The 230,686-nt window shown below is 61.6% G+C and carries 202 protein-coding genes, 2 tRNA genes, 1 other RNA gene and 3 pseudogenes (2 of these 208 only partly in view); 121 read left to right on the forward strand and 87 right to left on the reverse strand.

The window, feature by feature from the left end; genetic code table 11:
* The 15 genes from NL154_RS17240 to NL154_RS17310 form a co-directional block, all read left to right on the forward strand.
* Positions 1–312, forward strand: partial view of a pseudouridine synthase gene (locus tag NL154_RS17240; RefSeq protein ID WP_210629988.1) — the 3' portion only. 492 nt of this gene lie to the left of the window's left edge; only the last 312 of its 804 coding nucleotides appear in the window; its start codon lies off the left edge, out of view; the stop codon is at positions 310–312.
* Positions 309–1,022: a phosphoribosyltransferase gene (locus tag NL154_RS17245; protein WP_210629987.1), complete on the forward strand. Its 714-nt coding sequence runs from the start codon at positions 309–311 to the stop codon at positions 1,020–1,022. Before NL154_RS17240 ends, NL154_RS17245 begins: the two co-directional genes overlap by 4 nt.
* 139 nt (positions 1,023–1,161) lie before the next feature.
* Positions 1,162–2,904: an SLC13 family permease gene (locus NL154_RS17250; protein ID WP_221154690.1), complete on the forward strand. Its 1,743-nt coding sequence runs from the start codon at positions 1,162–1,164 to the stop codon at positions 2,902–2,904.
* Positions 2,905–2,989: 85 nt separating this feature from the next.
* A complete protein-coding gene (locus NL154_RS17255) occupies positions 2,990–3,934 on the forward strand; it encodes a phosphoribosylaminoimidazolesuccinocarboxamide synthase (RefSeq protein ID WP_221123021.1) in 945 nt (314 codons plus the stop codon).
* 106 nt (positions 3,935–4,040) lie between these two features.
* Positions 4,041–4,643: a TetR family transcriptional regulator gene (locus tag NL154_RS17260; protein WP_210629985.1), complete on the forward strand. Its 603-nt coding sequence runs from the start codon at positions 4,041–4,043 to the stop codon at positions 4,641–4,643.
* A 158-nt stretch (positions 4,644–4,801) separates the two neighbouring features.
* On the forward strand, positions 4,802–6,010 hold the full coding sequence (locus NL154_RS17265) for an efflux RND transporter periplasmic adaptor subunit (protein WP_434733106.1): 1,209 nt from the start codon (positions 4,802–4,804) through the stop codon (positions 6,008–6,010).
* 48 nt (positions 6,011–6,058) lie between these two features.
* Positions 6,059–9,169 (forward strand): efflux RND transporter permease subunit, encoded by a 3,111-nt coding sequence (locus tag NL154_RS17270; RefSeq protein ID WP_210629983.1) that lies wholly within the window; start codon positions 6,059–6,061, stop codon positions 9,167–9,169.
* A 150-nt stretch (positions 9,170–9,319) separates the two neighbouring features.
* Entirely contained in the window at positions 9,320–10,756 is a 1,437-nt protein-coding gene (locus NL154_RS17275) for an efflux transporter outer membrane subunit (protein WP_210629982.1), read from the forward strand.
* Between the two features lie 163 nt (positions 10,757–10,919).
* On the forward strand, positions 10,920–11,963 hold the full coding sequence (locus NL154_RS17280; protein WP_221123015.1) for a LacI family DNA-binding transcriptional regulator: 1,044 nt from the start codon (positions 10,920–10,922) through the stop codon (positions 11,961–11,963).
* Between the two features lies 1 nt (position 11,964).
* Positions 11,965–12,987 carry an ABC transporter substrate-binding protein gene (locus tag NL154_RS17285; protein WP_221146496.1) on the forward strand — a complete coding sequence of 341 codons (1,023 nt, stop codon included), beginning with the start codon at positions 11,965–11,967 and terminating at the stop codon, positions 12,985–12,987.
* 62 nt (positions 12,988–13,049) lie between these two features.
* The gene (locus tag NL154_RS17290) at positions 13,050–13,877 is read left to right on the forward strand and encodes an ABC transporter permease (RefSeq protein WP_210629979.1); all 828 of its coding nucleotides are present in this window, start codon (positions 13,050–13,052) and stop codon (positions 13,875–13,877) included.
* On the forward strand, positions 13,874–14,653 hold the full coding sequence (locus NL154_RS17295) for an ABC transporter permease (RefSeq protein ID WP_210629978.1): 780 nt from the start codon (positions 13,874–13,876) through the stop codon (positions 14,651–14,653). Before NL154_RS17290 ends, NL154_RS17295 begins: the two co-directional genes overlap by 4 nt.
* On the forward strand, positions 14,646–15,671 hold the full coding sequence (locus NL154_RS17300) for an ABC transporter ATP-binding protein (RefSeq protein WP_210629977.1): 1,026 nt from the start codon (positions 14,646–14,648) through the stop codon (positions 15,669–15,671). The genes NL154_RS17295 and NL154_RS17300 overlap by 8 nt, the downstream gene beginning before the upstream one ends.
* Before the next feature lie 4 nt (positions 15,672–15,675).
* Positions 15,676–16,596, forward strand: a complete 921-nt coding sequence (locus NL154_RS17305) for a nucleoside hydrolase (protein ID WP_210629976.1) — start codon at positions 15,676–15,678, stop codon at positions 16,594–16,596.
* Positions 16,593–18,380: an adenine deaminase gene (locus NL154_RS17310; protein ID WP_434733107.1), complete on the forward strand. Its 1,788-nt coding sequence runs from the start codon at positions 16,593–16,595 to the stop codon at positions 18,378–18,380. Before NL154_RS17305 ends, NL154_RS17310 begins: the two co-directional genes overlap by 4 nt.
* Before the next feature lie 112 nt (positions 18,381–18,492).
* Here the strand turns inward: NL154_RS17310 and NL154_RS17315 are convergent, their stop codons facing one another.
* On the reverse strand, positions 18,493–20,469 hold the full coding sequence (locus tag NL154_RS17315; protein WP_434733108.1) for a putative bifunctional diguanylate cyclase/phosphodiesterase: 1,977 nt from the start codon (positions 20,467–20,469) through the stop codon (positions 18,493–18,495).
* A gap of 254 nt (positions 20,470–20,723) precedes the next feature.
* On the opposite strand from NL154_RS17315, the gene NL154_RS17320 reads away from it, so the two are divergent.
* Positions 20,724–21,767: a class I SAM-dependent methyltransferase gene (locus NL154_RS17320; RefSeq protein ID WP_210629974.1), complete on the forward strand. Its 1,044-nt coding sequence runs from the start codon at positions 20,724–20,726 to the stop codon at positions 21,765–21,767.
* 194 nt (positions 21,768–21,961) lie between these two features.
* Here NL154_RS17320 and NL154_RS17325 read toward each other — a convergent pair whose 3' ends face one another.
* Genes NL154_RS17325 through NL154_RS17350 form a run of 6 tightly spaced genes read right to left on the reverse strand, consistent with a single transcriptional unit; the run spans position 21,962 to position 29,216 of the window.
* On the reverse strand, positions 21,962–23,485 hold the full coding sequence (locus NL154_RS17325) for a hypothetical protein (protein ID WP_434733109.1): 1,524 nt from the start codon (positions 23,483–23,485) through the stop codon (positions 21,962–21,964).
* 41 nt (positions 23,486–23,526) lie between these two features.
* Positions 23,527–25,224 carry a hypothetical protein gene (locus NL154_RS17330; protein WP_434733110.1) on the reverse strand — a complete coding sequence of 566 codons (1,698 nt, stop codon included), beginning with the start codon at positions 25,222–25,224 and terminating at the stop codon, positions 23,527–23,529.
* Positions 25,158–25,907 carry an SDR family oxidoreductase gene (locus NL154_RS17335; RefSeq protein WP_210629973.1) on the reverse strand — a complete coding sequence of 250 codons (750 nt, stop codon included), beginning with the start codon at positions 25,905–25,907 and terminating at the stop codon, positions 25,158–25,160. The genes NL154_RS17330 and NL154_RS17335 overlap by 67 nt, the downstream gene beginning before the upstream one ends.
* Positions 25,904–27,226, reverse strand: coding sequence for an FAD-binding oxidoreductase (locus NL154_RS17340; RefSeq protein WP_210631565.1), 1,323 nt, complete (start codon positions 27,224–27,226; stop codon positions 25,904–25,906). Before NL154_RS17340 ends, NL154_RS17335 begins: the two co-directional genes overlap by 4 nt.
* A gap of 7 nt (positions 27,227–27,233) precedes the next feature.
* The gene (locus NL154_RS17345) at positions 27,234–27,665 is read right to left on the reverse strand and encodes a GtrA family protein (RefSeq protein ID WP_210629972.1); all 432 of its coding nucleotides are present in this window, start codon (positions 27,663–27,665) and stop codon (positions 27,234–27,236) included.
* A gap of 9 nt (positions 27,666–27,674) precedes the next feature.
* The gene (locus NL154_RS17350) at positions 27,675–29,216 is read right to left on the reverse strand and encodes a UbiA family prenyltransferase (RefSeq protein ID WP_210629971.1); all 1,542 of its coding nucleotides are present in this window, start codon (positions 29,214–29,216) and stop codon (positions 27,675–27,677) included.
* A gap of 288 nt (positions 29,217–29,504) precedes the next feature.
* On the opposite strand from NL154_RS17350, the gene NL154_RS17355 reads away from it, so the two are divergent.
* Together NL154_RS17355 and NL154_RS17360 are read left to right on the forward strand one after the other, a co-directional pair.
* Positions 29,505–29,708 (forward strand): hypothetical protein, encoded by a 204-nt coding sequence (locus NL154_RS17355; protein ID WP_221123010.1) that lies wholly within the window; start codon positions 29,505–29,507, stop codon positions 29,706–29,708.
* A 335-nt stretch (positions 29,709–30,043) separates the two neighbouring features.
* Positions 30,044–31,816 (forward strand): SLC13 family permease, encoded by a 1,773-nt coding sequence (locus tag NL154_RS17360; RefSeq protein ID WP_210629969.1) that lies wholly within the window; start codon positions 30,044–30,046, stop codon positions 31,814–31,816.
* Between the two features lie 84 nt (positions 31,817–31,900).
* On the opposite strand, the gene NL154_RS17365 is transcribed toward NL154_RS17360, so the two are convergent.
* The 6 genes from NL154_RS17365 to NL154_RS17390 form a co-directional block, all read right to left on the reverse strand.
* Complete coding sequence (locus NL154_RS17365; RefSeq protein ID WP_221158055.1) at positions 31,901–33,070, reverse strand: M20 aminoacylase family protein; 1,170 nt, start codon at positions 33,068–33,070, stop codon at positions 31,901–31,903.
* Between the two features lie 92 nt (positions 33,071–33,162).
* Positions 33,163–34,668, reverse strand: a complete 1,506-nt coding sequence (locus NL154_RS17370) for a tripartite tricarboxylate transporter permease (RefSeq protein ID WP_064804722.1) — start codon at positions 34,666–34,668, stop codon at positions 33,163–33,165.
* Between the two features lie 9 nt (positions 34,669–34,677).
* On the reverse strand, positions 34,678–35,139 hold the full coding sequence (locus NL154_RS17375) for a tripartite tricarboxylate transporter TctB family protein (protein WP_210629967.1): 462 nt from the start codon (positions 35,137–35,139) through the stop codon (positions 34,678–34,680).
* A 176-nt stretch (positions 35,140–35,315) separates the two neighbouring features.
* Positions 35,316–36,299 (reverse strand): tripartite tricarboxylate transporter substrate-binding protein, encoded by a 984-nt coding sequence (locus NL154_RS17380; RefSeq protein ID WP_210629966.1) that lies wholly within the window; start codon positions 36,297–36,299, stop codon positions 35,316–35,318.
* 246 nt (positions 36,300–36,545) lie between these two features.
* Complete coding sequence (locus tag NL154_RS17385) at positions 36,546–37,880, reverse strand: sigma-54-dependent transcriptional regulator (RefSeq protein ID WP_210629965.1); 1,335 nt, start codon at positions 37,878–37,880, stop codon at positions 36,546–36,548.
* Positions 37,877–39,751, reverse strand: a complete 1,875-nt coding sequence (locus tag NL154_RS17390) for a sensor histidine kinase (RefSeq protein WP_434733111.1) — start codon at positions 39,749–39,751, stop codon at positions 37,877–37,879. The genes NL154_RS17385 and NL154_RS17390 overlap by 4 nt, the downstream gene beginning before the upstream one ends.
* 109 nt (positions 39,752–39,860) lie before the next feature.
* Between NL154_RS17390 and NL154_RS17395 the strand changes: the two genes are divergently transcribed.
* Positions 39,861–40,523, forward strand: a complete 663-nt coding sequence (locus tag NL154_RS17395; RefSeq protein ID WP_210629964.1) for a sulfite oxidase-like oxidoreductase — start codon at positions 39,861–39,863, stop codon at positions 40,521–40,523.
* Here NL154_RS17395 and NL154_RS17400 read toward each other — a convergent pair.
* The 3 genes from NL154_RS17400 to NL154_RS17410 form a co-directional block, all read right to left on the reverse strand.
* Positions 40,508–41,077 carry a hypothetical protein gene (locus tag NL154_RS17400; protein WP_259672204.1) on the reverse strand — a complete coding sequence of 190 codons (570 nt, stop codon included), beginning with the start codon at positions 41,075–41,077 and terminating at the stop codon, positions 40,508–40,510. The two genes, NL154_RS17395 and NL154_RS17400, sit on opposite strands and share 16 nt — an antisense overlap.
* Positions 41,078–41,130: 53 nt before the next feature.
* Entirely contained in the window at positions 41,131–41,865 is a 735-nt protein-coding gene (locus tag NL154_RS17405; RefSeq protein ID WP_434733112.1) for a CbtA family protein, read from the reverse strand.
* Positions 41,866–41,974: 109 nt separating this feature from the next.
* The gene (locus NL154_RS17410) at positions 41,975–42,184 is read right to left on the reverse strand and encodes a CbtB domain-containing protein (protein WP_011426664.1); all 210 of its coding nucleotides are present in this window, start codon (positions 42,182–42,184) and stop codon (positions 41,975–41,977) included.
* Between the two features lie 232 nt (positions 42,185–42,416).
* Here NL154_RS17410 and NL154_RS17415 point away from each other — a divergent pair, with 232 nt between their 5' ends.
* The 4 genes from NL154_RS17415 (at position 42,417) to NL154_RS17430 (ending at position 48,913) form a co-directional block, all read left to right on the forward strand.
* A complete protein-coding gene (locus tag NL154_RS17415; RefSeq protein WP_210629961.1) occupies positions 42,417–42,971 on the forward strand; it encodes a histidine phosphatase family protein in 555 nt (184 codons plus the stop codon).
* 477 nt (positions 42,972–43,448) lie between these two features.
* Positions 43,449–45,020 carry a putative bifunctional diguanylate cyclase/phosphodiesterase gene (locus tag NL154_RS17420; protein WP_434733113.1) on the forward strand — a complete coding sequence of 524 codons (1,572 nt, stop codon included), beginning with the start codon at positions 43,449–43,451 and terminating at the stop codon, positions 45,018–45,020.
* Positions 45,021–45,274: 254 nt separating this feature from the next.
* Positions 45,275–46,453 (forward strand): acetate/propionate family kinase, encoded by a 1,179-nt coding sequence (locus NL154_RS17425; protein WP_210629959.1) that lies wholly within the window; start codon positions 45,275–45,277, stop codon positions 46,451–46,453.
* 72 nt (positions 46,454–46,525) lie between these two features.
* Positions 46,526–48,913, forward strand: a complete 2,388-nt coding sequence (locus NL154_RS17430; RefSeq protein WP_434733114.1) for a phosphoketolase family protein — start codon at positions 46,526–46,528, stop codon at positions 48,911–48,913.
* 43 nt (positions 48,914–48,956) lie between these two features.
* Here NL154_RS17430 and NL154_RS17435 read toward each other — a convergent pair whose 3' ends face one another.
* Positions 48,957–49,847, reverse strand: a complete 891-nt coding sequence (locus tag NL154_RS17435) for a helix-turn-helix domain-containing protein (protein ID WP_210629957.1) — start codon at positions 49,845–49,847, stop codon at positions 48,957–48,959.
* A gap of 118 nt (positions 49,848–49,965) precedes the next feature.
* Here NL154_RS17435 and pobA point away from each other — a divergent pair, with 118 nt between their 5' ends.
* From pobA to NL154_RS17480, 9 genes and pseudogenes are all read left to right on the forward strand, one after another.
* Positions 49,966–51,138 (forward strand): 4-hydroxybenzoate 3-monooxygenase, encoded by a 1,173-nt coding sequence (pobA, locus tag NL154_RS17440; RefSeq protein ID WP_434733115.1) that lies wholly within the window; start codon positions 49,966–49,968, stop codon positions 51,136–51,138.
* A 183-nt stretch (positions 51,139–51,321) separates the two neighbouring features.
* Positions 51,322–52,494, forward strand: a complete 1,173-nt coding sequence (locus NL154_RS17445) for an ABC transporter substrate-binding protein (protein WP_434733116.1) — start codon at positions 51,322–51,324, stop codon at positions 52,492–52,494.
* 69 nt (positions 52,495–52,563) lie between these two features.
* Entirely contained in the window at positions 52,564–53,427 is an 864-nt protein-coding gene (locus NL154_RS17450) for a branched-chain amino acid ABC transporter permease (RefSeq protein WP_210629954.1), read from the forward strand.
* Between the two features lies 1 nt (position 53,428).
* Positions 53,429–54,430, forward strand: coding sequence for a branched-chain amino acid ABC transporter permease (locus tag NL154_RS17455; RefSeq protein ID WP_221123914.1), 1,002 nt, complete (start codon positions 53,429–53,431; stop codon positions 54,428–54,430).
* The gene (locus tag NL154_RS17460; RefSeq protein WP_085779309.1) at positions 54,427–55,191 is read left to right on the forward strand and encodes an ABC transporter ATP-binding protein; all 765 of its coding nucleotides are present in this window, start codon (positions 54,427–54,429) and stop codon (positions 55,189–55,191) included. Before NL154_RS17455 ends, NL154_RS17460 begins: the two co-directional genes overlap by 4 nt.
* On the forward strand, positions 55,172–55,888 hold the full coding sequence (locus NL154_RS17465; RefSeq protein WP_221154671.1) for an ABC transporter ATP-binding protein: 717 nt from the start codon (positions 55,172–55,174) through the stop codon (positions 55,886–55,888). The genes NL154_RS17460 and NL154_RS17465 overlap by 20 nt, the downstream gene beginning before the upstream one ends.
* 427 nt (positions 55,889–56,315) lie before the next feature.
* Positions 56,316–57,143 (forward strand): VCBS domain-containing protein, encoded by an 828-nt coding sequence (locus NL154_RS17470; protein WP_221154669.1) that lies wholly within the window; start codon positions 56,316–56,318, stop codon positions 57,141–57,143.
* Between the two features lie 301 nt (positions 57,144–57,444).
* Positions 57,445–57,661: pseudogene (locus tag NL154_RS17475) on the forward strand (CopG family transcriptional regulator).
* A 58-nt stretch (positions 57,662–57,719) separates the two neighbouring features.
* The gene (locus NL154_RS17480; RefSeq protein WP_221154666.1) at positions 57,720–58,559 is read left to right on the forward strand and encodes a hypothetical protein; all 840 of its coding nucleotides are present in this window, start codon (positions 57,720–57,722) and stop codon (positions 58,557–58,559) included.
* Between the two features lie 112 nt (positions 58,560–58,671).
* Here the strand turns inward: NL154_RS17480 and NL154_RS17485 are convergent.
* A tRNA-Met gene (locus NL154_RS17485) sits at positions 58,672–58,748 on the reverse strand.
* 136 nt (positions 58,749–58,884) lie between these two features.
* On the reverse strand, positions 58,885–60,084 hold the full coding sequence (gene mnmA / locus NL154_RS17490) for a tRNA 2-thiouridine(34) synthase MnmA (protein ID WP_221146502.1): 1,200 nt from the start codon (positions 60,082–60,084) through the stop codon (positions 58,885–58,887).
* 481 nt (positions 60,085–60,565) lie between these two features.
* Here mnmA and NL154_RS17495 point away from each other — a divergent pair, with 481 nt between their 5' ends.
* Complete coding sequence (locus NL154_RS17495) at positions 60,566–60,829, forward strand: hypothetical protein (protein ID WP_210629949.1); 264 nt, start codon at positions 60,566–60,568, stop codon at positions 60,827–60,829.
* A 74-nt stretch (positions 60,830–60,903) separates the two neighbouring features.
* Here the strand turns inward: NL154_RS17495 and serA are convergent, their stop codons facing one another.
* The 14 genes from serA to ybgC form a co-directional block, all read right to left on the reverse strand.
* A complete protein-coding gene (serA, locus tag NL154_RS17500) occupies positions 60,904–62,499 on the reverse strand; it encodes a phosphoglycerate dehydrogenase (protein ID WP_221146464.1) in 1,596 nt (531 codons plus the stop codon).
* Positions 62,500–62,584: 85 nt separating this feature from the next.
* Complete coding sequence (locus NL154_RS17505; RefSeq protein WP_210629947.1) at positions 62,585–63,763, reverse strand: phosphoserine transaminase; 1,179 nt, start codon at positions 63,761–63,763, stop codon at positions 62,585–62,587.
* Positions 63,764–63,952: 189 nt separating this feature from the next.
* Positions 63,953–64,789, reverse strand: coding sequence for an outer membrane protein (locus NL154_RS17510; protein WP_210629946.1), 837 nt, complete (start codon positions 64,787–64,789; stop codon positions 63,953–63,955).
* 259 nt (positions 64,790–65,048) lie between these two features.
* Positions 65,049–66,401: a phosphoglucosamine mutase gene (glmM, locus tag NL154_RS17515; protein ID WP_210629945.1), complete on the reverse strand. Its 1,353-nt coding sequence runs from the start codon at positions 66,399–66,401 to the stop codon at positions 65,049–65,051.
* A gap of 242 nt (positions 66,402–66,643) precedes the next feature.
* Positions 66,644–68,575 carry an ATP-dependent zinc metalloprotease FtsH gene (gene ftsH / locus NL154_RS17520; protein WP_210629944.1) on the reverse strand — a complete coding sequence of 644 codons (1,932 nt, stop codon included), beginning with the start codon at positions 68,573–68,575 and terminating at the stop codon, positions 66,644–66,646.
* A 98-nt stretch (positions 68,576–68,673) separates the two neighbouring features.
* The gene (tilS, locus tag NL154_RS17525) at positions 68,674–70,134 is read right to left on the reverse strand and encodes a tRNA lysidine(34) synthetase TilS (protein ID WP_434733117.1); all 1,461 of its coding nucleotides are present in this window, start codon (positions 70,132–70,134) and stop codon (positions 68,674–68,676) included.
* 11 nt (positions 70,135–70,145) lie between these two features.
* Positions 70,146–71,129: a tol-pal system protein YbgF gene (gene ybgF / locus NL154_RS17530; RefSeq protein WP_221146462.1), complete on the reverse strand. Its 984-nt coding sequence runs from the start codon at positions 71,127–71,129 to the stop codon at positions 70,146–70,148.
* A gap of 159 nt (positions 71,130–71,288) precedes the next feature.
* Positions 71,289–71,825, reverse strand: a complete 537-nt coding sequence (gene pal, locus NL154_RS17535) for a peptidoglycan-associated lipoprotein Pal (RefSeq protein WP_210629941.1) — start codon at positions 71,823–71,825, stop codon at positions 71,289–71,291.
* A gap of 152 nt (positions 71,826–71,977) precedes the next feature.
* Positions 71,978–73,288, reverse strand: coding sequence for a Tol-Pal system beta propeller repeat protein TolB (gene tolB / locus NL154_RS17540; RefSeq protein ID WP_221146461.1), 1,311 nt, complete (start codon positions 73,286–73,288; stop codon positions 71,978–71,980).
* 20 nt (positions 73,289–73,308) lie between these two features.
* Positions 73,309–73,722, reverse strand: a complete 414-nt coding sequence (locus NL154_RS17545) for a hypothetical protein (protein WP_434733118.1) — start codon at positions 73,720–73,722, stop codon at positions 73,309–73,311.
* Positions 73,723–74,862 carry a cell envelope integrity protein TolA gene (locus NL154_RS17550; RefSeq protein WP_221146459.1) on the reverse strand — a complete coding sequence of 380 codons (1,140 nt, stop codon included), beginning with the start codon at positions 74,860–74,862 and terminating at the stop codon, positions 73,723–73,725.
* An 8-nt stretch (positions 74,863–74,870) separates the two neighbouring features.
* Positions 74,871–75,326 carry a protein TolR gene (gene tolR, locus NL154_RS17555; RefSeq protein WP_434733119.1) on the reverse strand — a complete coding sequence of 152 codons (456 nt, stop codon included), beginning with the start codon at positions 75,324–75,326 and terminating at the stop codon, positions 74,871–74,873.
* Positions 75,327–75,344: 18 nt separating this feature from the next.
* On the reverse strand, positions 75,345–76,064 hold the full coding sequence (tolQ, locus tag NL154_RS17560) for a protein TolQ (RefSeq protein WP_004671617.1): 720 nt from the start codon (positions 76,062–76,064) through the stop codon (positions 75,345–75,347).
* A gap of 365 nt (positions 76,065–76,429) precedes the next feature.
* Positions 76,430–76,885: a tol-pal system-associated acyl-CoA thioesterase gene (gene ybgC, locus NL154_RS17565; protein ID WP_210629937.1), complete on the reverse strand. Its 456-nt coding sequence runs from the start codon at positions 76,883–76,885 to the stop codon at positions 76,430–76,432.
* A gap of 163 nt (positions 76,886–77,048) precedes the next feature.
* Here ybgC and NL154_RS17570 point away from each other — a divergent pair, with 163 nt between their 5' ends.
* The 6 genes from NL154_RS17570 (at position 77,049) to NL154_RS17595 (ending at position 82,706) form a co-directional block, all read left to right on the forward strand.
* Positions 77,049–78,269, forward strand: a complete 1,221-nt coding sequence (locus tag NL154_RS17570) for an NAD-dependent epimerase/dehydratase family protein (RefSeq protein WP_210629936.1) — start codon at positions 77,049–77,051, stop codon at positions 78,267–78,269.
* A gap of 202 nt (positions 78,270–78,471) precedes the next feature.
* Positions 78,472–79,296: a glycosyltransferase gene (locus NL154_RS17575; RefSeq protein WP_210629935.1), complete on the forward strand. Its 825-nt coding sequence runs from the start codon at positions 78,472–78,474 to the stop codon at positions 79,294–79,296.
* Positions 79,293–80,189 carry an NAD-dependent epimerase/dehydratase family protein gene (locus NL154_RS17580; protein ID WP_434733120.1) on the forward strand — a complete coding sequence of 299 codons (897 nt, stop codon included), beginning with the start codon at positions 79,293–79,295 and terminating at the stop codon, positions 80,187–80,189. Before NL154_RS17575 ends, NL154_RS17580 begins: the two co-directional genes overlap by 4 nt.
* 155 nt (positions 80,190–80,344) lie before the next feature.
* Complete coding sequence (locus NL154_RS17585) at positions 80,345–80,932, forward strand: 5-formyltetrahydrofolate cyclo-ligase (RefSeq protein WP_210629933.1); 588 nt, start codon at positions 80,345–80,347, stop codon at positions 80,930–80,932.
* A gap of 3 nt (positions 80,933–80,935) precedes the next feature.
* Positions 80,936–81,760: a TIGR00282 family metallophosphoesterase gene (locus tag NL154_RS17590; RefSeq protein ID WP_088677967.1), complete on the forward strand. Its 825-nt coding sequence runs from the start codon at positions 80,936–80,938 to the stop codon at positions 81,758–81,760.
* Positions 81,761–81,860: 100 nt separating this feature from the next.
* Positions 81,861–82,706, forward strand: a complete 846-nt coding sequence (locus NL154_RS17595; protein ID WP_434733121.1) for an MBL fold metallo-hydrolase — start codon at positions 81,861–81,863, stop codon at positions 82,704–82,706.
* A 37-nt stretch (positions 82,707–82,743) separates the two neighbouring features.
* On the opposite strand, the gene NL154_RS17600 is transcribed toward NL154_RS17595, so the two are convergent.
* The gene (locus tag NL154_RS17600) at positions 82,744–83,247 is read right to left on the reverse strand and encodes a pyridoxamine 5'-phosphate oxidase family protein (protein ID WP_210629931.1); all 504 of its coding nucleotides are present in this window, start codon (positions 83,245–83,247) and stop codon (positions 82,744–82,746) included.
* 141 nt (positions 83,248–83,388) lie between these two features.
* Between NL154_RS17600 and NL154_RS17605 the strand changes: the two genes are divergently transcribed.
* Positions 83,389–84,135, forward strand: a complete 747-nt coding sequence (locus NL154_RS17605) for a YebC/PmpR family DNA-binding transcriptional regulator (protein ID WP_210629930.1) — start codon at positions 83,389–83,391, stop codon at positions 84,133–84,135.
* 73 nt (positions 84,136–84,208) lie between these two features.
* Here the strand turns inward: NL154_RS17605 and NL154_RS17610 are convergent, their stop codons facing one another.
* The gene (locus tag NL154_RS17610) at positions 84,209–85,210 is read right to left on the reverse strand and encodes an LLM class flavin-dependent oxidoreductase (RefSeq protein ID WP_434733122.1); all 1,002 of its coding nucleotides are present in this window, start codon (positions 85,208–85,210) and stop codon (positions 84,209–84,211) included.
* A 123-nt stretch (positions 85,211–85,333) separates the two neighbouring features.
* Positions 85,334–87,649: a methyl-accepting chemotaxis protein gene (locus NL154_RS17615; protein WP_434733123.1), complete on the reverse strand. Its 2,316-nt coding sequence runs from the start codon at positions 87,647–87,649 to the stop codon at positions 85,334–85,336.
* 242 nt (positions 87,650–87,891) lie between these two features.
* Here NL154_RS17615 and ruvC point away from each other — a divergent pair, with 242 nt between their 5' ends.
* From ruvC to NL154_RS17655, 8 genes and pseudogenes are all read left to right on the forward strand, one after another.
* The gene (gene ruvC / locus NL154_RS17620; RefSeq protein ID WP_221146455.1) at positions 87,892–88,401 is read left to right on the forward strand and encodes a crossover junction endodeoxyribonuclease RuvC; all 510 of its coding nucleotides are present in this window, start codon (positions 87,892–87,894) and stop codon (positions 88,399–88,401) included.
* A 56-nt stretch (positions 88,402–88,457) separates the two neighbouring features.
* The gene (locus tag NL154_RS17625) at positions 88,458–88,709 is read left to right on the forward strand and encodes an AbrB/MazE/SpoVT family DNA-binding domain-containing protein (RefSeq protein WP_184455063.1); all 252 of its coding nucleotides are present in this window, start codon (positions 88,458–88,460) and stop codon (positions 88,707–88,709) included.
* On the forward strand, positions 88,709–89,122 hold the full coding sequence (locus NL154_RS17630) for a type II toxin-antitoxin system VapC family toxin (RefSeq protein WP_434733124.1): 414 nt from the start codon (positions 88,709–88,711) through the stop codon (positions 89,120–89,122). The genes NL154_RS17625 and NL154_RS17630 overlap by 1 nt, the downstream gene beginning before the upstream one ends.
* A gap of 13 nt (positions 89,123–89,135) precedes the next feature.
* Positions 89,136–89,750, forward strand: coding sequence for a Holliday junction branch migration protein RuvA (gene ruvA / locus NL154_RS17635; RefSeq protein WP_210629925.1), 615 nt, complete (start codon positions 89,136–89,138; stop codon positions 89,748–89,750).
* 82 nt (positions 89,751–89,832) lie between these two features.
* A complete protein-coding gene (ruvB, locus tag NL154_RS17640) occupies positions 89,833–90,873 on the forward strand; it encodes a Holliday junction branch migration DNA helicase RuvB (RefSeq protein ID WP_184455061.1) in 1,041 nt (346 codons plus the stop codon).
* Complete coding sequence (locus tag NL154_RS17645; protein WP_434733125.1) at positions 90,874–91,776, forward strand: metallophosphoesterase; 903 nt, start codon at positions 90,874–90,876, stop codon at positions 91,774–91,776.
* 7 nt (positions 91,777–91,783) lie between these two features.
* Positions 91,784–92,172: pseudogene (locus NL154_RS17650) on the forward strand (NUDIX hydrolase).
* A 35-nt stretch (positions 92,173–92,207) separates the two neighbouring features.
* Entirely contained in the window at positions 92,208–92,771 is a 564-nt protein-coding gene (locus tag NL154_RS17655; RefSeq protein ID WP_210629923.1) for a DinB family protein, read from the forward strand.
* Positions 92,772–92,850: 79 nt separating this feature from the next.
* On the opposite strand, the gene NL154_RS17660 is transcribed toward NL154_RS17655, so the two are convergent.
* The 5 genes from NL154_RS17660 to NL154_RS17680 all read right to left on the reverse strand — a co-directional run bounded on the left by NL154_RS17660 (position 92,851) and on the right by NL154_RS17680 (position 101,003).
* Positions 92,851–94,233 carry a virulence factor family protein gene (locus NL154_RS17660; RefSeq protein ID WP_221146454.1) on the reverse strand — a complete coding sequence of 461 codons (1,383 nt, stop codon included), beginning with the start codon at positions 94,231–94,233 and terminating at the stop codon, positions 92,851–92,853.
* Entirely contained in the window at positions 94,230–96,833 is a 2,604-nt protein-coding gene (gene mprF, locus NL154_RS17665) for a bifunctional lysylphosphatidylglycerol flippase/synthetase MprF (protein WP_434733126.1), read from the reverse strand. Before mprF ends, NL154_RS17660 begins: the two co-directional genes overlap by 4 nt.
* A gap of 223 nt (positions 96,834–97,056) precedes the next feature.
* Positions 97,057–99,165 (reverse strand): mechanosensitive ion channel family protein, encoded by a 2,109-nt coding sequence (locus NL154_RS17670; RefSeq protein ID WP_434733127.1) that lies wholly within the window; start codon positions 99,163–99,165, stop codon positions 97,057–97,059.
* Positions 99,166–99,374: 209 nt separating this feature from the next.
* A complete protein-coding gene (gene gnd / locus NL154_RS17675) occupies positions 99,375–100,406 on the reverse strand; it encodes a phosphogluconate dehydrogenase (NAD(+)-dependent, decarboxylating) (RefSeq protein WP_210629920.1) in 1,032 nt (343 codons plus the stop codon).
* 114 nt (positions 100,407–100,520) lie between these two features.
* Positions 100,521–101,003: an SRPBCC domain-containing protein gene (locus NL154_RS17680; protein WP_210629919.1), complete on the reverse strand. Its 483-nt coding sequence runs from the start codon at positions 101,001–101,003 to the stop codon at positions 100,521–100,523.
* 55 nt (positions 101,004–101,058) lie between these two features.
* Between NL154_RS17680 and NL154_RS17685 the strand changes: the two genes are divergently transcribed.
* From NL154_RS17685 to NL154_RS17700, 4 genes are all read left to right on the forward strand, one after another.
* The gene (locus NL154_RS17685; protein ID WP_210629918.1) at positions 101,059–101,382 is read left to right on the forward strand and encodes an ArsR/SmtB family transcription factor; all 324 of its coding nucleotides are present in this window, start codon (positions 101,059–101,061) and stop codon (positions 101,380–101,382) included.
* An 88-nt stretch (positions 101,383–101,470) separates the two neighbouring features.
* Positions 101,471–102,007, forward strand: a complete 537-nt coding sequence (locus NL154_RS17690) for a helix-turn-helix transcriptional regulator (protein ID WP_210629917.1) — start codon at positions 101,471–101,473, stop codon at positions 102,005–102,007.
* Between the two features lie 98 nt (positions 102,008–102,105).
* Positions 102,106–103,089, forward strand: a complete 984-nt coding sequence (locus tag NL154_RS17695) for an NAD-dependent epimerase/dehydratase family protein (protein WP_221122995.1) — start codon at positions 102,106–102,108, stop codon at positions 103,087–103,089.
* 201 nt (positions 103,090–103,290) lie between these two features.
* A complete protein-coding gene (locus NL154_RS17700) occupies positions 103,291–104,763 on the forward strand; it encodes an esterase-like activity of phytase family protein (RefSeq protein WP_210629915.1) in 1,473 nt (490 codons plus the stop codon).
* 79 nt (positions 104,764–104,842) lie between these two features.
* On the opposite strand, the gene ssrS is transcribed toward NL154_RS17700, so the two are convergent.
* The 3 genes from ssrS to NL154_RS17715 form a co-directional block, all read right to left on the reverse strand.
* A non-coding RNA gene (gene ssrS / locus NL154_RS17705) (6S RNA) lies at positions 104,843–105,001 on the reverse strand.
* A gap of 69 nt (positions 105,002–105,070) precedes the next feature.
* A complete protein-coding gene (locus NL154_RS17710) occupies positions 105,071–105,448 on the reverse strand; it encodes a cell division protein ZapA (protein ID WP_064811285.1) in 378 nt (125 codons plus the stop codon).
* Positions 105,449–105,464: 16 nt separating this feature from the next.
* The gene (locus NL154_RS17715; protein ID WP_184455048.1) at positions 105,465–105,740 is read right to left on the reverse strand and encodes a DUF4164 domain-containing protein; all 276 of its coding nucleotides are present in this window, start codon (positions 105,738–105,740) and stop codon (positions 105,465–105,467) included.
* A 333-nt stretch (positions 105,741–106,073) separates the two neighbouring features.
* Between NL154_RS17715 and tkt the strand changes: the two genes are divergently transcribed.
* The 9 genes from tkt (at position 106,074) to NL154_RS17760 (ending at position 116,581) form a co-directional block, all read left to right on the forward strand.
* Positions 106,074–108,047 (forward strand): transketolase, encoded by a 1,974-nt coding sequence (tkt, locus tag NL154_RS17720; RefSeq protein WP_210629914.1) that lies wholly within the window; start codon positions 106,074–106,076, stop codon positions 108,045–108,047.
* Positions 108,048–108,130: 83 nt separating this feature from the next.
* On the forward strand, positions 108,131–109,141 hold the full coding sequence (gap, locus tag NL154_RS17725) for a type I glyceraldehyde-3-phosphate dehydrogenase (protein WP_434733128.1): 1,011 nt from the start codon (positions 108,131–108,133) through the stop codon (positions 109,139–109,141).
* A 130-nt stretch (positions 109,142–109,271) separates the two neighbouring features.
* Entirely contained in the window at positions 109,272–109,586 is a 315-nt protein-coding gene (locus tag NL154_RS17730) for a hypothetical protein (protein WP_434733129.1), read from the forward strand.
* 197 nt (positions 109,587–109,783) lie between these two features.
* Positions 109,784–109,963 (forward strand): hypothetical protein, encoded by a 180-nt coding sequence (locus NL154_RS17735; protein WP_434733130.1) that lies wholly within the window; start codon positions 109,784–109,786, stop codon positions 109,961–109,963.
* 146 nt (positions 109,964–110,109) lie between these two features.
* Positions 110,110–110,562 carry an aminoglycoside 6'-N-acetyltransferase gene (gene aac(6'), locus NL154_RS17740; RefSeq protein ID WP_434733131.1) on the forward strand — a complete coding sequence of 151 codons (453 nt, stop codon included), beginning with the start codon at positions 110,110–110,112 and terminating at the stop codon, positions 110,560–110,562.
* A 334-nt stretch (positions 110,563–110,896) separates the two neighbouring features.
* A complete protein-coding gene (locus tag NL154_RS17745; RefSeq protein ID WP_221154592.1) occupies positions 110,897–112,771 on the forward strand; it encodes a potassium/proton antiporter in 1,875 nt (624 codons plus the stop codon).
* 70 nt (positions 112,772–112,841) lie between these two features.
* Positions 112,842–114,044: a phosphoglycerate kinase gene (locus NL154_RS17750; RefSeq protein WP_221146448.1), complete on the forward strand. Its 1,203-nt coding sequence runs from the start codon at positions 112,842–112,844 to the stop codon at positions 114,042–114,044.
* A gap of 223 nt (positions 114,045–114,267) precedes the next feature.
* Positions 114,268–115,293: a class I fructose-bisphosphate aldolase gene (locus NL154_RS17755; RefSeq protein WP_210629909.1), complete on the forward strand. Its 1,026-nt coding sequence runs from the start codon at positions 114,268–114,270 to the stop codon at positions 115,291–115,293.
* Between the two features lie 364 nt (positions 115,294–115,657).
* Positions 115,658–116,581 carry a PhzF family phenazine biosynthesis protein gene (locus tag NL154_RS17760; protein WP_434733132.1) on the forward strand — a complete coding sequence of 308 codons (924 nt, stop codon included), beginning with the start codon at positions 115,658–115,660 and terminating at the stop codon, positions 116,579–116,581.
* Between the two features lie 28 nt (positions 116,582–116,609).
* Here NL154_RS17760 and NL154_RS17765 read toward each other — a convergent pair whose 3' ends face one another.
* A complete protein-coding gene (locus NL154_RS17765; RefSeq protein WP_210629907.1) occupies positions 116,610–116,774 on the reverse strand; it encodes a hypothetical protein in 165 nt (54 codons plus the stop codon).
* A gap of 173 nt (positions 116,775–116,947) precedes the next feature.
* Here NL154_RS17765 and NL154_RS17770 point away from each other — a divergent pair, with 173 nt between their 5' ends.
* The 3 genes from NL154_RS17770 (at position 116,948) to NL154_RS17780 (ending at position 119,484) form a co-directional block, all read left to right on the forward strand.
* Positions 116,948–118,228 (forward strand): MFS transporter, encoded by a 1,281-nt coding sequence (locus NL154_RS17770; RefSeq protein ID WP_210629906.1) that lies wholly within the window; start codon positions 116,948–116,950, stop codon positions 118,226–118,228.
* A 157-nt stretch (positions 118,229–118,385) separates the two neighbouring features.
* A complete protein-coding gene (locus NL154_RS17775; RefSeq protein ID WP_003582172.1) occupies positions 118,386–118,577 on the forward strand; it encodes a DUF1192 domain-containing protein in 192 nt (63 codons plus the stop codon).
* A 391-nt stretch (positions 118,578–118,968) separates the two neighbouring features.
* Positions 118,969–119,484 carry a DUF1465 family protein gene (locus tag NL154_RS17780; RefSeq protein ID WP_004679442.1) on the forward strand — a complete coding sequence of 172 codons (516 nt, stop codon included), beginning with the start codon at positions 118,969–118,971 and terminating at the stop codon, positions 119,482–119,484.
* A gap of 135 nt (positions 119,485–119,619) precedes the next feature.
* Here the strand turns inward: NL154_RS17780 and rpmE are convergent, their stop codons facing one another.
* Complete coding sequence (rpmE, locus tag NL154_RS17785) at positions 119,620–119,841, reverse strand: 50S ribosomal protein L31 (protein ID WP_009990270.1); 222 nt, start codon at positions 119,839–119,841, stop codon at positions 119,620–119,622.
* Between the two features lie 192 nt (positions 119,842–120,033).
* Here rpmE and NL154_RS17790 point away from each other — a divergent pair, with 192 nt between their 5' ends.
* The 5 genes from NL154_RS17790 to NL154_RS17810 all read left to right on the forward strand — a co-directional run bounded on the left by NL154_RS17790 (position 120,034) and on the right by NL154_RS17810 (position 125,133).
* Entirely contained in the window at positions 120,034–121,833 is a 1,800-nt protein-coding gene (locus tag NL154_RS17790) for an ABC transporter transmembrane domain-containing protein (protein WP_221122994.1), read from the forward strand.
* 137 nt (positions 121,834–121,970) lie between these two features.
* Complete coding sequence (locus tag NL154_RS17795; protein WP_210629904.1) at positions 121,971–122,963, forward strand: Bug family tripartite tricarboxylate transporter substrate binding protein; 993 nt, start codon at positions 121,971–121,973, stop codon at positions 122,961–122,963.
* Positions 122,964–123,107: 144 nt separating this feature from the next.
* Positions 123,108–123,296, forward strand: coding sequence for a YegP family protein (locus NL154_RS17800; protein WP_064694384.1), 189 nt, complete (start codon positions 123,108–123,110; stop codon positions 123,294–123,296).
* 247 nt (positions 123,297–123,543) lie between these two features.
* Positions 123,544–123,882, forward strand: a complete 339-nt coding sequence (locus NL154_RS17805; protein ID WP_221122993.1) for a YciI family protein — start codon at positions 123,544–123,546, stop codon at positions 123,880–123,882.
* A gap of 6 nt (positions 123,883–123,888) precedes the next feature.
* Positions 123,889–125,133, forward strand: coding sequence for an RNA polymerase sigma factor (locus NL154_RS17810; RefSeq protein WP_221163810.1), 1,245 nt, complete (start codon positions 123,889–123,891; stop codon positions 125,131–125,133).
* Between the two features lie 6 nt (positions 125,134–125,139).
* On the opposite strand, the gene NL154_RS17815 is transcribed toward NL154_RS17810, so the two are convergent.
* The 13 genes from NL154_RS17815 to NL154_RS17875 all read right to left on the reverse strand — a co-directional run bounded on the left by NL154_RS17815 (position 125,140) and on the right by NL154_RS17875 (position 140,025).
* Positions 125,140–126,171 (reverse strand): peptidoglycan -binding protein, encoded by a 1,032-nt coding sequence (locus tag NL154_RS17815; protein ID WP_210629902.1) that lies wholly within the window; start codon positions 126,169–126,171, stop codon positions 125,140–125,142.
* A 3-nt stretch (positions 126,172–126,174) separates the two neighbouring features.
* Positions 126,175–127,278 (reverse strand): MotA/TolQ/ExbB proton channel family protein, encoded by a 1,104-nt coding sequence (locus NL154_RS17820; protein WP_221154589.1) that lies wholly within the window; start codon positions 127,276–127,278, stop codon positions 126,175–126,177.
* Between the two features lie 112 nt (positions 127,279–127,390).
* The gene (locus NL154_RS17825) at positions 127,391–128,191 is read right to left on the reverse strand and encodes an inositol monophosphatase family protein (protein WP_210629900.1); all 801 of its coding nucleotides are present in this window, start codon (positions 128,189–128,191) and stop codon (positions 127,391–127,393) included.
* A 199-nt stretch (positions 128,192–128,390) separates the two neighbouring features.
* The gene (locus tag NL154_RS17830; protein WP_210629899.1) at positions 128,391–129,488 is read right to left on the reverse strand and encodes a protein-glutamate methylesterase/protein-glutamine glutaminase; all 1,098 of its coding nucleotides are present in this window, start codon (positions 129,486–129,488) and stop codon (positions 128,391–128,393) included.
* A gap of 8 nt (positions 129,489–129,496) precedes the next feature.
* The gene (locus NL154_RS17835) at positions 129,497–130,354 is read right to left on the reverse strand and encodes a CheR family methyltransferase (protein ID WP_210629898.1); all 858 of its coding nucleotides are present in this window, start codon (positions 130,352–130,354) and stop codon (positions 129,497–129,499) included.
* A gap of 29 nt (positions 130,355–130,383) precedes the next feature.
* Positions 130,384–130,866 carry a chemotaxis protein CheW gene (locus NL154_RS17840; RefSeq protein ID WP_171049239.1) on the reverse strand — a complete coding sequence of 161 codons (483 nt, stop codon included), beginning with the start codon at positions 130,864–130,866 and terminating at the stop codon, positions 130,384–130,386.
* On the reverse strand, positions 130,863–132,680 hold the full coding sequence (locus NL154_RS17845; RefSeq protein WP_434733133.1) for a methyl-accepting chemotaxis protein: 1,818 nt from the start codon (positions 132,678–132,680) through the stop codon (positions 130,863–130,865). The genes NL154_RS17840 and NL154_RS17845 overlap by 4 nt, the downstream gene beginning before the upstream one ends.
* 169 nt (positions 132,681–132,849) lie before the next feature.
* A complete protein-coding gene (locus tag NL154_RS17850; RefSeq protein ID WP_221146438.1) occupies positions 132,850–134,775 on the reverse strand; it encodes a HAMP domain-containing methyl-accepting chemotaxis protein in 1,926 nt (641 codons plus the stop codon).
* 264 nt (positions 134,776–135,039) lie between these two features.
* A complete protein-coding gene (locus tag NL154_RS17855; RefSeq protein WP_434733134.1) occupies positions 135,040–136,743 on the reverse strand; it encodes a methyl-accepting chemotaxis protein in 1,704 nt (567 codons plus the stop codon).
* A gap of 30 nt (positions 136,744–136,773) precedes the next feature.
* Complete coding sequence (locus NL154_RS17860) at positions 136,774–137,283, reverse strand: chemotaxis protein CheW (protein ID WP_210629893.1); 510 nt, start codon at positions 137,281–137,283, stop codon at positions 136,774–136,776.
* Complete coding sequence (locus NL154_RS17865; RefSeq protein ID WP_210629892.1) at positions 137,280–139,334, reverse strand: chemotaxis protein CheA; 2,055 nt, start codon at positions 139,332–139,334, stop codon at positions 137,280–137,282. Before NL154_RS17865 ends, NL154_RS17860 begins: the two co-directional genes overlap by 4 nt.
* Positions 139,331–139,699, reverse strand: a complete 369-nt coding sequence (locus NL154_RS17870) for a response regulator (protein ID WP_210629891.1) — start codon at positions 139,697–139,699, stop codon at positions 139,331–139,333. Before NL154_RS17870 ends, NL154_RS17865 begins: the two co-directional genes overlap by 4 nt.
* Positions 139,696–140,025, reverse strand: coding sequence for an STAS domain-containing protein (locus NL154_RS17875; RefSeq protein ID WP_210629890.1), 330 nt, complete (start codon positions 140,023–140,025; stop codon positions 139,696–139,698). Before NL154_RS17875 ends, NL154_RS17870 begins: the two co-directional genes overlap by 4 nt.
* Before the next feature lie 340 nt (positions 140,026–140,365).
* Here NL154_RS17875 and NL154_RS17880 point away from each other — a divergent pair, with 340 nt between their 5' ends.
* Positions 140,366–142,108, forward strand: coding sequence for a chemotaxis protein (locus NL154_RS17880; RefSeq protein WP_434733135.1), 1,743 nt, complete (start codon positions 140,366–140,368; stop codon positions 142,106–142,108).
* Between the two features lie 122 nt (positions 142,109–142,230).
* On the opposite strand, the gene NL154_RS17885 is transcribed toward NL154_RS17880, so the two are convergent.
* The gene (locus NL154_RS17885) at positions 142,231–143,313 is read right to left on the reverse strand and encodes a tetratricopeptide repeat protein (protein WP_210629888.1); all 1,083 of its coding nucleotides are present in this window, start codon (positions 143,311–143,313) and stop codon (positions 142,231–142,233) included.
* A 10-nt stretch (positions 143,314–143,323) separates the two neighbouring features.
* Complete coding sequence (locus NL154_RS17890; protein ID WP_210629887.1) at positions 143,324–143,977, reverse strand: thiamine phosphate synthase; 654 nt, start codon at positions 143,975–143,977, stop codon at positions 143,324–143,326.
* A 108-nt stretch (positions 143,978–144,085) separates the two neighbouring features.
* Between NL154_RS17890 and NL154_RS17895 the strand changes: the two genes are divergently transcribed.
* Entirely contained in the window at positions 144,086–144,850 is a 765-nt protein-coding gene (locus tag NL154_RS17895) for a sulfite exporter TauE/SafE family protein (protein WP_434733136.1), read from the forward strand.
* Between the two features lie 67 nt (positions 144,851–144,917).
* Positions 144,918–145,178, forward strand: coding sequence for an ArsR/SmtB family transcription factor (locus NL154_RS17900; RefSeq protein ID WP_003552646.1), 261 nt, complete (start codon positions 144,918–144,920; stop codon positions 145,176–145,178).
* A gap of 195 nt (positions 145,179–145,373) precedes the next feature.
* Here NL154_RS17900 and NL154_RS17905 read toward each other — a convergent pair whose 3' ends face one another.
* Positions 145,374–145,547 carry a YdcH family protein gene (locus tag NL154_RS17905; protein WP_008533139.1) on the reverse strand — a complete coding sequence of 58 codons (174 nt, stop codon included), beginning with the start codon at positions 145,545–145,547 and terminating at the stop codon, positions 145,374–145,376.
* A gap of 227 nt (positions 145,548–145,774) precedes the next feature.
* Here NL154_RS17905 and NL154_RS17910 point away from each other — a divergent pair, with 227 nt between their 5' ends.
* From NL154_RS17910 to NL154_RS17945, 8 genes are all read left to right on the forward strand, one after another.
* Positions 145,775–145,978: a YdcH family protein gene (locus tag NL154_RS17910; RefSeq protein WP_010028538.1), complete on the forward strand. Its 204-nt coding sequence runs from the start codon at positions 145,775–145,777 to the stop codon at positions 145,976–145,978.
* A 16-nt stretch (positions 145,979–145,994) separates the two neighbouring features.
* On the forward strand, positions 145,995–146,489 hold the full coding sequence (gene purE / locus NL154_RS17915) for a 5-(carboxyamino)imidazole ribonucleotide mutase (protein ID WP_210629885.1): 495 nt from the start codon (positions 145,995–145,997) through the stop codon (positions 146,487–146,489).
* Positions 146,486–147,562, forward strand: a complete 1,077-nt coding sequence (locus tag NL154_RS17920; protein ID WP_210629884.1) for a 5-(carboxyamino)imidazole ribonucleotide synthase — start codon at positions 146,486–146,488, stop codon at positions 147,560–147,562. The genes purE and NL154_RS17920 overlap by 4 nt, the downstream gene beginning before the upstream one ends.
* Positions 147,563–147,726: 164 nt before the next feature.
* Positions 147,727–147,852, forward strand: coding sequence for a type B 50S ribosomal protein L36 (gene ykgO, locus NL154_RS17925; protein WP_003582204.1), 126 nt, complete (start codon positions 147,727–147,729; stop codon positions 147,850–147,852).
* A gap of 108 nt (positions 147,853–147,960) precedes the next feature.
* Positions 147,961–148,575, forward strand: coding sequence for a tetratricopeptide repeat protein (locus NL154_RS17930; protein WP_221122988.1), 615 nt, complete (start codon positions 147,961–147,963; stop codon positions 148,573–148,575).
* Between the two features lie 115 nt (positions 148,576–148,690).
* Complete coding sequence (locus NL154_RS17935; protein WP_221154576.1) at positions 148,691–149,746, forward strand: alpha/beta fold hydrolase; 1,056 nt, start codon at positions 148,691–148,693, stop codon at positions 149,744–149,746.
* A 124-nt stretch (positions 149,747–149,870) separates the two neighbouring features.
* Complete coding sequence (gene ggt, locus NL154_RS17940) at positions 149,871–151,607, forward strand: gamma-glutamyltransferase (protein WP_434733137.1); 1,737 nt, start codon at positions 149,871–149,873, stop codon at positions 151,605–151,607.
* A 123-nt stretch (positions 151,608–151,730) separates the two neighbouring features.
* Positions 151,731–152,705, forward strand: coding sequence for a threonine ammonia-lyase (locus NL154_RS17945; protein WP_434733138.1), 975 nt, complete (start codon positions 151,731–151,733; stop codon positions 152,703–152,705).
* Between the two features lie 18 nt (positions 152,706–152,723).
* Here NL154_RS17945 and NL154_RS17950 read toward each other — a convergent pair whose 3' ends face one another.
* Complete coding sequence (locus NL154_RS17950; RefSeq protein WP_434733139.1) at positions 152,724–153,521, reverse strand: SDR family NAD(P)-dependent oxidoreductase; 798 nt, start codon at positions 153,519–153,521, stop codon at positions 152,724–152,726.
* Positions 153,522–153,637: 116 nt separating this feature from the next.
* On the opposite strand from NL154_RS17950, the gene NL154_RS17955 reads away from it, so the two are divergent.
* Positions 153,638–154,582, forward strand: a complete 945-nt coding sequence (locus tag NL154_RS17955; RefSeq protein WP_221163807.1) for a GlxA family transcriptional regulator — start codon at positions 153,638–153,640, stop codon at positions 154,580–154,582.
* 35 nt (positions 154,583–154,617) lie between these two features.
* Here NL154_RS17955 and NL154_RS17960 read toward each other — a convergent pair.
* Positions 154,618–154,737: pseudogene (locus NL154_RS17960) on the reverse strand (phytanoyl-CoA dioxygenase); the annotation flags it as partial.
* A gap of 8 nt (positions 154,738–154,745) precedes the next feature.
* The gene (locus tag NL154_RS17965; RefSeq protein ID WP_434733140.1) at positions 154,746–155,654 is read right to left on the reverse strand and encodes a LysR substrate-binding domain-containing protein; all 909 of its coding nucleotides are present in this window, start codon (positions 155,652–155,654) and stop codon (positions 154,746–154,748) included.
* A 119-nt stretch (positions 155,655–155,773) separates the two neighbouring features.
* Between NL154_RS17965 and NL154_RS17970 the strand changes: the two genes are divergently transcribed.
* The 3 genes from NL154_RS17970 to NL154_RS17980 are packed head-to-tail and all read left to right on the forward strand — an operon-like array spanning position 155,774 to position 157,139.
* The gene (locus NL154_RS17970) at positions 155,774–156,193 is read left to right on the forward strand and encodes a tautomerase family protein (RefSeq protein ID WP_434733141.1); all 420 of its coding nucleotides are present in this window, start codon (positions 155,774–155,776) and stop codon (positions 156,191–156,193) included.
* On the forward strand, positions 156,190–156,591 hold the full coding sequence (locus NL154_RS17975) for a cupin domain-containing protein (protein ID WP_207243468.1): 402 nt from the start codon (positions 156,190–156,192) through the stop codon (positions 156,589–156,591). The genes NL154_RS17970 and NL154_RS17975 overlap by 4 nt, the downstream gene beginning before the upstream one ends.
* Positions 156,588–157,139, forward strand: coding sequence for a DUF4865 family protein (locus tag NL154_RS17980; protein ID WP_434733142.1), 552 nt, complete (start codon positions 156,588–156,590; stop codon positions 157,137–157,139). The genes NL154_RS17975 and NL154_RS17980 overlap by 4 nt, the downstream gene beginning before the upstream one ends.
* A 2-nt stretch (positions 157,140–157,141) precedes the next feature.
* Here NL154_RS17980 and NL154_RS17985 read toward each other — a convergent pair whose 3' ends face one another.
* The 3 genes from NL154_RS17985 to NL154_RS17995 form a co-directional block, all read right to left on the reverse strand.
* Positions 157,142–157,777, reverse strand: coding sequence for a LysE family translocator (locus tag NL154_RS17985; RefSeq protein ID WP_210629877.1), 636 nt, complete (start codon positions 157,775–157,777; stop codon positions 157,142–157,144).
* 122 nt (positions 157,778–157,899) lie between these two features.
* Positions 157,900–159,339, reverse strand: coding sequence for a pyruvate kinase (gene pyk / locus NL154_RS17990; protein WP_210629876.1), 1,440 nt, complete (start codon positions 159,337–159,339; stop codon positions 157,900–157,902).
* Positions 159,339–159,824 carry a DUF1036 domain-containing protein gene (locus NL154_RS17995; RefSeq protein WP_434733143.1) on the reverse strand — a complete coding sequence of 162 codons (486 nt, stop codon included), beginning with the start codon at positions 159,822–159,824 and terminating at the stop codon, positions 159,339–159,341. Before NL154_RS17995 ends, pyk begins: the two co-directional genes overlap by 1 nt.
* 199 nt (positions 159,825–160,023) lie before the next feature.
* Here NL154_RS17995 and NL154_RS18000 point away from each other — a divergent pair, with 199 nt between their 5' ends.
* The 3 genes from NL154_RS18000 (at position 160,024) to NL154_RS18010 (ending at position 161,500) form a co-directional block, all read left to right on the forward strand.
* Entirely contained in the window at positions 160,024–160,812 is a 789-nt protein-coding gene (locus tag NL154_RS18000) for an N-formylglutamate amidohydrolase (protein ID WP_210631562.1), read from the forward strand.
* A gap of 27 nt (positions 160,813–160,839) precedes the next feature.
* On the forward strand, positions 160,840–161,145 hold the full coding sequence (locus tag NL154_RS18005; RefSeq protein WP_434733144.1) for a DUF1244 domain-containing protein: 306 nt from the start codon (positions 160,840–160,842) through the stop codon (positions 161,143–161,145).
* Positions 161,146–161,236: 91 nt separating this feature from the next.
* The gene (locus NL154_RS18010) at positions 161,237–161,500 is read left to right on the forward strand and encodes a DUF2312 domain-containing protein (RefSeq protein ID WP_008533181.1); all 264 of its coding nucleotides are present in this window, start codon (positions 161,237–161,239) and stop codon (positions 161,498–161,500) included.
* 157 nt (positions 161,501–161,657) lie between these two features.
* Here NL154_RS18010 and NL154_RS18015 read toward each other — a convergent pair whose 3' ends face one another.
* Both NL154_RS18015 and NL154_RS18020 read right to left on the reverse strand, forming a co-directional pair.
* The gene (locus NL154_RS18015) at positions 161,658–163,499 is read right to left on the reverse strand and encodes a DUF882 domain-containing protein (RefSeq protein WP_221122980.1); all 1,842 of its coding nucleotides are present in this window, start codon (positions 163,497–163,499) and stop codon (positions 161,658–161,660) included.
* Positions 163,500–163,677: 178 nt separating this feature from the next.
* Positions 163,678–165,222, reverse strand: a complete 1,545-nt coding sequence (locus NL154_RS18020) for a sigma-54-dependent transcriptional regulator (RefSeq protein ID WP_221122979.1) — start codon at positions 165,220–165,222, stop codon at positions 163,678–163,680.
* 207 nt (positions 165,223–165,429) lie between these two features.
* Between NL154_RS18020 and NL154_RS18025 the strand changes: the two genes are divergently transcribed.
* From NL154_RS18025 to NL154_RS18070, 10 genes are all read left to right on the forward strand, one after another.
* Positions 165,430–167,286 carry a M3 family oligoendopeptidase gene (locus NL154_RS18025; RefSeq protein ID WP_210629872.1) on the forward strand — a complete coding sequence of 619 codons (1,857 nt, stop codon included), beginning with the start codon at positions 165,430–165,432 and terminating at the stop codon, positions 167,284–167,286.
* Positions 167,287–167,603: 317 nt separating this feature from the next.
* Positions 167,604–168,758 carry an aminodeoxychorismate synthase component I gene (locus NL154_RS18030; RefSeq protein WP_210629871.1) on the forward strand — a complete coding sequence of 385 codons (1,155 nt, stop codon included), beginning with the start codon at positions 167,604–167,606 and terminating at the stop codon, positions 168,756–168,758.
* Positions 168,755–169,384, forward strand: coding sequence for an aminotransferase class IV family protein (locus tag NL154_RS18035; protein WP_210629870.1), 630 nt, complete (start codon positions 168,755–168,757; stop codon positions 169,382–169,384). Before NL154_RS18030 ends, NL154_RS18035 begins: the two co-directional genes overlap by 4 nt.
* Positions 169,385–169,386: 2 nt before the next feature.
* Complete coding sequence (locus NL154_RS18040; RefSeq protein ID WP_434733145.1) at positions 169,387–169,671, forward strand: YciI family protein; 285 nt, start codon at positions 169,387–169,389, stop codon at positions 169,669–169,671.
* 166 nt (positions 169,672–169,837) lie between these two features.
* The gene (locus NL154_RS18045; RefSeq protein ID WP_210629868.1) at positions 169,838–171,289 is read left to right on the forward strand and encodes a homospermidine synthase; all 1,452 of its coding nucleotides are present in this window, start codon (positions 169,838–169,840) and stop codon (positions 171,287–171,289) included.
* A 173-nt stretch (positions 171,290–171,462) separates the two neighbouring features.
* The gene (locus NL154_RS18050; protein WP_210629867.1) at positions 171,463–171,837 is read left to right on the forward strand and encodes a hypothetical protein; all 375 of its coding nucleotides are present in this window, start codon (positions 171,463–171,465) and stop codon (positions 171,835–171,837) included.
* A 202-nt stretch (positions 171,838–172,039) separates the two neighbouring features.
* Complete coding sequence (locus tag NL154_RS18055) at positions 172,040–174,013, forward strand: 5'-nucleotidase C-terminal domain-containing protein (RefSeq protein WP_434733146.1); 1,974 nt, start codon at positions 172,040–172,042, stop codon at positions 174,011–174,013.
* Positions 174,014–174,136: 123 nt separating this feature from the next.
* A complete protein-coding gene (gene hemH / locus NL154_RS18060; protein WP_210629865.1) occupies positions 174,137–175,171 on the forward strand; it encodes a ferrochelatase in 1,035 nt (344 codons plus the stop codon).
* A 143-nt stretch (positions 175,172–175,314) separates the two neighbouring features.
* Positions 175,315–176,346: an SPFH domain-containing protein gene (locus tag NL154_RS18065; RefSeq protein ID WP_210629864.1), complete on the forward strand. Its 1,032-nt coding sequence runs from the start codon at positions 175,315–175,317 to the stop codon at positions 176,344–176,346.
* Between the two features lie 3 nt (positions 176,347–176,349).
* Positions 176,350–176,805: an NfeD family protein gene (locus NL154_RS18070; protein WP_434733147.1), complete on the forward strand. Its 456-nt coding sequence runs from the start codon at positions 176,350–176,352 to the stop codon at positions 176,803–176,805.
* Here NL154_RS18070 and NL154_RS18075 read toward each other — a convergent pair whose 3' ends face one another.
* The gene (locus NL154_RS18075) at positions 176,806–177,801 is read right to left on the reverse strand and encodes a KpsF/GutQ family sugar-phosphate isomerase (protein ID WP_210629862.1); all 996 of its coding nucleotides are present in this window, start codon (positions 177,799–177,801) and stop codon (positions 176,806–176,808) included. It lies immediately after the preceding gene.
* Between the two features lie 140 nt (positions 177,802–177,941).
* On the opposite strand from NL154_RS18075, the gene NL154_RS18080 reads away from it, so the two are divergent.
* A complete protein-coding gene (locus tag NL154_RS18080; RefSeq protein ID WP_434733148.1) occupies positions 177,942–179,474 on the forward strand; it encodes an outer membrane beta-barrel protein in 1,533 nt (510 codons plus the stop codon).
* A 57-nt stretch (positions 179,475–179,531) separates the two neighbouring features.
* Here the strand turns inward: NL154_RS18080 and galU are convergent, their stop codons facing one another.
* Positions 179,532–180,419, reverse strand: coding sequence for a UTP--glucose-1-phosphate uridylyltransferase GalU (gene galU / locus NL154_RS18085; protein ID WP_210629860.1), 888 nt, complete (start codon positions 180,417–180,419; stop codon positions 179,532–179,534).
* Between the two features lie 204 nt (positions 180,420–180,623).
* On the opposite strand from galU, the gene NL154_RS18090 reads away from it, so the two are divergent.
* Positions 180,624–181,847 (forward strand): lytic murein transglycosylase, encoded by a 1,224-nt coding sequence (locus NL154_RS18090; RefSeq protein WP_210629859.1) that lies wholly within the window; start codon positions 180,624–180,626, stop codon positions 181,845–181,847.
* Between the two features lie 61 nt (positions 181,848–181,908).
* Positions 181,909–183,153 carry an SGNH/GDSL hydrolase family protein gene (locus NL154_RS18095; protein WP_221154550.1) on the forward strand — a complete coding sequence of 415 codons (1,245 nt, stop codon included), beginning with the start codon at positions 181,909–181,911 and terminating at the stop codon, positions 183,151–183,153.
* A gap of 24 nt (positions 183,154–183,177) precedes the next feature.
* Here the strand turns inward: NL154_RS18095 and NL154_RS18100 are convergent, their stop codons facing one another.
* From NL154_RS18100 to gltB, 3 genes are all read right to left on the reverse strand, one after another.
* Positions 183,178–183,804, reverse strand: coding sequence for a hypothetical protein (locus tag NL154_RS18100; RefSeq protein WP_434733149.1), 627 nt, complete (start codon positions 183,802–183,804; stop codon positions 183,178–183,180).
* Positions 183,805–184,017: 213 nt separating this feature from the next.
* A complete protein-coding gene (locus tag NL154_RS18105) occupies positions 184,018–185,472 on the reverse strand; it encodes a glutamate synthase subunit beta (protein WP_210629856.1) in 1,455 nt (484 codons plus the stop codon).
* 227 nt (positions 185,473–185,699) lie between these two features.
* Positions 185,700–190,421, reverse strand: coding sequence for a glutamate synthase large subunit (gene gltB / locus NL154_RS18110; RefSeq protein ID WP_434733150.1), 4,722 nt, complete (start codon positions 190,419–190,421; stop codon positions 185,700–185,702).
* A gap of 543 nt (positions 190,422–190,964) precedes the next feature.
* Between gltB and NL154_RS18115 the strand changes: the two genes are divergently transcribed.
* Positions 190,965–192,017 carry a threonine aldolase family protein gene (locus NL154_RS18115; protein WP_221146421.1) on the forward strand — a complete coding sequence of 351 codons (1,053 nt, stop codon included), beginning with the start codon at positions 190,965–190,967 and terminating at the stop codon, positions 192,015–192,017.
* A gap of 54 nt (positions 192,018–192,071) precedes the next feature.
* Here NL154_RS18115 and NL154_RS18120 read toward each other — a convergent pair whose 3' ends face one another.
* On the reverse strand, positions 192,072–192,926 hold the full coding sequence (locus tag NL154_RS18120) for a LysR substrate-binding domain-containing protein (protein WP_434733151.1): 855 nt from the start codon (positions 192,924–192,926) through the stop codon (positions 192,072–192,074).
* Positions 192,927–193,014: 88 nt separating this feature from the next.
* Here NL154_RS18120 and NL154_RS18125 point away from each other — a divergent pair, with 88 nt between their 5' ends.
* Positions 193,015–194,019: a bile acid:sodium symporter family protein gene (locus tag NL154_RS18125; RefSeq protein WP_434733152.1), complete on the forward strand. Its 1,005-nt coding sequence runs from the start codon at positions 193,015–193,017 to the stop codon at positions 194,017–194,019.
* Between the two features lie 76 nt (positions 194,020–194,095).
* Here NL154_RS18125 and NL154_RS18130 read toward each other — a convergent pair whose 3' ends face one another.
* Positions 194,096–194,566: an Hsp20 family protein gene (locus NL154_RS18130; RefSeq protein WP_210629851.1), complete on the reverse strand. Its 471-nt coding sequence runs from the start codon at positions 194,564–194,566 to the stop codon at positions 194,096–194,098.
* Between the two features lie 399 nt (positions 194,567–194,965).
* On the opposite strand from NL154_RS18130, the gene NL154_RS18135 reads away from it, so the two are divergent.
* Positions 194,966–195,940, forward strand: coding sequence for an alpha/beta fold hydrolase (locus tag NL154_RS18135; protein ID WP_210629850.1), 975 nt, complete (start codon positions 194,966–194,968; stop codon positions 195,938–195,940).
* Positions 195,941–196,010: 70 nt separating this feature from the next.
* Here the strand turns inward: NL154_RS18135 and hisN are convergent, their stop codons facing one another.
* Both hisN and NL154_RS18145 read right to left on the reverse strand, forming a co-directional pair.
* Positions 196,011–196,784, reverse strand: a complete 774-nt coding sequence (hisN, locus tag NL154_RS18140) for a histidinol-phosphatase (RefSeq protein ID WP_434733153.1) — start codon at positions 196,782–196,784, stop codon at positions 196,011–196,013.
* 265 nt (positions 196,785–197,049) lie between these two features.
* Entirely contained in the window at positions 197,050–197,931 is an 882-nt protein-coding gene (locus NL154_RS18145) for an N-formylglutamate amidohydrolase (protein ID WP_210629848.1), read from the reverse strand.
* 188 nt (positions 197,932–198,119) lie between these two features.
* Here NL154_RS18145 and cpdR1 point away from each other — a divergent pair, with 188 nt between their 5' ends.
* The 5 genes from cpdR1 to NL154_RS18170 all read left to right on the forward strand — a co-directional run bounded on the left by cpdR1 (position 198,120) and on the right by NL154_RS18170 (position 201,360).
* Complete coding sequence (gene cpdR1, locus NL154_RS18150) at positions 198,120–198,482, forward strand: response regulator CpdR1 (RefSeq protein ID WP_003542883.1); 363 nt, start codon at positions 198,120–198,122, stop codon at positions 198,480–198,482.
* 84 nt (positions 198,483–198,566) lie between these two features.
* Positions 198,567–198,641 (forward strand) — tRNA-Val (locus NL154_RS18155).
* 97 nt (positions 198,642–198,738) lie between these two features.
* On the forward strand, positions 198,739–198,933 hold the full coding sequence (locus tag NL154_RS18160) for a hypothetical protein (protein ID WP_311043523.1): 195 nt from the start codon (positions 198,739–198,741) through the stop codon (positions 198,931–198,933).
* A 504-nt stretch (positions 198,934–199,437) separates the two neighbouring features.
* A complete protein-coding gene (locus NL154_RS18165; RefSeq protein WP_210629847.1) occupies positions 199,438–200,481 on the forward strand; it encodes a porin in 1,044 nt (347 codons plus the stop codon).
* A 384-nt stretch (positions 200,482–200,865) separates the two neighbouring features.
* Positions 200,866–201,360 carry a hypothetical protein gene (locus tag NL154_RS18170; RefSeq protein WP_210629846.1) on the forward strand — a complete coding sequence of 165 codons (495 nt, stop codon included), beginning with the start codon at positions 200,866–200,868 and terminating at the stop codon, positions 201,358–201,360.
* 6 nt (positions 201,361–201,366) lie between these two features.
* Here the strand turns inward: NL154_RS18170 and NL154_RS18175 are convergent, their stop codons facing one another.
* The 3 genes from NL154_RS18175 to NL154_RS18185 form a co-directional block, all read right to left on the reverse strand.
* A complete protein-coding gene (locus tag NL154_RS18175; RefSeq protein WP_221146401.1) occupies positions 201,367–202,089 on the reverse strand; it encodes a hypothetical protein in 723 nt (240 codons plus the stop codon).
* A 148-nt stretch (positions 202,090–202,237) separates the two neighbouring features.
* The gene (locus NL154_RS18180; protein ID WP_434734112.1) at positions 202,238–202,438 is read right to left on the reverse strand and encodes a hypothetical protein; all 201 of its coding nucleotides are present in this window, start codon (positions 202,436–202,438) and stop codon (positions 202,238–202,240) included.
* A 40-nt stretch (positions 202,439–202,478) separates the two neighbouring features.
* A complete protein-coding gene (locus NL154_RS18185; protein ID WP_210629844.1) occupies positions 202,479–202,709 on the reverse strand; it encodes a hypothetical protein in 231 nt (76 codons plus the stop codon).
* A 346-nt stretch (positions 202,710–203,055) separates the two neighbouring features.
* Between NL154_RS18185 and NL154_RS18190 the strand changes: the two genes are divergently transcribed.
* Positions 203,056–204,147, forward strand: a complete 1,092-nt coding sequence (locus NL154_RS18190; RefSeq protein WP_210629843.1) for a DUF475 domain-containing protein — start codon at positions 203,056–203,058, stop codon at positions 204,145–204,147.
* Positions 204,148–204,266: 119 nt separating this feature from the next.
* Here the strand turns inward: NL154_RS18190 and NL154_RS18195 are convergent, their stop codons facing one another.
* From NL154_RS18195 to NL154_RS18215, 5 genes are all read right to left on the reverse strand, one after another.
* Positions 204,267–204,437 carry a hypothetical protein gene (locus tag NL154_RS18195; RefSeq protein WP_094299101.1) on the reverse strand — a complete coding sequence of 57 codons (171 nt, stop codon included), beginning with the start codon at positions 204,435–204,437 and terminating at the stop codon, positions 204,267–204,269.
* Between the two features lie 157 nt (positions 204,438–204,594).
* On the reverse strand, positions 204,595–206,112 hold the full coding sequence (locus NL154_RS18200) for a tripartite tricarboxylate transporter permease (RefSeq protein WP_210629842.1): 1,518 nt from the start codon (positions 206,110–206,112) through the stop codon (positions 204,595–204,597).
* Positions 206,113–206,199: 87 nt separating this feature from the next.
* Positions 206,200–206,691, reverse strand: a complete 492-nt coding sequence (locus tag NL154_RS18205; RefSeq protein WP_210629841.1) for a tripartite tricarboxylate transporter TctB family protein — start codon at positions 206,689–206,691, stop codon at positions 206,200–206,202.
* Positions 206,688–207,632 (reverse strand): Bug family tripartite tricarboxylate transporter substrate binding protein, encoded by a 945-nt coding sequence (locus tag NL154_RS18210; protein ID WP_210629840.1) that lies wholly within the window; start codon positions 207,630–207,632, stop codon positions 206,688–206,690. The genes NL154_RS18205 and NL154_RS18210 overlap by 4 nt, the downstream gene beginning before the upstream one ends.
* Positions 207,633–207,923: 291 nt before the next feature.
* Positions 207,924–208,970: an ABC transporter substrate-binding protein gene (locus NL154_RS18215; protein ID WP_210629839.1), complete on the reverse strand. Its 1,047-nt coding sequence runs from the start codon at positions 208,968–208,970 to the stop codon at positions 207,924–207,926.
* 335 nt (positions 208,971–209,305) lie between these two features.
* Between NL154_RS18215 and NL154_RS18220 the strand changes: the two genes are divergently transcribed.
* The 12 genes from NL154_RS18220 to NL154_RS18275 form a co-directional block, all read left to right on the forward strand.
* Positions 209,306–211,174 (forward strand): TPR end-of-group domain-containing protein, encoded by a 1,869-nt coding sequence (locus NL154_RS18220; RefSeq protein WP_210629838.1) that lies wholly within the window; start codon positions 209,306–209,308, stop codon positions 211,172–211,174.
* A 93-nt stretch (positions 211,175–211,267) separates the two neighbouring features.
* Complete coding sequence (locus NL154_RS18225) at positions 211,268–211,945, forward strand: response regulator (protein ID WP_020922268.1); 678 nt, start codon at positions 211,268–211,270, stop codon at positions 211,943–211,945.
* Positions 211,942–213,324: a sensor histidine kinase gene (locus NL154_RS18230; protein WP_434733154.1), complete on the forward strand. Its 1,383-nt coding sequence runs from the start codon at positions 211,942–211,944 to the stop codon at positions 213,322–213,324. Before NL154_RS18225 ends, NL154_RS18230 begins: the two co-directional genes overlap by 4 nt.
* Before the next feature lie 105 nt (positions 213,325–213,429).
* Complete coding sequence (locus NL154_RS18235) at positions 213,430–216,756, forward strand: DUF2126 domain-containing protein (RefSeq protein ID WP_434733155.1); 3,327 nt, start codon at positions 213,430–213,432, stop codon at positions 216,754–216,756.
* Positions 216,757–216,795: 39 nt separating this feature from the next.
* Entirely contained in the window at positions 216,796–219,213 is a 2,418-nt protein-coding gene (locus tag NL154_RS18240; protein WP_210629835.1) for a circularly permuted type 2 ATP-grasp protein, read from the forward strand.
* Entirely contained in the window at positions 219,210–220,097 is an 888-nt protein-coding gene (locus NL154_RS18245) for a transglutaminase family protein (RefSeq protein WP_210629834.1), read from the forward strand. Before NL154_RS18240 ends, NL154_RS18245 begins: the two co-directional genes overlap by 4 nt.
* Positions 220,098–220,211: 114 nt before the next feature.
* Entirely contained in the window at positions 220,212–221,444 is a 1,233-nt protein-coding gene (locus NL154_RS18250) for a pilus assembly protein TadG-related protein (protein WP_434733156.1), read from the forward strand.
* Between the two features lie 274 nt (positions 221,445–221,718).
* On the forward strand, positions 221,719–224,181 hold the full coding sequence (locus NL154_RS18255) for a glycogen/starch/alpha-glucan phosphorylase (protein WP_210629832.1): 2,463 nt from the start codon (positions 221,719–221,721) through the stop codon (positions 224,179–224,181).
* The gene (gene glgB, locus NL154_RS18260) at positions 224,178–226,385 is read left to right on the forward strand and encodes a 1,4-alpha-glucan branching protein GlgB (RefSeq protein ID WP_434733157.1); all 2,208 of its coding nucleotides are present in this window, start codon (positions 224,178–224,180) and stop codon (positions 226,383–226,385) included. The genes NL154_RS18255 and glgB overlap by 4 nt, the downstream gene beginning before the upstream one ends.
* Positions 226,386–226,403: 18 nt before the next feature.
* Positions 226,404–227,666 (forward strand): glucose-1-phosphate adenylyltransferase, encoded by a 1,263-nt coding sequence (gene glgC, locus NL154_RS18265; RefSeq protein WP_221146397.1) that lies wholly within the window; start codon positions 226,404–226,406, stop codon positions 227,664–227,666.
* A gap of 3 nt (positions 227,667–227,669) precedes the next feature.
* On the forward strand, positions 227,670–229,112 hold the full coding sequence (gene glgA / locus NL154_RS18270) for a glycogen synthase GlgA (protein ID WP_210629829.1): 1,443 nt from the start codon (positions 227,670–227,672) through the stop codon (positions 229,110–229,112).
* Positions 229,113–229,118: 6 nt separating this feature from the next.
* Positions 229,119–230,686, forward strand: partial view of an alpha-D-glucose phosphate-specific phosphoglucomutase gene (locus NL154_RS18275; RefSeq protein WP_210629828.1) — the 5' portion only. It continues 64 nt past the right edge of the window; the window shows 1,568 of its 1,632 coding nt (coding positions 1–1,568); it begins with the start codon at positions 229,119–229,121; its stop codon lies off the right edge, out of view.

Raw genomic sequence — 230,686 nt, forward strand, 5'->3', positions numbered from 1 at the left:
ATGGACGACGAGGAAATTGCCGCTATGACATCCGGCATCCGCCATGACGGCGAGTTGCTGACGGCAACCGCCACACGACGCCTGCGCCAGGGCGACAGGAACTCTTGGATCGAGGTCGAGCTCGATGAAGGCCGCAATCGCCAGATCCGCCGTATGCTGGAGGCGCTCGGCACCGAATGCTTGCGCCTTGTGCGGGTCGCCATCGGCGGGCTCGAACTCGGGGAACTTCCAAAGGGCGCCGTGCGTGCGTTGACAGAGGCAGAGTTGCAGGGGTTGCGTCGACGAGCCGGCATGGAAAGGGCGAGACGTTGACCGATGTGCCGGAGATCGAGCCGCATGAATTCTGGCAGGAGATCCATCCGCCCGGCACCTTTCCCGACGATCGGGAATTCACCACCTTCTATGTCGCCACGCTGGAAGACGGCCGCCAGCTTCGCCTGCCGATACGCGTGTTGGCAGATGGCGATCACGCCCTCGCTTCGCTGATCGTCAACCAGGCGAGCTTCGCCGTCCTCGACGCGTTGGCCGACGGTCTCGCCGAAAAGATCAGACCCATGGGCGTCGATGTCGTCGCCGGGCTGCCGACGCTCGGCTTGACGCTTGCCGCCGCCGTTGCGCAGAAGCTCGGCCACGGCCGCTACGTCCCTCTCGGCACCTCGCGCAAGTTCTGGTACCGCGACGAGCTCTCCGTTCCTCTGTCTTCGATCACCACCCCGACACAGGACAAGCGCCTCTATATCGATCCGCGCATGCTGCCGCTGCTGACCGGACGGCGCGTCGCCCTGATTGACGACGTCATTTCCAGCGGCGCCTCGATCGTCTCGGGCCTTGACCTGCTGACGGCCTGCGGCATCGAACCTGTCGTTATCGGCGCGGCCATGCTGCAATCGGAGCGGTGGCGCGATAGCCTCGCAGCCGCCGGGCCGCAGTGGGTCGCGCGCATCCGCGGTGTCTTCGCAACGCCCCTGCTGGAGCGGAATGCCGGGGGTCGCTGGCAGGTTTCGGCCCGATCGAAGACATGAGATTGTTCAATTTTTGCCGGCTGGCGCCTCTGTACAGCAGATGAGGAACGACTACAGTCCGCCCAAGGCAGTCACCCGGAAATCTGCAGCGGTTCCGGTACAGCGACATACCCCCATCGATGAAACACCGGATCCGCCCATGTCGTTCGAGCAAGCATCCCTGCTGATCCTTCTGCTGGCGATGCTCATTCTCTTCTCGCTCGAGCGCATACGCATCGAGGTGACTGCGATTGCCGGCCTGCTCGCCGGCTATGCGCTCGGACTTTATCCGGCCGACCAGATCTTCGCGGGCTTCGCCAGCCCCGTCGTTATCACCGTCATCGAAATCCTGCTGATCGTTCAGGTGCTGGCGCGCGCCAAACTCTTCAACAACCTCGCTGCGCGTGTCGCGGCCGCAAGACCCTCGAACTTCAAGATCATATCAGGCGCTTCCTCGCTTGCCGGCGTTCTTTCCATCTTCATGAACAATATCGGCGCCTTTGCAATCACCTTGCCGGTGGCGCTGCGGCTCGGCGTGGCACTCTCAATCCCCCGCCGTCAGCTCGTCATGCCCATCTCATTTGCCGCCCTGCTCGGCGGCCTCGTCTCGCTGATCGGCACGCCGGCCAACCTGCTCGTCAGCGACGCGCTTGCCAAGACGTCCGGTGCGGGCTTTCATTTCTTCGATTTCAGCTATGTCGGGCTGCCAGTCGCAATCGCCGGCATCCTGCTCATCGCCCTTCGGGTCCGATACTTGTTTCCGGAACCTGACGCAGTGCCGGCAACGCTCGCCCAGGGCTCGCGGCGCATCGTCGTCGAACGTCGCATTCCGGATGCTTCGCCGCTGATCGGCACACGGCTTTCCGAGTGTCTGACCCGCTTCGGCATCAAACCGCACGCGCTGATCCGTGACGGCAATTTTGTGTTTGGCCCGCTCGACCAGTCGATGGTCTGTGCGGGCGACGTGCTGCTTGCCGAAGGCGCCGATGACATCTTTGCCGACCTTGCCGCCACACAATCCCTGGTGGCCGATGCCCATCTGGACGGTCCGGCGCCGGATTTTACCCGGGTCGAAACCGTCGTCATGCCCGAAAGCACGCTGGTGGGTTCGCGCGTCAGCTCGCTCGAAGTCTTCCACCATCGCGGCATCGCAGTCACTGCTCTTTCCATGCGCACACCGCGCATCGAAGGCCGCTTTCTCGATCTGCAACTGTCGATCGGCGATATTTTGACGCTGGAAGGGCCGCGCACGGCAATCGCCGAAGCGCTGGAGGAAAGCGAGTGCCTGCCGCTTGCTCCGACAGCGTCAGCCGAACCGGCCCTCCTCTCCTGGCGGCCTTTCGCATTATTTGCCTGCGGCGTCGCGGCGTCGGCGGCGGGCCTGCATCCCGAGGTCGCTTTTGCGGGTGTCGTCCTCGTCCTCGCTTTGCTCAATCATCTCAACATCCGGCAGGGGATGGCCGACCTCAACTGGCCGATCATCATCATGCTCGCGGCGATGATTCCGATCGGCCAGGCAGTGGCCAGCACCGGGGCGGCCGAAGCCATTGCCGGCTGGCTGAGCCTCATCGTGCCGGTTAACCATCCGCTTTCCGGCATCGCCCTCATCCTCTTCCTCGCGATGGCGCTGACGCCCTTCGTCAACAACGCGACCGTCGCAATCGTGCTCGCCCCGATCGCACTCGAATTTGCGAAGATCGGGCGGCACGCACCCGACGCCTATCTGATCGCGGTCGCCGTCGGAGCCTCGCTCGATTTTCTGACGCCCTTCGGCCATCACAACAACACGCTGGCGATGGGCGTCGGCGGCTACCGCTTCAGCGACTTCCCGCGGGCCGGCTGGCCGCTTGCCGTCGCAACTTACGGCCTCGCTCTGTTTCTTCTGGTTCTGTTCTGGCTGTGATGCCATAGTCGGCTCGGCTTGAACTTCGCCGGTAATGAAACTAGAGCAGGAAGCCTTCAGCCAAAGACAAGGACAGTCGAACGCCGTGCGAATCCTCTCCGAAGCCCATTTCCCGGAACTGCCGAACTACTATCGCGGCAAGGTGCGCGAGAATTACGACCTTCCCGACGGACGCCGCATCATCGTCAGCACTGATCGCCTCAGCGCTTTCGACCGTATTCTTACCTGTATTCCCTATAAGGGCCAGGTGCTGACGCAGACCGCACGTTACTGGTTCGAGGCGACGAAGGACATTTGCCCGAACCATGTGCTCGACTATCCCGATCCGAACGTGGTCATCGGCAAGCGGCTCGACATCCTGCCGGTTGAAATCGTCGTGCGCGGTTATCTCGCCGGCACCACCGGCACCTCGATCCTGACCCTCTATAAGAAGGGTGAGCGGGAGATGTACGGCATGCGTCTGCCGGACGGTATGCGCGACAATCAGATCCTGCCGGAACCGGTCATTACGCCGACCAGCAAGGAATTCGACGGAGGCCATGACGAACCGCTGACGCCTGCCGAAATCGTCACGCGAGGACTTCTGACCAGCCACCAGTGGGAAACCTTGTCGAAATATGCGCTTGCGCTCTTTGCCCGCGGCCAGGAAATGGCCGCGAAGCGAGGCCTGATCCTCGTCGATACCAAATATGAATTCGGCACCGATGGCGACGGCAACATCATCCTCGCCGATGAGATCCACACGCCGGACAGCAGCCGCTACTGGCTTGCCGACAGCTACCCGGCAAGCTTTGCCGCCGGAAAGCGGCCGGAAAGTTTCGACAAGGATTTCGTCCGCGCCTGGGTGGCGGAGCGTTGCGACCCCTACAAGGATGAAATCCCTGAAATCCCCACCGAACTGATCGAGCAGACCTCGGCCGTCTATATCAGGGCCTACGAGGCGATAACCGGCGAGCGCTTTGTTCCCGACAATAGCGGCGAGACGCCGCTTGCCCGTGTCCGAAACAATCTCGCCCGCTATTTCCCTTGAAAAGGCGACACGAGAGCCGCCGGGCCTTGCATCGGCTTGGCAGTTTTCGCTGAATAGCGCTAGCATCGGCAAAAAGGGATACCGGGCGCGGCCCGGCGGGGGACGGATGGTAAGAAGGCCGAGACGCAAGGCCGAGGAAACGCGACAGGACATCCTCTCCATGGCGGAGATGCTGTTTCGCGAACGTGGCTTCGCCGCGGTGTCGATCGCCGATATATCAGGCGCGCTGCACATGTCGCCCGCCAATGTCTTCAAGCATTTCCGTTCCAAGGTGGCACTGGTCGATGCCATCGCCGGGCGACATCTCGACAATGCCGCCGAGCGTTTTGTCCCTCTCGACCAGACCATGCCCGCGAAAGAGCAACTGCTTCGCTTCGTCCTGCGCCTGCTGGAGGGCCATCTGCAGGATATCCAGAAGAGCCCTTACATCTTCGAAATGGTGCTTTCGACCATCGAAGCCAAACTCGAAGCCGGCAATCGCTATCGCGCCCGTATCGAGGAGAAAATCGGCGAGATCATCCGCAAAGGCATGGTGGAAGGACGTTATCATTGCCGCGATCCCGAGCGTGCGGCGCAGACCGTCGCCGATGTGCTTGCCTGCGTGCTGCACCCTGTCCTCATCGTCCGCGACGACAAGGAGACGCTGGTGCATCGTGCCGAGGAAATCGTCGGCTTCGTCGATGCCGCACTGCAAAATAGCGCTTGCTAAGTGACGGTTGCTGACTTACGTCACTTCGTAAAGCTTTTGTTAGACTCGGGATTATGGCATTTGAGGCCAAGCTCATCCTGACGCTTACATAAGCCTGCGCTCGGCCCGGCCGGGCCCGTGGATCGAACGGCGATTGCCACCGCATGAGGGAATTCAGAATGATTCGGCGTGCCGTCCTCATCTCCTCGGCCCTGCTGGCCGGCGCATTGCTTGGCGCCTGCAGCGACAATGCCGGCAAGCCCGCGGGCAATGCCGGCGCGGCCGCGCAGCAGGCGATCCCCGTCGGCGTGATCGCCTTGACGAAGGCGAATTTCCCGATCACGACAATTCTTCCTGGCCGCGCCGAAGCTTTCCAGACGGCCGATATCCGGCCGCAGGTGAGCGGCATCATCCGCGAGATCGCCTTCAAGGAAGGCGGCGAGATCAAGAAGGGCGACCTTCTCTATCAGATCGAGGATGCGCCCTATATCGCCGCCGTCGAGCAGGCTAAGGCGGCCATCTCCAAGGCCGAGGCGAGCGTGCCGAGCGCTGAAAGCAATCTCGAACGCTACCAGCGCCTCGTCGGCAGCGGCGCCACCCAGATCGAATACGAGACGGCGAGAACGACGCTTCTCCAGGCGAAGGCCGAGGTCGAGGCGGCAAAGGCTGCCCTTTCCGCGGCACAGATCGACCTCGACCATACGAAGATCGTCGCGCCCTTCGACGGCGTCATCGACCAGACCGCCTACAATATCGGCAACGTCGTCTCGGCCAACCAGACGACGGCGCTGACGACGATCCGGCAGCTCGATCCGATCTATATTTCGCTGACGGAATCGAGCACCAACCTGCTGAGGCTGCGCGATGCGATGGCCGCCGGCGATATCAAGGGCGCGGAGAATGTCGCCTTCCACCTGATCCTTGAAGACGGCAAGGAATATAATCAGCAGGGGAAGCTCGACATGTCGAAGCAGGTGGTCAGCGAGACCACAGGCACCTTCATCATCCGTGTGCTCTTCCCCAATCCCGATCGCATCGTCCTGCCCGGCATGTATGTCCGCGCCACGGTCGCGCTCGGCGCCGAAACCGGTTATGCGCTGCCGCAGCTGGCGACGAGCCGTGACGCCAACGGCCGGTTGACGGCGCAATTCGTTTCCGCCGACGGCAAGGTCGAAACCCGCGCCTTCGAGAACAGCTCGCCCTCTAATAATTCCTGGCTGGTAACCGAAGGCATCAAGGACGGCGATCAGCTGGTCGTCACCGGTCTGCAGTCGGTCACGGCGGGCATGCCGGTGAAGCCGGTTCCGATGGAGATCAACGACAATGGCGTGGTCGTGGCTGCCGAGCAGCCCGCGGCCGGTGACGCTGAGACGCCCGCAGCGAAGTAATCGCTGCGAGGCCGCATCGTCACCGTCTCAGCCGCACAGGAACAACCAATGGCCAAGTTTTTCATCCGACGTCCGATTTTCGCCTGGGTCATTGCGATCACCATCATGCTCGCCGGCCTGCTGGCGATCTTCACCCTGTCGATTTCGCAATATCCCGACATCGCCCCGACGACGGTGCGCATCAACGCCACCTATCGCGGCGCCAGCGCCGAGACCGTCGAAAAATCGGTAACGACGATCATCGAAGACGGCATGACCGGCCTGGACGACCTCACCTATATGACTTCGACTTCGTCGACCGGATCGGCCAGCATCCAGCTCACCTTCGGAACCAGCATCGATCCCGACATCGCCCAGGTGCAGGTGCAGAACAAGCTGCAGCTGGTCCAGTCGCAGCTTCCGGGCGACGTTATCGATGCCGGCATCAGCGTGACGCGCTCGACTTCGAGCATTCTCCTCGTCGGCTCGCTCGTTTCAACTGACGGCAAGCGCAATTCGGTCGATCTCGGCAACATCATGTCGACCTCCATCGAGGACCAGATCCAGCGCCTGGAAGGCGTGGGCAGCATCAACGTCTTCGGTTCCGGATACGCCATGCGCATCTGGCTCGATCCCTTCAAGCTGGTGAAATACCAGCTGACGCCGAGCGACGTCACAGCAGCGATCCAGGCGCAGAACACCCAGGTCTCCGTCGGTTCGCTCGGCGCCCAGCCGACGATCCCCGGTCAGCAGCTCAATGTCACCATCACCGCGCAAAGCCAGCTCACCACCGTCGCCGACTTCGAGCACATCATCCTGAAGGTCGAAAAGGACGGCGCGACGGTGCGCCTGAGCGATGTCTCGCGCATCGAGATCGGTCAGGAAAGCTACGGCGGCAGTTCGCGCTACAACGGCCTGCCTTCGAGCGGTTTCGCCGTCAACCTCGCAATCGGCGCCAACGCCATCGATACCGCCGCACGCGTTCGATCCGCGCTCGATGTCATCGGCCGCACCTTGCCGGAAGGTGTGAAGATCACCTATCCCTATGACACGACGCCCTTCGTGGAGCTGTCGATCGAGAAGGTCGTGCATACACTGATTGAGGCAATCGTGCTCGTTTTCGTGGTGCTGCTCGTCTTCCTGCAGAATCTGCGCGCCACGCTCATTCCGACCATCGCCGTTCCGGTGGTGTTGCTCGGCACCTTCGGGGTGCTGGCGGCCACCGGCTATTCGATCAATACCTTGACGATGTTCGCCATGGTTCTGGCGATCGGCCTTCTCGTCGACGATGCGATCGTCGTCGTCGAAAACGTCGAGCGCATCATGTCCGAAGAGAAGCTTTCGCCGCTCGAAGCGACGGAGAAATCGATGGGCGAGATCACCGGCGCCATCGTCGGCATTGCGCTCGTGCTGACCGCCGTCTTCATTCCGATGGCCTTCTTCGGCGGCTCGACCGGCATCATCTATCGCCAGTTTTCGATCACCATCGTCTCGGCCATGCTGCTGTCGGCGCTCGTCGCCATCGTGCTGACGCCGGCGCTCTGCGCCACGATGCTGAAGCCGGTCAGCGAACACGGGAAACACCGCGTCGGCGACTGGTTCAACCGCAACTTCACGCGCTCGACCAACGGCTATGTCTGGACTATCGGCTATCTCTTGAAGCGGCCGATCCGCGTCATGCTGGTCTTCCTTCTCGTCGGCGCCGGCTGTGCCTATCTCTTCACCCGGCTGCCGAGTTCCTTCCTGCCGCAGGAAGATCAGGGCGTGCTGCTGACCATCGTCACCACGCCGCCAGGCTCGACCACGCAGCAGACGCAGGCCGTCGTCGAGAAGGTGGAGCACTATTATCGCGAGAAGGAGAAGGATGCCGTCGAGTCCGTCTTCGGCGCACTCGGCTTTGGCTTCAGCGGCTCCGGCCAGAACAGCGCCATCGTTTTCACCAAGCTCAAGGATTTTTCGCTGCGCACCGATCCAAATCTGAGCGCCCAGTCGGTCGTCAACCGGGCCCTGCGCAGCTTCTTTGCGATGCGCGAGGCACAGGTTTTCGCGCTCCTGCCGCCGGCGATTCAGGGCCTCGGCGTGTCGAGCGGCTTTTCCATGTATCTCGTCGATACCGGCGGCCACGGCAGCGACGCGCTGACGGCTGCTTCCAAGCGGCTGATCCAGATGGGCAACAGCTCGGGTAAAATCGTGGCGCTGCGCAGCAGCAACAAGGAAGTCGAGCCGCAGATGCGCATCGTGCTCGATCAGGAGAAGATCGGCGCCATGGGCGTCGACATCGCCTCGGTCAATTCGATGTTGTCGATCATCTTCACCGGCCGCGACGTCAACGACTTCACCCTGAACGGCGAGATCAAGCCGGTCTACGTCCAGGGCGACGCGCCCTTCCGCATGCAGCCGGACGATCTTAATCACTGGTATGCCCGCAACACGGCCGGCGAGATGGTGCCCTTCTCCGCCTTCACCAAAACCGAATGGGTGAAGGGCGCACCTTCGCTTGCCCGCTTCAACGCCGTCAGCGCCATTCCGCTCGATGGCGCCGCCGCGCCCGGCGTGTCATCCGGCGATGCCATGAACGAAATGGAAGCGCTGACCGAGCAACTCGGCGGCGGTTACACCGTCGCCTGGCAGGGCATTTCCTACCAGGAGCGCCTTTCCGGCTCACAGGCGCCGATGCTCTATGCAATCTCGGTTCTCGTCGTCTTCCTCTGCCTGGCAGCGCTTTACGAGAGCTGGTCGATCCCCTTCTCGGTAATCATGGCAGTGCCGGTCGGCGTCCTTGGTGCTCTGGCGGCGGCAACACTCTTCGGCCAGTCCAACGATGTGTATTTCAAGGTCGGCTTGCTCACCACGATCGGCCTGGCGGCGAAGAACGCGATCCTGATCGTCGAATTCGCCAAGGATCGCACGGAAAGCGGCATGGGGCTTTTCGAGGCGACACTGGAGGCGGCGCGGCTGCGCCTGCGGCCGATCATCATGACATCGCTTGCCTTCATTCTCGGCGTCGTGCCTCTGGCGATCGCTACGGGCGCGGGCTCGGCGGCCCAGAACGCTATCGGCCTCGGCGTTCTCGGCGGCATGCTGTCGGCAACGATGCTCGGAATTTTCTTCGTACCGTCCTTCTACGTCGTCATTCGACGCATCTTTGCCACACGCGACAAAAATGCGGCAGGAGTGTGATATAAATGCACTGTGATAATGCTGTTCCGATTGCTACATTGCGCCCGACTGCTTCGGTGTGTGTGTTTGTGGTTGGACGAGGCGCGGCTGCGATAGTGAAGCATGAAGCTTCGGACAAGAATTGACTTGCTCGAGTACAGGATGAAATGAATGGTATCTCTTCGTTTTGCCACACCGGCATTATTGTTATTACTGTCGGGCTGCGTTGTTGGCCCGGATCATGCTCCTCCTGAAATGCCGCTGCCCGCTAAATTCGGAGAAGGCGGAACAAAAAGTATAGGCGACGTTGCTACCGCAGCCTGGTGGACCGCCTTCAACGACCCCAAACTGAATGGCTATGTTCAGGCCGGCCTTGATCAGAATCTGACGGTCCAGCAGGCGATCGAACGTATCAACGCGGCCTCCGCAAACGTCACTGTCGCCGGAGCGGGCGCCCTGCCGAACCTGAACGTCGGCGCCTCTCACACGGTCAGCGGCCAGAGGGGCGAACTGCGCACGCAGTTCGACACGCGCAACACCAGCGCCGGCGACGTCCAGCTGAGCTGGCTGCTCGATCTCTTCGGGCTCTACAAGCGCAGCACCGAAAGCGCGCTCGCTTCGCTCGACTCCGCCTACGCGTCGGCTGATGTTGCTAAGCTGACCCTCGTGCAGGATCTCGTCTCCAGCTATATCGACGTCCGCTATTATCAGCAGCGTCTGGCGCTTTCGAGGGCCAACCTGAAGTCTCGTCAGGAAACCTACGAACTGACCAAGTTCCAGCTGGAAGCCGGCGCTGCCTCGCGTCTCGACGTCGTTCAGGCCGAAGGCCTCGTACAGTCGACGCTCGCTGAAATTCCCGGCCTCGAAACCAACATCCGCATATCGGCCCATCACATCGCCACGTTGCTCGGCCTACCGGCCTCGGCCCTCGTCAATGAGCTGCTGAAGGGCCGCGGTCAGCCAGTATTCCGTGGCGGCATCAACTCGGGCATCCCTGCGGACCTGATCCGCAACCGTCCCGACATTCGCGTCGCCGAGCGCGATCTCGCCGCCGCAACGGCCAATATCGGTGTTGCCGAGGCCCAGCTTTATCCGAGCATCTCGCTCAGCGGCTCGATCTCGCCGTCCTACATCAACCAGCGCGGCATCCATGGCGACCTGACCCCCTGGTCCTTCGGTCCGACCCTCAACTTGCCGATCTTCGATGGCGGCCGTCTGCGCGCCAACGTCAAGTCGGCCCAGTCCACTGCCGCGACCGCCTATCTCAACTGGAAGTCGACGGTGCTGTCTGCGGTCGAACAGGTCGAGAACGCACTCGCGGCTGTCCGGCGCGACGCCCAAACGGTCGCCGCCCTACAGGCCCAGGTGAAGACCACTCAGGAAACGCTCGAACTATCGACCGCGTCCTACAAGGACGGCGCCTCGTCGCTGCTCGACGTTCTCGATGCGCAGCGCCAGGTTTCGCTTGCCCAGGCAAGCCTTGCCCAGGCGGTCCAGCAGATGGCCAAGGATTACGTCTCGCTGAACATCGCGGTCGGCGGGGGCTACGCACCCGGCGGCAAGACCACCGCGACGGTGGCGTCTGTGCCGGCAAAGGCCAAGAGCTGAGCGGCTTTTCGCCATTCTGAAATTACCAAACCCCGCGATTGCCTCGCGGGGTTTTTCATTGCCGGCAATATCCCGGAATACTCGCGCCCCAGACGAATTTGGATTCGACAAGCAGAAGGAGCTGCTATAGGACTGATTAAACGATTAATCAGAATGCTAGATCATGGCGTCATCGCGCTCCGGACCGAACCTCAGCAGGATTGCGACCTCCCTCGGCGTTTCCATTGCCACGGTCTCCAATGCGCTTTCCGGTAAAGGTCGGGTCTCCGGCCCGTTGGTCGAACGGATCCGCGAACATGCCGCCGAACTGGGCTATGTCCCGAGCCAGGCCGGCCGAGCGCTTAGGACCGGCCGCAGCGGCGTTCTCGGCCTGGTATTGCCCGATATCGCTAATCCTCTGTTTCCGAAGATCGCACAGGCGATCGAATATGCCGCCTCCATCGCCGGTTACGGCGTGCTGATCGCCGACTCCCGTGGCGATGCTGCCGCCCAGACCGAGGCGATCGATCGTCTCGTCGAACGCGGCGTCGACGGCCTGATCATTGTTCCCCGCCGCGCCACCCGCATTTCGTCCGCCGCTTGCCCAGTCGCTCTCATCGACACCCCCTCGACGCCAGGCAACACCGTTTCAGCCGACCATTGGCAGGGCGGCCGCGAAATTGCTCTCCATCTCGCGGACCTCGGCCACCAGCGCATCCTCATCATCGGCAACAACCAGGAATCCAGCGTTCAGAACGACCGCGCCGATGGGATTCGCGCCGGTATGCACGCGGGCATGCATGCCGAAACGCTGTGGATCGGGAAGGTGGAGCAGGATGGCGGCAGCGGCTGTCCGCTCGGCCTCGCCGAAAAGGTGCGGGAGGGTTTTACCGCTTTCGCGGCTCTCTCCGATCTGCAGGCGTTGCGCGCGCTGACCGAGCTGCAGCAGGCCGGCATCAGCGTTCCCGGCGATGTCAGCGTCACCGGCTTCGACGACCTCATCTGGTCGCCTGTTGTCACACCGTCGCTGACGACGGTAAGGATGGACATGGATAGAATTGCCGGAATTGCCGTATCGGCGCTGGCCGATACCATCAGAAAAAGCCGCGTCCGGGAAGGCGTGCTCGTTACCGCGGAAATCGAACGCGTCGCAATGCAGCTGATTGTCCGCCAATCATCCGGGCCTGCGAGTCCGGCAACAAAAACCTCAGAGATGGAGAACATGTAAGATGAAAAAAGCTCTCATGGCGTCGGCGGCACTCGCCGCACTGTCGCCGTTTGCCGCCTCCGCAGCCGAACGAACGCTGACCATTTCCGTCTATGCCTTCGCCCAGGACGACTTCAAGACGCTGGTCTATGATCCGTTCGAAGCCCAATGCGGCTGCAAGCTGGTGGTCGAGACCGGCAACAGCGTCGAGCGGCTGGCCAAGATGGAGGCGAACAAGGCCAACCCCGTGGTCGATCTCGCCGCCGTTTCGATGGCGGATGCGCTTGCCGCATCGCGCGCCGGACTGACCGACAAGATCGATACGACGAAACTTGCCAATTTCGACAAGCTCTACGACGTCGCCAAGGACCCGAACGGCGACGGCATGAGCGTCGGCTACACTTTCTATGCCACGTCGATCGCTTATCGTTCCGACAAGATGAAAATCGAGTCCTGGGCCGATCTTCTGAAGCCGGAATATGTCGGCCATGTCGCCTTCCCGAACGTCACAACCAATCAGGGCCCGCCGGCGCTCTATATGCTGGGCCTGTCGCTCGGCAAGGATACGCCTGATCTGCAAGGCCCGATTGAGGCGCTGGGCGAAAAGAAGGACGACATCGTCACCTTCTATGAAAAGTCCTCGCAGCTCGTGCAGCTCATGCAGCAGGAGGAAATCTGGGCAGCCCCCATCGGCCGTTTCTCCTGGGCCGGCTTCACCAAGCTCGACCTTCCCGTCGCCTGGGCGACGCCGAAGGAGGGGCAGACCGGCGGCATGAACGTGCTGGTGTTGACCAAGGGTTCGAAAAACCAGGATCTCGCCATGCAGTTCATGGATTTCTGGCTTTCGACCGCGATCCAGACCAAGCTCGCCGAAAAGCTGATCGACAGCCCCGCCAATAGCGAGGTCAAGCTTTCGGAAGCTGCGGCCGGCAACCTCACCTATGGCGAGGAAACGGCCAAGAGCCTCAAACTGATCCCTTCCGCCATCGCCCTCGACAACCGCGCCGGTTGGCTGAAGACCTGGAACGAGAAGGTCGGCCAGTAGAGCCCGCATGAACCCGCCCCGGCCGCTCGCCGGGGCCATCTCCTCTCCTCGAAAGGCGTCTCATGTTCCAGAACCGCGCGGAAGCCCTGGCGCTTGCCTTGCCGGCAGCCGTCTTTGCGACGGTGGTCTTTCTGCTGCCCGTCGCAATCCTGCTGTCGGAGGGTTTCCGCGCCGATGGTGCCTGGACGCTGTCGGCCTATACCGGCTTCTTTTCCGAGACGCTGAACCGCACCGTTTTCCTGCGCTCCTTCCGGCTCGCCCTCGAGGTCACCGCCGTCTCGGCCGTCATCGGCTACGCCGCAGCCTTTGCCATCGTCAACCTGCCGGCGAACGGCAAAGGCCGCATGATCGGCCTCATCACCCTACCGCTGATGATTTCGCCGGTGGCCCGCACCTATGCCTGGATTGTCATTCTCGGCCGCACCGGTATCGTCAACCAGGCGATCACGGGCCTCGGTTTCAGCGCCGAACCGCTGCGCCTGCTCTTCACCGAGACCGCCGTCTTCATCGGCCTCCTGCAGCTATTCCTGCCGCTGATGATCCTGTCGTTGATCAGTGCGCTCGAAAACATCCCGAGGGATGCGATCCCGGCTGCCCGCGTGCTCGGCGCCAACTGGTTGCAGGCCTTTTGGAAGGTCGTCCTGCCGCTGACGCGCGAGGGTCTCGTCATCGGCGGCACGCTCGTCTTCACCGGCTCGCTCACCGCCTACATCACGCCGGCCATCCTCGGCGGTTCCAAGGTGCTGATGCTCGAAACGCTGATGTATCAGCAGGTGTCCGTCGCCAATGATTTCGTCTCGGCAAGCGTCATCGCCTTCATCCTGATCGTCATGAGCTTTGCCGCCAACATCCTGCTGAAACGCCTTGCGACGGCGAGGAGCCGCAGATGAGCATCCGTCTCCTTTCGCCTGTCGTGCTCCTCCTGCTGCTGATCTTCCTGATCGGCCCGTTCCTGATCATCATTGCCGCCTCGCTCTCGGCGGGCGATACGCTGGCCTTTCCGCCGCAAGGCCTGTCGCTGCGCTGGGTGATGAAGGTCTTCACCATCGAAAGCTTCCGCGACAGCTTCGCCATGTCGCTGTTCCTTGCCGTCTTCGGAACGCTCGCAGCCCTCATCCTCGGCATCCCGGCCGCCTATGCCTTGTCGCGTTACCCAATGCCCGCCGCCGAAACCGTCCGCACCATCGTCTCGCTGCCGATCATCGTCCCCGGCATCATCGTCGGCCTGGCATTGCTGCGTTATCTCGTCGTGCCCTTCGGCTTCAACATCACGCTTGCGCTGTTCTTTGCCCATGCGGCCCTCGTACTGCCCTATGCCGTGCGCGTCGTTTCGGCGAGCCTCGACAATCTGCGCGCGGATATCGAGGAAGCAGCCGTCCTGCTCGGCTCCTCCAGGCTCGGTGCCTTCTTCCGCGTGGTGATGCCGAATATCCGCGGCGGCATCCTGGCCGCCTTCATCCTCGGCTTCGTCACCAGCTTCAATCAGGTGCCGGTCTCGCTCTTCCTTTCCGGCCCGGGTGTGCGGACACTGCCGATCGACATGCTGGGCTATATGGAAACCACCTACGATCCTTCGATCGCGGCGCTCTCCGCCCTTCTCGCTTTCCTCTCGATCGGTATCGTCTTCCTCGCCGAACGCTTCCTGGGATTCTCGCGTTATGTCTGATGCCTATCTCAAACTCGACAAGCTGACGCTTCGCTATGGTGATACGGTCGCCGTCAGGGATCTCGACCTTGCGATCGCCAAGGGCGAGCTCGTCGCTCTTCTCGGCCCGTCCGGCTGCGGCAAGACGACAACGATGCGCGCCATTGCCGGCCTGCTGAAGCCCGCTTCCGGCCGCATTGGCCTCGACGGCGCCGATATAACCCGCGTCTCCGCCAACAAACGCGCGGTCGGCCTCGTCTTCCAGTCCTACGCGCTTTTCCCGCATCTGACGGTCTACGAAAACGTCGCCTTCGGCCTGCGCCTCAAGGGCATTTCGGGCGCGAACCTCGATGCCCGCGTCGGCGCCGGCCTGAAATCCGTCGGCCTGACCAGCTTCGCCGGCCGAAAGCCTGCCGAACTGTCCGGCGGCCAGCAGCAGCGCGTCGCAATGGTGCGATCCATGGTGATGGAGCCGAAGGTGCTGCTGCTCGACGAACCGCTCTCCAACCTCGACGCCCGGCTTCGTCTCGAAATGCGCGCGGAATTGCAGCGCGTGCAGAAGGAGACCGGCGTCACCATGATCTTCGTCACTCACGATCAGGTGGAAGCCCTGGCCCTCGCCGACCGCATCGTCGTGATGCTGAACGGCGGCATCGAACAGATCGGCACGCCGGAGGAGATCTATAACAATCCCGCCTCCGCCTTCGTCGCCGATTTCGTCGGCTTCGAAAATGTCTTCGCTCTGAAGGACGGAAAACTTGTGACGCCGCACGGCCCCGCAGCACTCTCCGAACCGCCGCCCCAGGCTGTGGCCGGCCTGGCCTGGCGCCCGCGTACGGTGACCATCGGCTCCGGTCCGTTCCAAGGTACGGTGCGCGGCACGTCTTTCGCCGGCAATACACGCGAATACCTCCTCCAAACGCCGCTTGGGCCTATAAAGGCTGAAATCGACGCGAGCTTGCCGCCGCACGAGATCGGCAGTGAGCTCGCCTTCAATCTGCCGGTCGCCAGAGCGGCCAACCTCAAGCGCTTCGGGTGACATCATGGGTGCATGGATCGATACCGACATGGGCTTCGACGACATCGCCGCCATTCTGGTGGTGGCGCAGTCGAAATATCAGATCGACGGCGTCTCGCTGGTCTTCGGCAATACGCCGCTGCCGCAGGTGCGGGCGAATGCCGCAGGCGCCGCCAGCGCCTTCGGCTGGACGTTCCCCGTCCATACCGGTCGTGCAGCACCTGTTCTCGGCAAGCCCGAAACCGCCCAGGCGATCCTCGGCGAAACCGGCATTCCGACGTCAGGCACCAGTCTGCCGAAGGCCCCTCCCAGTGCCGAGAGCGATGCCTTCACCGCGCTCTGCCGCTGGCTCGACGGCGACGGACCCCACCGCATCCTGGCGCTCGGGCCGCTCACCAATATCGCCGCCGTGGCGCTCGCCCGCCCCGATCTTGCCGCGCGCATCACCGACATCGTCTGGATGGGCGGCGGCGTCACATCGGGCAACCATACGGCCTCTGCCGAGTTCAACGCGCTCGCCGATCCCGAGGCGCTGGCAATTGTTATCGCCCATGGCCTGCCGTTGCGTATGGTCGATCTCGATCTCTGCCGCAAGATAGTTGCAAGGCCCGAAGATGCCGAGCCGGTGCGCAGTGCCGGCGGCGCCAATGCCGAACTGATCGCCGACATGTTCGCCGGTTATATAGGCATCGGCACCAGCCGTGGTCGTCCCGGCATGGCAATTTACGATCCCTCAGCCGCCGTGGCTTTCGTCGCCCCCGATATCGTTAGCTTCCGCCCCGCCCGCATCGACGTCGAACTGCAGGGCGCCCTCACCCGTGGCCGCACCGTCGTCGAGACCCGCGCCACGCATGCGACCTTCAACGCCCAATTCGCCGCCGATATCGACGTCGAGAAGGCGCGTACCATCATTCTCGCCGCTTTGGTCAACGAGGCCCGCAAATGAACGCCATTCCTCGTCAGGAACCTTTCGATCTCAACGATCCCGAATTGCGCGCCCGGGCAGTTGCCGCCGCCCGCGGCGACGCTCCCTTTGATATGCTCATCACCGGCGGCCGGCTGCTCGATGCGGTGACAGGCCTGATCCGGGAGGCTGATATCGGCCTCGTCGGCGCGCTCATCGCAAGCGTCCATACGCCGGCAAGCCGAACGGATGCCATCGAGATCATCGATGCGACCGGCGCCACCCTGACGCCGGGCCTGATCGATACGCACATGCATGTCGAAAGCTCGATGGTGACACCGGCAGAATATGCAAGCGCCGTGCTGGCGCGCGGTGTCACGACGGCCGTCTGGGATCCGCATGAATTCGGCAACGTCCATGGCCTCGACGGCGTGCGCTGGGCGATCGAGGCGGCACGTGCATTGCCGCTGCGCATGATCCTGCTCGCCCCCTCCTGCGTGCCGTCTGCACCGGGCCTGGAACTTGCCGGCGCCGATTTCGATGCCGCCGTCGTTGCCGAGATGCTGCGTTCACCCGCTGTCGGCGGCGTTGCCGAAGTCATGAACATGCGCGGCGTCATCGACGGCGATCCACGCATGAGCGCTATCGTCAACTCTGGCCTTGCCTCCGGCAAGCTCGTCTGCGGCCATGCTCGGGGCCTCGAAGGCGCTGACCTCAACGCCTTCATGGCAGCGGGCGTCACCTCGGACCACGAACTCACCTCCGGCGCCGATCTCGCCGCCAAGCTTTCCGCCGGCCTGACGATCGAGCTGCGCGGCTCTCACGATCATCTCTTGCAGGAATTCGTCGAGGTGCTGAACGGTCTCGGCCAGCTGCCCCCCACCGTTACGCTCTGTACCGACGACGTCTTTCCCGATGAACTCTACCAAAGCGGCGGCCTCGACGATGTCGCCCGCCGCCTGGTGCGCTACGGCATGAAACCGGAATGGGCACTGCGGGCCGCGACCTTCAACGCCGCTGAGCGGCTGAAGCGTTCCGATCTCGGCCTTGTCGCCTCGGGCCGCCGCGCCGATCTCGTTCTCTTCGAGGATCTCACGGAATTCCGAGCACGCCTCGTCATATCAGACGGCCGCATCGTCGCCCGCAACGGCAGCATGGAGGCGGCCGTTCAGCCGCTCGATACGGCGCCGCTCGTCAACTCCATCAAGCTACCGCCGCTGACGGAGAATGATTTCCGCGTCCCTGCGAAGGGCGCGCGCGTCCGCATCGCTACCATCGACCGTCCGCGCTTCACGCAATGGGGCGAAGCCGAAACGGAAGTCCAAGACGGCTTCGTCGTGCCGCCGGCCGGCAGCGCCATGATCGCCGTCGCCCATCGCCACGGAAAGGCCGGAGGCACCCCGCGCATCGGCTTTCTCACCGGCTGGGGCGAATGGCGCGGCGCCTTCTGCACCACCGTTTCGCATGATAGCCACAACCTCACCGTCTTCGGCGGCAATGCGGCCGACATGGCGCTCGCCGCCAACGCCGTCATAGCAGCCGGCGGCGGCATGGCAGTCGCCAAGGACGGCGTAATCCAGTCGATCCTGGCGCTCCCGCTCTCCGGCCTCGTCACCGACGCCTCACTGAAGGACACCGCCTCAGCCTTTGCCGAAATCCGCAAGGCCATGGACAAAATCGTCGACTGGAAGCCACCCTACCGCGTCTTCAAGGCCTGTTTCGGCGCAACACTCGCCTGCAATGCGGGTCCGCACCTAACGGACCGGGGGATTGCGGATGTGGTGACGGGGAAGGTGGTGGAAAGTCCGGTGCTGGAGATTTTCTAGGTCGAACGCATCTCAAAGCGAGGGGAGTGCCGTGCAGCCCTCCATCCGCCCACGGGCGTCTGCCGCCGTGACCAACATAACATATGGCCTATTCCGAAATAGACATTCGGAATCAAACCTTCCTGACCAGGCCGAACGGCAGCACGTTGTCAGATTCAAGCTGAGCTGCCGACGCGGGCCGTCCGATGTAATATCCTTGGATCTGGTTGATTCCGTACTGCTGCATCAGCCGCTGATGTTCAATGGTCTCAACGCCTTCAATGAGTATCCTTACGCCGCGATTGCGCAGCAGGCTGATGATGTCAAGCAACATCCGCTTCCCTTTTTCCGTGTTGCAATCATGGAGGAAGGATCGATCGATCTTGACTGTGTCGAATTCTATGAGGCGAAGCCACGAGAGCCCGGCAAACCCTGTGCCGAAGTCGTCCAGCCAGACTTGAGCGCCTAGCTTTCTCAGGTCGCTGATGCAACGAACCACGGTCTGGTCGATTTCCAGCTCAACGCCTTCTGTAATTTCGAAAGCAAGCCGAGCACCCGTCACGCCGAATTCTGCGAGCGTCGCAGCGACATAGCTGGCGAAACCTGGCATTTTAAGTTCAATCGGCGAAACGTTGACGCTGGCAACTTGCACCAAGCCGGTTGCCAACAGGTCTCGGCAAACGGTGCGGATTGCCCACCGGCCGAGTTCAACAATCGAACCTGTCCTTTCCGCAACTGGAATAAACATAGCAGGTGGTATCTGCGTCCCGTCCAACATCCTCAAACGCATCAAAGCTTCAACGCCGTCCGTCTTGCCTGTCTGAATGTTGCGGATCGGCTGATAGACGAGTGAGACAAGCCCGTGTTCAATCGCAATTTTCAACGTCGCGGCTATATCCTCGCTGTCATCGCTACTCTGCGGGTCTTCGGGATCGAAGACCACGAGGGTGTTGCGACCCGTTGCCTTGGCGGCATAAAGCGCGCGATCGGCTTCATGGACGACCTTGTCGACCTGTTTGGTCTCATCCCGCGTATAGGACACGCCGACACTCACGGTGATTACGGCGGTCCCGTCCCGCCTGTGCTCGTGTGGCCAGGCCAACGCTCGGACGTCAGCACAAATTGCTTCTGCCAGGTCGGTCGCTCTTTGCGAATTCGGCATTGGCGTGATGACGATGAATTCCTCACCTCCGTATCGCCCGATAATCGAGCCCCAGGACGAGGCCACGCTTTGGAGAAGCTGCGAGACAGCGACAAGGCACCGGTCACCTTCTTGATGGCCGTAGCAGTCGTTATAGTGTTTGAAATAATCGACATCGATAAGCAGGACGGCAAAGGGCGCCCTATGGTCCTGCCAGCGTTGCCAGTAGTCACGCAGACGTTGATCAATCGCCCGGCGATTTTCCAGCCCGGTCAACGAGTCGGTGTTCGAGAGATGCAAAAGAGCCCTACCTCTTTCGTCGGCAGCAGCTTGCTGCAAACTCGCTTCAAGAGCATTCAGGAAGACTTTATAGCGCTCTCTGTTGAGTTGAAGGTTCACGTAAGAGGTAAAAATAAAGCAAGAAATGCAGAACGCACCGAGGATCAGCTTATGAAGAAGCAGCATCGGCGCGAACAAACAGAGGGCGCCGATGAAGATGAGCATGTTCGTTACGGAGGCCGCAAGAGCTAGCGGAAACCGGAAACTGAAGAACAGGTTGACGCTCATCATAAAGATCGAGCCAAAAACCATATAGTATGAAAAGGCGTCCGTGACCGTGGTCATCTGAGCGGTGAGAAGCCAGACAAGATAAGCTGCCAGCACGGACACCGCCGCAGCCATATCGACCGTATCGGCTTTTGCCTTGCAGTAGAGCAAGAGTTCCAACACGCACAGCGCACCGGCGCCAACCGCCAATCGACCGGCGATCGTGTACCGGACCACGTCGCCAAGAAAGAGATAATCGGTGAAAGAGTATGCAAGGTAAGCGGCCACCGCTATCCAGAGGCCGTTGCGCGTAGCGGTCTTTCGGCCGCTCTCGCTCTTCTGCTTATAAAGACGGCGCAACTGTTCTGGCGACAGCATCGGCCTTATTGTGGCGACTGCGGTCTCGGCTAACACGTGCATCATGCCCCTGCCACCCAACATATTGCCACAGTTGCCCTACGCAGACTGCTGGCTGATGCTGGATAGCCCTGCGCAGACTCCACATCAACCGATAAGGCTCCCCCGAGCCACAAGCGGGCAGAGTATCTGTCGGGTTCACTAATATTTTCTAAAATTAAAGCGTGCGCTGAGGCCGCGTTCCAACCTTGACGCTTGACCTTAAAAGAATGATGAAGATTTTATTCAATGTTTAGATCTTTATCCCCAATGAGGTTTCCGTGGCTCAGCCCCTCTTTTCCCTTGATGGCCAAAGCTTGATTACACCGCAGTCCGTTAGCAATCAGTTCCCCTCACCTCACCACGATAATGAAAAGGACCTGCTGCGGACTGCAGAAGCTGAGTTTGCGATTGTCATCAACATTGCAATGCAGCGGTTCGGTGCCGGGAAAGACCTGCCTGGCGCAGTCAAGTGGTTAATTGGTCAGCTTCATGACGTCCGTCAAAAATTCGGTGCTGCTGTATGGCAGAAGCTCATCCCATTTATTCAGGCCCATCCCTCGGCAAAGATCCTGCAGCAGTGCCCGTTCACTCGTTGGTCCTTTGAAAAACCTCGCGGCTATTCCGGTGATGCCGGTCTTATCGACTTTATTTATGGCCATCCGGCGGTGGCCGAACAAGTGGCCAGATCCACCCTTCTCGGGCTGGATATCTTTGAATACACGATCAACGCGCCCGGCCCGGTAGCGGTCAGGGAACGTCGCGACATCCTGACCCGCTACGTCGATGACACCGCTGCGCGAACGGGTTCGGATACCGAGGTGCTGGCCATCGCCGCCGGCCACCTCCGGGAGGCGGAGACATCAAAAGCATTGGCAGAAGGCCGCCTTAAACGCTGGGTTGCTCTTGATCAGGACCCCCAAAGTATTGGCTCGATCGCCAGCCAATTCCATGGGACTTCTGTAGAGCCTATCGACGGATCCGTGCGCGGCTTGCTCGCGCGAAAGCATCAGCTTGGCACCTTCGATCTGATCTACGCAGCAGGGCTGTACGATTACCTTGCCGATAAAGTGGCAATCCGGCTCACGCAGATTTGCATGGAAATGCTGAAACCGGGCGGCGTCTTTCTATTTGCCAACTTCTCCGATGAGATGGCGGATGACGGATACATGGAATCCTACATGAACTGGGAGCTCCTCCAGCGATCCAATGCCGACATGTGGCGTATAGCCAATGCCGGTGCGGCGGAAAATACGGTTGAAAAGACAGTCTGGTTCGGGGCCAATCGCAACATTATTTACGCCACCATCAGGAGGCTGTCGTAAGTCGCGACGACCGGGCCGCGCTGCTACAGACCGGCCGGCGGTTTGGAGCTCCCGCTGCTGGCGATCTGGGCCTTTGCCCTGGCTGGGGCTCCCAGCTTGGGCCAACTGACGGCAGGATCCATTTACGCCTGGGCGCTCGTGCTGATGCTCATCGGCCTAATCATCGCGGAGCTGAAACAACAGACCGCACCGACTCAGAAAGCCTTTCGCCGATAAATGCGCCAATCGGCCGTCTCCCGCACCAGCACATAGTGGCGGGCGATATAGTGGGCATAAAGGTCGCGCAGGCCGTTACCCGTCCAGATTTCGATCGGCCATTTCGGATCGAGGATAAGGTCAACGTCGGCGAACATCTCTTCCGCGGCCGGATGATCATCCGGTCCAAGAGTTCGCCCCCAATGATACCACACGCTGTCGCCCACCGGCGGTGTCAGCCCCAGGCCGGCGGAGAAGGGATTGACGAAATCGAGAACCGCGACGCGCTCGTCAGCAGACATCAGTTGCGACAGGGCAGCCGAAGCGTCAGCCAATGTCCTGTTGTATCTCTCGAAGTATTCGTATTGGCCGGCGCTCCACATCTCAACGAGCCCGATCTCAGAAAACGCCGGCAGCGGGATCGGTTTGCCTCGGCCGCCGGCAGCATAATAGGCATGAATTGCGAGCGATGCAGCGTTGCAGACGGCGGAGGGCAACAACAGGAACCCTAGGAGTAATGGCAGGGCGAACCGCGCCTTCCCGTATCGGGAGAGCAGCTTGGCGCGAAAGAGGCTTTCCGTAATGACGGCGGCGCCCGCACCCAACGTCAGAATCCCGACGGTCTGGAAATTCTGCCCGATCAAGAGGATTCCGGTTGTGCCGCAGAAGGCAACGAAGAGCAAATGCCGATAACTCGGCGTCAGGTTGAGAACGACGAGCACGACCGTCAGATACACAAGAAGGTCGGCGTGATTGTTCCGTACCAAGTGACCGAGGGCGGTCAACGTGAGAACGCCGCCGCTGTTTTTTGCTGAAAGGCCAAGGTCAGCAAGGTAGTTGAACCCGCCGCCCCAGATGATTTCAGTCGCGATAACGCTGAAAGCGATCATCCCGAGCGCCAACCTCACCCAACCGATCTGGCGACGATCGAAAAGCATGAACAAAAGGAAGCCAAGCCCTACGACGCCATAGGTGATCTTGGTGTAGAGCATCAGCAACACAAGGAGACTGGCGCATGCGGCGTCGACGGCCTTGCTACTCCCGGAGGCCGGCAAGCGAGGCAAATACATCACCAGCAGTAAGCCCAGCGACGCCCATCCAATCCGGTTGTAGAACATGGCAAAGGTCAGCTCCCCTATCCGCTCGCCCGGATTTGCGGGAACCGCAGCTATCAAGAGCAGGAAGATCGCAAGCGGCAGTCCGAACGCCATATGCATCCGGCTGCCCACGATTTCCGCGGCGATAGCCGCAAGCAGGAGAACCACTATCGCCATTCCAGCCGGCATCGCGCCGCCCATATTGCCCGACAAGCCATAGCCGGCGGCGGGAATGTAAAATGTCAGCGGCCCGAGTGGCGAATGGAAATCCACATTCGGCACCTGGCCATGTACGATGCGATGAGCACCATCCAGGAAAACGAAGAGGTCGTTGACGTACTTGGTCGTCGCCGTTTGGCCGGGCAGAGCGAGAAGGCAGGCGAGAACGAAACCCGTGCCGAAGATGACAGCCTGCGACCAACTCAACCGTGACGCCGGGCGCGATGCGCCGTCTCCCCCTTGCACAGTCACTTCACCTCGCTTTGCACCTTCGCCTGACGCCACTGGTAGACCGTCCACTCCGATGTCTTCTGAACGACCTCGAACCGAGCCGAAAGAAAGGGGCCGTACAGCTCCTGCAAGGGCAGGCTGTTGATACCGGTTTTAGGCACCATGACGATCTTTACATCCGCAAAGAGCACTTCCGGTGGGATGTAGGCCTTCTCGTTGATATTGCGGTTCCAGTGAAACCAGGCGGAGTCACCGGTAGGCGGGCGAATTCCGAGGCCGGCTGAAAATGGATTGACGAAATCAAGCACAAAAACGCGTTCGGGTAGTACGGGCAACGCCTGCAGCAGCGCCCCCCCGGTTACGATGTCGTCGAGATAGCGCCTTATGAAGTCAGGTTCGCCGCCAGGCGGATCGATTTCCCGAACATCGTCAAAACGTGGCAGCCCGAGCGATTGACCAGCTTTCTCAGCCGCAAGCGATGTATGCAGAATGAGGGCAGCGGCGTGATGTACGATCGGCGGCGACAGGAATAAGGCCGCGAGCAGCGGAAGAGCCCCGGCAGGAAGAGCCAAGCCTCCTGTCCTTCTCCCGTCATCGCCTTGCTGAGGCCAGGCGGCTTTCTGCACCAGAGCGACTGCGCCGCAGTAGAGCGTGATAATGCCCCAGCTGTGGGCGTTCTGATTGATGATCGCCAGGCCGGCGCCTATGCAGAACCCGGAGAAGAGAAAATCGCGGAAGCTGCCGGTTTGCCAGATGGCGACCAAGGCGAAGGCCGCAAACACGATGAGGTCGGAAAGGTTCTCACGCAGGTTCTTCAGGATGCTGGCGACGTCATGGCCGCCGCTGACACGCGCCGCCGCCCGCAGATCCTCTATATGCTGAATGGTTCCGCGCCAGAAGAACTCGATGGCGATCATGGCCAGCCCCGTCAGCAGCAGGGCAGTCACGACCCAGCGGCGCTGCTGCCGATCCAACAGGATGACAAGGAGAAAGGCGGTTCCGGCGAGCCCGTAAGTCGCCTTGATGTAGAATGAGACGAGCAGAAGAAAGACAGCGGCAAGAGCATCGGCGGCATCGTTGCGCCCGCGCGCGGGCTGCGGCGTCAGATACATCACCAGCAGCAAGCCGAGCGCGACCCAACCGATGCGATTATAGAACATCGCGAACGAAGGATACCAGATGGAACTGCCGAGATTGATAGGCGCCGCGAGGATGAGAATGAGGAATATGCCGAGCGCGGCCGCCAATGACGGGTTGAGGCGAGACACAAGAATGCGGATCATTGCGGGGATGAAGGCGACGACAACGATAGCCATTCCAACCGGTATCGCAGCACCGAAATTCCCCGTCAGTTGGTATCCAGCCGCCGGAAGATAAAAGACGAGTGGCCCGAGCGCCGTGTGGAAATCGCGGTTCGGCACCTGACCGAATGTGATGCGGTGCGCACCGTCGATAAAGACCAGCACGTCATTGATAAAGGCGGCGTTGATGGTCCTTCCCGGCAAGGCAAGCATGGCCGCAGAGACCAATGCTGTCAGGATGATCAAACCTTCCGCCGCGCGCAGCCGCCGTATCCTCGCCGCCGGTCGCTTGCTGGCGCCTGCTCCCGTTCCGATGACCGCGTACGCGGCGTGATTGCCTGGTTCCGTCACAGCCGCAACCTCTTGAAGATCGGCTCCGGGATTGACCGGATCGCCGTCATCAGCGGTCGCCATATTCGTCTGACATAGACCACGTCCCCGCCTCTGCTTCCCTCGGCGACAGTAAAGATCTTCTGCGCGACCTCCCGAGGTTCGGCGGTGAGAAGCGGCGGGAGCTTCATGCCATGCGTCATGCGTGTCCGAACGAAACCGGGCTTCACGGTGAGCACGCGCACCCCGGACCCGGACAGCCGGTTCCTCAGGCCGGACAAGAAGGCGGTCAGCCCGGCTTTGCCGGCGCCATAGACATAGTTGGACGCGCGTCCGCGATCGCCGGCGACGGAACTAATGCCGACGATGGTTCCGGATCCTCTCGCCGCAAAACGTTCCGCCAGAAGGCCAAGAAGCAAAGCTGGCCCTTCAAAGTTCGTCCGCATGATCATGGCGGCATGCTCAAGTTCCCGTTCGGCGCGAGACTGCTCGCCCAGTTCGCCAACGACGCAGACCGCCGTGTCGGGCAGAGGCGAAACGGCGCCCACGAAATCTTCAAAGCGGCTTGTAGCGAGGATGTCGAGTTCGTGAACTAGGACATTAGCGCCGGTCCGCGCGCTGATGTCGTCGGCCTCGCGTTGTACGGCAGAGCGCTTTCGTCCGGTCAGAAGCACGTCCCATCCCGCCTCGGCATAGATCAGCGCCGTCGCGCGACCGATATCCGATGTCCCGCCTATCAGGAGCAGGGTCTTGCCGATCCCCTTCATATGCCGAGCCTCTTTGCCAAGCGGGAATTAAAGTGACGATCGGCGCCCGTTGCCTTGCGTAGCTCCTTGAACGCAGCCAACCGAGGGTAGCCAGCCTCGAATGTGTGACGTGACTGTCGTGCATCCTTGGCGAGATAGAGCCGCCCTCCTGCCTTGACAACCAGCTCATCGATTTCGTCGAGCAGCCGGAACACCTCCTGCGTGACGGGAAGGTCGAGTGCCAGCGTGTAGCCCGGCGCAGGAAAGGACAGCAGCCCGCTTCCGCCCCCTAGCTTCTTCAGAACGGCAAGAAAGGAGCCTTTTCCCGAACGCGCAAAACGCTCGAGCATGCCGCTCAGGACTGGAAGCGCGTCCTCGGCTGGAACCACGCACTGATGCTGCAGAAAGCCCCGCCTGCCATAAAGCCGGTTCCATTCGAGGATGCCGTCCAGTGGAAAGAAGTATTTATCCCAGTGGACCAGCGAGGTCTTGGCCGCCTTTCGCGCTCCCGCCCGGAAATAGATCTCGTTGAAGGCTGTTACGCTTGTTTTGTTGAGCACCCATTGCGGCAGATCGAATGGCAGTGAAAACATCCCTGCGTTTTTCGCTGCAAAGCGATCTACGCCCGGCATGCCGCCGACCTGGTCCAGCGTCGCGTGTTCGCCGGCAAAGATCAGCGAGCGTCCAAGAGAGGCGCCTTGCGAAAGGCAATCGATCCAGGCGACCGAATAGGTGACATCCTCGGTCTGCTGCAGCGCCTTCAACGCCTCGCCAAGATTTTCCGTGACGATCGTCTTTTGCGCGATCCAGGCGGATTCAATCGGTCTCAAACGGAAAGTCGCTTCCGCGATGATCCCGGTCATACCCATACCACCGACCGTCGCGAAGAAAAGATCGGCGTTGCGCCCGCGGCTACAGGTGAGGGTCTCTCCGCTGGCGACCACCAGCTTGATCTCGCTGACATGGTCACCGAACCCGCCGTCGCGATGATGGTTCTTGCCGTGCACGTCAGAGGCAATCATCCCGCCGACCGTGACATATTTCGTGCCCGGCACCACAGGCGGAAAATAGCCTCTCGGAACAAAAGCGCGCAGAATATCCGAGAGCATTACGCCCCCTTCCACGGTCAGCGTCGCATCGTTCGGATCGAAGCTCCGCATTCGGCTCAGTCCACGGCACATCAGGGTGGAGTGTTCGCCGATCGCCGCGTCACCGTATGAACGCCCATTTCCGCGGCCGATCAGTCCCATGCGAGCGGCCACGGTGCCTGCAAGCGCCTCCGGCCGCTTGCAGTCGATTGCCTGGCTTTCATGGCGCGGATAGCGTCCCCAGCCCTCCATGAGTTTGTTACGCCTCCTCTGGTTTGAAGACGAATTTCCGGTCCAACGCGTATTTGGAAATATAGCCGATCGCCAAGCCGAGCGCTCCGCCGGTGTATTTTGCGAGCTCCGTCTTCCACACCGTCCAAAAAGTAATTTCAAACCCCCAGAATATGAGCGTCGTCAGAACACTGAACAGGCCGTAAAGCGCCACCTTCAGCATCTCGTCGCCGTGCGACGTGTAGCCGTCGAAGAATATCCATTTTTTGTCGAGGAGATATTTCAAGCCGAAGCCGGCAGCGGTCCCTGCGAGCATCGAAGGCATAAGGTTCGGCGACGGCGCCAGCTGCATGACAGTGGCCTGGACCGCGAAGTTGGCGGCGGTGGAGAGCATGGCGAAGGCGAGGTAGCGGGTTGCGAGGCCCGCGGAAGTGCTTCGCTCTGAGGACTGACGAGCCATTCGGCCACCTCACATTGCGGCAATGACAAGTACGCCGGCGACGCCGAGCGTGACGAGGCTGACCTTGTCCTTGATCGCGAAGACGACTGGATCGTCATGCATCTGTCCTCGGTGGGCGAGCATAAGGATGCGGGCAATCCAGCAGGCAAGGATCGGTCCGGCCAACCACAGCATGGCTGGCCTGGTGTAGATGTCTTGGGCACTGTCGCTTGCGGCATAGAGGGCAAATAACGTCAGCGCGTTCATTCCCGCTCCAGCTGCCAGGGCGCCCACCATCCCAATATCCGCCTTCCTGTAGTCGCGGCTCTTGGAATCCGGCAGGTGCGCGGCGCGGCGTGAAATGAGCTCGGTGTATCGCTTCACCAAAGCGAGCGAGAGAAACCAGCTCATCATGAAGGCAAGCAGCCAGGGAGATGGCCACACCGAGACGGCGGCAGCGCCGCCGATCACCCGCGTGGTGTAAAGAGAGGCGAGAGCCACCACGTCCAGGATCATCTTCCGCTTGAGGAAGAACGAGTAGGCGGTGGTCAAGGCGAAATAACCCGCGAGTACGAGCACGAAGACGGGCGACACCATGGCGGCCACCGTAAGCGACAGCAAAAGCAGGATCGGGATTGCCAACAGAGCGTGCAACAGCGGGATCTCGCCACAGGCAAGCGGTCTGCGGCATTTGGTTTTATGACGGCGGTCGTCCTGCAGATCGACCAAGTCGTTCAGGAGATAAACGCCCGAGGCACAAAGCGAAAAAGCCGCCAGAGCCAGGCCGGCATTCGTAAGGCTATGGAGGTCAAAGAGTTGATTTGTCAGTAGCGGGATAAAAACCAACCCGTTCTTGACGTATTGATGCACCCGCAACGAGCGCGTCCAAATCCGCCATGTCGGTCTGTCGTGACTAAGGTGCTCGACGTTGTCGCATTGGCGCGAAAGCTCTCGAGCAACTGCCGCCGATGTCCTTATGGCATAGGACTTTGCGGCGTGGCGCCAGACTGACAAGTCGGCCGGGTCATTGCCGATATAGTCGAAGCCCCCCTCCCCGAAGGCGGCGACGAGCTTTGCCGCCTTCGCCTCGCCGACACAGTTCATCGTCTCGTTCGTTGCAAACCAGCCGGCGAAAAGGCCAAGGTGGTCGGCAACCGTGCAAACCAGGCGTTCGTGGGTTGCAGAAGCGAGGTAAACCGATCGTCCCTCCTCCCGTGCGGCCTTGATGACGTTCAGCACTTCCGCGTCATAGGGAAGAATAGCCGGGTCGAAATCCGCTGGTTGAGAAAGGCGGTGCTTCAGACACGCTTTTCCGGCGGACAGCGAACTGACGAAATCGACGATGGAAAGGGGCCGGCGGCTAAGCTCCGAGAAGACAGTTTCGATCAGCAGGTCCGATCGAACGAGGGTGCCGTCGAGATCAACCACTAACGGGCGGGGCGACAGCGGTGTTTGCAGGACCGGTGGGCTGTCCACCGGCAATGCCGCGGGTCCAGGTTGAGGCCACCCGTCCTCCTCGGCTCTCGGCAGAAAATCTCTTCGCAGCTGGAATTCATGGTGCAGCTCGTTCAAAGGATTTCCCTTATGCTTCGAGACCGTGAAAGCCCGCCGAACCACGGCTAAGCAGTTTGGTTCCATCACCAAAATGGGTGAGGTGCTGACGCCTGGGGAAGATTATCAAAGGTTGAGTTTTTCAGCGCAGACTCAGAACCTTCACGGAGAAATTGCGCCCTCGCCGCGCCCTGCCGTCGAGGTCGTGTTCGCGTCCGGCAAATTTTCACGCGTTGTACAAAATCGGATGACACGCTGAGGCGGGAACAAAGCGAGGATGCGCCGGTTCGAAGGACCGTAAAGATTAGAATGAGTGTCGTGATGAATCTGGCTCTGCTTTTCGGTGCGTTGACATTGACATGTTGGATGATGGGAGGAGCTGTTGCAGTGCTGGGCACTGCCGAGCACCCTCGTCATCACCTGCACCAACTCAGCGAATTCGTTTCGTTGGGCTTCAACGTTTTGGGTATCGCATGTGCGATCGCGATAATTGCGCTCGTGATCGCCGCCTGATCTGCATCGTTATGCTCTGATCTGGTCAAAGCTCACAGCTGCAGGATGACATCCTTACACATCGCAAGTCTGTCAGCTCGCTGCACGGTCGATGGGTCGCAGCGTGTCTTCGGCGCCGGTCGAAGGCGAGATTTCAGCCATCATCCTTGGAGAGCTCAGGGGTGGGATGATGCAACTTCATGCTGCAGGTCTGTCGAGGCTACCGCAGATGCTGGATCCGGAGGTTCGAAGCCCCTGAAGTGTGGTGCCGAGGAACTTGCGCAACGTTACAGCGTTTCTGAATATCGTCTTCCGCTCGGTTGTCGGCGACACCCCAGCCTCGTTCCCAGGTCCGCATGACAACACAACAGATAATCGCATTTTCTGTTATCGCTCTCATGATGGCAGTCTTTATTTGGGATCGCTTCCGCTATGATGTTGTCGCGTGTTGTGCGCTTGTATTGGCAGTCGGGACCGGCATTGTGCCACCGGAAAAAGCGTTCTCCGGGTTTTCGGATGACATCGTCATCATCGTTGGCAGCGCGCTGGTCGTCAGCGCGGGCGTAGCGCGCTCCGGCATTGTGGATTCGGCCATTAAGAGATTTTTCCCGAATCTGAACACGCTTTACACGCAGCTTGCGCTCTTGATGATTGCGGTGGCGATGCTTTCTGCTTTCATCAAAAATATCGGCGCGCTTGCCATCATGATGCCGGTCGCCTTCAAGTTCGCGAAAAAATCCGGTGCCTCTCCCTCAAAATACCTGATGCCGATGTCGTTTGCTGCTTTACTTGGCGGATTGATGACGCAGATCGGCACCTCACCCAATATCGTCGTGTCGCGGCTGCGGGAGGAGATGACAGGAGCCTCCTTCACCATGTTCGACTTCACGCCTATGGGCGGTGTTCTCACGGTTGTCGGCATCACCTTTCTCTTGTTCTTCCACTGGTTGGTGCCAAGTCGCACCAAGCAGAACAGCTCGATCGAGGATGCGATCGAAATCAAGAATTACACCAGCGAAGTCGCGATCACGGCCCAGTCAGCACTGCTTGAGCAGGCATTGAGTGACCTCCTGAATCTCGGTGATGGTGAGGTCATAGCCACCGCCGTACTGCGTGGCGGTACCCGAATGGCTCCGTTCCCCGATCTCACGCTCCGCTCTGACGACATTGTCCTGCTGGAAGGTCCTTCGGCAGCGATGGACCGGATTGTGTCCCAGGGGAAGTTGAAGCTTTCCGGCAAGCCTCTGGCAGAAGGCGGCCACCCGGAGGCGGACATCATTTCGCTTGAGGCAATCGTTAGTCAGGGATCCTCCCTCGCTGGCCTTTCCGCCAAAGAATTGGCGCTTTCCTATACGCGCGGGGTCAACCTTTTGGCGATTAGCCGGCGCGGTGAACGCCTCAAGGAACGGCTGGGAAGCTTGACCATCAGCACCGGTGATGTGCTCCTTCTGCAAGGCAGCCGGGGAAGCCTGACTGCCCTTCTGCAGGATTTCGGCCTGCTGCCACTCGCCCAGCGAGAGGTGCTGCTCGGCACCCGCCGCCGCGCCTTCATTCCGCTTCTTATCCTGGCGCTCGCGATGGCAACGACCGCGGTCGGTCTCGCGCCGGTTCCGGTGGCCTTCTTCGCAGCCGCCCTGGGCATGGTCGTTTTTCGAGCTGTTCCACTCGCGGATGTCTATAAATCGGTTGATGGACCGATCCTGGTGATGCTCGCGGCCCTTATTCCCGTCTCGGACTCCTTGCGCACCTCCGGCGGCAGCGATTTGATTGCCGGCTGGCTGAGTGGGGCGGCGATGAATCTGCCGGCATGGGGTGCGCTCGGCCTGATTTTGGTGACTGCCATGGCCGTTACGCCCTTCCTCAACAACGCCGCGACGGTCCTTGTCATGGCGCCGATCGCCGCCAGCTTTGCAACGGGTCTAGGCTTCAGACCGGAAGCCTTCCTGATGGCGGTAGCCATTGGCGCGGGTTGCGACTTCCTCACGCCTGTCGGCCATCAATGCAACACGCTCGTCTTCGGTCCCGGCGGTTACAAGTTTTCCGATTATCCGCGTCTCGGCTTGCCGCTGTCGGCGTTGATTATTCTCGTTAGCGTGCCGGCGCTGCTATTTGTCTGGCCCGTCAACTAGTGTGGAACGACGTCTCACTTCCGGAAAGTCGTGCATCACTGCCACAGCGCCGCAAAACAGTGAAAACGGACCAATGGACATCGCTCAAATCTTCAACTCCCCCTCCACCAACGCCACCCAGTAAGCCGCCCCGTATCCAAGCGCCCCATCGTTAAAATCATAAGTCGTGTTGTGGTGTAGCGCGCCGTCAACCGCCGGTCCGTTGCCCAGCCAGACATAACAGCCCGGCGCGTTCTGCGCGAAGAAGGCAAAGTCATCTCCAGCCGTCGACGGCGGAAAACTCCTCCGCACGTTTTCAGCAAAGACGGTGCCGGCGGCGGCAAGCGCCCGTGATGTGGCATCCGCATCATTAACGACAGGCGGTATCCGCCGCTCAAAATGATAGTCGGCCGATACGCCATACATCGCAGCCGTCCCACTCGCCAACCGGGCGATCTCGGTCTCCAGCTGGTCGCGCACCTCAGGCGAATAGGCCCGTGCCGTTCCGCCGATCTCCACAATATCGGGAATGACGTTCAACGCCTTCGTATCGCCCGCCTGCAGGAAGCAGGCGCTGACGACCGCCGGCTGCAGCGGGTCGACAACACGGCCGACGATCGTCTGCAGCGATGACAGGAAAGTACCGGCTGCCGTGATCGGATCGCGGCCGAGATGCGGCTTGGCGCCGTGCGTGCCGACGCCGCGAAAGGTGATGCGCCAGCTGTCGGAGGAGGCGAGCTGCGGTCCCTCGACGACGGCGATCTCGTCGACCGCAAGCCCCGGCATATTGTGCAGGCCATAGACGGCATCGCAGGGGAAAAGCCGGAAGAGCCCCTCCTCGACCATGCGCTTCGCCCCGCCGCGGCCCTCTTCGGCCGGCTGGAAGATGAAATGCACGGTGCCGGAAAAATTCAGCGTCGCCGCCAGATGCCGCGCGGCGCCAAGCAGCATTGCCGTATGGCCGTCATGGCCGCAGGCATGCATCTTTCCCGGTACGGTCGATTTATAGGGCCGCTCCGCCATCTCAGGCATGGCGAGCGCATCCATATCGGCTCTCAACCCGATCCTGCGCGTGCCGTTGCCGACTTGCAGGGTGCCGACCACGCCGGTGCCGCCAAGCCCGCGATGCACGGCGATGCCGGCCTCCTCGAGAAGCTTTGCGGCGATACCGGCGGTGCGCTCCTCCTCGAAACCGAGTTCCGGATGCGCGTGCAGATCGCGGCGCAAGGCGGTGAGGAACGGCAGATCGTCCTTGATCCGGGCAGGAATGCTCATGGGCCTGGATATCCCTCCATGTGAAACGGGCGCCCGAACGGCGCCCGCGTCAGATCATTCGTTGTTCATCAAACAACTCGCGAGTTCAACCCTCAAGCTTCTTCGACGAACACCTCCTCGCGCTTCTTCCTGACGCTCGGCAGGAAGACGACGATCAGTACGGCGACCGCGATTGCCAGAAGCGTGGCGCTGATCGGCCGCGTGATGAAGGTGCTGGGGTCACCGCGCGACAGGATCATGGCGCGTCTGAGGTTCTCTTCCAGCAGCGGCCCGAGCACGAAACCGAGCAGCAGCGGCGCCGGCTCGCAGCGCAGCTTTGCCAGCACGTAGCCGATGAGGCCGAAGAAGGCGACGGCATAGAGGTCGTAGACGTTGGAATTGACGCTGTAGACCCCGATCGAGCAGAAGGCCATGATGATGGGGAAGAGTACGTAATAAGGCACCGTCAAAAGCTTCACCCAGAGCCCGATCAGCGGCAGGTTGAGGATGACGAGCATCAGATTGCCGATCCACATCGAGGCGATGATGCCCCAGAACAGCGCCGGCTGCTCGGTGGCGACGTTCGGGCCCGGCACGATGCCCTGGATGATCATCGCGCCGATCATCAGAGCCATGACGGGATTGGCCGGAATACCGAGCGTCAGCAGCGGAATGAATGAGGTCTGCGCTCCGGCATTATTGGCCGATTCCGGCCCTGCGACGCCGGCGACCGCGCCTTGGCCGAATTCCTTCGGCGTCTTCGACAAGCGCTTTTCCACCGTATAGGAGGCGAAGGAAGCGAGGATCGCCCCACCACCGGGCAGGATGCCGAGCGCCGAACCGATCGCGGTGCCGCGGATGATGGGCGCAATCATCTCCTTGAATTCCTGGCGCGAAGGCAAGAGACCCGATACCTTGGCCATCAGCACCGTGCGTGTCGACTCTCCCTCGAGATTGCGCAGGATTTCAGCGACGCCGAAGACGCCGACGGCGAGCGCCACGAAATTCAGGCCGTCCGCATATTCACGGATTCCGAGCGTGAAACGCGGCGTGCCGGTATAGATATCGGTGCCGACAAGGCCGAGCAGCAGCCCGAGCGCCACCATCGCCAGCGCCTTGACGACCGAGCCGTGCGCCAGCGCGATCGAGGAAACGAGGCCGACGATCATCAACGAGAAATATTCAGCCGATCCGAATTGCAGTGCGATGTCGGTCAGCGGCGGCGCGAAGACCGCAACGAGAAAGGTCGAGACCGTTCCGGCGAAGAACGAGCCGAGGGCCGCGATCGCCAGCGCCGCCCCCGCCCTGCCCTTGCGCGCCATCTGGTAGCCGTCGATCGCGGTGACGGCAGAGGAGGATTCGCCCGGCATGTTGATGAGGATCGCCGTTGTCGAGCCGCCATATTGCGCGCCATAATAGATGCCGGCGAGCATGATGAGCGAGGAGACCGGCTCGAGCTGGAAGGTGATCGGCAAGAGCATGGCGATCGTCGCCGTGGCGCCGATGCCGGGCAGCACGCCGATCAGCGTGCCGAGCAGCACGCCGATCAGGCAGAAGAGAAGATTGTCGAACGTTGCCGCCGTCGCAAAGCCGAGCGCGAGATTGCTGAAAAGATCCACCATCGCCTCCTAGAACCGGACCCAGGGGCCGAAGCGTTCGAACGGCAGTCCGAGCCCATAGCTGAAGACGGCGACCGAAAAGATTGTCAGCAGCAGCGACAGGATGACCGCGAATACCAGGTTCATCTTGCGCGACGCAAAGCAGGCGATGAAGGCTGTGAAGAACAGCGCCGGCGCAAATCCAAGCCCGCGCACCGTCAATCCGAAGAAGACGGGAGCCGGCAGAATGAAGAGCATGCCGCGCCAGGCGAAGGGATCGACCGGCTCCCCCTCCACACGCAGCGCCTGAAAGAAGATGATCGCGCCGAGAAGTATCAGTGCGCAGGCAAGGATAAACGGGAAATAACCGGGACCCATCCGCAAAGCCGTACCCAGGTCGAGCCCGACCGACTGATAGGCAAAGAAAGTGCCGGTCGCGACGAAAAGCGCGCCGCAGATCGCATTGGTGCTATCGAGACTGATGGATTTCATAGTGTCTCCTGGAGTTGGAGATGGTTCACGTGACGCGCTGCTGCCGCGATTGCCGCTCATCCGCCTGCCGGCACCTTCTCCCCGCTTGCGGGGAGAAGGGAACATGCCGCAAGCCTCTCGCCTTTTCCGCAATTGCTCAGGGTTATGATGAGGGGCTATTCCTGGCACATCCCTCACTAGTCCGCGTATTCCCCGGCGGCCTCGATCACCGGCTTCCAGCGGGCGATTTCGCTTTCGAGCTTGGCTTTCAAAGCAGCAGGCGTTGCATCTGCATCGGAGGACGGCGCCGTGCCGAGTTCGGCGAAGCGGGCGCCGACATTCGGATCCTTCAGCGCCAGCTGCAGCGACTTCGACAGGCGTTCGTTAATCGCGGCCGGCGTACCCTTCGGCGTGTAGATGCCGTGCCAGATGCCGACTTCGAAGCCCGGCAGGCCAGCTTCGACAGCCGTCGGTACATCCTTCAGCACGTCGAGGCGCTTCGGCGAAGTCACCGCATAGGCCTTGATCGTGCCGCCCTTAATCTGTTTCGTGGTGTTGGTGGTCTGGTCGCACATAATATCAACCTGGCCGCCGAGCAGATCCGTCATCGCCGGGCCGGTTCCTTTGTAAGGAACGGTCGTGAGCTGCGTCTGGATGGCGCTCATGAACATCATGCCGCAGAGATGCGAAGCCGCACCGATACCGGCATTGGCGACGGTGACCTTGTCCTTGTTGGCCTTGACGTAATCGATCAGGCCCTTGAGATCGGTCGGCTCGAAATCCTTGCGCGCGACAATCGTCATCGGCACCTCGGTGACAAGGCCGACATACTCGAAGGCGCCGAGCGTGTCGTAGGCGAGCTTGCGATAGAGCGTGGCGCTTGTCGCCATGCCGATATGGTGCAAAAGAATGGTGTAGCCATCGGGGTCAGCGTTCGCCACCCGGCCGGCGCCGAGCGTGCCGCCGGCACCGCCGACATTTTCGACGACGATCTGCTGACCGAGATCCTTCGACATCGATTCAGCCACCAGCCGCGCGACGGTATCGGTCGGGCCGCCCGCCGCAAAGGGGACGACCATGGTGATGGTGCGCTCGGGATAGGTCTGCGCCGATGCGACACCGGCGAGAAGAGAAACCGCGGCAGCCGCGGTCAGGCCGAGCACGGCCTTCAGGATTTTCATCGTTTCCTCCCTGATGAAACAGCAAGCCCGCCGACACATCCTCCGCGCCGGGGATGACCTATTTGCCGCCGGGAGAAATCGAGCCGCAATCACTACCGTCGCTTCCGCAAGATGATTCTGCGGCAGTGCAATGCAGCATGGGTCGATTTGGAAACAAACGGCATGGGTGATGGGTGGATTTCCACCCAACGCGCAACGTTCCAGGGCTGCGGCACCGTTGCCCCGGAGAATCACCGGAACCCGAACTCAGCTTTCGGTGGTCAGTATCCGCTTATCGAGGCCGTATTTTTGCATCTTTTCGTACAGGGTCTTGCGGGAGATGCCGAGGGATTCATAAACCGGCCTGAGGCTGCCGCCATGCGCCACCAGCGCGCTGGCGATAATCCCTCGCTCGAATTCGGCAACCCGCTCCGCAAGCCCGGTTGCCTCCTCGGTCTGCCGTCCACCATTGTCGAGCCCAAGGACCAGACGGTCGGCGGCATTCCTCAACTCACGCACATTGCCGGGCCAGTCGCGCTGGGCGATGTCGGAGATCACCTCCGGCAGCACGGCCACCTCGTCGCGGCCGTAGCGGGCGGCCGCTTCCCGCACCAGCTGCAGGAAGAGCAGCGGAACGTCTGCCCGCCGCTGCGATAGCGACGGCACATGCAGCGTTGCGACGTTCAGTCGGTAGAGGAGATCGGCGCGGAAGCGGCCAGCGGCTACCTCCGCCTCCAGATCCACCTTGCTCGTCGCGATGAAGCGCACGTCGAGCGGCACGACCTCGTTCGATCCGAGCCTGGAGATCACCCGCTCCTGCAACACCCGCAGGAACTTCGCCTGCAGGTCGAAGGGCATCGAGCCGATCTCGTCGAGCAGGATGGTGCCGCCGCGCCCATGTTCGAACTTGCCGTAACGCGGCCTGACAGCGCCGGGAAAGGCGCCGGCCTCATGGCCGAAGAGCTCGCTCTCGATCAGGTTCGCCGGCAGGGCGGCACAATTGATCGCAATGAACGGCCGGCTCGCCCGGGCGCTGATATCGTGAAGTGCACGCGCCACGACCTCCTTGCCCGCCCCGGTCTCGCCGACGATGAGCGTATCGGCATCGCTGGCGCCGATTGCGCGGATGCGGTAGCGCAGATCCACCATTACCTGGGTGCGCCCCGGCAGCCGCGCCTCGATATCGTCGCGTTTGCCGGCGACCGCCTTCAGCAGCCGGTTCTCAAGCACGAGACCGCGCCGCTCCATCGCCCGGCGAATGACGCCGGCGAGCATTTCAGTCGTGAACGGCTTCTCGATGAAATCATAGGCGCCTTCACGCATCGCCTTGACCGCTAGCTGTACATCGCCGTGGCCGGTGACGAGGATAACGGGCACCTCCTGATCGATTTCACGAATCTTCTGCATCAAAGTCATGCCGTCCATGCCGGGCATGCGGATATCGCTGACGACGACGCCGGGAAAACTGTAGCCGATCAGTTCCAGCACATGATCGCCGCTCGAAAAAGTTTCGACGCTGAAGCCGGAGAGCTCCAGCGCCTGCGCCGTCGAGCGGCGCAGTTCCTCCTCGTCGTCGACAAGCAGGATCTTGGCTTCGTTCATTCGGCTGCCTCCGGCATCAGCCCAGCCGCCGATTGCAGCTCGACGCGGAACACCGCGCCCCCTTCAGGATGATTGGCGGCAGTCAGGCTGCCGCCGAAATCCTTGATGATATTGTAGGAGATCGAAAGCCCGAGGCCGAGCCCCTTGCCCACACCCTTGGTCGTGAAGAAGGGGTCGAAGATGCGCTCGGCGATTGCCGCCGGCACCCCGGGTCCGTGATCGCGCACCGTCAGCACCACCTTGCCGGCCGCCTCGAAGGCCGAAACCTCGATGCGCCTGTCATCCAGTCCTTCAACCGCATCGGCCGCATTGGAGATCACATTCACCAGCACCTGCTGCAGCCGTACCGAACCGGCGCGCACCACCGGCGGCCGCGTTCCGAGATCGAGCCGGAGTTCGGCGTCCGCCGCCTTCAGCCGCCAGGCGATGATCTCCAGCGTGTCGCGCATCGCCTCGTCGAGGGGGACCGGCCCGAGCTTCTCATTCGGTTTGCGGGCGAAGTTGCGCAGGTGCCGGCTGATCGAGGCCATGCGGTCGATCAGCCCGCCGATCCGCCTTATATTGTCGCGCGCCTCCTCCGTTCGCCCTCGATCGATCAGAACGGCAGCGCTGTCCGTATAGGTCTTGGCGGCGGCGAGCGGCTGATTGAATTCATGCGAAAGGGCAGCCGACATCTGCCCGAGCCCGGCGAGTTTGCCCGCCTGGATGAGATCGGCCTGGGTCTGGCGAAGCTGCTGCTCGGTCAACCGCCGCTCGGCGATCTCCTCCTCGATGCGGCTGTTGACGCGGGCAAGATCCGCCGTGCGCTCCTCCACCCGCCGCTCCAGCTCGCCCCGCGCTTCGGCCTGCATCAACATGCGCTCGGCAAGCCGCGCCCGCCGCTGGCGAATGACCGCCACAGCAAGGCCTGCGATGCAAAGGATGAGAAAGGCGGCGACAAGCGCGGTGCGCGCCTGGGCGCGGATGGAACTCGTCTCCATCAGCACATTCACCGTCCAGTCCTCGGCCGGCATATAATGCGACAGCACCAGATACTCGCTTGCGCCCCGATCGCTCGCAAGCGTCATCAGATCATGCGGCTCGAAGCGATGACGCGTCACCGGCAGCGCCGTCAGCTTCGCATTGGCATAGCGCCGCGACGCCTCGGTGCGGGCGATACGGTCGGCCGTCAGCGGCAGGATCGCGCCATAGAGCCATTCCGGGCTGCCGGACATGAAGATGATGCCCTCGGGATCGGAGACGAAGATCTTGTATTCGCCGCCACTCCAGGAGGATTCGATCATGTCGATATCGACCTTGAAGACGATGACACCGCGAATATCCGCGCCGACCCTGATCGGGGCAGAGAAATAGTAGCCGCGCTTTAGCGATGTGGTGCCGAGAGCATAAAACCGCGCCTGCCGGCCTTCGATCGCCTCCTGGAAATAAGGCCGGTAATTGAAATTCTGGCCGACGAAGCTCCCCGGTCCATCGTAATTGCTCGCCGCGATCGTCTCCCCGTCCGGCTTCACCACATAGATGTCGGAAGATTTTAAGAGCCCGTTGATCTCCTTGAGATAGAGATTGGCCGCATCACGCAGTGCCATGTCGTCGGGCGCGCTGACCAGTTCCTTGATATCGTCGTGATCGGCGATCAGCGCCGGCAGCGCCTCGTAGCGGTTGAGGTGGCCGCTGAGCGCCGAGACGGCAAGGCGTAGCGCCGTTCCCGCCTGAGCGGAAGCCTCCTCCATATAGGCGCGCGTCGCAATCGCGCTTCCATAGGTGAAGAAGGCGAAGATGACGAGCGGCACCAGCAGCAGCGCCGCGGTAGCACGATATCTCGAAGACAGATCCGGCTCCTCCCTTTCTGCCTTCACTCCCCAGCAAGGCATGCCCGACGGCTCAGTCTAATGAGGCAAGCGAAGATTTCCAAGAGCTCGCCGAAACTTGACACTCGGCAGGGACGGATGTCCTATTGCTGCACCGCAAGGAGACCCGTTCATGAGCGACGACCAGACGCCCGCCGACAGCAAGCTCACAAACTCCAAGCGCCGCTGGGCATCCGAGGGCAAGTTCCTGACCGGCCGCATCAGCCGTCCCGAGGCCGAGCGCCTGCCGCCCGGCCAGCACCTCGTCAAGAACTGGCCGGTGCTCGATCTCGGCCAGCAACCGGTCATTTCAACCGGGAGCTGGCGGCTTGAAGTACGCGGCCTGGTCGAAACGACACTCACCCTCACCTGGACGGAATTCCAGGCGATCGAGCAGAGCACCAGGATCAGCGACATCCACTGCGTCACCACCTGGTCGCGCTACGATAACAAATGGAACGGCGTTTCGACGCGGGATCTGCTCGATCGCGCCATGCCGCGGCCGGAAGCAGCCTACGTGATGCTGACGAGCTACGACGGCTACACCACCAATCTGCCGCTCGCCGATTTCGCCGCCGAGGATGCGATCCTGGCGACCTCCTGGGAAGGCCTGCCGCTGACACCGGAGCACGGAGGCCCGTTGCGGCTCGTCGTGCCGCATCTCTATTTCTGGAAGAGCGCCAAATGGCTGCGCCGCATCGAGTTAATCGCCGCCGACGAGGCCGGCTTCTGGGAAAAGAACGGCTACCATATGTATGGCGATCCGTGGCGCGAGCAGCGCTATTCCGACGACTGAGCCTTCGGCCGCGAGACGCGACGAAGCGCGAGAACGGCCAGACCGAACAGAGCGGCCAACCCCGTCAGTGACGCCATGCTGGCAGGATGAAGCGGCACCTTGCTCCAGCTCGGCTTGATAATATCGGCGGTGTTGAAAGCCTCACCGCTGAACTGGCAGGTGATGAAGGCAAGTCCGCGGCCCGCCATGTCGGCGTCGATGGCCGAGATGATTTCGCCCGCCGCGGTTGCCTCTCGCGGCATCTCACGCATCGCCATCAGCACGGCTTTCGTCGCCGCGAGATAGGCATGGGCGCATTCGTTGAAAGGGCTTTCCTCGTCCGTCACGCTGCCCGGCATCCGGCCCCAGAAGCAATAGGAATACTGGATTTCCGAGTAGTTCAGGACACGCCGGAACGATTCGTTTGTATCGGCCGCCCGCGACGCCAGCATGCTGATGCTGCTGCGATACTCCGAAATGACCGCCATCTCGCCGTGAGAAATTGCCGGAATATCGAGCCCGGGATGAGAGCCGCCAGAGCTGCTCCCATGGGCGAGGGCATTTCCGATAAACATTGGCAACAGGCTCGCGATCAGACCGAGAAAAGCAAACCTGCCGATATGCCGCATCACCGGAACGCCGGCCGCAGACCGCTCTTGGCGGCAAGACGTCTTTCGGCCAGCGCTCCGAAAACCAGACCGAGCGCTGCCCAAAGGATCGCGTGCATTCCGAGCGTGGTCGTGCGGAACCGCCAGAGCACGATCGCCGAGAAATTCTCGGGCACCTCATTGATCGGCGGCAACAGATAAAGCACGAAGCCGATGAAGACGAGATAGGCGACGCCGGCGATAATCGCGCCGTTCCAGAGACCGAAGCGCTCGCCAAGGCGGCGCGACAGCGCGATCGCGGCAATCAGCGAGGCGAGCGAAACGACGATCATCAGGAAGAACAGTTCGGTCCTGGCGCCGATCGTATCGGGATGGCCGACAGCCGGCGGGTTAGCCGGATATTTGATGGCGGGAACAAGCACGACCGCCACGAAGGCGGCAATGGCGATGACGGCCGAAGTGCCGCGCGCCGATAGGCTGCTGAAGCGGCCGTGCACGAAGGCGAAGGCGAGCGAAAAAAGCCCGCCGACGGCGATGCTGTAGGCCATGACGCCTGTGAAAAGGCCGAGGCCGGCCTGCGTGGCCCGGCTGACGATTTCAGGTTCGGCAGCTTCGCCCGCCGCCTGGGCGCTCGCTTCCTCGAAGGCGATTGCCGCATCGACCAGCGGCTCGCCGAAGGTATGGGCGAAGGCGAAAACGAGGATGCCAGCAATCAGGCCCGCGAGCATGCCGCGAAGCAGAAGCTTTCCAACCATGTCAGTATTCCCCCTTGTCGCGCAAAACTGTGCAGCGGTTTTGCGATAACGACATGCGTAAACAAAGACCTAAAGCGCGAGAAGCGAATCCGAAAGATCGCGATGCGCTTTAGTGACAGGGAAATCCGAGGAGATGGCGGCCGTCATGCACGAATTCGTGCACATACATGCCGTTGAACAGCGCCATCGCGCCCTCCTCGGTGCCGACGAAATAAAGAACGATGAGCATCAGCAGACCGCCGAAGATCGCCCAGGGAAGGATTTCCCCTACAGGGATCGGCGCCGGCGCCGCGACAGGCGCGAAAGTGGTGTCAGACATGTATTCCTCCGGAATGACGCGTTCAGTCGAAAGAGTGTTGTGCGGCAGGGTCTGACTTCCAGCGTGAAGAAGTTTCGACACGCTGGTCACAGTGGCGCGACCGCGCCGGATTTCCACCGGCTTCCAAACCCGCAACAGCACGGTTATATCTGCACGCCGAAGAGACTGTCAACGAAACTTCACGAAGCCGGCAAAGGCCGTCCCCATCCCGTCATCGGAGATCAGAACAATCGTGAATATGCGCCTCACCTGGATCTGCCACGGCGCGACGTCGGCGAACCGCAAGGCCCAGTTTCCGCTCGACGAACCGCTGGAAGAAAAGGCCGTGGAAGAAGCAGCCAGGATGGCCGCCCTCCCCCACGCCGATCGTATTGTCACAAGCCCCGCCATGCGCGCCCTCCAGACGGCTGAGGCGCTCCGTCTCGAAGCGCAGATTGATCCGTCGCTTCGAGATTGCGACCATGGCCGCTGGGCTGGCAGGCCGATCGAGGCGATCGAGGCGGAAGAGCCGGAAAACCTCACGGCCTGGATGACCGAGCCGGGGGTGGCCCCTCACGGCGGCGAGAGTGTTTTCGACCTGCGAAAGCGCGTCGCTGGCTGGATGGATGCCCAGTCCGCCCGAAGCGGTCACGTGATCGCCATCAGCCACGCGGCCGTCATCCGGGCTGCAGTCGCCCACGTGCTTCAGGCGCCACCCTCCTCCTTCTGGCTGAGCGACGTCGAGCCACTCGCCATCCTTCGGATGACCAGCAACGGAAGCCGCTGGTCGCTGCGCTTCCAGCATTAGAGATTCCTTATTTTATCCAGCCTTGCACAAGCAAATCGCGTCATTGCTGTTGAACCCGGTTTTGCGGGGACTACTTCCTTGTCCCAAGGAGATGGAAGAATGACATATGATTGGAGTGGAGAGCGTACACGGCGCCTGCGGTTGATGCGCGTCGCCACGTTCACGGTTTTGGCCGGTCTCATCCTCAGCGTTCCGCTGCTGATCGTCACCGCCTGAAGCACTGGAAAAGGCGAGCGATGCGTCAGCACGCTCGCCTTCGTTCTTCTGGGCATCTTTTCGGCCCAATCACCTGTAGCAACATTCTTCCTGAACGGGACCGGCGAAACAGCCGCAGTGCCGGTCCTGGCCGCATCGCAACGCTATCCGTCTGCCGGCGGCTCACCGCAAACCGCCCCCTCCGATAATTCGCCTTCTGGTTTCAACGAACATTTCAGACTTTCGTGATATCTCGGCGCGGGTGGAGTTGGAGAAGGCATAATGCCGGTGTTTTTCCAGAGCAGAGCCGGAAGGCAATGCATGTCGATCGTCGGTTTGGGGATTACCCTCTGGCTCCTAGCTACATTGCTGCGGTTCGACGACAGCCTGGTTTCCTTCATGACCGCTTTCCGTGAATACGGCGCCGACAAGCTCGTTCTGGGACTCGGCATCGCCGGCACCATGAGCTTCATCTACTCGGTGCTGCGTATTGCCGATCTGCGCAAGGAAATGGAACTGCGCGCCGCCGCCCAGGCAAAGGCCGACTGGACGGCAACGCACGACCATCTGACCAAGCTGCCGAACCGCTATGCCTTCGAGCGCAAAATCCTCTCACGGCCGGTCAGAAGCGACGAGGCCGAAATCGAGGAATGGAACCAAAACGTCACCATCTTCTCCGTCGACCTCGACGGCTTCAAAAAGGTCAACGATCTCGTCGGCCACAAGGGCGGCGACGTCTTGTTGGTCGAAGTTGCCAAACGCATCTGCGCGCTCGGCAATGCCGATTGCGTCTACCGCTTCGGCGGTGACGAATTCATCGTCGTCGCCTTTGCCCTGACGACACAACGCGAGGAGCGCTTCGCCAAGCTGCTGATCCAGGCCGTCACCCGCCCGATTCATATCGATGGTTTTGCCGTCGAAGTCGGCGCCAGCGTCGGCTACGATCGTTGGGTCGAGGGCAGCGAGCCGCTGGAAGACGCCGCCCACCGTGCCGATCTCGCCATGTATGAGGCCAAATCACGCGGCCCCAACCATCATCTCGTCTTCGAAAATTCGATGCAGGATAGGGTAACGGAACGCGCCTCCTTGGAAACCAGACTGCGCGCCGCGATCGCCAATAAGGCGATCAAGCCTTTCTATCAACCGCTGATTGATCTGAAGACCGGCCAGCTTTGCGGTTTCGAAGCCCTCGCGCGCTGGATCGGCGAGGATGGCGTCAACATTCCGCCGCCTGTTTTCATCGACATTGCCGAGGAAACCGGGATGATCACCGCCTTGTTCGAGGATCTCCTTGCGCAGGCCTGCAGCGATGCGCTCACCTGGCCGGAGCATGTCACGTTGTCCTTCAACGTCTCGCCGGTGCAGATGGAAGACAGGCTGCTGACGTCCCGCATCCTCAAGGTCCTTTCGGCAAGCCGGCTACCGCCGCAACGCCTGGAAGTTGAGATCACCGAAAACGCGCTGATTCAGGATCCCGCTATCGCCGCCGTCATTCTCGAAGAGCTGCACGCGGCCGGCATTCAGATCGCTCTCGATGATTTCGGCACAGGCTATTCGAGCCTCGCCCAGCTCGCCCGCTACCGCTTCGACAAGATCAAGATCGACAAAAGCTTCATCGCCACCTATCGCGATGACGAACGCCAGGAAAAAATCGTCCGCGCCATGCTTGGCCTCGGCAGAAGCCTCAATATCAAGACGACTGCGGAAGGTGTCGAGGAGCATGGCCAGCTTGCCTTCCTGCTGCAGCTCGGCTGCGACATCGGCCAGGGTTACCTTTTCGGCAAGGCGATGCCCGCCGCCGAGGCGAGCATCTTCATCCGCGATCGCAACGTCAATCTGGCGTCAACGGCCTGAGCCCAGCTTATTTCAACAGAACCCAAGCTTTTGCGTCCCGATCGGCCGCCACGCACCGTCTTGTTGCGCACGGGGGGCTATTGCAGCTGGAGCTCTTGCCGCCATTGTGCCGCCAATGCTCAATGACCGCACGTGCGAGGTTGACAGGCGTGGGGATCGACCGAAGCAAAGGCAACCGCCAAATGATGCCTTTCCAGCGGGAGTTTCGGCGCTAGGTTCGCCCATCGTGACGACTGCGCGGGGTCTCTGAAGACATGTCATTCCCCGACCTTCTCCTGACCTTCAATGCCGGCTCATCGACTGTGAAGATCGGGGTCTTCTCAATTGATGACGCCGGGGCACGACGCCTCGGCAAGGGCGTCATCGATCTCCGCGCCGAGCCGCTCTCGCTTGACCTGACCAAGGGATCGCAGACATTCGACATGCCGCTGAAGGCGGAGGTGACGGACGATCTGCACGGAGTCATCGACGAGACCTTCACGCGTCTCGCCGATCATTTCGATATGGCGGCCGCAGCCGCGGCCGGCCACCGCGTCGTCCATGGCGGCGAGCGCTTCACGAGCGCCGTCGCGCTTGATGACGCCGCCACCGATGGGATCGAAGCGCTGATCCCGCTCGCACCCCTGCACCAACCGCAAGCGCTGCGCTTCATCCGCGCGCTCCGCCATCTGAAGCCACATCTTGTCCAGACAGCCTCCTTCGACACGGCCTTCCATGCCACGCAGGACGATCTCGTGCGCCGCCTCGCCATACCCCGTTCCCTGCATGAGGAGGGCATCAAGCGTTACGGCTTCCACGGACTTTCCTACAAGTTCATCGCCAGTGAACTCGCGCGCAAGGCGCCGCATGCGGCAAAGGCTGTGGTCGCCCATCTCGGCAGCGGCGCCAGCCTCTGTGCGATGGAAAACGGCATCAGCCGCGATTGCAGCATGGGCTTTTCCACCCTCGACGGCATCCCGATGGCGACACGCCCGGGCTGGCTCGATCCCGGCGTGATCCTGCATCTGGCAGGAGAGAGAAAACGATCGCTGGGTGAGATCGAGGATCTGCTCTATCAACGCTCAGGCCTGCTCGGCGTTTCCGGCATCAGCGCCGATACGCGCGATCTGTTGACGGACGGACGGCCGGAAGCGCGCCAGGCGATCGATCTGTTCATCCTGCGCATTGCCGGCGAGATCGGCCGCATGGCGGTAACACTCGGCGGCCTCGATACCGTCGTCTTCACCGCCGGCATTGGCGAGCATCAGCCGGAAATCCGCGCCGGCGTGGCGAAACGCCTGTCCTGGCTCGGCCTTTCGATTGATGAAAAGGCCAACGCCGCCCACAGATTCACGATCAGCACCGGGGAAAGCCGCATGGCCGCCCATGTCGTTGCCACGGACGAAGAACAGGTGATCGCCGACGAGGCGCTGTCCGTTCTCCGCGTCCGCTGATCCAGATCAATGGCGCGCTCGCGCTAACGGCTAGAACTGACGTTGAACGCGTTTTCGAACGGGAGAAGCCCCATGGAAAAGCATGTCTCGACCGCCGCCGCCCTGACCGATGCTGAACTCACCCTGATCGATCGCTACTGGCGGGCGGCCAACTATCTGTCGGTCGGCCAGATCTACCTGCTTGCCAATCCGCTGCTGCGCGAGCCGCTGCAGTCAGAGCACATCAAGCCCCGCCTGCTCGGCCACTGGGGCACGACACCCGGCCTCAACTTCATCTATGCGCATCTGAACCGCCTCATCCGCGCCCGCGATCTCGACATCATCTACATATGCGGCCCCGGTCACGGCGGGCCGGGAATGGTCGCCAACACCTATCTCGAAGGCACCTACAGCGAAATCTATCCCGATATTACCGAAGACGCCGAAGGGATGCGCCGGCTCTTCCGCCAATTTTCCTTTCCGGGCGGCATTCCGAGCCATGCGGCGCCGGAAACACCGGGATCGATCCACGAGGGCGGCGAACTCGGCTACGCCCTCGTCCATGCCTATGGCGCCGCCTTCGACAACCCCGACCTCACCATCGCCTGCGTCGTCGGCGACGGCGAGGCCGAAACCGGGCCGCTCGCCGCCAGCTGGCATTCCAACAAGTTCCTCAATCCCGCCCGCGACGGCGCCGTTCTGCCGATCCTGCATCTGAACGGCTACAAGATCGCTAATCCGACCATTCTCGGCCGGGCCGGTGACGACGAGCTCAAACGTCTTTTCGAAGGCTACGGCTACGAGCCGTTTTTCGTCGACGGCCATGAGCCGCGCGACATGCATCAACAGATGGCTGCGACGCTGGACCAGGTCTTCGACCGCATCCGTGGGATTCAGGAGCAAGCCCGCAGCGGCAAGGCTGCGGCGGGCTGCCCGCGCTGGCCAATGATCGTGCTGCGCAGCCCCAAGGGCTGGACCGGTCCGAAAGAGGTCGACGGCAAGAAGGTGGAAGGTTTCTGGCGAGCCCACCAGGTGCCGGTCTCCAACTGCCGCGAGAATGAGGGCCATCGCAGGATTCTCGAGGACTGGATGCAAAGCTACGATCCCGAAGATCTGTTCGATGCCGACGGCCGGCTGAAAACCGACCTGCGGGCGCTGGCCCCCGTCGGCAAACGCCGCATGGGCGCCAATCCGCATGCCAATGGCGGCTTGTTGCGCCGGGAGCTCGATGTTCCCGCCATAGGCGACTATGCGGTTGACGTCGGCAGGCGCGGCAGCGTCGCCGCCCAATCGACCGAGATCCTCGGCCATTACCTGCGCGATACGATGAAGCTCAACGCGGAGGCGGCAAACTTCCGCATTTTCGGTCCCGACGAGACGGAGTCGAACCGCCTCGGCAGCGTCTTCGAGGTCACCAACCGCGTGTGGATGGAGGATATCGAACCATATGATATCCATCTCTCCCGCGATGGACGCGTCGTAGAGGTGCTTTCCGAACATCTCTGCCAGGGATGGCTGGAGGGTTATCTGCTGACCGGGCGGCACGGCCTCTTTTCCTGCTATGAGGCCTTCATCCACATCATCGATTCCATGTTCAACCAGCACGCCAAATGGCTGAAGGTGACGCGCGAGATCGAATGGCGCAAACCGATCTCATCGCTGAACTACCTGCTGACCTCGCATGTCTGGCGCCAGGACCATAACGGCTTCAGCCACCAGGATCCGGGGTTCGTCGATCTCGTCGCCAACAAGAAGGCCGACGTCGTCCGCATCTACCTGCCGCCGGATGCCAATACCCTGCTCTGGGTCGGCGATCATTGCCTGCGCACCTATGACCGCATCAACGTCATCGTCGCCGGCAAGCAGCCGGAGCCGCAATGGCTGTCGATGGACGAGGCGGTGAAACATTGCGAAGCCGGCATCGGTATCTGGCACTGGGCAAGCAACGAGGAGGACACGATCTCGCCCGATCTCGTCATGGCCTGCGCCGGCGATGTCCCGACGATGGAAACGCTCGCCGCCGTCGATCTCCTGCGCAAGGCCATTCCAGAGCTGAAGATCCGCACTGTCAATGTCGTCGACCTCCTGGCGCTGCAATCCAGTGACCAGCATCCGCATGGCCTTTCCGACGAGGCCTTCGACGCGATCTTCACCACCGACAAGCCGGTCATTTTCGCCTATCACGGCTATCCCTATCTCATTCATCGTCTGACCTATAAGCGGGCCAACCACGAGAACATCCACGTCCGCGGCTTTGTCGAGGAGGGAACGACGACCACGCCATTCGACATGACCGTGCTCAACCAACTCGACCGCTACCATCTCGCCATCGAAGCCATCGAGCGCGTGCCGGGCCTGAAGGAGAAGGCGAAAGACGCGCTTGCCGCCTTCCACGGCAAGCTCGCGGAGCATCACGACTATGTCAGGGAATACGGCGAGGACATGCCGGAGGTGCGGGACTGGACGTGGCCGGCGGCGTGAGCCATTCGCGACTGACGCGCGCGATGTGAGATGACCGAATGCCCTATGGCCGGTCAAGCCGAGCTTTTTCGTTCATCCGCCAAATCCGCGGCGTTTCGCCGGTATATTTCAGGAAGAAACGCGAGAAATAGGCGGGATCGACAAAGCCGAGGCGAAATCCTATCTCCTGAACGCTGCCGATGGTAAAGACGAGCTGGCGCTTCGCCTCTTCGATCAGTTTCCCGGCGATCAGTTCATGCGGGGTGTTTCCCGTCATCGAGCGAACGATACGGGTGAGATGCGTCGACGAAATGCCAAGTTCCCTGGCGTAGAAGGAAGCCGGCCTGTGCGATCGAAAATGCCGCTGGATCAGTTCGTCCAGCATCTCCATCCGCCGCTCGTTCTCATTTGACGGAAGCTCCTGCGCATATCCTTCATGGGAAATCCGCGCCGTCAGCCGCAACGCCAACCCGACATAGGCGGCCAAGACCTCGTTGCGGCCACCGCGGCGGTTTTCGAATTCGTCGCCGAGCCGCCTCAGCGTCTGCATGACATAGGCAGCCTCGGCATTTCCGGGATCGAGCGGCGTCAGATGCGGCATCGCCAGCCACTCGCCGAGATGGCTTCGCTCGCCGGGCGGGTGGCTGAGATGGGACCTCAATATAGTGATCACGAGGCCGTCGATATCACGTGAGAAGCGAAAGCCGTGATCGAGCCCAGGGGGAACCGTGATGACCGCCGGCGGACGGATGGCATGGCTCCTCTTGCTGAAGATCGCATCGCCCGAGCCGGCTTCGATGTATAATATCTGAAAGAAGCTCTCGTGGCGATGAAGCCGAATCTCCCATTGATGCAGGCTGCTGCGGGAGCGGATTGTTTCGCAATGCAACCAGAATTCCGGCGACCGCCCGATGTTTTCGCCGTAGAGTTCGTAGGTCGGTATGTGTCTGCTCATCGGCTCCCTCCTGCGCCAATGTTCGATTAGTGCAATTTTTAGGCTGGAATGTCCATTGTGGCGATCCGGCCAGCGCGGCAGAATCTGACAAAACGCAAAAATGCAAGGGAGGAAGCATTTGCGAACCCAGGTCGCCATCATCGGTTCGGGACCATCCGGCCTGCTGCTCGGCCAACTTCTGACCGAAGCTGGAATCGACAACGTCATCCTCGACCGCGTGGGCAAGGACTATATCCTCGGCCGCGTCCGCGCCGGCGTTCTCGAGGAAGGCACTGTCGGGCTGCTGGATGAAGCCAAGGCTGGAGCGAGGCTGCATGCCGAAGGCCTGCCGCATGACGGCTTCTCGCTCGCCTTCGACGGACGCGATCATCGCATCGACCTTCACGAATTGACCGGCGGCAGGCGTGTGACCGTCTATGGACAGACCGAGGTGACGCGCGATCTCATGGAGCGGCGGGAAGCTTGTGGCGCCCTTTCGATCTATGACGCCGCCGATGTGGCTCCGCATGCTATCGACGCTGGCTCGCCCTTCGTCACCTACCGGAAGGATGGCATCAGCCACCGCATCGATTGCGATTTCATCGCCGGCTGCGACGGCTTTCATGGAATAAGCCGCAGAGCCGTTCCCGAACGGGCGATCCGAAGTTTCGAGAAGGTCTATCCCTTCGGCTGGCTGGGCCTGCTTGCCGACGTGGCGCCCGTCAGCCATGAACTGATCTACGCCAACCACCCGAGGGGCTTCGCGCTCTGTTCGATGCGCTCGGCCAGGCGCAGCCGTTACTATATCCAGTGCCCGCTCGACGCGAAGATCGAAGACTGGAGCGACGAGCGCTTCTGGGACGAGTTGAGACGGCGCCTACCGGCCCATCACGCCGAGGCATTGAGGACCGCCCCATCCTTCGAAAAATCGATCGCGCCGTTGCGCTCCTTCGTCACCGAGCCCATGCGTTTCGGCCGGCTCTTCCTCGTCGGCGACGCCGCCCATATCGTGCCGCCGACCGGCGCCAAGGGGCTGAACCTTGCAGCAAGCGATGTCCATTACCTCTTCCGCGGGCTCCTCGAACATTACCGCGAAGGTTCCGACAGCGGCATCGACGCTTATTCGCAGACGGCGCTCGCCCGCGTGTGGAAAGCCGTGCGGTTTTCCTGGTGGATGACGACGATGATGCACCGGTTCCCCGATACAGGCGATTTCGATCAGAAGATCCAGGAAGCCGAACTCGACTATCTCACGCATTCTCGTGCAGCCTCCACGGTGCTCGCGGAAAACTACGTGGGATTGCCGTTCTGACACGAAGATTGCGGGATGAAAGCTGCGATACGCCGGTGAACAGCGAGAGTCGGGACGATACAGAACCATAACCGGCAAATCATGTGTTTGGGGATTTATTTCATTTTACATCACCATTTCGCATGACAAGCTAACCTGAAATTCAATACGGCGCTGGAGTACGCCGAAAAGGGAGAGAGAAGAATGAGGAAGCTGTTTCTGGCCGCCGCTGCGGCAATCCTTGTGGGCACCAGCGCCTGTGCCGACACCATCAAGGTCGGCGTCATCGGGCCGTTCTCCGGCCCCTTCGCGCTCCAGGGCAAGAACTTCAAGGCCGGCATCGACGCCTATATGGCTGTCAACGGCAACAAGGTCGGCAGCGACACGGTCGAGATCGTCTACCGCGACGTGCCGCAGGCCGATCCGGCTCAATCCAAGGCGCTGGCGCAGGAACTGATCGTCAAGGAAAAGGTCCAGTATCTCGCCGGCTTCTATTTCACCCCCGACGCCATGGCGGTGACGCCGATCCTGAAGCAGGGCAACGTGCCGATGGTCATCATGAACGCCGCCACCTCGGCGATCGTCACCAAGAGCCCGCTTGTCGTACGCACCTCGTTTACAACATGGCAGACCTCGACGCCGATCGCCAAGGTTGCCTTCGACGCCGGCGTCAAGAAGGTGATTTCGGTCGTCAGCGATTACGGCCCGGGTATCGACGCCGAGAATGCGTTCAAGGCCGGTTTCGAGAAGGCCGGCGGTCAGGTGGTCGAGGCGATCCGCATGCCGCTCGCGACCAACGACTTCAGCCCGATTATGCAGCGCATCAAGGATTCCGGCGCCGAGGGCGTCTTCGCCTTCCTGCCATCGGGCCCGACGACGCTTGGCTTCGTCAAGGCTTATAACGAGAACGGCTTGAAGGCCGCCGGCATCAAGTTCTTCGCGCCTGGCGATCTGACGCAGGAATCCGATCTGCCGGCGCTCGGCGACGCCGCACTCGGCATCAAGACGACCTTCCACTATGCCGTGTCGCACGACTCGCCCGAGAACAAGGCTTTTGTCGAGGCTGCCGCCAAGGCGATCGGCAACAAGGCCGAAATCTCCTTCCCTGCGGTCAGCGCCTATGACGGCATGTATGTCATCTACAAGATGATCGAGGCGACGGGCGGCAAGCAGGACGCCGAGAAAGCGGTCGACGCGGTCAAGGGCCTTGCGTGGGTGAGCCCGCGCGGCCCGGTCTCGATCGATCCGGAAAGCCGGCATATTACTCAGAACATCTATCTGCGCGAAGTCGCCAAGGCCGATGACGGGACGTACTTCAACAAGGAGATCCAGACGTTCGAGAAACAGAGCGACCCGGGCCTTGCGGCGGCCAAGTAAGATTGCGGCATCCGGACCGGCGGCGGGGTCTCGCGCATCGCGGCCGCCGCATCGAAGTAAGGTATTTTCATGCAGACAGTCTTCAGCATCGCCGTCGACGCCTTTGCCTATGGCATGGCGCTCTTCGTGATCTCGATCGGCCTTTCCGTGACCATGGGGCTGATGCGTGTCGTCAACCTGGCTCATGGCGCCTTCGCCATGATCGGAGGCTACATCGCCTCCTATGCCGCCCGTGACCTCGGTCTTAGTTATGCTGTCGCAGTCGTCGCGGCCGTCGTCGTCACGATCATCATCGCAATTCCGCTCGAGCGTTTTCTCTACCGCCGGATCTATGGCGCCCCTGAACTGACCCAGGTGCTGATGACAATCGGCATCACTTTCTGCGTCATCGGCATCGCGAACTACGTGATGGGACCGACGCTGAAGACGATACCGCTTGCCGGCACCTTGCAGGGATCGGCCGATCTCGGATTCCGCACCATTCCCGTGCACCGGCTTTTCGTCATCTTCTGCGGCCTCGCCGTTGCGCTCGCCCTGTGGTTCGCGATCGAGCGAACGAGCTTCGGGGTCAAGCTGCGCGCCTCCGTCGACGATGCGGCGATGGCTGCCGCACTCGGCGTGCGCACAGAGATCATCTATGCGGTGAGCTTTGCCGTTGCCGTCGGGCTTGCCGCCTTCGGCGGCGTGGTCGGCGCCGAACTCCTGCCGGTCGAGCCCTATTATGCGCTGCGTTACATGGTGACCTTCCTCGTCGTCGTCTCCGTCGGCGGCGCCGGCTCCATTCCGGGCGCGCTGATTGCCTGCCTGCTGCTTGGCGCCATCGATACGACGGGACGCTATCTGATGCCGGAATTCGGGGAATTCTTCTTCTATCTCGCCGTGATCGCCATCATCTGCATCTTCCCGCGCGGCCTTGCCGGAAGGATGAAATAGGATGACGCTCGTCATGAACAACGAAACCGAACGCCTCCGGCATCGGCGCGCAGTGAATGCCGATCTTCTCGGAGTAGCGGCCATCACGGCCATCGCCGCGATCGGCTATTTCGCCTTACCCGACAATCTGGCGCTTCTGACGCGGATGATCACGATCGCCCTGCTCGTCCTGTCGCTCGATCTCGTGACCGGTTATTGCGGCGTCGCAACGCTCGGCCATGCCGCACTCTTCGGCTCCGGCGCCTATGCCGCCGGGATCCTGTCGGCGCATTACGGCATCAACGACCCGCTGCTGATGATGCTTGCCGGCATAACAGGGGGCGCGGTTGCCGGGCTGCTCTGCGGCGCGATCATCCTGCGCGCGCATGGGCTGCCGCAACTCGTGCTGTCGATTGCGCTCATCCACCTCTTCCATGAATTTGCCAACAAGGCCTCCTCCTGGACGGGAGGCAGCGACGGGCTTTCCGGCATTGCGCCGGACCCGATATTCGGCATTTTCGAATTCGATCTCTACGGCCATACCGCCTTCTTTTTCGGAACGACACTGCTCGTCATCGTCTTCATGCTGCTGCGATTGCTGGTTCGCTCACCCTTCGGCATGCTCTGCCGCGGCATCCGGCAAGACCCGCTGCGCATCCGCGCCATGGGCGGCTCGCCGAAGGCCGCTCTCATCAAGATGTACGTGATCTCAGGCGCCGTTGCCGGCGTCGGCGGCGCGCTGAATGCGATCTCGACCCAGGTCGTCGGGCTCGACAGCCTGTCCTTCACGCAATCGGCCGAAGCGCTTGTCATGCTCGTGCTCGGCGGCACCGGTTCCCTGTTCGGCGCGCTCTCCGGCACCGTCATCTTCATGTTCTTCGAGGATTATGTCTCGGCCGCCAACCCCTTTCACTGGCTGACCATGGTCGGCGCCCTGCTGATCGCCGTCGTGCTGTTTGCGCCGAAAGGCCTCTACGGAACGGCCGCCGCCTTGATCGGCCGCCGGAAGGAGACGCGCGCATGAGCCCGGTCTTCGAAGTAACCAATCTCAGGAAAGCCTTCGGCGGCCTTGCCGTCACCAATGATGTCTCGCTGGCAATGGCGCCCGGCGACCGCATCGCGCTGATCGGCCCGAACGGCGCCGGCAAGACCACCTTCGTCAACCTCGTCACCGGCAATCTCTCCCCCGATTCCGGCGAGGTTCGCCTCGGCGGCGAGGCGGTGACGAAGGTGGATGCGATCGGCAGGGTCAAACGCGGCCTCGTCCGATCCTTTCAGGTGACGCGGCTTTTTCAGGATATGACGCCCGCCGAACATGTGGGGCTCGCCGTCCTTCAGCGTGACGGAAAGACCCGCAAGATGTTCGGGAATTTCCTCGCCATGCCCGACGTCATGGCGGAGGTCGACGATCTCCTGGGTAAACTCGGGCTGGCCTCGCTGATGCATCGCAGAGTCAGCGAGATCGCCTATGGCCAGCAGCGGCTCCTCGAAATCGCCGTGGCGCTGGCGCTGAGGCCGAAGGTGCTGCTGCTCGACGAGCCTGCGGCCGGCGTGCCGCAAAGCGATACCGGCCGAATCGAACAGGCGCTGGCCGACCTTCCCGCCGATCTCGCCGTCCTGATGATCGAACACGACATGGACCTCGTCTTCCGTTTTGCCAAGCGCGTCATCGTGCTGGCGGCCGGCGCGATCATCTTCGACGGCCTGCCGGCCGATGTCACCAAGGATGCCCGCGTGCGCGAGGCCTATCTCGGGAGCTATGCCAATGCCAGCCCTGTCGCTTGAGGTTGAAAACCTGTCGGCCGGATACGGGCCGACGCGGGTGCTCGAAGGCATCTCCTTCACCGTGCCGGCAGGCGCCCGTCTAGCCGTGCTCGGCCGTAACGGCATGGGCAAGACCACGCTCCTGGCAACGCTTGCCGGCCAAACCAGGCGGTATCAAGGCCAGATCCACCTCGGTGGTTCGGATGTCACCGCAGCACCGAGCGCAATGCGCGCCCATAGGGGCCTCGGCTATGTGCCTCAGACGCGCTGCGTCTTTCCCACGCTGACGGTCGAAGAGAACCTTTTCGTCGGTCTGAAGGCGCGGCCGAAGACGGCGCTGGAGGAAGCCTATGCCATGTTCCCGCGCCTGAAGGAGCGCCGCCGAAACCTCGGCAACCAGCTCTCCGGCGGCGAGCAGCAGATGCTTTCAACAGCCCGCACCATTCTCGGCCGCCCGTCCGTTCTGCTGCTCGACGAACCGCTCGAGGGCCTAGCGCCTGTCATTTGCGAGGAACTGATGGCTGCCTTCGTCGATCTCGCCAAGAAGGGCGATATGACCATCCTTCTTGTCGAACAGCGCATCCAGAGCGCGCTCGATTTCGCCGATCACGTCATCATCCTCGAACGCGGCCGACTGGCCTGGACAGGCACGCCGGAACGCCTGTCGAGAGATCATCAAACGGTCGAAAGCCTGCTCGGGGTCGGCGGCTTGCACTGACGCCTGGAGCTAGTACTGAGCCCGTTGGAGGCAGAGCCAGCGGCATTGCCGGTGGATCCAAAGCGCCCCCCAGGATTGGTTTGAGGACCCCCAGCAGCGAATCAGTATATCGTCATGACCATGTCATCATTGACCCACCATTATTCTCCGGAAAAGACGAGTTGTCTGCGAGAAACCAAGAGATCGCCTCAAGAGGCGATGAACATCATGAGCGAACGAAGCGCCGTGATCGCAAGGCATGCCAAAAAATCTTGGCGATAGACAGGGTCGGTGCCGGTTGGATCTCTTTATCTGGATATTTGTTCAGCAGGCGATTTAGATCTGCTGGAATTAAACAGGTAGAGTCGATCTGACGCTCCTTCAATTTTCGTTGCCAGACACCAGATAGGGTTGCATAGTCACATAGCACATTAGCCGGGAGGTAGAAATGGCAAACCACAAACCATTCGCGGGCAATGTATACCTGCCTGTTTTCAATCTCGACGATCCGATCAGCGGCGATGTTCTCGAAAACTCCTACGATACCGACGGAGATTCGGTGCGCCTGAATTTCGTCAACGGGCAGCGCATCAAGCAGCCGGCCGATCCTGAAGGCCAGCCGACAAAGACCATCATCGAAGGAAAATACGGCACACTCACCATTTTTTCCGACGGGACGTACACCTACGCCCTCGATCACTCCAAGCCGGAGGTCGCCGCCCTCGGGCCGGGAGATCAGCTCGTCGAGAAGTTCACTTTCAAGATATCCGACGGCAAAGGCGCCACCGATGTCGGTGCGTTCAGTATCGCAATCGATCTGCCGGAACGCGGCGACGTCTTAGTCAATTTCGAGGATGTCGGCCAAAGCGACTTTCCCACCGGCTACAAAGGCTTCGATTGGGGCGCCTGGCGAGACGGCGACGACGCGACAGTGCGCGAGGACGCCGACGGCAACCACTACCTGGGTGGGGGCGTCTTCTGGACCCCCATCTATTCAGCGGATGGCGGCCCCTTCCAGATCAAGCAGTTCGAAGTTGCCAACGGAACATCGAACTATGACAACGTCCTGACGATCGAAGGGCAGCTGAACGGCAACATCGTCTTCTCCACAACCGTGACCATAACCGCCGACAGCATCGATAATCCCCAGCTGATCGACCTCAGCGCCTACGGCGATATCGATTACCTCCTGCTCGACAGCGAACCGATCGTCACGGAAAACAGCGGTCCCGATTATTTCGGCGCGCAATACGACAGTTTCTACTTTGTCGTTTGAGGGATAGAGAGAAGCGTCGCATCACGAAAACTTTGCATCTTTCCGGCGCACCGCAGCGGCATCCGGTAGCAATTTCTTGCGATAGCTGATCGACCTGCACCCTGCTAGCTTTCGATCGTGCGGAGGAGCACGATCATGCTGGGATGGAGGAAATGATGCAGCCAGTCGGGATCAAGTTAGCGGCGGTCATGTTTTCGCTGGCCGCATGGGCCGTTATCATCGCTGCCGCATCCCATCTTTGGGCGATGAAGATGCCGATATTGCATTTGGCGCTCTACAGATAGAGCTGTCCTCGGCGCACCTGACACCCCCCACTCTCCTCGAGTACGCCGCCGATCCGATCGCGGATATTTCCGTGCTGACCTTCAGATCATGCTTCGGCGGGCAGCTTTGCGGCTGCGCAACGCCGGATCAATCGCCCTCGACGACGACTTGAGGCGATTCGTAATCTATGCAGTGAATTGGTGCTGACGCGCTAGGACGCGATCAGGTATGTCGTACGGGAGTGGATGAAGTAGAACACCTATCTGCCGATGTATGAGCTGGACGCAATGGCGAAGGGGATGGGGAAGCTTGATGGGCCAAATGACCATTGGTCAGGACTTGCACGGGATATCTTCATGGCGAAGCCCATTGCCGGTACTCCGCTTAATCCTGCTCTGCGGCTGGGTCTCTTTGATGGCAGGGATTTTACTATGGTCACTCCATCCGATCGCCTACGACAGTTGGCACATCACCCCTGTCCTTATTAGTTTGTTGTGGTTTTCGGGTCCGCTTTTGGCTTTTGCCATTTCGGCCGGTGCACTTATTCTGGATCAACCGGCTTCTCGCCTAATGAAGCGAGCCGCCGCTGTGCACTTCGGGGTAAGTCTGGCTGTTGGCCTAGTGGTATTGTTGACAGATCAGTTTGGTCCCGCCACCTGGTTGTTGCTGGCTGCGCTGGTCGATCTGCCGATCCTTGCGCTCGCGCCAGGCCGGATCGATAGCCAGAGAGCGGTCAAACTGCTACACATGGTGGTTGTGTCGTCGGTTGCAGGACCTATTGCCGCCCTCTTTCTTTGGTCCGCCCTCAACATCAAGATTGTGGAGTGGCGTGCACTCGCGGTCTCCGGTTCACATCCCTATTGCGTGCAGGTGCCCAAGGATTATCTCGGGCAGTACAAGGCAGTAACCCGACGGGCTGAATTGGCGGGTTTGAGGATGCGGACACCGTTTACAAATGGCGGTGGTTCCACTGACTACCAGTTCGCGTTTCACGCAGTGCTCGTGGTCAGGCATGATGAGGGGGACCGGTTGTACAACTGGTCCTACTTCGCCCAAAGCTTCGTCCCCGTCTCCGACAGTGCGATAAAAGGACTCACTCTTCGTGCTGATTGCGAGCCAATGGTTGCTTTCTTCGACGCGCTTTATCGTTAGGGATTGTCATCGAATTGTAGCAAACGCCCGGAACAGCTCGAACCCCGCGTTTGAGGTCATCGCCTCCGCCGCTGGAGGGAAATTACCGGACCGGAATTGTCGGCTGTTGAAGTGGTAGCGGAGGAGGGATTTGAACCCCCGACACAAGGATTATGATTCCTCTGCTCTGACCTACTGAGCTACTCCGCCACTGGTCAAACGATACCTGCTCGCGAAGCGCTGCGGGCTCGTGGGATGAGCGGCTTATAAGGTGCGCTTCGGCTTTGTGTCAAGCGCAGGATGGAGAAAAACGCTGAGCTTTGCCGCCCATCGTTTCTGATGGGTTTCAGGCAGCGACGGGGCCGGCCAGCAAGGCCTTGAGCGAAGCTTCGGCCGAAGGTTCGCGTTCGGAGCGTTCGATGAAACCGCCGCCGAAGACACGGGCGTCGTCGCCGGGCGCCGAATAAAGCGCGCAGGCCTGGCCGGGCGCGATACCCGCCTCGCCGACGGTCAGATCGACATAGGTGCCGGTGGCATCGACATGCAGTACGGCAGGCGCCGGTGCCCGCGTCGAACGGACCTTGGCGTAGCAGGCAAAACCGCGGCCGGAAGCGGCCTCCGCGAGCGGAACGTCGCCCAGCCAATTGACATCGCGCAGATAGACGCGGTGCGTTTCCAGCGCTTCCTTCGGCCCGACGATGACGCGGCGTGAGCGGGCATCGAGATAGACGACATAAAGCGGTTCGCCCGTGGCGATGCCGATGCCGCGGCGCTGGCCGATGGTGAAGTGCAGGATGCCTTCATGGCTTCCCAATACGCGGCCGTCGAGATGGACGATCTCGCCGGCGAGCGCCGCATTCGGCTTCAGCTTGGTGATGATGTCGGAATATTTGCCCTGCGGCACGAAGCAGATGTCCTGGCTGTCGGCCTTCTTCGCGACAACGAGCCCCATCTCTTCGGCGAGCCTGCGGGTTTCGGCCTTCGGCAGGCCGCCCAGCGGAAAGCGCAGATAATCGATCTGTTCCTGCGTCGTGGCGAAGAGAAAATAGCTCTGGTCACGGTCGGCGTCGGCCGGCCGGAAAAGCGCGCGGCGGCCGGGCTTCTCATCCGAAGGGTTCGGTCGCGAGCGGATATAATGACCCGTCGCCAGCGCATCGGCGCCGAGCTCCTTGGCGGTCGCCAAGAGATCGGCAAACTTGACGGTCTGGTTGCAGGAAACACAAGGGATCGGTGTTTCGCCCGCCACGTAGCTTTCGGCGAAAGGATTGATCACCGTCTCGCGAAAACGCTTTTCATAATCGAGTACGTAATGCGGAATGCCCAGCGTTTCGCAGACGCGGCGGGCGTCGTCGATGTCCTGGCCGGCGCAGCAGGAGCCGGCGCGGTGAACAGCGGCGCCATGATCGTAAAGCTGCAGGGTGATGCCGAGCACGTCGTAACCCTGCTGTTTGAGAAGGCCGGCCACGACGGAGGAATCGACGCCGCCCGACATGGCGACGACGACGCGGGTCTCTTCCGGCTTCTTGTCAAAATCCAGTGTGTTCAACGGCGGTGCCAAATTCTGCGCGTTCATAACCCGCCCTTGCGCTGCAATTGCGGCGGTGCTGATCTCAGGCGGGATCGGCCGCCTTTTTCGGTAGGTGACCGATATAGAAAGGATTGTATCGCGACGCAAGGGGCGGCGGCGGACAGCTCGCAATCGCGTGAGAAAGCAAGCGCGGCTGAAGCCACGCCTTGGAAGCGGGGGGTACTGCTCAGGCGCCGATCAGCTTGTTGCAGGCGAATGCGATGCCTGGATTGGCGATGACGACAGCCGCCAGCGCCAGTCCGATTATCGAGAAGTGTTTCATGTCATCCTCCTTCAGCCCATGCGAATTACGCAGCTCCCGGCCGCCATTCTCAAAATAACGAATGCCTGACCGGCACAACTGCAAACAGTGAAAAAAATAATTTCGCCCTATGGAACTATTCTGCCGGATACGCGTTGCCGAAGATCAATGTCGCAATCGAATGCTGCGGAGGGTTTCATGGCCAGGTTCGGCACGACGACGGATTACACCAGGATCAGAGACTGGATCGAAGCGCGCGGCGGCCATCCCGCGCGCATAAAGGACGCGCGTGACAGCGAAACCGTCCGCGTCGATTTCTCCTCCGAGCCACTGGAAGAGATTTCCTGGGACGAGTTCTTCCAGGGTTTCGACGGCAGCAGGCTCGCCTTCCTCCACCGCACGAAGGCGCAGGACGAAGCCGCCCGTCTCGGCAGGATCGTCCGGCGGCGTCGGCACCGTTGAAACCTGTTCCTGACGCAGCAAAGCCCGGTGCCGTTTCCTGCGCCGGGCTCTTGTTTTCCTTGGAGGAAGGAAACTCAGTCGATATTGAAGGTCAGCAGCTTTGCCTGGCGGATCGCCTGGTGCGCCGTCAACTGCGTGAGCACGCCATCATCCACCTCGCCGTCGACATAGAGCAGCGCAATTGCGTCGCCACCCTGCTTGTCGCGGCCGAGCTGGAAGTTGGCGATATTGACACCGGCAGTGCCGAGCGTCGTGCCGATGAAGCCAATCATGCCGGGGACGTCGGTATTGGTGATGTAGATCATGTGCGAACCGACATCGGCATCAAGGTTGATGCCCTTGATCTGAATGAAGCGCGGCTTGCCATCCGAAAACACCGTGCCGGCGACGGAGCGCGTCATGCTTTCGGTCGTCACTGTCAGCTTGATATAGCCATCGAAGACGCCCGTCTTGTCGCGCTTGACCTCGGAAAGCACGATGCCCTTTTCCTTGATCATGATCGGCGCGGAAACCATGTTGACGTCGGCGACCTGCGGGCGGATCAGGCCCGCAAGAACCGCGCTCGTCAGCGCCCGCGTGTTCATATTGGCGGTCACACCATCATAGAGGATTTCGATTTCCTTGATCGGCTCCTCGGTGACCTGCCCGACGAAGGCGCCGAGAACGTCCGCAAGACGGATGAAGGGCTTCAGGATCGGCGCTTCCTCAGCCGTGATCGACGGCATGTTGATGGCGTTGGAGACCGCGCCGTTGACAAGGTAGTCCGACATTTGTTCGGCAACCTGCAGCGCGACATTTTCCTGCGCCTCGGTCGTCGAAGCGCCGAGATGCGGCGTGCAAACGACGTTCGGCAGACCGAACAGCGGGCTTTCCTTGGCGGGCTCGACTTCGAAGACGTCGAAGGCGGCACCGGCGACGTGGCCGGACTTGATGGCTTCGGCAAGTGCCGCTTCATCGACCAGGCCACCGCGGGCGCAATTGATGATGCGCACGCCGGGCTTCGTCTTTGCCAGCGCTTCCTTGTTGAGGATGCCGCGCGTCTTGTCGGTCATCGGCACGTGCAGTGTGATGAAATCGGCGCGGGCGAAAAGCTCGTCGAGTTCGACTTTGGTGACGCCCATCTCCTCCGCGCGCTCCTTGGAAAGGAACGGATCATAGGCGACGACATGCATCTTCAGACCGATAGCGCGGGAGCAGACGATCGAGCCGATATTGCCGGCGCCGATGACGCCGAGCGTCTTGCCGGTGATCTCGACGCCCATGAATTTCGACTTCTCCCATTTGCCAGCCTGCGTCGAGGCATCGGCGGCCGGAAGCTGGCGGGCGACGGCGAGCATCAGGGCGATGGCGTGTTCGGCGGTCGTGATCGAATTGCCGAAAGGCGTGTTCATGACGATGATGCCGCGGCGCGAGGCGGCCGGGATATCGACATTGTCGACGCCGATGCCGGCGCGGCCGACAACCTTGAGGTTCTTCGCCCCTTCGATGATCTTTTCCGTCACCTTGGTGGCTGAGCGGATGGCCAGACCATCATATTTGCCGATGACTTCGAGCAAACGGTCCTTGTCCTTGCCGAGCTGCGGTTCGAAATCGACTTCGACGCCGCGGTCGCGGAAGATCTGGACGGCGGTTTCCGACAATTCGTCGGATACGAGAACGCGAGGTGCCATTGTGGCCTCCTTCAAAAGTGTTCAGCGATGAATGAAAATGGAATGCTGGGCTCCGCCGGACGTGGCGAAGCCGGACGCGATCACGTCAGGCGGCGGCCTGAGCAAGCTGCGCCTTCTGCGTTTCGAAGGCCCAGGAAAGCCAGGGCATCAGCTTCTGCATGTCGGACGCCTCGATCGTGGCGCCGGCCCAGATGCGCAGGCCCGACGGCGCGTCGCGGTAATGACCGATGTCATAGGCGACACCTTCCTTTTCCAGGAGGCCGACGAGGCCTTTGGCGAAATTCGCCTGGCCGTCGTCATCGAGCGCCGTGATGTCCTTGTCGACGATCTTCAGGCAGACGGAGGTGTTGGAGGCCGTTTCCGCCTTGACGGCGAGATTGGCGATCCAGTCGTTTGCCGCGACGAAATCGTGGATGACCTTGGCATTGGCATCGGCACGAGCGATCAGGCTCTGAAGACCGCCGAGCTCCTTGGCCCAAAGCAGCGCATCGATATAGTCCTCGACGCAGAGCATCGACGGCGTGTTGATCGTCTCGCCCTGGAAGATGCCTTCCGTCAGCTTGCCGCCCGAGGTCATGCGGAAGATCTTCGGCAGCGGCCAGACCGGCGTGTAGGTGGTGAGACGCTCGACGGCACGCGGCGAGAGAATGATGACACCGTGGGCCCCTTCGCCGCCCAGCACCTTCTGCCAGGAGAAGGTGACGACGTCGAGCTTGGCGAAATCGAGCTCCTGGGCAAAAGCGGCCGAGGTGGCGTCGCAGATCGTCAGACCCTTGCGGTCGGCAGGAATGAAATCGGCATTCGGGACGCGCACGCCCGAGGTCGTGCCGTTCCAGGTGAAGACGACGTCGCGGTCGAAATCGACGGCGGAAAGATCGGGAAGCTCGCCGTAACCCGCTTCGAGCTTGCGCACATCCTTGAGCTTCAGCTGCTTGACCACATCGGTTACCCAGCCGGCGCCGAAGCTTTCCCAGGCGAGCATGTCGACGCCGCGTTCGCCGAGCAGCGACCAGAGCGCCATTTCGACGGCGCCGGTGTCGGAGGCCGGAACGATGCCGATGCGGTAATCCGCCGGCACTTCGAGAATTTCACGGGTAAGGTCGATGGCCTGCTTGAGCTTGGCCTTGCCGACCTTCGCACGATGCGAACGGCCGAGGGCCGCGTCGGAAAGGGCTTCGAGCGACCAACCGGGGCGCTTCGAGCAGGGGCCAGAAGAAAAATGGGTATTGTGCGGACGGATGTCCGGCTTTGCGGTCTTCGCCATGATGCTATCCTCTCAGATAGAAAGCCCTTCGTTGGGGAAGGGTGTCCCGCCGCCGTGTGTATGGATCGGAAGCTTCATAGTCAAGATCGAAGTGTCGCAAGCTGTAGATATTTTGACGCAGGCAGGGTGGCGAAAAATGAAAAAGCCGCCCGGAGCGGGGGCGGCTTCTGATGCGATGGCTTGAGAGGCTTACTTGTAGACCGGCTGCTGCAGCGGGATTGCCGGCGGCTCGTAGGCGACCGGCTGAGCGCATCCGCCAAAGAGGTAGCGGCCACCGACGCGGACTTCATGGGCGCTGAGGCCCCTGTCGCGGCCCGGACCGCCATTTTCGGCATAGCCGAACATGTTGCCGCCATCGATATGCAGGTATCGGTAGCCGACATCGGCCTTGAAGTTGCAGGTGACGTCGACCGAGGCGCCGGCCATGAGGGCGTAGGTGAAGCGCCAGTTGCCCTTGCCGCCGTGGGTGACCTCGTCGTCGCAGAAGCTGCCGTCATCGGCGCAGGCGACATTGCGCAGGTTTTTCCACTTGACGTAGGAGCCGCCGATACCGGCGCCGACATACGGCGTCACATAGCCGTAGGTGCCGAGATCGACATAGGCGTTGGCCAGCAGCGTATAGGCGGTCAGCGAAGAGCGGTCGCGCGAGGTGCAATCCACCAGCGGGAAGCCGCACTGCCCGGATGTCGAGCCATTGAAATCCGCCTGGGTGAGATAGTCGAAGGTCAGATCGGTGCGCAGATAGCTGTTGATCTGATAACCGACACCGCCGCCAACCGTCCATGCGTCGTCGACATCGGCGTCGTCGAAATCGACCTCCGTGGCGTTGCTGCCTTGGAAATAGCGCGCGCCGCGCAGATCGGTGAAGGCATAACCGACGTCGCCGCGCAGATACCAGCCGGTCGCTTCGGCAACCGCCACCTCCGGCGGCTGTTCAGGGATGGGTTCGGCAGGGGCGAGATCCGCGGAATAGGCGTTTGTCGCTATCAACAATGCTGCGAGGATGCCGGACAAGCTTCTCTTCATGGATTTCACTCCAAAATCCCGTTGCGTCGGCAGGCTCAGTCGCTGCCAATCTGATACGCTTGGCATGGATAATGAATTGAAAACGTTAAAAGCTGCTTAACCACGCTTATTTACTTTGATTTCAAGCATCGAAGTCGCATGAAACAGAAGATCGACTGCGTCGGAAAATGGTTTGAGCAGAGATACATGCCGCCGACGTGCACAACAAAAAAGCCGGCGCTCACGCACCGGCCCTTTGATTATCTGTTCACACAGAGTGTCAGGCAGCGGTCCGGACATTCGAGATCATCCCGATCAGCTCGTTGACGATGCGCTCGATCTGAGTGCGGTCGTCGCCCTCGGCCATGACGCGGATCAACGGCTCGGTGCCCGAAGGCCGGATGACGAGGCGGCCGTTTCTGGCGAGCTCGGCTTCGGCATCGGCAATCGCCTTCTGTACCTGAATATCCTCCAGCGGCTTGCCGCCGCTGATGCGGACATTGCGCAGGAGCTGCGGCACCGGCTCGAAGCGCCGGCAGACTTCGCTGACGGTGCGGCCGGTGCGCTTGACCGCGGCAAGGATCTGCAGCGCTGCGACCAGACCGTCGCCTGTCGTACCGTAATCCGAAAGCACGATGTGTCCCGATTGCTCGCCGCCGACATTGTAATTGTGCTGGCGCATATGCTCGACAACGTAGCGGTCGCCGACCTTTGTGCGGGCAAGCGCCATGCCGCGTTCGTCGAGGAAACGCTCGAGGCCGAGATTGGACATGACAGTGGCGACGATACCGTTGCCGCGCAGCTGCTGGCTCTCGGCCCAGCTCTCGGCGATGACGGCCATCAGCTGGTCGCCGTCAACGATCGAACCGTTCTCGTCGATAATGATGACGCGGTCCGCGTCGCCGTCGAGCGCGATACCGATATCGGCGCGAACCTCATCGACTTTCTTCTGCAATGCGACGGGACTGGTGGAACCGCAATTGAGATTGATATTGGTGCCGTTCGGTTCGTTGCCGATGGTAACGACATCGGCGCCGAGCTCCCAGAGCACGGCGGGCGCCACCTTGTAGGCAGCACCATTGGCGCAATCGATCGCGACCCTCAGCCCTTGCAGCGTCACGTCGCGCGGCAGTGTGCGCTTGGCATGTTCGATATAACGATCATGCACGCCGTCGACGCGTTTGGCGCGGCCGATATCGTCGGACTTGGCAAGCTGCGCGTTCAGATCCTTTTCGAGCAGGTCCTCGATCTCGGCCTCGATGTCGTCCGAAAGCTTGTAGCCGTCGGGGCCGAACAGTTTGATGCCGTTATCTTCATAAGGATTGTGCGAAGCGGAGATCATCACGCCGATATCGCAGCGCAGCGAACGCGTCAGCATGGCGACGGCAGGCGTCGGAATCGGGCCGAGAATGAAGGCGTCGAGGCCCGCAGCCGTGAAGCCTGCCACCATGGCGTTCTCAAGCATATAGCCGGAAAGGCGCGTATCCTTGCCGATGACAACGCGATGACGGTGGTTGCCCCGGCGGAAGATCGTGCCGGCGGCGATGCCGACCCGCATGGCGAGATCCGGCGTCATCGGGAAGACGTTGGATTGACCGCGAATACCGTCCGTACCGAAATAGCGTCTTTTCATCTGCACTCCTGCGCTTTGGCGCGCCATTCCAGGCAGCGCATCGTTCCAAGCAAATCCGGCTTCAGTGGATTGTCGTCAGTCCAGGAGCGTGATTCATGCTTGCTTCTCTTCAGCGGAATGCCACAAATTGCGGCAATCGGCACGTAAATTAGCGAGAAAAATGATTATATCCCGTTACCAATAAAAAAGGCCGGATCTCCCATAGCGGAAATCCGGCCTGTTTTCGAGATGCTGTCACAGCTTCAATGCGGCTGCGGTTCGAGACCGGCTTCGGGCTCATCACCCTTGGTGGCAGGCCGCACGCCGGCCTTCGGAACCGCCGATCCACGGCTCGGCGGCGAATCGTCACCGAGATCGCGGGAGGGCTTCTCACCGCGGATCAGCGCCTTGATCTCATCACCGGTCAAGGTCTCGTATTCGAGCAGACCTTCGGCAAGGGCGACGAATTCGTCGTGCTTTTCCGTCAGGATCGTTCGGGCCTGCGAATAGGCTTCGTCGATCAGGCGGCGCACTTCGTTGTCGATCTTCTGCGCGGTCGCCTCTGAAACATTCTTCGACTGCGAAACCGAGTGACCGAGGAAGACTTCCTGCTGATTCTCGCCATAAGCGACCTGACCGAGCTGATCGGAGAAGCCCCACTGCGTGACCATGGCGCGGGCAAGCTTGGTGGCCTGCTCGATGTCTGAAGACGCGCCTGAAGTGATGTTCTCCTTGCCGAAGGTGAGTTCCTCGGCGACACGGCCGCCCATCATGATGCAGAGGCGCGAGACCATCCATTTGTAGCTCATCGAGTAGCGATCGCCCTCGGGAAGCTGCATGACCATGCCGAGCGCACGGCCGCGCGGAATGATCGTCGCCTTGTGCAGCGGATCGGCAACAGCGACGTTAAGCGCGGTGATGGCGTGGCCGGCCTCGTGGTAGGCGGTGAGCTTCTTCTCCGCTTCGGTCATTGCCGAGGAACGGCGCTCGGCGCCCATCATGATCTTGTCCTTGGCGTCCTCGAACTCCTGCATGGTGACGACACGCTTGTTGCGGCGGGCAGCCATGAGGGCGGCTTCATTGACGAGGTTCATCAGATCGGCACCGGAGAAACCGGGCGTGCCGCGGGCAAGAACCTTGAGATCGACATTCGGCGCCAGCGGAACGTTGCGGGCATGCACTTTGAGGATGCGCTCCCGGCCGACGATGTCGGGGTTCGGCACCACGACCTGGCGGTCGAAACGGCCGGGACGCAGCAGCGCCGGGTCGAGGACGTCGGGGCGGTTGGTGGCGGCAATCAGGATCACGCCTTCATTCGCCTCGAAACCATCCATCTCGACCAGCAACTGGTTCAGCGTCTGCTCGCGTTCGTCGTTGCCACCGCCGAGACCGGCGCCGCGATGGCGGCCGACGGCATCGATTTCGTCGATGAAGATGATGCAGGGCGCATTCTTCTTCGCCTGCTCGAACATGTCGCGCACGCGGCTTGCACCGACGCCGACGAACATTTCGACGAAGTCGGAACCCGAAATGGTGAAGAAGGGCACGTTGGCTTCGCCGGCGACAGAGCGGGCGAGCAGCGTCTTACCGGTGCCCGGAGGGCCGACCAGCAGCACACCGCGCGGGATCTTGCCACCGAGACGCTGGAACTTCTGCGGATCACGCAGGAATTCAACGATTTCCTCGAGATCCTGCTTGGCCTCGTCGACGCCGGCGACGTCTTCAAAGGTCACCCGGCCATGCGCTTCCGTCAGCAGCTTGGCCTTGGACTTGCCGAAACCCATCGCGCCGCGGGAGCCGCCCTGCATCTGTCGCATGAAAAACAGCCAGACGCCGAGAATGAGAAGCATCGGCAACAGCGTGCCGAGATAGCTCAAAAAACCCGAAGAACCATCCGTTTCTGGACGGGCGGAAACCAGCACATTCTTCTGCTGCAGGCGATCAAGCAGGCTGTCGTCGATGACAGGCGAATAGGTCTGGAAGGTGGAGCCATTTTCAACATAGCTTCCCGAGACACGGTTGCCCGTGACCACGACTTCCTTCACACGGCCCGCATCAACCTCACGCAGAAACTGCGAATAAGGGATATCGCGGGAACCCGTCTGCGCCGGCGCCGTCTGAAACATGCTGAAAAGGGCGATCAGCAGAAGCGCGATGATCGCCCACAATGCGAAATTACGTAAGTTAGGGTTCATTGAACTCCCCAGCACTGCAACAGCCGCCTCATGGCGACCGTCTTAATTAGGTTCTAACATAGGGTTGCGCCGCGCTATTGCCAAGGCAATCCCCCAAGTCAGATGGTTTTTCCGTCAATACTTCTTAAAGGCAGCCCCGCATAGGGCGCCATCGCGAAAACCGCCGAAAGCCTGTCGGCAAAGATGAAATCAAATCGTGTCAAAAAGCGGTCGAAGGGTGCGAAATAGGGCGTCAATTCAACCATTGAAGCGGATTCTGGAGATAAATAGGCTCCATCTGAGGATAAGGCGGGCGCCGACTCGATTACGCGTTTCCATGCGGATTTGGGAAGCCCCCTGTCCCGCCCTCCCTCATTCCTGTGCCCGTCACAGGATTCCAACGCGTCCAAGTCCTTGGGCGCAGAAGACTTGTTACGCATTGATGAGTCATTCGCCGCGCCGACCCGCGGCGGCTGGATTCCTGTGACGGGCACAGGAATGAGGGCGGAGCGCGCGGCCTGAGCTTCCACCCTCATGGTCGTTCGTAGCCGGTTTTCAACACGGAACCTCCCATCCCAAACCCCAGCCTCCCCCGGCCGCAACACCAGCGGCATTATCCCCCGGTTCTCCCGCGCCAGATAAAGCCCATCGCACCTGAGATCGAACACCACTCGGCCGGTGGTCATCCGTCCCGGCTTGCTGCCGGCGGCGAATGCGAGAACACGGTCCATCTGCACCCTGCCCGGCGCGAATGGCTGCCCGCCGAACACGGCTGTCAGGCGGCCGAGCGTATAGTCGAGGACCGCATGGTCCTGCCGCAACCCGTCGGGCATTACCTGCCCAAGCACGCCGCCGTGAAGCTGGAAATGACAATCCAGCCACTCGGCGGCTCGAGACGACAGGGCCAGCCTTTCTTCCCAGACTGCGCGAATATCCGTCTCCGCCGCAGGACCGGCAGACAGCTGCCGGCGCATCCGCACACGCTCGTACTTGGTATCCTCATTGCTCGGATCGTCGATCCACCGCACGCCCCGCGCCCGCAGGAAAGCGCGTATATCCGCCCGCGCGACAAAAAGAAGCGGCCGCAGGATCCAGAGGCGCCGGTCGAAGAGCACGGCGTCGGCGATACCGCTCGAAAGTTGCTCTGTTCGCATCCCGCGCATCCGCAGCGTTTCACGCTGGTCGTCCAGCGTATGGCCGGTGACGATAAGATTGGCGCCGAACGCTTCCGCTGCCTCGGCCAGAAGGCTGTAACGGGCTTCGCGGGCCGCAGCCATGATGCCGGTTTTCGGCTTTTCGCCTTGCCATGTCGAGATAATATGGGGAATGCCGAGGGATGCACAGAGGGCTGCGACCTCTCGCGCCTCGTCTGCGGAGCCGGCGCGTAGCGCGTGGTCGACCGTCGCGGCACAAAGGGAAATTTCAAGATGGGGCGCGGCCTTCACGGCTTCATCGAGGAGGAGAAGCAGGCCGCTGGAATCGCTGCCGCCCGAGATCGCGACGAGAATACGCGCAGGACTTCGAAGCGATGCGAGAAACTGAAGGATTGCCTCTCGAGGCGATGCGGCTTCCGGAGACATTCCGGAAGACCTCAGCAGGCGAGGCGTTTCTGTTCGCTCGCAACCTTGCTTATGACGGCGCGTGACGCCTTGGGATAACGCTTCGAGACTTCGCGCAGGGTCGCGCAGGCCGTCTCTTTATTGTCGAGGGCCGCAAGCGACATGCCGAGCTTCAGCAGCATTTCCGGCGCTTTTTCCGAGCTACCGTATTTCTGATGCGCGTTGAGGAAAGTCTTGGCCGCCTCGTTGTATTTGCCCTGTGAATAAAGCGCCTCGCCGAGCCAGAAATTGGCGTCCGCCGCCCGCGCACTGCTCGGGTAACGGGCGATGTACTGGTTGAATTCCTGCTCGGCCGTGCCGTAATCGCCTGACAATACGTGGCCGTAGGCTGACTTGTACTGATCCGCCTCGTTGCCGAGCGAGGCCGTCTGCTGCGGCGTCCCGCTATTGGGAATCGGGGCGGAACCGATAGTGGCGTTTTCGTCGACGCTTCCGCCGATCGCGTTGCCGTTCTGATCGAAGTCGATCGAGCCGAGCTGCTTCGGAGGCTGGCCGAGGCCGGTATTACTGGGCACATCGGTGGAGGGAGCCGTTTCGGCCCCCTGCGGTGCTTGGATCACCCTGGCGACGTCGTCGCTCCCGGACGCTGCCGGAGCGACATCGGTCTCGCTCTTTTTGACCGGAGCCTTGGCGCCACCGCCGCCGCTACCGGTTTTTTCGAGCTGCTGGAAGCGGAATTCATTGTCTTCCTGCTGCTTGCGGATCGTCTCCTGCATCTGCAGGAGCTGAAAGCTCATCTCCTCGATTCGGCCGTTCAGCTGCCGCATTTGCTCTTCGAGCTGCTGCACACGGATTTCCGCGTCCCCGCTCTGCACCCTGACGACGGGAGGGGCCGGCTGCTGTTCCGCGGATCGGCCGCCAAGATGCAGCCCGAAGAACGAGGCCGAGTAAGCCGCTCGTTCGCTCCCGGTCATAGCCGCCAGGCACAGCATGCCTGCCACGACAAGTTTCTTCATATGTATCGTCCTGTCCCAGTGATTCTTCGCGCCGTGAGGCACGAACAGGAGATTTTTCCAATTGCTGTCAAAAAGCAACGGAGTCTGGCCAAAGTGTGGTCAAAAAGAAAAGGCGGCCCCGGATGGGACCGCCTCCGTAAAACCAATTATAACTGGAAATTACATGCCGGCGCCGCCGAGCACGGTGACCGCGCGGCGGTTCTGCGACCAGCAGGAAATATCGTCGCAGACGGCGACCGGCCGTTCCTTGCCGTAGGAGATCGTCTTCATGCGCTGCGCCGGAACGCCGCGCGAAGCGAGGTAGTCCTTGGTGGCAGCAGCGCGACGGGCGCCAAGGGCGAGGTTATATTCGCGGGTGCCGCGTTCGTCGGCATGGCCTTCAACGGTGATCTGGTAGTTCGGATAACGGCCGAGCCACTGTGCCTGACGGTCGAGCGTCTGAGCGGCATCGGCGCGAATCGACGTGGAGTCGGTATCGAAGAAGATGCGGTCACCGACATTGACCGTGAAGTCCTGGGTCGAGCCCGGCGTCGCGGCGCCTGCGCCGAGACCCATGTCGCCGGCGCTGTTCGGCATGCCGCCGTTCTTCTTGTTCGCGCAGCTTGCAAGCGCGAGACCGGCGACAAGCGCGATCATGACGGGGTTGCGGGCAAAATTCTGCATACGGCTCATTGCCGGGGTATGAATTCGGCTCATGGCCGGTCTCCTTGCGAGTTCATCAGGGTTTCCGGACAGTAACCGCACTCGGTTAACCGCCCCTCAAAGATTATGGTTAACAATTTACTGATTTGTCCCGTGTCGCCCGGTTTCCACGACTTTGAGGCGACATAAAGGCATTGATGCACTCGCTACTCCAGCAGCGGCGACCATGCCGGGTCGGAAGCATAGCTCGGCGTCTTCACCAGCTGCTCGTTATAGCCGGTCAGATCAATCGAATAGAGTTGCGGGCCACCCGCGCCTGCCGCCTGGCGGAAGAACATCAGCACACGGCCGTTCGGCGCCCAGGTCGGGCCTTCATTGTGGAAGCCGGACGTCAGGATGCGCTCGCCCGAGCCATCCGGCTTCATCACGCCGATCGAGAACTTGCCGCCGGACTGTTTGGTGAAGGCGATGAGATCCCCGCGCGGCGACCAGACCGGCGTCGAATAGGAGCCGTCCCCGAAGGAAATACGGGTTTGGCCCGAGCCATCGGCGTTCATCACATAGATCTGCGGCTTGCCGCCTCGGTCGCTTTCGAAGCTGATGCGTGCACCGTCAGGCGAATAGGAGGGCGAGGTATCGATCGCCGCCGTCGAGGTCAGCCGCGTCGTCGTGCGCGAGCGCAGGTCCATCGTATAGATGTTGGAATTGCCTTCCTGCTGCAGGCTCATGATCACCTTCTGGCCATCCGGCGAAAAGCGCGGCGAGAAGGTCATTCCGGGGAAGTTGCCGACAACTTCGCGCTGCCCGGTTTCGAGCTGCAGCAGATAGACGCGCGGCTGCTGGTTGGCGAAGGACATGTAGGTGACTTCTTGCCGGCTCGGCGAGAAGCGCGGCGTCAGCACGAGGTCGCTGCCGTCGGTCAGCGTCCGCACGTTGAAACCGTCCTGGTCCATGATCGCCAGCTGACGCTTGCGCTGCTGCTTGGTCCCCGATTCAGAGACGAAGACGACGCGGGTGTCGAAATAGCCTTCCTCGCCGGTGATCTGCTTGTAGATCGCGTCGGCGATGATGTGGGCCACACGGCGCCAATTCTCCGGCTGCGTATAGAACTGCTGCCCGGTCATCTGCTGCCCGGCGAAGGGATCCCAGAGACGGAATTCGGCCCGAAGACGTCCATCGGCCTCCTGCGTCACACGGCCGGTGACCAGCGCCTGGGCGTTGATGACCTTCCAATCTTCAAACCGCGGCGCGGCATCGGGGTTGGAAATCTTCTCAATGAAGGCGCTCTTGTTGATCGGTGCGAAAAGGCCGGAACGCTGCAGGTCGGCGGCGATCACCTGCGAGACCTGCGCACCCATATCGCCCTGCAGGAAGTCCGTCACCGCAATCGGCAGCGGCTGAACGTTGCCTTTTCGAATGTCGAGGGTGACGAGCGCATTGGCCGGCGTCGCAAAGACGGCAGTGGTCGCCAGACCGACTGCGACCAAAATGGCGCGGAAAAAGGAACACTTTGTCATACCAAACAGCCTTTCAGCATCTATGGAATCAGATCGCTGGATTCGAAGTGCAGGACGACTTCCCTCCAGGATTCGTATTTTTCTTTCGGGAGCATGGTGAATGGCGCGGAACGCGGAACAGCGCGGAGAGCCGCAGCCGACAGGCTTTTCCGAGCCGCTTCGGTGCCGCCCGAGGCTGTGACCTTGGGTGAACCAACGATCGCGCCAGCCTTATCGAGCCACAGGTGGATTGTAATCACGACTCCGCCGTCCCTCGCCTGCCCGGGAGGAACATTGAACGAGGAAGCGATTGCGTGCTGCAAATCCCCGGCCGAGTTGTCGGAGATCGACGGATCGACCGGTTGCGCCAACGCTTCAGGTGCACAAGCCAGAACCGTTCCAAACCTGATGGCGGCCGCAATAGACTTGTTGCCATGGGAAAGGTCCATCAGCATCTAGATTCCCATGCTGCTTGGATCGAAGTTAAGGTCGAACTCATTCCAAGCGTCATACTTGTCCTTCGGAAGCATCGAGAAGGGTGCGGATTTCATGACGGCTCTGTATGCGCCGCTTTCCAGCGCACGGCGTGTGGCATCGCTGCTGCTGCCGCCCGATGACTCGACTTCCGGCTGGCCGATAATGTTGCCATCCCTGTCGAGCTTCATATGCACCTTGATGACCATGCCAGAAAGGCCTTCCATCCCCGGCGTGACAAGCCAGTTCCCCTCGATCAAGCCGCGCACAGCATCTTCTTCGCTCTGGCTGAGTTTCGAGCCACCATTGCTCTTCTTCGCACCGAGCGATGCCTCCTGCGTCGAGCGCTTGGCGCCGCCAGCGGAAGGATCGGTCTTGTTCAACAAGGCCGAAATCTCGTCAGCATTGAAATCGCTCTTCATCGTCGAGGCCGATTTCGCCACTTCCTGCTTTTTGTCGGCCTTCTTCTTGTCCGTCGGTTTTTCCGCAGCCTTCGGCTCGTCCGCGGGCTTTTCCGGCGGCTTTTCGGCCGTCTTCTGCGGTTCCGGCGGCTTTACCTGCGGCTTGACGACCGGCGTCGGCACCTTGTCCGGCAAAGCTTCCGCATCCGGCTTCGGCGGCTCTTCGGGCTTGGCCTGCTCTTCCGGCGGTTTTTCCTCCGGCTTCGGCGGCGTCACTTCAACGGGCTTCGGCGGCGGAATGGAGGCAACCTCCTTCGGCTGATCGACCTCAGTCTCTTCCTTGTTGACTTCCTTGACATCGTTCGGATTCGGATCGGTCGTCGGCAGTGGCTTCTCGCTCGAATTCGCTGCCGCAGCCTCCGTATTACTCGGCTTGGCGTTCGGCACCGGCGGCGTCTTCAAGTCGACATTGTTGTCGCCGGCGTTTTCGGCAGGCTGCGAGATCGGCGGCCGGCTCGTCGGCACGGGCGCGGACGTCTCCTTCTTCGGAGCCTTCTTGTCGCCTTGCTGCAACTGGGTGATGGATTCCACCGGCACGAGATCGACCGGCATCGCTTCGAAATCCTCGACCTTGAAGGATTCCGGGGCGCTCAAAGACACCATCGCCCAGGTGAGCACCAGGCAATGCAGAACAGCAGATGTGACGACGCTGGTCTTCATCTTGAACGCTATTGGTCCTTCTTCTGCTGCGTCACGAGACCGATATTCTTGAAGCCGGCCCCCTGGATGCGGGCCATCACGTCAGCGATGACGCCATAGGGCGCCGTCGCGTCGCCGCGCACGAAGATGCGTTCGCTGTAGCCGGTGGTGGCGATTGCCTCGAGCTTGGCGGCAATCTCCGCTGCCGGGATCGGCGTTTCCTGCAGATAGACTTCGCCGGAGTTCTTGACCGAGATCGTGATCGGCTGCGTCTCGGAATTCAGCGCCTTGGCCTGCGTTTCCGGCAGGTCGATCGGCACGCCGACGGTCATCATCGGTGCGGCGACCATGAAGATGATCAAAAGCACGAGCATGACGTCGACGAGCGGCGTCACGTTGATTTCAGAAATGACGGCCTTATTCCGACCGCCGCGACGGCGGCGTCCGCCGCCCCCGCCGCCATTGCCTCCAACAGCCATACCCATCTGAGAATACTCCGTTGGTTACTGAGCGGCAGCGCGCGGCTGCAGCTTCTCGTCGATCTGGCGCGAAAGTATGGCGGAGAATTCGTCCGCGAAACCTTCCATGCGGGCCGAGAGCTTGCCGGCATCGGCAGAGAACTTGTTGTAGGCGATAACGGCCGGGATAGCGGCGACGAGACCGATTGCCGTGGCGAGCAGCGCCTCGGCGATACCGGGTGCGACGACCGCGAGGTTCGTCGATTTCGAGCCAGCGATCGCCTGAAAGGAGGTCATAATACCGACGACCGTACCGAAGAGGCCGATGAACGGGCCGGCCGAACCGATGGTGGCAAGCGATCCGAGACGGGCGCCGAGATATTCGGTTTCACGGGCGAGCGTTACGTCCATGGCGCGGTCGATACGCATCTGCAGGCCGATCGGCGAGCGGGCGCCGCGTTCGAAGGATTTTTTCCATTCGCGCATGGCCGCGACGAAGATCGACGCCAACCCGGTGTTGTTGCGTTCCGACAGCGAGCGGTAGAGTTCTTCCAGCGACTGGCCAGACCAGAACACCTGCTCGAACTTGTCGAACTGGCGCCGTGCGCGGCCATAGGCTAGATACTTGTCGATGACGATCGCCCACGTCCAGACCGAGGCCGCGATCAGCCCGAGCATGACGAGCTTGACGACGATGCCGGCCTGCATGAAAAGCGACCAGAGGCTGACGTCCGTCGTGGCTGCTGCCAATCCTACTTGTTCCATTGATCCAAAATCCCCGAATCCAAACGCCCGGCGCTGGACCGGGCGGCACAAAATGATCTCGCAAGAAGTGTCCGGCGACCGCCGCCCAAAGCCCTGGTCAAGCTTCCAAGCTCTTCTTCCGCCTTCTTGCCGTCAAATTTGGTCAAAGGAAGGCGTGCACCGCACAAACTCCGACTTTCCCAGTAAGACACTATTATGGTTAATAGATCGTTAGTGCCGTACTATGACAGAAAGCCTGTGTTCGGAAGATTTTGTTCCGTGGATTACTTGACCGGAGCATGGTCCGGCTGCCGAAAGAGCGCTCATCCTGCGGCGCGGTAATTCCTTCACATAAAGTTCAAGTTTTGACAAGGCCTGGTTCGGTACTACAAAGGATGGCTGCCTTCCAGGAATTTTGCCGCCAGCGTTTCCGGCAGCCGGCGTGGCCGCCCCTTGGCATTGATGACGGCGATGATCACCCTGGCTGCAATCAGCAGGCTTTCGCCTGAACGGATCTGCTGGTTGAGCACCATCTTGGCGCCTCCGGCCTTTTCCGTATGCGTCAGGATCGTCAGCACGTCATCCATGCGCGCGGGGCTCTTGAAATCGATCTCCATGCGGTGAACGACGAAGACGAGGCCTTCCTCGTCGGCGCTGACGAGTTCGCGTTGCTCGACACCGAGGCAGCGCAGATAGTCGGTACGGCCGCGCTCGAGGAAGTGCAGGTAGCGGGCGTGATAGACCAGGCCGGAGAAATCCGTATCTTCATAATAGACCCGCTGGACGAGGCGGTGTCCAGCCTCCGTCAGCTCTCCCGATATGGAAAAAGGGCGTTCCGTCATAATTTTCTCCAAAGTGAGGTGCCCTCTTTGGCGCAACGCTTCGCGGCAGGCAAGCATTGAATGCCCGGCCGGCAGCCGTTGAATGCGCCGCCGGCAGGCATTGAATGATTGTCATAATTTCTAACTATTGCCGATAATAAGCGACCGATCAGGAGACGATGCGATGAAGATTGCGGTTATGGGCGGAGACGGTTTCATTGGTTGGCCCACCTCGCTCCACCTTTCCGATGCCGGTCACGATATCCATATTCTCGACAATCTCTCGCGCCGCTGGATCGACACCGAACTCGGCGTTCAGTCGCTCACTCCGATGGATTCGATCCAGGAGCGCACGCGCATCTGGCATGCCGAAACCGGACGCCGTATCCACTTCAATCTGATCGATCTCGCCAAGGATTACGAACTTCTGAAGAAATGGCTTTCGGAACACCGGCCGGATGCCATCATCCATTTCGCCGAACAGCGCGCCGCGCCCTATTCGATGAAGAGCGACCGCCACAAGAACTACACGGTCAACAACAATGTCAGCGCCACGCATAACCTGCTGAACGCGCTGACCGAGCTCAATCTCGACGCCCACCTCATCCATCTCGGCACCATGGGCGTCTATGGCTACTCGACGGTCGGCGCGGCAATCCCTGAAGGCTACCTGCCGGTTGGCATCGAAACGCCGACGGGCGAGACGGTAAGCCAGGAAATTCTCTACCCTTCCAATCCGGGCTCGATCTACCACATGACCAAGTGCCTGGATCAGCTTCTGTTCCAGTTCTACGCCAGGAATGACGGCTTGCGAATCACCGACCTGCATCAGGGCATCGTCTGGGGAACGCATACCGAGCAGACGCGCCGCCACGCTCAGCTGATCAATCGTTTCGATTACGACGGCGATTACGGCACGGTGCTGAACCGTTTCCTCATTCAGGCAGCGATCGATTATCCGCTGACGGTGCATGGCACCGGCGGCCAGACCCGCGCCTTCATCCACATCCAGGATTCCGTGCGCTGCATCGAGCTGGCGCTGAAGAACCCGCCCGCCCGTGGCGCCCGCGTCGAGATCTTCAATCAAATGACGGAAACCCACCGGGTGCGCGACCTCGCCGAGATGATCGCCAGGATGAGCGGCGCCAAGATCGCCTGGCTGCCCAACCCGCGCAAGGAGGCCGCCGAAAACGAGCTGATCGTCCGGAACGAAAAGTTCCTCGACCTTGGCCTCGAACCGACCACGCTGGAAGCCGGGCTGCTGGGCGAAATCGTCGACGTGGCGAAGAAATTCGCCTATCGCGTCGACCGCTCCCGCGTGCCGGCCGTCTCCGCCTGGACCAGGGACATAGCCGCGACGATTGATCACGATCCGGAAGGCAAGCGGCTGAAGTCGGTATCGTGAGTGAGGGCTTACTATTGAAGCCCTGCCAGTCCCACGATCTCCCCCTCATTCCCTTCCTCGGGCTTAGCCCGAGGGACGTCACAGGAATCCAGCGCGCCCAGGTCATTGGGCGCAGGAGAGTCATTCACGGCGCGGACGCGCCGTGGCTGGATTCCTGTGACAGGCACAGGAACGAGGGCGTGGGTGGAAGCGGCCGACGCCGATGACTTCTACCTCGAAACTAGCCTACGTCACCCTCGTCACCAACGCCGACTATGCCATGGGCGCCACCGCCCTCGCCCGCTCCCTGCGCCGCACCGGCACCGGCGCCGATATCGTCGTCCTCCACACCGGCGGCGTTGACGCGGCCGCCCTCGCCCCGCTCAAGACCCTCGACTGTCGCCTGATCCAAGTCGAGCACCTGCCCCTCTCCGATACCTTCAACGAGCGCCACGCCCGTGGCCATCTCCATGCCGCGGCCCCCTTCACCAAAGGCCGCAAGCCGGACTTCCATTCGCCACTCGACAATTTCTGCAAGCTCAGGCTCTGGCAGCTGGTGGAATATGAGCGCTGCGTCTTCATCGACGCCGACGCCCTCGTGCTGAAGAACGTCGACAGGCTCTTCCTCTATCCGGAACTTTCTGCCGCTCCCAACGTCTATGAAAGCCTTGCCGATTTTCGCCGCATGAATTCCGGCGTCTTCGTCGCCACGCCCTCGCGTGAGACATTCCGGCACATGCTCGAACGCCTCGACAGGCCGGAGGCCTTCTGGCGACGCACCGATCAGACCTTTCTTGAGACGTTCTTCCCCGAATGGCACGGCCTGCCGGTTTATTTCAACATGCTGCAATATGTCTGGTTCACCATGCCGGAGCTTTGGGACTGGAAGAGCATTTCGATCTTGCACTACCAGTATGAGAAACCGTGGGAAAAGGATCATTCCAAGGCAAAACAGCTACAACCTTTAATCGATCTATGGCACCGTATACACGAGAGCGGCGATATGCCCGAGATCACGGCGCTGAGAAATCCGGAAGGGACGGCATGAAAGTATTGGTATCCGGGGGAACGGGTCTCGTCGGCCGGTACGTCGTCGAGGAGCTGCTGACCGCCGGCTATCACGTGATTGTCGGCGGGCGCCGGGCGCCGCTGCCGCGCTTCTTCTCCCGCCCGGTCGAATTCACAGCACTCCCCCTCGACCCCGAAAAGGATCAGATCGACGTCTTCGACGACGCTTATTTCTTCGTCCACGCCGCCTTCAGCCATGTTCCCGGCAAATATCGCGGCGGCGAGGGCGACGATCCCAAGAGCTTCCAGAGATTGAACCTCGACGGCACCGTCCGACTTTTCGAAGCGGCCAAACGCGCCGGCACGCGCCGTTGCGTCTTCCTGTCCAGCCGCGCTGCCTATGGCGACCACCCACCGGGAACCGAGCTTGTCGAAACGATGCTGCCAAAGCCGGAGACGCTCTACGGCCAGATCAAATTCGACGCCGAAGGTGCGCTTAGCCATCTCTCGACGCCGGGTTTTGCCGGCGTAAGCCTGAGGGCGACCGGTGTCTATGGCGATCTCACGCCGAACAAATGGGATGGTCTCATCGCCGATTATCTCGCCGGTCGGCCGGTTGCTGCGCGCGCCGGGACGGAGGTTCATGGCCGCGACATCGGCCGCGCGGTGCGACTGATGCTGGAGACGGAAAGCACCCGCATCTCGGGCGAGGTCTTCAACCTATCGGACATAACAGTCGACACGCACGACATTCTCGCGCCTATCCGCCGTGAAACGGGCTGTCGTCACGCCTTGCCGCCTCCCGCCGACAAGGCTGCCCTCAATCCGATGAACACCGCGAAAATCCGTGCGCTCGGCTGGCTGCCAGGTGGAGCTCCTCTGCTCGAGGAAACGATGCGGCGGCTGGCCGCCGCGCTGCCGGTGTCGCCGTGACACGAATCTGCGCCGAGTCGATGGACATCCTCGTCTGACGATCGGCAACCGCAGACCGATACGACGTGAAACGGGCGCAGCCCTGTCGCAGCCGGCATTTGCATCGGGTCTCCGGCCGGTTATGCTCGGCCGAACCTCTCAATCCGGCAGATCGTATGACCGCAAAAGAACTGAAAGCGCAGCTGCGCAACGAACGCCTGGCCGCCCGCGATGCCGTCACTCCTGAAGAGCGCACCGCCAAAAGCCTCGCAATGGCCGATCACGCCGGCGAGGCGGTTGCTTTCGAGCCAGGCACCATCATCTCCGGCTTCCTGCCGATCCGATCGGAGGCCGATCTCAGGCCGCTGATGGCGCGCTTTGCAGCACGCGGTGCGCGGCTCTGCGTGCCGGCGATCCTCGACAAGCAGACCATCGTCTTTCGCGAACTGGCGGAAGACGCACCGCTTGTCGCGACCGGGTTCGGCACGGTCGGCCCCACCGAACACGCGGCCGTCCTCGATCCCGAGATCATGCTCGTGCCGCTTTCGGCCTTCGATGTCAGAGGCCATCGCATCGGCTACGGCGCCGGCTACTACGACCGCGCCATCAGCCGGCTAAGAGAGAAAGACCTGCATCCCAAGCTGATCGGCATTGCATTCGACTGCCAGGAAGTGGCACATGTGCCCGACGAGCCGCATGACATAAGCCTGGATGCCATCCTGACAGAAAGCGGCCTTCGCTTTTTTGCCTCTTGGATTGGATAGGGAATGCGGCTGCTTTTTTTGGGTGACATGGTCGGCAAGACGGGACGCACGGCGGTCTGGGACCGGCTACCCGGTCTGATCTCCGACCTCAGGCTCGATTTCGTCGTCGTCAACGGCGAGAATGCCGCCGGCGGTTTCGGCATCACCGAGGACATCTTTCTCGAAACGATCAATGCCGGCGCCGATGTGGTGACGACCGGCAATCACGTATGGGACCAGAAGGAGGCCGTCGCCTTTGCCGGGCGTCATGATCAGTTCCTGCGGCCGGCCAATTATCCGCAAGGCACACCCGGCCGCGGCTCCGGACTTTTCTATGCCAGGAACGGCGCGCGCGTGCTCGTTGCCAATGTCATGGGCCGGGTGTTCATGCATCCGGAGCTCGACGACCCCTTCAAATCGGCCGAAGTGATCCTTGACGCCTGCCCGCTGAAGGAGCAGGCCGATGCGATCATTTTCGATTTCCACGCGGAAGCGACCAGCGAGAAGCAATGTTTCGGACATTTCGTCGATGGCCGCGCCAGCTTCGTCGTCGGCACCCACACTCACGTGCCAACCGCCGACGCGCAGATCCTGAACGGCGGCACCGCCTATATGTCGGATGCCGGCATGTGCGGCGATTACGATTCCTCCCTCGGCATGGACAAGGAGGAGCCGCTCAACCGCTTCATCTCCAAGATGCCGAAGGGCCGCATGGAAGCGGCGAGCGGGCCAGCGACGATCTGCGGCGTCGGCGTGGAGATTTCCGATGCCACCGGACTGGCCGAAAAGATCGCGCCGCTGCGGCTCGGGCCGCGGCTGGCGGAGACGGTACCGGAGTTCTGGAGGTAATCCAGCCGCTCCAACACGCAATTGTGAGCATCGCTGCTCTGGACCGCTGCGACCTCATGACGCATCCTCCGCCGCTAAATGAAAGCGCCGGAGGGGTGGCATGAAGCCGCATTATCTTATCCTCGCTATCACATGCCTGGCGGCCTTCCCCGCATCAGATCCTGCCCAGGCACAGGAGCAGCGCCAGCGAGCCAGCCAGTGCCACGCGATCGCCGAGAAAATGCCCAATGTAACCTTCGCCAGTTTTTCTGGCGCCACGGCGCTGGTGCCGGCCGTGTCCGAGGGCGAGGATGTTAGATTCACCTATCTCGGCCATTCCACCTTCGAAATCGAGACACCCGGCGGCATCATCATCGCGACGGATTATAATGGCTGGTACAGGCCGGCGACGACGCCCGATGTCGTCACGATGAACAAAGCTCATACGACCCACTTCACCCTAACGCCTGAGCCCGACATCAAGCATGTGCTCCACGGCTGGAGCGACGTGCCGGGCGAGAAGGCCAGCATCAATCTCGTCGTCGGCGATGCCTATATCCGCAATGTTACCACGGACATCCGCTTCAGCTACGGCCTCGGCGGCTCCCAGGCGGATGGAAACTCGATTTTCATCTTCGAAATTGCCGGTCTCTGCATCGGCCATCTCGGCCATCTGCACTACGAGCTGACGGATAGCCATTATACCGAAATCGGCCGCCTTGACGTCGTCATGGTGCCCGTCGACGGCGGCCTGACCATGGGCGCCGACAGCATGAGCCGCGTTATCAAGCGGCTGCGCTCGTCGCTGATCCTGCCGATGCACCGCCGTGGTCCGCCGGTCAATGCCTTCGTCTCCATGTTCGGAAAGGGCTTCGATATCACTTATGCGCCTGATGACAGCCTCACCGTCTCCATGCGCACGCTTCCCAAGAAGCCGCTGATCTATGTGATGAAAGGCGCGCAGTAAAAGCAAAAGCCCGGCGGGTCCCTCCAAACCTTGCTGATCAAGCAAATTGCAGGTGACGTTTGACGCCGACCTCGGGCATCTTGTCGTCATCGAGATTGGCCTTGGCGATCTCCCAACCGAATTTTAGCGTGCTGCCTGTCGAAACCCAGATCTCGGCATCATCGACATGCAGGGAAAGCATGGTGAGTTTCGGGTCCTTCTTGCCGCCGTCATACCATGCCGCCACCATCGAACTCCAATATTCCTCGATCTTGGAAGGGTCGGGGCGTACCTCGATGACGCCGGAAAGGCAGGCGTGATAGTCGTGATCCTTGCCGATGACGCAGAAATGCGCCCGACTGCCGGGTTTGATGGCGCGCACGATGTCGGCGTCGGTCTTGGTGTAGAACCAGATCGTGTTGGTGGTCGGATCGGCATGCGGCGCCATCGGCTGCATGTGCATATCAAGCCCGGAAATTCCGAGCATGCCGGCATGAACATCGTTGACCTGATCCCAAAGCTGACGAGCTGGTTGCTCCCGCGCCTCGCTGAGACTTGCCATGACCGTTCCTTTCCGTTGGGTGGAGTTCGGTTGAAACGTCATCCTCCTGCCTTTGTTCCGAACTGCTTTTTCCTTGAATGGGTGTCGTTTCGCTTTTATAAGGCGGCCCATTCCGAACAATGAGACGTGAACAGGGGTGCCATGGCTGGCCATTCACAGTTTAAAAACATCATGCACCGCAAGGGCCGTCAGGACGCCGTGCGGTCGAAAATGTTCTCCAAGCTTGCGCGCGAAATCACCGTGGCAGCCAAGGCCGGCCTGCCCGACCCGACGATGAACGCCCGTCTTCGCTTGGCGATCCAGAATGCCAAGGCCCAGTCCATGCCGAAGGACAATATCGACCGCGCCATCAAGAAGGCAGCCGGCGCCGACGGCGAAAACTATGATGAAGTCCGCTACGAAGGCTATGGTCCGGGCGGCACGGCGATCATCGTCGAGGCCCTGACCGACAACCGCAACCGCACTGCCTCCAACGTCCGCTCGATCTTTACCAAGGCCGGCGGCGCCCTCGGCGAAACCGGTTCCGTTTCCTTCTCGTTCGACCATGTCGGGGAAATCACCTATAAGCTTTCTGCTGGCGACGCCGACAAGGTGATGGAAGCCGCGATCGAAGCCGGCGCCGATGACGTCGAGACCGACGAGGAAGGCCATTACATTACCTGCGCTTTCGAAGCGCTTGGCGAAGTATCGAGAGCCCTGGAGGCTAGCCTCGGCGAAGCCGAAACCGTCAAGGCTGTCTGGCGCGCCCAGAACAACGTGCCGGTGGACGAGGAAAAAGCCCAGTCGCTGATGAAACTCATCGACTCGCTCGAAGACGACGATGACGTACAGAACGTCTATTCCAACTTCGAGGTCTCGGAAGAGGTTCTGGCGAAGCTTTCAGCCTGAACCTTGCAGCGATCGCCCATAAAAACCCGGCCGCGACGCCGGGTTTTTTGTCTCTCGGACGCCGCTTACAATCCTACGCAGCGACCCGCATGAAATTTCCAAGACCTGCGAACAGTTCCACCGACTTCAGCCGCGCCTCGACATCATGGATCGGCATCGAGATGATCACCTCGTCGGCCGCCGTTTCCTTGAGAAACTCCGCCAGTTTCGCCTCAGTCTTCGCCGGCGACCCTACCACGGCGTAGCGCAGTGTGTGTTCGACGTTCATCTTCTCCATCGGCGACCAGAAGCTCTCCATATCGGTGACAGGGCGCGGGAAAGGACCGCGCACATTGCGCCGCAGGTTGACGAATTGCTGCTGGGCGGACGTGAAATGGTAGCGCGCCTCCTCGTCCGTCGCTGCCACCGCGCCCATGACGCCGACCATGACATAGGGCTTGTCGAGAGTCGCCGAGGGCTGGAAGCGCTCGCGGTAGATCGCGATGGCGTCGAGCAGCATGTCGGGGGCAAAATGCGAGGCGAAGGCGTAGGGAAGCCCAAGCATCGCCGCAAGTTGGGCGCTGTAGAGGCTGGAGCCTAGCAGCCAGATCGGCACATGCGAGCCATTGCCTGGAACCGCAAGGATCGCCTGATTCTCGAGCGGGGTACCGAGAAGCTGCTGCAATTCCACCACATCATTCGGGAAGCTGTTCGCGCCGGCTTCGAGGTTACGCCGCAGCGCCTGTGCCGTGCGCATGTCCGTCCCCGGAGCCCGTCCCAGGCCGAGATCGATGCGGCCGGGAAAAAGCGCCTCCAGTGTGCCGAACTGCTCGGCGATGACAAGCGGCGAGTGATTGGGCAGCATGATGCCGCCGGAACCGATGCGGATGCGTTTTGTCGCAGCCCCGACATGCCCGATGACAACGGCGGTCGCCGCACTGGCAATGGCAGGCATGCCGTGATGCTCGGCGAGCCAGAAGCGCTTGTAGCCGAATTCTTCAGCCTTCTGAGCCATTCGCGCCGAGCTTTCGAGCGACTGGCGCACGGTGCTGCCTTCGGCAACGGGAGAAAGGTCGAGTATGGAGAAGGGAACCATGGAAACCTGCCGGGCTGTTGAACGATGCCGTCTATGTAGGTTGGCGCCTGACCCATTCCAAACCGTGCACGCAAACAAAAGGGCCGCGCGATGGCGGCCCTTGTCGAATAGCGAAAGCACATCTCAGCGGTGACGACGCAACACATGCACCTCGGCACTTGGCCTGTGTTGCCCCTGCGGCAGCGTGAAATTGCCGAGCTGGCGGTCCATTTCCAGAGCTTCCGTCGCCAGCCGGTGGATCGCCGCCGTCGTCTCCTCGACCATCGAGGCGTTCTGCTGCGTCATCGCGTCGAGTTCGGCCACGGCGCTGTTGATCTCACGCAACGTACTGGCTTCCTCACGGGTCGACTCCATGATCTCGTTGATCTGCCCGTTTATCGCCTCGACATGGGCGCCGATGCCGGTCAGGGCAACGCCGGCCCTTTCCACAAGTGCAACGCCGCTTTCGACCTCATGCGTCGATTTCTGCAGCAGGCTGGAGATTTCCTTGGCCGCGCTCGATGAGCGCTGGGCGAGCTCCCGGACTTCCATGGCGACGACGGCGAAGCCCTTGCCCGATTCACCGGCGCGTGCCGCCTCGACGCCGGCGTTGAGCGCCAGGAGATTGGTCTGAAAGGCGATGTCGTCAATGACCGATATGATCGTGTTGATCTGGCGCGAGGAGGTCTGGATCGCCTCCATCGCCGCGATCGTCTCGCGCATGATCTGGCTGGAGCCGGTCGTCTCCTTTTTGGCGTCGCGCGCGATGCGCTCGGCCTGTTCTGCCCGCTCGATCTGGCGGCGAACGGACTGGGTGATGGCGCTGATCGCATTCGCCGTCTCGGTGATCGAGCCGGCCTGACGCTCGGTGCGCCCGGCAAGCTCGTCGGCGCCGGTGCGCATCTCCTCGGAGCCGGCGCGTACCGCCATCGAGTTACCGCCAATCGCCGTCATGGTTTCGCTGAGCGTGGCGAGTGCCTCGTTGAAATTGATGCGCAGGCTTTCGAGTTCGTTCGGGAAGCGCGTATCGATCTGATAGGCGAGATCGCCGCTCGCCAGATGATGCAACCCCTCGTCAATCGCCTCGACCACCTGCTGCAGCGTCCTCGCTTCGGCCTCGCGATGGGCGAGGTTCTGCTGACGGTCGTGCTCGGCCTGCAGGCGCGTCTCTTCGCTGGCGGCTTCGAGTGCGCGGCTTTCGATCAGCGATTGGCGGAAGCGGGCAAGTGCGTTGGCCATCGTGCCGATCTCATCCTTGCGGTTCAGGCTGCCGATCTCGCTGTCGAGCTTGCCGTCGGCGACGTCGCGAGTCACACCGGCAAGCCGCGCCAGCGGCGAAAACAGGAAATTGGTGACGAGCCCGGTCGCGATGGCCATGACGACGAGCACGCCGATGCCGATCATCGTCAGCAAAGTGGCGATCTCGATCGAGCCGGCATTGAGCTCGCTGAGCAGGACGCTCTCGACCACGAGGAAGCGGTCGCCGCGATAGTCGATGCCACGGACATAGGCGCGGGCCGCGCCATCCGCCCGGTCGAAATCAGCCACGATCATCGCGGAGCTGGCAAGCGCGTCCTTGATGAAAGTGAAGGGGGTGGCATCGAGGGTCGCAAGCTTCCCCCCGGCATCGAGGGCGATAGCGGAGCCATCGCTGGAGACGATCGCAGCCCGCGCGGTGCTGCCCTGCACGATGCCCTTGGCAAGAATGCTCGAGATGATGTCGTCGCGCACCTTGAACAGGATGATGCCCTTGGCGGCCCCGAGCTTGACGATGGGCACGGCATAGAAGATCGCGGGTTTACCGCTTGCCGCATCGACACGAAGGCCGGAGAAGCCCGTCGGCGCGGCGTCATCCGTCGCCTTGGCGGTATTCTCGACCGCCTTGGCGAATGCGATGCCGGCGCCGGTTGTCTTCCAGGCGTCCGACTTCAGATTCTCCGCGAAGTTGTCGTCCTTTTTGTAGGAATAGAGCACGCTACCGTCGAGATCGGCGATCAGCAGATCGCTGAAAGCGGTGTTTTCGAGGTCGCGGGCAACTTCGCCCTGCGTCTGCTCATGGTTTGAATAATAGAACCCGCTCGGCCCTTCCGGCTTCATCAGCTTCTCGCGCTGGTCGGCCGGGTTGGGATTGCCCGTGATGAAAACCTTCTTCAGCTCGGCGCGAGCATCCCCCGAAGTCTTCTGGATTGTCTTCCAGCCGCTCTTCAAGCTGGTGATCGACATCTGCAGCGCCTCGATGCGCGCGATGGAATTGGCCTGGTTCTCAAGCTGCGCCAGTTGGTCCTGCAACATGTCGCCACGGAAGATCAGCACGCTTTCCTTGGCCTTCAGCGCCTGCTCGTCGGATATGCGGCTGCTGGCGAAATAGGCAAGCACGTCGATGACCGCGATCGACAGCACGGTCAGCAGGATGAAAGTGGCAATGACCTTGAAGGACAGGGACTGAAATCTCTGAGCCATATACAATGAACCCTTCTGAACGGCGCCTGCCAGCCTGGGCACGCGGTGCATCCCCGGCCGGCTGACCTGTCAACAGAACATCGGGGACTTATTCTTGTGGAACGAAGCCCCTCGCACATTCGATGAACTAGAATTCAGGCATCTCTTTTAATTCGCGGTAAATGCGCGCTCTAAAACCTCAGGTGTTTTCGGTTTGTTCACATATCGATGGCACTTATTTCGCAATCGCTATAGGTTGAACCATGCAAAATACGATTCGTATCATTGGCATTGATCCCGGCCTCCGCCGCACAGGCTGGGGAATCATCGACACTTTAGGCAATTCCCTGAAATTCGTGGCATCGGGAACGGTGACCTCCGATGGCGACATGGACCTCGCCTCCCGCCTCTGCCAGCTGCATGACGGGCTCGCCGATATCGTCCACGCTCACAGGCCCGATGAAGCCGCCGTCGAACAGACCTTCGTCAACAAGGACGCCGTGGCGACCCTGAAGCTCGGCCAGGCCCGCGGCATCGCCATGCTGGTACCTGCACGCGCGGGACTGCCGGTCTCTGAATATGCGCCCAACGCCGTGAAGAAGGCGGTCATCGGCGTCGGGCACGGAGAAAAGCAGCAGATTCACATGATGTTGAAGATTCTGATGCCGAAGGCCGAATTCAAGGGCGATGACGCCGCCGACGCCTTGGCGATCGCCATTTGCCATGCCCACAATCGCGGCGGCCACCGGATGCGCCAAGCGTTGGCAGGATAAGGCGTTCTTGACATGTTCCTGCGGTAAGGATAATTCTTACTTTGAAGGAGCCTCTGATGCGTGTCACATCCAAAGGTCAGGTCACTATTCCCCGCGATCTCAGGGAGCTTGCCGGCATCGAGACCAACAGCGAGGTCATTTTCTCGATTGAGGGCGGCAAGCTCGTTCTCTCGCCGAAGAACGGCAAGCAGGAAGTCGAGGATAGAGGTCGGCTGGACCGTTTCATCGAGACGATCCGTCGTCTGGAGGGAACCGGCGATCAGGAAATCGATGCCGAAGATCTCATGTCGATGACGCGTGATCGCTGATGGCGACGCTTGTCGACACGAACGTCCTCGTCGATCTGGCCATGATCAGCTCGGACTGGCACGATTGGTCGCGCCGGAAGATACTCGATATCTTCAGAGATGGACCGGTCCTTATAAATCCGATCATCTATTCCGAATTTTCCGTTCGGTATGACGATGTGGATGAAGTCGATCGCCTGCTTCCGCAGGATGAATTCCGCCGCGAGAACCTGCCGTGGCCGGCCGCATTTGCCGCGGCTCAAGCCTTCCGGCTTTACCGCCGCGCGGGCGGAGGACGCGAACGGATATTGTCGGATTTCCTCATCGGCGCGCATGCGGCGATAAGGGGCTACAGAATTTTAACCCGCGATGCCGGCGATTATCGTTCCTATTTTCCTTCCGTTGAACTCATTACGCCCGAAACGCACCCTTGAAAGACCGCGACTCATGATCGGCAAGCTGAAAGGCACCATAGACGAGATCGGCGAAGATTATGTGCTCGTTGATGTGCACGGCGTCTGTTACGTCGCTTATTGCTCGGCCCGCACTTTGTCAAAGCTCGGATCGGCGGGCGAAGCCTGCGTGCTCTTCATCGAAACCTATGTGCGCGAGGATCAACTGAAACTCTTCGGCTTCATGACCGCATTGGAGCGGGAATGGTTCAACCTGCTGCAGAGCGTCCAGGGCGTCGGCGCCAAGGTGGCGCTCGCCGTGCTCTCGACGCTGACGCCGGGCGAGCTTGCCAATGCGATCGCCCTGCAGGACCGCGCCGCCGTCTCGCGCGCACCGGGCGTCGGCCCGAAAGTGGCGATGCGCCTCGTGACCGAACTCAAGAACCGCGCACCGGCCCATGCCGGCGAGGCAATCAACATCGGCCTCAAGCAAGAACTCGGCGAAGGCGTCGCCGCCGCACCGGTTGCCGATGCAGTGTCCGCGCTGACCAACCTCGGCTACAGCAGAGACCAGGCGGCAAATGCCGTTGCCGCGGCGATGAAGACGGCCGGCGACGGCGCCGATAGCGCCAAGCTGATAAGGCTCGGATTGAAAGAGCTGGCACGGTGAAAACCGGAAAACCAATGAATGGGTGTCGAGGCACCCGACGTTTGGTGTATTGCTGTAACAGGTTTCAAAACGGAATGAGAGCATGAGTGAGCCCGCCCGCCTGATATCGCCGGAAAAGCGGGGCGAAGATCTTGATGTGACGCTGCGCCCGCAATCGCTGGACGAATTCACCGGCCAGGCGGAGGCGCGCGCCAATCTCAAGATCTTCATCGAGGCGGCGAAGAACCGCGGCGAGGCGCTGGATCACGTGCTCTTCGTCGGGCCTCCCGGCCTCGGCAAGACGACGCTGGCGCAGATCATGGCGAAGGAGCTCGGCGTCAACTTCCGCTCAACCTCGGGCCCTGTCATCGCCAAGGCCGGCGATCTCGCCGCGCTCCTCACCAATCTCGAGGAGCGCGACGTGCTCTTCATCGATGAGATCCACCGCCTCAATCCGGCCGTCGAGGAAATCCTCTATCCCGCCATGGAGGATTACCAGCTCGACCTCATCATCGGGGAAGGCCCTGCCGCGCGCTCGGTGAAGATCGACCTCTCGAAATTCACGCTTGTCGCCGCCACCACCCGCCTCGGCCTGCTGACGACGCCGCTGCGCGATCGTTTCGGCATCCCGGTGCGGCTCAGCTTCTATACCGTCGAGGAACTGGAACTGATCGTGCGCCGCGGCGCACGGCTGATGAACCTGCCGATGACCGAAGAGGGCGCCCGCGAGATCGCCAGGCGCGCCCGCGGCACGCCGCGCATCGCCGGCCGGCTGCTGCGGCGCGTGCGTGATTTCGCCGAGGTGGCACGGGCCGAGGCCGTCACCCGCGAGATCGCCGACGAAGCGCTGACCCGCCTGCTGGTCGACAATGTCGGCTTCGATCAACTCGACAAACGCTATCTCAACATGATCGCCGTCAATTTCGGCGGCGGCCCGGTCGGCATCGAAACCATCGCCGCCGGCCTTTCCGAGCCGCGCGACGCGATCGAGGATATCATCGAGCCCTATATGATCCAGCAGGGTTTCATTCAGCGCACGCCGCGCGGCCGTGTTCTCACCGCAATCGCGTGGAAACATCTCGGAATGCAACCGCCCAAGGAGATGGAGGCTGCGCAGTTCCGGCTGTTCCAGGAGGACGACTGAGTGATCCCCCGCCGCGGATTTTTCAAGGTTCTTGGCGGCGGTTTCGCAGGCGTCATCGCGCTCGGCGGTTATGCCTTCGCCTATGAACCGCTGGCGCGGCTCGGCATCGCCCGCTACCGGCTGACGCCGCCGGGTTGGACGCCGGGGCTGAAGCTCCGCGTTGTCGCGCTCGCCGATATCCATGCCTGCGAACCATGGATGTCGGCAAGCCGCATTGCTGCGATCTGCCGCCGGGCCAATGAACTCGAAGGCGACGTGACCGTCCTGCTCGGCGACTACGCCTCCGGCATGAACATGGTGACGCAATATGTGCATTCGAGCCAATGGTCGAAGGCGCTCGCCACCCTGCAGGCTCCGCTCGGCGTCCATGCGATCATGGGTAACCACGATTGGTGGGAAGACAGGACTGCCCAGAAGAACGGCGGGATGGAGACCTTCGGGCACCGGGCGCTCGCCGACGTCGGAATCCCGGTCTATGGCAACCGCGCCGTTCGGCTCGAAAAGGATGGCCGCGGCTTCTGGCTCGCAGGCCTTGAAGATCAGCTGGCGCTGCTGTCCGGCGGGAAGTGGGGCCGCACGCGCATGCTCGGCCTCGACGATCTCGACGGAACGATAGCACAGATTAGCGACGACGCGCCGGTTATCCTGCTCGCCCATGAGCCCGACATCTTTCCGCGCGTGCCCGAGCGCGTCTCGCTGACGCTCTCGGGTCACACCCATGGCGGACAGATCCGCTTCCTCGGCCGTTCGCCGATCGTCCCCTCGCGCTACGGCAATCGCTACGCCTATGGCCATATCGTCGAGGAGGGGCGTAACATCATCGTGTCCGGCGGGCTCGGCTGCTCCATTGCACCGGTGCGCTTCGGCGTCCCGCCGGAAATCGTCGTGATCGATCTCGGATAAGCACGACATGAGCAAGCGCACTCCTATCCGCCTGACTCAGGGCGCTGCGCGTTTCAACTATCGCATTGCCGGCCTCGGCTTTCGCGATGGGCATGTGCTTGTTCATCGCGCCGTGCACGAGCCCTTCTGGATCTTTCCTGGCGGTCGGGCGGAAATCGGCGGGACGTCGGAGGAAACGCTGATTGGAATGTCCGCCGGAATTTCCCCTTTCAGCCATATGAAATCATCCATCGCGTCGAAGATGGCGACAACCATCTCGAATTCAAATGGGTGCCGACAACGCGCGCGGCCCTGACCGCGCTCGACATCCCGCCCTATTTCATCGCTGATGAAATCGAGAACCTGCCCGGGCTACAATGTCATCTCGCCTGGCGCGACGGTAATCTCGATGACTGAAAACACTCCGGAATGCTGGAAGAGGAAAGCCGCCGATGTCGACCTTCGATCCCGCCAGGGCCTTTCGCAAGCTTGCCTATAACAACGCCCTTGCCAATCACCGGCTGCTTCACGCCTGCGCGGCATTGAAGCCCGGCGAATTCGAAGCGCCGCGCACGAGCTTCTTTCCGTCGATCAAGGAGACGCTGAATCACATCATCACGGTCGACTGGTTCTATGTCGACGGCATGGAAGGCGGCACGCTCGGCTTCCAGGCCTTCGAGGTGGACGAACCCTTCGATGACGTCGAGTCACTGATGCAAGCACAGGCAAAGGTCGATCAGCGCCTGATCGACCTTTGCGAAGCCCTGACGCCGGAAAGGCTGATCTCAATCGTAAATCTCCATCGCGGCAATCGTATTCAGCAGGAGCGGATGGACGACGTGCTCGCCCATCTTTTCCAGCATCAGACCCATCATCGCGGCCAGGTCCATGCGATGCTTGCCGGCACCAGCATTGCCCCGCCGCAGCTCGACGAATTCATCGTCGCCGACGACGCGCGGTTTCGCGGCAAGGAACTCGCCGAACTCGGCTGGCGCGAAGAAAAGCTGATGCATTAAACGCATAACCCGAAATCGAAATCGATTTTGGGGTTATGCGTCAATCGAACTGTCAAAGCATACCGCAAGGCAGCAGCGCTTAATCCTGCAGACGTCTCTTCAGCGCGTCGATGATCGTCTTGGTGAGAAGGTCGTAATTTTCGTCGAAGTGATGGTCGCCGGGCAGTTCAACGACTTCAGCACCACCATCCTTCAACGCCGGACAGGCGACATCGTCGTCATCGTCCTTGCCATAGACGCACTGCACGAGCTTCGGATCGACGTTCTTCAGATCGGCGACGGGATCGCCCCCCGCCCCTTCCGTCTTCTGACCGAGCCAACCAAGAACGGAGATGACGTAGTCCACTTGGTGCGAGAGCGACAGCAGCGACAACTGCACCACCGAGGACTTCTCGGCCGGTTTGAGCAACTGATAGGTTGCGGGTACGACATCCGCGCCGAAAGAGTAGCCGACGAGCAGAACATGCTTCACCTTCCACTGCTTACGATAGAAATCGATGATCTTTGAAAGATCGCTGGCCGTCTCCTCCGGCTTGCGCTCCGACCAGAAATAATGAAGTGAATCAACGCCTACGACGGGAATGCCTTCCTTCTGCAGCGTGCCGCCGACCTCCTTGTCGATGTCGCGCCAACCGCCGTCACCGGAATAGATCACCGCCATCGTATCGAAGGCAGGCGTTGCCTCGAGCACCGCCAGCGGCAGGCCAAGCGGATTGCCGAAGGCGCCGGAAGCGGTGACGAGGTCGTCGAGCGTATCGCCGAATACCGTCTGTGCATCGTCTGTGGAATCGCGGATCTCGATCTCGGAATGGGCTTTCTGCAGCGCCTCGGCATGCGCCCGGCCGTCCTTGTCAGCCTTAGGCGTGAAGACTGATATAATCGGATCCGGCAGGGCGCCGTCGCTGAGACCATACACCGTGCGTTGGCCGATCACCTTCTTGGAAGCCGGCGTGCAAAGCTCCTTGGTCAGCGGAATGCCGGCCAGCGGATCGACCGCAAGCGTCTGACCGATCGTCGCATCCGGTGTCTGAGCCGCGATCGCCAGCGCCAGGGCCCCGCCCTCGCCGATGCCGGCGACGATCGGCAAATGATAGGCATTGTTGCCGGTCGCGCGCTGCACCTGCTGGCTCAGCGATTCAATATCCGAGACCATGTAGATGCAGCCGTCGTTGAGGCTGACGTCGTAGCGGCTGAGCGCCTGGATATAAGAGGGAAACTCGACGCCGATGACGACAGCGCCTTCGGCGACCAGCCTGTCCGCCTCGGCCTTCTCATAATCGCCCCAGCCGGCGGCATCCGAGATCAGCATCACGGTGCCCTTCACCTCCCCTTCCGGCAGGAAGATGTGCGGCGATGGGATGAGGCCGCTTTCGAATCTTTGCGTGGTTTCCTCGGCGGCATTAGCCGGTGCGGCCGCGAGCATGCAGACGCATGCCGTGGCAAGAAGGATTGTCCTGATCATTTTCTCACTACCCCTTTCAATCCGCCCCCGATCAGAAATGTCGCGTCCATCAACGCGATCATCGGATTGCCTCCTCCGGAAACCGCAAGATAGCGCGGTTGCCAGTGCGGATGAAACTTGGATTTGAATGCCCGAAGGCCTTTGAAGTTATAGAAGCGTTCGCCGTGTTCGAAGACGGTGCTGCCGATACGGTCCCAGACGGGTGCCGCTTCGCGTTTCGACATGCCGGAGAGAGGCGCCATGCCGAGATTGAAGTGCGTGAAACCTTGGTTACGCAGATATTCCATGATCTGCACGAAGAGAAAGTCCATTGAGCCCTTCGGCGCGTCCGGCGAGAAGCGCATGAGATCGATCGTGCTCTCCTCGCGGGATTCGGTGACGAGGATATTGGCGAAGGCGACGATCTTGCCATCCTTCTTGAGAATGCCGACCGGTTGCGAGGAAACGTAATCGGGATCGAAGGAACCGAGGGAGAAGCCCTTTTCCTTGGCATTGTGATGTTCCAGCCAGGCCTTGGAAACGGCGGCGAGATCATCGATAATCCCGCTCACGTCCCCGGGTTCGACCACCGCGAATTCCAGCCCGTCGCGCTGGGCTCGGCTCGCCGTCTGGCGAAGGTTCGCCCATTTGCCGCCTTTCATTTCGAAGGTCCGGAGGTCGGCCACCGCCAGTTCGCCGAGCTTGAAGGCGCGCAGGCCGGCATCGGCGCAATGGGAAAGCAGCGCCGGCGAGATCTGGTAGAAGACGGCGCGGCAGCCGGCGGCCCGCGCCGCTTCGACGAAGCGCCAGACGAGTTCCTGCACGGCACGATGATCGCCAACCGGGTCGAACAGCGCGATCCATGAACGGCCCTGCCGGCCGTACATGATGAAGGCGTCACCTTTTTCCGAAAACATGATGCTCTTGTCGCCCATGCGCACCAGATTGGCATCGGCATTGCCCTGCTTCCTGACGATCTCGATGGCACGCGTCAGCGCCTCCTCCGTCGCCGGCTCCGGCTGGAAAGTCGCCGGTCGGAGCAGGCTGAAAATGGCGATCGCCGAGGAGATGATGGTGATGCCGAGCAGAGCGCGCAGTCCCCGCGGCGCCTCGGCGGTGAATTCGAACTGCCACCAGAGTTCGTTGCTGTATTCGACATCGCGATAGACGAAGAGCAGGATGACGATGGCGCCGACGACGATGACCGCGATCGCCATCAGCCAGGACGCCGTCATCGCCTGGTTGAGCAGCGACGCATGCCGGGTGAAGAGCCGCCGGCTGACGAAGAGCCCGAAGATGAGAAACGCGAGAAAGGCAGCTTCGACAAGGGCGATCGCCTTCAGAAGCGACAGGGTCAATGCGGCAACGGCCGAGAATACGGCCACCCACCACGCGCCGTCGAGCCTCTGACCGAGGCCGCGCGCCGCGACCACCAGCGCAAGCCCGAGCAGGCTGGAGAGGAAGTGCGCGCCTTCGACCAGCGGCAGCGGCAGATAGTTGGAGAGGAATTCCAGATTCTGGTCCGGCGTCGGCGTGACGCTCGAAAACACCAGCATCACGCCGAGCAGCAGCGCCAGGGTCGACAGCAGCTGCGGCATCAGCCGTCCGCCGATACGGCGGACACTGGAGGCGGCCGGGTGGTCGACAAAACGGCGCAACTCCGCCGCCGAGACCGCGAGCACGGCGATCAACAGCGGCAATACATGGTAGATCAGCCGGTAGAGCACCAGCGAACCCAGCACCGCGTCGATATTCACCGCGCTGCCGAGCGAAGCGATGATCACGGTCTCGAAGACGCCGAGCCCGGCCGGAACGTGGCTGAGCACCCCGAGACCGACGGCGATCGCATAGACGGCGAGGAAGACCGGCCAGCCGATAGCCGTCTGCGGCAAGAGCACGTAGAGCACCGACGCGGAGGCGGCAATATCAAAGGCGGTAACGAGGAATTGGCGCGACCAGGTGCGCGAGTCCGGCAGGCGGATCGCCACGGCGCCGAAATCGAGCACACGACCCTCGCGGCCGATAATCATTACAGCCCCGAGAATGGCGATGATCGAGCCGGCAACCAGCCGGAGCAGGAACGGACTGACACCGATCAGCGGACCGATCTCGCTGGCGATGATGATGAGGGCGATCGATGCGACGGCCGCGAGCCCGAGGCCGAAGGAGAGCGTGACGAAGGCGATGATCCGGCCAATGTCCTCGGGTGAGAGCCCCAGACGCGTATAGGCGCGGTAGCGGATTGCGCCGCCCGACAGCGCACCGAAGCCGGCGGTGTTGCCGACCGCGTAGGCGCTGAATGCCGTCAGCGCCACATGCGGAAAGGGAAGCTTCTTGCCGATATATTCGATCGCATTGAGATCGTAGAAGACCAGCGAGAGGAAACTCAGCGCCGTAAAGAACAGAGCAAGCAGGATCGCGCTCGGCCTGGTCGCCGCCAGCGCTGCGACGACATCGTCATAGCGCACCTCGTTCGTGAGCTGCATGATCGCATAACCGACGAGACAGAAGACGATGAGCGTCGCGGCTGCCGTAAGCGGCGTCCTGTAACGTCTGAAAAGCGTGCGAAAAGAAAAACCGTCCGTCGCTTCCATCTCTTCCAAATTGCCGTGATCCGACATCTCGTACCTGCGCAGCTTCCAATTCGGCGGGAATCATTTTTCGAAGACGGAACATGACGGGCATATAAGCTCTATGAAGCCATGCCGACGCTACCCAACCCCGCCGCCTGCGCCTCAATCATCCTCAATTGGGGCGAATTTGCGCAGGAATACGTGATGGCACATTGCATTTTCGTAAGCTTGCGAATGCCTTGCAGCGATAATGAGGTTCAGGTGGCGGCATTCATGCAGCCGGTTCGCCGTTGGCTCGCATATGGGAGGCATAACGCGCGACGGCAGCCCCCAAATCGGCCTCGCGATCGCCCGCCACCTGCACCGTCGGCACGGCGAACTCGATGCCGTTTTCCTTGAAGGCGTTGCGGATCATCGCCAGTGCATTGCGTCGGATAACAAACTGTTCGCCGGGCTTCGTCATCATTGACAGGCGGATCTCGATCGCGAATTCGCCGAACTGCTCGACACCCTTCATCTTCAGCGTCTCGATGATGTGCGGGCCGAATTCGGGGTTCTCGAGCAGTGTCTGGCCGATCTGCTTGATCACCTTCTTGGCCTTGACGAGATCAGTGTCGTATTTGACGTTGAGGCTGATCTTGTCGATCGTCCAGTCGCGATTCAAGTTCTTCACCGCGCCGAGTTCACCGAACGGCACTGTTGTCAGCGGTCCGCGATGATGCCTGAGCTTCACCGATCGCAGGCTGAAGGCTTCGACGACGCCCTTGTGGCTGCCGCTTTCGATATATTCGCCGACACGGAAAGCATCGTCCCAGAGGTAGAACATGCCGCTGATGACGTCCTTGACGATCGTCTGGGCGCCGAAACCGACGGCAACGCCGACAACGCCGGCTCCGGCAATCAGGGGCCCGATCTCGATGCCGAGCCCGGAGAGCACCATCAGAACCGCGATGACGGCGATGACCACGGCAAGGATATTGCGGAAGATCGGCAGCAGCGTCTGGATCCGCGCGTGTTTGGCCTTCTCCTCGTCCGTCGCGGTACCGTCCAGAGGTGAATCGAGCAGCTTGCCGTCAATATAGGCTTTGACGACGTGCCAGAGCAGATCCGCCGCAAGCAGGATGACAATTCCGCCGATGACCCCGCGCGCAATCTTGTCGACCATCTTGTCGCCGGCGGCCATTGTATCGGCCCCGACGCCAAGCAGTCGACCAAGCCAGATTGCCGCGATTGCGATGATCAGCGCCCGAACGCCGCGGTCGAGCAACACGGTGGCGATGCGGCGCGTGGCAAGGAAACTCGCCTCGGTCTGCCGCAGCGATTTCACCGCGATCGTCGCGACGGCGAGCACCCGCGGCAGCATCAACACATAGATGCCGAGCCAGAGCAGCCAGTTGAAGCCGGTGACCCAGAGGCCCCAGAGCAGAAGAAAATATACGGTGAGCGCCCAGGAAATTTCGTGACCACGCTTCTCGTCCTTATGAGGCCGCGACCAGACCGCCTCGATCGCGATCAGCAGCAGCCCAATGCCGAGCATGTAACCCGCGAACAGGCGGGCACTCGGGGAAAGGCCGAGCGGCTCCATCGACTGAATGGCCGCCCAGCCGAAGATAAAGTAGATGATGAAGGTTGCAGAGCGGCGATACCAGAAGAGTGCGATGGCACGGCCCGGCATGGTCGGCGCGGGGATGCCCTGCCGCTCTTCCTCGGCCCGCGCCAGTGCGATGAGATCGACCAGCACACCGCCGAGGCAGATCGTGAAACGCTGGACGATCAGTGCGACGACGCAGACGATGGCGATGCTCTGGCTGATCGGCGGCCAGTAGAGGCTGAGCAGCGTCAGCACCGTCGCCGCCGCGAAGATCAGCGCCGGGATGACACGCGGCGCCAGATGCATGCCTGCCATCGCAGCCAGACGGCGACGGCGGCGACGGAAGGCATAGCGGGCAATGCTTTCGATGATCGCGCCCAGCAGAAAGATCGCCAGGAATTGGCCGGCCATACGCATTCGGCCGGTGGCGGCGATTTCGCCGAAAAGCAGCGAGAATGCATTGTTGATCTGCAAGGGCAGCGTCATCGCGGCATCGGAAACCATCGAGACATGACGACGGGCATGCTGCAGCAAACCCGACAGGAGAGACATCTGGTTTTCCACCGCTGTATCGCCCGCAGACGTCGCCGCCATCTGGGCCGACATCCATTGCTTGACCTCGGGCGTCTGCATGAGCTGCATCATCTCACGCACTTGGGCCGGCGGAGCGGCCGCGGCCTGCGCTTGTGCCGGCTGCGTCTGGGCAAAGCTGGGCGAAGCCGCGGAAAGAAGCACAATGAATATGCCCGATATGGCGGCCTTCAAGCCTCCTGCCCTGTCACGCTTCACGACCGCCCTCCAATCAAGTGTCGCGCTTGCACAAAACAAGGCTGACATCTTGCATTGGATACTCGCGACTGCTGCCGCCAGCAAGCGGTAGGAAAGCCGTACCGATGGCCAGTAAAGACCGCTGGCGCCGCCTACCGAGGCCGGCCGTCAAGCCCGCCATTTACGGGTGACGGTCGCCTTCTGCTCAGTGAAGGGAGTGACACTGGCCTTCAGGATTTCGGCGCCGGCTTTTCCACGTGGCCGCCGAAACCCGCGCGCATTGCCGACAGCACCTTGTTGGCGAACTCGTCATTGTCGCGCGAGGAGAAGCGGCCGTAGAGCGCCGCACTCAGCACCGGTGTCGGCACGCTTTCGTCGATTGCCGCCATGATCGTCCAGCGGCCCTCGCCGCTGTCCGAGACGCGGCCGGCATATTTCGAAAGTGCGGGGTCGACATGCAGGGCATCGGCGGTGAGATCGAGCAGCCAGGAGGTGATGACGCTGCCGCGGCGCCAGACTTCCGCGACATCCGGCAGATTGAAGTCGTATTGAAAATGTTCGGGATGGGCGAGCGGCGCGGTTTCCGCATCGGCATCGTGCGAGGCGGCGCCAATATTGGCGTGTTTCAGAATGTTGAGGCCCTCGGAATAGGCAGCCATCAGGCCGTATTCGATGCCATTATGCACCATCTTGACGAAATGTCCGGCGCCGTGCGGGCCGCAATGCAGATAACCCTGCTCCGCCGTGCTGGCCGCCGCCGCTTCGGCGGTGCGGTTTGGCGATGCTTCCGTCTTGCCGACGCCGGGGGCGAGCGTCGCAAAGATCGGAGACAGATGTTGGACGGTGCCCTTCTCGCCACCGATCATCAGGCAATAGCCGCGCTCCAGGCCGAAGACGCCGCCGCTGGTGCCGACATCGACATAATGGATGCCTTTGGTGATGAGTTCGGCGCCACGGCGGATGTCATCGTGGTAATAGGAATTGCCTCCGTCGATGACGATATCGCCGTTCTGAAGCAGCGGCACCAGGCTGGCCAGCACCTTGTCGACGATCGCCGCCGGCAGCATCAGCCAGATCGCACGCGGATGCGTGAGCTTGGAGACGAATTCCTCCATCGAAGCGCTGCCGGTCGCGCCGAGACCTGCGAGCTCAGCAACGCTTTCCGGCCTGGTGTCGTAGACGACGCATTCGTGACCGCCCCGCATCAGGCGCTGGACCATATAATTGCCCATTCGGCCCAAACCGACCATACCAAGCTGCATAATGAATCTCCTGGAAACCGAGATGAAGTATCGACTCCGGAAACTAGCACCCGCAGTGTGACAGGCAAGCAAAGTCTGGCGATGGGCCGCCGATCTCCTTCGAGACAGGCCTCGTCAAACATCCGGGGCGCTGGCCGGCTCGCCTTTCATCTCGCTGAGATACATGCCCTCGCGCAGATTGATGCCGTATTCGACGAAGGCCTTCATGCTGCAAAGCATCTGTGTCCAGCCTTCGCAGTTGAGATAGGTGCCGCGCCGGCCGGCCTCGTCCTCGCGCCAGCCGTTCTCGGCAATCGTCACCAGCGTGCCGCCATCCTCCAGCGTCTTGAAATTCATTTCCACCAGCGTCTTATACCTTGTCTTGTCCTCGGCAGTGCCGCCGTCCCAGCGAAGCACGATGCGGCTTTCCGGCACAAGCTCGACAACCTCGACCGGCGCATCCTTCCACCAGGTTACTGTCGTGCCTTGAACGAGCGGGGCGCTCGCCCCGCCGATCGTGGTGAAATAGCTGCTGAGTTTCTTCGGGTTGACGACGGCATCGAACACTTCGGCAACAGGACGGCCGATCCGGCCGGAAACGCGGATTCCGAGAGACATTGCACTTCTCCTCTTCTCCATTGTGCCTGAGGCCATTATGTTATAAAAATATAACATGTCAAGCGAATCAACCGACGACCCTGTCTTCAAGGCACTGGCGCATCATCGCCGCCGCGAAATCCTCGACCTGCTCAAGGAGGCCCCCCGCACAACGGGCGCGCTCTGCGAGATGTTTTCCGGGATGGACCGCTGCACGGTGATGCAGCATCTGAAGGTGCTTGAGGAAGCGGGGCTGATCGTCGCCAGAAAGGAGGGCCGCGAACGCTGGAACCACCTGAACAGTCTGCCGATCAAACATATCTACGACCGTTGGATCAGCGCCTATGCAGGTCATGCCCTGTCGATCCTTGATCGGCTGAGAAGCGACCTCGAAGGCTAGCCGGAACAATGACCGGCGTGAGGATCGGCTTGCCCTCCGGCCCGCCGAACTCCTATCCTGGCAAAAGAAGCGTGGGAGCTCAGTACAAATGACGATATCAGGAGCCGGCATACGCCGCATGCGGTTGCTGCGCAGCATGAAGCAGCAACACCTCGCGGAACTCCTCGGCGTCAACCAGGCGACCGTTTCGCGCTGGGAGCGCGGCCAGCTTGATCCCTCGCCCAACCAAGCCGTCAAGCTGGAACGGATTTTCGCCACGCCGCAACATGCTGCGGCCGATGCGGCCTTAAAGCGGCTGGTCGAGGATTCCGTTCGGTCTGTGCATCTGATCTGCGATAGCACGCATCGGCTTCTGTCTGCTTCCCGACCGCGGCAGGCGGAATGGCGTGCACCGCTCGGCGCTTTTCTCGGCCGCTCTCTTTTTTCCTACGCCTCCGCCGAGATCGCCGCCGCCGAACTGTCTCTGGAGGAGCGCGGCTGGCATGAGGACAGGCTGCTATCGTTGACCTTCGATACCGGCGCCAACGGCAATGTGCGCCTGCCGATTACCCCGGGCCGCGTCACTTGGGAGCGGATCAGGCTTTCCGATGGCACCGCTGGCCGCCTCGTCACCACAATCCGCTGAGCCTGCAGCCTTCCTGCATGCCCATGCATAATTTATGCGTTGTCCCACGACACCGGTCTTTATAGCATCCGCCGCCAACGCAGTCAGGAGACGACGCGATGACGATATTGGTGACGGGAAGCGCCGGCCACCTCGGCGAGGCGCTGATGCGCAGCTTGAGAGCTCAGAGCCGGTGGGCGCGCGGCATCGACATCAAGCCTTCGGCTTTTACCGATATGGTCGGCTCCATCGGTGACCGCGGCTTTATCAGGCGAGCGATGTCGGGCATCAGCCAAGTCATCCATGCCGCCACGCTCCACAAGCCGCATGTGGCGACCCACGGCAATCGCGATTTCCTCGACACCAATGTCGGCGGCACGCTGAACCTGCTCGAAGAGGCGACTGCCGCGGGCGTTGCAAGCTTCGTCTTCACCAGCACCACCAGCGCTTTCGGCGCGGCGTTGACGCCGGCGGCCGGCGAGCCCGCAGCGTGGGTCACCGAGGACGTGCTTCCTGTCGCGAAGAATATCTACGGCGTGACAAAGCTCGCTGCCGAAGGAATTTCGGAACTCTTCGCCCGCAAATCCCGCCTGCCTGTCGTCATCCTCAGGACGTCGCGCTTCTTTCCCGAAAGTGATGATGATCCCGAGATTCGCAACAGCTATTCGGCGGGAAATGCGCAGGCCAACGAGCTGCTTCATCGCCGCGTCGATATCAGCGACGTGGTCGACGCCCATTTTCTGGCGCTCGAAAAAGCGCCGGCAATCGGCTTCGGCCGCTATATCATCTCGGCCACGACGCCCTTTCTACCGGGCGATCGCGCAGAGCTCAGGCGTGATGCGCCTGCTGTCGTCGAGCGGCTGTTTCCAGGTGCAAACACGCTTTACGCCGAACGCGGCTGGAAAATGTTCCCGACGCTCGATCGCGTCTACGTCAACGAACGCGCAAGGCGCGAACTTGGCTGGCGGCCGCGCTATGATTTCCGCTTCGTGCTCGATTGCCTGCGCGAGTGTCGCGAATGGCGAAGCCCGTTGGCGATCGATGTCGGCTCCAAGGGCTACCACGAGGAAGTATTCGCCGAAGGACCCTATCCGGTCGATTAGGGCAATGAGCTGATTGCAGGCTCCGAGGGTGTCATCCAGTTATCACGATCCCATCCTAGACGTTTAGCCGGGATAGGGGCGAAATCCGGGTGTGTTCGGTTCTGAGGAATCGATCCCAAAGCCGAGGAATGTCATTCGAAACGGTGTCCAGCTTGCGGGCGGGAACCGTTGCAGGAACGCTTTTGACCGAGAGGCTATTTCATGAAGAACGTCAGATCATATGCATCGCGGCTGTTCGCCGCAGTTTTCGCAGCATCCGCCGCCATTCCCGCCTTGGCAAGGTCGGAGAATTCCGCCACTTTCGTCAATAAGGGCCTGGTCGGCGTCGGCCGCATTCCGGCCAACCAGCGCGACAAATTCGGTGAAACCTTCGGCTCCGGCTCCGGGATGGCGATCGACCCCGCCGCCTGGACTCGGGATGGCGCCAGCTATAGGGGCACGCTCTACCTGCTGCCCGACCGCGGTTACAATGCCGCCGGCACTGTCGACTACCGCCCGCGCCTGAACACCCTTTCGATCATTCTGACCCCGACAGCGCCAGGCGCGACCCCCGAGGCCGGCAATGAGCAATCGGGCGTCGAGGCGAAACTCGTCGAGTCCATGCTCTTTGTTGACGACAAGGGCGCGGACACGACCGGTCTCGACCCGGAATCCGGCGTCCGCGCCGCTGCCGGCAACTTCCCGCCGCTGCCGCAGGCGGCGAACGGCAAGATCGCCCTCGACGATGAGGCGATCATCCGCATGGCCGACGGCACTATGTTCGTCAGCGACGAATACGGCCCCTATATCTATCGCTTCTCCGCCGATGGCCACTTGCTTTCAGCCACCCAGCCGCCCAAGGCGCTTCTGCCGATGCGCAAGGGCGCGCTGAGCTTCGCTTCAAACAATCCCGGTCCCGGCGGGTCCGCTCCCGATCCGAAGGACCCCGAAACCGGCCGCCAGAACAACCAGGGCCTCGAAGGCATGGCAATGACGCCCGACGGCAAGTTTATCGTTGCCGTACTGCAGTCGGCGGCCCGCCAGGACGGCGGCGATTCCGGCTCGACCCGCCAGAATACCCGCGCCATGATCTATGACGCCGCCGATCCCGATCATCTGAAGCTGGTGCATGAATATGTCGTGCCGCTGCCGATCTTCAAGGACGCTAAGGGCAAGACGACGATCGCCGCCGAGAGCGAGATCGTCGCCCTTTCCGACAAGACCTTCCTGATGCTTGCCCGTGACAGCGGCAACGGCCAGGGCGTGAAGGGCGACACGTCTCTGTATCGCAAGATCGACATCGTCGACCTATCCGCCGCAACCGATATCGCCGGCAGCGATTTCGACGCCGGCAAGGCGGCTGCACCGAAAGGTGTCCTCGACCCGTCGCTCACACCGGCTACGCTGACACCGTTCATCGACCTCAACGACGAGGCCGAGCTTGGCCGCTTCGGCCTGCACAACGGTGCGCCGAACGACAGGAACGATCTATCGGAAAAATGGGAAGCGATGGGTCTGGCAAGTGTCCTCGACACGAAGCTGCCGGACGATTACTTCCTGTTCGTCGCCAACGACAACGACTTCTTGACGCAGGATGGCTTCCAGGTTGGCGCAGCCTATAAGGCTGACGGCGGCGCCGATGTCGACACCATGTTCCAGGTCTTCCAGGTGACGCTTCCCGGCTTGAAGAAGTAACTGCGCGCCACGAGGGGCGGACGCGCAAGCCGCGTTCGCCCTATACACCCGGCTTCGTCTTCAACGATGAAAGGAAAAGGTGCGATCCACGACGACCGATGGATGTTTACGATCCTGGGCGCCTACAAACGTAGGTGGGCACCGTGTGTCCAGGCCCACGAGCCCGGACAGGGACAGCTCCCTTTGGATCGAGTATGGCCCCAGGGATTGTGGTTCCTGTCGAGAGGCGCAGACCGCATCGCGATATATAAGGCCGTTTGCATCGACGCGCCAGTGGCGACGGCCAGCCGTTTTTATTTAATTGACATCAATTGAGTTCGGGTGCGGCCCTGCCATTCAGCTTGTCGGTGATGCCGCGAATACGGCTCGAAACCTCGCCGAGCGCTGCCGCCAACGTTTCCTCGGTGCGGGCGGTCGCGGCAAGCACGGTGTCGCGGTTGCCGCGCAGCGACTCGAGCTCGGTTTCCAGCCCGGCGATGCGGCGCGTCAGCTCGGCAATCTCGTCCATGATCATGATGCCGGCCATGACGGTGATCCTGAGATCGCCGATCTCTCCGAACTGGCCCTTGAGATGGCCGACATAGCGGTCGAAACGCGTGGCGAGATCGGTCAGATGATCCTCCTGCCCCTCCTCGCAGGCCATGCGATAGGCCTTGCCGTCGATCGTTACCGTCACCTGCGCCATATCAAATTCTCTCTCATCAGCGGTCCAGAACCGCGCGGATCGTCTCCATGGCCGTCACCAGCCGCCGCGATACCTCACGATTGACCTCTTCCAGCCGGTTGGCGCGAAATTCGGCCTGGTCGAGCTCCTGGGCCAGACGGGAGCGGTCGGCATGCACACGTCGCACCTCGCCCTCGATCTCCCCCTGCTCGCGCTGCCGCTCGACACGCATGTCGACGGCGTTTTCGAGGCTCGAAATCGCCTGTCTCAATTCGTCGAGCGCTGCTTCCATGGTTTTGCCTGTGGGCATCATGCCTTTCCGATTCCCGTGCAGGACCTGCGAATCGGCCACATCTGCCGATCTTGTGATTTCAAGAGGATATGCAGCTCGCCAACGGCCCGTCAATAAATCCCGTCACCCGGCAGCCTGCCTATCTGTGGATGAACGTTTTGGACAGGCCCGTCGCGCCAGTTTGGTCTTTTGTATAGTCGAGCGATCAAATGTCAAAAAATTGCCGCAGGCCGCTGGGATTTGCCCCGCCATTTATTGACTCGCCAGCCCCAACTGCTATGTGTCAGCCGCTTTCACTCGATGGTCTTGGAGGCTCGAGGCCATCCCCCGACACCCGGAGCTTGCAGAAAAGCTATGACCTCTCTCCAACAAAACGACCGGATGGCGAACGCGATCCGTTTCCTCGCCATGGACGCCGTTGAAAAGGCGAATTCCGGCCACCCTGGTATGCCGATGGGCATGGCTGACGTGGCGACGGTCCTGTTCACCAAATATCTGCGCTTCGACCCCAAGAAGCCGCATTGGCCGAACCGCGACCGCTTCGTGCTGTCGGCCGGCCATGGCTCGATGCTGCTCTATTCGCTGCTGTATCTGACCGGTTATCCCGATATGACGATCGAGGACCTGAAGCAGTTCCGTCAGGTCGGCTCCAAGACCGCCGGCCACCCTGAATACGGCCACGCAACCGGCATCGAGACCACCACCGGCCCGCTAGGTCAGGGTATCGCCAATGCGGTCGGCATGGCGATCGCCGAACGCAAGCTGCGCGAGGAATTCGGTGCGGACCTCCAGGACCACTACACCTATGTCATCAATGGCGACGGCTGCCTGATGGAAGGCATCAGCCATGAAGCCATCGCCCTTGCCGGCCACCTGAAGCTCAACAAGCTGATCCTTTTCTGGGATAACAACTCGATCACCATCGACGGCGCCGTTTCGCTGTCGGATTCGACGGATCAGATTGCCCGCTTCAAGGCCGTTCACTGGAACACGATTGAGATCGATGGCCACGATCAGGCCGCCATCGCCGATGCGATCGAAGCCGCCCACAAGTCTGATCGCCCGACCTTCATCGCCTGCAAGACGGTGATCGGCTTCGGCGCCCCGAACAAGGCCGGCAGCCACAAGGTTCACGGCAGCCCGCTCGGCGCCGACGAGATCGCCGCCACCCGTAAGGCGCTGAACTGGGATTACGAGCCCTTCGTCGTTCCCTCGGATATTCTCGATGCATGGCGCGCAGCCGGCACCCGCTCCGAAGATATCGTCAGAGCCTGGGAGGAAACCCTTGCCAAGTCTGCTGCCAAGGCCGAGTTCACTCGGCGTTTTTCAGGCGATCTGCCTGAAGGCTTCGACAAGGCGATCGATGATTACAAGAAGAAGCTCGCCGAGACCAAGCCGACAGTTGCGACACGCAAGGCATCCGAAGACGCACTCGAAATAATCAACGGTTTCGTGCCGGAAACGCTCGGCGGCTCTGCCGACCTGACCCCGTCGAACAATACCAAGACCAGCCAGATGATCTCCATCACCCCGACGGATTTCAAGGGCCGCTACATGCACTGGGGCATCCGAGAGCACGGCATGGCATCTGCCATGAACGGCATCTCGCTGCACGGCGGCCTCATCCCCTATGGCGGCGGCTTCATGATCTTCTCGGATTATTGCCGCCCGCCGATCCGCCTCTCGGCTCTGATGGGCATTCGTGTCATCCACGTCCTGACGCATGATTCGATCGGCGTTGGCGAAGATGGCCCGACACATCAACCGGTCGAGCAGATCGCCGGCCTGCGCGCCGTCCCGAACCTGCAGGTCTTCCGCCCGGCCGACGCCGTCGAAACGGCGGAATGCTGGCAGATCGCCATGAAGAGTACAAATCGTCCGTCTGCCCTGGCTCTCACCCGCCAGAACCTGACCACCGTCCGCACCGAGTATAATGCGAAGAACCTCTGCGAACTCGGCGCCTATACGCTCTCCGGCAATGCCGATGCCAGGGTGACGATCTTCGCTTCGGGCTCCGAGGTCGAAATCGCCGTTGCCGCCCGCGCAACTCTGGAAGCCAGGGGCGTTTCGGTGCGTGTCGTATCGGTGCCCTGCACCGAACTGTTCTTCGAGCAGCCGGAGGCCTACCGCAGGGACGTGCTCGGCAACTCGCCGGTCAAGATCGCCGTCGAAGCCGCCGTCCGCGAAGGCTGGGACGCCTTTATCGGACCGGAAGGCAGCTTCATCGGCATGAAGGGCTTTGGCGCGTCCGGCCCGGTCAAGGACGTCTACAAGCATTTCGGCATCACCGCCGACGCCGTCGTTGCGGCTGCCGAAGCAAAGCTTTAAAGAGGGCGCCTTGAGGCGCTCTCCATCTCCTCAATTCCAGGCCGCCCGCCTATCGGGCCCTATTCTATCGGGAGTGAATGAACATGACAGTCAAGGTTGCCATCAATGGTTTCGGTCGCATCGGCCGTAACGTCCTCCGCGCTATCGTCGAATCCGGCCGCACCGATATCGAGGTCGTCGCCATCAACGACCTCGGCCCGGTCGAGACCAATGCCCATCTCCTGCGTTACGACTCGATCCACGGCAAGTTCCCGGCCGAAGTGAAGGTCGAAGGCGACACGATCATCGTTGGCGGCGGCAAGCCGATCAAGGTCACCGCGATCAAGGACCCGGCAACGCTGCCACACCGCGAGCTCGGCGTTGACATCGCCATGGAATGCACCGGCATCTTCACCGCCCGCGACAAGGCCGCTGCCCATCTGACGGCCGGCGCCAAGCGGGTTATCGTCTCGGCTCCCGCCGACGGCGCTGACCTGACGGTCGTGTTCGGCGTCAACCATGACCAGCTCACCAAGGAGCACATGGTCATCTCCAACGCCTCCTGCACCACCAACTGCTTGGTGCCGGTCGTCAAGGTTCTCGACGACGCCGTCGGCATCGACCACGGCTTTATGACGACGATCCACTCCTACACCGGCGACCAGCCGACGCTCGACACAATGCATAAGGATCTGTATCGCGCCCGCGCCGCCGCCCTTTCGATGATCCCGACCTCGACGGGCGCAGCCAAGGCCGTCGGCCTCGTTCTGCCGCACCTGAAGGGCAAGCTCGACGGCACCTCGATCCGCGTTCCCACGCCGAACGTCTCGGTCGTCGACTTCAAGTTCGTTTCCAAGAAGGCTACCACTGTCGGCGAAATCAACGAAGCCATCAAGGCTGCTGCCAACGGCAAGCTGAAGGGCGTCCTCGGCTACACCGACGAGCCGCTCGTTTCGCGCGACTTCAACCACGACAGCCACTCCTCGATCTTCGCAACCGATCAGACCAAGGTCATGGAAGGCAACTTCGTGCGCGTCCTGTCCTGGTACGACAACGAGTGGGGCTTCTCCAGCCGCATGTCCGACACGGCTGTGGCCTTCGCCAAGTTCATCTGAGCGCTGGATCACTGAAATCATGGACGGCCCGGGAAACCGGGCCGTTTTGTATAGGCGCCTGAAGCCAATCATGGCATCGTTGATGACCCCCGGAGCCGCATCGCCATCCGGAGGAGATAAAGAGGGACGGATGGATTACTTTACCGTTGAAATCGCCGGCCGCGCCGTCGCCAGCTTTCGCTCGAAAAACCATGAGGAAGCGACGCATTTCTTCGAGGCGGAAGATTTTCGCGACGACCTGACCATTCTCGAGTCCGAAGGCAAGCCGCTTTGGGACCGCAAGGCGACGCTCAGCCTGCGCAAGGCGACGGCTGAGGAAGCCAGCGAAGTCGAGCACGCCTATGAATTCGACGACGATCCCGAACGGACCATCGACGACGAGTTCGTGGTTTTCCTGGTCCCGGTCGAAGATCTGACCGACCAGGGCGAGGACACCGAAGGCTGAACGGCGATCCGCGTTTTTCCGGCTTCGAAAGCCGCATCGAAGCGACGGCTTCGATGCGGCGTTACCGCTCGCGGGCCAGGATGGCGGTACCATTTCCCCGTTGCTTCGAGAATTGGCAATCCACTGCCCAGGCGTGATAGATTGAGGAAATACGCAGCGCTGCACACTGGCTGAAATGATCCAAGTGGAGGTGATAAATGGCAGAGGCACAAAAACGCTTGTCCCAGACCACTCTCAAGCGGCGGCAGCGATTTCACCCCAAGCGGGATGTCCGACCTGCCGTGCTGGCAAAGGCCAATCGCCTGATCATCTCGATTGCCGCGTTCATCGGCCTCTCGTTTCTCGCCGTCCTCATACTTCAGGCAGTGTTGGGATAGCAGAGCAACGGTCGGCCGCTTCTGGCACGAAACGGCGGCCGGTTGCCCTTGCCGGGCGGCCTGCATTTTCCCACCCGATATCGGAATATCTCGTCGTTCATTTCCCGCTCTCCGCATCCGCGCCACGACAAGACGGCAACCGCTATATGGAATCGATTATAGAGATTGGGACTATAAAAGATGTCGAGCCATGGGCGCAGCTTCGTGCTGCGCTATGGCCGCATCACACGCTTGAGGATCACCGAGCCGAGCTGCGCCGGGCGTTTCTTTCGGAAAGTGGAGAAGCCGTCGCGTTCATCGCTCGAAATGCTGCGAATGAAGCTGTCGGCTTTGCTGAGGCCACTTTGCGGCATGATTACGTGAATGGCTGCAGCAGCTCGCCCGTTCTATTCCTCGAAGGGATTTATGTCAGGCCCGTTGACAGACGAAAAGGTATCGCAGGGTTGCTTTGCAATGCCGTTGCCGATTGGGGGAAGTCGCTTGGGTGTGTTGAGTTTGGCTCCGACGCGCCACTTGAGAATTCGGCAAGCCACGCGCTCCATACCGCTTTAGGATTTGAGGAGACACAGCGCGTCGTGTTCTTCCGAAAGCCACTGTAGGGCTCGGCGTGAAGCAGGAGCGTGTCCGATCCTGTTGCCGTTTGCAGAGACCGGCAGGAAAAATTCGTGCCTTTCTCTTTTGCCCTGCTCTCGCCTGATTTTCCTATACATTCTTTATAGAGAATTTCTCCCGTAGCATTCCAATTCGGCTGGCCGTCCGGCAGCCGTTCAGCAGCATGATGCAGCATCGCGACGAGGTTAAGCCGCAAGGCCTACCCTTCTCCGGCGTTTTGCCGTTTACTGTTGGGCCGCCGCGCGCGAGGGAGAGTTGGGATTAAAGCGGGTCGGCTCGGGGTGGCTATATTCGCGAAGCAGTCGTCGGAAAGGAGTGGGCATGGAAGCGTTCTATATCGTGGTGCTGGTCTCGACGGCGCTCGTGCTTCTTGCCGCTTTTTCAAGCCTGCTCGCCTTTCGCTTCGGCGCCCCCCTGCTGCTACTTTTCCTGATGATCGGCCTTGCTGCCGGCGTCGACGGCCTCGGCATCGAGTTCAGCAACAATTACCTTGCCTATATTCTCGGCTCCATTGCCCTTGCCGTCATCCTGTTCGATTCCGGCTTCGGCACGCCGATGCAGGCCTTCCGGCTGGCAGCCGTTCCCTCCCTCACGCTCGCCTCGGTCGGCGTGCTGATCACCGCCTCGCTCTTTGCCGTCGCCGCCATGTGGCTGCTGGACTTCACCTGGCTCGAAGGCCTGCTGCTCGGCTCGATCGTCGCCTCGACGGATGCCGCCGCCGTCTTCTTCCTGCTGCGCATCGGCGGCATCAACATCCGCGATAAGGTGCGCTCGACGCTGGAAGTCGAATCCGGCACCAACGATCCGATGGCGATCTTCCTCACCATCGCCCTTGTAGAGGTCCTGGCGAGCGGCGAGCGTTATGCTGGCATCAATATCGGCATGCTCGCCATGTTCGTGCAGCAGATGGGGCTCGGCGTCATCCTCGGCCTGCTCGGCGGCATGATGATCGTGCTGATCGTCAGCAGGCTCGACACCGATCGCGGCCTGACGCCGATCTTCGTGCTGGCGCTTGCCCTTCTCGTCTTCTCCTTTGCCGGCACGGTCGGGGGCAGCGGCTTTCTCGCCGTCTATGTCGCCGGCATCTATGCCGGAAATCGCAAGATGCAGGCGATCGGCACCATCAAACGCTTCCAGGACGGCATGACCTGGCTGGCGCAGATCATCATGTTTCTGGTGCTCGGCCTGCTCGCGACACCGTCGCAATTCCCCGTCATCATCGTGCCAGCGATCCTGCTTGCCCTCTTCCTGATCTTCGTCGCCCGGCCGCTGGCGATCTGGCTGTCGCTGCTCCCATTCGATTACACCCAGCAGGAAATCGGCTTCGTCGCCTGGGTCGGTCTGCGCGGCGCCGTCTCCATCCTGCTTGCCATCATGCCGATCCTCGGCCGGCTGGAAAACGGCCAGATCTTTTTCAACACCGCCTTCATTATCGTGCTGGTCTCCCTGCTGGTGCAGGGCTGGACGATCAAACCCGTCGCCAAGAAGCTCGGCCTGATCATTCCGCCACGCATCGGCGCCGTCGATAAGGTCGAGGTCGACCTGCCGGGTGCCGCCAACCACGAACTGCTCTCCTATCGCGTGATCAAGGATAGTCCGGTGCTGCGCGGCGAGCGCATTCCGCGCTGGGCAACCCCTTCGCTCGTCATCCGCGACGGTAAATCGATGCGCTACCAGTATGCCGGGCGGCTGCGCGAAAACGATCTAGTCTATCTCTTCATCGTGCCGAGTTATTCCCGGCTGCTCGACCGGCTCTTCGCCAGCCGTGCGCCGGTGGACGAGGATGATGCCGAATTCTTCGGCGCCTTCGCGCTCTCACCCGCCCGTCCCGCGGCCGATCTCGATGCCGCCTATGGGCCCGGCCTGCTCAACGAATCCGAGAAAGGCCTGACCATCGCCGAACTGATGCGGCAGCGCCTCGGCGGCAAGGCCGATTATGCCGATCGCGTCCGTCTCGGCTCGATCATCCTCATCGTCCGTGATCTCGACGAGCACGACCACGTCACCTCCGTCGGCATGTCGCTCGAAGCGGTCGAACCGGCCACGACGCTGCCGATCTTCATCAATCTCAAGGACATTATCCAGCGCATCCGCGACAGGTTGAACGGACGTCGCAACCGCGAAGCGGCGGCCTCCGAAACCATGCCGAAAGCATCGGCCGGAGGCGACGAAGCCAGGCGCGAAAACGGCCGTTGAACGCCTTGCGTCTCGAATGATCCTTGCTATGGTCGGCGCGACTTCCGCCAACCAAGACTGGATCTTCCCCATGCCTTCTTTCAAGACCCTCGACGATCTCTCCGACATCAGCGGCAAGCGCGTGCTCATCCGCGTCGACCTCAACGTCCCGGTCAAGGACGGCAAGGTCACCGATACGACGCGCATCGAGCGTGTGACGCCGACGATCCTCGAACTATCGGGCAAGGGCGCCAAAGTGATCCTGCTTGCCCATTTCGGCCGGCCGAAGGACGGTCCGTCGCCGGATCTGTCGCTGTCGCTGATCGCCCCTTCCGTCGAGGAGGTGCTCGATCATGCGGTGCTGACGGCCTCCGACTGTATCGGCGAGGCCGCCGCCTCCGCCGTAGCCGGAATGAATAATGGCGATATTCTGCTGCTGGAAAACACCCGCTTTCACAAGGGCGAGGAAAAGAACGATCCCGACTTCACCAAGGCGCTCGCCGCCAACGGCGATATCTATGTCAACGACGCCTTCTCCGCCGCCCACCGCGCCCATGCTTCCACCGAAGGCCTTGCCCACCACCTGCCGGCCTATGCCGGCCGCACCATGCAGGCCGAGCTGGAAGCGCTGGAAAAAGGTCTCGGTAATCCTGCCCGTCCCGTCGTCGCCATCGTCGGCGGCGCCAAGGTCTCGACCAAGATCGACCTTTTGATGAATCTTGTGAAGAAGGTCGATGCACTCGTCATCGGCGGCGGCATGGCCAATACTTTCATCGCCGCGCGTGGCACCAGTGTCGGCAAGTCGCTCTGCGAGCATGATCTTGCTGAAACCGCCAAGCAGATCATGATCGAGGCCGCGACATCAGGCTGCGCCATCATCCTGCCGGAAGACGGCGTCGTCGCCCGCGAGTTCAAGGCGGGCGCCGCCAATGAGACGGTCGATATCAACGCCATTCCCGCCGATGCCATGGTGCTCGACGTCGGGCCGAAATCCATTCAGGCCATCAATGCCTGGATCGAGCGTGCCTCGACGCTCGTCTGGAACGGTCCGCTCGGCGCCTTCGAGATCGAGCCCTTCGATACCGCAACGGTAGCTGCCGCGAAATACGCCGCCGAGCGCACAGCGACCGGCAAGCTGACCTCCGTTGCCGGCGGCGGCGACACCGTCTCAGCACTGAACCATGCCGGCGTTGCCGACAACTTCACCTATGTCTCCACTGCCGGCGGCGCTTTTCTCGAATGGATGGAAGGCAAGGAGTTGCCCGGCGTCGCCGTCCTCAATGCCGGCAAATGACTGCTAAGCGGATTTGACAGGTTTTATATGGGGATAGACCGCGGCGGCGAGTAGCCTTGCGCGGTCTTTTGCTCAAGCGCCGGAAAAAATCCCAGTTTTTCAAACGATTGAAACGATTTCAATCGTTTCAACGATTTAGCCTTCCATTTTCCTCCCTATAAACTTCTGTTATCGCCGTCCTATATTCTTAAACCGCCGATGTTTCATGCTGTGGAGAGAACGAATGAGCGAACGACTGGAAGACATTGCAGTGCAGATGGTTGCAGGCGGCCGGGGACTGCTTGCGGCCGATGAATCGACCTCCACCATCAAGAAGCGTTTCGACACGATCAATCTCGAATCGACCGAAATCAGCCGTCGCGATTACCGCGAAATGCTCTTCCGCTCCGACGAGGCGATGAAGAAGTATATTTCCGGCGTCATCCTCTACGAAGAGACGCTTTTCCAGAAGGCCGCCGACGGCACGCCTTTCGTCGACATCATCCGCGCCGCTGGTTCAATTCCCGGCATCAAGGTCGATACCGGCGCCAAGCCGATGGCCAAATTTCCAGGCGAAACCATCACCGAAGGCCTCGATGGCCTCGGCGAACGTCTGGCTCGATATTATGAAGCCGGCGCCCGTTTCGCCAAGTGGCGCGGCGTCATCGCGATCTCCTCGACGCTGCCGACCCGCGGCTCGGTTCGCGCCAACGCTCAGGCGCTTGCCCGCTACGCGGCCCTCTGCCAGGAAGCCAAAATCGTTCCGATCGTCGAGCCGGAATGCCTAATGGACGGCAAGCCGGGCGACCATAATATCGACCGCTGCGCCGAAGTCACCGAATCCACCCTGCGCATCGTTTTTGAGGAGCTGGCCGATGCCCGCGTCAGCCTCGAAGGCATGATCCTGAAGCCGAACATGGTCATCGACGGCAAGAACGCCCGCAAGGCCTCGGTCGCCGAAGTCGCCGAACGCACCGTGCAGGTGCTGAAGCGCACGGTTCCCTCTGCGGTTCCCGGCATCGCCTTCCTCTCCGGCGGCCAGTCGACCGAAGAGGCGACCGCGCACCTTTCGGCGATCAATGCCACGGCCGGCCTGCCCTGGTTCGTCACCTTCTCCTACGGTCGCGCCCTGCAGGACAGCGCGCTCAAGGCCTGGAACGGCAAGCCGGAAAACGTCGCCGCCGGCCAGCGTGAATTCACCCACCGCGCCGAGATGAACAGCCTCGCCGCCAAGGGCAGCTGGAAGAAAGACCTGGAAAAGGCGGCCTGAGTTTTAGCATCTGGGATTCGGGCAAGGGCAGCACATCAACGTTGCTGCTCGTGCCTAATCCCCTCGCCTCCCTCATTCCTGTGCTTGTCACAGGAATCCAGTGCTCCCAAGTCTTTGGGCGCGGAAGACTCTTTCCCTTGAGATATTGATTCATTCACGGCGCAGACGCGCCGTGGCTGGATTCCTGTGACGAGCACAGGAATGAGGGAGTTCGGAGAGGCCTCGCACTCCCCATCCGACGAATCTGCGTAAAAATCAGCGCAACGCGATAGACAGCCCTCAGCATTGTCTCGGCGACAAGAAACCGCTTCGTCCCGCGAAAAATCGTGATTATTCATAACGGCCCGCTGCAAGAGGAGCCGCTATGGACACCATTTCCTACGTCACCGTCGATGTCTTCACGTCCACCCGTTTCGAGGGCAATCCGCTTGCCGTCATATCGGATGCCCGCGGTCTGAGCGATGCGGCGATGCAGAGGATCGCCACCGAGTTCAACTATTCCGAAGTGACCTTCGTCCTGCCACCTGAAGACCCCGAGAATTCCGCCCGCGTGCGCATCTTCACCCCGACGATGGAGATCCCCTTTGCCGGCCATCCGAATGTCGGCACTGCCTATGTGCTCGGCCAGCAGGCGGAGATCTTCGGTAAGCCGGTCGGCGAGAAGCTGCGCTTCGAGGAAGAAGCCGGCATCGTCGAGGTCGAGCTGAGACGCAGCGGCGGAAAGGTCGCGGCCGCCGCCATCCGCGCACCGCAGCCACTGACGGTCGGCGATACCATTGCCGAGGAAATCATCGCCCGCTGCATCGGGCTCGAACCCGGCGCCATCGTCAAAACCACCCACGCCCCGGTCTTTGCCTCGGTCGGCCTGAACTTCGCCGTCGCCGAGTTGAACGGGCTCAAGGCGCTCTCCGCCGCCCGTCCGCATCTTACCGGCTTCCAGGCCGCCGCCGGCCGGCAGACGACGAGCGGCCACGACTTCTCCCTCTTCGTCTATGCCAGGACAGCCGAAAATCCGTGGGCTATCCGCGCCCGCATGTTCGCGCCGCTGGACAACGTGCCTGAGGACCCCGCGACGGGCAGCGCTTCGGCCGCTCTCGGCGCCTATCTCGTCACGCTGACGCCGGAGGCCGATATGAACGTCCGCATCACCATCGAACAGGGCATTGAAATGGGGCGGCGCAGCGTCATCACCCTCGACGTGGCAAAATCCGGCGGTATCGTCACCGATGTCATCATCTCGGGAAGCTGTGTTGCCGTAATGCGCGGCGAAATCATCCTGCAGGACTGACGGCCACATCGAGGCTTGAATCCGAAGCTTACATCACGAAGTCGCGCGACAGCAGCGCCATTGCCCATATGGCGAAGGCGATAAGCGCGATTTTCCAGAAATCCATCCGCCGCCTGAGGCCGGGAAGCTCGAGCGGCTTGATCACCTGTATCGCCATGGCAAGGATGAGCAGCAAGGCTATCAACTTTGTCATGCTTTATTTTTTCCGTTTTTCGGAATGTCACAGGACGGACATTTTTCCGCGCGAACAAGAGGTTCACACACGCCGTAAAGGCATTCCGGGGCACAATCAATCATCTTGAGGCTGGGCAGGCGCAGGTCTTGCCTTATGTCCGTTCATAATCGCTTGAGACCGAGTCTGGGGAAATGAAGAGAAATCTGCTGTCCGTCGCCGCGCTGCTCTTTGGCACGCTCTTCCTTTTCATGGGCAATGGTCTGCAGGGTATCCTGCTTCCCGTGCGCGGCAATCTCGAAGGCTACGCCACGACGACGCTGGGCCTGCTTGGCACCTCGTGGGCTGGCGGCTTCGTCATCGGCTGCCTGGTGGCGCCGAAACTGGTGCGCCGCGTCGGCCATGTCAGAGCCTTCTCCGGCTTCATCTCGATCATCGCCATTATCGCGTTGGTCAGCGGCATAATCATCGATCCGTTCTGGTGGGTGATCCTGCGCGCGGTGACCGGCTTCTCCACCGCCGGCACGTCGATGATCATCGAAAGCTGGCTGAACGAGCGCGCCAGCAACGAGAGCCGCGGTGCGATCTTCTCGCTCTATATCGGCATCACCCTGCTCGGTGTCGTCGGCGGCCAGATGATGATCCCGCTCGAGGATGTACGCACGCCTGTGCTGTTCATGATCTGCGGCATCTTTTATTGCATCGCCATGCTGCCGACGACGCTATCGACCGCGGCGTCACCGCAGCCGCTGAAGGCCGTGCGCCTCGACCTGCCGGCGCTATACCGCAATTCGCCCGTTTCCTGCCTCGGCATTCTGCTCGTCGGCATTGCCAACGGCGCTTACGGCACGCTGGGGGCCGTCTTCGGCGCCGGCGCCGGCCTTTCCGACACCAGTATCGCCGTCATGATGAGCGCCACCATCTTCGCCGGCGCCATGATGCAGCTCCCGGCCGGCCGGCTTTCTGATCGCATCGACCGACGCTACGTGCTCGCCGCCTTGTCGGCCATTGCCGCGATCGCCGGCTTGCTCATCTTTCTGCTTCACCCGACATCACCGGGCTTGCTGATCGGGCTCGTTGTCCTTTACGGCGCGGTTGCCAATACGCTCTACCCGATCGCTGTCGCTCACGCGAACGACTTCGCGGCGTCGGAGGATTTCGTCAAAGTCTCCGGCGGCCTGCTGCTGCTCTACGGCATCGGCACAGTCATCGGCCCGACGCTCGGCGGCCCCGTCATGTCGGCAATCACCCCGCACGCGCTTTTCCTGGTCACCGCCGTCGCCCATGTGTTGATCACCGTTTATGCGATTATCAGAAGCCGCATCCGCGCCGCCGTCCCGGCCAGCGACCGCGACGCCTATACGACGATCCCGACCGGCACGTCGCCGATGCTGACACCCCAGAGCATGTCGCTGGCCGATCGTGGCACCGGCAAATCTCCCGAAAGCAGCGATCCTGCTGTAAAATTCGGTTAGGCCTTCCTGCAAACCGCACTGCGGTTTTCTCCGTGGTTCGCGAAAAACGAAAAATGGGGAGGCGAGACTGGATTTGGGCCGGATCGGCCTAAATTCCGATTCCGTATCGGCCGCATTTTTCGGCATTATGCTGCCGGCAGCAAAAGGAGGAGAACCGATGAGCTTTATCGATGACGACCGGCCGCAGAAGAAAACCGCCCACGAGATCGGCGCCGATCTCTCCATGCTTTCGGTGGATGAGCTGAAGGCGCGAGTGGAATTGCTGAAAACCGAGATCGCCCGGCTCGAAGCCGAAGCCGCCCGCAAGGCGTCCGGGCGACAGGCCGCCGAAAGCTTCTTCCGTTCGTGAACCGCTAAAAGCCTCCAAAAACAAGGCCATAGGCAGGAAAAATGAGCCAACCTCAAGTCTTCATTCGGCACAATGTTAATAAATTATTAAGCTTTATAACGTATTACTGTACTCATCCAGGCTTTCTCTGGATCTCAGACAGTTTTCCAAGCGGTGAATTGGTCTGATTTTTCTCCCTGTTTTACCTTGAGAGCCGCTTTTGCGGCTCTTCTTTTTGCTGCGGCCGGCGCATTTCCATGAAACTGTGGAGATTAACCCTTTCTTAAGAAACGGCTTGCGCATTTGCGCTAATGATACCATCTTAAAGTCATAAAGACCGGACGCGGAAACTTTTCCGTTAAGCCCGGCGTTACCTGACCATAAGTAGCTGCGTGCAACAGGGACTATTGCGATGTCGGAAGTTGGATTGAACACGATCAGTTTTGCGGGCCGCGCGGCTGCATCCTCACAGTTCAAGGCACTCTATGCCGAAGGCATGTCACTGGTCGAAGAGACCGCCGCCTATCTCGATGGCCAAGGCCGCGCAGCCTCCAAGGTTCTGCCGCGCATGGCATCCGTCCTCTACGCCGCGGAATCGATGCGGCTGACCACCCGCCTGATGCAGATGGCCTCGTGGCTGCTGCTGCAGCGCGCCGTCAACAATGGTGAGATGTCGCGTGACCAGGTGCTGGCCGAGAAGAACAAGGTCCGCCTCGACGGCTTCAACGTCGACCGCGCGGCACCCGGCTGGGGCGACCTGCCGGAATCCTTCCGCGACCTCGTCGAGCGCTCCTTGCGCCTGCAGAACCGCATCGCGCTGCTGGATCGCGAAATCTATCGTCCGGCTGAAGCCGTGATCGTTCATGACAATCAGAACAGCGTCCAGGCGCAGCTTTCCCTGCTGCAGACCGCCTTCGGCAACAACTGACCAAACCTGCTAAATTCATTTGGGCCGGCTGCGCAGTGCGCGGCCGGTTTTTTGTTGCCGCTGCGCACCGTTCTGCAAACGCAAAAAAGCCCGGCAGAACCGGGCTCCTTGCGAAACGTCGTCAAGCAGAAGCGATTAGAGACCGAGGCCGCCGAAACGCTTATTGAACTTGGAAACGCGGCCACCGCGGTCCATGAGCTGCTGGTTGCCGCCCGTCCAGGCCGGATGCGACTTGGAATCGATTTCGAGGTTCATGACAGCGCCTTCCGAACCCCAGGTCGAGCGGGTTTCGTATTCGGTGCCATCGGTCATGACTACCTTGATCGTGTGATAGTCGGGATGGATGCCTGCCTTCATAACAATCTTCCTGCGATACCGGAGTTCAATTTGCCGCATGCAGTTGCGGCCACCGAACCGATTGAATAAATGAAGCCGCAGTCGTGATGGCTACGGCTTCCCATTAGGATGCGGTGCCTATACATGAAGGACGCCGGGATAACAAGAGCCAACAGGCCGCATTGCGTGGTCCTGCGGGCGAATGGAGACGATTTGGCAGATCAGGCACAGGCTGAGGAAAACAAGAGACGGTCGCTGCGGCCGCTCGGCAGGCTGACGCCTTATGTCATGCGCTATCGCGGGCTGGTGGCTGGCGCGCTGATTTCGTTGGCGCTTGCCGCCATGACCTCGCTGGCCCTGCCGCTCGCCGTGCGCCGCATGATCGATCATGGCTTCAACCAGTCTGACGGCAGCTTCATCAACAGCTACTTCGCCATGCTGATGGTCATGGCCATCGTGCTCGCGGTCGCCAGCGCGCTGCGCTATTATTTCGTTATCACCATCGGCGAACGCATCGTCGCCGATCTTCGCCGCGACGTCTTTAGCCATGTGACGCGGCTGTCTCCCTCCTTCTTTGACGTCAACCAGTCCGGCGAGATCGTCTCGCGTCTGACCGCCGATACGACGCAGATCAAGTCCGCCGTCGGCGCCACCGCCTCGGTGGCGCTCAGGAACCTCATTCTCTGTCTCGGCGCCATGGGCATGATGGTCGTCACCTCGCCGAAACTTTCGAGCCTCGTCATCGGAGCGATCCCGCTGATCGTCTTCCCACTCGTCGCCTTTGGCCGCTCGGTGCGCAGGCGATCTCGCGCCGCTCAGGATACGCTTGCCGAAGCGTCCGCCTTCGCCAATGAGACGATCGCCGCGACCCGTACGGTACAGGCCTTCAACGGCGAGGATGCCGCGGCGACGCGATACGCCGGCGCCGTCGAATCCGCCTACGAAGCCGCCCGCGCCGCCATCCGCTCACGCGCACTCTTGACGGGCATCGCCATCACCCTAATCTTCGGCAGCGTCGTCGCCGTACTCTGGGTCGGCGCCCACAGCGTGCTGGCCGGCACGCTGTCTGCCGGCACGCTCGGCCAGTTCCTGCTCTACGCCGTGATCTCCGCGGGATCGCTCGGCGCGCTGTCGGAGGTCTGGGGCGAACTCTCGCAGGCGGCCGGCGCCGCCGACCGGTTGACCGAACTTCTTGACGAGGTGTCGCCGATATCAGCCCCCACCAACCCCGAGGCCCTCCCTTCGCCGAGCCGCGGCCGCGTCGAGTTTTCCGACGTGCATTTCGCCTATCCCTCGCGCCCCGGAAAATCGGCCCTGCATGGCTTGAGCTTCGCCGTTGCTCCAGGCGAAACCGTCGCCATCGTCGGCCCCTCCGGCGCCGGCAAAAGCACAGTCTTTTCGTTGCTGCTGCGCTTCTACGATCCGCAGCAGGGCAGCGTGGCGATTGACGGTGTCGATGCCCGGCTGACGACGCCCGACGAGTTGCGCCAGCGCATCGCCATCGTGCCGCAGGACGTCACGATCTTCGCCGCATCGATCCATGACAACATCGCCTTCGGCCGCCCTGGTGCATCGCGTGAGGAAGTCCGCGCTGCAGCGCTTGCCTCCCAGGCCGACGAATTCATCGCCCGACTGGAGAACGGCTATGAGACGGAGGTCGGCGAACGTGGCGTCACCCTCTCCGGCGGCCAGCGACAGCGCATCGCCATTGCCCGCGCCATTCTGAAGAACGCGCCCGTGCTGCTGCTCGACGAGGCGACCTCCGCGCTTGACGCCGAAAGCGAGACCCTGGTGCAGAAGGCGCTCGACGGCTTAATGGATGGCCGCACGACGCTCGTCATCGCCCATCGCCTGGCAACCGTGCTGAAGGCCGACCGCATCCTCGTCATGGATCAGGGGCGCGTCGTCGAGGAAGGCACGCATCAAACTCTGATCCGCCACGGGGGCATCTATGCCCGCCTCGCCCGGCTGCAATTCGACGCCGCCAAGGAGGATGTGCTCGCGGCCAAATAGCCGGCAGGCGCCCTTGGCCGCACGCTACTAAAGTCGGACTTCGCTGCGCCTTCCCGCGGTTGTCTTTCCCGCCCCCTGCCCTACCCTCTTCATGCCCTGGGTGGGGATTGCTGTTGAATTCATGGGAGGAGATAGGAATGGCGCTTTCCAACATCACGCGACGCACGGGCCTCGCGCTCGCTCTTGGCCTCACTGCAATGCTGGCGCTTGGCAGGCCTGCCGTTGCCACGGATTTTCCCGATCGCGCGATCACCATGGTCGTGCCTTTCGCCGCCGGCGGCTCAACCGATGTCGTCGCGCGCATCGTCGCGCAGAAGATGTCGGAGGATCTCGGCCAGCAGGTGATCGTCCAGAACGTCGCAGGCGCCGGCGGTAACCTCGGCGCCGGCAACGTCGCCCGCGCTGAGCCCGACGGCTACACCATTCTGATGGGCACGGTCGCGACCCACGCCCTCAACCCGCTGATCCTCAAATCGACCCCCTACGATCCCGAGAAGGATTTCGCGCCGGTCTCGCTGCTCGTCGTCGTGCCGAACGTGCTGGTCGTCAATCCGGAATTGCCGGCAAAGACGGTGCAGGAGCTGATCGCGCTCTTGAAGGCCGAGCCCGATAAATACAGTTACGCCTCGTCGGGCAACGGCACGCCGCTGCATCTTTCCGGCGAACTTTTCAAGTCGATGGCCGGCGTCAGCATGCAGCACATCCCGTACAAGGGCGCGGGGCCTGCATTGAACGACGTCATCGGCAACCAGGTGCCGATCATGTTCGATAACCTGCCCTCATCGTCCAGCCATATCAAGGCAGGCACGCTGCGGGCGCTGGCGGTGACGACGGCCGAGCGCGCACCCTCCTTCCCCGACGTGCCGACGATCGCCGAGTCAGGCATTCCAGGCTATGAGACCTATACTTGGAACGCGCTCTTCGCTCCGGCAAAAACGCCGAGCGAGGCGGTCACGCGCCTCAACGCCTCGGCCAGAAAGGCGCTCACTGACCCCGCCGTTGCCGAACGGATGAAGGAGTTCAGCGCCACCATCGTCGGCTCGACACCGGAAGAACTCGCCGTCCATGTAAAATCCGAGCTCGCCAAATGGGGGCCGGTCGTCAAGGGCGCGAACATTCAGATGGAGTGATGCGAAGACGTTCGTCTGTCTCCCGTGCCTGCGTCCGATGGAAACGACCGCACTACGATTCTCATTAAGGTAGTGGAAAAGCTCGCCATTTTGATCTAGCCTCCTCGACGCTGATCGTGCAATTCAGCGTTTCGGGAGACATCCATGTACAAATTCGAAGTCTACAAGGATAAATCAGGCGAATTCCGTTTCCGCTTCAAGGCATCGAACGGGGAAACAATGTTCAGTTCCGAGGGCTACAAGGCGAAAGCGTCCGCCCTGAACGCCATCGAATCCATCAAGAAGAATACCTCCGGCGCCGAGATCGTCGACCAGACGAAGGCCGAAGCCTGAGCGGCATGGCCGGGCGGCATCGATGCCGCCCTGCTTTTTTTGCGCCCTCGAGCGGCGCGGGTGTCTTTGAGACCGGCGCGCCTGCTGGTGATTTCCGGCGCTGTTTTTCAAATATTTCTTCAGAGCCATGTCGAAACGACCGGCGATCGCGCCTCATTGTCTTGGAACGGCTGAGCCGCTCCACCAGGCTAGACCGGCTTTCGTCGGCGGCCTGGATCAAAGCCAACAACGAGATCAGGAGTTTTCCATGCAATATGCCCTCATCATTCGCGAAGCGCCGGAGGATTTCGCCCGCCGTAGCGATCCAGCCTATCGCGATGGCTGGGTCGCCTACACGCAGGCGCTTGTCCAGGCGGGGATCATGACCGGCGGCGCCGGGCTGACAGCGCCCGAGACCGGGACGGTCATACGCCGCAAAGGCGAGGATCACGATGTCCAGGACGGTCCCTATCCGGAAGGCAAGGAACAACTGGGCGGCTTCTATCTGATCGAGGTTCCCGATTTGGACGCCGCGCTCGAATGGGCGACGCGCATTCCGATTTCCGACAAGGGTTCCGTCGAAGTGCGCCCTCGCCTGCAGATGTGAGGAAGGATGTCACCCGATGCAGGACGCGCCGCCGAGCAGGTGGCGCGACAGTCCTATGGCAAGCTGATCGCCTTTCTTGCCGCCCGTTCGCGCGACGTGCCGGCGGCAGAGGACTCATTGTCGGAAGCACTGGCGTCAGCCCTGCGGGTCTGGCCGGAGCGCGGCGTTCCTGCCAATCCGGAAGCCTGGCTGCTGGTGGCCGCCCGCCGCAACCTGATGCAGGCGGCCCGCCACCGCGCCGTCGAGGCCAACGCACAAACGACGATATCGGTCGCCCTGGAGGAAGCCGAAGAACGGATGAACGAAGCCGGCAATTCCGTCTTTCCCGATGAACGGCTGAAGCTGCTCTTCGCCTGCGCCCATCCTGCCATCGACAGCTCGGTGCATACGGCGCTGATGCTGCAGACGATTCTCGGCATCGAAGCGAGGACCATCGCGCGGGCCTTCGTCGTGTCACCGGAAGCTATGAGCCAGCGGCTGGTGCGGGCCAAGGTGAAGATCCGCGAGGCCGGCATTCCCTTCACCATACCGCCTCGGCCCGCGCTGCCTGGTCGGCTTGCCGCCGTGCTTTCGGCGATCTACGCCGCCTACGGCCTCGGATGGGACGGTCTCGATGGCGAGGAAGCGCACCATTCGCTTGCCGGCGAAGCGATCTGGCTCGGCCGGGCGCTTCTGACGGTGCTGCCGGATGAGCCGGAAGCGATCGGCCTCGTCTCGCTGATGCTTTACTGCGAAGCCCGCCGCAGCGCCCGTCGTGACCGCGCCGGTCGCTATGTGCCGCTGGACGAGCAGGACCCGGCCAGCTGGGACGCCACCATGATCGCGGAGGCGGACGCGCTGCTGCGCAACGCAGGGGGCCTCAACCGTTTCGGCCCCTATCAGTGTCAGGCGGCGATTCAATCGGTACATACGGCGCGCCGCCTCTCGGGGACGACCGACTGGCAGGCACTGACGACGCTCTATGCCGCGTTGCTGACGATGAAGCCGACGCTCGGCGCGCGCGTCGCCCAAGCGGCGGTGATTGGCCGGGCTTTAAGCCCCGCCGAGGGCCTGACCCTGCTCGACAAGGTTGATCCCCGCGCGATTGCAGCCTATCAGCCCTACTGGGCTGTACGTGCTTTTCTTCTGGCGCGAGCCGGCAACGATGCTGCCGCGGCCGACGCCTACATGACGGCGCTCGGCCTCAGCGACAGCCCCTCGGTCCGCGCCTTTCTTGCCGACCGGCTCGCCGAAGCGCGGCGGACAACATGAAGCTGATCATTTCTCGGTCAGCTTCAGCTCGATGCGGCGGTTGGTGGCGCGCGCATCCGGCGTATCGCCCGGCGCGATCGGTTGGAACTCACCGAAGCCGGCGGCGACGAGTCGGTCGGCAGGGACGCCCTGGCCAATCAGGAACTTGACGACCGAAATGGCGCGCTCTGAGGAGAGTTCCCAGTTGTCGCGATAGCGGCCGGTCCCGGCAAGCGGCACATTATCGGTATGGCCGTCGACACGCAGCACCCAGTTGATCTCCGGGGGAATTTCCTTGGCGAGATCAAGGAGAGCGGCGGCGAGCTTCGCCATTTCCGTCTGCCCGTCCGGATTGAGATCCGCGCCGCCCGAGGGAAACAGCACTTCCGACTGGAAGACGAACCGGTCGCCGACGATGCGGATATTCTCGCGATCCGATAGGATCTCGCGCAACCGGCCGAAGAAGTCGGAACGGTAACGGTTCAGTTCCTGTACGCGCGCCGCCAGCGCCACGTTGAGGCGACTGCCGAGATCGGCGATCTTGGTCTGCGAGACCCGGTCCTTCTCCTCGGATGCCTGCAGTGCCGCTTCGACCGCGGCGATTTGGCTGCGGAGTGCGGCAATCTGCTGATTCAAGAGTTCGACCTGGCTCAGCGCCCGTTCGCTCACCTGCTTCTGCTCGTCGAGCTCCTGCGTCATTGCGCCGATCCGCTTCTGAGCCGCATCCTGGCCGCCCGAGCCGGCGTTCAGCAACGCCTGAAGCCGCGACCGGTCGCTTTCAGCAGTCGCGAGCGAGGCTTGTAGGTTGGCGACTGAATCCTGGAGATCCTGATTGCTGCCCTTTTCGAGCGCCAGAAGCTGCGTCAACTCGTTGATCTGGCTATTGAGACGATTGAGCACCTCGTCGCGCCCAGTGATTTCGCGGCTGAGGATGAACTGCCCGACGACGAAGACCGTCAGCAGGAACATGATCGAAATGAGCAGCGTCGACAACGCATCGACGAAGCCCGGCCAGTAATCCACCGTGCGTTCGCGGCGGCGGTTGCGGGCAAGTGCCATGGCTTATTTGCCCTCGCTCTTTTCTGCATGGCTCGTGCGCTCGCGCAGGCGCTCGGCCCGCTCGCCGCCCCGCTCCTGCAGGCCGATGCGCTCGGCCAACCGATCGAGCGTGCGGCGCATGGCTTTCGCCTCGTCCTGCTGTGCCTCGATCCAGTCACGCAGCATCTGCTGCTCGTTGCGCATATTCTTGACCAGACCCTGAATGCCTTCGGCAAGGCTTGCCATGGCGGCGACAGAGCGCTGGCTTCCGACACCGCCTTCTTCGGAGACCTTGCGCAGATACTCGGAGAGTGCGCGCATGTCGTCCGAGGAAGACCCGGCAACGGCATCGAGCGCCGGCGCAAGATCGGAGCCGACATCGGTGACCGAGGAGAGCCAGTTTTCCAGTTCCGTGTAGAAGCGATTCTGCGCGCGACCGGCCTGTAGGTCGAGGAAGCCGAGAATGAGCGAACCGGAAAGGCCGAGCAGCGACGACGAGAAGGCCTGCCCCATGCCTGAAAGCGGCGTCGACAGCCCCTCCTTCAGTGCAGAGAGCACGTCCGCCGTGCCGTTCGAACCGGCATCGAGTGACTGGATAACGGTGCTGATCGAGCCGATCGTGCCAATGAGACCCCAGAACGTGCCGAGCAGGCCAAGGAAGACCAGGAGGCCGATCAGGTAGCGCGAAACGTCACGCGATTCGTCGAGGCGGGTGGCGATCGAATCGAGAATCGAACGCAGCGCGGTCGTCGACAGCGCCACCGACGCCTTGCGGCTGCCGATCAGCGCCCGCATCGGCGCAAGCAGCCGTGGGTTACGGTTGACCTTATCCGCGCTGCCGGCAGCGCGGAAGGAATTGAACCAGCGCACTTCGGGGCGAAGCGCCAGCACGTGATTGAAAACAAGGACGATTCCGACTGCGAGAACGCCGAGGATCAGGCCGTTGAGGCCCGGATTGTGCATGAAGGCGGTCTGCGTCTGCCGAAAGAGGATCGCGGCAATGAACCCGACAATGACGAGAAAAAGCAGCATCGTCCAGAGGAAGGGCATGGGGCTCGAGAGCCTGTAGGTATAACCGCCGGCCGTCTTTTCGGTGGAGCCGATCTCCGCCACATTCACATTTTCCATAGGTTCAGCAGCCTCCGAACTCATTGCTGGCGGAGACTAGAGCAACATTGTGCCGAATTGAAGTATGCCGGGGCGAAAACCGTGACTTTACAACAGCCGGTTTTTCATGCGCTCACTTGGCAGGAATCGGCCGCTTGATGACCTCGATCAACGCCTTATGGATGTGTTCGTTGCCGGCGACGATCGCACCGCCCTCCAGAATGGCCGCTCCGCCATCCCAATCGGTGGCGAAGCCGCCGGCTTCACGGATGAGCAGGATACCGGCCGCCATGTCCCAGGGTGCAAGCTCCGCCTCCCAGAAGCCGTCGAAACGTCCGGCGGCGACATGGGCGAGATCGAGGGTCGGCGCGCCCAGGCGGCGGATGCCGGCCACTTCGCCCATCACGTGGCGCAGTTCGACCAGGAACTTGCCGTGATTGCGCTTGCCGAGCGCGGGCACACCGCAGCCGATGACGCAATCCGACAGCACGCGGCGCGCAGCGACGCGCAGGCGCCGGTCGTTGAGGAAGGCGCCGCCGCCGCGCTCGGCGGTATAGAGCTCGTCGGTCGCAGGATTGAAGACGACGGCGGCCACGATCTCGCCGTTGCGTTCGAGTGCGATCGAGACGGCGAAGGCCGGGATGCCGTGGAGGAAGTTCGTCGTGCCGTCGAGCGGATCGACGATCCAGCGATGTGCTCCGTCGGTGCCCTTGATCTCTTCGGTTTCCTCGCCGAGAAAGCCATAGGTCGGCCGCGCCTTTAGCAGCTCTTCCCTGACGATCTTCTCGGCCTTGCGGTCGGCAGCGGAAACGAAATCGCCCGGTCCCTTCACCGAAACCTGCAGGTTCTGCACTTCGCCGAAATCACGCCCCAGCGATTTTCCTGCCTTGAGGGCAGCCTGAACCATGACATTGAGAAGAGCTGAACGGGCCATCGGCGCATTTCCTTGGGACTGATACGGGACGCGCGCTGCCAGGGGCGGGAAATGTCCCTGAACATGCATGACAGGCAGCGCTGCAAAGATTGGCGGCCTCAAGACCACAAAATCGCGGAAATTTCAAGGGGAGGCACACATGGCTGCCCGCAGGCCTGAAAAGCGCCGCCTTATTTTCCATCGGAACCCGGAACCGGCCTTAGAACTTCTGCTGCGTTATCAGGACTTCGCGGGCGATCTGATCGAGCGGCAGAATGCGGTCGACCCCGCCTTTGGCAATCGCCTCCTTCGGCATGCCGAAGACAACGGAGCTCGCCTCGTCCTGCGCCACCGTGTAGGCGCCGGCTTCATGCATCTCCAACATGCCGCGCGCACCGTCGTCGCCCATGCCCGTCATAATGATCCCCATGGCGTTCGAACCGGCCGAACGCGCCGCCGAACGGAAGAGCACGTCGACGGAAGGCCGGTGGCGGGAAACCAACGGCCCGCTCTTCACACTGACATGATAGCGCGCACCCTGGCGTTCGAGCAGCATGTGCCTGTCACCAGGCGCGATCAGCACATGGCCGCGCAGCACCGGATCGCCGTCGGCGGCCTCCTTGACCTCGACCTCGCAGAGCCCGTTCAGACGTTTGGCGAAGGCGGCAGTGAATTTCTCCGGCATATGCTGGACGATCACCATGCCGGGCGCATTGGCCGGCAGTTCCTCCAGGAATTCGCGCAGCGCCTCGGTGCCGCCGGTGGAGGCACCCACGCAGACAACCATCTCCGTCGTCTTCGCCATCGCCCGCCCCGTCGGCGGCGGCAGCATGGCATCCGCCGTCAGCTTCTTGGCCGGCCCCTCGGCGGAAGCGGAACGAATGGTTCCCGCGGCGCGGCGCACGGTCGAAAGCCGCGCCTGCGAAGCGCTCTTGACAACTTCGCGAATCCGCATGGCGTCATCGGCAAGGCTGTCGGCGGCGCCGATCTTCGATTTCAGGATGACGTCGACGGCGCCCGCCTCCAAAGCCTGAATCAACGTTTCCGAACCCGCCTCCGTCAGCGACGAGCACATCACGACCGGGATCGGCCGCTGTGCCATCAGCTTGCGCAGGAAGGTGATGCCGTCCATGCGCGGCATCTCCACGTCGAGCGTGATGACATCGGGGATCTCGTCCAGCAGCCTGCGCGCCGCGACGAAGGGATCAGACGCCACCGCCATGATCTCGATGTCGGGATCCTGCTCAAGCACATGGGCCAGCGTCTGTCGGACGCTGGCGGAATCGTCGATAATGAGAACGCGGATTTTCTTGCGCATAACCGCCTCTAGATACGCTGAAACACCGTGTTCGAAACCTGTTTCAGCGGCAGGTCGAAACCGGTGATCGACTCGGAGTGGCCGATGAACATGTAGCCGCCCTTCGCCAGGCAATTGCAGAGGCGGTTGAGCACGCCCGCCTGCGTCTGCTTGTCGAAGTAGATCAGCACGTTGCGGCAGAAGATGATGTTCATCAAGTCGCCGACCGGATATTTGTCGTCCATCAGGTTCATCCGTGCAAACCCCACCCTGCTGCGCAGTTTAGGGCTTATGCGCACCTCCTTGCGGCCCGGCTGCTTGGCGACCAGCACATATTTGCGCTGCAGGTCGCGCGGCACGGGTGCGATCAGGTCTTCCGGATAGATGCCCCGGCGCGCCGTCTGCAGCACGTCGGTGGAAAGATCGGTGGCAAGCACGCTATAGGAAACGTCATTGCGGCCTTCCGCGAATTCAGCCAGCACCATCGCCATCGTATAGGGTTCGGCCCCCGTCGAACAGGCCGAGCTCCAGGTACGAATGGTGCGCACGCCGCTATTGGCGATCGCCGGCAGCGCCACGGTCTGCAGGTAATCGAAATGCTTGGCTTCCCGGAAGAAGTCGGTCTTGTTGGTCGTCACCACGTCGATCAGGTAGACGGTTTCCTGGGCAAGCCCATCATGATTGAACAGGAAGTCGCAATAATCGTCGAAGGTCGAATGATTAGTCGCACGAAGGCGGCGTCTCAGCCGCCCTTCGAGCATCGTCAGCTTGGTCGGCGGCATCTTGATGCCGCTATAGTCGTAGATGAACCGGGCAAGCTTTTCGAAATTCCGCTTGCTGATCCGGTCCCCCGGCAATTGGGTTTCCACCGCTGCTGCCATACTCATGGAACGCATTACTCCGGGTTGACGCGCGATCATGCCGCCGATTGCAGTGCAGAAGCATCCTCGCGCGACAAGAGACGTGCGAGATCGATGATGACGACAAAGCCGTTTTCACGGCGAACGACGCCGGCGATATAGTCCGAGCGCCAGCGCACACCGATGTCAGGCGCCGCCTCGATCTGGTCACGCCGGAACGGTGTAACTTCGAAGACGCGGTCGGCGACGAGGCCGAGCGTTAGCAGCCGGCTTTCCATCGGCACGTCGAGCACGAGCACCCGCGTATGTGGCGTCGGCACCGTCTTCGTCATGCCGAGCTTCAATCGAAGATCGATGGTCGGCACGCCCTGCCCACGCACGTCGCGCAGGCCGAGCAGATAGTCGGGACCATTCGGAATCTTGAACGCTTCCGCATAGTCGAGGATTTCCCGCACGACCTCGACCGGCACGGCAAAAATTTCCTCACCGAGGCTGAAGGTCACGAATTGCGCTTCCAGAGATGTCGTTGCCATGATCATGCACTTTCCTTGAATTCGGCGTCGCCATCATCGGGACCGCCCATGGAGAGATCGAGTGCGAAACCTTTCACCCGCGCCTGCTGGCCGGCGACACTGCCGGCCGCCGGTTTCTTGATCGCCGGCTTGCGGGCGGCGCTGGGAGCCGGGCTGCGGGCCGTCATCTTGACGGCCGGCGCGCGTGACAGGCGGTTGCCTGCCGTATCGACCCTGAAGAAGGCAATCGAGGTCTGCAGTTCTTCCGCCTGGGAGGCAAGTTCTTCCGAGGTCGCCGACATCTGTTCGGAGGCGCCGGCATTCTGCTGAGTCACCTTGTCGAGCTGTTGGATCGCCTCGTTGATCTGGGCCGCACCGACATCCTGCTCGCGGCAGGCCGCGCTGATTTCGGCAACGAGTTCCGCCGTCTTGCGGATGTCGGGCACCAGGCGGCCGAGCATGTCGCCGGCTTCTTGGGCGGCCTTGACCGTATCGCCCGACATGGCGCTGATTTCGGCCGCGGCCGACTGGCTGCGTTCGGCAAGCTTGCGCACTTCCGACGCGACCACTGCAAAGCCCTTGCCGTGTTCGCCGGCACGCGCCGCCTCCACAGCGGCATTGAGAGCGAGAAGATCCGTCTGACGAGCGATTTCCTGAACGATGCTGATCTTCTCGGCAATAGTCCGCATCGCCTGCACGGCACGCGTCACCGCATCACCGCTCGCTTCCGCGTCCTTGGCCGACTGCCGCGCGATCTTCTCCGTTTGGGCGGCATTGTCGGCGTTCTGCTTGATATTGGCGGCCATCTCCTCCATCGAGGCCGACGCCTCTTCGGCCGAAGCCGCCTGTTCGCTCGCGCCCTGCGACACCTGTTCGGAACTTGCCGAAAGCTGCTGGCTGCCGGACGAGACGTTCTCGGCTGCCGAGATCGCGTCGGCGACGACGCCGCGCAGCCGCTCGACCATCTGTTCGAGCGCAATGCCGAGCGTATCCTTCTCTGAAAGGGGCTTCGGGGATACCATGAGGTCGCCGTTCGAAATCTGGTTGGCGATCGTCGCGGTGTTGCGCAGGTTTGCCGTCATCCTGCTCATCGAATCGACGAGATCGCGGATTTCGTCATTGCTCTTATGCTCTATCTTCTGCTCGAGATCCCCGATGCTGACCGCGTCGGCGAGGTTGACGGCGCGCTTGAGGCCGCGGGAGATGTTAAGCAGGATCCAGATCGCGGCCGCCGACGAGACAAAGATCAAACCCACCGTCATCATGACAAGCAGATTACGCGATTGGGCATACTGCTCGTTGGTGGCCGCATCCGTTTCCGCGAGATTGGCTGTCACGGTGTCGTTCAGCTTGGTGAGAATACCGAGCAGCTGGGCCGTCGCCTGCTGCCCTTCGCCCATTGAGATGACGCCGGCTTGAGCATTTGATTCCGTCGTATTCTCGGTGGCGAGACCGGCGATGCGATCCTGCAACCTGGTCCATTTACTATAGAGATCACCGAACTTGGCCATCTCCTTCTTGATCTCCGCATCGTTCGAGGCGGCAAGACGGCCCTGCAGTGTCTTGATGACTTCGTGCTGTTGCGCAATCTCCTCGACATAGCCTGTAATCTTGACCGGATCCGTATTGATGATCGCGTCCTTTTCGGCGCGGATAGAGCGCATGACGGCATCGGAAAGATCGCCCGAATCGCGCAGGTTGGCGACCGGACCGGCGACCATGATCGATATCTCACTGTTCAACGCCGAAAGAGTATAGATCGCAAGACCCGCCATGCCGCACGTGAGTAGAACGATAAAACCGAATACCAAGCTTAGTTTGAGTTTGATTGTGAAGCGCATTTCAAGCCCTCGTTAGTACCGCAGCGGGTATTCCGCGAAATCGCACATAGTGCCGTCGTGAAAACGCTTCATGCGTTGCCGGCAGAGCCGGCATGACCAAGTGCGTCCATGCACCGGTTCGATGCTGGGGCCGCTGTCGCCGCGGCCCCAGTCCTGTGTCCGAAGAGCACTACGCGCTCTCGCGGAATTCTTCGTCCGCAATATCTGGTCCGCCCATCGACATGTCGAGAGCAAACCCCTTCGCACGAGCCTGTTGGGCGGCCACGCTGCCGGCAGCCGGTTTCTTGGCCGCAGGCTTGCGCGCAGCGGTGGGAGCTGCACCCCGAACCGTCATCTTGACGGCCGGCGTGCGGGACTGGCGGTTGCCTGCCGTATCGACCTTGAAGAAGGCGATCGACGTCTGCAGTTCTTCCGCCTGCGCGGCGAGCTCCTCTGAAGTTGCAGACATCTGTTCGGAGGCGCCGGCGTTCTGCTGCGTGACCTTGTCGAGCTGCTGGATCGCCTCGTTGATCTGGGCCGCACCGATATCCTGTTCACGGCAGGCAGCACTGATCTCGGAAACGAGTTCCGCCGTCTTGCGGATGTCGGGCACCAGGCGGCCCAGCATTTCGCCGGCCTCCTGAGCGGCTGTCACGGTATCGCTCGACATGGCGCTGATTTCGGCGGCGGCCGACTGGCTGCGTTCGGCAAGCTTGCGCACCTCCGAGGCCACCACCGCAAAACCCTTGCCGTGTTCGCCGGCGCGTGCTGCTTCCACCGCCGCATTAAGGGCAAGCAGATCGGTCTGACGGGCGATTTCCTGCACGATGCCGATCTTCTGGGCGATCGTGCGCATGGCGTCGACGGCGCGCGTCACCGCCTCGCCGCTGGCTTCCGCATCCTTTGCAGACTGCCGGGCGATCTTTTCCGTCTGCGCGGCATTGTCGGCATTCTGCTTGATGTTCGAGGCCATCTCTTCCATCGAGGCCGACGCCTCTTCGGCCGACGCGGCCTGCTCGGTGGCGCCTTGCGACACCTGTTCGGAACTTGCCGAAAGCTCCTGGCTGCCGGCCGAAACATTTTCGGCGGCCGAAATCGCGTCTGCGACCACGCCGCGCAACCGCTCAACCATCTGCTCCAGCGCAAGGCCCAGTGCATCCTTGTCGGAGAGCGGCTTCGGAGACACAGTGAGATCGCCATTGGCGATCTGGTTGGCAATCCCCGCCGTGGTCCTCAGATTGGCGATCATGCTCTGCATCGCAATCCCGAGCGCGTCCTTGTCCGAGAGAGGCTTGGCATCGGTGGTCAGATCGCCCATGGCGATCTGGTCGGCAAGGGCGGCGGTCGATCGCAGATTGGCGGTCATGGTGTTGACCGTATCGATGAGGTCCTTGATCTCGTCATTGGTCCTGACGTCGACTTTCTGATTGAGATCGCCGATTGCCACGGCGTTTGCGACGCTCGTGATCTTCCTCAGACCATTGTTGATGCCGAGCGTGATCCACAATGCGGCGCCGAGGGCCATAAGCACGGCGATTCCGGATGCTGTGGTGAGGATGAGCTTGGTCGAATTGTAAAGATCGCTGTTCGACTGATCGGTCGCTTGCATGCCTTTGCGCTGGATCTCCGTGAGGGCGGCAATCGCATCGCCCATGTCCCCGGTCATCGCCCGGAGATCGCCAAGTGAAAGCGCGAGCGCGGATGCCTTATCACCCCTGGCATCGAGTTGCTGCAGCTCGGCGGACTTCTCGCGGAATTTCCCGCCAACGCTCCGCAGCTTCTCCCAATGCGGCTTGCCTTCCGGAGAGGCGATGGCCAAGCCGGCGTCGACAGCGTCGAACATGGCCTGCAGGTTCTGGTCGGCCTCTTTGTAGAAGCCGGCGGCCGTGTCCGGATCGGTGGAAAGCAGCGCGTTCTTCTGAGCCCGAATGGCGTTGACTTCGGCGATGTTGGCGTTCAGCGCCAGTTCCAGCCGGCGCATCGGGCCGTCGATCATGTTGCCGCTCGCCTCGTTCAATGTGCCGAGGCTAAAGCTTCCATAAACTGCAATGCCGATCAGCAGCAGCGTCATGATCCCGAAAGCGAGACCCAATTTCAGTTTGATAGTGAAACGCATGTGATACCCCGTTTTATGCGCCAAAACGATTGGATAGAGAGACGTTCCGGTCTGGGAACGCCGAACTTCAGAGTGATGTGTCTGAAAGAGGGAAAGCGACTGCATTCACTTCCCGGCAGCCGGACATCGATCGGTCGCAGCGCCAACGCCTACACGCGTTGGGGATATTTCCACCTCGGGCCACGGGAGTGGCCCGAGATATCCGATGAGGGCGAAGGCGCTCAGGTGCCTCGCCGGGAACGCTATGCGCGTCCCCAGGAACGCCTACGCGCTTTCCCGAAAATCATCGTCACTGGCGTCCGGACCGCCCATCGACATATCGAGAGCAAAGCCTTTGAGACGCTGCTGCTGAGCCGAAACCGTCTGACCGCGGCCCTGGCTTTGGGCCTGCTGTGCAGGCTTGCGGGCCGGGGCCTTGGCCACCTTGGTTGGGCCTTTCGACGGCATCTTCTGGGCGCCGGGCCGCGTGCTGCCCGTCGTATCGACCTTGAAGAAGGCGATCGACGTCTGCAATTCTTCCGCCTGAGCGGCGAGTTCCTCGGACGTTGCCGACATCTGCTCCGAGGCGCCGGCATTCTGCTGCGTCACCTTGTCGAGCTGCTGGATCGCCTCATTGATCTGAGAGGCGCCGATATCCTGCTCGCGGCAGGCGGCGCTGATCTCGGAAACGAGTTCCGCCGTCTTGCGGATGTCGGGCACCAGGCGGCCGAGCATCTCACCGGCATCGGCGGCGGCCTTGACGGTATCGCTCGACATCGAGCTGATTTCGGCTGCTGCCGACTGGCTACGCTCGGCAAGTTTGCGCACTTCCGAGGCCACGACCGCAAAACCCTTGCCGTGTTCGCCGGCGCGTGCCGCTTCGACGGCGGCATTGAGGGCCAGGAGATCGGTCTGACGGGCGATTTCCTGCACGATGCCGATCTTCTCGGCAATCGTGCGCATGGCGTCGACAGCACGGGTTACCGCTTCGCCGCTGGCTTCCGCATCCTTGGCGGATTGACGGGCGATCTTCTCCGTCTGGGCGGCATTGTCGGCGTTCTGCTTGATATTGGCGGCCATCTCTTCCATTGAGGCGGACGCCTCTTCGGCAGAAGCCGCCTGTTCGCTCGCGCCCTGCGACACCTGTTCGGAACTTGCCGAAAGCTGCTGGCTGCCGGACGAGACGTTCTCGGCGGCCGAGATCGCGTCCGCGACGACGCCCCGCAGGCGTTCGATCATGACGTTGACATTACCCAGAAGCTCGCCGATTTCGTCATGGCTCGTAATATCGGCCATTTTCGTCAGGTCGCCTTCAGACACTTCGCGAACCACGGTGTTGGCGCGGCTGAGGCCCTTGCTGATCGTGCTGGCGATCCAGAAGGCGGTTATCGCGGCAATCAGTAGTGCCACGGCAGCGACGGCGACCATCGTCGTGCGTGTCGTCTCATACTGCGCGTCGGCACCGGCGTCGGCGGCCTTCATGCGCTGCTTCTCAAGCGCCAGAATTTCGGCGAGCGTCGAGTCGATCCCGTTGGCGGCAGCGCGCGCGGTCGTGATCGAGACGGTGTTTGCACCTTCCACGTTGCCGGTCTTCACGTAGTCACGGATCTGGTCGTCAGCTGCGTTGAAGGACTTCGAAAACTCGGCAATACGAGCCCAACGCGCGTTGCCTTCCTCCGTGGCAAGCGCCAACGCTTGATTGAAGGCATCACTGAAGTCCTTGCGGGCCTGATTGCCCTTGTCGATCGCCGCGGCCGCTTCATCGGCGCCACGGGCATTAAGCAGGTTCTTCTGCTGGCGGATCGCTTCGAGCTGCGCGATGTTGATCTGCTGCGCAAGATCGAGGCGGGCTGCCGGGCCGGCGAGGAGATTGCCAATCGTATCATTCAGCGACCCGAGGCTGAAGATACCGTAAGCGGCGGTGCCCAAGAGCATGAGGATGATGAAGGTGAACGCGGTCACCAGCTTCGTCTTGATTGTCAGTCGCATCGGTTTAACCCCAAGTTGAATCCATCTGCGTCAATTGCCGGCTCCCGCCGCATCATGCCTGGATGAAAAAATCGCCTGCAGATTCGGGAGAATGATGAACTCTCCGCCCCTCTTCACCAGGCAGTTGATGTAGTCGGCGCGCCAGCGCATCCCGACGCTCGGCGGCGCCTCGCTCGCGTTTTTTGCGAGCGTCGTCACCTCGTTCACTTTATCGGTTCTGAGGCCGACGAGCGTCGGCTCGCCCTGGAGATCGATCTCGATGACGATGAAACGGCTATCGATCGTTGCCTCCTCCGCCTCCATCCCGAAGGCGAGACGCAGGTCGGCGAGCGGTATGACCTTGCCGCGGAAGTTGATGACGCTGGCGACGAAGGGCTGACTGCCCGGCACCGCGGTCTCCGGAAGCAGGTCCAGGATTTCCTGGACGATGACCGCTTCCAGCGCGAAGGTCTCGCCGTTGAGATCGAATGTCAGGACCTCGACTTCCTCGGCATAGCTCCAATGATTGTCGAAACGTTCGGCTGCTGCTGTTGCACTCATCCTGCTACCCGCAATTGCGCCTCCTGTTGCTGACCCGCGGCAACCAGGTGCCCGACGTCGAGAATGAGTGCGACGCTGCCGTCGCCGAGAATGGTGGCGCCCGAAAAGGTCGCCACGTCATTGTGCAGTTTCGACATCGACTTGATGACCGTCTGGTGGTCGCCGATGATCTGGTCGACGACGAGGCCGACGCGCTCGGTTCCGGTCGAGATGACCACGACCTTCTGGTGCACATCGGGTTTCGTGCCGGTGCGGAAAAGATCGCGTAGGCGTAGGAACGGCACCAGGCTGTCGCGCAACGAGATGAAGCTACGGCCGCGCGAGCGCAGATCCTCCTCGAGCGACAGTTCGAGGCATTCCTCGACGGCCGAAAGCGGGATGACGTAACGGCCCGAGCCGACACGCACCAGCAGGCCGTCGATAATGGCAAGCGTCAGCGGAATGCGCAGCGACACTTCCGAACCCTGTCCGGGCACACTGACGATATCGATTGCGCCGCGAAGCTCTTCAACCGTCTTCTTGACCACGTCCATGCCGACGCCGCGGCCGGACAGATTGGTGATCGCGGTGGCCGTCGAAAAGCCGGGAGCAAAGATCAGTTGCAAGAGCTCGGGGTCCGAAAGCGGTTGGCCCGGATGGATGAGGCCGGAGGATTCCGCCTTGGCGCGGACCCGTTCACGGTTGATTCCGCGGCCGTCGTCCTTGATCGAGATGATCACCTCGCCACCGGCCTGACGGGCCGAAAGCGTGATCGTGCCGGCCTTGGCCTTGCCGGCCGCAAGGCGGTCGGCGGGTACTTCGAGGCCGTGATCGATCGAGTTGCGCACCAGGTGCACCAGCGGATCGGCCAGCCGCTCGATCACCGTTTTGTCGACCTCGGTGCTCTCGCCCTCCATCACCAGCTCGATCACCTTGCCGGTCTCGCGGGCAAGATCGTGCACAAGGCGGCGGAAGCGGGAGAAGAGGGTCGCAACGGGCACCATGCGCAGCACCATCATCGTGTCGCGCAATTCGCCGGACAGACGTTCGATTTCTTCCGAGACGGAGCGCAATGCGATATCGGTGCTGGCGCTGGCGAGCTGGCTGAGGCGCGATTGCGCGATCACGAGCTCACCGACACGGTCCATCAGTTCGTCCAAGCGCTCTGCCGGGACGCGCACGTTCTCGGCAGCCTTCGCCTGGCTGACGGCAGCGGGCGCCTCACGCCTGACGGGAACCGCTTCGACGGGACGGAATTCCGGCACACCAGCCGCCGGGACAGGTGGTGGCGATACTGAGGCGGCAGCGGCAGGCGCCGGCCTTGCTACAGCCGGAGCGGCCGTTGCCGCTGCTGCACTGCCGATCTCCTCGACGCTGAGTTCCATGTCGTCGAGCACGAAGATGAAGACATCGTCGATCGCCGAACGGTCCTGTTCGCTCATCAGCGTCACATCCCAGGAAATGTAGAGTTCCGTCGAAGTGAGCTCGTCGAGAGGCGGAATGGCCGAAGTGTCGGCGCGTACGGTACATTCGCCGAGATCGCGCAGTTCGTCCAGCAGACCGAGCGGATTGGTGCCGTTGGCCATCGCATTGGCCGGCAGGCTGAATCGGATGCGCCAGCTGTTCTTCGTCTTGTTCGCCGACGCTCCTTGCACGGGCGCTGCGACGGCGGCTGTCGCTGTGGCGGGTGCCGCAGCCTTGGCGCCGACCGCGGACTGCAGTTGTGCCAGAAGCTTATGCCCGGTATCGCCGTAATCGGCGTCGGGCTGGTCGACGAGGGCACGCATATGGTCCTGGGCGGCGAGAACGGCGGCGACAAGTTCGCTGGTCGCCGCGACCTCGCCTTTTCGGACGCGGTCGAAAGCGGTTTCACAATGGTGGGTGAAGGCCGCCAGCGCCTCGAAACCGAACATGGCGCCCGATCCCTTGAGCGTATGAAGCCCGCGGAATACCGCATCGACGAGATCCTTATTGTCGAGTTGGTGAGTGAGGTCGAGAAGACCGGCCTCGATCGCTTCGAGGCATTCGGCAGCCTCCATGCGGAATACGGCGACGGGGTCGAGCGTACTCATCTGCCGAGGACCTTCTTCACGATCTTCACGAGACTTTCCGGGTCGAACGGCTTGGTCAGCCAGCCGGTCGCGCCGGCGGCCTTGGCACGTGCCTTGAGATCGGCGTCAGATTCCGTCGTTAGAAAGATAATCGGAACACCGGCCTGCGCCGGCAGCTTGCGCAGTTCTTCGATCATCGTCAGCCCGTCCATAACAGGCATGTTGAGATCGGTTACGATCAGATCGAAGCTGCTGGCCTTGGCCGCCATAAGACCTTCAGCCCCGTTCACCGCTTCGGTGACGCTGTAACCGGCATTGGTCAGGGTGACCTTTGTTGTCAGACGGATGCTAGCGGAATCGTCTACCGTCAGAATGTTGGCACTCATAATGTCACCTCTTTATGCAACCAGAACTTTAAGTCTTCTTGATCGAAGGATTCGATGAAACCGGCACGCTCAAGTACGTTCAGCACTGAGCCGCTGGCGGGAGAAAAAAGCCTGAACGTCTTTCCGTCAGACTTTGCTTGGCGACGCGCGGCCTCGATAAGCTGTATGAAACTGAGGTCAGCTTCAGCATCAGCGATAACGCTAACGACAATGTCGTCTTTACTGTTAAACTCGTCACTAAGCTTCGAATGTAGCTCGGCCACATGGCGGATGCTTAGCACGCCCGGTAAATTTATAGATTCACAATATTGGCTCTGAGTATCCAATGCAGCCTCCTGGGCCCGAGAAATACTTGTGACCCTAAGAGGACTCTCACGACAGCGTTAATGCAGCGTAAACAGGGGTTGTATAAAACCGACGTACAACGCGGTCCGCGACTCCCAATTCTTATCCAGGATAAGTTGTACCGCTCTCTCAATGTTTAGAGATAAATTAAGTAAAAACAGAACCTTAAATGATCTCTTTCGGCATGCGGTGCACCGGCCGCCTCGTCTCACACCTTTCATTAATCACAACGCAGGCGAGTCTGGGGCGTTTACCGGACATTTCCATCCTGCCCGTAGAAATAGAGTCAAATGGCCTGCGTTTTAAGAAAAGGTAATAAATGTGGCACACGCTCTGGTAACATCCAACGCTGCAGCCTACACATCGGGGCGGGAGATCAGTCAGATCCTGGAATCCGCCCGCAGCCAAGTCGAGGAGCGATTTCTCGCGGGCGGGGCGGTGCTGCTGTCGGTGATGGATGTCCTCAACCGTCTGCTGAACTCGCTCGAAAGTGTCGCCAAGGTACTCGATGACAAGGAGGCGAGCGATACCGGCGCCGATCTCCGCGCCACCGTGGAAATCCTGACTGCATTGCCGGTCACCGAAGAAAATCGCCAGCAGGCGCTCATCTCGCTGGCGCACACCGGCAGGGATCTGCGCAAACACGTCGCCGACATGCAGGAGACGATGCGCTATCTCAGAACCTTTGCCGTGACTGTCAAGATCACTGGCGCCGGCCTCGCCGAATTCGCCGGCTTTGCTCAGGAGATTCTGGAACGAATCTATTCGGGCACCGATGAGGTCAATCGTTTCGCCGCCCATCTCGACAGCCTTGAGAAAGAGGTCAAATTCGCCGCCTCCTTCGGAGCCAACGTTTCCAGGAGCTACGCCGATACCGTTCCGGCCGTCGCCGGAGCCCTGCGCGACGATGCCGCCAAGATCGCCGAACACCGCAAAAACCTCGGTGTCCTCGCCCGCGAGGTCGGCGCGATCGCACGCGGCGTCCAGAGCAAGGTCAGCTCGACTCTATCGGCCCTGCAGATCGGCGACATCACCCGTCAGCGCATCGAACATGTACAGGCAACCTTTTCGATGCTTGAAGATTTCCTCGCGGGCGAAGATGGCGCCAGGCTCGACGCCGGTGCGCGCCAGCGTCTTCAGAATGTCGTTCACCATCTGACCGCGGCGCAGATCAACGACATGTGGATCAATTTCCAGCGGGATTCGGAAAACGTCGTCAAGACGATTGCGAGTTTCGACCACGACATGCGGGAAATCCTCAAACTGCGCGATCAAATGGGCACCGAAAGCGGCGAAGCCGGCGGCAATTTCATGCGCGCGCTGGAATCCAGCGTTTCCGCCGCCCACGAGATCGTCAAGCAGGTTGACACGGCAAGCCGGCAGGCTGACCAGGTAAGCCATTCGACGATCGGCACGGCCGCCAAGCTTTCCGAAGCCATCGTCAACATCCGCGTTGTCAGGACCGACATCCATTACATGGCTCTGAACACCAATCTGCGCTGCAGCCGGCTTGGCGAGGAAGGCAAGTCGATCAATGTCGTCACCGCCGAGCTGCGCATCTTCGCCGGCAAGCTCGATGAATCCGCCGACGCCATCGTCAACGGCCTGCCGGCGCTCGAAGCCGCTGCCGGGCGCGTGGCTCCCGCCACGGACGCTGCGGCCGGCGGACTGGACGAGAGCCTGACCTCGGCTGTCGGCAACATCCGTTCCGCGGCCAATGTCATGGAAAACGAGCTGAAGGTGCTCGCCGAAAACGGCCGCGAGGTTGCCGCCAAGATCGGCCTGCTGATCGGCAAGCTCGACTTCCAGCACGAACTCGGCGATGTCCTTGCCCGCTGCGCCGATGTGCTCAAAGGCGTCGCCGGCATCGATGTCGCCGATATTTCTGATCTCGCGGAGGCCATCGCACCGCTCGACCGCAAGATCTTCAAGCTCTACACGATGGTCCAGGAGCGAGACATTCATCGCGACATCATCCCGGCAAGCAATGAAAACATTCCAGCGCCCGCGGAGACCGCCAAAACCGAAAATGACGAGGATCTTTTCGCCGACGCGCTTTTCTAGCGCATGTCTCGCAAAACTGTGCAGCGGTTTGCGATAAAGACATGCGGAAAACCAAAGACCGAGAGCATGATAAGCGAATCTGAAGGATCACGACATGCTTTAGAGAATGAAACACGCGGCGGCTATCGCCGCCGGAATTTGTTGGCGGCATCGATCGCCGCCTTCTGCTGATCGTCCTCGATCCCGAGATAAAAATCTTCCAGCGCTGGATCGGCAAGCCCGGCACGGCGCGACAGCACATACCACTTCGCCGCCTCGATCGGATTCGGCGGCGTGCCGATGGCGTTGATGTAGAGATGGGCAAGCTTGTTCTGGGCAACGACATTGCCACCATTGGCGGCAAGTTTCAGCCATTCGAAACCCTTGACGTAATCCCTGGGACCACCGACGCCGTTGACGAGCCAGATGCCGAGATCGAGCTCGGCTGTGTCGAAGCCGGCGCGCGCGGCGCGCGCCATCCACTCGCGGGCGAGCTGCTTCTTTTCCTCCGGCAGATCCTTCAGCGTCGCATAGATCTGCGCCACGGCATATTGCGAATCCGCAATGCCCTGCTCGGCCGATTTCTCGTAAAACGGTAGCGCGAGCTTCAGCCCCTTTTCGCCGGGATTGTCGGCGACAACAATCTGCGCCCAGTTGAATTCGGCCGAAGGATTGCCGGCTTCGGCCGCCTTGCGCATATAGTCGTCGGCTTTGACCTTGTCGCGCGGCACACCTTGGCCTTCCATCAGCATGAGCGCATATTTGAACATCGCCGCAGGATCGCCGCCTTCGGCCGCCTTGCCGTACCAGAAGGCAGCGCCTTTCACGTCCTTCTTGACGCCGAGGCCTTGCGAGAGGATTTCGCCGATCAGCGTCTGCGCCGCCGGATCGCCGAGCTGGGCGCGCGGCAGCGCCTTGTCCATCGCCGCCAGATAATAGCCGCGCTGATAGGCGCCGTACGCCTCGTCGATCGGACCTTTGTAATCTTTCTCGGGCGGGAGGTCGGGCAGCTTCGCGCCCATGCGATCAAAAACGCCGACACCGTCCGAGGGCTTCACATCCCCGTTGGTGTGCCGGTCGGTACGAAAGCTTGACGCCGGAGCAGCGCCGGGCTGGCTGATGACGCTGTCCGGTGCCTGCGCCACGGCGATATCAGACCCGCCCGCAGTGAGGGCGACTATGCTGGCAAGCAGATATTTCAAAGGGCGGGCGGGCAGGATCGGCATGAGCGGGATTTCAATCCTCAAACCGTGGCGCTTTTTCGTCAAGCAGAGCATTGATCTCGGCAACGATGGATGGCGCTCGGCCGGGCTCCCCGAACACCGCCAGCCGCAGCGCCACGAACTCTGCTCCGGTCTCGGCAACGGCAAGAGCCGACACGGGATCGGTGCCGCCCATGACGATGCAGGGGATTTCGATCATTGAGGCCCACCATTCGCCGAGCGCGAGGTTCTTGGGATGCGCCTCCGGCTTGATATCCCCATCAAGCTTGCCGAAGAAGATATAATCCGGCCTGACTTCGCCGATCTCCAGCGCATTGTGCCGGTCGCTGGCATTGCCGCCGCCGACGATCAGCTTCGGAGCGTGTTTGTCGATCGCCTCCGACAGTGCCTGCGCGTTGCTGGTTATATGCAGGCCATCGGCCTTCGCCCGTCCCGCCACGCGGCTGTCGCCTGCAATCAGCGCGGCGGCCCCCGCATCCTGAATCACCGGCACCAGCTTTTCGGCATGTTTCTGGAAGGCGCCGTCGTCGAGCCCGTATTGCGGCACGATGACGGAGGCGACATCGCCGCCCTTCAGCGCATCGGTGACGATCCTTGCCTGTTCATCGGCGTCGGCAATATCAGGGACGATGAGCACCAGGCGGCAGCGGTTTTCGGGTTCGGTCATGAGGTCTTTCCGTTTCCTGCGAATTCCCTTCTCGAAAAGACGGATCCGCACTCGTTTTGTGTGAGTAGTTCCGTTAGAGGAGGCTTGCAAGAGGAGGACGTCGAAAGCATGCCGCAGGACTTGTCATTCTACTACGCCGCCGTGCCCGCGGTTCTGCTTGTTGGTCTCGCAAAAGGCGGCATGGGCGACGCTTTGTCGCTGATCGGCCTGCCCTTTCTCGCCCTGGTCGTCTCGCCGCTCGAGGCGGCGGCAATCCTGCTGCCGATCCTGGTCTTCATGGACATGATCTCGCTTGTCATCTGGCGCAGGCATGGCGATTGGGCGACGCTGAAGATCATGCTGCCGGGCGCAATTCTCGGCATTGCCCTCGGCTGGGCGACCTCGGCGCTTGTTCCCGGCAATGTCCTGCGCGTCGTCATCGGCGCGGTGACGATCCTCTTCTGCCTGCGCTATTTCTGGAACAATTTCGGCCCCGGCGCCAACAAGACGATCCCGCCGCACGGACAGCGGCCGGTCGCTGCCGCCCTCTGGGGAACGTTTTCCGGATATGGCAGCTTCGTCGCCCATGCCGGCGGCGCGCCGTTTCAGATCTATGCCCTGCCGCTCAAACTGGAGCCGCGCGAATATACCGGCACCAGCGTGCGCTTCTTCGCAATCCTCAACGCCATCAAGCTCATTCCCTACTTTGCCCTCGGCCAGCTCGACACGCAGAACCTTGCGACCTCCGCCACGCTCTTGCCTTTCGCGCCGCTCGCCACCCTTGCCGGGGCCTGGTGCGTGCGCCGCATGAAGCCGCAGATCTTTTATCCTTTCATGTATGCGATGGCGCTGATCGCGGCCTTTCTGATCATACGCGAGGGCCTCGGCTGGTAAGGGCGGCAGTACGCTGCAATGCACAATTTCCTTGCTGCAACGGCCGGTTTGACGTAGCGTTTCTGCCATGTCGAACACGGACCCCTTCTCTGCGATTGCCGACCCGAACCGGCGCTTTCTGCTGGAGGAATTGCGGCGCGCGCCGCGCACGGTCAACGAGCTTGCCGAGGGCCTGCCGATCAGTCGGCCCGCTGTCTCGCAGCACCTGAAGGCACTGCTCGACAGCAATCTTGTCTCCGTGACCTCGGAAGGTACGAAACGCATCTACGCGGTCAACAACCGCGGCTTTGACAAGCTCAATCTGTGGCTGGATCAGTTCTGGGCCTGACCGCGCCTCCGATCACACCCCTGACGCATCATAAAAACGCCCTTTTGCTGCAAGCAGACGCAAACGCGCCAGCCGCGACGTCACAAGCATCGGGCTGGCGCAATTCTGGTGTGATCACCGGTTCTTGCAAATTTTAGGCGGAATGGATGGATTTACCTCTTGCGCAAGATGATCGCCCGGCGACCCTTGGGAAGATTAATGGACGGATGACTTGAGACGCTGAATCTCGTCCTTGATGCGCAGCTTGCGGCGCTTGCATTCGGCAATTTCTGTATCGGAGATAGAAGGAGCTGTTCTGAGTGCATGCAACTCCTCCTCGAGAGCAACATGCTTTTTCTGGAGTGATTCAAGATGAGCTTCAACTGTCATTTGACCCTTCCTTCCTCTTACCCTCCCCGACCATCGTCGTCGGGGATCAAGGTGTCAACGGGCGGACTGTGACATATTTTTGAAGGCTTGTCGAAGGCCAAAAGATGAAGATGCGATGGCAAATTCATGATCACGACTAACTAGCCGTTACCCGTATTTGGTGATAGGAGCTTGCGGAAATCATCGGCAGATCGGACAAGGTCCGTGGACGATAACGGGGAATGCATATGGCCGATCAGGAACAGGCGGAAATCAGGCTCATGGTGGCGCGTCTGCGCCAGGAGCACGAGGATTTCGACGCTGCGATCAACGCCATGATCGAGACCGGATGCGACGCTCTGCGAATCCAGCGCATGAAGAAGAAAAAGCTCGTCATCAAGGACAAGCTCTCCAAGCTGGAAGACCAGATCGTTCCCGACATCATTGCCTGAAAGGAACCGCCGCAGGATGACAGATAGACCACTCGTCGCCATCATCATGGGCAGCCAATCCGATTGGGAGACCATGAAGAACGCGGCCGACACGCTGGAAGCGCTGGAAATCGCTTATGATGCGCGCATCATCTCAGCGCATCGTACGCCCGAGCGCATGATGAATTTCGCCAAGGGCGCCCGTGCGGAAGGCTTCAAGGTCATCATCGCCGGTGCTGGCGGTGCGGCGCATCTGCCGGGCATGACCGCATCGATGACGCCGTTGCCGGTCTTCGGCGTGCCGGTCCAGTCGAAGACCATGTCCGGCCAGGACAGCCTTCTTTCCATCGTGCAGATGCCGGCCGGCATTCCGGTTGGGACCCTCGCCATAGGCAAGGCGGGTGCGGTCAACGCCGCTCTTCTCGCCGCCGCCGTGCTGGCCCTTTCCGACGAAGAGATTGCCGACAGGCTCGACGAATGGCGCGAGCGCCAGAGTGCTGCCGTCGCCGAATATCCAATGGACAACCAATGACCATAGGAACAATCGGCATAGTCGGCGGCGGCCAGCTCGGCCGCATGCTGGCCATCGCCGCCGCCAGATTGAATTTCCGCACTGTCATCCTCGAGCCGCAGCTCGACTGCCCCGCCGCCCAACTGGCGAACCGGCAGATCGTTGCCGCCTATGACGATCCGGCGGCACTGGCCGAACTGGCAGACGCCTGCGACGTCGTCACCTACGAATTCGAAAACGTGCCCGTCGCAGCCGCCGAAGCGCTCTCGGCAAGCATCGCCGTCTATCCGCCTGCCAAGGCGCTTGAGGCCGCCCAGGATCGGCTCGTCGAAAAACGCTTCCTCAACGGCTGCGGCATCTCAACCGCTCGCTTTCATGCGGTCGACAGCCAGGCAGATCTCGAAACCGCGCTGAAAGATTTCGACGGCCAGGGCGTGCTGAAGACCCGCCGCCTCGGTTATGACGGCAAGGGGCAGAAGGTTTTCCGCTCGCCCGCCGACAATCCTGACGGTGCCTATGCCGCGCTCGGGGCCGTGCCGCTCATCCTCGAAAGCTTCGTCGCCTTCGAGCGCGAGGTCTCGATCATCGCCGCGCGTGCCGCGGATGGGACGGTCGTCTGCTTCGATCCCGCCGAGAATGTCCACCGCAACGGCATCCTCCATACCTCGACCGTTCCGGCCGCAATCTCGGCGACGACAGCGGAGGCCGCTCGTCGATCGGCCGAAAAGATTCTCGCCGCGTTGAACTATGTCGGCGTGATCGGCATCGAATTCTTCGTGCTTGCCGATGGCGGCCTGATCGCCAACGAGATGGCGCCGCGCGTCCACAATTCCGGTCATTGGACGGAAGCCGCCTGCGTCGTCAGCCAGTTCGAGCAACATATCCGCGCTGTCGCCGGCCTGCCGCTCGGCAATGGCGAGCGCCACTCCGACTGCGTCATGCAGAATTTGGTCGGTGACGATATCCTTGCCGTCCGCGACTGGCTGCAACGTCCCGACACGCTGGTTCACCTCTATGGCAAGAGCGAGTGGCGCCCCGGTCGCAAGATGGGTCATGTCACGACATTGGCGCCGAAATTGCCGGTTTCGCGGTGAGAAACGGTCCTGCGGCTTGGGAAAAACACCGTCACGTGGTTGACACGCTGGAGGTGACGAGGTATCTGCACCCCCACCTAAAGAGCGCGCCCCGACGGCGCGCTTTTGATTGTTAAAGTTACGGGCGAATGTGAATTCCCCCATAGAGATCGCGGATCAGAAAAATGAAGATCAAGAATTCGCTCAAGTCGCTCAAGGCTCGTCACCGTGACAACCGTCTGGTTCGTCGCAAGGGCCGCATCTACATCATCAACAAGCTGAACCCGCGCTACAAGGCTCGTCAGGGCTGATTGCGCGAATCCGGATTGTGCGCCGCGCAGATTGCGCCGACGGACATCCGGTGGGTCGCTGCGGTGATCACGTCTAATTTGTTTGATCTTCGGCGCTGGCGGGCTAATATGTCCGCCATGCGCTTTTTTGCTTTGACGTCAGCGGTGCTGCCGCTCGCCTTCATCCTCTCCACCTCCCCGTTCCCGGCCACCGCGGCGGAAAACAACGTCATTGTCGAGCGGAGGGATGCCAATAGTTCGCCGAAGCAGCGTCTCGACCAGCTCTTCAGCCAGCTGAAGCGCGAGCGTGATCCTGACAAGGCCAGCAGCATTGCCAACGAAATTCGTCTGGAATGGAATGATTCCGGCAGCGCGACCGTGAACCTACTGATGCAATGGGCCGACAAGGCGATTGAGGAAAAGCGCAATCCCGCCGCTCTCGATTTCCTCGACGAGGCGATTGCCCTCAAGCCCGATTATGCCGAGAGCTGGAATCGCCGCGCCACGCTGAATTTCGTCATGGGCAATTACCGCAAGTCGATGTCCGACATCGAGCATGTGCTGGATATCGAGCCGCGCCATTTCGGCGCGCTCTCCGGCATGGCCGCGATCCTCAGCAATTCCGGCAACGATCAATTGACCCTGAAGGCCTGGGAACGGTTCCTCGATATCTATCCCGCCGATCGCACTGCGCAGGAGCAGGTCAACATGCTTGCGGAAAAACTCGCCGGCAATCGCACCTGAAGCCGGCCGATCAAGCTTGACCTTCGGCCGGAGCGCGCAATTTTAGAACCTGTCGAGGGCAATTTGACGCGACCGCCGCCCCTCGCAAAATCCATCGACTGTCGCCGTTAAGATCATGCTTGCCGAAGTTTCCGCCCTTCTTGCCCCGCTCGCCGCCGCCATCGGTTACTCTTCTTATAAGGCGCGGCAATTCGAACGGACCTATCCGAATATCGGTGAATTGACGGATGTCGGCGGCTACCGCATGAACGCCGTCCATGTCGAACGTCCCCAAAATGCGGACCTGCCGGCGCTCGTCTTCATTCACGGCGCCAGCGGCAATCTGCTCGATCAGTTCGTCGCCTTTCGCGCCCCGCTCGAAGGCCGGGCGGAAATGCTGTTCGTCGATCGTCCCGGTCATGGCTATTCCGAGCGCGGCGGCCCTGAGAACGCCGTACCCTCGGGCCAGGCCGATGCAATCGCTCGACTGATGGAAAAGCGCGGCATCGAGAAGGCGATCATTGTTGGCCATTCCTTCGGAGGCGCGATCACCGCCGCCTTCGGACTGCGCCATCCGGATAAGACCGCTGGTCTGCTCTTCCTCGCACCCGCCACCCATCCGTGGCCCGGCGGCATCGACTGGTATTACCACGTGGCGACCGTGCCGGTCATCGGTTGGCTCTTCAACCACGCCATCGTCGTTCCGCTTGGACTGAGCCGGCTGGAGCGCGGCACATTGAACGTTTTCCGTCCCAATCCACGCCCTGCCGACTACATCGAAAAAACCGGCCCGTCGCTGGTGCTGCGCCCGCGCACCTTCCACAACAATGCCGCCGATTTCAAAAGACTGCTCGCCTATGTGAAGGAGCAGTCGCCGCTCTACTCGCAGATCACCGCGCCGACCGTTATCATCACGGGCGACCGCGACAAGATCGTCTGGGAACACCTGCATTCGCGCGGCCTCGCCCGCGATATACCAGGTTCCGAACTCGTTACGGTCGGCGGCGTCGGCCATAAGCCGGATTATCTGGCCACCGACGTCGCTATCGCCGCCATGGAAAAGATCGCCGGCGAGCCCCGCGACCTCCAGGCGGCCGCCCGCCGTGCCGAAGAGCGGCTCGCCGCCTCTCTCCGCGATCAAGCGATCCAAATCCAGCCGTCGCGGATGCCGGGCGCTCTCCACGGCGTTTGATCTCTCCGGCGGTGTCCCTGTCGGACATTCGGCCGGCTTCCTCGCACAAAGCCTGCTCCTCGCATTGCCGCGGACCGCAGCAGCCCCATATGTCTTTCCGTTGTTGTCCATAGGAGGGGAAATCATGGGCCGCCTGCATATCGGGACGATCTCCGTCATATCGGCCTTGTCGCTAACTCTGACGACGGCTTTCGCGGCGTCGCCCGCACCGGTTGAAGCCGAACACGGGATGGTCGTCACCGCCCAGCATCTGGCGACCGATGTCGGCGTCGAGGTGCTGAAGAGCGGCGGCAATGCCGTCGATGCGGCGGTCGCCGTCGGTTATGCACTGGCGGTCGTCTATCCCTCGGCCGGCAATCTCGGCGGCGGCGGCTTCATGACCATTCGCCTGAAAGACGGCAGCAAGACCTTCCTCGATTTCCGCGAGCGCGCGCCGCTCGCCGCGACAAAGACCATGTATCTCGATAGCAAGGGCGATATCGTGCCGCGCGCCAGCCTTGACGGCTACCTCGCCGTCGGCGTTCCCGGTTCGGTCAAGGGCTTCGAGACGGCGCGGGAGAAATACGGCACCCGCTCACGCCAGGATCTGATCGCGCCGGCGCTCCGCTTCGCCAAGGAAGGCTACACGCTGGAACAGGGCGATGCCGCGATTCTCGCCGGCGGCGCCAAGCGCCTTGCCAAGGACGAGACGGCGGCGAAGATTTTCCTGAAACAGGACGGCAAGCCCTATGCGTCCGGCGAAAAGCTTGCGCAGCCCGACCTCGCCGCGGTTCTGGCAGCCATCTCGGAAAAAGGACCCGACGCCTTCTACAAGGCCGCCCCCGCCGAGGCGATCGTCAAAGCGAGCCAGGCCAAGGGCGGTATCCTTGCCAAGGAGGATTTCGAGCAATACACCGTGCGCGAACTGACGCCAATCGAGTGCAATTACCGCGGATACGACATCATCTCCTCACCGCCACCTTCCTCCGGCGGCGTCATCATCTGCGAGATCCTCAACGTCCTCGAAGGTTATCCGCTCTCCTATCTCGGCTACGCCTCGGCTGAGACCGTGCACGTGATGGTCGAGGCGATGCGCTACGCCTATGTCGACCGCAACGCGGCGCTCGGCGATCCCGATTTCGTCGAGAACCCGGTCGAGAAAATGCTCGACAAGAGCTACGCCAAGGAGATCGCAGCAAAGATCGATCCCTACAGGGCCGGGACTTCGGCCAACCTGAAACCCCTCGGCGGCAAGGAAAGCAACGAGACGACCCATTATTCGATCATTGACGACGAGGGTAATGCGGTTGCCGTCACCTATACGCTGAACGGCTCCTTCGGCGCGGCGGTCGTAGCGCCCGGCACCGGGGTTCTGCTCAACAACGAAATGGACGATTTCACCTCCAAGCCGGGTGTGCCGAACCTTTATGGCCTCGTTCAGGGCGAAGCCAATGCCATTGCTCCGAAGAAGACGCCTCTCTCCTCGATGAGCCCGACGATCGTCACCCGCGACGGCAAGCCCTTCATGGTGATCGGCAGCCCCGGCGGCTCGCGCATCATCACCATCACGTTGGAGGCGATTTTGAATGTCGTCGACTTCGGCATGGATATCAGCCAGGCGGTCAACGCGCCGCGGGTTCATCACCAATGGCAGCCCGACAAGGTCTATTTCGAGCCCTATGCGCTTTCGCCCGATACGGAAAGGACGCTTGCGGCGATGGGCTATAGCTTCGACGGCGGCAACGACGCCCCGCTCTGGGGCCAGGCCGCTGGTATCCTCGTCGGCGGCAAAAGCCTTGCCGCCATCGAAAAAGGCAGCGGCGCTCGTTACAACGGCGCCATGGACGCCCGCGCGACGGAAGGCTCAGCAGGCGGCTATTGACGGTCGGCGAGCCGCCGGGCATAGGCGCAATGGTCATTCATGTCACGGTGACAAAGTCACCGTTCACAAACCGTTTGCCCCGTCTTATGCATGAGCGACTCCCGCAAGCAGGACGATTCCCGAATGGTCAGCATTGAAATGATTGTTGCCGCCCGCGCTCGACTGCGCGGTCGCGCGCGCCGCACGCCGCTTCTCTCCTCCCCCTTCCTGAACGAGATCGCCGGCCGGCGGCTGTTCGTGAAGGCGGAATGCCTGCAGCATTCGGGTTCCTTCAAGTTTCGCGGCGGCTGGTCTGCGGTTTCCGGCCTTGACCCGGCCGTACGCACGCGCGGCGTCATCGCCTTCTCCTCGGGCAACCATGCGCAGGGCGTCGCCCTTGCCGCCAAGCTGCACGGCGTGCCCGCCGTCATCATCATGCCGAGCGATGCGCCGAAGCTGAAGATCGCCAACACCCGCGCCTTCGGCGCCGAAGTCGTGCTCTACGACCGCGCCAACGAGGATCGCGATGAAATCGGCGCGCGGCTCTCCGCCGATCGCGGCCTGACGCTGATCAAGCCTTTCGACGAACCGCTTGTCATCGCCGGCCAGGGCACGACTGGCCTCGAAATCTCCGAACAGGCGGAAGAAGAAGGTGTGACGGAAGCCGAGGTGCTCGTTCCCTGCGGCGGCGGCGGACTGACGTCAGGCATCGCGCTCGCCCTCGAGGCCAGCGCCCCCGGCTTTCGCGTCCGTCCCTGCGAGCCGGAGAATTTCGACGACACCACCCGATCGCTCGCCTCCGGCAGGATCGAACGCAATGCCGCGATGTCGGGTTCGATCTGCGATGCGATCGTCACACCGGAGCCGGGCAAGATCACCTTCCCGATCTTGAAGCGCCTCGCCGGCGCCGGCATCGTCGTCACCGACGAGGAGGCGCTCCGCGCCATGGCGCTCGCCTTCGTCAGATTGAAGATCGTCGTTGAGCCGGGCGGCGCCGTGGCGCTGGCTGCCGCTCTTTTCCATGGTGAGGCGCTGGAAAGCGATACAGTCGTCGCCGTCACCTCCGGCGGCAATGTCGATACCGACATCTTCACTATGGCGTTGGAACGCTTCGGCTGAGACAGACCGGCGGCTTGATCAAGCCGCCCTGTAACGTTGGGCCGGCGCCGTACGCGAAAGGTTCGGCATCAATGCCTGGCGCGCCTGTTCGTAGGCGGCCAGCAAGCCGGCGTCCTCAAGCGCGGGAATGGTTGCGAATTCCCCTTGCTTGAGGCCCGCGAGCGAGGCATCGACCATATCTTCCGCCGACATCACGATCTCATTGGGCAGGTGCTCGACGTGCGTGCCGGCGATGCCCCAGAATTCAGTCGCGGTGGCGCCGGGCAGCACGGCCTGGATACGGATGTTCTTCTCCGCCAGCTCATGTTTCAGCGACTGGCTGAAGGCAAGCACGAAGGCTTTCGTGCCGCCATAGACGCCGTTCAACAGTTCCGGCGCGATTGCGACGATCGAAGCGATGTTAATGATCGTGCCGCCGCCGCGCGAGACGAAACCGGGAACGGCGGCATAGGTTAGCCGCATCAGCGCTGTCACATTGAGTTCGATCATTTCCTGCATTTTGTTTACATCGGCAGAAAGCAGCGGCGCCGTTCCCCCAAAGCCGGCATTGTTGACGAGAAGGGTGATGCTCCGGTCTTGCTTCAGCACGCCCTCGACGCGCCCTAAGTCCACCTTGCTGCCCAGATCGGCGACGAGGGTCTCCACAGTCCTGCCGGTCTCGGTCGTCAGCCGGCTTGCCAGCGCCTTCAGCCGCTCCCCATTGCGGGCGACGATGATCAGATCGTAACCCTGCTGCGCCAGCCGATGCGCATAAATCGCGCCGATGCCCGAGGATGCGCCGGTAACGAGCGCCGTACCCTTATGTTCCTGTGACATGCTCCGTCTCCTTTGTTGCACTGGCCCTTGCCCCGCGCTTGAAGAGAACGATACGTCGAATTGCTAAAGTCCTGAATGTCATATACACCACCTTTTAGGACACAGGAGGTTCAGCCATGCAGCATGTCGCTTTCCTGCTCTATCCCGGCTTTCAGATCATGAGCCTGGCCGCTGTCTCGGTCTTCGAGTTCACCAATCTCGAACTCGGCCGGAAGGCTTATGACATCACCTACATCTCCGAAGCGGGCGGAACATTGCGCACCTCGCTCGGTATGTCGGTCGAGACCGAGCCTTTCGGCGATCCGGTCTTCGACACGCTGGTCGTCGTCGGTGCACCTGACCTCATCTTGCCGAAGCCTGGCGAAAGCGCCTTCATTCGCGCCGCACTAGGTGCCTCCCGCCGCGTCGCTTCGATCTGCACCGGCGCCTTCTTCCTCGCCGAAGCCGGTATTCTCGACGGTCGCCGCGCGACGACGCATTGGTGCCTCGCCCGCGAGATGAAGGCGCGTTATCCGAAGATCAGGGTGGAAGAGGATCGCATCTTCATCATCGACGGTTCGGTCTGGACATCCGCCGGCATGACCGCCGGGATCGACCTTGCACTGGCGATGGTTGAGAAGGACCACGGCATCGAAGTCGCCCGCGCCATTGCGCGAATGCTCGTCGTCTATCACCGCCGCGCCGGCGGTCAGTCGCAATTTTCCGCGCTGCTGGAACTCGAGCCGAAATCGGACCGCATTCGGAAGGCGCTGGACTTTGCCCGCAGCAATCTGAAATCTCAGCTTTCGGTGGAAGAACTGGCGGAAGCCGCTCATCTCAGCCCCCGCCAGTTCAGCCGCGCCTTCCGCGCCGAAACGGGCCAGTCGCCGGCCAAGGCCGTCGAGAACTTGAGGCTCGAAGCCGCCAGGCTGATGATGGAGCAAAGCCGCCATCCGATCGACGTGGTTGCCGACGAAACTGGCTTTGCCGATCGCGAACGCATGCGCCGCGCCTTTTTGCGCGCCTTCGGTCAGCCGCCGCAGGCGATCCGCCGCAACGCCCAGTTGGAACGGCAGATGTGAGTACCCAGTCGGCGACCACCGGGTGCCCCTTCTCGCTACGACAGGTGAAGCGCCCGGCGGATCGCGGGATCGACCGGCGAATAGACGCCGTCCTGCTGTTCGAGCCGAAGAGGCTCAGAACGTGCAAGGCCGGGCTGCGCCATGAAGCGCCTTTCCGACGGGGTCAATGAGATATCAGGCCATCACTCGCTGGCAGGGCGCCCCGCACCGACTGTTGCACGAGCTCGGCAAGCCGGGCCGCGGCCGGTTGCAGTTCGGCCTCGGCCCGATGCAGGACCAGCCCGAGCTTCGGCAAACCAGGCAGGCCGACGGCCTCCGGCTGAAGCGTCCGGACCTTTGCCGGTAAGCCGACCGGGGTACGAATGGTAAAACCGAGGCCCGCCGCCGTCGCGGCCCAGAGGCCGCCGAGACTGGGGCTGACAAAGGCGAGCCGCCAGGAAATGCCAACCTCGTCAAGCGCCCGGGTCGCCGCATTGCGCAACAGGCACGGCGCCTCCAGCGAGGCAAGCGGCATTGGCTCGCCACTCGCAGCATGCCAGACTGGCTGCCCTTCTGCAGGCCCGATCCAACACATCGGCACCTCGCCGATCGCCTCACAATGTGCCGTCAACGTCCCATCGCTCCAGGCCAGCGCCAGGTCGAGCTTGCCTGAGGTGACCCGATCGAGCAGTTCGGCATTGCGCACCACTCGAGCCTCAATGCGTACCTTTGGATGGGCGCGAGCGAAACGGCCGAGCACCTCGGGCAACAGGGTCTCGCCGAAATCCTCCTGCAGGCCGAGCCGCACCCAGCCTTCCAGCTCGACGCTGTGCACGGCCGCCGCCGCCTCATCGTTGAGCTCCAGCAGCCGTCTGGCGTAACCGAGCATCGTTTCGCCGGCATCGGTCAGCGCCAGTCCGCGGCCCGCCTTGCGGAAGATCGGCGTGCCCGCCTGTTCCTCCAGCTTCTTCAACTGCGCACTGATCGCTGACGTCGAACGCCCGAGCTTTTCTGCCGCTTTGGCGAAATTGCCGAGCTCCATGCCGGTCGAAAAGGTCCGAAGCACATCGAGATCAAAGATCGTCCGTCGCATCATATAGTCCTGGTTTTTGGGATCATTAATCCATAAAATTCTGATTTTCAGCATCATCGTGCTGTGAGATGGTTTCATTGTCAAGGCCGGGGAACCGGCCAGAACCATGGAGAACCCCAATGCCCTTCGTTCGAATTTCCCTTCGCAAAGGCAAGTCGCCAGACTATCTCGCGGCGCTCGCGGACAATATTCAGCGCGCGCTAGTCGAGACTTTCGACGTGCCCGAAAACGACCGCTTCCAGGCCATCCACCAGCATGACGAGAACGAGCTGATCTTCGATCGCAGCTATCTCGCAGGTCCGCGCTCCGGCGATTTCGTCTACATCTCGATCACCATCGGCAGACCCCGCACGGCCGAGATGAAGGCCGCACTCTACCAGCGGCTCGCGGATCTCCTGGCAGTGTCGCCCGGCCTTCGGCCCGAGGACATCATGATCGTCATCAGCACCAGCGCGCCTGATGACTGGTCCTTCGGCAACGGCATCGCCCAGATGACCGATCCGGACTGGCGACTGCGGGTAGCAGGAGGCCGGCAATGAGCGCTTCGAACCCGAAAACGATGACCGTCAGCCGTCCCGGCAAGGTGGTCCGCTCGCCCGAAGGCGTGGCAACCGCGCCCTTCTGGGTCGAGATGCTGCTCGAAGGCGCCGACGGTGAAAACACTGCGATGCGCGCAACCCTCGATCCCGGCACTATCACCCGCTGGCACACCCATCCCAGGGGGCAGTTGCTCTATGTCCTTTCGGGACAAGGCCTGGCTCAGAACGAGGGCGGCCCGGTCGAAGAATTGCGTGCCGGGGATGCGGTCTGGTTTGCGCCCGGCGAACGCCACTGGCATGGCGCTGCCGATGACAGCCCGTTCAGCTATATCAGCATCCAGCCGGCGGACAATGGCAGCTTCGTCGAATGGCTGGATCCGGTGGACGCACGGCCATGATCGGCATGCAATACAGCTTCACCCTGCCGGCCGACTACGACATGTCGATCATCGACCGCCGCATCCGCGAAAAGGGACCATTACTCGACGGCTTCCCCAATCTCGGCTTCAAGGCCTATCTCAGCGCACGCAGGAACGAATTCGGCGGCCGCGACAACCTCTACGCACCCTTCTATCTCTGGCAGAAGCCCGAGGGAGCAAACGAGTTCCTCTGCGGGCCGGGCTTCGAAGCGCTCACCGGCGCCTTCGGCTGGCCTCAGGTGAGGACATGGATTGTCTGGCAGGCGGCCGTCTCTCCCGATATCGCAGCAGCGGCCTTTGCCACCCGCGATATCATGCAGACGGAACCCTACTCGCCGCTCGCCGATACCCGCCGGGCCGAAAGCGCAGAAGCCGTAACCGATCTGGAAGCAGGCGCGCTCGCCTCCGTCTCCGGCTTCGAACCGACGACCTGGACGCGCGTGCGCTTCAGGCTATGGAAAGAGATGCCCGAGATCGGTGGGCACACGCAAGCCTTTCGTGTCGGCCACCTGTCCCTGCCTCGCTGAGATCAAGTTGTTGCCCGGCGATAGAAGGCAAGCGACCCGGCAAGGGCGAGCAGCGCTCCGCCGCATGCCCGCTCCAGCCATAAGGCGCCAGAGGTCTTCAGAAAGCGTACCGCCTGCGAGCCGAAGAAGGCGTAGCCGAACATGATAATAAAATCGATCGCGGCAAAAATGAGCGCCAGAAGCGCATACTGCCCCGGCTGTGGCTGGGTGGGATCGATGAACTGCGGCAGGAAGGCCGAGAAGAACAGGTAGCCTTTCGGATTGGTCGCCGCGACCATGAAGCTCTTCAGGCCGATCGAAAAGGCCGATCGCCCGCCTGGCGCCTCGCCAGATTTCAACGCCGCATCGATGGTGCCTTTCGAGCGCAGCAGCATGATGCCGAGAAAGGCGAGATAGGCCGCACCCGCCCATTTCAGCATCGAGAACCAGAATTCCGATGCCGCAAGCAGCGCCCCGAGCCCGACCGCCACGGCGCCGATCAGCACGAAATCGGAAAGCACCGCGCCGATCATGCCGGCGACCGCGCGGCGCAGGCCATGCCTTGAACCGTTGGTCAGCGCCAGCAGCACCGTTGGCCCCGGTGTCGCGATGCCGACGAAGGAAACGGCTGCAAAAGCGATAAGCGTGACGACATCCATTGTGATCCCTCCAAACCTGGACCGAGACTTGCACGCGCCGCAACCCTTGGCAATGCCGGACCCAGCAACAAAAAAGCCCGCCGCCTCGTCAGGCAGCGGGCTTCATCAGGGATGCGATCGGATCAGATGCCGCTTTGGCCGTCCGATCCGATATAGGCAATGCGCAGCATGTTGGTGGCGCCGGGCGTGCCGAGCGGCACGCCGGCCGAGATGATGATGCGATCGCCTGGCTTGCCGAACCCTTCGTCGGCGACGATGCGGCAGGCGCGGTTGACCATGTCGTCGAGATCGGTCGCATCATGGGTGACGACGCAATGCAGGCCCCAGACGACGGCAAGCCGGCGCGCCGTCTTGATGATCGGCGACAATGCCAGGATCGGCACCTGCGGGCGCTCGCGCGAGGCGCGCAGGCCCGTCGTGCCGGAGGAGGTGTAGCAGACGATCGCCGACAGCTTCAGCGTCTCGGCGATCTGGCGGGCGGCAAGCGAGATCGCATCGGCGCCGGTCGCTTCCGGCTGGGCGCGCTGGGCATAGATGATGCCGGGATAATGCGGCTCGCGCTCGATGGCGCCGGCAATTGACGCCATGGTCGAGACGGCCTCGACGGGATAGTCGCCCGAGGCCGATTCGGCCGAGAGCATGACGGCATCGGCACCTTCGAAGACGGCGGTCGCGACGTCGGAAACTTCGGCGCGCGTCGGAACCGGCGCCGAGATCATCGATTCCAGCATCTGCGTGGCGACGACCACCGGCTTGCCCGACCGGCGGCAGGCGCGGATCAGCTGCTTCTGAATGCCGGGAACCGATTCGAGCGGCATTTCGACGCCGAGATCGCCGCGGGCGACCATCAAGGCATCGGAAAGCTCGATGATCTCTTCGATCCGCTCGAGAGCCTGCGGTTTTTCGATCTTCGACATCAGACCAACGCGGCCGCGGGCGATCTTGCGCACCTCGGCAAGATCGTCCGGGCGCTGGACGAAGGAAAGCGCCACCCAGTCGACATCGTCGGTGGCGAGCACGGCATCGAGATCGGAACGGTCCTTGTCGGTCAGCGCACCGACGCCAAGCAGCGTGTCGGGAAGGCTGACACCCTTGCGGTCGGAAATGCGCGTGCCGGAGATCACCGTCGTGACGATGCTCTTGCCGTCGCATTTTTCTGCGCGCAGGGCGAGCTTGCCGTCGTCGATCAGCAGACGGTGGCCAGGCTGCACCGATTCCAGGATCTCGGGATGCGGCAGGTAGACGCGCGTGGCGTCGCCAAGCGCTTCATTGTTGTCGAGCGTGAAGGTCTGGCCGGGTTTCAGGTCGACCTTGCTGTCGGTAAACTTGCCGACGCGCAGCTTCGGTCCCTGCAGATCGGCGAGAATGCCGATCGGCCGGCCAGAGCGCGCCTCGACCGAGCGGATGCGCTGGATGAGCGTTCGCATCAGGTCGTGGCTCGCATGGCTCATATTGATGCGGAAGACGTCGGCACCGGCCTGGTGCAGCTTCTCGATCATCGATTCCTCGGCGGAGGCGGGCCCGAGGGTGGCGAGGATTTTAACTTTGCGATTACGCTTCATCAATTCTGACTTTCTTGCGTCCCTGGGGTGTCGGAGAGTTGAACCATCCAGCTGCCCTGGCGGCCCGTGTCATATTCCTTGAATCCCATCTTCTGATAACCCCGGGCATAACAATCTTGCACGCCCGAAATCTTGAATTCGTTTTCCGCCACGCACATCTGCACGTCCCCCGTCCACCGTCCTCCCCGGGCGGCGTCCTCTGCGTAGAGGTAATAATAGCGCGACTGCAATTCTCCCTCGATCAGCGTGGCGCAGGTCGTTGCCGGCACCTGCCACCAACCCTCCGTGATCCAGCCGTCCTTGGCCCTGTATCCGATTGCCACCCCGACCAGATTTTGCGTTCCGTTGCAGACGCGAAAATCGGCGCGTGCGGCATCTGCGATGAGGAACGGCATGGCGGCTGCAAGAGCAAACAGGGCGAGTCGGACCAACGGTCCGGACCGCGTGAGGAAACTTGGCGCGGCTTGAATCAACACGGCTCCCAAATAGCTCCACGGTTATTCGTATCCGTGTCTTCTTGCGCCGCCCTCATCCGAAAGTCAACGCAATGCTAATCGATTATATTCCCTTTCATAGCTGGCTGCGGAGGTTCATATCCGCTCTCGCCGCCTGTCACGCTTGAACCGGTCGCGGGCGCATGCAATCACTGGGCACGACTGCGCAATGATCAACGGCAATTCCTTCATGGACGACTTTCAATCCTTCGAAATTCTACCCGGAAAACATGATAAAGGCATGGTGATCATCGCCGATCACGCGATGAACCGTCTTCCCGCCCGGTATGAGAGGCTCGGCCTGCCTGGGTCGGCCTTTGCCCGCCACATTGCCTATGACATCGGCATCGAGGGCCTGACGCGACAGCTTTCAGCGAAGCTCGGCGTACCGGCAGTGCTCGGCGGTTTCTCGCGCCTGCTGATCGACCCGAACCGCGGGGAGGACGACCCGACGCTGATCATGAAGATCTCGGACGGCGCCGTCATATCAGGCAATCACCCAATCACGCCGCAGGAATGGAATTACCGGATCGAAGCCTTTCATCGGCCCTACCACGATGCCGTGGCAGGCACGATCGACACCGTGGCGAATAGCACCGGCAAGGCACCGCTGGTACTGTCGCTGCACTCTTTCACGCCAGCGTGGAAGAGCATTCCCCGACCCTGGCACGCCGCCGTTCTCTGGGACAGTGACCGGCGCGCCGTCGGCCCGCTGCTCGATATGCTTCGCGCCGATCCCGATCTCGTCGTCGGCGACAACGAACCCTATGACGGCGCTTTGAAGGGCGATACCATGTACCGCCATTGCATGGTGACAGGCATTCCGCATGCCCTGCTCGAAGTGCGTCAGGATTTGATCGCTGATGAAGCCGGCATATCGGCATGGGCCGAGCGCCTGGCGCCGATTTTTGCGGCGATGAATGCCGATCCGGCCCTGCACGAATACGACGTCCACCAGTCGCGCACCGGCCCCTATTGAGAGCCCATGGAATGAAAGGAGAGCGAGATGACCGCGCTCAGCAAGGAACAACAGACCGAATTCGAAGCCGCCGCCTTCCGCCGTCTGATCGCACATCTTCGTGACCGCAGCGACGTCCAGAACATCGATCTGATGAACCTGGCCGGCTTCTGCCGCAACTGCCTATCGAACTGGTATCGCGAGGCCGCCGAGGCCCAAGGTGTTCCGATCAGCCGGGACGAATCGCGCGAGATGATCTACGGCATGCCCTATGAGGACTGGAAGAACCTCCACCAGAAGGGGGCCTCACCTGTGCAAAAGGCGGCATTTGAGCTGAACAAGCCACACAAATAGTCCGCTTGGCCTTTAACGGGCTTGACCGTGACGCCGCTTCGCGGCAGTCACGTGCATCCAAAATTGATCACCGAAAAATCAGGAGAACACGATGTCTGATGCTCATGGCGTCGCCCGCGATCAGCTTCGCGCTTTCATCGAGCGCATTGAACGGCTGGAAGAAGAAAAGAAGACCATCGCCGACGACATCAAGGACGTCTATGGCGAGGCCAAGGGAATGGGCTTCGATACCAAGATTCTGAAGAAGGTCGTGGCGCTGCGCAAAAAGGACGAGCAGGAGCGCATGGAGGAGGAAGCAATCCTCGACACCTATCTGCATGCGCTCGGCATGATCGAAGCGCCGCCGGAAGGCTGATTTCGCCGACATCGCTGCTATCGAAAGCCGCCGCCTCCGGCGGCTTTTCTTTTGCGCCGGATCCTGCTGGCCGACCAACTGTTCAAACGTTCGAACAGTCAGAAGAAAAACCGCCGGATCACTCTGCCGGTTTTTCGGTCTGACGAGATCGGCAGGCTCAGTTCGTGTTGAACTTGCGCACTTCCATGAAGTTGACGGCCGTGCCGCTGAAACGGGCCGGATCGACCGAGGCGGTCTTGACGTTGAAGCCCTCGGCATAGACAGCGGTCGGCTGGGCGCGCATCGTCTGGCTGACGAAGCGCGGCGCCTTGACCTGCTTGGACGCCATTTCGAGACGGGCATTGGTCAGCGCCCACTGCGAGATCATCTTCTGCGTCAGCTTCGGCTCGGTACGCACCGTCGCGCGGCTGGCATCGGCTGCGGCGGCTTCTTTCTGCGTCGGACGGCCGCCTTTGACCGGGAGGGGCTGCGGCGCGGGGCTCTCGGCAGCCGGCGCGTCGAAAGCATCACCGAAGCTTGCCGATTTGGTCGCCGGCGCCAAGGCAGCGAGCTGCAATGACGGCTTTTCGGCGGGCGCCTTTTGCGGCATCGCGGCGGCGATTGCCTGCTCCACGCTCATGCCGGGCTCATGCGAGGCGACTTGGCTTTCCGTATCCTTATTCTGCTGCTCGAGCGCGTCGGCGATGGCAGGAGACAGGCCGCCATCCTGATCGGCTTCGTCTGCCTCCGCTTCCGGATCAGCATCCGCCGCAGCAAGCAGATTTTCGGCAACGGCAGGGCGCTCGACCGGAGTGGGAACCGGCAGTCCGTTCTGCATGTTCGGATCGACCGACGCGACCTCGGCGTCACCAGGCGCGCGGCGCTGACCGAGAAGCGAGGGAACGGGAATGCTGTAGGCGCTGAGATCGGCGAATTGCTGCGGCTGGGCCTGATCGGCAGGAAGCGCCGCGGCAAGGGCCTGCTGCGCGGCGTTACCCGAAGACGGCGCCACCAGCGCGCTGGCCATTTCGCTGCCGGCCGGCTGGTTGCTGAAGGCCGGGCGAACCTGCGGCACCGGCGCGTTCAGGGCTGCGACCTCTGTCTGCTGCGGCTCGGCAGGAGCAGGCTCGACCTTCGGCGGCGTCGCCTTGGCGACAGCAACGGGAGCCGAATCGTCTGTGTCATCTTCCTGTTCATCCGCCCCGCCGCCAAACAGCGCTGCAAACAGCGTCTTGTGTTTCGGCGCCGATTCGGACGCACTGGCGATCTCGATCTGGGTGCCGTTGACGCGGCGCTTGTAATCGGCCATCGCCTGCTGATAGCCGGGCAGCGGCTTGCCGTCGGCCGGAATGTGAATGGTGTTGCCGTTCGGGAAAAGCCGGACAAGCTCGTCGCGGCTCATGCGCGGCCAGGCGCGAACCCCGCCGACATCCATATGCACGAAGGGTGAACCGGATTTCGGATAGAAGCCGACGCCGCCGATCTGCATCTTCATGCCGATGGCCCGCAGCGCCGCAAGCTTGACGTCGGGAATGAAGAAGTCCATCGCCTTGCCGAGCATGTGCTGGCTCTTTTCGGCGACGCCGGAATTGCGCGAGCGACCGCGCAGCATCTCGTTGGTCGCCGGCGAACGGAAACCGCAGACGACGTTGATGTAGTCCCGCGAACCGCTCTGGCGGTAGACTTCCCAGATCAGGTCGAACAGGCGCGGATCCATCTTCGTCGGCTGGTTCTTGCGCCAGTCGCGCAGGAAGCGGTTCAGCTGCTCCAGACCCTTCGGGTCGAACTTGCCGTTACGCTTGTAGGTGATGACGGCTTTTTCGCCGGTATGGATGAAATAGAGCTTGAGGCTGCGGGTTTCGCCCGCTGCCTGAGAAGGTGTACTGACGAATACCGGTGAGGAAACCGCAAGCGCAAGAAGGGCGGCCGCCGCCGTCCTCACTGCCTTTCCGCAGATGTCGGCGCACAAAGAACGCCAGCTCAAGCGCGAAGGCTTGGAATTCCCATTCAGATTCGGCAACTCGATCCCCGTCAGACAGACAATGTCCCGTACTGTCTCAGATGACTGTCAAATGCGGTCACACGATGGCAAAAATGCCACACATGATCAACCTTTTCTTTACATAGTGAACGAGCCACTAACAAGTGGTTTATGATCAGTAACAAATCGTGGTTGCCCGAGTCTTAATAAATGGGGCTTAAGCCGCATCTTTCTGGGGATTATCGGGATCTATGCCGTAATCTTTGAGCTTGCGATAAAGTGTGGACCGGCCGATGCCAAGTTTGCGCGCTACTTGACTCATCTGCCCACGATAGAATTTGAGTGCGAATCGGATGAGTTCCTCCTCGACGTCGGCGAGTTTGCGCACGTCTCCGGAGGGATTGACGCTGGCAATGGCGTTTTCGGAAGTCTCCGGCAGGCGGTGGTGCACCTCACCCGGCATCGGCGCCCGGTATTCCTCGCCGTAGGCTTCATCCGGGTCGAGGCCGGTATTGTCGGCAACGAGCGCCAGGTGGTCCACCACTTCATATTCCGGAAGCTGGGCGGCGATCTGCGGGAAATCCGCCTCCGTCAGCTCCGGCCCTTCGGCGAGAACGACCGCACGGAAGATCGCATTTTCGAGCTGGCGAATATTGCCTGGCCAATCATAGGCGGTCAGCAGTGCCAGCGCGCCTGAATTGACAGTCATGCGGCGGCCGTTCTTCTGCTCGCTGGAGAAGCGGTCGGTAAAGACGCGCACCAGGTGCGGGATGTCTTCCTTGCGCTTGCGTAGCGCCGGAATGGTGATCGGGAAGACGTTGAGGCGATAATAGAGGTCCTCGCGGAAATGGCCGTTCTTGACCTCTTCGATCAAATCCTTGTTGGTCGCCGAGATCAGCCGGACATTGACCTTGTGCGCGGTGCGCGCGCCGACCGTCTCGATTTCGCCCTGCTGCACGGCGCGCAGGAGTTTCACCTGCACCTCGAGCGGCAAGTCGCCGATCTCGTCGAGGAAGATGGTGCCGCCATCGGCTTCCATGAATTTGCCGATGTGACGTTCGGTCGCGCCGGTAAACGCGCCCTTCTCGTGACCGAAGAGAATGCTCTCGACAAGATTATGCGGGATCGCCCCGCAATTGACGGTGACGAACGGCTTGTTCGAGCGGTCGCCGCCGGACTGGATAGCGCGCGCCACCAGCTCCTTGCCGACGCCGGATTCGCCTTCGAGCACGACGGGAATGTTGGACTGAGCCGCCCGCTGGGCGAGATCGATGACGCGGATCATCGCCGGGCTGGCCGAAACGATATCGTCGAAGCCGACCGAGCCCGAGCGCGACCGGCGTCCCGCCCGCGCCTTCACCTCGCGCTGGTCCAGCTTCATCGCATTCGCGATCGAGGTGGCGATCCGTTCGGGTGAGACCGGCTTGACGACGAAATCGAAGGCGCCGGCGCGCATCGCCTGCACCACGGTCTCGATACCGCCCTGGCCCGTCTGCACGATAACCGGGATCTGCGTGCCGAATTCGTGAAGCGCGTCGAGAAATTCGAGGCCGGTCATCTCGGGCATCATCAGGTCGAGCACGATGACATTGAAAAGGCCGCTGTCGCGTTTGACCATTTCCAGGCCGATGCGGCCGTTTTCTGCCTGGTGCACGACATGGCCGTGACGCTCGATTGCGTTCTTGAGCAGACGGCGCTGCACCGGGTCGTCCTCGACCACGAGGATTTGCCCTGCTCCCTTGAGCTCATTGTAACCGGTCATTGTCGCTCCACTTCATGCGAAACCATGAAGCGCACTCTGGCAGAAAGGCTTGAACATCCAGTTTTGAGAAATAATTGCATTTTAACGATTGCGAAGACCCGATTTCGTGCCGAAGCGAGGCCTTTTATGCGCCGAAAGGCCCTTGATGCGGTGCCTTCTCGCGCTTATTCAAACAGACCTGTTATAAAGTGGAGAGGAATTGCGCCCATGAAAATCGAGCCCCTGCACGCCGGCTTTTTTTTCTCGCCAGCAACGCCAGCCGGGGCGGCGGCCGATCCGGCGCTCGGCGACCTGCCGGTCTGGAAACTGCAGGATCTTTATCCCTCCGCCACGTCCACCGCCTTCGTCGCCGACATGGAAAAGGCCGGCAAGGCCGCGATCGCTTTCGAAGAAAAGTGGAAGGGCAAACTCGCCGAAGCAGCAGTGAAGACCGGCACCGAAGGCATCGGCGCGGCGCTGAAGGAATATGAGGCGCTTGACGATATCATGGGCCGCCTCGGCTCCTTTGCCGGCCTCACCTATTTCTCCGACACCACCAATCCGGCCAACGGCAAGCTCTACGGCGACGTCCAGGCCAAGGTCACCGAATTCTCCGGCCATCTCCTGTTCTTCGCGCTCGAGCTGAACCGGATCGACGACGCCGTCATCGACGCTTGCATGGCGAAGGACCCCGATGCCGGCCATTATCGCCCCTGGCTGATCGACCTGCGTAAAGATAAGCCCTATCAGCTCGACGACAGGCTGGAGCAGCTCTTCCTTGAGAAGTCGATGACATCGGCCTCCGCCTTCAATCGCCTCTTCGACGAAACCATGGCGGAACTTCGTTATGAGATCGATGGCGAGAAAGTGCCGCTCGAGGTGGCGCTGAACATGCTGCAGGAGAAGGATCCGGAAGTGCGCCGCAAGGCGGCCATGGCTCTCGCCGAAACCTTCAAGGCGAATATCCGCATCTTCACGCTGATCACGAATACGCTTGCTAAGGACAAGGATATCTCCGACCGCTGGCGCGGCTTCGAGGATATCGCCGACTCCAGACATCTGGCAAACCGCGTCGAGCGCGAGGTTGTCGACGCCTTGGCCGCAGCCGTCCGGGAAGCCTATCCCCGCCTTTCGCACCGCTATTATAAGATGAAGGCGAAATGGCTCGGCATGGAGCAGATGAATTTCTGGGACCGCAACGCGCCCCTTCCGGAAACGTCGAGCGCCGTGATCTCCTGGGCGGACGCGAAGGATACGGTGCTCTCGGCTTACGGCAATTTCGCCCCCGAGATGGCCGATATCGCCAGACGCTTCTTCGACGAGCAATGGATCGATGCCCCGGTTCGCCCAGGCAAGGCGCCCGGCGCCTTCGCTCATCCGACGGTTCCCTCGGCTCACCCCTACGTGCTCGTCAATTATATGGGCAAGCCGCGCGACGTTATGACGCTTGCCCACGAACTCGGCCACGGCGTCCATCAGGTTCTTGCCGGGGCGCAGGGCGCGCTGATGTGCCAGACGCCGCTGACACTGGCCGAGACCGCATCCGTCTTCGGCGAGATGCTGACCTTCCGCGCGCTCCTGGAAAAGACCACCGACAAGCGCGAGCGCAAGGCGATGCTTGCCCAAAAGGTCGAGGACATGATTAACACGGTCGTGCGCCAGATCGCCTTCTACGAATTCGAGCGCAAGCTGCACACCGCCCGCAAGGCAGGCGAACTCACCGCCGACGACATCGGCGAGCTCTGGCTCTCCGTCCAGTCGGAAAGCCTCGGGCCGGCGATCAATATTTCAGAGGGCTACGAGACCTATTGGGCCTATATCCCCCACTTCGTCCATTCGCCCTTCTATGTCTACGCCTATGCCTTCGGCGACTGCCTGGTCAATTCGCTTTATGCCGTCTACCGGAAGGCCGAGAAGGGCTTCCAGGAGAAGTATTTCGAACTCTTGAAGGCCGGCGGCACCAAGCATCATTCCGAGCTCTTGAAGCCTTTCGGCCTCGACGCAACCGATCCGTCGTTCTGGAGCCAGGGCCTGTCGATGATCGAAGGGCTGATTGACGAGCTGGAAGCGCTAGATAGGGCGTAAGTCTCGGCTAAGGCCAGAAAGAGCGAACCTCATGGCGGGCTGTTGATCAGCCAGCCGCATTCTGCAACGTCCACGAGGAACCATGACGGCACCCCCCTCTCCCTCATTCCTGTGCTCGTCACAGGAATCCAGCGCGCCCAAGTCCTTGGACGCGGGAGACTCTTCAGGTGCCGGAATTGTGTCATTCACGGCGCAGACGCGCCGTGGCTGGATTCCTGTGACGAGCACAGGAATGAGGGTGGATGTAGCCGCGGTCCCGGCCTACCGCAGCAAGACCATCGCCAGCGTCGGGTGACCAAGCAAGATGCGGCGCAACCATGCCTGATCGCTATATTCTCTTCCGCGACGACACTTCAGGCCAAGTGATGCTTTTCGCCGAGCCCGCCGAGATCATCCTTGCCAGGACGCGCGCCGAATTCTTCGCAGGTCTCGCCCGCATGGAAGAGGCCAAGGCCGAGGGCAAATGGCTTGCGGGCTACATGGCATACGAGGCCGGATATCTCTTCGAAGAAAAACTCGCTTCCTTTGCCGGAGAAGGTCGCGAAACGCCGCTCCTCTATTTCGGCGTCTTCGACGCACCGCAGCCGGACACGCATCCACTTGCCCAGCCGAAACAGCGTCTCGAAAACGAGGAATTCCTCACCGCCCCGAAGGCCGCCTGGGATTTCCCTATATATAAAGAGCGTTTCGACCGTCTTCACCAGCACCTGCGGCTCGGCGACGCCTATCAGGCGAACCTCACCATGCCGGTTGAAGCTCGCTGGAGCGGCGATCCCCGTGCCGCCTTCTGGTCGCTGATCGAACGCCAGCCGGTGAAATACGGCGCACTGGTCGATCTCGGCGGTCCGCTCATCCTGTCGCGTTCACCCGAACTCTTCTTCCGCACGGATGAGCAAGGCTGGATCGAAACCCACCCGATGAAGGGCACGGCAAAACGCGGCACGACTGCCGCCGAGGATGCCGAAATCATCGCGGCCATGCGGGCAGATATCAAGACCCAGGCCGAAAACCGCATGATCGTCGACCTCCTGCGCAACGACATCTCCCGCATCACCGAGGTCGGCACGCTCAATGTCCCGAAGCTCTTCGACGTCGAGACCTATCCGACCGTCCACCAGATGGTCAGCCATGTGCAGGCCAGACTTCGACCCGGACTATCGATCCGCGACATCTTTGCCGCCCTCTTCCCCTGTGGGTCGATCACCGGCGCACCGAAGATCCGGGCGATGGAGATTCTCCACGTGCTCGAAGATACCCCGCGTGACGCCTATTGCGGCGCAATCGGCATGATCTCGCCGACCGGCGCCATGCGTTTTTCCGTCGCCATCCGCACCGTCACGCTTTTCGACGGCGGCAAAGCTATCTTCAATGTCGGCGGCGGCATCGTCTTCGATTCCACCGCCGAGGCCGAATATGAGGAATGCCTGCTCAAGGCCCGCTTCGCGGTCGGCGACCAGTGGATCGCGCGATGACCGATTTTTCGCTGATCGAGACGTTGCGCTGGCAGCCCGGCGAAGGCTTCATCCGTCAGCGCCTGCATCTGGCCCGGCTTTCCCGCTCCGCCCGTCGCCTCGGTTTTCCGCCGCCGACCGATGTGCAAACAAAGCTCGAAGCAGCCGTTGCCGGCGCTGGCGGCCCGCTGCGCGTCCGGCTGACCTTCGACCCGCAAGGCGAGATCGAGGTGACGAGCGCGCCCTTCATCCCGCTGGCGCCACAGTCCGTTTGGAGTGTCCGTATCGCCAAGACCCGCCTCCACTCCGCCGACAGCCTGCTGCGCGTCAAAACCACACGGCGCACCGTCTACGAGACCGCCCGCGCCGAATATGCTCAGGCGGAAGCCGACGAGGTCATCCTCTTGAACGAGCACGACGAAGTCTGCGAGGGCACCATCACCTCCATCTTTCTCGACGACGGAAGCGGCATTCTGCGCACCCCGCCGATCTCCTGCGGCCTGCTCGCCGGCGTGCTGCGCACCGAACTCATCTGCGGGCGCAAGGCCCGCGTCGGCCGTCTCACACTTGCCGATCTTGATGCCGGCACGCTGTATGTCGGCAACTCGCTGCGCGGACTGATCCGCGCAAACCTTCTCAGGAAATGATCATGTTCATCCTCTCCCTTACCTATCGCAAATCCAACGATGAGGCCGACAGGCACATGGAGCCGCACATGGCCTGGGTGAAGGAGGGTTACGCCAAAGGCTGGTTTCTCGCCTCCGGCCGCAAGGTGCCGCGCACCGGCGGCGCGATCCTCGCCATCGGCGACCGTGCCGCAATCGAAGCCTATGTCGCCGTCGATCCCTTCACTATCCACGACGTCGCCGAATACGAAATCACCGAACTTGCGATAACGACGGCGGTCGAAGGACTGGAAATCCTGAAGCGATGATTTTCGTTCAGAGGATCTCGTCGCCCCGATATTTGCCCTTTCCCCGTCAACACTCTTTATTGTGACGGCGTTTTGTGGTTAGAGCCGGTCACTTCGCAATTTCTGCGGCAATCTCACAAGAATTCTTCAGGCTGAACGCCTTCGTCCCCTTCCACAGGAGAAAAGAATGACGGAACAGAACTATCCGGTATATGCCGAAATTACCGGTCCGATCGTGATGATCGGCTTTGGCTCCATCGGCCGCGGCACCCTGCCCCTGATTGAGCGCCACTTCAAATTCGACAAGAGCCGGATGGTCGTCATCGACCCGCGTGAAGAACCCTCCGACATGGAGATCCTGAAGAAACACGGCGTTCGCCACATCCAGGAATATGTCACCAAGGACAATTACAAGGAGCTGCTGAAGCCCCTGCTGACGAAAGGCGAAGGCCAGGGCTTCTGCGTCAACCTCTCGGTCGACACCTCCTCGCTCGACATCATCAAGCTCTGCCGCAAGCTCGATGTTCTCTATATCGATACGGTTGTCGAGCCCTGGCTCGGCTTCTATTTCGACAAGGGCATGAGCAATGCCGACCGCACCAACTATGCGCTGCGCGAGACGGTGCGCAGGGAAAAGGCGAAAAACCCCGGCGGCGCCACCGCCGTCTCCACATGCGGCGCCAATCCGGGCATGGTCTCCTGGTTCGTCAAGCAGGCGCTCGTCAACCTCGCCAATGATATCGGCGTTAAATTCGAGGAACCGGACCAGCACGATCGCGAAGGCTGGGCCAAGCTGATGAAGAAGGTCGGCGTCAAGGGCGTCCACATCGCCGAGCGCGACACCCAGCGCACCAAGCATCCGAAGCCGCTCAACGTCTTCTGGAACACCTGGTCCGTCGAAGGCTTCATCTCCGAAGGCATGCAGCCGGCCGAACTCGGCTGGGGCACGCACGAGCAGTGGATGCCGAAGAACGCCAAGAAGCACAAGAAGGGCAACAAGGCGGCGATCTACCTGGAGCAGCCGGGCGCCAACACCCGCGTGCGCACATGGTGCCCGACCCCCGGCCCTCAATACGGCTTCCTCGTAACCCATAACGAGTCGATCTCGATCGCCGATTATTTCACGGTCCGCGACAAGGACGGCGAAGTCACATTCCGTCCGACCTGCCACTATGCCTACCATCCGGCCAACGACGCCGTGCTCTCGCTGCATGAGATGTTCGGCAACGGCGGCACCCCGCAGCCGGTCCACCACGTACTCGACGAGGACGAGCTGGAGAACGGCATCGACGAGCTCGGCGTCCTGCTCTACGGCCATGAGAAGAATGCCTACTGGTATGGTTCGCGCCTGTCGCTGGAAGAAACCCGCCGCATAGCGCCCTACCAGAACGCCACCGGCCTGCAGGTGACCTCTGCCGTTCTCGCCGGCATGGTCTGGGCGCTGGAAAACCCGAAGGCCGGCATCGTCGAAGCGGATGAGATCGATTACAAGCGCTGCCTCGACGTGCAGATGCCCTATCTCGGCCCGGTCGAAGGACACTACACCGACTGGACCCCGCTCGACGGTCGTCCCGGTCTCTTCCCCGAGGACATCGACACCAAGGACCCGTGGCAATTCAGGAACGTCCTCGTTCGCTGAAAATCGCCCTCACAGGATTTTGACAATGCCCGCCGCAAGGCGGGCATTTTTGTAACGCTGGCTGTATAAATGGCTCCGCCGCCGCTCCAAGCCTTGCCATCATGGCGAGCGCACGTCATGTTTTGCCCGAACTTGGCGGGTGACCGCCACGCCGAATCGCCGGGAGAAGCCTTATGAAAATCAGAACTGGTCTTGTTCTTGTCGGTGCAGCGGCCACTCTTGCCGCCTGCGTTTCATCAGGACCGCAACAGCGACCGATCGCAGTCGCGCCGCCTGCAACAAATTCTGTTGAAGGCGAATGGACGGATGCCAACGGCTTGACCTCCGCCTTCACGAATGGACAATTCGTAACCCGCACCAGCGACGGAACGAACACGCAGATGGCATCCGGAACATATACAACAACCCCCGATGGGATCATTCAGATAAACCTTTACTCGAATGTTAAGCGGACGACTTCCCTGGTTAATTGCGCCATGAGCGGCACGAGCCAGCTGAATTGTACGACTGCAACGAATTCGCAGTTCACGCTTACACGTCGTTTGTAATGCTTCAATATCACCCTGCAAAAGCTCCCATTCGGGAGCTTTTTTGTTTTGCGGCATCTTGGAAAGCGCCGCCGCAAACCCAGCTTCCCTCTTGCGACTAGGCGTCGTTTGTTGAAACATCGGCACGCGGGAAACCGCCTGACACCATTATAGGGATCGGCGAGGATCAGGGGGATCTCTCGCCTCAATCAGGAGAACAAGGATGACGAAGTCTTTCAGCTTCGGTCTTTTGACCGCGTCCATGCTGGCGCTGAGCGCGGGCGCCGCCTTTGCCGATTACGAACTCAATATTCTTCACATCAACGATTTCCATTCACGCATCGAATCGATCAACAAGTTCGATTCCACCTGCTCGGCCGAGGAGGAAGGCAAGAAGGAATGCTTCGGCGGCGCCGCCCGCCTGAAGACCGCGATCGACCAGCGCCGCCAGGCGTTATCGGGCAAGAATGTGCTTCTCCTGAATGCCGGCGACAATTTCCAGGGTTCGCTCTTCTACACCACCTATAAGGGCGCGGCCGAAGCCGAATTCCTGAACCTGATGAAGTTCGACGCCATGACCGTCGGCAATCATGAATTTGACGACAGCGAGGACGGGCTTGCGACCTTCCTCGACAAGGTGCAATTCCCCGTCGTGACGGCGAATGTCAAGGCGAGCGCCGCCTCCAAGCTCGGCGACCGCATCAAGCCCTCGCTGGTGCTCGATGTCGGCGGCCAGAAGATCGGCATCGTCGGCGCCGTCACCAACGATACGCCAGAGCTCTCCTCCCCCGGCCCGAATGTCACGATCGAAGATGACGTTCAGACGATCACATCAGCCGTGCAGGACCTGAAAAGCCAGGGGGTCAACAAAATCATCGCGCTGACCCATGTCGGTTATCCCCGCGACCTGGCTTTCATCGCCAAGATCCCGGACGTCGATGTCGTCGTCGGCGGCCACTCCCACAGCCTGCTTTCCAACACCGACCCGAAGGCTGAAGGCCCGTATCCGACGATGGTCGACAATCCGGGCGGCTACAAGGTGCCGGTCGTCCAGGCCGCCTCCTACAGCAAATATCTCGGCGACGTCGTCGTCAATTTCGACGATAACGGCGTCGTCAAGGAAGCCAAGGGCGATCCGATCCTGATCGACGCGTCCTTCACACCCGATCCGGCCGTCGTCACCCGCGTCGCCGAATTGGCAAAACCGATCGAGGAACTGCGCAAAAAGGTGATTGGCTCCTCCGAAAGCCCAATCGAGGGCGACCGGAAGGTCTGCCGCGTCAAGGAATGCTCGATGGGCAATCTAGTGGCCGATGCCATTCTCGATCGCACCAAGAACCAGGGCGTCACCATCGCCTTCCAGAACGGCGGCGGCCTGCGCGCCTCGATCGACGGCGGCGATATCACCCAGGGCGAAGTCATCACTGTCCTGCCCTTCCAGAATACCCTCGCCACTTTTGAAGCAACCGGCGCGGACGTCGTCAAGGCGCTCGAAAACGGCGTCAGCCAGGTCGATCAGGGCGCCGGCCGATTCCCGCAGGTCGCCGGCCTGAAATTCTCGTTCGACCAGTCGAAGCCAGTCGGCAGCCGCGTCAGCGATGTCCAGGTGAAGGAGGGCGACAACTTCGCGCCGATCAACCCGGCCAAGACCTACAAGATCGCCACCAACAACTTCATGCGAGCCGGCGGCGACGGCTATTCGATCTTCAAGCAAGGCAAGAACGCCTATGATTACGGCCCGGATCTCGCCGACGTGACCGCCGACTACGTCGCCGCGCATTCGCCCTATAAGCCCTATACCGATGGCCGCGTCACCGAAATCGGCGCGACCGTGGCACAGGCGCCAGCTGCCGAACCGGCGGCTCCCGCGCCGGCGGCACCTGCGCCGGCCACTGAGCCCGCTCCTGCCCCTGCGGCCCCGGCCGCACCCGCACCAGCCATCGAGCCTGCCCCGGCCGCGCCAGCCCCGGCAACACCGGCAACTCCCGCGCCCGCGGCGGAACCAACTCCGGCGGCCTCCGCCCCCGCCGCAACAACGCCTTCCACCCACGTTATCGCGGCCGGCGACACCTTTTGGGATCTCGCCGTCAGCTTCTATGGCGATGGGACGCTGTGGCGGAAGCTTTCGGAGGCCAACGGCAAGCCGAATCCGCACCACCTGACGGTTGGCAAGGAGATCCAGGTTCCTGCAAAATAAGACGATTTGTCTCGACACCATCGGCCGGCTCGGGGTTTCCCGGGCCGGCTTTTCTTTCTATAGGGTGAACCATGTTCTCGAAGCTGCGTATCAGCCGATGAGACAACGAGCGTTGGGGCTAGAATGACAGCAGATATTTCACTTCGCCCGGCGGACCATCCGGCCGTCAATTCAGGCAAGATCGGCGTGCTGCTGGTCAATCTCGGCACGCCCGACGGCACCGACTACACCTCGATGCGCCGCTATCTCAAGGAATTCCTGACCGATCGCCGCGTCATCGAATGGTCGCCCTGGAAGTGGTATCCGATCCTCTTTGGTATCGTGCTCAACAGACGCCCGCAGAAGGTCGGCAAGGCCTACGAGCTGATCTGGAACAAGGAGAAGAACGAAAGTTATCTCCGCACCTACACGCGCAACCAGTCGGAACTGATGACCGAGCGCCTACGGGATCTCGACAATGTCAAGGTCGACTGGGCGATGCGCTACGGCACGCCGTCGATCGCTTCGCGCATCGATGCGCTGAAGCAAGAAGGCTGCGATCGTATCGTGCTCTTCCCGCTCTACCCTCAATATGCGGCGGCAACGACCGCAACCGTCAACGACAAGGCCTTCCAGAAGCTGCTCACGATGCGCTGGCAACCGGCTCTGCGCACCGTGCCCGATTATCACGATAACGAGACCTACATCGAAGCCCTCGCCCAATCCGTCGAAAGACATATTTCCACGCTCGACTGGAAGCCGGAGATGCTGCTCGCCTCCTTCCATGGCATTCCGATGTCCTATTTCAAGCAGGGCGATCCCTATTACTGTCAATGTCAAAAGACCGGCCGCTTGTTGCGCGAGCGGCTCGGGCTCACCAAGGAAAACTTCATGGTCACCTTCCAGTCCCGCTTCGGGCCGGAAGAATGGCTGCAGCCCTATACAGACAAGACGGTGGAGAAGCTTGCCCAGGACGGCGTCAAGCGCATCGCCGTCATCAATCCCGGCTTCGTCTCCGACTGCCTGGAAACGCTGGAAGAAATCGCCGAACAAGCCGCGCATTCGTTCCACGAGAACGGCGGCGACAAGTTCACCCATATCCCCTGCCTCAACGACAGCGAAGACGGTATGAAGGTGCTGGAAAAGGTGGTCCGCCGCGAATTGCAGGGTTGGGTCTGAGAAGAAGATAAAGACCTTTCCTAGAGCCTCCTTTTCAGCTGGAGGTGGTGCATCCGCGTGTCATTTCTTCCTCGCAAAGAACATGCTAATTCACCACATCAGTTGTGAGGCGCTTGCGCATGCGCCGATGGGAGGAAATTTTCATGCTGTTCGGCGGCTTCGACATCGTCGTAATCGTGCTGGTCATCTTCGTCATTCTGGTCCTCTTTGCCGGGATCAAGACCGTACCGCAGGGCTATCGCTACACTATTGAGCGCTTTGGCCGTTATACCCGCACGCTGGAGCCGGGCCTCAACCTCATCACTCCCTTCATCGAGCGCGTCGGAGCGCGGATGAACGTGATGGAGCAGGTGCTGAACGTGCCGACCCAGGAAGTGATTACCAAAGACAATGCCTCGGTTTCAGCCGATGCCGTCGCATTCTTTCAGGTTCTGAATGCTGCCCAGGCCGCCTACCAGGTTTCCCACCTCGAAAATGCCATCCTCAATCTCACCATGACAAACATCCGCTCGGTCATGGGCTCCATGGATCTCGACGAACTGCTTTCCAACCGCGACGCGATCAATGACCGGCTGCTGCGCGTCGTCGACGAGGCGGTGCAGCCATGGGGCATCAAGGTCACCCGCGTCGAAATCAAGGACATCCAGCCGCCGCGCGACCTCGTCGATGCGATGGCCCGCCAGATGAAGGCCGAGCGCGAGAAGCGCGCCCAGGTGCTCGAGGCCGAAGGCGCGCGCAATGCGCAGATCCTCAGGGCCGAAGGCGCCAAGCAATCCGCGATCCTCCAGGCCGAAGGCCAGCGCGAAGCCGCCTTCCGCAACGCCGAAGCCCGCGAGCGACTGGCCGAGGCCGAAGCCAAGGCGACGAAGATGGTCTCCGAGGCGATTGCCGCCGGTGACGTTCAGGCGATCAACTATTTCGTCGCCCAGAAATACACCGAAGCGCTCGCCTCGGTCGGCTCGGCGCCCAATTCCAAGATCGTGCTGATGCCGATGGAAGCCTCTTCCATCCTGAGCTCGCTCGGCGGCATTGGCGCCATCGCCCGCGAAGTCTTCGGTGACGCCGGCAATCCGCCGCCGCCGCCCCCGCCGCGTCCGCGTCCCGCGCCGATCCGCTCTACGCCGCCGATCAATCCGCCGGCCCCCAATCCCTTCAATCCGGATCCGGAGCGATAAGCCATGCTGGCGAAGATCATCGCGGAACTCGGTCCATGGAGCTGGTGGGTTGCAGGCCTCGTGCTGCTCGCCGCCGAAATGATCGTGCCCGGTTTCTTCCTGGTCTGGATCGGCCTCGCGGCCTTGATCGTCGGCGCACTGTCGCTGCTCTTCTGGGACAGCGCCTTCTGGGTCTGGGAACTGCAAGCGATCCTTTTTGCGCTTCTGGCCGTCGCCACGACCGTTGCCGGCCGCCGGCTGACGCTGCGCAACGCCGAGACCGACGAGCCCTTCCTCAATCAGCGCGGTGCGAGCCTCGTTGGCCGTACGGCGACGCTGCAGGAACCGATCCGCGAAGGCCGCGGCCGCATCCGCCTCGACGATACGCTATGGCAGGTAATGGGGCCTGATTTGCCTGTGGGAACACAGGTGAAGGTGATCTCGTGTCACGGCCGCGACCTGCGGGTCGAACCGGTCTGATCAGGCGACGCCGATCCGCAGAAGGTCATGGAAGTGCACCAGCCCGATCGGCCGGCTGTCCTCGTCGATGACGATCAGGGCCCCGATGTGGTGCTGGTTGAGCAGCGCCAGGGCGGCCGTCGCAAGCATCGTCGGTTTCACCGTCTTCGGCGTCTTCGTCATGATGTCGTCGACGGCAAGCTCGGCAAGGTTGCGGCTCAGATTCCGAGCCATGTCGCCTTCGGTGACGATGCCGCAGAGCCGCCCATCCCGGTCGAGCACGCCGACGCAGCCGAAATGCTTGCGCGACAGCACGGTGATCGCCTCCGGCATCGGCGTGCCCTTGGTAACGAGCGGCAGCTTCTCGCCGGTATGCATGATATCGGCGACATGCATCAAGCTCGCACCCAGCTTGCCGCCGGGATGAAAAACGTGGAAATCGGTGGCGCTAAAGCCCCGCGCCTCCAGGAGTGCGACCGCCAAGGCATCGCCGAGTGCAAGCTGCATCAGCGTCGAGGTCGTCGGCGCCAGCCCATTGGGGCAGGCTTCCTGTTCGTTCGGCACCAGAAGCACGATGTCGGCGGCCGTCGCAAGCGAGGAAGCTTCGCTGCAAGTAATCGCGATCAAGGGGATCGAGAAGCGCCGCGTGAAGGAAATGATACTCTTGAGTTCGGCGCTCTCGCCGCCTTTGGAAATCGCCAAGACGACGTCATCGCGCGCTATCATGCCGAGATCGCCATGATTGGCTTCGGCCGCATGCACGAAAAAGGCTGGGGTGCCGGTCGAGGCGAATGTCGCCGCGAGCTTAGTACCGATATGGCCGCTCTTGCCGACGCCGGTAACGATGACCCGGCCGGAGATGTCGCCGATGATCTCGACGGCGCGGGTGAAAGGACCGGCCAGTCCGTTGTCAAAGGCCCGTTCGAGCGCTTCAAGACCGCGTTTCTCGGTCTCTATCGTGCGTTTTGCCGATTCGAGCACGCTGTTTTCAACGAGTTTGATCGCTCTTCTGTTCATGGAGATGCGTTAGACCTTTTCACTTTCCAAGTCCACCCCGCACCATTTCCGAATTGTGAACAGCGCCCGCCGGCGGCAACGAATGATTAACCACAACGCTTTACCTTTGAGTAAGAACCGAAAGCATGTCAGGCGAGTGAATGGGGCAGCCAAAACAGACGAGCAGTGTGACGCCGCTCCGCGCGATGAGGCGTGTCGTCTGCTTTACTGCGTTCGGCACCCTGCTGGTCGGCCAGACTGCGGCATTCGCACAGTCCATCTCACAGCAGCCTGTCGCTAGCCACGCCGCCAGCCAGGACAGTCGCACCACGAACAATGCCGCGGCCGGTTTCGGTGATGAAATCGACGTTTCTACCGCTCCTGTGGCAACGGGTGCGGCGGGAAACCCGGACGACGCCCAGCAGAGGCCCGTCACACCGGACGCGCAACCCGGTGACGAGATTGCCGGCTCAATCCTCGATGAGGACATGCGCCGACTGAACACCCGTGAAGCGCGGATCGACGAGACACCGCCGGTCCGCAGGGCTGGCGAAAGTGCCTCGATGGCAGAAACACCCGGTATTCCGATCGGCACCTTCGTGCTCCGTCCGAGCGTGACCCAAAGCATCAACACCGAGACCACCAAGGACGGCAATACCAGGCAACGGCGCGCCTTCCTCGAAACGGATGCAGCCGCGACGCTCACCTCCGACTGGGGACGGCACCAGCTGACCGTCACGTCGGAAGGCGCCTGGCAACGAAATATCAGCGGCGAAGGCGAGGAGCAGCCGTCTTTCAAAGTCAATAGCGATCTCCGCCTGGATCTTGCCGACGACACGGTGGCGCACCTCACGGCCGGTTATAATTTCTACCGCGAGGATACGGACGATCCCGACGCCATCGCCGATGCCACACAGCAGTCAGATGTGCAGGAGTTCACTGCCGGCGCCTCCGTCCAACGCGATTTCGGCATCCTGCGCGGCACGACGGCGCTGGCGCTGAGCCGTTCGATCTATTCCGACGCCACGCTTGCGAACGGCACGACCGTGGAGTTGAACGATCGCAACCAGACGACCGGTACGCTGCGCGGTCGCGTCGGCTACGAGCTGTCGCCCGCGCTCATCCCCTTCATCGAGGCCACGATCGGCCGTACCCTCTATGACGAAACACGCGACTCCGCCGGTTACGAGCGCTCAGGCCATAGCTATGGCGCCAAGGCCGGCGTCGAGGTCGACCTCGGCGAAAAGCTGAAGGGTGAAGTCGGGGTAGGCTACGAAAGGGCGGATTTCGAGGACAGCCGGCTCGCCTCGATCGATACAGCCACGCTCGATGCGAGCCTGCTTTGGTCGCCGATCCGCGGCACCGACGTCAATCTAGACCTGCAGACTAGCATCCAGCCCTCGACCACCGCCGGCGAGAGCGGCTACGTTTCGCATGCGCTGACGACGACGGTCACCCACCAGCTGCGCGACAACCTGGTCGGAACCATGATCGGCGGCGTCATATGGCGCGACTATCCCACCGACAGCACAATCAACGACGAGCTCGTCTATACTGCGGCGACCGGCCTGACCTGGAACATCAACCGCTATCTCGATCTCACCAGCACGCTCGGCTACGAGCTGACGACGCGCAAGGACGGCGATGACTCGCAGCAATGGCGCGCCGGCGTCGGCCTGAAGCTGAAACGCTAAACGCCGCGCCTCCGGTGCGAGGCGCGGCGCTTGATCATTCATAGCTGTGCGCAAACCTTAATTCAGGCCGGCAAGCAGTTCCTTGAAACCGCCTTCGACCGACGGACGGATATCGGCGCGTTCGAGGGCGTAGGCGACGTTGGCCAGGATGAAGCCATCCTTGGCGCCGCAGTCGTAGGTCGTGCCACGGAAGTGGTAGCCGGCGAAATCCTGTTCCTTCAGCAGCTTCAGCATGCCGTCAGTGAGCTGGATTTCATTGCCGGCGCCGCGCTCCTGGGTTTCGAGGATCTTGAAGATCTCCGGCTGCAGGATGTAGCGGCCGTTGATGAAGAAATTCGAGGGCGCCGTTCCCTTGGCAGGCTTTTCCACCATGCCGGTGATGCGGAAGCCTTCGCCGATCGCTTCGCCGACGCCGACGATGCCGTATTTATGGGCCTGATCGGGGGCACATTCCTCAACGGCGATAATGTTGCCGCCGCTCTGGCCGTAGAGCTCGATCATGCCCTTCATGCAGCCCTTGTCGCCCTTCATGATCATATCAGGCAGCAGCAGCGCGAAAGGTTCGTCGCCGACGATTTCGCGGGCGCACCAGACGGCATGACCGAGACCGAGCGGTTCCTGCTGACGGGTGAAGCTTACCGTTCCGGCCTTTGGCAGTTGCTCGGCAAGAAGGGTTATCTCGGCCTCCTTGGCGCGTTCGCGCAGCGTCTGTTCCAGCTCGAAATGAATGTCGAAATAGTCTTCGATAATGTGCTTGTTGCGTCCGGTGACGAAGACCAGATGCTCGATCCCTGCTTCCAACGCCTCATCGACGACGTATTGAATGATAGGCTTGTCGACAACGGTCAACATTTCCTTCGGAACAGCCTTCGTTGCCGGCAGGAAACGCGTTCCCAACCCTGCCACCGGAAAAACTGCCTTACGAACTTTATTGTGATGCGCCACACAGGCCTCCTGCTTTGACTAAATCGCCTTTTAAATAAAGCCGTTCACGTCTGACTAGTATAGAATTGCGACTGTTTTGCAATGGTGACCACCGCGGGTCGCCATGGTAAAGAATTTGTTGACTCCGTTCCTGTAGTCTCGGGTCTGGGCGGACATGATGCCCCCTGCTGCACCGAAAACTGAAGATGACGGATACGACTGTCGATGATCCAGAATCACAAAAACTCCCTTCGTGGTCTTGCTCTGGCCCTCGTTGTCGCCGCCCAGGTAGGGCTGGCCCCCGACAACGCGAAAGCCGATTCCCGGTTCCAGAAATGGATCGCGGACTTTTACCAAACAGCCGCTGAGAGTGGCATCAGTAAGGCAACTTATCAAAAGGCCTTTTCCGGGGTGAGCGAACCCGACCCGACGGTGCTCGAAAAGGCGGCCTATCAACCGGAATTCACCTCGAAGATTTGGGACTACATTGATTCCCGCGTTAACCCCTACACGGTCAGGATCGGCCGCGAGATGGCCGTCAAGCATGCGCGGACGCTCAATGCGATCGAGCAGCGCTTCGGCGTCGACAAGACGATTCTGCTCGCGATCTGGTCGATGGAATCGAATTACGGCGCGATTCTCGACAAGGACGACCGGCTGCACTATGTGCCGCGCGCACTGGCAACCCTTGCTTACGCCGATCCGAGTCGGGCCAAATTCGCCAAGAAGCAACTGGTTGCCGCGTTGAAAATCCTGCAGAATGGGGATGTGCCGGCACGTCAGATGACCGGCTCCTGGGCGGGCGCCATGGGCCACACTCAGTTCATCCCGACAAGCTACCTGCTCTACGCTGTCGATGCCGACGGCAACGGCCATCGCGATATCTGGAATTCGGTGCCGGACGCGCTGGCGACCTCGGCCAATCTGCTAATGAAGAACGGCTGGGATGCCGGCAAGACCTGGGGCTACGAGGTCGTCGTTCCCGCCGCAGCCGCCAAGCAGGCCGGCAAGACCCATACGCTCGCCCAATGGGCGGAGCTCGGCCTGAAACGGCCGAACGGCAAGGCCTTCCGCGACGGCGGCACCAAAGCCGTGCTGAAAATGCCTGCCGGAGCCGGCGGTCCCGGCTTCCTGATGACGGCAAACTTCTTCACCATCAAGAACTACAATGCGTCGGACAGCTACGCGCTCGCCGTTGGCCTGCTGGCCGACCAGATCGCCGGCTATGGCGGCATTCAGCAGCGCTGGCCGCGCCCCGACGGCGCGCTCGACATCACCGAGAAATTCGAGCTGCAAACCCGTCTCAAGACGCTCGGCTATTACAATGGTGAGGTTGACGGCAATTTCGGCTCGGGTTCGAAAGCGGCGATATCGGCGGTGCAGGAGCGCATCGGCATGCAGCCCGACGGCGAGCCCTCGCTGCCGCTTTTGAACGCACTTCGCCGCTAGAAGTGGCCCTACGATGACCTACATAAAGCGGGAGTAGACGCTGGCCTGCCACCAGTGCAAGATGCCGGCAGATGCGGAACTGCCCATGATGAAGAAAACTCACCGGACCCCTCAAATCCGCTGGCTCATGCTCGCCTTGATGGCGGCTTCGGTGTGCCTTGGCGCTCTTGCGCCGGTGGCTGTCGCCCAAGCCCAGGAGCAGCGCTATCAGCGCCGGTCCATCTTGGATTTCTTCCTCGGCCGGCGCTATCTCGACGACAGCCCACAGGCTCCTGATGTCCCGGAGCCGAGACGCCAGCAGCGCAAGCGCCCGCCGCCGGCGCAGAAAGCCGTGGTCAATCCCCGCACCACGCCGCCGGTCCGCGCTCCGGTACGGGAAGAAGAGCCTGTCGTGCAGAAGCTCCCCGACGCCCGCAAGATCCTGATCGTCGGTGATTTTCTTGCTAGCGGCCTCGGCGACGGCCTGACCGCCGCCTTCGAGACATCGCCGGGCGTCATCGTCGAAGCCCGCGGCAATGTTTCCTCGGGTCTTGTCCGCGATGATTATTATGACTGGCCGGAACAGTTACCGAAGATGATCGACGAGCTGAAGCCGGCAATGGTCGTCGTCATGATCGGCGCCAATGACCGCCAGCAGATGGTGACCGACACTGCCAAGGAGAAGTTCCGCACCGACGGCTGGTTTGCCGAATATCGCCGCCGTGTCCTTTCTTTCGGCAAGGAAGTCACCAGCCGCAAGATACCGCTGCTCTGGGTCGGTCTTCCCGCCTTCGAATCCGATCAGATGACGGCCGATGCCGTCCAGATGAACCAGCTCTATCGTAACCAGGTCGAGAGCATCGGCGGTGAATTCGTCGATATCTGGGATGGTTTTGTCGATGAAAACGGCACCTTCATCGTCACCGGTTCCGACGTGAAGGGGCAGCAGGTGCGCTTGCGCACCTCCGACGGCATCAACCTCACGCAGGCCGGCCGGCGCAAACTTGCCTTCTATGTGGAAAAGCCCGCCCGCCGGATTCTCGGCACCCAGGCAAGCCCTGATCTGGTGCGCCTCGATGAAAGCAATTTGCCGGATCTCGGCCTTCCCACCAATCCGGTCGAGCACACCGTGCCGATCAGCCTCTCCGATCCCAGTCTCGATGGCGGCGCCGAGCTCCTTGGCGCAAGACCGCCACCGGTGACGCTGACGAAATCGCCGCGCGATCTCCTGGTCGAGCAGGGCGAGATGACGCCGGCACCTGTCGGTCGCGTCGACGACTACCGCATGCCGGCGGCCAAGACGCCGGCCGAAGTCTCGGTGAAATGAAAAAGGCTACACGAGGCGGCTTTCTTACGCCGCCTTTGGCCAACTCAGATAATAGTAGTTCGAGCCGATCAGCCCGAAGAAGGCATTGCTGTCGTTCGTCTGATCGACATAGCTGCCGTTCTCCTTGACAAAGGCGCCGTCGGAGCCGCGCTCCAGATGCGCATCGAGGAAATCGCTCCAGCCGCTGACATTGATCGCCTTGCCGGCCTCGCTTTCCGTGTCGGCCTCATCCGGATCATCGACGTCCCAGGCGCGGATCGACACGCCCTGCTTCGGATCGGAGATGGAGAGCGTGCCTGTTTCGAGCGCAGCCAGTATGTCATGAGCCTTGCCGCTTTCGCCTTCGGCCGCGGCCGCTTCCTGCAACTGGTGCTTCAGCATCGACATGAAGGAGGCGCTGGTCACATCGGCGCGGTCGTCGGTCGTGTCGGTCTCGTCGGAAGTATCGCTTTTGGAGGAAAGCGTGTCGAGCAGCCCCGACAGCGCCTGATTGGAAAGAAGCGACGCTGAGCTCGAATCGAGTCCGTAGCTGCTCAGAATGCTGGCGGCCGACGAACTCCGCGTATCCTCCGAGCTTTCATCGGAGCTCCGAAGATTCTTCAAGGCGTATTGAGCCGAAACCATCCTGGTATTATCGAGTGCAGAAACCATTTGAATAATCCTTGTCGATCATTCGCGGCGGCTCCTCCTGAGCCCGCGTCCGGCTTAAGCTTCACCCTCCGGCATTGCTCAAGGCTTGCGTCGCATTCCGCCGCGTCAAGCGGTCGCACCGGCAAAGGAGGTCCCGCCGGACGCGCCGCGCACAATAAAAAACTCCGCCGGAAGGGGCGGAGTTCGTCTCTTCATCAGCTATCTGAGGCGCGATCAGTTCGGCAGGACGGTCGAGCCCATCAACGCCTCGTCGATGGCGCGTGCCGCCTGGCGACCTTCGCGGATCGCCCAGACCACCAGCGACTGGCCACGGCGCACATCGCCCGCCGTCCAGAGCTTGTCGACCGAGGTCTTGTAGTCGCGGTCGTTGGCGACGACATTGGTCGAGCCGCGCTTGTCGGTGTTCAGCGTCAGCTTGCCTTCGAGCTCCTTCAGCACGCTTGTCGTGAACGGGCCGCGGAAACCGATGGCGATGAAGGCGAGATCGGCGCGGATGACGAATTCCGTGCCGGCAACCGGCCGCCGGCGCTCGTCGACCTCGCAGCACTTGACGCCCGTCAGCACGCCGTCTTCGCCGATGAATTCGAGCGTCGCGACCTGGAACTCGCGCACGGCGCCCTCGGCCTGCGAGGAGGAGGTGCGCATCTTCGTCGCCCAGAAGGGCCAGACAGCGAGCTTGTCTTCCTTTTCCGGCGGCTGCGGCCGAATGTCGAGCTGGGTGACCTTGACCGCCCCCTGGCGGAAGGCCGTGCCGACACAATCCGAAGCCGTATCGCCACCGCCGACGACGACAACATGTTTGGCGCCGGCCAGGATCGGGTCCGACGGCCAGCCGACACTGTCGATATTCTCGCGCCCGACACGGCGGTTCTGCTGCACCAGATAGGGCATCGCATCATGCACGCCTGCGAGGTCGGCGCCCGGAATGCCCGCCTCGCGCGGCGTCTCGGAGCCGCCGCAATAAAGGACGGCCTCGTGGTCGGCCAGCAACTGTTCGACCTTGACGTCGACGCCGACATTGACGCCGCAATGGAAGGTCACGCCCTCGCCCTTCATCTGCTCGACGCGGCGGTCGATGAAGTTCTTCTCCATCTTGAAATCGGGAATGCCGTAGCGCAGCAGGCCGCCCGGCTTGGTCTCGCGCTCATAGACATGCACCTCGTGGCCGGCGCGGCCGAGCTGCTGGGCAGCCGCCATGCCGGCGGGGCCGGAGCCGACGACGGCGACCTTCTTGCCGGTATGGACCGTGGCCGGCTGCGGCCTGATGAAGCCGAGTTCATAGGCCTTGTCGGCGACCGCCTGCTCGACCGTCTTGATGGCGACCGGCGCATCCTCGAGATTCAAAGTGCAGGCTTCCTCGCAGGGAGCCGGGCAGACGCGGCCGGTGAATTCCGGGAAGTTGTTGGTCGAATGCAGGTTCTGGATCGCCGCTTCCCAGTTGTTGTTGTAGACGAGGTCGTTCCAATCCGGAATCTGGTTGTGAACCGGGCAGCCGGTAGGCCCGTGACAATAGGGAATGCCACAGTCCATGCAGCGCGCGGCCTGTTTTTGCACTTCCGGGTCCGACATCGGGATCGTGAACTCGCGGAAATGCCGGATGCGATCCGACGCCGGCTGGTACTTCGCCACCTGCCGGTCGATTTCCAGAAATCCTGTAACCTTACCCATTTCTTCGTCCCTTACCCTCATGACCGCCTCACTGCGGCCAGTTGTCTGTCGTCAGTCCCCGGCAATCCGGGCGGGTTGCTTCTCTTGACCGTCATTGGAACAGATCTCCTGAAGGACGCCGCGCGATCCGGACGGCTTTCCGCCGTCGTCATGATCATCACGAGTCATCGAGATGTTTCCGTCATCCGCCACCTGCGATCGGCAGGTGGCGGATGCTCCGGTTCAAATCATTCCGCGGCGATGCCCATCCGGCTGCGCTCCATTTCCTCGAGCGCACGACGGTATTCGACCGGCATGACCTTGCGGAACTTCGGGCGGTAGTCGGCCCAGCTGTCGAGGATCTGCTTGGCGCGGGCGGAGCCCGTATAGTGCAGATGATTGGAGATCAGCTGGTAGAGCCGCTCCTCATCGTGGCGCGTCATGTCACCTGAGACGTCGACACGTCCCTTGTGCATGAGATCGCCGCCGTGATGATGCAGCTTCTCCAGCATGTCGTCCTCCTCCGGCACTGGCTCGAGTTCGACCATCGCCATGTTGCAGCGGCTGGCGAAATCGCCGGCTTCATCGAGCACATAGGCGACGCCGCCGGACATGCCGGCCGCAAAGTTGCGGCCCGTGGCGCCGAGCACGACGACAACGCCGCCGGTCATGTATTCGCAGCCATGGTCGCCGACCCCCTCGACAATGGCGATCGCACCGGAGTTGCGCACGGCAAAACGCTCGCCGGCGACGCCGCGGAAATAGCATTCGCCCTCGGTCGCGCCATAAAGCACGGTGTTGCCGACGATGATCGAATTTTCGGCGACGATCCGCGAGTTCTCCGGCGGCCGAATGATGATCTTGCCGCCCGAAAGTCCCTTGCCGACATAGTCGTTGCCGTCGCCGATCAGGTTGAAGGTGACGCCGCGCGCCAGGAAGGCGCCGAAGCTCTGCCCCGCCGTACCGCGAAGCGTCACGTTGATCGTATCTTCCTTCAGCCCGCGATGGCGGTAACGCTTGGCGACTTCGCCCGACAGCATCGCGCCCGCCGAACGGTCGACGTTCTTGATGCCGACCTCGAAGGCGACGGGCGTCTTGTCCGTCAGCGCCGGCTGTGCCTGGTCGATCAGAACGCGGTCGAGAATATCGTCGATCGGATGCTGTTGCCGGCTCGTCCAGAAAGTCTCTTCCTTGGCGGCATCGACCTTGTGGAAGATGCGGCTAAAATCGAGGCCCCTGGCCTTCCAGTGCGCCAGCATCTCATCCTTCTCCAGCAGCTCGGATGCGCCGATGATGTCGTCAAGCCGGGTGAACCCGAGCGAGGCGAGAATTTCGCGCACTTCGTTGGCGACGAAGAAGAAGTAGTTGATGACGTGCTCCGGCGTGCCCTTGAAGCGCTTGCGCAGCACCGGATCCTGCGTCGCTACGCCGACCGGACAGGTGTTGAGATGGCACTTGCGCATCATGATGCAGCCGGCCGCGATCAGCGGCGCGGTGGCGAAACCGAACTCGTCTGCGCCGAGCAGCGCCCCGACGATGACGTCGCGGCCGGTCTTGAGGCCGCCGTCCACCTGCAGTGCGACACGCGACCGCAGGCCGTTCAGCACCAGCGTCTGCTGGGTTTCGGCAAGGCCGATCTCCCAGGGGCTGCCGGCATGCTTGAGCGAGGTCAGCGGCGAGGCACCGGTGCCGCCGTCGAAGCCGGCGACGGTGATGTGGTCGGCGCGCGCCTTGGCGACACCCGCCGCAACCGTGCCGACACCGACTTCGGAGACCAGCTTGACCGACACGTCGGACGTCGGATTGACGTTCTTCAGATCGTAGATCAGCTGCGCCAGATCCTCGATTGAATAGATGTCGTGATGCGGCGGCGGTGAGATCAGGCCCACACCCGGCGTCGAATGACGGGTCTTGGCGACCGTCGCGTCGACCTTGTGGCCCGGCAGCTGACCGCCTTCGCCGGGCTTGGCGCCCTGCGCCACCTTGATCTGCAGCACGTCGGCATTGACCAGATATTCGGTGGTGACGCCGAAGCGGCCCGAGGCGATCTGCTTGATCGCCGAACGCTCCGGGTTCATCGAACCATCGGAGAGCGGCATGTAGCGGTCGGACTCCTCGCCGCCCTCGCCGGTGTTCGACTTGCCGCCGATCCGGTTCATGGCTATCGCCAGCGTCGTATGCGCCTCGCGGGAGATCGAGCCGAAGGACATTGCCCCCGTCGAGAACCGCTTGACGATATCGGCGGCCGGCTCGACCTCATCGATCGAGACCGGCTTACGGCCGAGCGCCTCGGCGCTCTTGATCCTGAAGAGCCCGCGGATCGTGTTCATGCGCAGCGCCGAATTGTTGACCATCTCGGCGAATTCGCGGTAGCGATCCTCGGCATTGCCGCGCACGGCATGCTGAAGAGCTGCAACCGCATCCGGCGTCCAGGCATGGCTTTCGCCGCGCATGCGGTAGGCATATTCGCCGCCGATATCGAGCGTTGTCGCCAGCAACGGATCCTTGCCGAAGGCTGCGGTATGGCGCGCGACGGTCTCTTCGGCGATCGCTTCGAGGCCGATGCCTTCGATCATCGTCGCCGTTCCGAAGAAATACTTGTCGACCAGGTCGGACGAGAGGCCGATGGCGTCGAAGATCTGCGCGCCGCAATAGGACTGGTAAGTCGAGATGCCCATCTTCGACATGACCTTGAGGATGCCTTTGCCGACCGCCTTGATGTAGCGGTAGACGATTTCGGAGGCATCCACTTCCTTCGGGAACTCGCCCTTGGCATGCATGTCGAGCAGCGTGTCGAAGGCGAGATAGGGGTTGATCGCCTCGGCGCCGTAGCCGGCGAGCAGGCAGAAATGATGCACTTCGCGCGGCTCACCGGTTTCGACGACGAGGCCGACCGACGTGCGAAGCCCCTTGCGGATCAGGTGATGGTGGACGGCAGCCGTTGCGAGCAGCGCCGGAATGGCGATTCTATCAGGTCCGATCTGGCGATCGGAAAGCACGATGATGTTGTAGCCGCCCTTGACGGCCGCTTCCGCGCGTTCGCAGAGTCGGTCGAGCATCTCCGGCATGCCGGCAGCGCCGCGTTCGATATCATAGGTGAAATCGAGCGTCTTGGTATCGAAACGGTCTTCCGTATGGCCGATCGAGCGGATCTTTTCGAGATCGCCATTGGTCAGGATCGGCTGACGCACTTCCAGGCGCTTGGCATTCGCCATACCCTCATGGTCGAGAATGTTCGGACGCGGGCCGATGAAGGAGACGAGGCTCATGACGAGCTCTTCGCGGATCGGATCGATCGGCGGGTTCGTCACTTGCGCAAAGTTCTGCTTGAAATAGGTGTAGAGCAGCTTGGGCTTTTCTGACATCGCCGAGATCGGCGTATCGGTGCCCATCGAACCGATCGCTTCCTGACCGGTCGTCGCCATCGGCGACATCAGGATCTTGGTATCCTCGGTCGTATAGCCAAAGGCCTGCTGGCGGTCGAGCAGCGATACATCGCGGCGCAGCGCCCGCGGTTCCACCGGCTTCAGGTCTTCGAGGATGAGTTGGGTGCGGTCGAGCCAGCTGCGATAGGGATGCGCCGTCGCAAGCTGCGACTTCACCTCGTCATCGGAGATGATGCGGCCCTCTTCCATGTCGATCAGCAGCATCTTGCCCGGCTGCAGGCGCCACTTCTGGATGATCTTTTCTTCCGGAACCGGCAGCACGCCGGCCTCGGACGCCATGATGACACGGTCGTCATCGGTGACGAGGTAGCGCGCCGGCCTGAGGCCGTTGCGGTCAAGCGTGGCGCCGATCTGCCGGCCGTCGGTGAAGGCGACCGCCGCCGGTCCGTCCCACGGCTCCATCAGCGCGGCGTGATATTCGTAAAATGCCTTGCGTTCGGCCGCCATCGACTGGTTGCCGGCCCAAGCTTCCGGGATCAGCATCATGACGGCATGGGCGAGCGAGTAGCCGCCGCGCACCAGGAATTCCAGCGCATTGTCGAAACAGGCCGTGTCCGACTGTCCCTCGTAGGAAATCGGCCAGAGCTTGGAGATGTCCTCGCCGAACAGCGGCGAAGAGACCGAGGCCTGGCGCGCCGCCATCCAGTTGACGTTGCCGCGCAGCGTGTTGATCTCGCCGTTATGGGCGACCATACGATAGGGGTGGGCGAGCTTCCACGACGGGAAGGTGTTGGTCGAGAAGCGCTGATGCACGAGAGCGACCGCGCTTTCGAAACGCGGATCCGACAGGTCCTTATAATAGGCGCCGACCTGATAGGCCAGGAACATGCCCTTGTATACCACCGTCGCCGACGACAGCGACACCGGGTAGAAATTGCTCTCCTCACCCTCGAACTCGTCATAGATCCGGTTGGAGATGACCTTTCGCAGCGTGAACAGCCGCCGTTCGAATTCGTCGTTGTTTTCGGCATCTTCCCCAGCGCCGATGAAGACCTGCACATGATGCGGCTCGGTCGCGGCAATATCAGGCGCCTTGGAAAGCGAGGAATTGTCGACCGGCACGTCGCGGAAGCCGATGAAGACCTGGCCTTCCTCGACGACGACGTCCTTGATCACCTTCTTGAAGTGCTCGATCTGCTTTTGGTCGCGCGGCATGAAGATATGGCCGACGCCATATTCGCCAACCGGCGGCAAGGTAATGCCCTGCGCCGCCATCTCCTCGCGGAAGAAACGGTCGGGGATCTGCACCAGGATGCCGGCGCCGTCGCCCATCAGGGGATCGGCGCCGACGGCGCCGCGATGCGTCAGGTTTTCGAGGATGAACAGGCCGTCCTTGACGATCTGGTGCGACTTCTCGCCCTTCAGATGGGCGACGAAGCCAACGCCGCAAGCGTCATGCTCGTTGGCAGGATCGTAAAGCCCCTGCTTCTTCGGCAGGCCGGACGCGGATTTGGACGTCTTGGCCGTCGCGCGCACCTCTGCAGCAGCAAACCGGTCAAATTCCATGGATGGCGTCTTCGTCATCGTCTTTCCTCCTGTCGAAGCCCGCGGGGCCGCGGGCGGCTCTTCGTCTCGCGCCGCAACCCGAAAATAGGTCCGTCGCATGACAGCGCTGTTGCATTGTGAAGATCGGCCGCAGACATCTGCTTTAAGGGAAAGCAAACCGCCGCGTTCCGCGCCTGCCATTCGCCTCCGCGCGCCGCCTGGGGCTTGACGCTTGGAAGAACTATAGCGTGAAAGCCCGTCGCTGCCAGGGTTTTCGGCGCCTCTTCGGCCCCAGGGGCCAAAATAGGACAGCAACACTGTCCTAATTCACCAGTTCTATGCCAGAAACGATCCCGGTCCGCAAGAGCGTTACGTTAAAAAACGTGATTTTGCGAAGGAAGATTGCCAGATAAACCCCATTAGAGAAATAAAATTACGCACCGACGCGTCATTCTTTTTATTGATTGCGTAATTCAATTTTCGTGATGCATCAGGGGCGATAGCCTTGATCCCGTGAAGCTTTGGCGTAAGGTCCGCTTCGAAACCTCCCAACTCTCCGTCCACTCCCCCACGGTCTTAGCCATGTTCTTTGCTTCCGATAATTGGGCCGGCGCCCACCGTTCCATTGCCGAACGCCTGCTTGCGGAATCGGCCGGCTTTGCTCCGGCCTATGGCGCCGGTGATCTCGACAAAAAGGTCGAGGCCCGCTTCTGCGAGATCTTCGAGCGTGAGGTTTCCGTTTTCTTCGTCGCCACCGGCACGGCCGCCAACTCCCTGGCGCTGGCGAGCGTCCAGCGCCCCGGCGGGATTACCTTCTGCCATTCGGAAGCCCATGTGATCGAAGATGAATGCGGCGCGCCGGAATTCTTCTCCGGCTCCGCCCGCCTCATGGCCGTCGACGGCGAAGCCGGCAAGATCGATCCGGCAAAGCTTTCGGCAAAAATCGCGCACTTTCCCGAGGATGCCCTCCGTCATGGCCGCGCCAGCGCTGTGACCATCACCCAGTCGACCGAGATCGGCACCGTCTATTCACTGCCGGAGATCGGCGAGATCGCCGCCATCTCGAGGAAGCGCAACCTGCCGCTCCACATGGATGGCGCCCGCTTCGCCAACGCGCTGATCGCACTCGATGCCACCCCTGCGGAGATGACCTGGAAGCGCGGCGTCGACATGCTGTCCTTCGGCGGCACCAAGAACGGCTGTTGGTGCGCGGAGGCGATCGTCTTCTTCAATCCCGATCAGGCAAAGGAAATGCCCTTCATCCGCAAGCGCGCTGCCCAGCACTTCTCCAAGTCGCGCTTCATCGCAGCCCAGTTCGACGCCTATTTCGAAAATGGCCTCTGGCTCGATCTCGCCCGCCATTCGAACGCCATGGCCGACAGGCTGCGCGCCGGTATTGCCGCCAGCAGCGCCGGGCGCCTCGCCTGGCGGACCGCGACCAACGAGGTCTTTGCCGTCATCAGCAAGAGTGCTGCAAGAACAGCAGAGGAAAAAGGCGCGAAATTTTATGAATGGCCGGCGCCTGCGGCAGCACCCGAACTCGTTTCTGAAAGCGAGAGCTTGATCCGCCTCGTCACCAGCTTCGCAACCACGGAAGCAGACGTGGATGGCTTCCTGAGATGCCTGGCCGCCTGATCGACGACCGGACGAGCCTGCCTGCCGGTCAGGTTTCCCCGTGACGGCTGTGGGTCATGCGGACCTCAGCCCCCTGACCTTTTGGAGAATATCGTCGGACAGTGCCGAGACCAGCGCCTGATCCGCACCCGTGCGCGGCACCAATACGAATTCCACATCCTCGAGCACCGGCAATTTTCCCGCAGCAACTTCTTTCAGCCCGGACGGAGCCATACTGCGCGGCTGCACCAGCATGCCCATTCCGGCTCGCGCCGCTGCCGTCAGCCCGCTCAGGCTGCCGCAAGTGCAGACGATCCGCCACGGCACGCCATTGCGCCCAAGTGCTTCCAGGGCGATCGCCCGTGTCACGCTCGGCGGTGGGAAAGCGATCAGCGGTAATGGACCGGAGGCGAGCACTCGTTCAGGATCGCGCGCCAGCCAGACGAGCGGCTCGCGATAAACCAGTTTTCCGCGCGCATCGCCAAGCCGGCGCTTGGCGAGCACCAGATCGATTTCGCCATTATCCTGCATCTCATAAAGCACGCCTGAAAGCGCCACCGTCAGTTCCAGGTCGACGGACGGGTGCGAGCGAACGAAATCCTCCAGCACTGCTGGCAGCTGGCTGGTGACGAAATCCTCCGACACGCCGAGCCGGAGGCTGCCGCGCAGGCTGTTGCTCTTGAACAGCGCCTGCACTTGCCCCTCGATCGAAAGCATGGCGCGCGCATGCGAAAGCAGCGCCTCGCCGTCACCGGTGAGCATCACCTTGTGGGTGTCGCGCGCGAGCAGCTTGCGTCCGAGCGCCGCCTCCAGCCGCTGGATATGCTGGCTGACCGTCGATTGCCCGAGGCCCAGCCTTTCCGCAGCAAGCGTGAAACTGCCCATCTGTTCGACGGTAACGAAACTGCGCAACTGCGCGAGGTCCAGCATAATCCAGCATCTCGATAACTGTTATTTCTTGCATCCTGGATCATAATGGACGACAGAACAACGGTTACTTTATTGCTGCGAGACCGTCATGCGCCGCTTTCTGCCAGATACGTTCACGATCCTGCTCGTCTGCACCGTCATTCTCGCCTCCCTGTTTCCGGCGAGCGGCAGTTTTGCGGATTATTTCGGCGTCGCCACCGATATGGCCATCGCGGCGCTGTTTTTCCTGCACGGCGCGCGCCTTTCCCGTGACGTCGTCATTGCTGGTCTGCTGCACTGGCGGCTGCATCTCGTCATCCTGCTGACGACGTTCGGCATCTTCCCGCTGCTCGGGCTCGGACTCGGCTTCATCCCCGACGCGATCCTGCCACGGCCGCTTTACCTCGGCATCCTCTTCCTTTGCGTGCTGCCGTCGACGGTGCAGTCGTCGATCGCCTTCACCTCGATGGCGGGCGGCAGTGTGCCCGCCGCGATCTGCTCGGCCTCGGCCTCGAACATTTTCGGCATGTTCCTGACGCCGCTGCTGGTCGGCCTGCTCTTTTCCGTCGGCGGCCATGGCGGCTTCTCCTTCGACGCGCTTCGGCAGATCCTGCTGCAGCTGCTTGCGCCTTTCATCGTTGGTCAGATCCTGCAGCCCTGGATCGGCGATTGGATTCGCGCCAAGAAGAAGATTCTCATGCCGGTCGACCGCGGCTCGATCCTGATGGTGGTCTATCTCGCCTTCTCGACGGCGATCGTCGAAGGACTGTGGCACACTTTCTCGATTGCCGACATCGCCGTTGTCGTCGTCGCCGACGTCGTGCTTCTGGCGTTTGTTCTTGTCTTGACGATGTTCGGCAGCCGCTGGCTGGGATTCGACAAGGCTGACGAGATCACCATCACCTTCTGCGGCTCGAAAAAGAGCTTGGCAAGCGGCGTTCCGATGGCAAACGTCATCTTCGCCGGCCAATCGATTGGGGCGATCGTGCTTCCGCTGATGCTCTTCCACCAGATTCAGCTGATGGTCTGCGCCGTCATCGCCCAGAAATATGCCGCAGCAGCAGCCCGGCGCGTAACGGAACAGCAAATGAAGGACGCCGCCAGCCCGGCCTGAACGCCAATAAGATGTTCGGCAATAAAAAAACGGCGCCCCGATCGGAGCGCCGTCCATTGTCCCTGAAGGACAGCTGTTAACCGTTGACGACCTGCGCCTCGATCGCCTTCGGAGCCTCGACCGGCTCGGCGGCAATCGTGATCTTGCGGGGCTTCATGGCCTCGGGAATGTTGCGCAGAAGATCGATGTGAAGCAGGCCATTCTTCAGCGAAGCGGCTGACACCTCGACGTGATCGGCAAGCTGGAAGCGGCGCTCGAAGGCGCGCTTGGCAATGCCGCGATAGAGGAATTCGCCGCCTTCAGCGGTTTCCTCGTTCTTTTCACCCTTCACGGACAGCACATGGGCATGAGCTTCGATCGAAAGCTCGGTCTCGTCGAAGCCGGCGACCGCCATGGTGATGCGATAGGTGTTTTCACCGGTGCGCTCGATATTATAGGGCGGATAGGTCTGCGCCTGCTCCGGCTGAGCAAGGCTGTCGAGCATGGTGAAGAGGCGGTCGAAACCGACCGTCGAACGATAGAGGGGAGAGAAGTCTACGTGACGCATGATGTCCTCCTAGGGAAGCGACGTGTTGCGATAAGGTGCCCTGAAACCCCATCTTGGCGGTCTCGGGACGGTTGCGCGGGCCCCTTTGGCACCCGCAGGATGGAGATGGTGACGCGATTCGAGGAGTTCAAGACCTTTTCGAGGCCCCCTCGGCCGGCCGTGAACCGCGCGTGAACGGCCGGTTCGGAAGGCGTTCAGACATGCCTGCCTAGAAATGACGATGTCGGGTGACACTGGCCCCGATGACTGAAGTGCATCGTCCCTTCTTCTTCAGTCTAAACTTGGGCCGGCCGCGAGCGCCCTCACGCTCCCGCCGGCCCTTTTTCCCCCGCTTTCCAAGCCGGGCGCCATGCGCTATCCCTGATAGGGAAGCATTCAGCAGCGGCGCATAGGTAAGTGATGGATCAGGTTCTCTATTCGACGCCCGACAATCCTGCCCCGGAAAACCGCACCGAAGGGTTCTTCGAAACCCATGACGGTCACCGGCTGCGTTACGCCGTTTTCCGTTCTGGCGCCCAGGTCGCCAAGGGCACGGTCGTCATCATCCATGGCCGCAACGAATATATCGAAAAATATTTCGAGACGATCCGCGACCTGACAGGCAAAGGCCTCTGGGTCGCGACCTTCGACCTACGTGGCCAGGGCGGTTCGTCGCGGCTCCTGAAGCGCCGCAATCACGGCCATATCCGCCGCTTTTCCGATTACGAGCGCGATCTCGACACCTTCCTCGAAAAGATAGTGCTGCCGGATACCCGCCTGCCGTTCTACCTGCTCGGCCATTCCACCGGCGGACTGATCGCGCTGTCGGCCGCCCCCTATCTCACCACCCGCATCGACCGCATGGTGCTATCGGCTCCCTTCATCGGCCTGACCGGCCAGTCGGCCTCGCCCCGCGTCATCCGCACCCTCGCCGGCGCGCTGACGGCCGCCGGCCTCGGCTTCATGCCGCTGACCTCGAAGCTGAAGGAGTCGGAATTCCGCGACAATCCGTTGACCTCAGACGAAACCCGCTTCGAGCGCAATATTGCGATGATGAAGGCCCATCCGGAACTGACGCTCGGGCCGCCGACGGCCCGCTGGCTGACCGAAGCCTTCCGGACCATGGACCGGGTCACCTCGCCCAACCATCTTTTCTCGATTACCATCCCGACCATCGTCATCGCCCCGACACGTGATGGCGTCGTGCCCTACACGGCACAGGAGCGGCTCTCGCGTTATTTCCGCGCCGGCCAGCTGGTGCCGATCAACGGCGCCCGTCATGAGATCTTCCAGGAACGGGATATTTATCGCGCCGCGGCGCTGGCGGCCTTCCACGCCTTCATCCCCGGCAGCGATGCCGAGGAAAATCATGATGTCGCCGCCCTCGGCACGTGAGCCGGATCAACCGCGCCGCCAGCGGAATCGGCCTTGCCGGCCTGGGGCATCGGCTTTGCCGAGCCCGGGTTCAGCGCTGCAGGATGGCGATTGCCTGCTCGTAGACCGCGCGGCTGCCGGCGGCGATGATCGAGCCGCCGTTTTCCGGCCGTTCGCCGTCCCAGGTGGTGATGAAGCCGCCCGCCCCCTCGATGACGGGAATGATGCCGCCGACGTCATAGGGCTTCAGCCCGTTTTCGATGACGAGATCGATATGGCCGGCGGCAAGCAGCGCATAGGCATAACAGTCGCATCCATAGCGGAAGAGCCGCACCTGCCCCTCGATCTCCCGATACTTCTCAATCTCCCCGCCGGCGAAGAGATGTGGCGAGGTCGTGAACAGAATGGCGCTCGAAAGCGCCTCGCACTGGCGCGTCACCAGCCGCCGCTCACCCTCCGGCCCGGTATAGATCGAGCCGTTCTCGTCGGCGAAATAACGTTCGCCGGTAAAGGGCTGCTCGATCATGCCCATGATGGCCCGGCCTTCCTTCTGCAGGCCGATCAGCGTTCCCCAGACCGGCACGCCCGATATGAAGGCGCGCGTGCCGTCGATCGGATCGATCACCCAGACATAGTCCCGGTCGAGCCCGACATCGCCGTGCTCCTCGCCGAGAATGCCGTGGTCGGGGAAATTCTCCTCGATCAGCGCCCGGATGGCGAACTCGGCCGCCCGATCGCCTTCCGTCACCGGATCGAAGCCGGAAGAAAGTTTATTCGTGACATCAAGGCCGGAGCGGAAGCGCGGCAGCGTCTCGGCGCGGGCGACCTCCGCCAGACGATTGAAGAATGAACGGTCAGGAAGCATGGTGACACCGTTTGGCTAGCGGGAATGCGCTTTCATAGCGAAAACGAGCGGGAATGCAAACGAAGCGGGCAACGTCAGGCGAATTGCCCAAAGATATCGCAGCGCAATATATTGCTTGACATTTGTGCAATGCAATAGTAGCGTCGTCGTTACAGTCTTCTGACTGTAAATACCCTCCTTGGGTGTTTCCTCCCTAGACTTAGCCGCGCTGACAAGCGCGGTTTTTTTTGACCTGGGGAGGCAGGTCGAGAATCAGGAAAGCAGTTTACTCGGCGGCCAGCGCTCGATCGCCGGCAAATTTTTCGACATAATCCGCCATCTGCCGCATGAAGGCCGCGACGGCGTCGGCCACCGCGGCGAAATCCTCGCGCTTCTCCAGCGTCACCTCGTCGACATAGATCGCCCGGTTCACTTCGATCTGCAGCGCGTGCAGACCGCGCGAGGGACGGCCGTAATGCTCGGTGATGAAGCCACCGGCATAAGGCTTGTTACGGATCGCCGCGAACCCCATTTCCTCGAGGATGGCGATGGCGGCGCGTGAAAGTTCGGCCGAAGCGCTGGTGCCGTACCGGTCGCCGACGATGAAATCGGGCCGCGTGGTGCAGCCCGCGACCCGCACATTGCCGGGCATCGAGTGGCAGTCGATCAGAACGCCGAAGCCGAACTGCACATGGGTGCGGGCGATCAGCCGGCGCAGCGCCGCGTGGTAGGGTTTGTAGACTGCCTCGACCCGATCGAGCCCCTCCTGCACCGGCAGCCGCCGTGCGTAGATCTCCATGTTCTCGGCAACGATGCGCGGAATGGTCCCGAGTCCGCCGGCAACCCTCAGGGAATTGATGTTGGCATAGGGCGGCAGCAGCCCGTCGAACATCCTGGGATCGAGCTCGTAGGGCTCACGATTGACGTCGAGATAGGCCCGCGGAAAATTGGCGGCGAGCAGTGGCGCGCCCAGTTCGACGGCCGAGCCGAACAGCTCGTCGACATAGTGGTCCTCCGAACGGCGGATCGCTATGCCTTCCAGCCTCGATTGGGCGATGAATTCCGGTGGATAAATTCGGCCGCTATGGGGGGAGTTGTAGACGAAGGGAATGGTCTGCGACACGGGCTCATGGACCTCAAAAAGCTCGTATTCGCGGATTTCCGGCACTTTCGGCCCTCTTTACCATGTCATGAACTGACTGCTTTGTTCATGTTGCCAGTTGCCCGCCCTCAAGTCCATACTATGTAGAAGGGATGACCATCACGCACAGGCAATTCACCGGTTGTTTACCGGGCAAAGACTAGTGTAGACGGCTGGCAGCCCACCCAAAACCTATTGATTAGCGGTCTGGATTGATGACTCAGAAGATACTTCTCGCCGAAGACGACAACGACATGCGCCGTTTCCTGGTGAAAGCGCTCGAAAAGGCCGGCTACAAGGTCCTTTCTTACGACAATGGCGCCAGCGCCTATGACCGGCTGCGCGAGGAGCCATTTTCCCTGCTGCTGACTGATATCGTCATGCCCGAAATGGATGGCATCGAGCTGGCGCGCCGGGCCACCGAACTCGATCCGGATCTGAAGGTGATGTTCATCACCGGTTTTGCCGCCGTGGCGCTGAACCCCGATTCGAAGGCGCCGAAGGATGCCAAGGTCCTTTCCAAGCCTTTCCACCTGCGCGACCTCGTCGACGAGGTCAATAAAATGCTTGCCGCGTAAGGCTTGTCGGGCGGCGCGTCACAAAACTGAAAAAAGCCTATTGACGGCTCCGAAGGTTTTGTGATCTATGCGCCGCCATCGGATGGGCGTGTAGCTCAGCGGGAGAGCACTACGTTGACATCGTAGGGGTCACAGGTTCAATCCCTGTCACGCCCACCATCCGATCTCCCTGACATCATTGACAGATCTCCGACTCGGGGATTTTATTTATCAAGACCGGCGTACGCCCGAATCCGACCTCTGGCGCAGGGGGCGTATGACGCAAAGGACGCGGACACGTAAAGCGATATCCATAATTCTGGGCCTCGCCCTGGCTGGTGTTGGCCTCTTCGGTTTCGGTTACATGCAGTTTCATGTCGTTGAACCGATCAGCATCAAGTTTTGGCTGATTCCGATCACGATATTCGCGGCTGGGGTAGCGATCCTCTGGGACGACTTCAAAAGTCCTTAAAGCACGTCGCATCAAAGCTGGTTCATGCGATGTGCTTTAGCGCGCGAGGCGATTTCTGTCTCCGCTTGAGGATGTCGCAGTCATTGAGATCCGTCCCTTGCTCCGATTGATCGGTGTCCAGGCAATCCGGTCGCCTGGCCTTGCGCCGACTCGCGTAGATTGCAGTTATGGCCGCCCTCATATGAGGAGGCGCTCATTCGAGCGTCAATTGCATACCATTGCTGAGTGCTCAGCCCCTCGTTGCTCGGAATTCAGAAGTATGATTTTTGTGACAAGCAGATGACAAGCTTGTGACAAAATGCGTGTTATTTCAGCAACATAGCCGGTGTAGCCTGCTGTCATGATCGACAACGACGTTGCGGTCCAACATCCCTTATGTAACTTCCGCGGCGAGGCAGACACCGAGCTAAAAAGGTGCCGCTTCGATCACACGGGGTGAAGACACGTAGGGACTGCCGATGGCAACGGTCTTCATCCTCTCGCATCTGAACTGGAGGTTATTCCATGAACATCAAGAGCCTTCTTCTCGGCTCCGCTGCTGCTCTCGCAGCAGTATCCGGTGCTCAGGCCGCTGACGCTATCGTCGCCGCCGAACCGGAACCGGTTGACTATGTTCGCGTCTGCGACGCTTACGGCACCGGCTACTTCTACATCCCCGGCACCGAGACCTGCCTGAAGATCAACGGCTACGTCCGTTTCCAGGTTGACGTTGCTCCGAACGCCAGCTCGATCGGCGCCGGCGGCGGCGGTTCCGTCGCCAACGACTCGGACTGGGACGCCCGCACCCGCGGCCAGGTTCAGTTCACCGCCAAGAGCGACACCGAATATGGTCCGCTGACCGGTGTTATCGTCATGCAGTTCAATGCTGACAATGCTTCGGCCCAGAAGGCCCAGCTCGACTCCGCTTACATCGACATCGCAGGCTTCCGTGCTGGTCTGTTCTACTCCTGGTGGGACGACGGCCTCTCCGGCGAAACCGACGATATCGGTTCTCCGGTAACGCTGCATAACTCGCTGCGTTATCAATACGAAACCGACGCCTTCTATGCTGGCATCAGCGTCGACGAGCTGGAAGACAGCCCGTTCTACAACGGCGAAACCGCCAACAACGTCGGCGTTGCCGTCGGTCTCGGCGGCAAGGCCGGTATCTTCAGCTACCAGATCACTGCGGGTTACGACACTGACAACGAAGAAGGCGCCGTCCGCGCCATGGGTACGGTTGCCGTCGGGCCCGGCACGCTAGGCCTCGCAGTCGTCTACGCATCCAACCCGAACGCCTACTACAACAAGGCTGAATGGGCGATCGCTGCCGAATACGCCATCAAGGCGACTGACAAGCTGAAGATCACTCCGGCCGTTCAGTACTACGACAACTACGGCATCACTGCCGGCGAGTTCAACGACGACGTCAGCGCCTGGAAGGCTGGCGTAACGATCGACTATCAGATCGTCGACAACTTCTCCGCAAAGGTCTCGGTTCAGTACCTCGATCCGGACAATGCCGACGACGTAACCTCGGGCTACTTCCGCCTGCAGCGCGCGTTCTGATCAAGGCTGCCGGCCAGACCGGCAGCTATAAATTCCTGATCTGACTGACCTCCGATCGGGAAAGAATGGGCCTGGACTTCCCTGCCTAGGCCCATTCCGCCTTGACCAGAAGTGTCCAGGCGGCAGGCGCTCGACGAGCACGGCCATTAGAGCGTCGTGCGTCCTATCGGACGCACGAACCTTGCCGATGTCCGGAAGATCATGCCGTTGCCGGACCTTTTAACCGGCAAGCCAAACCGACGTTCCGCCCTTCCGCGGGCTGGCCCGGCGAACGGCAGAATCTTTATGCTACATGGAACCAAATTTCGGACACAGAGCCGTGCCATGGCCAATCGAAGGTGAAGCGGTGATTCGCCTCGCCAGGACATGGGATTTGAGATTGAAATGAAGTTATCCGCGCTTGCAGCCGCCGGCTTTGTTGCCGCCGTCCTCGCCTTGCCAGCCTCCGCCGCGCCGGCCTCCCCGCCGGAGACATTTCCCGGCGCTCCCGGCGTCATTACGCTTTCCGGCAAATGCGCCAGACTGGTCGTCGCCAAATTCGACGCCACCAAGGGCTGCAAAAACGAGCTTGCCAGCGTCACGCTGGCCAACGGTTCGGTGACCTTCATCTTCACTTCAGACGGAAAAGCGCTCGGCTTCCAGGGCGATGGCAGCGGCATCAAGCCAGCCTCCAACGGCAATGCTCGCCTGCCGTTGAGCCTGGTAACGACGGGCGTCGGCAACAAGATGACCGGCCAGGTCAAGGTCGCCGGCTTCTGCACCTTCGGCAATCCCTACGCCGGCAAGCCGATTGCGATCGAATGCACCGCCGAAAGCAAGGACTCCTCCTTCACCGGCAGCTTCCGCACCGGCGGCCAGCTGGTGAAAAAGGGAAAATAGCTCCCGTCAGGCGGCGCACCACGCGCCGCCGGCCGCCCCTGGCTTGCGCGCCAGCCCTTCCTTGATCAGCTGCGCGCCAAAAGAGCGCCCGTCGCGCGAGACGATCCGCTGCGCGCCTGAGGGCTCGGTCGTTCCAGCCGCGTCGATGGCGAAGGGGCCGGCGTTCAGAAGCGCCAGCAGGCGCAGCTTCGCGGCAAAGGCCACTCTGCGTTCGTCATCGCAGCGCGCCTGGTCGGCCACCGGGCTTGCCATATCGGCAATGACGATCTTTTCGCCCTTGTACCAGAAGACGCCGCCGTCGCCGACGCAATTGATGTGCGCGCCCTGCCCGCAATAGCCGAAGGCGCCCGTTGCCGTCTGCTGAGCCCCGGGAGAGGCCGGGGCCGGCACCGCCTTGACCGGCTGGATGGCCGGCGTCGGGATTGCAGCCGGCGGCAGCGGCTGCGCCTGCAGCGTCGGCGGCGCGGCTCTCGGCGTCGGTGCGACAAGCGCCACCTGCTTCGGCGGCACATCCTTCCTGGTGACAGGTCTCGGCTCCGCCATTTCCGCTGCGATCGGCGCCGAGTGCCGTTCAAGCATAGGCTGAAGGCTCTTCCAATTGTCGTGAGCGACGATGCCGCCGATCGCGGCAATGCCGATCACCGCCCAGGGCAGCAACCCGCCGCCGCGCGCTCTGCTCTTTCCTCTCGCCGGCGCCTTGCGGCGGCCGCGTGTCGCTGTCTTGGCCATCTGTCCGAATCCCGTGAGGCCGGGATTATCGCTGCCCAATCCTTTCCGAAAGGTTGGCGCGGGCCGTTATCTTTGACGTGGGCCGATACTCTGGACAGCAAAACGCCCGGCATCGCCGGGCGCCTATCTCCACAGGTTTGTCTTTCGCCTAGTCCGGACGTTGGGCCGAAGGCTCATTTTTCCCCGCCGATGCAGCGCCGCTGCTGGGCGAAGCGATCGACTGTTTGCGTTTGCCGATCTCGATGCGCTTGTCGGGCCCCTCGCGGATGGCCTGCCATTCATTTTCGTGCCGGATCACAATATCCCGGGCCACAAAGTTCATTGCCATATGTTTCTCACACTGTTTCAGATCGACCGTCAGCACGCCGAAGAGGCCTTCGGAAGAGCCGTTATTTCTTCGTGTTCGTATGAGCTTTGATGTCAGGCCCCCCTTTGGAAAGGTCCGCGCCGGTCACATGCGCCGGCACGTGAATGTCGTGGATGACGCCGGGCGTCAGCGTCAGGTCGACATGATGCGGAGGCAGTACCTGTGCCTTCTGCATGCGATTTGGTCTCGCCCGCTTCATGCGGTCGGATGCCTCCGTGCGCTTGTCGGGAACATGGGTCGAAGTGTGCATCATCGGCCTCCTTTCAGCTCAACCAGGGTTTAACGAGCGGAGGCCCCCAATGGTTCCCGAAAATTTGCCGTTTTCTGTGGCGCGTTTGGCCTTGACTGGTTGGGGAAGTAGATTACCTAGGGCCTATCCCGCAGCCTTCCAGACATCGGCTACGGGGAACATTGGTGCCGGGCCCCTCTGGCGAGAGTTTTTACGGCGCTCTCGTGATGTCGGTACCGCCTGCAGCTCAGCCGGCGGATTTTTCATCGATGAAAAAGCTCACCATGCCTCGTCAGCATGCCCGTTGTGGTATGCCGCGTTTTTATAATACCTCCATCCCCTCCAAGCTTTGCGGCCGCGAGGTGCGGCCATGAACCAGTCCCAGACCAATAAATCCTCGCTCGGCTATTTCCGCTGGGCTTTCATCGTCACGGCCCTCGGGCTCATTCTCGGCGCCGTGCTCGGTTGGCAGACCACCGGCACGATCGGCGGCATGGCGACCGTCTTCTTCATCTGCACCGTGCTTGCGGTGCTGGAGATCTCGCTCTCCTTCGACAATGCCATCGTCAATGCCAACAAGCTGAAGGAGATGACGCCGGTCTGGCAGAAACGATTCCTCACCTGGGGCATCATCATTGCCGTCTTCGGCATGCGTATTGTCTTTCCGCTGGCGATCGTCGCCATCGCCGCACGCATCGGCCCCTGGGACGCTCTGGTGCTCGCCTCCCGCGAACCCGAGGAATATGCCCGCATCATGAACGATGCGCATCTGCCGATCGCAGCCTTCGGCGGCACCTTTCTGATGATGGTCGGCCTCAGCTATTTCTTCGACCAAGAGAAGACGATCCATTGGCTTCGCGGCCTGGAAAAGGTGATGGCGCGCTCGGCCACCATCAGGGGCATCGAAATCGCCTTCGTGCTGGCGCTGATGCTTGTATTCTCCTGGCTGATCGGCGGCGAGGACGCCAGCGTCTTCGTCCATTGCGCCATTTACGGCTTGCTCACCTTCCTCGCGGTCGAGGTCGTCGGCGAGTTACTCGATGCGTCGCAGCAGACGATGAGCGCAGCCGCCAAGGGCGGCCTCGGCGCCTTCGTCTATCTGGAGGTGCTGGATGCCAGCTTCTCGTTCGACGGCGTCATCGGCGCCTTCGCCTTGACGCAGAATCTCTTCGTCATCGCGATCGGCCTCGGCATCGGCGCCATGTATGTGCGCTCGATGACCATCATGCTGGTGGAGAAGGGAACGCTTGCAGAATACCGCTACCTCGAACATGGCGCCTTCTACGCCATCCTGATCCTCTCGGTGATCATGTATGCGCAGACCCTGGTGCACATTCCCGAGGTTATCACCGGCCTCGGCGGCGCGGTCTTGATCGGTCTGTCGCTCTGGTCGTCCATTCGCCACAACAGGCGCGAGAGGGCGGATGATCACGCCGACCGGCGGGAAGAACTGCACGCCTGACGTGGCAGGCGATGGAAGGTCGCAACGCGCTTCAGCATTGCGGCTATTGCTCCGACAAAAAAATAAAGCCCGCGACCATCCGGTTGCGGGCTATTTCATTCGTGCATGCCTTGAAGGGCTTAGCGGATGACCTGACCGAAGGAGGCCGGGTCGATGCCAAGCTCCTTGAGGTCGCGGGCGCGCGGACGACGGCCGGCCTCGACAGCGGCGCTGACGGCGTTGGCGGCGCTCAGCGCAGCGAATGCGCGGCCCAGGAAGCCGGCGTGGACTGAATTGCGGATGGCGGACATTATCCTGTTCCTCTTGCTCTATGATTGACCACTCATAGATGGCGGCGCGCCGGCGAATCGACAATGCACGGAAAATCACCGCAGCCATGCAAAAAGAAGCGGCCGGCGCATGTCTCCATGGCCGGCCTCCAGGCAGGGGTAAGGTTGTCTTTTTCTTCTAGTCTTCGTTTGCCGCCAGTTGCGACAGCACCTGGCCCCGACCGCGAATGCGCAGGATCAGCGGGATCAGGAAAGCAGCCGCCGCAACGATGAGCAGGCCTGCCGCGATCGGTGACATCACCAGTGTCGTCACGTCGCCCTGGCTGATCGCCAGCGCGCGGCGCAGCTGCTGCTCGGCCAGCGGCCCGAGGATCAGGCCGACGACGGCAGGCGCGATCGGATAGCCGAAGAGCCGCATCACATAGCCGAGCAGGCCGAAGGCGAGCAGCATGCCGAGTTCGAACACCGAAGGGTTGGCGCCGATCGTTCCGAGCGTCGCAAATAGCAGGATGCCGGCATAAAGCCACGGCTTCGGAATGGTCAGCAGCCGCACCCAGAGCCCGATCATCGGCAGGTTGAGGACGAGCAGCATCGCGTTGGCGATGAGCAGGCTGGCGATCAGACCCCAGACGAGCTGCGGATTGGTGGCAAACAGGAGCGGCCCCGGCTGCAGCCCGTATTGCTGGAAGCCGGCGAGCATGATCGCCGCTGTCGCCGTCGTCGGCAGGCCGAGGGTCAGGAGCGGCACCAGCGTGCCGGCGGCTGACGCATTGTTCGCCGCCTCTGGACCGGCCACGCCTTCGATCGCGCCATTGCCGAATTCTTCCGGGTTCTTGGCCAGCCGCTTTTCGGTCGAGTAGGACAGGAAGGTGCCGATTTCAGCGCCGCCCGCCGGCATCGCTCCGATCGGGAAACCGATCAGCGTGCCGCGCAGCCAGGGCTTCCAGGAGCGCGACCAGTCCTGTGCGTTCATCCAGAGCGAACCCTTGACCGCCTCTACTTGCTCCGCGGCCCGGTTGCCCTGCGCTGCGATATAGAGCGTCTCGCCGATCGCGAACATCGCCACTGCCAGCGTCGTCACTTCGACGCCGTCAAGCAGGTCGGGAATGCCGAAGGAAAGCCTGGCCTGGCCCGTCTGCTGGTCGATGCCGACCATGGCAAGGGCGAAACCGATGAACAGCGCGGTCAGGCCTCGCAGCGCCGAATCCCCAAAGGCGGAGGAGACGGTGACGAAGGCGAGCACCATCAGCGCGAAATATTCACGCGGCCCGAAGACCAGCGCCAGCTTGACGATATAGGGCGCGATGAAGGCGAGCCCGAGCGTCGCGATGAGGCCGGCGACGAAGGAGCCGATCGCCGCCGTCGCCAGTGCCGGTCCGCCGCGCCCGGCCCGCGCCATCTTGTTGCCCTCGAGCGCGGTGACGATCGAGGCGCTTTCACCCGGCGTGTTGAGCAGGATCGACGTCGTCGAACCGCCATACATGCCGCCGTAATAGATGCCGGCGAACATGATCAGCGAGCCGCCCGGATCGAGCTTGTAGGTGGCCGGCAACAGCAGCGCCACGGTGAGCGCCGGGCCGATGCCGGGCAAGACGCCGACGGCAGTGCCGAGCGTCACGCCGACCAGCGCATAAACCAGGTTCATCGGCTGCATCGCAACCAGGATACCCTGCCATAGGAATTCGAATGTGCTCATCTTGGTGTCCCAGGCGGCGTTCCCGTCCGTGCCTTCGCAATCGGTCGCCGCGAAAAATCAAAAGAGCTGACAGCACGTCCCGCGCAGTCAGAAGAACAGATGTTCGAGCGGGCCGGCCGGCAGCGTCAGCTGTAGGAGCTGCGAGAAGATCGCCCAGACGACGAAGCTGAAAACGATGCCGATCGGCAGCGAGATCCAGAGCTTGTGTTTGCCGAAGCCGCGTGCCGTCAACGCAAACAGAATACCGGTCGCAATCGAGAAGCCGGCAATGCGCAGAAGCAGCATCTGGCAGACAAGACCGGCGACGATCCAGATCACGGGCGCCACTTCTTGCTTGTCTCGTTCCGGGAACTCGCCGCGCCAGGCTTCGGCGACTGTCCAGACGCCAAGACAGAAAAGCCCGAACGCCACTACCTCCGGAACCGTTGCCGGACCGATGCGGGCATACTGTGCGATCGCCTTCAGATGCGTTGCATCCCAGGCCATCACACCCGCGATGGCGAAGAGGAAAACGGCAATGATGAACGCCGCCCGATCAGGGCGGCGCTCGGTTGCCGAGGAGGTCTTATCCTCGCTCATTGAACAAGTCCGATCTCTTTGAGAATGCCCTCGGTGGCGGAGACGTCCTTTTCGAGCTGCGCCTTGAAGGCATCCCCGGACAGATAGGTGTCGGCCCAGCCCTTGGTCTTCAGCGTTTCCTGCCAGGTGGCAGAGCCGTGCAGCTTCTCGAAGTCGGCGGTGATCTTGGCGACCTCGTCGTCCGACAGGCCAGGGGCTGCGGCGACCATGCGCCAGTTCTGGATGCTGACGTCGGTACCGGCTTCCTTCAGCGTCGGGGCATCGACGCCGTCGATACGCTTGTCGCTGGAGACGGCGAGGAGACGGAGCATGCCTGCTTTCACCTGCGATTCGAACTCGCTGTAGCTCGAAATGCCCGCTGTGACCTGGTTGCCGAGAATGGCTGCGAGCGCTTCACCGCCGCCGGAGAAGGCGACATAGTTGATCTTCGTCGGGTCGACGCCGGAAGCCTTGGCGATCAGGCCTGCGGTGATGTGATCGGTGCCGCCGGCCGAGCCGCCGCCCCAGGAAACCGAACCCGGATCCTTCTTCAGCGCCGCGACCAGATCGGCCATCGTCTTGATATCGGACGAGGCAGGAACGACGACGGCTTCATATTCGCCGGTCAGGCGGGCAATCGGCGTCACGTCCTTCAGCGTCACAGGCGACTTGTTGGTGAGGATGGCGCCGACCATGACGTAGCCGCCGACGATCAGCGAATTCGGATTGCCGGCGGCCTGGCTGCTGAACTGTGCAAGGCCGATGGTGCCGCCGGCGCCGGGAACGTTCTGGACCTGCACGTTGCCGGCGATCTTCTCCTGCTGCAGCGCAGCCTGCAGCGAACGGGCCGTCTGGTCCCAGCCGCCGCCGGGAGCGGCCGGCGCGATGATGGTGTAGTCGGCCGCATAGGCCGGCAGCGCGATGGCGGCTGCGAGAATGGTTGCGATGAACGTATGCTTCACGATGTGTCCTCCGTGGGCGGCTGAGCGAACCGCTTGTTATTCTCGAATGAATCGGGAGGGGGCCGGCCAATGGACGCAGTTGTCCTGAATGACGAGCGGAATGCCTCCCAAGGCTTCAATTCTCCGCCTCCACGGAGAAGAAGTAGCCAAAGCCACCACAACAACCTGTCATCTAGCTGACATCGGCAAGATATCCAGAAGGAGAAGCCGCTTTTTTGCCGTAATTGGGCTAGCAGCCCGCCGAGGTGTAGCAGGTATCGAGGTCATGAACCGGCCGAAGGCTGGCCTTCTTCACTGCGCCCGCAGAACCTCGTTCCAGTGCGCGATCAGCCGCGCACGCTTTACCTGGTCGAGATAGACCATCAGCCCGGGACTGACCGGCACCGGCCGAAGTTGGGCGCCGAGCAGTTCCTGCAACGTATTGGCAGTGTTTTCCCCCGCCACCTCCGGGCTGACGGCCGGGATCTGCAGCTCGCGCGCCATGATCGTCTGGCCCACCTTCGACATGAAAAAGGCAAGATAGCGGCGCCCGAGTTCCGGCTCGGCCGCAGCCTGCGGCACCAGTCCGATGCGCGACATCACCACCGTGTAGTCCTTCGGCAGCACGATGCCGACATCGGGGTGCCGCGAAGCCCAGTCAGCGGCGTAGGAGCCGAGAATATTATAGCCGAGCACGAAACGCCCGTCGGCCACGCGTTCGAGAATCGCCGAGCTCGTTGAGTAAAGTTTGACGCCGGCCGCGCCCATCGCGCCGATCACCGACCAGATGTCGCCGAATTGCTCCTGGTCGCGCGCCATGAAGAGAAAGCCGACACCGGAGCGTTCGATATCGTAAGTGCTGATCCGGCCATAGACCACATTGCCCTTGCGCTTCAGATAGTCGACGAGTTCGGCCCGCGAGCTCGGCACCGGCTCGTGCGCGAAGCTCGGTTTGTGATAGACGAACACCGCCGGCTCGAAGGTCAGCGCATAGGCGGTATTGCGCCAATTCGCCCATTTCGGCCAGGCAGCACTCATCGGCAGATTGCTGACCTGCGCATAGCCGTCGTTGGAAAGCTTCACCTGCAAGTCCATCGCCGAGGAAAAGGCAAAATCCGCCGTTTTGCCGCCGGCATCCGTTTCCCTGACGATCCGGTCGTAGATTTCACCGGTCAGCATGTCCTCATATCTGACTGCGACATCAGGATTGGCCTCCTGGAACCCCCGGATTATCGGCTGTGCCAAGGGCTCGTCGAGCGAAGAATAGACCGTCAGCACCGGTGCGGCGACATCGCCCGACTTCGCCGGATAGAAGGCTTGGTCGGCCAGGACGCAACCCGGCCAGAACGCCAGCAGCAAAATGAAAATACTCCTCATACCGCAACAATGCCCGAGCATGCCTGGAGGAGCAAGGGCGCCGGATTCGGACAGCGAGTGAATTGTCCCGACGGCAAGTATTGGCATGGCGCAGCAATAGCGTAGTTACGAGCCTGGCGACACGTTTAGCCATAAATGATTATGCTTTCATCTCGTCCTTCGCCCCTTTAGAGTATTGAAGAAGATTGGCGACGATATACGGTGCGCTGCCGCGTGAAAACGTCGAAGCCGTCCGAATTTTCTATTCGGGGGACGACTCTGCGCAACAAAAACTCTATAAAAAACTAGAATACTCCGGGTGATCCATGGGAGGGGTCATGGAACGACGACTGAGCGCTATTCTCGCTGCGGATGTCGTCGGCTACAGCCGACTGATGGGCATTGATGAGTCAGGCACCTTGCAGGCGCTGAACCGCCATCGCTGCGAACTGGTTGACGTTCGTATTTCGGACTACAAGGGCCGGATCGTCAAACTCACCGGCGATGGCATCCTTGCCGAATTCCAGAGCGTGGTGAATGCCGTGGCCTGCGCCGCCGAAATACAGCGGAGCATGGCCGCCCGCAACGAGAACGTGCCGAAGGACGAGCGCGTCGAATTCCGCATCGGCATCAATCTCGGCGATGTCGTGGTCGAGAACGGCGACATTTTCGGCGACGGCGTCAATCTTGCCGCAAGGCTAGAGCGTATCGCAGCACCGGGCGGCATCGCCGTGTCGGCCTCCGTGCGCGACCAGATCGGCTCGCGCCTTAATCTCGGCTTCGAATTCATCGGCGAGCACATGCTGAAGAATATCAGGCAGCCCGTTCAGGTCTACACCGTCACCTTGGCGCCGCCCTCCTCCACCAGGCTGGTCGCTGAGAACCGCAATACCTGCTTCATTGCCGTGCTGCCCTTCACAAATATGAGCGGCGACGCCGATCAGGATTATTTTTCCGACGGCATCACCGAAGACATCATTACCGATCTCTCGAAGATCTCGAGCCTGCACGTCGTGCCGCGCAACACGATCTTTACCTACAAGGGCATATCGGTGAAGTTGAAGCGCCTCGCCCAGGAACTGGGTGTGCGCTATGTGCTCGAAGGAAGCGTGCGCATCTTCGACAAGCGCGTACGCATCTCCGGCCAGCTGATCGACACTGCCAATGGCGACCACCTCTGGGCCGAGCGTTACGACCGCGACCTCACCGACATCTTTGCCATCCAGGACGAGATCACACAGGCGATCGTCAGCCAGCTGAAGGTGCGCCTGCTGCCGGAGGAAAAGAAGGCGATCGCCAACGAACCAACGGCCAATGTCGAGGCCTACACCTATTACCTCAGGGGCCGCCAGCTCTCGCACAGCTGGACGAAATCCTACCTGCAACTCGCAAGACGCATGTTTTGCAAGGCGGTGGAACTCGATCCTGATTATGCCCGGGCTTATGCCGGCATCGCCGATTGCGACGCTGCGATCCGCGACTGGGCGCCCGACGATGTGCCGCTGAGGCGCCTCCTCGATATGAGCGCCCGGGCTCTTCAGCTCGATCCCGATCTTCCCGAGGCCCATGCCTCGCATGGCTTGGCCCTGCATCAGAGCGGCCTCGATGATCGGGCGGCGGCCGCCTTCGAACGTGCCCTCACGCTCGACCCGAACCTCTTCGAGGCGAATTTTCATTACGCCCGTTTCTTCTTCATGCGCGGCAACTTTGCCGAATCCGTTCAATATTTCACCCGCGCCGCTGAAATCCGCCCTGACGACTACGTCTCGCCGATCCATCTGATGTCGGCCTACCGCTCGCTCGGCCGTCCGGTGGATACAGAAAACTGGGCACGACTCGGCCTGCTGCGCGCCGAACGTGCGCTCAATCTCAATCCCGAAAACTCCGGCCCGGCCCATCGCGGCGCGCTGGCGCTTGCCCATCTCGGCGATGCGACGCGGGCCCGCGACTGGGCCGCCCGTGCGATCGCCATCGATCCCGACGACATTGTCGCCCAGTATAATCTTGCCTGCGTCTATTCCGTCCTCGGCGATACCGACCAAGCAATCGACCTGCTCGAGAAGCTGCTGCCGCACAGCTCCGTCTATCACATCAAATGGTTCAACAATGATTCCGACCTCGACAACATCCGCGACGATCCGCGCTTCCGGAAATTGTTGGCGATCGCAATGACGGAACGTGAACGGATCGAGAGGACCGGGAGCTGAAATCTCGTCCCCGGCCATTCATCGAATTTTGAAAATCGCTATGACATCGCTCCGCCACCTTTGTAATCTCCTTTGAAAACAGAGGGAACATTCGTGCGCATCCTGCTCACAGAAGACAATATCGCGTTGGCCGACGGTCTGTCGGCGATCCTGCGCGGCACCGGCCATGCCGTCGATGTCGTCCACGACGGCGCATCCGCCAATGCGGTTATCGCGGCGGAAAATTTCGATCTGGTGATACTCGACCTCAACCTGCCCGAAATGGACGGGCTCGACGTGCTGCGCGCCATGCGCGCCCGGCAGAACCAGGCAGCCGTGCTGATCCTGACGGCGCGCGGCACGCCGGAAGAACGGGTGAAGGGTCTCGATCTCGGTGCCGACGATTATCTCATCAAACCCTTCGATATTGCCGAGTTCGAGGCCCGCGTACGCGTGCTGCTGCGCCGCCAGGCCGGGCTGCGTTCGGCGACCGTCGGTTTCGGCGGCATTTCTTTCGACCTTAATTCCCGCACCTTTTCATCAGGCGACACTCCTCTTGATATTCCCGCCCGCGAACTCGGCTTGCTCGAAATCCTCTTCATGCGGGCCGGCAAGGTCGTGGCCAAGGAGGCGATCATCCAGTCGCTGACGGCCTTCGACGACGACATTTCCGCAAACGCGATCGAGCAATATGTCAGCCGGCTGAGGAAACGCCTCTCGCCGCACGGCCTGACGGTCAAGACCGCCCGCGGCATCGGCTACTATCTCGACAAGCTGCCCGAGGCCTCATGAAAGCGGCCTATTCCCTCAGGCGGCGGCTGCTCTTCTGGCTGCTCATCTCGACCGCCGTCATCGGCACGCTGGCGCTCGCCGATACCTATCGCGAGGCGGTCCAGACGTCGAATATCGTCTCCGACCGCGTGCTCGCCGGCTCTGCTCTCGCAATTGCCGAACGCGTCGTCGTCGCCGAAGACGGGACATTGCAGGTCGACATTCCCTATGTCGCCCTTGAAATGCTGACCTCGGCGGCGCAGGACCGGGTCTTCTACCGCGTTGACGGCCCTCCGGGTCAATTCATCACCGGCTATCAATCCCTGCCGGTCCTGAAGAAGACGCCCGGCAATGCCGCGGCCTTTGCCGACGACAGCTTCCGCGGCGAGCCGATCCGCATCGCCACCCTCGAGCGCTCGGCCTCGACGGGCATCCGCTCCGTGCCCTTCGTCGTGACCGTCGCCGAAACCACCATCGCCCGCCGGCAGTTGACGCAGGCGATTCTCGTACGTTCGGCGCTGCGTCTCGCCTTCATGATCCTGGGCGCGGCGGTCATCGTCTGGATATCGGTCACGGTGGCGCTCCGCCCGCTCTACAAGCTCGGCGACGCCATCGGCGAGCGCAGTCCTGACGATCTGCATCCGATCGAACAAACCGTGCCGAGCGAGGTCGAGCCGCTGGTCGATACGGTGAACTCTTTCATGGTCCGCCTGCAATCGGCCCTCGATGCGCTGCGCCATTTCACCGGCAATGCCAGCCATCAGCTGCGCACGCCCTTAGCGATCATCCGCACCCAGCTTGCCCTTTCCGCCCGCGCCGGCTCGCTTGATGAAGCCCAGGCGGCGGCGCTGAAGGGAGACCAGGCCGTGGCGCATGCCGAACGCATCCTCGCTCAGCTTCTCTTGATGGCGAAGATCGACGCCGCCACGGCCAAGGAGGCGCTGACCGCCTCCGCCATCGACCTTGCCGCAATCGCTCAGGAAATCACCGGCGAGCAGATCCCGGCGGCTGCCGTCGCCGGTATTGATCTCGGCTTCGAGGGCGAAAGCCCGGCCATGGTCCGCGCCGAGCCGCTGCTGATCGGCGAGATGCTGCGCAACCTCGCCGGCAACGCCATCGCCTATGCCGGCAAGGGGGCTGAGGTCACCGTCCGCATCATCGCAGCCGCCGACACGGTTCGCCTCGAAGTCGAGGACAATGGTCCCGGTATTCCCAGCGAGAAGCTGGAGGCGGTTCGCCAGCGCTTTTCGCGCGGCAATGATTCCGGCGCGCCCGGCGCCGGCCTCGGCCTGCCGATCGTCGAAGAAATCGCCAATCTTTTCAACGCCGCCCTGACGCTGGAGCCGTGTGCGGGCGGCAAGGGCCTGAAGGCGGCGGTCACCTTCGCCAAGGCGGGGTAAAAGCCGCCGAGTCCTGGGCGCCCTTGCTTTCTTTCGCTGCATTGCACACACTGGTTTCGGGAACAGCAAGCCGCACAACGATGCGCGCCGGATAAAAAGAGCAATATGTCGATCAAAGCCAGCATCTATCACCTGACGCACTATACCTACGACAAACCGGTCCGCCTCGGCCCACAGATCATCCGGTTGAAACCGGCCTCGCATTCGAAGACACGCGTGCTCAGCCACTCGCTGAAGGTCACGCCCTCCAACCACTTCGTCAACCTGCAGCAGGACCCCTACGGCAACTACCTCGCCCGCTACGTCTTCCCGGACCCCGTGACGGAGTTTAAGATCGAGGTCGACCTCGTCGCCGATATGACGGTCTATAATCCCTTCGACTTCTTCGTCGAGGAGGAGGCGACCAAGTGGCCGTTCGATTATCCTGAAACCATCCGCGAGGATCTGTCGATCTACATGACGCCGGAGCCGGCCGGCCCGCGCCTCAAGGCGCTGCTGCCGACTCTCGACTGGTCGCCGGGCCAGCCGACGGTCGATATGGTCGTCGGTTTGAATGCCCGCCTGCAGCGGCAGATCGGCTATGTCATCCGCCTGGAAACCGGCGTGCAGACGCCGGAAGAGACGCTGGAAAGCGCCAAGGGCTCCTGCCGTGACACCAGCTGGCTGCTCGTCCAGATCCTGCGCCACCTCGGACTTGCCGCCCGCTTCGTCTCCGGCTACCTCATCCAGCTGACGCCTGACCTGAAGGCGCTCGACGGCCCCTCCGGCACCGAAGTCGATTTCACCGACCTGCATGCCTGGGCCGAGGTCTATCTGCCCGGTGCCGGCTGGGTCGGCCTCGATCCGACCTCCGGCCTTCTGACCGGCGAAAGCCATATCCCACTTGCAGCAACGCCGCATTACCGCAACGCCGCCCCGATTTCCGGCGGCTATTTCGGCGAGGCCGAAACCGCATTCGCCTTCGATATGAAGGTCTCGCGCGTCGCCGAACATCCGCGCATCACCAAGCCCTTCTCCGATGAAAGCTGGGATGAGCTCAACGAACTCGGCGAGAAAGTCGACCGTGTCCTCGAAGCCGAGGATGTGCATCTGACGATGGGCGGCGAGCCGACCTTCGTCTCGATCGACGATTTCCAGTCCGAGGAATGGAACACCGCCGCCGTCGGCCCGGCCAAGCGCGAAAAAGCCGACAGCCTGATCCGCAGGCTGCAGGAACGCTTCGCCCCCGGCGGCTTCCTGCATTACGGCCAGGGCAAATGGTATCCGGGTGAAAGCCTGCCGCGCTGGACCTTCTCGCTCTACTGGCGCCGCGACGGCAAACCGGTCTGGCAGAACCTCGATCTGGTCGCCGCCGAGGGCAAGGACACCGGCGTCACCGCAGAGGATGCCGAGAAGTTTCTGACGGCCATCGCAAAAGAATTGGCGATCAAGCCTGACATGGTGCAGCCGGCCTATGAGGATCCGGCCGACTGGATCATCAAGGAGGGCAACCTCCCCGAAAACGTCGATCCGGCGAATTCGAAGCTGAAGGATCCCGAGGAGCGCAACCGTATCGCCCGGGTGTTTGCCCGCGGCCTGACCGTCCCCACAGGTTACGTCCTTCCGGTCCAGGCATGGAACGCCAGGGCGGCTGAAAGCCGTGTGTGGATCAGCGAGAGATGGAACACCCGCCGCGGCAGGATCTTCCTCGTTCCAGGCGACAGTCCGATCGGCTATCGTCTGCCGCTCGGCACCCTGCCCTATGTGCCCCCGGCGCGTTATCCCTATATCTATCCCGCCGATCCGACGATCCCGCGTGAACCGCTGCCGGACGTTTTTGTACCGGCCGGTCGGGCCATGCCGGAAGCCTCCTTCCAAGCCGGCGAGAGCAATCGCAGCCGGATCGAACAGACGCTCGGCGACATCGCCGGCGCCGTGCGCACCGCTATGTCGGTCGAACCGCGCGACGGCAGGCTCTGCGTCTTCATGCCGCCGGTCGAACGCATCGAGGATTATCTTGAGCTGATCGCCGCGGCCGAAAACGCCGCCGCCGAACTGAAGCTTCCGGTCCATATCGAAGGTTACCCGCCGCCGCAGGACGAGCGCATCAATGTCATCCGCGTCGCTCCCGATCCCGGCGTCATCGAGGTCAATATCCATCCGGCCTCGAACTGGAAGGAATGCGTCGATATCACCACGGCGATCTACGAGGAGGCGCGCGCCACCCGGCTCGGCGCCGATAAGTTCATGATCGACGGTCGTCATACCGGGACAGGCGGCGGCAACCATGTCGTCGTCGGCAGCGCCAATCCGAACAACAGCCCCTTCCTGCGCCGTCCCGATCTCTTGAAGAGCGTCGTCCTCCATTGGCAGCGCCACCCCTCGCTCTCCTACCTCTTCTCCGGCATGTTCATCGGCCCGACCAGCCAGGCGCCGCGCATCGATGAAGCCCGTCACGACAGCCTCTACGAGCTGGAAATCGCCATGGCGCAGATCGCCGCGCCCGGCCGCGGCCAGCCACCGCTGCCCTGGCTCGTCGACCGGCTGTTCCGCAATCTCTTGACCGACGTCACCGGCAACACCCACCGCGCCGAGATCTGCATCGACAAGCTGTTTTCGCCCGACGGCCCGACCGGCAGGTTGGGTCTCATCGAGTTCCGCGGCTTCGAGATGCCGCCGAACGCACGCATGTCGCTTGCCCAGCAGTTGCTGGTGCGCGCGCTGATCGCCCGCTTCTGGGTCAACCCGGTCGACGGCAAGTTCGTCCGCTGGGGCACGACCCTGCACGACCGTTTCATGCTGCCGCATTTCGTCTGGGCCGATTTCCTCGACGTGCTTGCCGACCTTCGCCAAAACGGTTTCGACGTCAGCCCGGAATGGTTCAAGGCCCAGCTCGAATTTCGCTTCCCCTTCTGCGGCGAAGTCGAATACGAGGGCTCGAAGCTGGAACTGCGCCAGGCGCTGGAACCCTGGCACGTCATGGGTGAGCAAGGCGCGATCGGCGGCACGGTACGCTATGTCGATTCGTCCGTCGAACGCCTGCAGCTACGCTTCGAAACCAGCAATACCGCGCGCTACACCGTCACCTGCAACGGCCGCGTCCTGCCGCTGACGCCGACCGGCACGTCGGGCGTATCGGTCGCCGGCGTCCGCTATAAGGCATGGCAGCCGGCCTCCGGCTTGCATCCGGTGTTGCCGATCAACACACCTTTGACTTTTGACATTTATGATACATGGTCGAAGCGTTCGATTGGCGGCTGCATCTATCATGTTGCCCATCCGGGCGGCCGGACCTATGACACCTTCCCGGTCAACGGCAACGAGGCGGAAGCAAGGCGGCTCGCCCGCTTCGAGCCGTGGGGGCATACGGCGGGCGGGTTTATTCCGCGCGCCGAGACGGGTTCGCCTGAATTCCCGCTGACGCTGGATCTGAGGCGGCCCGCCGGCATTTGAAGCCCCGGGGGTATAGGCCGAGGGTGAGGTTGGGTTTTGATGGGTAAGAGACCGGCAGCGGAGCGCAGGGAAGAGGCTGGAGATCGCATCGGCAAGGATGCGGCCTTCGATTATGCGACGCTTCCCGGCTCCGCCGACGAAATGGTCGACAATAAGGGCGCAGTCCGCCCCGTCTGGCAGCGTTTCCTCTCGCATCTCGGCGCAATGCCGGAAAAGGATCTCGCCGAGCGTTTCGCCCGCGCCGACCGCTATCTCAGGGATGCCGGCGTCTTCTATCGCGCCTATGGCAGCAAGGGCACCGGCGAACGGGCCTGGCCGATCTCGCATATTCCCGTGCTGATCGATGAACGCGAATGGCAGGCGCTGTCGGCGGGCCTTGTCCAGCGCGCCGACCTGCTGGAGGCGATCATTGCCGATATCTACGGCGAGAACCGGCTGGTGGAGGAAGGATTCCTGCCGCCGGCGCTGATCGCCGCCAATCCTGAATATCAGCGCCCGCTGGCCGGCATCCGGCCGGCATCCGGCCACTATCTTCACTTCTGCGCCTTCGAGATCGGCCGCGGGCCTGACGGCAACTGGTGGGTGCTGGCAGACCGCACCCAGGCTCCCTCCGGCGCGGGCTTTGCGCTTGAAAACCGCGTCGCGACGACCCGGGCCTTCTCGGATGTCTACGCCGAAACGCCCGTCCACCGCCTCGCCTCCTTCTTCGGCGCCTTCCGTGATGCGCTGCAGGACATGAAACATTCGGGCGACGACCGCATCGCAGTGTTGACGCCAGGCCCGGCCAACGAGACCTATTACGAACACGCCTACATTGCCCGCTATCTCGGCTTCATGCTGCTCGAGGGTGAGGATCTCGCTGTCGTCAAGGGCCGCGTCATGGTGCGCACTGTCGCCGGCCTGAAGCCGATCGGCGTGCTCTGGCGCCGCCTCGATTCAGCCTTTGCCGACCCGCTGGAGCTGAACCAGAATTCACATATCGGCACGCCCGGTCTGGTAGAGGCGCTGCGCGCTGAAAGCGTCACCATCGTCAACGCGCTCGGAACGGGGATTCTGGAAACCCGGGCGCTTCTAGCCTTCATGCCGACCATCTGCCGGCATTTGCTGGGGCAGGATCTGAAACTGCCGTCGATCGCCACCTGGTGGTGCGGCCAGAAGGAAGAGCGCGAGCAGGTCGCCAAGAATATCGAGAAAATGGTGATCGGCCCGGCCTATTCCCGTGCGCCCTTCTTCGACGACAACGGCGAATCCGTGCTCGGCTCGTCGCTGCGGGCGACCGCCAAAGATTCCATCGCCGACTGGCTGAATTCGGACGGCCCGAAGCTGGTCGGCCAGGAAGTCGTCACGCTGTCGACGACGCCCGCCTGGGTGAATGGCAAACTCGTGCCGCGGCCGATGTCGCTGCGCGTTTTCGCTGCCCGCACGGCAAACGGCTGGCAGATCATGCCCGGCGGTTTTGCCCGCATCGGCTCCGGCGCCGACGTCTCGGCGATCGCCATGCAGTCTGGCGGTGCAGCTGCCGACGTCTGGATCGTCAGCGACAAGCCGGTCGAGCGCCACACGCTGCTGCCGGCAGAAGGCAGCTTCACCCGCAACATGCCTGGCAGCCTGCCGAGCCGGGCGGCCGACAACCTGTTCTGGCTCGGCCGCTACATCGAACGTGCCGAAGGGGCGCTGCGCATCCTGCGCGCCTGGCATGCGCGTTTTGCCGAAGCCGCCGATCCGGGCCAGCCGCTGCTCGCCGACGTCTCCGCCTATCTCGCGGCCGTCGACATCGATACCGCCGAGCCCGTGCCCGAAAGGCTCCTGCGCAACATCGACAGCGCCGTCTATTCGGCGAGCAACATCCGCGACCGCTTCTCGCCCGATGGTTGGCTCGCCCTCAACGATCTCGCCAAGACCGCCCGCCGCTTTCACGCCACCGTCACTGCCGGCGATGACGCCAGTCATGCGATGACAATTCTCTTGCGCAAGCTCGCCGGCTTTGCCGGCCTCGTGCACGAAAACATGTACCGCTTCATGGGCTGGCGTTTTCTCTCGCTCGGCCGCTATATCGAGCGCGGCCTGCACATGACGCGCCTGCTCGGCCACATGTCCGGACCAGAAGCACCCGACGGCGCGCTGGACATGCTGCTGGAGATCGGCGACAGCGTCATGACCCATCGCCGCCGCTACAACGTCAACACCGCGCGGCTGACCGTCACCGACCTGTTGGCGCTCGACCCTCTCAACCCCCGCTCAGTCCTCTTCCAGGTGAACGAGATCCATCATGAGGTCGAGCAATTGCCGAACGCCCTGATCAATGGGCAGATGTCGCCCTTCTACCGCGAGGCGATGCGGCTTCATTCCGGTCTGGCGGTGATGACGCCCGAGGGCATGGGGGTCGAGGTCTACCAGCGGCTCGAACGCGAACTGGAGCAGCTTTCGGATCTGCTCGCCCAGACCTATCTCGGGTGACGGCAGTGCTTTACGATCTCTCGCTCCGCATGGGTTACAGCTACGACGTGCCGGCCTCCGGCGCTCGCCATATCATGCGCCTGATGCCGTTGTCGCTCGCCAACCGGCAACGCCTGGTCGCCGGCTCGATCACCGTCTCGCCGACGCCGGACGAGCAGTCGCATTTCGTCGACTTCTTTCAACACCCCGCCACCTCCTTCATGCTGCGGACGGCGCATGAGACGCTCGACATTCGCATGCAGGCCCGTGTGCAGGTCGAAAGCCAGCCGATCGCCGCCGATTTCTCGCCGCTGCTTGCCGGGCTGCCGGAGGAAATATCAGGCGTCTGGTCACTGGCGCCGGATTCACCGCATCACTTTCTCGGCGACAGCCCGCGCCTGACCCAGGCCCGCGAGATTGGCGATTATGCACGAAGCTGCGTCACGCCCCGGCTGACAGTCGTGCAGATCGCCCATGCGCTCTGCGCCCGCATCAATAAGGATTTCACTTACGATTCCGACGCGACGACGGTGGACACGACCCCGCTCGAAGCGTTCAGGCTGAAGCGCGGCGTCTGCCAGGATTTCACCCACGTCATGATTCTGGCGCTCAGAAGCCTCGGCATCCCGGCCGGTTACGTCTCCGGCTTCCTGCGTACCATTCCACCGCCCGGCAAGGAACGGCTGGAAGGAGCAGATGCGATGCATGCCTGGGTGCGGGCCTGGTGCGGCGAGACGATCGGCTGGATCGAGCTCGACCCGACCAACGACATCCCTGCCGGCACGGATCATATCGTCGTCGCCTATGGCCGGGACTATTCCGACGTGGTTCCCGTTATCGGCGTTTTGAAAAGCTACGGCGGTCAACGTGCCGTTCAGGCGGTCGACGTAATCCCGCTGAAATGATCCCAAAACTGGAAAAATCAGCCGATTCGTTAAAAGTCTATTGACGCCGTAAGGGCGGCGTAAAGAAGCAGCGTGCGTAAATTACCTCACAGGGTTTCCAGTTGGGTGAACATGATGAGCACCTCCATTTTGCATCCCTGCCTGCGTCGCATGTTCAGCGATCGAGGCGGTAATTTCGGTATCATGACGGCGATCTTGGCGCCGGTTCTTCTCGGCGCTGCCGGCATGGCGATCCAGGTCGGTGATATGCTCCTCTCGAAACAGCAATTGCAGGAGGCGGCCGACTCAGCCGCGCTTGCGACCGCCACCGCACTGGCGAATGGCACGATCCAAACGACTGGGGCCGAAGCCTTCGCCCGGAATTTCGTCGCGGGGCAGATGGCGAATTATCTGCAGAGCGGTGCCGACATCAAGAGCACAACGAGCGTCAATGTCCAAACGACGACTTCGGGCAAATCGACATCCTACCAAGTGACGGTTTCGCCGAGTTACGACCTCACGGTCAACCCACTCATGCAGGCGGTCGGCTTCAGCGCGCAACACCTCTCGGCTTCCGGCACCACTGTTGGCGGCCATTCGCAGACCCAGGGCTCCATCTCGATGTATCTGGCGCTCGATAAATCGGGATCGATGGGAGAGGATACCGCGACAGTTAACGAGGAAGATCCGACGGAATCGTACACCTATGACTGCAATCCTCATTTGAACAAGCACGGCAAGACCATCTACGACACCTGCACGGGCAGCCGCACGAACTACTATACGAAAATAGAGGCGCTGAAGATCGCCGCCGGCAATCTCTTCGGCCAGTTGAGCAGCGCCGATCCCAACGCCCAATACGTACGCACTGGCGCAGTCTCTTACGATATCGTTCAATATACACCCAGTAGTCTCGCCTGGGGGACTGCCGGTGTATCGAGCTACGTCAATGCGCTTCAGTCAGGAGGCGGCACCAATTCGAGCGGCGCGATGAGCACGGCCTATTCATCCCTGACGGCAAAAAATGCCGCGGGGAACGATGCCGAGGACGCCGCCCATAAGCTGAAGACTGGCCAAATACCCAAAAAGTACATCGTCTTCATGACAGACGGAGACAACAACAACGATAGCAGCGGCGGCCGTTCATATGACACCCTGACCAAGGCAACATGTGACACGGCGAAGTCCAAGGGCATCGAAATCTATACGATTGCCTTTATGGCACCCGCTGGCGGACAGACGCTGCTGCATTATTGCGCCTCCGACGACTCCCATTATTTCCAAGCTGAAAAAATGGAAGACCTCCTTGCCGCCTTTAAGGCGATCGGTGCGAAAGCCTCCGCTCAGCTGACACGTCTGACGAACTGAGCATACCGCCACGAAAAAGGGACAAAGGAAAGCCGCGCCGGAACAACCCGGTGCGGCTTTCGGCTGTCGCTGCCGGCCAGCAGATCGGGAAAGGCGATTGAAATCAATCCTCCGCGGCAATGTGAATATGACGGTTTCCCAAATTTTCCGTTTGTCCAAATCCTTTGTTGCAAGTGCTTCCCAACGATGCATAAACTGTCGCAAGCGCAGGCGACAAATCGATTAAATCAGGCATAACACCCTGATACAAAATTAAAATTGGCGAGATCTGACCATGAATACCGTTTCCAAGCCGGTTATCCCCTCTCCCGCTCCCCGCAGCTCAAGGCCGGAAATTCTCGCCGAAGAAATCATCGAACGCCTGACCTATCGCATCGGCAAGGATGCCAAGGTGGCAAAGCCGCATGACTGGCTGACAGCGACGATCCTGGTGGTGCGCGACCGCATCATCGACAAGTGGATGGCCTCCACCCGTGAGGTCTATGCGACCGGAGCCAAGCGCGTCTATTATCTTTCTCTCGAGTTTCTGATCGGCCGCCTGATGCGCGATGCCGTCTCGAACCTCGGCCTGATGGAAGAGGTGCGCGATGCGCTGAGCTCCCTCGGCGTTGACGTCAACGTCATCGCCGGTCTGGAGCCGGACGCCGCGCTCGGCAATGGCGGCCTCGGCCGTCTGGCCGCCTGTTTCATGGAAAGCATGGCGACGGTCGATGTTCCGGCCTATGGCTACGGCATCCGCTACGTCCACGGCCTGTTCCGCCAGCAGATGGCCGACGGCTGGCAGGTGGAACTGCCGGAGAACTGGCTCGCCCACGGCAATCCCTGGGAATTCGAACGGCGCGAGAGCGCCTATGAAATCGGTTTCGGCGGCGCCGTTGAATTCATCACCACCCATGACGACCAGCCGCGCTACGTCTGGAAGCCGGCCGAGCGCGTTATCGCCGCCGCCTTCGACACGCCGGTCGTCGGCTGGCGGGGAAAACGCGTCAACACGTTGCGCCTCTGGTCAGCGCAGCCGATCGACCCAATCCTGCTCGATGCCTTCAACGCCGGCGACCACATCGGCGCGCTGCGCGAAAGCAACAAGGCCGAGAGCCTGACCCGCGTCCTCTATCCTGCCGACGCTACCCCTGCCGGCCAGGAATTGCGGCTGCGCCAGGAATTCTTCTTCTCCTCGGCCTCGCTGCAGGACATTCTGCGCCGCCACCTGCAGCAATATGACGATTTCACCTCGCTGCCAGACAAGGTGGCAATTCAGTTGAACGACACCCATCCGGCCGTCTCGGTCGCCGAGCTCGTGCGTCTGCTCTGTGACGTGCACGGCATGGATTTCGACCAGGCCTGGGATATCACCCGCCGCACCTTCTCCTACACCAACCACACGCTTCTGCCGGAAGCGCTGGAAAGCTGGCCGGTTCCGCTGTTCGAGCGGCTGCTGCCGCGCCACATGCAGATCGTCTACGCGATCAATGCCAAGATTCTGCTCGAAGCCCGCAAGGGCAAGAACTTCTCCGACAGCGAGATCCGTTCGATCTCGCTGATCGAGGAAAGCGGCGACCGCCGCGTGCGCATGGGCAATCTCGCCTTCATCGGCTCGCACTCGATCAACGGCGTCTCGGCCCTGCACACCGACCTGATGAAGGTCACGGTCTTTGCCGACCTGCACAAGCTCTATCCCGACCGCATCAACAACAAGACCAACGGCATCACGCCGCGCCGATGGCTGCAGCAGTGCAATCCCGGCCTCACCGGTCTGATCCGCGAGGCGATCGGCGATGCGTTCCTCGATGATGCCGAGAAGCTGCGCCCGCTCGAGGCGCATGCTTCCGATCCGAGCTTCCAGCAGAAGTTCGCCGCGGTGAAGCGGGCCAACAAGGTGGCGCTTTCCAACCTCGTCGCCAGCCGGATGGGCGTGAAGCTCGATCCGTCGGCGATGTTCGACATCCAGATCAAACGCATCCATGAATACAAGCGCCAGCTTCTGAACATCATCGAAGCGGTTGCCCTCTACGACCAGATCCGCTCGCATCCCGAGCTCGATTGGGTGCCGCGCGTCAAACTCTTCGCCGGCAAGGCGGCGCCGAGCTATTACAACGCCAAGCTGATCATCAAACTGATCAACGACGTCGCCCGCACGATCAACAACGACCCATCGGTGCGCGGCCTGCTGAAGGTCGTCTTCGTGCCCAACTACAATGTCTCGCTCGCCGAGGTCATGGTTCCCGCCGCCGACCTTTCCGAGCAGATCTCGACCGCCGGCATGGAAGCCTCAGGCACCGGCAACATGAAGTTCGGCCTCAACGGCGCGCTGACGATCGGCACGCTCGACGGCGCCAATGTCGAAATGCGCGACAATGTCGGCGAAGACAACATCGTCATCTTCGGCCTCAGGGCCGATGAGGTCGCCAAGGTCCGCAGCGATGGCCACAACCCCCGCGCCATTATCGAGGGATCCCGCGAACTCTCCCAGGCGCTCTCGGCCATCGGTTCCGGCGTCTTCTCACCCGATGACCGTAATCGCTACGCGGCGCTGATCGACGGCATCTATTCGCATGACTGGTTCATGGTCGCCGCCGATTTCGACGCCTATGCCCAGGCCCAGCGCGACGTCGATCAGATCTGGACCAACCAGTCCGCCTGGTACACGAAGACGATCAACAATACCGCACGGATGGGCTGGTTCTCCTCCGATCGCACGATCAGGCAATATGCAGACGAAATCTGGAGAGCCGGATGAAAACGCCGAAAACCGTCCCTGAAGTAAAGCTTTCCTGGGAAATTTCGGCAGATGAAATCACGGCGATCCTTGCCGGTTCGCATTCCAATCCCTTTGCCGTTCTAGGTGTGCACCAAGCCGGCGACGCTTTCGTTGCCCGGTGTTTCATCCCGGGCGCGGAAGAAGTGACCGCCATGACGCTCGACGGCAGCGTCATCGGCGAATTGAATCGGCTCCACGCTGATGGCCTCTTCGCCGGGCCGGTTTCGCTCGCCAAACTGCAGCCGGTGCGCTATCGCGCCCGGCGCGGCGATGCCGAATGGGCAGTCACCGACCCCTACAGCTTCGGGCCGGTGCTCGGGCCGATGGACGATTATTTCGCCCGCCAAGGTTCACATCTGCGCCTGTTCGACAAGATGGGCGCCCATCTCATCAAACATGACGGCGCCCAGGGCATCCACTTCGCGGTCTGGGCGCCGAACGCCCAGCGCGTCTCCGTCGTCGGCGATTTCAACGGCTGGGACGGCCGCCGCCACGTCATGCGCTTTCGCGCCGACAGCGGCATCTGGGAAATCTTCGCTCCCGATGTACCGCTCGGCGTCGCCTACAAGTTCGAGATCCGCGGCCACGACGGCGTATTGCTGCCGCTGAAGGCCGACCCCTTCGCCCGCCGCAGCGAGCTCAGACCGAAGACCGCCTCGATCGCCGCTGCCGAGCTGGAGCAGGTCTGGGAGGACGAGGCCCATCTGAAGCACTGGCGCGAAATCGACAAGCGCCGTCAGCCGATCTCGATCTATGAGGTGCATGCCGGCTCCTGGCAGCGCCGGCAGGACGGCACCATGCTTTCCTGGGACGAGCTCGCCTCCAGCCTCATCCCCTATTGCGTCGACATGGGCTTCACCCATATCGAATTCCTGCCGATCACAGAACATCCCTATGACCCTTCCTGGGGCTACCAGACGACGGGCCTTTACGCACCGACCGCCCGCTTCGGCGAGCCGGAAGGCTTCGCCCGTTTCGTCAACGGCTGCCACAAGGTCGGGATCGGCGTCATTCTCGACTGGGTGCCGGCGCATTTCCCGACCGACGAACACGGACTCGGCTGGTTTGACGGCACGGCGCTCTACGAGCACGAAGACCCGCGCAAGGGCTTCCATCCGGACTGGAACACGGCGATCTATAATTTCGGCCGCACCGAAGTGGTTTCCTATCTGGTCAACAACGCCCTCTATTGGGCCGAGAAGTTCCATCTCGACGGCCTGCGCGTCGATGCCGTCGCCTCGATGCTCTATCTCGATTATTCCCGCAAGCATGGCGAATGGATCCCGAACGAATATGGCGGCAACGAGAACCTCGAAGCTGTCCGTTTTCTGCAGGACCTCAACATCCGCATCTATGGCCAGCATTCCAACGTCATGACCATCGCCGAGGAATCGACCTCCTGGCCGAAGGTTTCGCAACCCGTGCATGAAGGCGGCCTCGGTTTCGGCTTCAAATGGAACATGGGCTTCATGCATGACACGCTGAGCTACATGAAGCGCGACCCGGTGCACCGCAAGCACCACCACAACGAGCTCACCTTCGGCCTCCTCTATGCCTATTCGGAAAATTTCGTCCTGCCGCTGTCGCACGACGAGGTCGTTCACGGAAAGGGCTCGCTGATCGCCAAGATGCCGGGCGACGACTGGCAGAAGTTCGCCAATCTGCGCGCCTATTACGCTTATATGTGGGGCTATCCCGGCAAGAAGCTCCTGTTCATGGGCCAGGAATTCGCCCAGTGGAGCGAGTGGAGCGAGGATCGGTCGCTCGACTGGAACCTGCTGCAATACCGTATGCACGAGGGCATGCGGCGTCTGGTGCGCGACCTCAACTTCACCTATCGCAGCAAGCCCGCCCTGCATGAGCGGGACTGCGAGGGCGATGGCTTCGAATGGCTGATTGCCGACGACAGCGAGAATTCCGTCTTCGCCTGGCAGCGCAAAGCCCCGGGCCAGAAGCCGATCGTCGTCATCACCAACTTTACTCCCGTCTATCGCGAGAATTATCTCATACGTCTGCCGCTTGCAGGCCGCTGGCGGGAGATTCTGAATACCGATGCCGACATCTATGGCGGCAGCGGCAAGGGCAATGGCGGACGCGTGCAGGCCGTCGATGCCGGCGGCAATATCACCTGCTCGATCACGCTGCCGCCCTTGGCGACAATCATGCTTGAACCTGAAAATTAAGACTGGTGGGAGGAGAAAATGGTAGAGAAGCGTATTCAGCCACTTGCCCGCGATGCAATGGCCTATGTTCTGGCCGGCGGCAGGGGGAGCCGTCTCAAGGAACTCACCGACCGACGCGCCAAGCCCGCCGTCTATTTCGGCGGCAAGGCCCGCATCATCGACTTCGCTCTGTCGAACGCGCTGAACTCGGGCATTCGCCGCATCGGCGTCGCGACGCAATACAAGGCGCATTCGCTGATCCGTCACATGCAGCGCGGCTGGAACTTCTTCCGCCCTGAGCGAAACGAAAGCTTCGACATCCTGCCTGCCTCGCAGCGCGTTTCCGAAACGCAGTGGTATGAAGGCACCGCCGACGCCGTTTATCAGAACATCGATATTATCGAGGATTACGGCGTCGAATACATGGTCATTCTCGCCGGCGACCATGTCTACAAGATGGACTATGAATACATGCTGCAGCAGCATGTCGATTCCGGCGCGGACGTGACGATCGGCTGCCTGGAAGTGCCGCGCATGGAAGCAACCGGCTTCGGCGTCATGCATGTCAACGAAAAGGACGAGATCTTCGCCTTCATCGAAAAGCCCGCCGATCCGCCGGGCATTCCGGACAAGCCGGATTTCGCGCTCGCCTCAATGGGCATCTACGTCTTCCACACCAAGTTCTTGCTCGATGCGCTGCGCCGCGACGCCGCCGACCCGAACTCGAGCCGCGATTTTGGCAAGGACATCATTCCCTATATCGTCAAGAACGGGAAGGCGGTCGCCCACCGCTTCGCCAAATCCTGCGTCCGCTCCGATTTCGAACACGAGCCCTACTGGCGCGACGTCGGCACGATCGACGCCTACTGGCAGGCCAATATCGATCTGACGGCCATCGTCCCGGAACTCGATATCTACGACAAGTCCTGGCCGATCTGGACCTATGCCGAGATCACCCCGCCGGCGAAATTCGTCCATGACGACGACGACCGCCGCGGCTCGGCCACCTCCTCCGTCGTCTCGGGCGACTGCATCATCTCGGGCGCCAGCCTCAATAAGAGCCTGCTCTTCACCGGCGTCAGGGCCAATTCCTTTTCCAAACTGGAAGGGGCGGTCATCCTGCCGAACGTGAAGATCGGACGGCGTGCACAGCTCAAGAATGTGGTGATCGACCATGGCGTCGTCATTCCGGAAGGCCTTGTCGTCGGCGAAGACGCCGAGCTCGACGCCAAGCGCTTCCGACGGACGGAAAGCGGCATCTGCCTGATCACCCAACCGATGATCGACAAGCTGGATATCTGACTTATGAAAGTTCTTTCGGTTTCGTCCGAAGTCTTCCCCTTGATCAAGACAGGGGGCCTGGCCGATGTGTCCGGCGCCCTGCCGATTGCTCTGAAAGCCTTCGGGGTCGAGACCAAGACCCTCCTGCCCGGCTACCCCGCCGTCATGAAGGTCATTCGCGACCCCGTCGTCAGGCTCGAATTCCCGGACCTGCTCGGTGAGCGGGCAACCGTGCTCGAGGTTGAACACGAGGGCCTCGATCTCCTCGTCCTCGATGCCCCGGCTTATTACGACCGGCCGGGCGGCCCCTATCTCGATCCGCTCGGCAAGGATTATCCCGACAATTGGCGTCGTTTCGCCGCCCTGTCGCTCGCGGCTTCAGAGATCGCCGCCGGTCTGCTGCCCGGCTGGCGGCCGGATCTCGTCCATACCCATGATTGGCAAGCGGCGCTGACCTCGGTCTACATGCGCTATTATCCGACGCCGGAACTGCCGAGCGTGCTGACGATCCACAACATCGCCTTCCAAGGCCAATTCGGCTCCGACATCTTTCCCGGCCTGCGCCTACCCGACCATGCCTTCGCCGTCGACGGCATCGAATATTACGGCACGGTCGGCTTCCTCAAGGGTGGCCTGCAGACCGCCCATGCGGTCACGACCGTCAGTCCGACCTATGCCGACGAGATCCTGACACCCGAATTCGGCATGGGGCTCGAAGGCGTCATCGCCACCCGCATCGACGATTTGCATGGCATCGTCAACGGCATCGATACCGATGTCTGGAACCCGGCGACCGACCCCGTCGTCCACACCCATTATGGCCCGACGACGCTGAAGAACCGCGAGGAAAACCGCCGCTCGATCGCCGAGTTCTTCCACCTCGACAATGACGATGCGCCGATCTTCTGCGTCATCAGCCGCCTCACCTGGCAGAAGGGCATGGATATCGTCGCCAACGTCGCAGACCAGATCGTCGCCATGGGCGGCAAACTCGTCGTGCTCGGCTCCGGCGAAGCTGCGCTTGAAGGTGCGCTGCTTGCCTCCGCCAGCCGCCATCCCGGCCGCATCGGCGTCTCGATCGGCTATAACGAACCGATGTCGCACCTGATGCAGGCCGGCTGCGACGCGATCATCATCCCGTCGCGCTTCGAACCCTGCGGCCTCACCCAGCTTTACGGCCTGCGGTATGGCTGCGTGCCGATCGTCGCCCGCACCGGCGGATTGAACGACACCGTGATCGACGCCAATCACGCCGCACTTGCGACGAAAGTGGCAACCGGCATACAATTCTCACCCGTGACCGAAACGGGCATGCTACAGGCAATCCGCCGTGCCATGCATTTTTACGCGGACCGAAAACTCTGGACCCAATTGCAAAAGCAAGGCATGAAATCGGATGTCTCCTGGGAGAAGAGCGCCGAACGCTACGCTGCCCTCTATTCAAGCCTCGTCTCGAAAGGCATGTGACCTAAAATGATCAAGTCCGTACCCACCACGCCCTATCTGGACCAGAAACCCGGCACTTCGGGTCTGCGTAAGAAGGTTCCGGTCTTCCAGCAGCCGAACTATGCGGAGAATTTCATCCAGGCCATCTTCGATTCGCTGGAAGGCTATCAGGGCAAGTGCCTCGTCATCGGCGGCGACGGACGTTACTACAATCGCGAGGTCATCCAGAAGGCGATCAAGATGGCCGCCGCCAACGGCTTCGGCAAGGTGATGGTCGGCAAGGGCGGCATTCTGTCGACGCCGGCCGCGTCCCACATTATCCGCAAGTACAAGGCCTTCGGTGGCATCATTCTGTCGGCCAGCCACAATCCCGGCGGCCCGACCGAAGACTTCGGCATCAAATACAATATCAACAATGGCGGCCCGGCGCCGGAAAAGATCACCGACGCGATCTACGCCCGTTCCAAGACGATCGATAGCTACAAGATCGCCGATTTCGCCGACGTCAATCTCGACCGTATCGGCAAGGACGAGCTTCCCGGCGGTATGATCCTCTCGGTCATCGATCCGGTCGAGGACTATGCCGCGCTGATGGAAGAGCTGTTCGATTTCGGCGCCATCCGCAATCTGATCAGCCTCGGTTTCCGCATCGCTTTCGACGGCATGAGCGCCGTCACCGGCCCCTACGCCAAGGAGATCTTCGAAAATCGCCTTGGCGCGCCCCTCGGTTCGGTGCGCAACTTCATGCCGCTGCCGGATTTCGGCGGCCATCATCCCGATCCGAACCCGGTTCACTGCAAGGAACTCTTCGATGAGATGATGGGCGAGGACGCGCCCGATTTCGGAGCCGCGTCCGACGGCGACGGCGACCGCAACCTCATCATCGGCCGCGGCATCTTCGTCACCCCCTCCGACAGCCTGGCGATCCTTGCCGCCAACGCCAATCTCGCCCCCGGCTATTCCGGCGGTCTCGCCGGCATCGCCCGCTCGATGCCGACATCGGGCGCGGCCGACCGCGTCGCTGAAAAACGCGGCATCGGCATGTATGAGACGCCAACCGGCTGGAAGTTCTTCGGCAACCTGCTCGACGCCGGCATGGCGACGATCTGCGGTGAGGAGAGCTCCGGCACCGGCTCCAATCATGTCCGTGAGAAGGACGGCCTCTGGGCCGTGCTGCTGTGGCTGAACATCCTTGCCGTGCGTGGCGAGAGCGTCGCCGACGTCGTCACTCAGCACTGGCAGACCTACGGCCGCAACTATTACTCGCGCCACGACTATGAAGGCCTGGACACCGGCGCGGCGAACGGCCTGATGGACAATCTCCGCAGCCAGCTCTCCACCCTCCCCGGCAAGAGCATCGGCAGCCTGAAGGTCGAGAAGGCAGACGATTTCGCCTATCACGATCCGATCGACAAGTCGGTCAGCGAGCATCAGGGCATCCGCCTGCTCTTCGAGGGCGGCTCCCGTGTCGTCTTCCGCCTGTCGGGCACCGGCACGTCTGGCGCAACCTTGCGCGTCTATATCGAGCGCTACGAGCCGGATTCGACTCGTCACAACATCGAAACGCAGGAAGCGCTCGCAGATCTGATTGCGGC

Source organism: Rhizobium sp. YTUHZ044, from assembly GCF_051123975.1.
Classification (GTDB): Bacteria; Pseudomonadota; Alphaproteobacteria; order Rhizobiales; family Rhizobiaceae; genus Rhizobium.

Bases quoted from the DNA above. Each gene is read 5' to 3' on its own strand.
- NL154_RS17820 (WP_221154589.1), bottom strand. From the start codon at position 127,278: ATGGAAAATGTGAATGTGGCGGAGATCGGCTCCACCGAAAAGACGGCC.
- NL154_RS18045 (WP_210629868.1), top strand. From the start codon at position 169,838: ATGACGGAACAGAACTATCCGGTATATGCCGAAATTACCGGTCCGATC.
- NL154_RS18025 (WP_210629872.1), top strand. From the start codon at position 165,430: ATGAAAATCGAGCCCCTGCACGCCGGCTTTTTTTTCTCGCCAGCAACG.
- NL154_RS17885 (WP_210629888.1), bottom strand. From the start codon at position 143,313: ATGCCGATCCTGCCCGCCCGCCCTTTGAAATATCTGCTTGCCAGCATA.
- pyk (WP_210629876.1), bottom strand. From the start codon at position 159,339: ATGAAGCGTAATCGCAAAGTTAAAATCCTCGCCACCCTCGGGCCCGCC.
- NL154_RS17850 (WP_221146438.1), bottom strand. From the start codon at position 134,775: ATGCGTTTCACTATCAAACTGAAATTGGGTCTCGCTTTCGGGATCATG.
- NL154_RS17305 (WP_210629976.1), top strand. From the start codon at position 15,676: ATGGGTGCATGGATCGATACCGACATGGGCTTCGACGACATCGCCGCC.
- NL154_RS18095 (WP_221154550.1), top strand. From the start codon at position 181,909: ATGCCGGCAGATGCGGAACTGCCCATGATGAAGAAAACTCACCGGACC.
- NL154_RS17360 (WP_210629969.1), top strand. From the start codon at position 30,044: ATGACAACACAACAGATAATCGCATTTTCTGTTATCGCTCTCATGATG.
- NL154_RS17690 (WP_210629917.1), top strand. From the start codon at position 101,471: ATGACGATATCAGGAGCCGGCATACGCCGCATGCGGTTGCTGCGCAGC.
- NL154_RS17735 (WP_434733130.1), top strand. From the start codon at position 109,784: ATGGCAGAGGCACAAAAACGCTTGTCCCAGACCACTCTCAAGCGGCGG.
- NL154_RS18130 (WP_210629851.1), bottom strand. From the start codon at position 194,566: ATGCGTCACGTAGACTTCTCTCCCCTCTATCGTTCGACGGTCGGTTTC.
- gnd (WP_210629920.1), bottom strand. From the start codon at position 100,406: ATGCAGCTTGGTATGGTCGGTTTGGGCCGAATGGGCAATTATATGGTC.
- NL154_RS17455 (WP_221123914.1), top strand. From the start codon at position 53,429: ATGACGCTCGTCATGAACAACGAAACCGAACGCCTCCGGCATCGGCGC.
- NL154_RS17300 (WP_210629977.1), top strand. From the start codon at position 14,646: ATGTCTGATGCCTATCTCAAACTCGACAAGCTGACGCTTCGCTATGGT.
- NL154_RS17685 (WP_210629918.1), top strand. From the start codon at position 101,059: ATGTCAAGCGAATCAACCGACGACCCTGTCTTCAAGGCACTGGCGCAT.
- NL154_RS17450 (WP_210629954.1), top strand. From the start codon at position 52,564: ATGCAGACAGTCTTCAGCATCGCCGTCGACGCCTTTGCCTATGGCATG.
- NL154_RS17295 (WP_210629978.1), top strand. From the start codon at position 13,874: ATGAGCATCCGTCTCCTTTCGCCTGTCGTGCTCCTCCTGCTGCTGATC.
- NL154_RS17425 (WP_210629959.1), top strand. From the start codon at position 45,275: ATGTCATTCCCCGACCTTCTCCTGACCTTCAATGCCGGCTCATCGACT.
- NL154_RS17765 (WP_210629907.1), bottom strand. From the start codon at position 116,774: ATGACAAAGTTGATAGCCTTGCTGCTCATCCTTGCCATGGCGATACAG.
- NL154_RS18065 (WP_210629864.1), top strand. From the start codon at position 175,315: ATGCTGTTCGGCGGCTTCGACATCGTCGTAATCGTGCTGGTCATCTTC.
- NL154_RS18165 (WP_210629847.1), top strand. From the start codon at position 199,438: ATGAACATCAAGAGCCTTCTTCTCGGCTCCGCTGCTGCTCTCGCAGCA.
- NL154_RS17495 (WP_210629949.1), top strand. From the start codon at position 60,566: ATGGCCAGGTTCGGCACGACGACGGATTACACCAGGATCAGAGACTGG.
- ruvC (WP_221146455.1), top strand. From the start codon at position 87,892: ATGCAAAATACGATTCGTATCATTGGCATTGATCCCGGCCTCCGCCGC.
- NL154_RS18205 (WP_210629841.1), bottom strand. From the start codon at position 206,691: ATGAGCGAGGATAAGACCTCCTCGGCAACCGAGCGCCGCCCTGATCGG.
- ggt (WP_434733137.1), top strand. From the start codon at position 149,871: ATGGGCCGCCTGCATATCGGGACGATCTCCGTCATATCGGCCTTGTCG.
- NL154_RS18135 (WP_210629850.1), top strand. From the start codon at position 194,966: ATGGATCAGGTTCTCTATTCGACGCCCGACAATCCTGCCCCGGAAAAC.
- NL154_RS17890 (WP_210629887.1), bottom strand. From the start codon at position 143,977: ATGACCGAACCCGAAAACCGCTGCCGCCTGGTGCTCATCGTCCCTGAT.
- NL154_RS18170 (WP_210629846.1), top strand. From the start codon at position 200,866: ATGAAGTTATCCGCGCTTGCAGCCGCCGGCTTTGTTGCCGCCGTCCTC.
- NL154_RS17615 (WP_434733123.1), bottom strand. From the start codon at position 87,649: ATGGCTCAGAGATTTCAGTCCCTGTCCTTCAAGGTCATTGCCACTTTC.
- NL154_RS18010 (WP_008533181.1), top strand. From the start codon at position 161,237: ATGTCTGATGCTCATGGCGTCGCCCGCGATCAGCTTCGCGCTTTCATC.
- NL154_RS17260 (WP_210629985.1), top strand. From the start codon at position 4,041: ATGGTAAGAAGGCCGAGACGCAAGGCCGAGGAAACGCGACAGGACATC.
- ybgF (WP_221146462.1), bottom strand. From the start codon at position 71,129: ATGAAGAAACTTGTCGTGGCAGGCATGCTGTGCCTGGCGGCTATGACC.
- NL154_RS17800 (WP_064694384.1), top strand. From the start codon at position 123,108: ATGTACAAATTCGAAGTCTACAAGGATAAATCAGGCGAATTCCGTTTC.
- NL154_RS18070 (WP_434733147.1), top strand. From the start codon at position 176,350: ATGCTGGCGAAGATCATCGCGGAACTCGGTCCATGGAGCTGGTGGGTT.
- NL154_RS17755 (WP_210629909.1), top strand. From the start codon at position 114,268: ATGAGCGAACGACTGGAAGACATTGCAGTGCAGATGGTTGCAGGCGGC.
- NL154_RS17905 (WP_008533139.1), bottom strand. From the start codon at position 145,547: ATGACAGTTGAAGCTCATCTTGAATCACTCCAGAAAAAGCATGTTGCT.
- NL154_RS17605 (WP_210629930.1), top strand. From the start codon at position 83,389: ATGGCTGGCCATTCACAGTTTAAAAACATCATGCACCGCAAGGGCCGT.
- tolQ (WP_004671617.1), bottom strand. From the start codon at position 76,064: ATGGAACAAGTAGGATTGGCAGCAGCCACGACGGACGTCAGCCTCTGG.
- NL154_RS17780 (WP_004679442.1), top strand. From the start codon at position 118,969: ATGTCGGAAGTTGGATTGAACACGATCAGTTTTGCGGGCCGCGCGGCT.
- NL154_RS17580 (WP_434733120.1), top strand. From the start codon at position 79,293: ATGAAAGTATTGGTATCCGGGGGAACGGGTCTCGTCGGCCGGTACGTC.
- serA (WP_221146464.1), bottom strand. From the start codon at position 62,499: ATGGCACCTCGCGTTCTCGTATCCGACGAATTGTCGGAAACCGCCGTC.
- NL154_RS17950 (WP_434733139.1), bottom strand. From the start codon at position 153,521: ATGTCACAGGAACATAAGGGTACGGCGCTCGTTACCGGCGCATCCTCG.
- NL154_RS17460 (WP_085779309.1), top strand. From the start codon at position 54,427: ATGAGCCCGGTCTTCGAAGTAACCAATCTCAGGAAAGCCTTCGGCGGC.
- NL154_RS17480 (WP_221154666.1), top strand. From the start codon at position 57,720: ATGGGCCAAATGACCATTGGTCAGGACTTGCACGGGATATCTTCATGG.
- ruvA (WP_210629925.1), top strand. From the start codon at position 89,136: ATGATCGGCAAGCTGAAAGGCACCATAGACGAGATCGGCGAAGATTAT.
- NL154_RS17840 (WP_171049239.1), bottom strand. From the start codon at position 130,866: ATGATCATGGCAACGACATCTCTGGAAGCGCAATTCGTGACCTTCAGC.
- NL154_RS17410 (WP_011426664.1), bottom strand. From the start codon at position 42,184: ATGTCTGACACCACTTTCGCGCCTGTCGCGGCGCCGGCGCCGATCCCT.
- NL154_RS17600 (WP_210629931.1), bottom strand. From the start codon at position 83,247: ATGGCAAGTCTCAGCGAGGCGCGGGAGCAACCAGCTCGTCAGCTTTGG.
- NL154_RS17815 (WP_210629902.1), bottom strand. From the start codon at position 126,171: ATGGCACTTGCCCGCAACCGCCGCCGCGAACGCACGGTGGATTACTGG.
- purE (WP_210629885.1), top strand. From the start codon at position 145,995: ATGACAGATAGACCACTCGTCGCCATCATCATGGGCAGCCAATCCGAT.
- NL154_RS18075 (WP_210629862.1), bottom strand. From the start codon at position 177,801: ATGAACAGAAGAGCGATCAAACTCGTTGAAAACAGCGTGCTCGAATCG.
- NL154_RS18160 (WP_311043523.1), top strand. From the start codon at position 198,739: ATGACGCAAAGGACGCGGACACGTAAAGCGATATCCATAATTCTGGGC.
- NL154_RS17775 (WP_003582172.1), top strand. From the start codon at position 118,386: ATGAGCTTTATCGATGACGACCGGCCGCAGAAGAAAACCGCCCACGAG.
- NL154_RS17610 (WP_434733122.1), bottom strand. From the start codon at position 85,210: ATGGTTCCCTTCTCCATACTCGACCTTTCTCCCGTTGCCGAAGGCAGC.
- rpmE (WP_009990270.1), bottom strand. From the start codon at position 119,841: ATGAAGGCAGGCATCCATCCCGACTATCACACGATCAAGGTAGTCATG.
- NL154_RS17750 (WP_221146448.1), top strand. From the start codon at position 112,842: ATGCCTTCTTTCAAGACCCTCGACGATCTCTCCGACATCAGCGGCAAG.
- NL154_RS17660 (WP_221146454.1), bottom strand. From the start codon at position 94,233: ATGATCAGGACAATCCTTCTTGCCACGGCATGCGTCTGCATGCTCGCG.
- NL154_RS18195 (WP_094299101.1), bottom strand. From the start codon at position 204,437: ATGTCCGCCATCCGCAATTCAGTCCACGCCGGCTTCCTGGGCCGCGCA.
- tolB (WP_221146461.1), bottom strand. From the start codon at position 73,288: ATGACAAAGTGTTCCTTTTTCCGCGCCATTTTGGTCGCAGTCGGTCTG.
- NL154_RS17375 (WP_210629967.1), bottom strand. From the start codon at position 35,139: ATGAAATCCATCAGTCTCGATAGCACCAATGCGATCTGCGGCGCGCTT.
- NL154_RS17405 (WP_434733112.1), bottom strand. From the start codon at position 41,865: ATGGTTGGAAAGCTTCTGCTTCGCGGCATGCTCGCGGGCCTGATTGCT.
- tolR (WP_434733119.1), bottom strand. From the start codon at position 75,326: ATGGGTATGGCTGTTGGAGGCAATGGCGGCGGGGGCGGCGGACGCCGC.
- NL154_RS18050 (WP_210629867.1), top strand. From the start codon at position 171,463: ATGAAAATCAGAACTGGTCTTGTTCTTGTCGGTGCAGCGGCCACTCTT.
- NL154_RS18055 (WP_434733146.1), top strand. From the start codon at position 172,040: ATGACGAAGTCTTTCAGCTTCGGTCTTTTGACCGCGTCCATGCTGGCG.
- NL154_RS17570 (WP_210629936.1), top strand. From the start codon at position 77,049: ATGAAGATTGCGGTTATGGGCGGAGACGGTTTCATTGGTTGGCCCACC.
- NL154_RS17400 (WP_259672204.1), bottom strand. From the start codon at position 41,077: ATGTTTATCGGAAATGCCCTCGCCCATGGGAGCAGCTCTGGCGGCTCT.
- NL154_RS17590 (WP_088677967.1), top strand. From the start codon at position 80,936: ATGCGGCTGCTTTTTTTGGGTGACATGGTCGGCAAGACGGGACGCACG.
- NL154_RS18240 (WP_210629835.1), top strand. From the start codon at position 216,796: ATGGGTAAGAGACCGGCAGCGGAGCGCAGGGAAGAGGCTGGAGATCGC.
- NL154_RS17900 (WP_003552646.1), top strand. From the start codon at position 144,918: ATGTCGAACACGGACCCCTTCTCTGCGATTGCCGACCCGAACCGGCGC.
- NL154_RS17860 (WP_210629893.1), bottom strand. From the start codon at position 137,283: ATGAGTGCAACAGCAGCAGCCGAACGTTTCGACAATCATTGGAGCTAT.
- ruvB (WP_184455061.1), top strand. From the start codon at position 89,833: ATGAGTGAGCCCGCCCGCCTGATATCGCCGGAAAAGCGGGGCGAAGAT.
- NL154_RS18175 (WP_221146401.1), bottom strand. From the start codon at position 202,089: ATGGCCAAGACAGCGACACGCGGCCGCCGCAAGGCGCCGGCGAGAGGA.
- NL154_RS17870 (WP_210629891.1), bottom strand. From the start codon at position 139,699: ATGAGTGCCAACATTCTGACGGTAGACGATTCCGCTAGCATCCGTCTG.
- NL154_RS17745 (WP_221154592.1), top strand. From the start codon at position 110,897: ATGGAAGCGTTCTATATCGTGGTGCTGGTCTCGACGGCGCTCGTGCTT.
- NL154_RS17980 (WP_434733142.1), top strand. From the start codon at position 156,588: ATGATCGGCATGCAATACAGCTTCACCCTGCCGGCCGACTACGACATG.
- glmM (WP_210629945.1), bottom strand. From the start codon at position 66,401: ATGAAAAGACGCTATTTCGGTACGGACGGTATTCGCGGTCAATCCAAC.
- NL154_RS17835 (WP_210629898.1), bottom strand. From the start codon at position 130,354: ATGAGTATGGCAGCAGCGGTGGAAACCCAATTGCCGGGGGACCGGATC.
- NL154_RS18255 (WP_210629832.1), top strand. From the start codon at position 221,719: ATGAATACCGTTTCCAAGCCGGTTATCCCCTCTCCCGCTCCCCGCAGC.
- cpdR1 (WP_003542883.1), top strand. From the start codon at position 198,120: ATGACTCAGAAGATACTTCTCGCCGAAGACGACAACGACATGCGCCGT.
- NL154_RS17795 (WP_210629904.1), top strand. From the start codon at position 121,971: ATGGCGCTTTCCAACATCACGCGACGCACGGGCCTCGCGCTCGCTCTT.
- glgC (WP_221146397.1), top strand. From the start codon at position 226,404: ATGGTAGAGAAGCGTATTCAGCCACTTGCCCGCGATGCAATGGCCTAT.
- NL154_RS17575 (WP_210629935.1), top strand. From the start codon at position 78,472: ATGACTTCTACCTCGAAACTAGCCTACGTCACCCTCGTCACCAACGCC.
- gap (WP_434733128.1), top strand. From the start codon at position 108,131: ATGACAGTCAAGGTTGCCATCAATGGTTTCGGTCGCATCGGCCGTAAC.
- NL154_RS17390 (WP_434733111.1), bottom strand. From the start codon at position 39,751: ATGCCTTGCTGGGGAGTGAAGGCAGAAAGGGAGGAGCCGGATCTGTCT.
- NL154_RS17595 (WP_434733121.1), top strand. From the start codon at position 81,861: ATGAAGCCGCATTATCTTATCCTCGCTATCACATGCCTGGCGGCCTTC.
- NL154_RS17955 (WP_221163807.1), top strand. From the start codon at position 153,638: ATGCAGCATGTCGCTTTCCTGCTCTATCCCGGCTTTCAGATCATGAGC.
- NL154_RS17770 (WP_210629906.1), top strand. From the start codon at position 116,948: ATGAAGAGAAATCTGCTGTCCGTCGCCGCGCTGCTCTTTGGCACGCTC.
- NL154_RS17845 (WP_434733133.1), bottom strand. From the start codon at position 132,680: ATGCGCTTCACAATCAAACTCAAACTAAGCTTGGTATTCGGTTTTATC.
- NL154_RS17340 (WP_210631565.1), bottom strand. From the start codon at position 27,226: ATGGAGGGCTGGGGACGCTATCCGCGCCATGAAAGCCAGGCAATCGAC.
- NL154_RS17630 (WP_434733124.1), top strand. From the start codon at position 88,709: ATGGCGACGCTTGTCGACACGAACGTCCTCGTCGATCTGGCCATGATC.
- NL154_RS17985 (WP_210629877.1), bottom strand. From the start codon at position 157,777: ATGGATGTCGTCACGCTTATCGCTTTTGCAGCCGTTTCCTTCGTCGGC.
- NL154_RS17830 (WP_210629899.1), bottom strand. From the start codon at position 129,488: ATGCGCAAGAAAATCCGCGTTCTCATTATCGACGATTCCGCCAGCGTC.
- NL154_RS17395 (WP_210629964.1), top strand. From the start codon at position 39,861: ATGAGCGACGACCAGACGCCCGCCGACAGCAAGCTCACAAACTCCAAG.
- NL154_RS18080 (WP_434733148.1), top strand. From the start codon at position 177,942: ATGGGGCAGCCAAAACAGACGAGCAGTGTGACGCCGCTCCGCGCGATG.
- NL154_RS18125 (WP_434733152.1), top strand. From the start codon at position 193,015: ATGCGCCGCTTTCTGCCAGATACGTTCACGATCCTGCTCGTCTGCACC.
- NL154_RS17585 (WP_210629933.1), top strand. From the start codon at position 80,345: ATGACCGCAAAAGAACTGAAAGCGCAGCTGCGCAACGAACGCCTGGCC.
- NL154_RS17465 (WP_221154671.1), top strand. From the start codon at position 55,172: ATGCCAGCCCTGTCGCTTGAGGTTGAAAACCTGTCGGCCGGATACGGG.
- NL154_RS18220 (WP_210629838.1), top strand. From the start codon at position 209,306: ATGGAACGACGACTGAGCGCTATTCTCGCTGCGGATGTCGTCGGCTAC.
- NL154_RS17290 (WP_210629979.1), top strand. From the start codon at position 13,050: ATGTTCCAGAACCGCGCGGAAGCCCTGGCGCTTGCCTTGCCGGCAGCC.
- NL154_RS17420 (WP_434733113.1), top strand. From the start codon at position 43,449: ATGCCGGTGTTTTTCCAGAGCAGAGCCGGAAGGCAATGCATGTCGATC.
- NL154_RS17275 (WP_210629982.1), top strand. From the start codon at position 9,320: ATGGTATCTCTTCGTTTTGCCACACCGGCATTATTGTTATTACTGTCG.
- NL154_RS17810 (WP_221163810.1), top strand. From the start codon at position 123,889: ATGTCACCCGATGCAGGACGCGCCGCCGAGCAGGTGGCGCGACAGTCC.
- NL154_RS18030 (WP_210629871.1), top strand. From the start codon at position 167,604: ATGCCTGATCGCTATATTCTCTTCCGCGACGACACTTCAGGCCAAGTG.
- NL154_RS18230 (WP_434733154.1), top strand. From the start codon at position 211,942: ATGAAAGCGGCCTATTCCCTCAGGCGGCGGCTGCTCTTCTGGCTGCTC.
- NL154_RS18035 (WP_210629870.1), top strand. From the start codon at position 168,755: ATGACCGATTTTTCGCTGATCGAGACGTTGCGCTGGCAGCCCGGCGAA.
- NL154_RS17280 (WP_221123015.1), top strand. From the start codon at position 10,920: ATGGCGTCATCGCGCTCCGGACCGAACCTCAGCAGGATTGCGACCTCC.
- NL154_RS17550 (WP_221146459.1), bottom strand. From the start codon at position 74,862: ATGAAGACCAGCGTCGTCACATCTGCTGTTCTGCATTGCCTGGTGCTC.
- NL154_RS17730 (WP_434733129.1), top strand. From the start codon at position 109,272: ATGGATTACTTTACCGTTGAAATCGCCGGCCGCGCCGTCGCCAGCTTT.
- hisN (WP_434733153.1), bottom strand. From the start codon at position 196,784: ATGCTTCCTGACCGTTCATTCTTCAATCGTCTGGCGGAGGTCGCCCGC.
- ftsH (WP_210629944.1), bottom strand. From the start codon at position 68,575: ATGAACCCTAACTTACGTAATTTCGCATTGTGGGCGATCATCGCGCTT.
- NL154_RS17710 (WP_064811285.1), bottom strand. From the start codon at position 105,448: ATGGCGCAGGTGACGGTAACGATCGACGGCAAGGCCTATCGCATGGCC.
- NL154_RS18005 (WP_434733144.1), top strand. From the start codon at position 160,840: ATGACCGCGCTCAGCAAGGAACAACAGACCGAATTCGAAGCCGCCGCC.
- NL154_RS17250 (WP_221154690.1), top strand. From the start codon at position 1,162: ATGTCGTTCGAGCAAGCATCCCTGCTGATCCTTCTGCTGGCGATGCTC.
- NL154_RS17345 (WP_210629972.1), bottom strand. From the start codon at position 27,665: ATGGCTCGTCAGTCCTCAGAGCGAAGCACTTCCGCGGGCCTCGCAACC.
- NL154_RS17470 (WP_221154669.1), top strand. From the start codon at position 56,316: ATGGCAAACCACAAACCATTCGCGGGCAATGTATACCTGCCTGTTTTC.
- NL154_RS17265 (WP_434733106.1), top strand. From the start codon at position 4,802: ATGATTCGGCGTGCCGTCCTCATCTCCTCGGCCCTGCTGGCCGGCGCA.
- NL154_RS17505 (WP_210629947.1), bottom strand. From the start codon at position 63,763: ATGGCGAAGACCGCAAAGCCGGACATCCGTCCGCACAATACCCATTTT.
- NL154_RS17655 (WP_210629923.1), top strand. From the start codon at position 92,208: ATGTCGACCTTCGATCCCGCCAGGGCCTTTCGCAAGCTTGCCTATAAC.
- NL154_RS17545 (WP_434733118.1), bottom strand. From the start codon at position 73,722: ATGCTGATGGACCTTTCCCATGGCAACAAGTCTATTGCGGCCGCCATC.
- NL154_RS17895 (WP_434733136.1), top strand. From the start codon at position 144,086: ATGCCGCAGGACTTGTCATTCTACTACGCCGCCGTGCCCGCGGTTCTG.
- mprF (WP_434733126.1), bottom strand. From the start codon at position 96,833: ATGTCGGATCACGGCAATTTGGAAGAGATGGAAGCGACGGACGGTTTT.
- NL154_RS17365 (WP_221158055.1), bottom strand. From the start codon at position 33,070: ATGAGCATTCCTGCCCGGATCAAGGACGATCTGCCGTTCCTCACCGCC.
- NL154_RS17435 (WP_210629957.1), bottom strand. From the start codon at position 49,847: ATGAGCAGACACATACCGACCTACGAACTCTACGGCGAAAACATCGGG.
- hemH (WP_210629865.1), top strand. From the start codon at position 174,137: ATGACAGCAGATATTTCACTTCGCCCGGCGGACCATCCGGCCGTCAAT.
- ybgC (WP_210629937.1), bottom strand. From the start codon at position 76,885: ATGACGGAACGCCCTTTTTCCATATCGGGAGAGCTGACGGAGGCTGGA.
- NL154_RS18250 (WP_434733156.1), top strand. From the start codon at position 220,212: ATGAGCACCTCCATTTTGCATCCCTGCCTGCGTCGCATGTTCAGCGAT.
- NL154_RS17310 (WP_434733107.1), top strand. From the start codon at position 16,593: ATGAACGCCATTCCTCGTCAGGAACCTTTCGATCTCAACGATCCCGAA.
- NL154_RS17380 (WP_210629966.1), bottom strand. From the start codon at position 36,299: ATGAAAATCCTGAAGGCCGTGCTCGGCCTGACCGCGGCTGCCGCGGTT.
- NL154_RS17855 (WP_434733134.1), bottom strand. From the start codon at position 136,743: ATGCGACTGACAATCAAGACGAAGCTGGTGACCGCGTTCACCTTCATC.
- NL154_RS18120 (WP_434733151.1), bottom strand. From the start codon at position 192,926: ATGCTGGACCTCGCGCAGTTGCGCAGTTTCGTTACCGTCGAACAGATG.
- ykgO (WP_003582204.1), top strand. From the start codon at position 147,727: ATGAAGATCAAGAATTCGCTCAAGTCGCTCAAGGCTCGTCACCGTGAC.
- NL154_RS17920 (WP_210629884.1), top strand. From the start codon at position 146,486: ATGACCATAGGAACAATCGGCATAGTCGGCGGCGGCCAGCTCGGCCGC.
- NL154_RS17315 (WP_434733108.1), bottom strand. From the start codon at position 20,469: ATGATGCACGTGTTAGCCGAGACCGCAGTCGCCACAATAAGGCCGATG.
- NL154_RS17355 (WP_221123010.1), top strand. From the start codon at position 29,505: ATGAGTGTCGTGATGAATCTGGCTCTGCTTTTCGGTGCGTTGACATTG.
- NL154_RS17825 (WP_210629900.1), bottom strand. From the start codon at position 128,191: ATGGCCCGTTCAGCTCTTCTCAATGTCATGGTTCAGGCTGCCCTCAAG.
- NL154_RS18185 (WP_210629844.1), bottom strand. From the start codon at position 202,709: ATGATGCACACTTCGACCCATGTTCCCGACAAGCGCACGGAGGCATCC.
- NL154_RS17625 (WP_184455063.1), top strand. From the start codon at position 88,458: ATGCGTGTCACATCCAAAGGTCAGGTCACTATTCCCCGCGATCTCAGG.
- NL154_RS17700 (WP_210629915.1), top strand. From the start codon at position 103,291: ATGAAGAACGTCAGATCATATGCATCGCGGCTGTTCGCCGCAGTTTTC.
- NL154_RS18000 (WP_210631562.1), top strand. From the start codon at position 160,024: ATGGACGACTTTCAATCCTTCGAAATTCTACCCGGAAAACATGATAAA.
- NL154_RS17680 (WP_210629919.1), bottom strand. From the start codon at position 101,003: ATGTCTCTCGGAATCCGCGTTTCCGGCCGGATCGGCCGTCCTGTTGCC.
- glgB (WP_434733157.1), top strand. From the start codon at position 224,178: ATGAAAACGCCGAAAACCGTCCCTGAAGTAAAGCTTTCCTGGGAAATT.
- NL154_RS18090 (WP_210629859.1), top strand. From the start codon at position 180,624: ATGATCCAGAATCACAAAAACTCCCTTCGTGGTCTTGCTCTGGCCCTC.
- NL154_RS17935 (WP_221154576.1), top strand. From the start codon at position 148,691: ATGCTTGCCGAAGTTTCCGCCCTTCTTGCCCCGCTCGCCGCCGCCATC.
- tilS (WP_434733117.1), bottom strand. From the start codon at position 70,134: ATGTCTCCGGAAGCCGCATCGCCTCGAGAGGCAATCCTTCAGTTTCTC.
- NL154_RS17805 (WP_221122993.1), top strand. From the start codon at position 123,544: ATGCAATATGCCCTCATCATTCGCGAAGCGCCGGAGGATTTCGCCCGC.
- pal (WP_210629941.1), bottom strand. From the start codon at position 71,825: ATGAGCCGAATTCATACCCCGGCAATGAGCCGTATGCAGAATTTTGCC.
- NL154_RS17975 (WP_207243468.1), top strand. From the start codon at position 156,190: ATGAGCGCTTCGAACCCGAAAACGATGACCGTCAGCCGTCCCGGCAAG.
- tkt (WP_210629914.1), top strand. From the start codon at position 106,074: ATGACCTCTCTCCAACAAAACGACCGGATGGCGAACGCGATCCGTTTC.
- NL154_RS17510 (WP_210629946.1), bottom strand. From the start codon at position 64,789: ATGAAGAGAAGCTTGTCCGGCATCCTCGCAGCATTGTTGATAGCGACA.
- NL154_RS17965 (WP_434733140.1), bottom strand. From the start codon at position 155,654: ATGCGACGGACGATCTTTGATCTCGATGTGCTTCGGACCTTTTCGACC.
- NL154_RS17430 (WP_434733114.1), top strand. From the start codon at position 46,526: ATGGAAAAGCATGTCTCGACCGCCGCCGCCCTGACCGATGCTGAACTC.
- NL154_RS17335 (WP_210629973.1), bottom strand. From the start codon at position 25,907: ATGAAGGGGATCGGCAAGACCCTGCTCCTGATAGGCGGGACATCGGAT.
- NL154_RS17270 (WP_210629983.1), top strand. From the start codon at position 6,059: ATGGCCAAGTTTTTCATCCGACGTCCGATTTTCGCCTGGGTCATTGCG.
- glgA (WP_210629829.1), top strand. From the start codon at position 227,670: ATGAAAGTTCTTTCGGTTTCGTCCGAAGTCTTCCCCTTGATCAAGACA.
- NL154_RS17330 (WP_434733110.1), bottom strand. From the start codon at position 25,224: ATGGCGACCGCTGATGACGGCGATCCGGTCAATCCCGGAGCCGATCTT.
- NL154_RS17945 (WP_434733138.1), top strand. From the start codon at position 151,731: ATGGTCAGCATTGAAATGATTGTTGCCGCCCGCGCTCGACTGCGCGGT.
- NL154_RS18040 (WP_434733145.1), top strand. From the start codon at position 169,387: ATGTTCATCCTCTCCCTTACCTATCGCAAATCCAACGATGAGGCCGAC.
- NL154_RS17865 (WP_210629892.1), bottom strand. From the start codon at position 139,334: ATGAGTACGCTCGACCCCGTCGCCGTATTCCGCATGGAGGCTGCCGAA.
- NL154_RS17930 (WP_221122988.1), top strand. From the start codon at position 147,961: ATGTCCGCCATGCGCTTTTTTGCTTTGACGTCAGCGGTGCTGCCGCTC.
- NL154_RS18100 (WP_434733149.1), bottom strand. From the start codon at position 183,804: ATGGTTTCTGCACTCGATAATACCAGGATGGTTTCGGCTCAATACGCC.
- NL154_RS17715 (WP_184455048.1), bottom strand. From the start codon at position 105,740: ATGATGCCCACAGGCAAAACCATGGAAGCAGCGCTCGACGAATTGAGA.
- NL154_RS17760 (WP_434733132.1), top strand. From the start codon at position 115,658: ATGGACACCATTTCCTACGTCACCGTCGATGTCTTCACGTCCACCCGT.
- NL154_RS17385 (WP_210629965.1), bottom strand. From the start codon at position 37,880: ATGAACGAAGCCAAGATCCTGCTTGTCGACGACGAGGAGGAACTGCGC.
- NL154_RS18020 (WP_221122979.1), bottom strand. From the start codon at position 165,222: ATGACCGGTTACAATGAGCTCAAGGGAGCAGGGCAAATCCTCGTGGTC.
- NL154_RS18115 (WP_221146421.1), top strand. From the start codon at position 190,965: ATGTTCTTTGCTTCCGATAATTGGGCCGGCGCCCACCGTTCCATTGCC.
- NL154_RS17695 (WP_221122995.1), top strand. From the start codon at position 102,106: ATGACGATATTGGTGACGGGAAGCGCCGGCCACCTCGGCGAGGCGCTG.
- NL154_RS17285 (WP_221146496.1), top strand. From the start codon at position 11,965: ATGAAAAAAGCTCTCATGGCGTCGGCGGCACTCGCCGCACTGTCGCCG.
- NL154_RS18190 (WP_210629843.1), top strand. From the start codon at position 203,056: ATGAACCAGTCCCAGACCAATAAATCCTCGCTCGGCTATTTCCGCTGG.
- gltB (WP_434733150.1), bottom strand. From the start codon at position 190,421: ATGACGAAGACGCCATCCATGGAATTTGACCGGTTTGCTGCTGCAGAG.
- NL154_RS17445 (WP_434733116.1), top strand. From the start codon at position 51,322: ATGAGGAAGCTGTTTCTGGCCGCCGCTGCGGCAATCCTTGTGGGCACC.
- NL154_RS18200 (WP_210629842.1), bottom strand. From the start codon at position 206,112: ATGAGCACATTCGAATTCCTATGGCAGGGTATCCTGGTTGCGATGCAG.
- NL154_RS17970 (WP_434733141.1), top strand. From the start codon at position 155,774: ATGCCCTTCGTTCGAATTTCCCTTCGCAAAGGCAAGTCGCCAGACTAT.
- NL154_RS18105 (WP_210629856.1), bottom strand. From the start codon at position 185,472: ATGGGTAAGGTTACAGGATTTCTGGAAATCGACCGGCAGGTGGCGAAG.
- NL154_RS17910 (WP_010028538.1), top strand. From the start codon at position 145,775: ATGGCCGATCAGGAACAGGCGGAAATCAGGCTCATGGTGGCGCGTCTG.
- NL154_RS18235 (WP_434733155.1), top strand. From the start codon at position 213,430: ATGTCGATCAAAGCCAGCATCTATCACCTGACGCACTATACCTACGAC.